We start from the raw sequence: 227658 nt of genomic DNA, 5'->3' as shown, positions 1-227658 counted from the left end.
CAGTTCCTCCGTGCACGCTTTGCGCTCCGCCTCGGGTTCGTGCGCGAGGCGGTGGTGAAGATCCGTCAGCAGTTCCCCCGGCCCGCGTCCCTGGGGGCACCACAGGTAGCGGTAGCCGAAGCGCTCCTCGTAGGCGGCCGCCGCGGCCGTGATCGCGGTCATCAACGCCTCGTCCTCGTCCCACAGCGAGCACTGCTCGAGCCGCGAGGCGGTGCTGCCGCGCCGGCGTCCCACCACCGGGTGGCAGTCGAGGGCCTCCGCGATCTCCGCGTCGCCCAGCGAGAACAGGGCGGCGTCGGCTCGGGCGAACAGTTCCGAGTAGCTTGCGTAGGGCCGCCCGGCCGCCACCGACTGGGCCCAGGTCAGCGACGCGCAACACTCGTACAGCGCGTGGGTGGCGCCCCGCCGGGACAGGGCATTGAAGGCGCCCAGACCGATGCCCTGATGCATCAACATGGCAGTCGCTCCTTTGCGAGTCGGACCGTTCGTGTCCTCAGGATCCGTCCGGTTCGCGGCGGTCACCAGTGGGGTAGCAGGGAATTTTCGAGGCTGTAACGAGCGGCCCTCGTCGGCCGTCCGAAGCGCAGACATTACTGTTGAGTAATGACTGCAGATTCCCGCTGGAAAGCGTTCACCGTCGACGTCGCCGACCACGTCGCCCGCGTCACGCTGGTCGGGCCCGGTAAGGGCAACGCGATGGGTCCCGACTTCTGGACCGAGCTGCCCGTGCTGTTCGGCGAGCTCGACGCCGATCCGGACGTGCGCGCCGTCGTGCTCGCCGGCGCCGGCAAGCACTTCTCCTTCGGCCTCGACCTGCCCGCCATGAGCGGCGACCTGGGCAAGGTCCTCGCCGACAAGGCGCTGGCCGCCCCGCGCACCGAGTTCCACGAGATGGTCAAGCGGATGCAGGCGGCGATCACCGCGGTCGCGGACTGCCGCAAGCCGGTCGTCGCGGCCGTGCAGGGCTGGTGCATCGGCGGCGGCGTGGACCTGATCTCGGCGGCCGACATCCGCTACGCCAGTGCCGACGCGAAGTTCAGCGTCCGCGAGGTCAAGGTCGGGATGGTCGCCGACGTGGGTAGCCTCGCCCGCCTGCCGCTGATCATCGGCGACGGGCACCTGCGCGAACTCGCCCTCACCGGCAAGGACATCGACGCGGCACGTGCGGAGAAGATCGGTCTGGTCAACGACGTCTTCGCCGACGCCGACGCCGTTCTGGCGGCCGCGCAGGCCACCGCCGCCGAGATCGCGGCGAACCCGCCGCTGGTCGTGCACGGCATCAAGGACGTCCTCGACCACAGCCGCTCGGCGCGCGTCGACGACAGCCTGCGCTACGTGGCGGCCTGGAACGCGGCGTTCCTGCCGTCGGAGGACCTGACCGAGGCCATCACGGCAGTCTTCGAGAAGCGGCCCCCGGAGTTCCGGGGGCGGTAGAGGATGGACGGGTGCGACGGCATCCGGCCCTGACGTGGGGCGGCCGGCTGGTGCCGGTCGTCCCACTGTTGTATCTGGCGGTCTATCGGCCGTGGCAGCTGCGCTGGGGTGCGACCAGGACCGAAGTGGCTCAGCGGGTTCCGGGTGATGAGATCGTGCCCGGTCCGCACTGGTCGGCGACCCGTGCGGTGTCGATCGCGGCCGACCCCGAAGACGTGTGGCCCTGGCTGGTCCAGATGGGGGCGGGGGAACGTGCCGGCTGGTACAGCTACGACCTCGTCGACAACGGCGGGAAGCCGAGCGCCGGCGAGATCCGGCCCGAACTGCAGCGGCTCGAGGTCGGCGACCCCGTCCGGCTCGTCGCGGGTTCTCCGGCCGCCTTCCGGGTGGAGTCGATCGACCCCGGACGTTCGCTCGTGTATGCCCACTCGCACGACGGTGGCACGGTCACCGCCGTGCTGGTGCTGCGCCCGGACGGTCCCGGCCGTAGCCGGCTGGTGCATCGCGTGCGATTCCGCATCCCTCCGTCGCCGTTCGCTGTCGGCTGGGCCGCCCTCATGGACGCGGGGGACTTCGTGATGTCCCGGCGGATGCTGCTCGGCATCCGGGACCGGGCCGAGCGGCATGCCCGACGGCGCCGGGGCGGGCCGCCGCCTGTCGACGAAAGCCATGGGGCCACAATGGATTTCCGGCTCATGATCCCGGTGCGCCGACCGCCCGGTGCGGCGTTCGCGCTGCTCGCCGACGTTCAGGAACACGTGGGTGCACCGGCGCGCACGGGCGTCCGGATGAGCAAATCTCCACTCGGTCCGACCGCCGAGGGCACCCGGTGGCACGAGCGGGTGCGGCTCGCGCCGGGCTGGTGGATGTCCGTCGACAGCGTCGTGACCGCGATCGAGGAGCCGGAGCTGCTCGGGATGGACTTCCGGAGCGCCTGGTTCACCGGTCACCTCGACTACCGGATCGAGCCCACCCCGGGGGGATGTCTCCTGCGGCAGCACTTCGTCATGCGGTTGCCGCGCCCGCTGCAGTCGTGGTCGGCGCGGGTGGACGCCCGGCTCCGCCCGCGCCTGCTCGATCGGCTCGCCGAGGTCCGGGACGCGATCGAGCAGGGCGTGTGAGAACGCGTTCGGGCTCCGCAGCCGGCGGCCGCGGAGCCCGAACGATGCGTGGTGTCAGTGCCCGCCGTCGGCCTTCAGGCGCTCGATCGACGCGGAGACCTCGGCCTCGGCCTCGGCGCGGCCGACCCAGTCCGCGGCCTCGACGTGCTTGCCCGGCTCGAGGTCCTTGTAGTGCACGAAGAAGTGCTTGATGGCGTCCAGTTCGAACTGCGAGACGTCGCTGATGTCCTTGACGTGGTCCCAGCGCGGATCGCCCGCGGGCACGGCGAGGACCTTGTCGTCGCCCCCGGCCTCGTCGACCATCTTGAACATGCCCACCGGGCGGGCCTCGACGATGACGCCGGGGAACACCGACTCGGGCAGCAGCACCATGCAGTCCAGCGGGTCGCCGTCCTCGCCGAGGGTGTTCTCGATGTAGCCGTAGTCGGCGGGGTAGCCGAACGAGGTGTAGAGGTAGCGGTCCAGCTTCACACGGCCGGTTTCGTGATCGACCTCGTACTTGTTGCGCTGTCCCTTGGGGATCTCGATGGTGACCTCGAACTCCACGCCGTGTCCTCACTTGTAAGTCGATACGACTGCCGTATCTGCGGTGATGGTCCGCACAGAGGATAACGGGTCGGCGCTAGGCTGGGGGCGCAGGTGCCGGACCAGCGGGGCGGCCACCAGGGCGCGGGTTTCGCCGGAGCGGACGCCGCGGGATTCGACACAGCGGAGGCGTGTTGGCGGGGCAGGGCAAGAAGAAGCTGGGCACACTGGCGGGACGGCGCCGCCGGAACCTCCGGATCCTGTTCACCATCTGGGGAGCGGGAACCGTCGCGCTGCTCGTGGGGGGAGCCTTCGCGCTCTCCGACGTCCGCAGCGGGGAGGCCGCCGCCGCGATAGCGCCCGCGCCGGCGCCCGTCACCGCAACCCCGCAGGTGGCGCCGGTACCCGCCGACGCGCTCGCCCCCACCGCTCCCGCGCTGGCGGCCACGCTCGCACCGGCGCTGGGGAACGCGGGACTCGGCAACTTCACCGGCTCGATCACCGACGCCGCCACGGGCACCGTGCTGTGGTCGAAGGATCCCGCCCGGCCGATGATTCCGGCGTCGACGACGAAGGTCCTCACCGCCGCTGCGGCGCTGCTCGCCCTGCCGGCCGAACACCGCGTCACCACCAAGGTCGTCGAGGGTGGCCGGCCGGGGGAGATCGTGCTCGTCGCCGGCGGCGATCCCACCCTCACCGCCCGGCCCGTCGGCGAATCCGGCTTCTACGCCGGCGCCCCGCGCATCGCCGACCTGGTGCAGCAGATCCAGCGGAGCGGCACCGTCGTCGACACGGTGCTCGTCGACGCCGGTGCCTACGCCGGCGACCCTCTGGCCCCCGGCTGGTTCCCGGCCGACATCGCCGGCGGTTCCGTGGCCCCGATCGAACCGGTGATGCTCGACGGCGGCCGCCTGAACCCGCTCGAGGACGAGTCGCCGCGCACGCCCACCCCCGCCCTCGACGCCGGTCGGGCCCTCGCCGCAGCACTCGGCGCCGACCCCGCCCGGGTCGCCGCCGGCACCGCCCGGCCCGGAGCAGCCCCGCTGGCCGCGGTCCAGTCGACGCCGCTGCGCGACCGGCTCGGGCAGATGATGGGCTACTCCGACAATGTCCTCGCCGAGGCCGTCGGCCGCGAGATCGCCGCGGCCGAGGGCGCCGAGCCGTCGTTCCGCGGCGCGGTCGACAGCGTCTCCGCGGTCCTGCGCGAGGCCGGATTCGACCTGACCGGGCTCACCCTCCACGACGTGAGCGGGCTGTCCGTCGACAACCGGATTCCCGCGCAACTGCTCGACGGGGTGATGGCCGCCGCCGCCGGAACCGAACAGGCGTCGCTGCGCCCGATGCTGGACTACCTGCCCGTCGCCGGCGCCACCGGCACCCTCTCCGAGCGCTACGCCTCGACCAATCGCGACGGGGCGGGTTGGGTCCGCGCGAAGACGGGCACTCTGTCACAGGCGAGCGGCCTGACCGGATTCGTCGTCGACACCGACGGACGGGTGCTGACGTTCGCCCTGTTGTCCAACGACCGTCCGCCGGGCGAGAGCCGGCCGGCCCTCGACGCGGTGGCGGCGACCCTCCGAGGATGCGGATGCCGATGACCGACCAGGACCGGACGCTGGGTGACGCGATCGACTGGAAGCTCGCGGCCGGGATCGGGGCGCGCCTGACCCGACCGGGCCCGGCGATGTCGCGCTACACCGCCGAGACCGTCTCCGCCGAGCTGGCGTCGGCCGCCGACCGCGCCGAGCCGCCGGTGCGGGAGCTGACCGGACTCGGTGACGGGCGGGACGTGCCGCCCGCCGCGGTCGTCGACCGGTCCGGCTGGGTGCACGCCGCCGCCAGGTCGATGGCAGACCTCACCGGTTCCGGGCCCGCAGACGGCCGCTGGGTCGGCAAGCCCGCCGGCGTGCAGGCCGGTGCGATGCTCGCGTACCTTTCCTCCGCCGTGCTCGGTCAGTACGACCCGTTCTCACGGTCTCTGCTGCTCGTCGCGCCGAACGTCGTCGCGGTCGAGCGGGCGCTGCGGGTGCCCACCGCCGACTTCCGGCTGTGGGTGTGCCTGCACGAGGTCACCCACCGCGTGCAGTTCGCCGAGGCGCCGTGGATGGCGGATCTGATGCGCGAGGCCGCGGCGGAGCTGGGCCGGACCGCGGAAGAGTCGTTCACCGACCTGGCCGGCCGGATCACCGGGGTCCTGCGCGATCGCCGGCCGGGCGAGGAGAAACCCATGGCCGAGCGCGGCGTGCTCGGTCTCGTCCGAGCGGTGCAGTCCGAACCCCAGCGCGCCGCACTCGACCGCATGCTGGCCCTCGGCACCGTGCTCGAAGGCCACGCCGACCACGTGATGGACGCGGTCGGGCCCACCGTGGTGCCCGCCGTCGCGCAGATCCGCCGGGCGTTCGACAACCGCCGGCGCCGGGCCGTGAACCCCGTCCACCGCATCATCCGCGCACTGCTCGGGATGGACGCCAAGATGGCCCAGTACGTGCAGGGCAAGAAGTTCGTCGACACCGTCGTCGAGCGGGCGGGCATGGCCCGGTTCAACGTCGTCTGGAGCGGTCCGGACGCGATGCCGACCCTCGCCGAGATCGACGACCCCCACGCGTGGATCGCGCGGGTGCTGGGCTGACGGTGTCGTCCGAGCGGCCGCTCCTGCCCGAGACCCCTGCCCTCCACGAGGTGCGCCTGGCCGTGCGGCGGTGGGTCGCGGCCCACGGCCGGTCCGTCGCGGTCGGCCTGTCCGGCGGCGCCGACTCGTCGGCCCTGACCGCCGCCGCCGTCGCCGAGGCGGATTCGGTGCGGGCCGTCGTCGTCGACCACGGCCTGCAGCCCGGCTCCGGCGACGTGGCCGCCCTGGCCGCGGAGTTCGCGCGATCCGCCGGGTGCGGATCGGTGCAGGTCGTCCGCGTCGCGGTGACCGGCCCCGGCGGACTCGAGGCGGCAGCGCGCGCGGCCCGCTACCGGGCGCTCGGCGAGGCCCGGGCGGGGTTGCCCGTGCTGCTCGGGCACACGCTCGACGATCAGGCCGAGACGGTGCTGCTCGGGCTGGGCCGCGGTTCCGGTGCCCGGTCCCTCCGCGGCATGTGCGAGTTCGACGATCCGTGGGGCCGCCCCCTGCTCGGGGTGCGCCGCGAGGTCACCCGCCGGGCATGCGCGGAACTGGGGTACGCGCCCTACGAGGACGCGCACAACAGCGACCGGCGCTTCACCCGGGTGCGGCTGCGTGAGGAGGTGCTGCCGCTGCTCGAGGAGGTGCTCGGGGGTGGGGTCGCGTCGGCCCTGGCCCGCACGGCCCGGCAGTTGCGCGAGGACGAGGACGCATTGGAGGAGCTGGCCCTGCACCGGCTCGCGGAGGCCCGGGCCGGGACCGGCCTGGCCGTGGACGCCCTCGCCGGCACTCCCGTGGCGGTGCGACGGCGGGTCCTGCGGCGATGGCTGCTCGACTCGGGGGCGTCGGCGCCGACGGACCGCACCCTGCGGGCCGCCGACGAGCTGATCGGCCGGTGGCGCGGGCAGGGCGCGGTGGCCGTGGGCGGCGGGCCGGAGCCCGGCGTCAGGTTGGTGGTCACGCGTCGGCGTGGCAGGCTGATCGTCGAGTTCGTCGGCCGGCGACAGGGCGCGGACGACTGAGGGAAGGCAGGAAGAACCCGGTGTACGAGAACGACATCGCGTCGGTACTGATCTCCGAGGACCAGATCAAGCAGCGCACGAAGGAGCTGGCCGAGACCATCGCCACGCGCTACCCGGTGGGCGCACCCGAGGGTGACCTGCTGCTCATCGGCGTGCTCAAGGGCGCGATCTTCTTCATGACCGACTTCGCGCGGGCACTGCCGATCCCCACCCAGATGGAGTTCATGGCGGTCAGCTCGTACGGGTCGTCCACGTCCTCGTCCGGTGTGGTGCGCATCCTCAAGGACCTCGACAAGGACATCGCCGGCCGGAACGTGCTGATCGTCGAGGACATCATCGACTCCGGCCTGACGCTGTCCTGGCTCATGCGCAACCTCTCCTCGCGCAACCCGGCGTCCCTCGAGGTGGTGACGTTGCTGCGCAAGCCGGAGGCCGTGAAGGTCGACGTCCACGTCGCCGACGTGGGATTCGACATTCCGGACGAGTTCGTCGTCGGCTACGGCCTCGACTACGACGAGCGCTACCGCGATCTGCCGTACATCGGCACCCTCGACCCGAAGGTCTACACCGGCTGATCCGAGGTCGGCCCCACCGGATCGCGCGTCGACCGCGTCGGGGCCATGCCGCGCTGCAGCGCCCGCAGGTCGTCCTCCATGATGCGGAACAACCAGTACACGAGCACGAACGCGGCGATGCTGCCCACCGCCAGCACCCGGACCGCGACGAGAACCTGCTGGATCTCCTCGGGCGAGAGATACGTCACGCCGGCGACCCCGACGAGCGGCACGGCCGCCGCGAGCGCCAGGTAACGCACACTGCGCCGGTGCAGCCCCTCGAGTTCGCGGGCGTCCGTGGCGTCGGTCGCCCCGTGCGGCAGGAACGCCGGATACAACGATCGCACCATGTAGAAGGCGACCAGGAAGAACGGGTAGGCGACGGCGATCGCGCCGCACACCAGGATCGACGTGAGGAAGTGCGCGGCAGAGGGGCCGTCGATGTTGCCGCCGACGAAGTGCAGCGCGACGGGGAACGCGATGCCCGCGACCGTCCACAGGGTCATCACCACCGCGGCGACTCGGTCGCTGATCAGCAGCGCGTCGTGCCGGGCCCGGGCGAGTTCCACCGCGTTGTAGCTGCGGCCGCGGTGGAGGCCGCGCGGCACGGTGATCAGCCGTCGGCACAGGTACACGATGATCACCGTGCCGAGGGGGAAGGTGATCCCGTTGATGATCAGCGCGAGCTGTTCGAACTCGCGCTGGGTGTCCGGTGGGAGCCGGTCGACGATCAGGTTCGCATTGTGCTGGTAGTTGTACAGGGCGGCCAGCACGTTCGGGATCGCGATCGCGGCCGTGAGGATCGGCACCACGGGGCGGCGCAGCCGGGCCCGCCAGCTGTGCGGCGGCGGGTCGACGAGGTCCCGGGCCCGCGGATCGAGGCATAGGTCGAACTGCTGGGCCAGCTCCGCGCCCGACGCCCACCGGTCCGCCGGATCCGGCTCGAGGCACTTCGCGAGCACCCGGAGCAGGGTCTGGGGGCAGTCGGCCGGGACCCGCTCGCGTGCAGCCGCGGTCAGTCCCGTGCGGCGCCGCGCGAGCATGGTCTCGAGCGCGGGCAGGGTCTCGGCGCCCAGATCGTCCTCGCTGTTGGGCCGGCCGCCGGTGAGCAGTTCCCACAGCATCACCCCGAGCGCGTAGATGTCGCTGCGGGTGTCCATGTCCGCGGCGGTGCCGGGCAGCCCGGGATGGCACGCCTCGAGTTGTTCGGGCGACATGTAGGCCAGGGACCCGCCGAGGTACGCCACGGCGGACGTGCCGCCGACGGACTCGGCGAAGCTGATGTTGAAGTCGGCGAGCTTGGGCACGCCCTCCGCGGTGAGCAGGACGTTGGCCGGCTTGACGTCGCGGTGGAGCACGCCGCGCCGGTCGGCGTAGTCCAGCGCGGAGGCGAGCCGGCGGCCGAGCCACGCGACGGTCTCGGGCCAGGTCAGGCTCTCGAGCCGGCTGCGCACGGTCGACTCGGCGGGCCGGATCTCACCCTTCTCGGCGAGGGTCTCGTCGACGACGTCGAGCAGGAGCCGGCCGCTGCGCTGCTCCGGCGGGGTGGTGCGCACCCGGTGCAGCACCCGCAGCAGCGTCCCGCCCGGCAGATACTGCATGTACAGCAGCCGCAGGCCGTGTTCCGGCAGGATCCGCTGGTCGAAGACGCGGACGATGTAGTCGTGGTCGAGCTGGGCGAGGGTCTGCGCCTCGGTGCCGCGGTCGGGGGAGATCTTCACCGCGACGAGCCGCTGCATCGAGTGCTGCCGGGCGAGGAACACGCGGCCGAAGGCGCCGCGGCCGAGGTTGGTGAGCAGGTCGAAGTCGTCGATCCGGTTCCCGGCCTCGACGTCGTCGATGCCGGCGGGGACGCGGACCGGGAAGGGCTCGGTCGTCGCCTCGCCAGGAAGGACGGCCGCAGCCGTGCGGGTCGGCTCGGTGGTCGCATCGGCCGTGCGCGTGAGGTCAACAGGTGCGGTACGGGTGGGATCGGCCGCAGCCGTTCGGGTCGGCTCGGCCGCAGCCGTTCGGGTCGGCTCGGCCGCAGCCGTTCGGGTCGGCTCGGCCGCAGCCGTTCGGGTCGGCTCGGCCTCGGTGATCCGGGTCGGGTCGGCCTCGGTTGCAGCGTCCGGCTCCTGCATGGCCATGCGAAATGATAACCACGTCGTGGCCCGTGACCGCAGGCACCTGACGCGACCGGGAACCCCCGGGTGGTCCCGGACGTTGATCCTTCGGACCGTGCGGCCGCGCGAGGGCAACGCTGCGCGTCCACGCGGTAACCTTGCGGTGTCCGGTTCGTCGCCGGACTCCTCGGGACGACCACGATGATGACCGCACTATCGAAAGGACCGGCCGGCCGGGCCGAACCTGTATGAACCGCAAGACAGTGTTCCGTAATCTGGCGATCGTCGCCGGCATCCTGTTGGTCATCTACGCCTTCAGCTACTTCGGCGACGACACCCGCGGTTTCGCCAAGGTGGACACGTCTGTCGCGATCGCCCAGCTCGACGCGAACAACGTCAGCCGGGCGCAGATCGACGACCGCGAGCAGCAGGTCCGCCTGTGGCTGAAGAGCGGCAACGAGGCGACCGGGGACAACACCGAGATCCTCGCGAAGTACCCGGAGTCGGCGTCCGAGCAGATCTTCGACAAGGTCGCCGGCGCGGGCCTCGAGAAGTTCGACACCACCGTCACCCAGGAGAGCTGGCTGACGTCGATCCTGCTGTTCGTGCTCCCGATGATCATCCTGCTCGGGGTGTTCTTCTTCGTGATGAGCCGCATGCAGGGCGGTGGCCGCGGCGGCATGATGGGCTTCGGCAAGTCCAAGGCCAAGCAGCTGTCCAAGGACATGCCCAAGACCACGTTCGCCGACGTCGCCGGTGCGGACGAGGCGGTCGAAGAGCTGTACGAGATCAAGGACTTCCTCCAGAACCCGGCGCGCTACCAGGCCCTCGGCGCGAAGATCCCGAAGGGCGTGCTTCTGTACGGACCTCCCGGCACGGGCAAGACGCTGCTCGCCCGCGCGGTCGCCGGCGAGGCCGGTGTCCCGTTCTTCACCATCTCCGGTTCGGACTTCGTGGAGATGTTCGTCGGTGTCGGCGCGTCCCGCGTGCGCGACCTGTTCGAGCAGGCCAAGCAGAACAGCCCGTGCATCATCTTCGTCGACGAGATCGACGCGGTCGGCCGCCAGCGTGGCGCCGGCCTCGGCGGTGGCCACGACGAACGTGAGCAGACGCTCAACCAGCTGCTCGTCGAGATGGACGGCTTCGGGGACCGGCAGGGCATCATCCTCATCGCCGCCACCAACCGTCCCGACATCCTGGATCCGGCCCTGCTGCGTCCGGGCCGGTTCGACCGGCAGATCCCGGTGAGCAATCCCGATCTCGCCGGGCGCCGGGCGATCCTGCAGGTGCATTCCAAGGGCAAGCCGCTCGACCAGAACGCCGACCTCGAGGGGCTGGCCAAGCGCACGGTCGGCATGTCCGGTGCCGACCTGGCCAACGTCGTGAACGAGGCCGCGCTGCTCACAGCGCGCGAGAACGGCACCGTCATCACCGAGGCCTCGCTCGAGGAGTCGGTGGACCGCGTGATCGGCGGCCCGCGGCGCAAGAGCCGCATCATCAGCGAGCACGAGAAGAAGATCACCGCCTACCACGAGGGCGGGCACACGCTCGCCGCCTGGGCGATGCCGGACATCGAGCCGGTCTACAAGGTGACGATCCTCGCCCGTGGCCGCACCGGTGGTCACGCGATGACCGTCCCCGAGGACGACAAGGGCCTGATGACCCGCTCGGAGATGATCGCCCGCCTGGTGATGGCCATGGGTGGCCGCGCCGCCGAGGAACTCGTGTTCCACGAGCCGACGACGGGTGCCTCCTCCGACATCGACCAGGCCACCAAGATCGCCCGGGCGATGGTCACCGAGTACGGCATGAGCGCCCGCCTCGGCGCCGTCCGCTACGGGCAGGAACACGGCGATCCGTTCCTCGGCCGCTCGATGGGCGTGCAGTCCGACTACTCGCACGAGGTGGCCCGCGAGATCGACGAGGAGGTACGCAACCTCATCGAGGCCGCGCACACCGAGGCGTGGGCGATCCTCAACGACTACCGCGACGCGCTGGACCTGCTCGCCGGTGAGCTGCTCGAGCACGAGACCCTCACCCGCAAGGACCTCGAGCGGATCCTCGCCTCCGTCGAGAAGCGGCCACGGATCACCGAGTTCAACGACTTCGGTGGACGCACGCCGTCGGACAAGCCCCCGATCAAGACGCCGGCCGAGCTGGCGAAGGAACGCGGCGAGCCGTGGCCGCCGGAAGCGGTGCGCCCGTCCTTCACCAAGCCCGCCCAGCCGCAGCCCGCGGCGCCGACGAACGGGCATCCGGCGCCGGTGCCGGCGCCCGCCTCGGAGCCCCTGCCGGGCTTCGGGCAGCCGCCGCACCCGGGTGGGCCGCGCCATGCGACCCGGCCCGACTACGGCGCGCCGGCCGGCTGGTCGGCACCCGGTTGGCCGCCTGTCGAGTCCGAGCAGCCGCCGCAGAGCACCTATCCTGGGTATCCGCAATGGACCCAGCCCGCGCGCCCGGCCGACGACGACGAGCGGCAGACCGGTAGGAACGTGGCTCCCGAGCCACCGCCGACACAGCCGTGGGAGGGGCCGACCGGTCCGCGCTGAGCCCGAGTCAACGAGAGTGGAGGTACGGTCTGGTGTCGGTGAATCACCTGGATTCCGAGACGGATTCCGCGTCGATCGGCGGTGACGGCGAGGTCCTGCGCAGCCTGGAATCGGGCCGGGTCTTCGATCAGGCCCGCGCGGAGGCGGCCGTCCGGGAACTGCTGATCGCGGTGGGGGAGGACCCCGAGCGCGAAGGTCTGCTCGACACCCCGGCCCGCGTCGCGCGGGCGTACCGGGAGATGTTCGCCGGCCTGTACACCGATCCGGACTCGGTCCTCGACAAGACCTTCGACGAGGGCCATCAGGAACTCGTCCTGGTGCGTGACATCCCGATGTACTCCACATGCGAGCACCACCTGGTCTCGTTCCACGGGGTCGCGCACGTGGGCTACATTCCCGGCCGCACCGGCCGGGTGACCGGGTTGTCGAAGCTGGCGCGGGTGGTGGACCTGTACGCCAAGCGCCCGCAGGTGCAGGAGCGGCTGACCAGTCAGATCGCGGATGCGCTCGTGCGCAAGCTCGATCCGGTCGGGGTGATCGTCGTCGTCGAGGCCGAGCATCTGTGCATGGCCATGCGGGGCATCCGCAAGCCCGGGGCGAGCACCACCACCTCGGCGGTGCGGGGGCTGCTGCAGTCCAACTCGGCGTCGCGCGCCGAGGCTCTGGATCTGATCCTCCGCCGGTGAGCGCGCTCCCGAACCCCGGGCGCCCGGTGGTGATGGGCGTGCTGAACGTGACCCGGGATTCGTTCTCGGACGGCGGCCGGTACCTCGACCGCGACGCGGCGATCGCGCACGGTCTGGAACTGCGCGACCTCGGCGTGGATATCGTCGACGTCGGCGGCGAATCCACCCGTCCCGGAGCGGCCCGGGTCGACCCGGAGGTCGAGGCCGGGCGCGTCGCGCCGGTCATCGCCGCCCTGAGCGCCGCCGGCATCCCCACGAGCGTCGACACCATGCGCGCGTCCGTGGCCGAGGCCGCGATCGAGGCCGGCGTCACCATCGTCAACGACGTCTCGGGTGGGCGCGCCGACTCCCGCATGGCCACGGTCGTGGCGTCGGCAGGCGTGCCGTGGATCCTCATGCACTGGCGGCCCGCGGGCGGCTTCGTGCACGCCGGCGGGTCCACCCACTACGACGACGTGGTCCGTGAGGTCCGCGATGAGCTGATGGTGCAGGTGGATGCCGCGCTCACGGCAGGCGTGGAGCCGGCGAACATCATCCTCGATCCCGGACTCGGATTCGTGAAGGACGCCGACCACAACTGGGAACTGCTGCACCGGCTGCCCGAGCTGACCGAGCTCGGCTACCCGGTGCTGATCGGCGCGTCGCGCAAGCGGTTCCTCGGGTCCCTGCTCGCCGCCCCCGACGGCACGATCCGGCCACCCGGCGGCCGCGAGGTGGCCACCGCGGTCGTGTCGGCGCTCGCGGCCGAGCACGGGGCCTGGGGGGTGCGCGTACACGACGTGCGGGCGTCGCTCGATGCCGTCGCCGTCGTCGGCGCGTGGCAGCGCGGCAGTGCGGCGGGAGGACCGGCGTGAGCGACCGGATCGAACTGCGCGGACTGCGCGTACGCGGCCACCACGGCGTGTTCGACCACGAGAAGCGCGACGGTCAGGACTTCCTGATCGACATCGTCGCGTGGCTCGATCTCGCGCCGGCCGCGGCGAGCGACGCCCTCGACGACACCCTGCACTACGGCATCCTCGCCGAGCGGGCCGCCGCGATCGTCGCGGGCCCGTCGCGGGACCTCATCGAGACCGTCGCCGGCGAGATCGCCGCCGACGTCCTCACCGATCCGCGGGTTACCCGGGTCGAGGTCACCGTCCACAAGCCGTCGGCGCCGATCCCGCTCACCTTCGCGGACGTAGCGGTGGTGGTCGATCGCAGCCGGAGCGGCTCGTGAGCCGGGTGGTGCTGTCCATCGGGTCGAACATCGGGGACCGGCCGGCGCACCTGCGCTCGGTCACCGAGGCCCTCGCCGACCGGATCGTGGCCGTGTCACCGGTGTACTCGACCGCGCCGTGGGGCGGGGTCGAGCAGCAGGACTTCCTCAACGCGGTCGTCGTCGCGGAGGACCCGTCGCTGGACTGCCGCGGCTGGCTCGAGCTGGGCCGGCAGCTCGAGGCCGCCGCCGACCGGGTCCGGGAGCAGCGGTGGGGCCCGCGCAGCCTCGACGTCGACGTGGTCACCTGCCACGACTCGGACGGTAACGAGGTTCTCAGCGACGATGCCGAACTGACCCTGCCGCATCCGCGTGCCCACCTGCGCGCCTTCGTGCTCGTCCCGTGGTGGGACGTCGAACCTCAGGCGACGCTGACGGTCGACGGCACGCGACGACCGTTGACGGAGTGGCTCGCCGCTCTCGACGTCGACGAACGCGAAGGGGTGCGCCGCACCGAGTACCGACTGGAGCCGCCGCGGTGATGAAGGCGACGCGTATCCGGGACCTGCTGGCGCTGGCGGTGCTCGCCGCCGTCGCGGCGTGGTTGCTGGCGCGCGGCCTGTACGGCACGTTGCCGCCGATCCCCGTCTACGCGGGGGCGTCGCTGTACCCGGTGGCGATCGTCGAGGTGGTGCTGGCGTTCATGATCCGTTCCCGGGTGGGCAAGCACGAGATCGGCGACGGGCCGCACCAGTTGCATCCCATCACGGCGGCCCGCGCGGTGGCGCTGGCGAAGGCGTCGGCTCTGGTCGGGGCGGCCAGCGCGGGCATCTGGGCAGGATTCCTGCTGTACCTGGTTCCGCAGCGGCCGGTGCTGCAGGCCGCAGTCGAGGACAGCGCCGGGGTGATCGTCGGGCTGCTCGCCGGCGTGGCGCTCGCGGCTGCCGCGCTGTGGCTCGAACACTGTTGCCGGACACCGGAAGACCCGGACGAGCCCGCGACCTGACCGGGGCGGCGAATCCTGTGCGCTCGACTCTCGGGACCCGGCGGCCGCGCCCAGTAGTCTGGAACGCATGGGGACTCCGGTGCGAACGAGGAAGGGCCGTCGGTCACGGCGCAGCGCGAGTTCTGTGATCGTGGCGGCGCTGCTCGCCCTGGCGTTGATCGCGTCGCTGTTCCTGGTCTTCAGCGACAGCGTCCAGCTGCTGCGCGTCGGTCTGGTCGTCGCGTTGTGGGCCGCCACCGTCGGCGCGATCGCGATGACGAAGTACCGTCGCGAGTCGGCGCTGGACCGTGCCAAGGTCCGGGATCTGCAGACCGTGTACGAGTTGCAGCTCGAACGGGAGATCGCGGCGCGGCGGGAGTACGAGCTGACCGTCGAGGAGAAGGTCAGGTCGGAGCTGCGGATCGATGCCGACCAGATGGCGGCCCTGCGCGCCGAGCTCGGTGCCCTGCGCCGCAACCTCGAGGTGCTCTTCGAGGGCCGGCTGCCCGAGGACCGCGCGGCGTTGTGGGCGGGCCGGGGACAACTGCAGGAGCTCGGCGGCGGGAACTTCCGGGTGACGGCCGCGCCCCGTCCGGCAGGCCCGTTCTTCGCCTCGCCCGACGACGAGCCGGTGACCGCCGAGACCACGGTGGTCACCGACGGCGACACGACGACGGCCGTGCCCCGCCGGCCGGCGGGCGCGACGGCCGCTCCCGGCGGATCCGAGGACACGGAACGGCGGGACCGGACCGAGCCGGAGGAACCGGCCGAACCGGAGGGCCGGGCCGAGTCCGGGTCGCAGCCGGAGGAACCCGAGGAGCAGGCCGAGGCGGACGACGACGCCGAGCCCACGGGCCGACGCGCCCGGCGACGGCGGCCGGACGGTGCCGGCGGCGAGGGGGCACACAGCCAGGGCCGCACGGTCGCGGAGATCCTCGCCGCCCTGTCCGCCGAGCGCTGAGCGTTCGCCGCGCCGGGTGAGGCGCAGATCACGTTCCCCGGCCATGGCCGGGGTTGCTCGGGCCGCGCTATTGTCGGTCGGAACGTCTGGTACCCGCCGAGCGGGACTGGAACGAACGAGAGGACTCCCGTGACCTCCTTCGGGATCACAAACGAGCCTGCGCCTGCACGACTGACGGTCGGAATCGTTTCCGCCGGGCGGGTGGGCACGGCGATCGGCGCGGCACTCGAACGCGTCGGCCACCTGGTCGTGGCCTGTTCCGCGGTATCCGAACTGTCCAAGCACCGCGCCCGCACCCGGCTTCCGGACACCGAGGTTCTCCCCGTCGACGAGGTCGCCGCCCGCTGCGACCTGCTGCTCCTCGCCGTTCCGGACTCGGAACTCGGCTCGCTCGTCCGCGGGCTCGCCGACACCGGCTCCGTCTCGCGCGGCACGATCGTCGCCCACACGTCCGGCGCGAACGGCGTCGGCATCCTCGCTCCGCTCACCGAGCAGGGCATCGTGCCGCTCGCCATCCACCCGGCGATGACCTTCACCGGCCACGACGAGGACACTGCCCGGCTCGCCTCGGCGTGCTTCGGCATCACGGCTGCCGACGACATCGGCTACGCGATCGCCCAGTCCCTCGTGCTCGAGATCGGTGGCGAACCGGTGCGCGTCCGCGAGGAGCGGCGCGCGCTGTACCACGCCGCGCTCGCGCACGGCAGCAACCACCTCGTCACCCTCGTGGTGGATGCGGTGGAGGCGCTGCGGGTGGCGCTCGAGGGCGACGAACTGCTCGGCCAGCAACTCGTCGATGACGCGCCCGGCGGTGTCGCCGAGCGGGTGCTGCAGCCGCTGTTGTCGGCGGCCCTCGACAACGCGTTGCGCCGCGGGCCGTCGGCGCTGACCGGACCCGTCGCCCGCGGCGACGCACAGGCCGTGGCCACGCACCTGCGGGTGCTCGGGGAGGTCGATCCCCGGATCGCTACCGGATACCGCGCGATGTCCCTGCGATCCGCGCAGCGCGCCGGAGCGAAACCCGAACTGATGGAGATCCTCGAAGGGGCTGATCACGGTGAGTGAATCGCAACAGGGCGGCTACGTGCGCGGCGAACTGACCGTGCACCACGACCCCGCCGCCCTGACCAAGGTCACCAAGGCGCTGCGTGGTGTCGGCCGCACGGTCGCCCTCGTGCCGACGATGGGCGCCCTGCACGCCGGTCACCTGGAGCTCGTGCGGCAGGCGAAGCTCACCGGTGCCGTGGTGGTGGTGTCCGTCTTCGTCAATCCGTTGCAGTTCGGGGCCGGTGAGGATCTCGACGCCTACCCGCGCACCCTCGACGCCGACCTGGAGCTGCTGCGGGAGGCCGGCGTCGAGCTGGCGTTCGTGCCGTCGGTGTCCGCGATGTACCCGAAGGGCCGGCGGACCGTGATCCACCCGGGGCCGTTGGGGGCGGAGCTCGAGGGTGGCAGCCGCCCGACGCATTTCGCGGGGATGCTCACGGTGGTGGCGAAGCTGCTGCAGATCGTCGCCCCCAATGTCGCCTTCTTCGGCGAGAAGGACTACCAGCAGCTCGCCCTGATCCGGCAGATGGTGGAGGACCTCAACTTCGACGTCCGCATCGTGGGCGTGCCCACGGTGCGTGAGCAGGACGGGCTGGCGCTGTCCTCACGCAACCGCTACCTGGATCCGGAACAGCGCCGGGTCGCCACCGTGCTGTCCGCGGCGCTGGTCGCCGGGGCGCACGCCGCCGCCGGCGGTCCCGAGGCGGTGCTCACCACCGCGCGCGAGGTGCTCGCCGCCGCGCCCGAGGTGGAGCTGGACTACCTCGAGCTGCGCGGCGTGGACCTCGGGCCCGCGCCGGAACGCGGCGACGGCCGGCTGCTGATCGCCGCGCGGATCGGCACCACCCGGCTCATCGACAACGTCGGTGTCGCGATCGGCACCGGATTCCTCGAACGCGAGACCGGCCCGGTCGACGCGTCCACCCCCGACGACCTGCTCACCCGCCGATAGCGCGACCGGCCCGAAAAAGCTGAGGAGACACCATGTTCCGCACGATGATGAAGTCGAAGATCCACCGCGCCACGGTGACCCACGCCGATCTGCACTACGTGGGTTCGGTAACCGTCGACCAGGACCTGATGGACGCCGCCGACCTGCTCGAGGGCGAGCAGGTCGCCATCGTCGACATCGACAACGGCAACCGTCTCGAAACCTATGTCATCGCGGGCGAGCGCGGCTCCGGCATCATCGGGATCAACGGTGCGGCAGCGCGTCTCGTGAGTCCCGGTGATCTCGTCATCCTCATCGCCTACGGCGTGATGAACGAGCAGGAGTGCCGCGACTACGACCCGCGCGTGGTGTTCGTCGACGCGGACAACCGGCAGGTCGAACTCGGCAACGATCCGGCGCACGCGCCGGAGGGTTCCGGCCTGATCACCCCGCGCATGCTCGCCACTCTCGACTCCGGTTCGTTGGTGTAGCAGTGCTCCTCGCTGTCGACGTCCGGAACACGAACGTCGTCCTGGGCCTGTTTACCGGCAGCGGCTCGCACGCGAAGCTGTTGCGGGACTGGCGGATGCGCACCGATCCGCGCATGACCGCCGACGAGCTCGCGCTCATCTTCCGTGGTCTGCTCGGCGGGTACGCCGACCAGATCACCGGCGTGACCGCGCTGTCCACGGTGCCGTCGGTGCTGCGCGAGATCCGGGTGATGCTGGGCCGCTACTGGGAACACGTGCCGCACGTGGTCGTCGAGCCGGGTGTGCGCACCGGGGTGCCGCTGCTCGTCGACAACCCCAAGGAGGTCGGCGCCGATCGCATCGTCAACAGCCTTGCGGCACATCACTTCTACGACCGGCCGTGCATCGTGGTCGACTTCGGGACGTCCACGTGCGTGGACGTGGTCTCGGCGAAGGGCGAGTTCCTCGGCGGCATCATCGCCCCCGGCATCGAGGTGTCGATGGACGCGCTGGCCTCCCAGTCCGCGGCGCTGCGCAAGGTGGAACTGCTGCGCCCGCGCGCCGTGGTCGGCAAGAACACCGTCGAATGCATGCAGTCCGGTGCGGTTTTCGGATTCGCCGGGATGGTCGACGGGCTGGTGCGCCTGGTGCGTGCCGAGCAGCGCGGATTCGAGGGTGACGACGTCGCGGTCCTCGGGACCGGCGACCGTGCGCCGTTGATCATGCCGGAGTCCGAGACGCTCGAGCACCACGAACCGGACCTGACGCTGGAGGGCCTGCGCCTGGTGTACGAGCGCAATCTCGCACGGCGCGGCGCCCGATCCGCCGCCGTGGGTTCCGCCCGCCGCGATCCTGTGCAAGAATAGTCGCCGTGATCCGCTGCATGAGCGCCCAGGAGTGTTGTCGAGGCTGACGTCCGCCTCGATCGTTCACACATACCTGGAGTCACCCTCATGCGCACTGCGCTTGCTGCATCCTTCGTCGCCGCACCCGTTCACACTCTCCCGCTCACCACCGAGCGCACCTATCCGGCCGGGCTGGCCGCGACCGTCGCGCGCGGCGCGGTGGTCGTCGACATCCGCACCCACGCCGAACGCGCGGTCCAGGGCACCCTGCCCGGGGCGCTGGCCATCTCCGCCGAGCTGCTGCCCCGGCGCCTGCATCCCACCAGCGACGAGCGTCTGGCGGTGGCCGTCGACCGCGACGTCGAGTGGGTCGTGGTCTCGGCCTCCGGCGCGGAGACCGACGCCGTCGTCGCCGCGCTGCAGGCGCTCGGGCTGCGCCGCGTCACCGGCCTCGTCGGCGGGTACGCGGCCCTCGCGGCGGCCGGGGCGACCGATGCGATCGCCGCGGCCCCGCACGTCGAGGACGACGTGGCGCGCGTGACCGCGCACTGACCCGGCGGGCGCCGGCGCCCCGGGCACCTCGGCCCTGCGCAGGCGCTGGTCCTGCGCAGGCGCTCGAGGCGGTCCGATAGTCTGGTCACCCGTGAGTGATGCACCCGTTCAGCAGTCCGACGACACCCCCGAGCAGATCCGCATCCGCCGCGAGAAGCGCGAACGGATCCTGGCGCAGGGCAAGGACGCGTACCCCGTCGTCGTGCCCCGCACTCACACCCTCGCGGAGATCCGGGAGAAGTATCCGGACCTCGAGCCCGACACGACGACCGGGGAGCAGGTCGGCGTCGCGGGCCGGGTCATCTTCTTCCGCAACACGGGCAAGCTGTGCTTCGCCACGTTGCAGGAGGGCGACGGCACCCAGTTGCAGGCGATGATCAGCCTCAACGGCGTCGGCGAGGAGTCCCTTGCGGCGTGGAAGCACGACGTGGACCTGGGCGACTTCGTGTTCGTGCACGGCGAGGTGATCAGCTCTCGGCGCGGCGAGCTCAGCGTCATGGCGGACTCGTGGCAGATGGCCGCCAAGGCCCTGCGGCCGCTGCCGGTGGCGCACAAGGAGATGAACGAGGAGACCCGGGTCCGGCAGCGCTACGCCGACCTGATCGTGCGTCCCGAGGCCCGCGCCAACGCCCGCATGCGTGTCGCGGTGGTGCGCGAGTTGCGCAACGCGCTCGAGCGGCGCGGCTTCCTCGAGGTCGAGACCCCGATGCTGCAGACCCTGCACGGCGGCGCGACGGCCCGTCCGTTCGTCACCCATTCGAACGCCCTCGACATGGATCTGTATCTGCGCATCGCGCCGGAGCTGTTCCTCAAGCGCTGCGTGGTGGGCGGCATCGAGAAGGTCTTCGAGATCAACCGCAACTTCCGCAACGAGGGTGCCGACTCCACGCACTCGCCCGAATTCGCGATGCTCGAGACGTACGAGGCGTACGGCACGTACGACGATTCGGCGACGATGACCCGGGAACTCATCCAGGAGGTGGCGATGGCGGTGTTCGGCACCCACGTCGTCACCCTCGCCGACGGCACCGAATACGACCTCGGCGGCGAGTGGAAGACGATGGAGATGTACCCGTCGCTGTCGGCGGCCATCGGAACCGAGGTCACGCCCGACACGTCGCTGGAGGAGCTGCACGCCCTCGCCGATCGGGTGGGTCTCGAGGTCCCGGAAGGCAAGGGCTGGGGCCACGGAAAGCTCGTCGAGGAGTTGTGGGAGCACCAGTGCGGCGACCAGTTGCACGAGCCGACGTTCGTGCGGGACTACCCCGTCGAGACCTCGCCCCTCACGCGGCAGCACCGCAGCAAGAACGGCGTGACCGAGAAGTGGGATCTGTACGTGCGTGGTTTCGAACTCGCCACCGGTTACTCGGAACTCGTCGACCCCGTGATCCAGCGGGAGCGGTTCGTCGACCAGGCGCGGCTCGCCTCGGCCGGTGACGACGAGGCGATGGTTCTCGACGAGGACTTCCTCGCGGCGATGGAACAGGGTATGCCTCCGACGACCGGAACCGGCATGGGAATCGACCGTTTGCTGATGGCGCTGACGGGCCTCGGAATCCGGGAAACAATCCTGTTCCCAATTGTTCGCCCGGCGAGGTAATTGATCGCATTCGTTTTCCGTATTGCCATGAATTGATTCCCGGGTATTGTTGTCTCGTACCGCGGGGGGCCGCGCTTCTTCATTCGAGAGGATTTGCAGCACATGGCAAAGAAGGTCACCGTTACCCTGATCGACGACGTGGACGGGGAGACGGCGGCGGACGAGTCCGTGGAATTCGGGCTCGACGGAGTCACCTACGAGATCGATCTGTCGGAAGACAACGCAGCCAAGCTCCGGGAGGAATTGGAGTTCTGGGTCACTCATGCCCGCAAGGTGGGTGGCCGTAAGCGCGCGAAGGTCGTGCCCACCGCGCCCGCTCCCCGCAAGTCTTCTCGCGGCGGCACGGACCGGGAACGTACCGCGGAAATTCGGGAATGGGCCCGCAACAACGACATGCCCGTCTCGGCCCGAGGCCGTATCTCCGCCGAAATCATCGAGGCTTACAACAAGGCGCACTGAGCCGGAAGCGCTGCCTTCCGTCCGACCGAGGCGATATCCGCGACAACTGTCGCGGATATCGCCTCGTCGTCGTGCCTCGCGGAATTCTTTGTTATTCGTTCGAAAAAAGAAACGGTCGGTCGGAACGGGACGCCGCCGGAAGTGGAGACAGTCGGGAAGCGGAGACAGTCGGGAATCGGAGACAGTCGGGAATTGGAGACAAGGGTCACACCCGCTCGGTATCCCGTCCGTCGCGGCGGAAACGGCGGTATCCCCGGGTAGCGTGTCGGCCATGGGAGAGCGGATTGCCGTCCCGGGTGAGACGTGCTGGCGGGTCGATCGTGCCGATCGCCTCGCCTGCATTGTCGACGCCGCCGACTATTTCCGATACGCCAAGTCGGCGATGCTGCAGGCACGGCGGCGGATCCTCCTGATCGGGTGGGACTTCGACACGAGGATCAAGCTCGAACCCGACCGGAAGACCCTCGAAGGCCCGAACCGGCTGGGCGCATTCCTCAAGTGGCTGCCGCACCGGCACCCGGATCTCGAGGTGTTCCTGCTGAAGTGGAACATCGGCGCATTCGCAGCAATCGGGCGCGGGATGACACCGGTCTTCGTGCTCAACTGGATGAGCGACCCGCGGCTCCGGCTCGAAATCGACGGCGCCCATCCCGTGGGAGCGGCACACCACCAGAAGATCATCGTGATCGACGACGCCGTCGCGTTCTGTGGGGGCATCGACATGACCGTCGATCGCTGGGACACCAGCGAGCATCCCGACCACAGCCGCTACCGGCGGGAGCCGAACGGCCGTCGGTACGGACCGTGGCACGACGTGACGACCGCGGTGGACGGCGCGGCCGCCCGCGCGATCGGCGAACAGGCTCGCGCCCGGTGGAAGGCGGCAACGGGGGAGGACCTCGAGCCGGTCGACACCGGGCACACCATCTGGCCCGACGGGCTGCGCCCGGCCCTGCGCGACGTCGATGTCGCCGTCGCACGGACCCTCCCCGAACTCGGCGACCGGGCGGAGGTGCGGGAGATCGAGGCCCTCTACCTGGCGGTGATCGCCGGCGCCCGCCGCACGCTCTACCTGGAGAGCCAGTACCTGGCGTCCCGGACGCTCGCCGAGGCCCTCGCGAAGCGGCTGCGGGAACCGGACGGCCCGCAGATCGTGCTGGTGCTGCCGCGCAACGCCGAGGGCTGGCTCGAGCAGAAGGCGATGGACGGCGCCCGCCGCAAGCTGCTGCACCTGCTGTGGAACGCCGACGTCCACGGCCGGTTCGCCGCCTACTACCCCGTCACCGCGGGCGGGGCGCCGATCTATGTGCACGCCAAGGTCGTCGTCATGGACGACGTGCTGCTGCGCATCGGCTCGTCGAACCTGAACAACCGGTCCCTGGGCTTCGACACCGAGTGCGATCTCTTCGTCGAAGCGGACCACGAGGGCGACCACATCAGCCGCGCGGTGGTCGAGATGCGGGAGCGCCTGCTGTCCGAGCACCTCGGGGTGTCCCCGGCCGACGTCGCGTCCGCCGTCCGGTCCGAAGGTTCGCTCGTCGCCGCGGTGGAGCGGCTGCGCGGACCCGGTCGGACCCTCGCGCTCTTCGAGCCGGGCACCGTCGCCGACGAGGACAGCCCCCTCGCGGAGAACGAACTCGTCGACCCGGAACGCGCCCCGCAGCGCATCGGACGGCGCATTCGCCAGCTGATGCCCCGCTGAGCAGCGTGTTCGCTGCTGGCGTACACGGAGGCGGGAACGCCGTGCCGACGTGCAGCGTTACCCCTCGTGACCGGAGTTGCCGCCCGCGCCGATCGGGTGGAGGGGCAGCGCCTCGAAACGGCGGCAACTAGAGTGTCAAGTGGGGTCGTGGAACCTGGTTCCACTCGACGACTCGAGTGCCGGAGCGAAACGCGGCAGCCGGGTCCGGAACGATCCGCGTACCGGACCTGTCGGCCGGAGAGTGTGAGGGAGTGCGATGTTCGAAAGGTTCACCGATCGCGCGCGGCGCGTCGTCGTCCTGGCTCAGGAAGAGGCCAGGATGCTCAACCACAACTACATCGGCACGGAGCACATTCTCCTGGGCCTCATTCACGAAGGCGAGGGCGTAGCGGCCAAGTCGCTCGAATCTTTGGGGATCTCCCTCGAAGGCGTCCGCAGCCAGGTCGAGGAGATCATCGGCCAGGGACAGCAGGCCCCGTCGGGCCACATCCCGTTCACGCCCCGTGCCAAGAAGGTGCTCGAGCTCAGCCTGCGTGAGGCGCTGCAGCTCGGACACAACTACATCGGTACCGAGCACATCCTCCTCGGCCTCATCCGCGAGGGCGAGGGCGTCGCGGCACAGGTGCTCGTCAAGCTCGGTGCGGACCTGAACCGGGTGCGCCAGCAGGTCATCCAGCTGCTCTCCGGGTACCAGGGCAAGGAGCCCCAGGAATCCGGCACCAGCCGTGGCGAGGCCGGCACCCCGTCGACGTCGCTGGTGCTCGACCAGTTCGGCCGCAACCTCACGCAGGCCGCGCTCGAGGGCAAGCTCGACCCCGTCATCGGTCGCGCCAAGGAAATCGAGCGCGTCATGCAGGTCCTGAGCCGCCGCACCAAGAACAACCCGGTGCTCATCGGCGAGCCGGGCGTCGGCAAGACCGCCGTCGTCGAGGGCCTGGCGCAGGCCATCGTCAACGGCGAGGTCCCCGAGACGCTCAAGGACAAGCAGCTGTACACCCTCGACCTCGGTTCGCTGGTCGCGGGCAGCCGCTACCGCGGTGACTTCGAGGAACGCCTGAAGAAGGTGCTCAAGGAGATCAACAGCCGCGGCGACATCATCCTGTTCATCGACGAGCTGCACACGCTCGTCGGCGCGGGTGCCGCCGAGGGCGCCATCGACGCGGCGTCGATCCTGAAGCCGAAGCTGGCGCGCGGCGAGCTGCAGACCATCGGTGCCACCACCCTCGACGAGTACCGCAAGTACATCGAGAAGGACGCCGCGCTCGAGCGCCGGTTCCAGCCGGTGCAGGTGGGCGAGCCGACGGTCGAGCACACCATCGAGATCCTCAAGGGCCTGCGCGACCGGTACGAGGCGCACCACCGCGTGTCCATCACCGACAAGGCGCTGGTCGCCGCGGCGAGCCTGGCCGACCGCTACATCAACGACCGCTTCCTGCCGGACAAGGCGATCGACCTCATCGACGAGGCCGGTGCGCGCATGCGCATCCGCCGGATGACCGCGCCGCCGGACCTGCGCGAGTTCGACGACAAGATCGCCGACGCGCGCCGGGAGAAGGAATCCGCGATCGACGCGCAGGACTTCGAGAAGGCCGCGAACCTGCGCGACAAGGAGAAGCAGCTCGTCGCGCAGCGCGCCGAGCGCGAGAAGCAGTGGCGCGCCGGTGATCTCGACGTCATCGCCGAGGTCGACGAGGAGCAGATCGCCGAGGTCCTCGCCAACTGGACCGGTATCCCGGTGTTCAAGCTCACCGAGGAGGAGACCACCCGTCTGCTCCGCATGGAGGACGAGCTGCACAAGCGGATCATCGGCCAGGAGGACGCCGTCAGGGCCGTCGCCAAGGCGATCCGGCGTACCCGCGCCGGCCTGAAGGACCCGAAGCGTCCCGCCGGTTCGTTCATCTTCGCCGGCCCGTCCGGCGTCGGTAAGACCGAGCTGTCGAAGGCGCTCGCGAACTTCCTGTTCGGCGAGGACGACGCGCTCATCCAGATCGACATGGGCGAGTTCCACGACCGGTTCACCGCGTCGCGGCTCTTCGGTGCCCCTCCGGGCTACGTCGGCTACGAAGAGGGCGGCCAGCTCACCGAGAAGGTGCGCCGCAAGCCGTTCTCCGTGGTCCTGTTCGACGAGATCGAGAAGGCCCACCAGGAGATCTACAACACCCTCCTGCAGGTCCTCGAGGATGGCCGCCTCACCGACGGCCAGGGACGCACGGTCGACTTCAAGAACACCGTGCTGATCTTCACCTCGAACCTCGGTACCGCCGACATCTCGAAGGCGGTCGGCCTGGGCTTCACCAAGGGCTCCGGCGCCGAGTCGAACTACGAGCGGATGAAGCTCAAGGTCAACGACGAGCTGAAGAAGCACTTCCGGCCCGAGTTCCTCAACCGCATCGACGACATCATCGTCTTCCACCAGCTCACGCAGGATCAGATCATCCAGATGGTGGACCTGATGATCGGCCGCGTCGAGGTGCAGCTGAAGAACAAGGACATGGGCATCGAGCTCACCGAGAAGGCGAAGTCGCTGCTCGCGAAGCGGGGCTTCGATCCGGTCCTCGGCGCCCGGCCGCTGCGCCGCACGATCCAGCGCGAGATCGAGGACCAGCTCTCGGAGAAGATCCTCTTCAACGAGATCGGCCCCGGCCAGATCGTCCTGGTCGACGTCGAAGGCTGGGACGGCGAGGGTGCCGGGGAGAACGCGAAGTTCACCTTCACCCCGAGCGAGAAGCCGGCCGCGGTGCCCGACACCCCGGCGGTGGCCCTGGCCAAGGACGCCGAGTAGTCCTGCTCCGACGAACGCCGACGGGCGGCACCCACTGCGGGTGCCGCCCGTCGGCGTTGGTGTGTCGGGATCAGCGCCGCCAGGCCGCGGTGTCCCGCCCGGACCAGTTCGCGAGCCGCTCGACGGGGCTCGCGTCCGGCGCCGGCTCGACGGCCGCGCCGAAGGGAACCCGTCCGCCGCGCACGGAGGCGGGGATCTTGCTGCGCGCGACGACGAACGCGGCCTCCACGAGCACCGGATCCGGCTCGGCCGGCAGTCCCGTGGCGACGGCGAGATCCCAGCCGTGCACGAGGGCCTCGTTGAGATTGCTCAGCACCGCGGCGCGGCCGGGCACCGTTCCCCACGGCGCGACGACGGGCCGGTCGAGCAGGTCGTCGTCGCTCCACACCTTCCGGTAGTGGGCCTGCGCCCGCTCGAGTTCGGCGCGCCACGCGTCGTCGGGCACGCCCGTCAGGAACTCCGGAACGCTCAGCGGGTCGCCGTCGCTGCCGATCACGCGGCCGCGATCGACGGTGGCGACGAGGTGGCCGAGCAGCGCGCGCACGTCGTAGTCCGGGCAGGGCGTCGGGTCGGTCATCTGCTCGGGGCGGACCTCGTCGATCAGCGTGGCCACCCACGCCAGGGCGTCGCGGTAGAGGGGACGGGGGTCGGACGCGGTGCTCATATCGGGCCTTTCGGTCGTGTGGTTGCTGCCGGACACGATCCTGCGCGCGAAACACGACACCTTCTGTCATGTATTTCTGGGAGAGTTCGGCAGGTGCGAGCCGATCGGTTGCTGTCCCTGGTCCTGCTGCTGCGACACCGGGGCCGGATGACCGCCCCCGCGATCGCCAGGGAACTCGAGGTCTCGGTGCGCACCGTGCTGCGCGACGTCGAGGCCCTGTCGGCGGCCGGGATCCCCGTCTACGCCGAACGCGGACGCGACGGCGGTTTCGCGCTGCTCCCCGGCTTCACCACCGACCTGACCGGCCTGACCGTCGACGAGGCGACCGCCCTGCTCGCGGCGAGCGCGTCGGCCACCCCCGACTCGCTCGGCATGGCCTCCGCGTTCGCCTCGGCGATGCGGAAGGTGACCGTCGCGCTGCCCGAGGCGCAGCGCACCGCCGCCGCGCGGGTCGGGGAGCGGATCGTCGTCAGCTCGTCGGGGTGGGTGGTCGATCACCGGCGGGACGAGCACCTCGGCGTCGTCCAGCAGGCCGTGTTCACCGATCGCCGCCTGCGCATCCGCTACCGCTCCCGTGGCGCCGAGGCGCGGTGGCGGACGGTCGACCCGCTCGGGCTGGTCAGCGCGGCGGGCCGCTGGTATCTGGTGGCGCTGCATCGCGGCGCCGAACGCACCTACCGCCTCTCCCGCATGGAACGGGTGCAACCGCTCGACACCGCGGCTCACCGCCCACCCGACGTCGACCTCGCCCGGATCTGGCAGCGGCGCCGCACCGAGTTCCGGGCCGGTCTGGGCACGGTCACCGCCGCGGTGCGGATCCGGGACCGGCGCCGGGAAGACCTCGCGGGGATCGCGATCCGCGTCGTCGCGCAGCGGCCCACCGGCGACGGCTGGTGGGAGGCCGAGGCGGAGTTCGGCGGGGCCACCCACGCCGGCGCCGCGATGTGGCAACTCGGCGACGACGCCGAGCTGCTCGGGCCGCCCGAACTCCGGGAGCAGGTCCGGTCGTCGGCCGAGCGCCTCGCCGAGCGGCACCGGTAGCCCGGCCCGTCACCGCGCCACTGCGGTTCTCGTCGCCGCATCGCCGCGGTCCGGGACGCGAGGGGCGGCGACGAACGCCTCCTCCGCGATCTGGGCCGCGTAGACCGCCGGGTCGATCCGCGCGACGAGGTCGGCGGTCTGGGTCGCCATGGCCCGCAGCGCGGTGAGTTTGCGGTCGAGCGCGAGCCCGTGCAGCCGGACGTGGACCGCGAGCCGCTCTTCGCGCACGCCCGTGGGGCGCTCGTCGCTCATGTACATGCCCCATTCCTCGTAGAGGTCCCGGAACCGGTCGAGATGCTCCACGGTGGGGGTGGCATACAGCAGCCGGGAACGGCAACCGCGGTCACGCCAGGCCCGGGTGACCCAGCGGTGCACGGCGGTGTGGTCGGGGTGGTAGGTCATCCCGTCGGCACCGAAGGTCAGGATCGTGCCGGGGCGGACGTCGTCGAGGAGCCGTCCGGCCCACGCGAGACCGGTGTCCTCGTGCTCGGCGAGGGCACCGTCCGGCAGGCCGAGGACGTGGTGCTCTTCGACACCGAGGACGGCCATGGCGGCGGCCGCTTCCCAGCGGCGGACCCGGCCCAGCCGCTCCGGAGGCCACGAGCGGGGGTCGGCGGTTCCGTGCTCGCCGGCGGTGGCCGAGGCGCACACGACGCGCCGGCCGTCGTCGCGGGCGGCGGCCATGACGCCGGCGGCGAGGTAGGTCTCGTCGTCGGGGTGGGCCCAGATCGACAGGATCGTCCCGGACAGGGGCAGGGATGTCGTCGCGTTCATGCCTCTCACGGTCCGTGCGGGCCCTGCCCCGGCGCTCCCGCGCGCTCTCGGCGCGCTGGGATCCGGTGGGAGCGCGGTGAGAGCAGGCGGGCGCATCGTCGTGGCCATGGACACCACACTCACCCTGAACCCCACCCGGAACCGGACCGCGGCCGAGTTGCCGACCGAGATGCTGGAGCGGTTCCGATCCCGTGCCGGCGAACTCGACCGGTCCAACTCCTACTTCGACGAGGACCTCGCCGAGCTGCGGGCCGCCGGCTATCTCGGCGCCGCCGTACCCACCCGCTACGGGGGATGGGGCCTCGATCTGGCCCGGCTGGCCGCGAGCCAGCGGCGCCTCGCCCGCTACGCCCCGGCGACCGCGCTGGCGATGACGATGCACTCCTACTGGATCGGGATCGCCACCGAACTGGAACGCACGGGCGACACGTCGCTCCGCTGGATCCTGGAGGCCGCGGTGGCCGGCGACGTGTTCGCCGCCGGACACGCCGAGACGGGCAACGACATCCCGGTGCTGCTGTCGACGTGCCGGGCGCAGCGCGTGGCGGGCGGCTACCGGCTCACCGGCCGCAAACAGTTCGGCTCCAACGGTCCGGCGTGGCGGTGGCTCGGCGCGCACGCCGTCGACGCGGACGCGGCGGGCGGGCCGCACATCGTGCACGCCTTCGTCGAACGAGGCAGCGCGGGGGTGAAGGTCGTGGAGACGTGGGACACCCTCGGCATGCGGCCGACGCAGAGCCACGACACGGTTCTCGACGACGTCTTCGTGCCCGACGACCGCATCGGGCGGGTCGTCCCCGCGGGCGACGGCAGCGACCCGTTCCTCGTGGCGATGACGATGTGGCCGCTCTCGCTCATGGCGGCGGTGTACCTGGGGATCGCCGACCGCGCCCTGGAACTCGCCGTCCGCAGCGCCCGGCGCAAGACCTCGGTGGCGATCGAGCGGGGCGCGTACGCGTACAACCCGTTCGTGCAGCACCAGGTCGCGGAGATGTATCTCGAGCTGGACGCCGCCTCGGCGACGCTCGACCGGTTCGTCGCGGACTGGGTGGCCGGCACGGACCACGGCGACGAGTGGGTGCCCAAGGTGTATGCGATGAAGTGGCGGGCGGTGGAAGCGGCCAAACGGGTCGTCGACATCGCCCTCGACGTGGCCGGTGGCGCCGGCATGTTCACCGGGAACGAGCTCGAACGCCTCTACCGCGACGTGCGGTGCGGGGGATTCCACCCCGGCAACGACGCGCTCACCCACGAACTCGTCGGCAAGTCGCTGCTCGGCATTCTCGGCGAACAGCCCAGGTGGTGAGGTCGCGCCCCGGCCCGGGCGGTCACAGCGCGCGGAGCGCATGCTCGGCGGCGGCCTCGCCGTCGAGCATCGCGCCGTGTCGTCGCGCCGCCTCGTACGCGTCGTCGCCGAGCGCGGCGCGCAGTCGCGCGCCGAGCTCGTCCAGGGCCACCTCGTCGGCGCCGAAGATGCGATGACCGGCCGCGGTCGCGCGCACGGCCCCCTCGAGCACCGCGGCGTCGCGGTAGCGGTCCAGGCGTTCGAGAAGCCCGGCGATCGAGCGCAGCATCGTCCACTGCGTCGACCACATCCCGGCGCGCCGCCAGTGCGGGATCAGGCGCCGGTACTCGTCGGCGGCGGCCGCCGGGTCACCGATCCGGGCGTCGATGGACGCCTTCGACGCGCCGGCGAGACCGGTCACGAACGAGGCGTTCGTCTGTTCCGCGATGTCCAGTGCCCGAGCGAAGCGCGCGCGGGCCCGTTCGACGTCGACTGCCAGGTCCGCCTCCCCGGCGCAGTGCCAGACATACGCGGCGTGCGGGGTGCGTGCGTCGGCGACCTCGGCGAGGAGTGCCTCGGCTTGCTCGACGGCGGCCGGGTCACCCGCATAGCCCAACGGCAGCAGCTCCGTGGCCCGCGCCATGAGCCGCTGCGCCGGGTCGTTCGCGGCGGCCGCGGCGGCCCGCCGGTACCAGGCGGCGGCCTCGTCGAGATGCCCCTCGAACAACTCGTAGCTCCCGCGAACGGTCATCGCCTCCGCCGCCGGCTCGGTCTTCGCCCGCTCGACGGCGCGCAACGCAGCGGCGCTGAGCCGACCCGTCTCGGCCACGTCGCCGGACATCCATGCCGCGTAGGCGGCCACCACCCGCACGCGCGCGGCGAACGGGCTCCGGCCCTCCGGATCGGCGTCGATCACCAGCCGCGCCCAGCCCAGCACGTCCGGTCGCAGCCGGAAGATCCCGTAGTCCAGCAGGGCATTGACGAGACGACCCGCGAGCGCGACCTCGTCGTGGTCGAGCAACCAGCCGAGCGCGCTGCGCAACTCCGGTACGGCGGCATCGATCTGCGCCAGGACCTGCTCGCCCGGCTGCAGCAGTCGTGAATCCGCCCGGTCGACCCAGTCGGCCAGGTGCCGGGCGTGCCGTTCCGCGACGAGGTCGACCCGGCCCTCGCGGGTGAGTTGTTCGGCGCCGAACGCCCGCAGCGTCTCGAGCAGCATGTACCGGCGGCCGGGTATCCGCAGCACCAGCGAGCGCTCCACGAGGTGTGTCAACGCCGCGGTGACCGTCCCCGGATCCGTGCCGCAGACCGCCGCGGCGTCGGCCGCGTCGAACGAGCCCGAGAACACCGACAGTTCCGCGAAGGTCCGCTGCAGATCCTCCGCGAGCAGCCCGAACGACCACGACACCGCCGCGGCCAGCGACCCGTGCCGCGGCGACGTGCGGTACCCCGACGCCAGCAGCTCGAAGCGGTGGTCCAGGCCCGCGGCGACCTCCGCGACCTCGTGGGTGTGCAGGCACGCGGCTGCCAGCTCGATCGCCAACGGCAACCCGTCCAGGCGCCGCACGATCTCGGCGATGCAGGCGAGTTCTCGCCCGTCCGGCTCGAAGCCCGGGACGACGGCCCGCGCCCGCTCCTCGAACAACCGCACGGCCGGTGCGTCCTCGCCGTCGTACGACAGCGTCGGCACCTGGCGGACGTGCTCGCCTACGACTCGGAGCCGCTCCCGGCTCGTCGCCACGATCCGCACGTGCGCGCAGGTGGCGAGCAGGCGTTCGACGACAGCGGCGATCGGATCGAGCACGTGCTCACAGTTGTCGAGCAGCAGCACGAGCTCGGTGTCGCCCAGCACGTCGGCCACTCGCTCGGCGAGGGAGGTGCCGGGACGGGCGTCGATCCGCAGGGCGGCGGCGGCCACGTCGACCGCGGAGTCCGGGTCGGCAGTGGCCAATTCGCACAACACCACCGGCCGATCCGGTCGGGCGGCCCGGAGCCGGTGCCCGACCTCGAGGAGCAACCGGGTCTTGCCGACCCCGCCCGGACCGACCAGGGTCACCAGGCGCCCGGACTCCGCCAGCTCGGTCACCGCCACCGCCAGGGCGTCCCGGCCGACGAGCGACGTCGCCGGAACCGGCAATCGGCCCACCGGCGCCCACACCCGGTCGGCGGCACCGGCGAGCAGTTCCGCGTGGTGAGCCGCCAGTGCCGGCGACGGTTCGATGCCCAGCTCGTCGCCGAGCAGCCGCCGGAAGTCGTCGTAGACCCGTAGCGCCTCGGCCCGGCGTCCGGTCGCCGCGAGCGCCGTCATCAGCAGCGCGCGCGGCCGTTCCCGCAGCGGCTGCGCGTCGGCGAGCGCCACCAGTTCGGCAACGAGGCCGTCGGTGTCGCCCCGTCCGAGCCGCACCTCGGCCCGGACCTCGTGGGCCCGGGAACGCAGCTCCTCCAGCCGCGTCGCCTCGGCCCGGGCCTCGTCCACCTCGTCGAGTTCGGGGTAGGCGGGGCCCTGCCAGCGCGCGAGCACGGCGTCGATCTCGGCCGGCACGCCCGCATCCCCCGTCGCCCCCGCGCTCAGGGCCACCACGAGCCGGTCGGCGTCGACCTCGACACCGGCCGGATCGAGCCGATAGCCCTCACCGACGGACTCGATCAGGCCGTCGGGCAGACCACGGCGAAGCCGGAACATGTGGTTCTGCAGGGCGGCGGCCGGATCCGCCGGTCGCCTGGACGGCCACAGGGCATCGACGGCGGAGTGCGCCGGCACCACCCGGCCCCGCCGGAGCACCAGCAGTGCCAGCAGGCGTCGCTGCAGCAGCCCGTCGGGAGTGATGTCGCGCCGATCCGCATCCAGCACGCGGAGCGGGCCGAGTACCTCGACTCGCGCCCGGTCGCCACCCGTGACCACGAAACCATTGGACCACTCCCGCCGGTCTCCTGCCGAGACCCGGGGCCTTCACGTGCGATGCGGTTCCGGCGGATCGGCGGGCCGCATCCACAGCGCCGCGACGAGGAAGCACACCGCCCCGACGAACGTGCCGAGGTCCGCGAGCCGCGGCGCGAGTGTTTCGCCGGCCGGATCGATGTGGGCGCCGACGGCCGAGGCGCCGAATGCGAGCGAACCGAGCATGTTCAGCCACGTGCTGCGCCAGTTGCGGGCGTGCGGATCCCACAGCGCATCGGTGTCGGTGGTGGCCACCACCGCCAGTGCGCTGCTGACGAGGAAGCACACCGACCCGACGGCGTCGGGCCGCCACACCAGGTTCCGCTCCTCGGACGCCGTCAGGCCGGCGACGAGCGCGAATCCGGTGCTCACGTTGAACGCGAGTGTGCCCGCCCACTGCACCGCGGCCGACCACCAGTCGTACCGGTCCACGCGCGTCGCCGCGGGCGGGCGGTGCGTCAGCAGCAGTTGCACGGTCGCTGCCGCGGTGAAGAACCACGAGCCCACGAAGTAGAGCAGATTCGAGGTGGCGGCGGGGAGGACGAGCACGCCGCCGGAACCGGCGGCGAACAGGGCGGAGCCGATGACGAACAGCCGCGACTCGCGGCGCAGCGTCGGCCGGGTGAACACACCCGCGAACCTAGCGGGCGCGGCCCGCCGCCGTGCAGAGGGGCGGCCCGCCGCCGTGCAGCAGGGGCGGCCCGCCGCCGTGCAGCAGGGGCGGCCCGCCGCCGTGCAGAACCGGAGCCGGCCCGCCGCCGTGCAGCAGGGGCGGCCCGCCGCCGTGCAGAACCGGAGCCGGGCCGCGCGACGTGGCGTAGGTTCGGCGGGGGAGGACACCCCACGACGAAGGGACCGATCGATGCCCACACGTACCGCTCGCACCGCCTGGAACGGTGGCCTGCAGGACGGCGCCGGACAGGTCGAACTCACCAGCTCCGGCCGCGCCACGTTCGACGTCTCGTTCCCCAAGCGGGCCGCCGAGGACGCCGGTGGCACCACCAGTCCGGAGGAGCTCATCGCCGCGGCACACTCGTCGTGCTACGCGATGCAGCTCTCGGCGCTGATCGCCGAGGCCGGCGGCACGCCGCAGAGCCTCGACGTCACGGCCGACGTCTCGCTCGGCCCCGACCCGGACGGCGGTTTCCGGCTCACCGGCATCAAGCTGACGGTGCGCGGCGAGGTCGACGGCCTCGATGCCGACGGGTTCGCGAAGGCCGCGCAGGGTGCCAAGGAGGGCTGCCCGGTCAGCAAGGCACTGACCGGGGTGGACATCACGCTCGACGCGGCACTCGAATCCTGAGCGATTCCACCACCGCGGGTGCGCACCCGCTGCGGCGACGACCGTGTCGTCCCCGGCACCCGCGCACCCGCGGTGTGGGTCACCGTCCGGCGAGCGCGTCGAGGTAGCGGCCCATCATCCACCGCTGAGCGAGCGGCAGGACCGGCGCGCCGAGGCGGGTGAACCATCGGCCGGGGCGGGAGACGGCGCTGATGTGGCCGAACACCGCGCCGTCGGGCCGTCGCTCGACGACGAACGCCTCCTCACCGCTGACGGGGTGACCGTCGAGGGTGCCGTACGCGAAACCGCGGCGATCCGGCTCGTCGACGACGTAGACCACGCGGCACCACGCACCCCAGCGCGCCGGACCGAACCGTGGATCCAGCCGTACCTCCAGCCCCGCCCGCGGCCGCGGAGTATTCGCATCGACGCGAAACCCCGCATGCCGCTGCATGTTCCAGCTTTCCAGTGCCCGAACGGCGGTGCGGAACGCGACGTCGCCCGAGCCGAGGCGGCGGGTGAGGTGCGCGTGCCGGAACCCTGCCGGAACCCTGCCGCGCGTGGCGCCGACGTGCGGGTAGTTGAAAGAGCGCTGCGCGTTCACGGCGGCGCGCTCAGCCCTGATCGGTGTCCTCGCCGGCGGCCTTGACGTCGAGCACGACCTCGAATTCGAGCAGCGACGCCCCCCGACGCGACCGGCCGCTTCGCCTCACCGGCGTGCGCCTGCCGGGCCGGGCCGTCCCGCCACGCCGCGAACGCCTCCTCCGACTCCCACTGGGTCACCACGAAGTAGCGCGTCTCGCCCTGCACCGGCCGCAGGAGCTGGAAACCGAGGAAGCCCGGCGAGTTCTCCACGGTGTGCGCGCGATGCGCGAAGCGCGTCTCCAGTTCCGGGCCCGCGCCCTCGGGGACCTCGATTGCATTGATCTTCACCACTGCCATGGCGGCGAGCGTACTCCGCTACCTTGGCGGTTGTGTTGCACGACGAAGGTGGTTCCGGGCGGCCGATCCTGCTGCTGCACGGCCTGATGGGCAGCTCCCGCACGTGGCGCCGGCAGTTGCCGTGGCTGCGCGCGCACGGCCACGTCCACACCTTCGACGCCGCCGGCCACGGCCGTCCCGCCCCGGATCGGCTCACCACCGAGGCGTTCGTCGCAGACCTCGCCGCGCACCTCGACGGCATCGGTGAACCGCTGGTGGTGATCGGGCACTCGATGGGCGCCCTGCACGGGTGGTGCTTCGCCGCCGCGCACCCCGGCCGGGTGGCCGCGCTCGTCGTCGAGGACATGGCCCCCGACTTCCGGGGCCGCACCGCGGCGGACTGGGCCGCGATGATCGCGCGGTGGCCGCAGCCGTTCCCGGACGAGGAGGCGGTCGTCGGTTACTTCGGCGACGTCGCCGGGCGGTACTTCCTCGACTCCTTCGAGCATCGGGCCGACGGCTGGTACCTGCACGGCGAGGTGGCCACCTTCCGCGACATCTCCGAGGAGTGGGGCGCCCGGCACTTCTGGGACCAGTGGCGGTCGATCTCGGTGCCTGCCCTGCTCGTCGAGGGGGAGTTCACCATCACCCCGGATGGACAGATGCGGCGGATGGCCGACGAGCACCCCGGGGCCCGGTACGCCCGGATTCCGGGCGCAGGGCACCTGGTGCACGACGAACGCCCCGACGAATATCGCGCCGAGGTCGAACGATTCCTCCGTACCCTCGCCTGATCACGCCTGGCCGGCGAGGCCTTCGCCGGCGAGCGCGAAACGTCCGTCGTCGGTCTGCTCCACGAGACCGTCCACGAGCAGCGAGTGCAGCGCCCGGTCGCGCTGCCCCGGATCCGTGAGCCACACCCGGTCCAGCACCGGCCGCTCGACCGGGACGTCGCTCTCGCGCAGTACGGCCATGAGCTTGCCCCGCACCTGACGGTCGGTGCCCGTGAACTTCTGCACCCGTCGCGGCGGGCCGTCGTGGGCGGGCCGGCCGGCCTCCACCCATGCGCACCGCGGCAGCGGGCACCGGGCGCAGTCGGGCGAGCGGGCCGTGCAGATGGTCGCACCGAGTTCCATCAGGGCTGCGGAGAACGTCGCCGCCCGCTCGCGGGTTCGCGGCAGGAGCAATTCGACGTCGGCCAGGTCCCGGGTGACCGACGGATTACCGGGTTCGGCGGCACCGTGCACCGCCCGCGCGACGACGCGACGGACGTTCGTGTCCACCACCGGGACGCGCCGGCCGTACGCGAAGCAGGCGACCGCCCGCGCCGTGTACGCGCCGATGCCCGGCAGCGACAGCAGCACGTCCACGTCGGCAGGGACCACGTCGCCGTGCTCGGTGGCCAGGACCCCGGCGCACTCGTGCAGCCGCAGCGCCCGGCGCGGATATCCGAGCCTGCCCCAGGCGCGCAGGACGTCGGCCTGGCTCGTCGCGGCCATCATCGACGGCACCGGCCACCGCTGCACCCACTCCAGCCAGATCGGTGCCACGCGGGCCACCGGCGTCTGCTGCAGCATCACCTCGCTCATCAGGATCTGCCACCCGGTGACGCCCTCCTCGCGCCACGGCAGATCCCTCGCCTCGGCGGCGTACCAGCGCAGCAGGGCGGTCGCGTCGACCGGCATCTCTCACATCCTCCCGTCCCGTTGTCGGCCCGATTTAGCCCCGCGGTAACTCCACCGAGCGGGATGCGTCACAGTAAGGGATGGATAATGCCCTTATGCCTAACTCCAACCCCATATCCGCGTGGAAGGCCCTGACCGAGGGTAACCAGCGTTTCGTCAGTGGTACCCCGCTGCACCCCAGCCAGGGCATCGACCACCGTGCCACCCTCGTCAACGAGCAGCACCCCATCGCGGTGCTCTTCGGATGCGGCGACTCGCGGGTGGCCGCCGAGATCATCTTCGACCAGGGCCTCGGCGACATGTTCGTCGTGCGCACCGCCGGACACGTGATCGACAGCGCGGTGCTCGGTTCGATCGAGTACGCGGTCGGCGTGCTGAACGTGCCGTTGATCGTCGTGCTCGGTCACGACAGCTGCGGCGCGGTCAAGGCCACCCTGGACGCCCTCGACAAGGGAGACATCCCGCCGGGATTCATCCGGGACATCGTCGAGCGCGTCGCGCCGTCGATTCTCATGGGCCGCAACGACGGGCTGTCCACGGTCGACGAGCTCGAGGGCCGCCACGTGGTGGAGACCGGGAAGTTGCTCAGCCAGCGGTCCCAGATCATCGCCGAGCGCATCGCCAAGGGGCAGTGCGCCATCGCGGGCGTGACCTACAAGCTCTCCGACGGTCACGTCCAGTTGCAGGGACACGTCGGCGACATCGGTGTGACCGTCGACTGACGCGACACGCCGACTTCGGTGCGGCGACGCCTCGCCGGTGGCACATACCGTGTGAGGCGTGCTTGAACCGACCGGGCCGCTGCCCCCCGAGATCTACTGGCGTCGACGCGCGCTCGCCGTGGGTGTCGGCGTGGTCGTGCTCGCGCTCGTCGTGTGGCTCGTCCTGTCCCTGACCGGCGGGGGCGACGACCCGGAGCCCGACCCGGCGGCCGCCGGCGTCCTGACGTCCGAGACCAGCACCACCCGCACACCCACCAGCAGCACCGGGAGCGAGGAGGCCGACGGCGTCGCCGCCGCCGGCCCCGGCGGGTCCTCCGGAGGCTCCGATTCGGGGTCGTCGCAGTCGGGGTCGTCGCAGTCGAGCACGACGTCTGGGTCCGCCGGGTCCTCGAGTTCCGCGGCGGCGAGTGCGTCCGCCGTCGCGGCCGGGCAGTGCCCGGACCAGTCGCTCGCCGTGCGGGTGACCGCGGACCGGCCCAACTACCAGGTGGGCGAGGAGCCCGAGTTCACCATCGTCATCACGAACATCGGCACGGCCGCCTGCGAGCGCGACCTCGGCGCGGGCCTGCAGCAGGTGCTGGTCTACTCGCTCGACGGCAGCCGGCGGTTGTGGGCGAACACCGACTGCTTCCCCGAGTCCACCGCCGATGTGCGCAAGCTGGCCCCGGGTGACCAGGCCGCCTTCGCGGTGAAGTGGTCCGGAACGACCTCCGAGCCCGGTTGCCAGGCACCGCGGGAGCGGGTTCCGGCCGGGGCCTACACGGTGGTCGGCCAGCTCGGGGGCCTGCGCAGCACGCCGGAGCCGTTCAACATCGCCTGACCGGCCGACACCGCCCGACCGGCGCGCCGCCGTGCTCGCGGATCAGTCGTACGGGCCGCTGATGGACGATTCCGCCAACCGCGACAGCCCTTCGCGGATGTAGCGGGCCCACAGCCCGCCGATGCCCTCCACGGACTGCAGGTCCGCCGCCGTCGCCGCCAGCAGGCCCTGCAGGCTCCCGAACGAGCCGACCAGCCGATGGATCTGCGACGACTGCAGCCGCGGCACCCGATGCAGCACGCGGTAACCGCGCGGACTCGTCGCCGCGTCCAGCGCCTCGATCGTGCCCGGATACCCGAACACGCGCGCCAACGTCGTCAGATCCAGCAGATCGACGTCGGTGAGCCGGTCCAGCGCGGCGAGGGTCTGCTCGACGGCGACGAGCTGCGGCGCCTCGGTGCCGGCCAGATAGTCCCGCACGATCAGCTGCCGGGCCAGGTCGTTGTCGCCCACCAGCTCCTCGAGCTGCAGTGCCAGCTGCCGCCCGTCGGTGCCCAGTTCGAGCACCTCCTGTTCGATCTCCACCGAGACGCGGCGCACCATCTCGAGCCGCTGCGCGACGGTGAGCGCGTCGCGCAGCGTCACGAAGTCCTCGATCTCCACCACCGACAGCTGCCGGGTGACCTCGTCCAGCCGCGACTTGTAGCGCTCGAGCGTCGCGACGGCCTGGTTGGCGCGGGAGAGAATGGTCGCCGAATCGTTGATCACGTGCCGCTGGCCGTCGACGTAGACGGTCACGATGCTCATCGACTGGCTCACCGACACCACCGGGTAGCCCGTCTGGATCGCGGTGCGCTCGGCGGCGCGGTGCCGCGTGCCGGATTCGACGGTGGGGATCCGGTGATCGGGTACCAGCTGCACGTTGGCCCTGACGATGCGGCCGCCGTCGGTGGACACCACGACCGCTCCGTCCATCTTCGACAGCTCCCGCAGCCGGGTGGGGGCGAACTCCACGTCCAGCTCGAAGCCGCCGTCGCACAGCGCTGCCACGTCGTCGTCGAACCCGAGAACGATCAGGCCTCCGGTGCGGCCGCGCAGGATGCGCTCGAGTCCGTCGCGCAGGGCGGTGCCGGGCGCGAGCCGGGCGATGGTCTCGCGCAGCGTCACGGACGGTGCCACATCGGTCATCGATGGATCCTTCCCGTGTCCGGCCGGTGCGGCGAACATCACTTCGTGTCGGTCCGCCGGGTGGAGCCGACCGAACCGCCGACTAGATTACTGCCCCATGAGCGGTACCTGGACCCTGCCCGACGACCTCACCCTTCCCAAGCTTCCCGACGACCATCCCGGGGCAGGCGCGCCGATTCCGTCCCATTGGAGCAAGTGCTTCGGCTGCGGCGACGACCAGCCCGCGGGAATGGCGATGCAGTTCACGTTCGGCGAGGGTCTCGAGATCACCGGCATGCTCGACGTCGCGAACCGCTACCAGGGCGGTCCCGGCTTCATCCACGGCGGGATCCTGAGCACGGCGTTCGACGAGGCGCAGGGCATGGCATGCATGGTGCTGCGCCGGCCCGTCGTCACCGGCCACCTGCAGATCGACTTCGCCAAGCCTATCCCGCTCGGGTCGGTGCTCGAGCTGCGCGCCCGGATCGACGGGACGGTGCGCCGCAAGGTGTACACCAGCGCGGAGGCCCGCATCGTCGAGGGACCGTTCGCCGACCCGGACGTCGTCGTCGCGACGTCGCGCGGGTTGTTCCTCACCGTCGGCGCGCAGCACTTCGACAGGGCCAAGGACTTCGTCGACGGGGTACCCAGGTCGCCGCACGGCACCTCGTCCGTGTAGCCGCCCCGGTCACTCCGGCAGGAGGGGCACGGCCGGGTGCGGACGCCGGCCGAGCAGCGAGGCCGACGTGAGCGCCCGCGTGCCGAACCGGCCGTGCACGTCGTCGAGCACGGCGTCCAACGCGTGGCGGTCGACGGGCGGATGGCCGGCCGCCGCACCGTCGGAGGCCGGTTCGTCGAACGGCAGCTCGAGCTGTTCGGTGTCCGCGGAGTCGAGATTCGACACGGCCACGCCGATCAGGGTCAGCCCCCGATCGGCGACCAGCGGCCCCGCTTGCGCCAGCAGTTCCCGCGCGGCGCCGAGGACGACGTCCGTCCGGGCGGTGGGTCCGCGCAGCGTGTGCGACCGCGTCACCCGCGTGTAGTCGGCGAAGCGCAGGCGCAGCACCACGGTGCGACCGGGCCGCCCGGCCGCGCGCATGCGGCCGGTGACCCGTTCCACCAGCATCCGCAGCGTCCCGTCGACCTTCTCGGGATCGTGTCCGGCGGCGCTGCGGGGCCGGCCGAGGGCGTGCTGCGCGCCCATGGACCGGCGCCGGTGGTGGGGGCGGACCGGTCTCGGATCGTGCCCGTGCGCGAGCGCATGCAGGTGACGTCCCATGGACGTGCCGAGCAGGGCGACGAGCTCGACCTCGCTCTCCCGCACCAGGTCGGCCACGCGACGGATGCCGTGCGCGTGCAGGGTCGCGGCGGTGACCTTGCCGACGCCCCACAGGCGTTCGACAGGCAGCGGGTGGAGGAACTCGAGTTCCCGGTCGGGAGGCACCACCAGCAGCCCGTCCGGCTTGGCGACGCCGCTCGCGACCTTCGCGAGGAACTTGGTCCGGGCCACCCCCACCGTGATCGGCAGCCCCACCTGTTCGGCGACGTCGCGCCGCAGCCGGGCCGCGATGTCGGCCGGGGTGCCGCCGATTCGCCACAGCCCGGCGACGTCGAGGAAGGCCTCGTCGATGGAAACGGCCTCGACGAGCGGCGTGGTCTGCTCGAATACCGTGAACACGGCGCGGCTGGCCTGCGCATACGCGTGCATGCGCGGAGGAACGACGATCGCCGCCGGGCACAGGGCGCGGGCGGCGCGCCCGGGCATGGCCGTCGCGACGCCGCAGGCCTTGGCCTCGTAACTGGCGGCGAGTACGACGCCACCCCCGCCCACGATCACGGGCCGGCCGCGCAGGCCCGGGTCGTCGCGCTGCTCGACGGATGCGTAGAACGAGTCGAGATCGGCGTGCAGGATGGTCGCGTGACCGGACACGAACACATGTTCGCATCCGGTTCCGACACGCCTACATGCCCAGCGCGGCGAGCGCCTGGCCGACGTTGCCGACCTCGATCGGATCCCCGTCGGAGGCCGGGGACCGCGACGTGCGGCCGCCCACCGGGGCCGCCGCGGGTTCGTGCGGCACGATCGCGCGGGTGAATCCGAGCCGCCCCGCCTCCGCGATGCGCCGCCCGACCCCGGTGACCCGGCGCACCTCGCCGGCGAGGCCGACCTCGCCGAGCAGCACCGTGCCCGGCGGCAGGGGGCGCTCACGTGCGGCCGACGCGACCGCCAGGGCCAGGGCCAGGTCCGCGGCCGGATCGGTGATGCGCATGCCGCCGACGGTCGAGGCATAGACGTCGCACTTGCCGAGCGGCAGCCGGCATCGCCGCTCGAGTACCGCCAGCACCATCGCGACCCGTGCCGCATCCAGGCCGCTGACCGCGCGCCGGGGTGCGGGGTTCTGCGTCGGCACCACCAGCGCCTGCAGTTCGCCGAGCAGCGGCCGCTTGCCGTCCATGGTGACGGTGACGGCCGTGCCGGCCACTTCCTCGGTCCGATGGTGCAGGAACAGGCCCGACGGGTCGCTGACACCGACGATGCCGCCCTCGGTCAGTTCGAAGCAGCCCACCTCGTCGGCGGCACCGAAGCGGTTCTTCACCCCCCGCACCATGCGCAGTGTGGAGTGCTTGTCGCCCTCGAAGTGCAGCACCACGTCGACCAGATGCTCGAGCGAACGCGGACCCGCCACCGCACCGTCCTTGGTGACGTGCCCGATGAGCAGCACCGGGACGCCGCTGGCCTTGGCGAGCGAGGTCAGCGCGCTGGTCACCGCCCGGACCTGGGTGACGCCGCCGGACACGCCCTCCACGTCGGCGGCGAGCATCGTCTGCACGGAGTCCACCACCAGCAGCGTCGGCTTGACCTGCTCGATGTGTCCGAAGATGGTCGCCAGATCCGACTCGGCGGCGAGGAAGACGCGTTCGTGCACCGAACCCGTGCGGTCGGCGCGCAACCGTACCTGTCCCGCCGATTCCTCCCCGGTGACGTAGAGGGCCCGGTCGTCGCTGCCGCGCCGCGCCCAGCGGTGGACCACCTCGAGCAGCAGGGTGGACTTGCCGACGCCGGGCTCCCCGGCGAGCAGCACCACCGAGCCGGGAACGACGCCGCCGCCGAGCACCCGGTCGAGTTCCTCGATGCCGGTGGGCTTCGCGTGGGTGGTCCGGCTGTCGACGAGGGTCAGCGGCGTGGCCGGGGTCGTGGGGAGAAGTGCCGCGGCCCCGGCGCGGGCGAGCGAGGTGCCGGGCCGCGACGCCACCGCGGCAGGCAGGGCCGGCGCCTCGTCCATCGAACCCCACGTCCCGCAGTCGGGGCAGCGGCCGACCCATTTCGCGACGGTGTGCCCGCAGTCGGTGCAGCGGTAGATCGACTTCGTCTTTGCCACCGCGTCAGCCTAGGGCCGGGGGCCGACACGAAACCGGGGCCCGGGGCGAGCGGAGTGCTCGCCCCGGGCCCCGGGTGCGTCGGGGGTGCCGGTCAGTGACCCTCGCCCTCGACCGGCGACTTCTCGGAGACGTTGCGCTCGACGTCCGGTCCGGCGTCGACCGGGACCTGCATGGTGACGTCGCCGGCCTCGGCGAAGGTGAACGTGACCGGGATGGTCAGGCCGGGGCGCACGCCCTCCTTCAGTCCGGTGAGCTCGACCTGGGCCACGGACGGGGTGTCGGAGGACTCGGCGGCCTCGGCGGGGCGCGGGGACTCGTCGGTCGCGGCTTCGGCGGTCGCGTCCTCGGCGAGGGTTTCGCCGGTCAGGCCGGCCGAGATCGAGGCCTGCGGCTCGATGCGCAGGCCGGACACGCCGGTGGCGGAGGACGCGAAGTCGGTGGTGATGCGGGTCAGCTCGTCGGGGGTGGTCTCGCTCAGGTTGACCACGGTGAAGCCGAGCGCGGCCTTGCCGCCGGGTTCGAGGCTGTACTCCTCGGAGTCCGGGTAGATCACGTGCACGTTGCGCAGCGCGATGTTTCCGAGCTCGGCGGTGTTGCCGTTGACCGCGGCCACCTGGGTGGCGGTCTGGCTGATCTGACCGGCGCCGCAGGCGGACAGCGTGAGCGCCGCACCCGCGGCCAGGGCGAGAGCGGTCGCGACTCGGCGAGTCGGCGCTTTGGGAGCAGTCACGGGTTGTCCTCCACTCGAGTAAGGCTCGCAATCCACTAGGCAGAGTAGTAGTCGAAGGGCGCCGAGTCTGCGCCGGGGGCGGAAGTCGGGGCTTTCGTCCCCCTCGGGCCGCGTCCGCGGGGCCGCGAAGGGCCGCTCCGGGCGGTGTGTCGAACATCACCGGATGCACGTAACCGGTTGGCTGTCAAGTCCTACGCGCACGCGTCTGTGCCCCTGACCTGCGCCGTTGATGAGAGCCGGACGTAAGCACGTGTTAAACTCGAAGAATCGAAAGGGGCACGGGACACATGATTTTCAAGGTCGGAGATACCGTCGTATACCCCCATCACGGTGCGGCGCTGATCGAAGCTATCGAAACGCGCACCATCAAGGGTGAGCAGAAGGAATATCTGGTTCTGAAAGTCGCCCAGGGCGACCTGACGGTTCGGGTACCTGCGGATAATGCAGAATACGTCGGCGTTCGCGACGTGGTCGGGCAAGAAGGCCTCGACAAGGTTTTCCAGGTGCTGCGCGCACCGCACACCGAAGAGCCGACCAACTGGTCGCGGCGGTACAAGGCCAACCTCGAGAAGTTGGCCTCCGGAGACGTGAACAAGGTCGCCGAGGTCGTGCGTGACCTGTGGCGGCGGGAGCAGGACCGCGGCCTGTCCGCAGGTGAGAAGCGGATGCTGGCCAAGGCGCGGCAGATCCTCGTCGGCGAGCTCGCGCTCGCGGAGGGCACGGACGACGTCAAGGCCGACAGCCTGCTCGACGAGGTGCTCGCCGCCGCTTCCTGAGCGGCCGCGCGAACTGCAGAATTACAGATGAGCGATCGCAACGGGCCGGTCGTCGGAATCATTCCGGCGGCCGGCCGTGGTGTACGTCTGGGCGAATCGCTGCCCAAGGCGTTCGTCGAACTCGACGGGCGCACGATGCTGGACCGGGCAGTGGAGGCCATGCTGGCCTCGGCGGTGGTCGACCGCGTGGTCGTGGTGGTGCCGCCGGAGCTGGTGGCGTCCGTCGCGGCCACGGCGCCGGCGCGGGTGTGCGTGGTGGCGGGCGGCGCGGAGCGCACCGATTCGGTGCGCGCCGGGCTGGCGGCGGCGGAGGACGCGGCCTACGTCCTGGTGCACGACGCCGCACGCGCCCTCACTCCGCCGCGGTTGTTCGCCCGGATCGTGGTGGAACTGCGCGGCGGACGGTCCGCGGTGATCCCCGTGCTGCCGGTCGCGGACACCGTCAAGAGCGTCGACCGCTACGGCCGTGTCACCGGCACCCCCGACCGGTCCGTCCTCCGGGCGGTACAGACCCCGCAGGGATTCGAGGCCGGCCTGCTGCGCCGCGCCAACGCCGGCGCCGGGGACGCGACCGACGACGCCGGTCTCGTCGAGCGCCTCGGCGAGGGCGTGTACACCGTCCCGGGCGAACCGCTCGCCTTCAAGATCACCACACCGCTCGATCTGGTCCTGGCCCGTGCCGTGCTCGCGGCCGGGGCCCCCGTCGGACAGGAGAGCTGAGTGCGCGTCGGGATCGGAACCGATGTCCATCCGATCGAGCCCGGACGGCCGTGCTGGCTGGCCGGTCTGCTGTTCGAGGACGCCGACGGGTGTGCGGGGCATTCGGACGGTGACGTCGCGGCCCACGCGCTGTGCGACGCCCTGCTCTCCGCGGCCGGCCTCGGCGACCTCGGTTCCGTCTTCGGCACCGGCCGGCCGGAGATGCACGGCGCGAGCGGTGCGGCCATGCTCGCCGAGGTGCGGCGCCTGCTCGACGGCGGGGGCTTCGCGATCGGGAATGCCGCCGTCCAGGTGATCGGGAACAGGCCCAGGATCGGTCCCCGCCGCGACGAGGCGCAGCGGGTGCTGTCCGAGGCGCTCGGGGCGCCGGTGTCGGTGTCGGCGACGACGACGGACGGCCTCGGCCTGACCGGGCGCGGCGAGGGCGTCGCGGCCGTCGCGACGGCACTCGTATTTTCGCGCGACGACGACCGGTAGGATGGCCGGTCGTGACCTTGCGCTTGTTCGACACCGAATCGCGGGCCGTGCGGGATTTCGTTCCGCTGGTCCCCGGCCGGGCTTCGGTGTACCTCTGTGGCGCGACGGTCCAGGGTGAGCCCCACATCGGTCATGTGCGCAGCGGCGTCGCCTTCGACGTGCTGCGGCGCTGGCTCATGGCGAAGGGCCTGGATGTCGCCTTTGTGAGAAACGTCACAGACATCGACGACAAGATTCTGCGCAAGGCCACCGAGGCGGGCCGGCCCTGGTGGGAGTGGAAGACGACCTACGAGCGGGCCTTCGCCCGCGCCTACGACCAGCTCGGTGTGCTGCCGCCGTCGGTGGAGCCTCGCGCGACGGGTCACGTCACCCAGATGGTCGAGCTGATGCAGCGCCTGATCGACGCCGGGCATGCCTACGCGGCCGACGGGAACGTCTATTTCGACGTGCTCAGCTACCCCGAGTACGGCCGGCTGTCGGGCCACCGGATCGACGACGTCCATCAGGGGGAGAGCGCGGGCAGCGGCAAGCGGGATCCGCGGGACTTCACCCTGTGGAAGGCGGCGAAGCCGGGCGAGCCGTCGTGGCCGACGCCGTGGGGCCGCGGCCGCCCGGGCTGGCACCTCGAGTGCTCCGCGATGGCCGAGTACTACCTCGGCGAGTCCTTCGACATCCACTGCGGCGGAATGGATCTCGTCTTCCCGCACCACGAGAACGAGATCGCCCAGGCCAAGGCCGCCGGCGACGGGTTCGCGCGGTACTGGCTGCACAACGGCTGGGTCACGATGGGCGGCGAGAAGATGTCCAAGTCGCTCGGCAACGTGCTGTCCATCCCGAACGTGCTCGCCCGGGTGCGGCCCCAGGAGCTGCGGTACTACCTGGGCAGTGCCCACTACCGGTCCATGCTCGAATACTCCGACGCCGCGCTGCACGAGGCGGCGGCCGGGTACCGCGGCCTCGAGGCGTTCGTCCTCAAGACCCGGGACCGGGCCGGCGACATCCCGGTAGGAACGTGGACCGAGGAGTTCGCCGCGGCGCTCGACGACGATCTCGGCGTCCCGAAGGCGCTCGCCGAGATCCACGGCCGGCGCAGCGAGGGCAACAAGGCGCTCGACGCCGGCGACCTGGACACCGCGGTGCACATCGCCGCGCAGGTACGCGCCATGCTCGGCATCCTGGGGGTGGACCCGCTCGACCCGCACTGGGCCGAGGTGGCCGGCCGCGACTCGGCGGCCCTCGAGGCCCTCGAGGTGCTGGTGGCTGCCGAACTCGACCGCCGGCAGGCGGCGCGGGCCGCGAAGAACTGGGCGCTCGCCGACGAGGTGCGCGATCGATTGACGGCGGCGGGCATCGAGGTGACCGATACGCCGAACGGACCCGAGTGGTCCCTGAAAGCAGGGCAGTGATGGCTGGAAATTCTCAGCGACGAGGTGCGGTCCGCAAGGGCGGCACCAAGAAGGGCCAGGTCGTCGGGTCCGGCGGGCAGCGCCGCCGCGGCCTCGAGGGCCGCGGTGCCACCCCCAAGGCCGAGGACCGGCCGTACCATCCCGCCGCGCGGCGCGCCCGCGCCGCGGCGAAGGCCGCCGACAAGCGCGGCCGCAGCACCGCCGGCCGCAAGGGCGAGGACGGGCCGGAGATGGTGCTCGGCCGCAACCCGGTCGTGGAGTGCCTGCGCGCGGATGTTCCCGCGACGGCGCTGTACGTCGCGGTCGGCGCCGAGGCGGACGAGCGCCTCAAGGAGGCCGTGCAGCGGGCCGGGGACGCGGGCATCTCGATCCTCGAGGTTCCGCGCGGCGAGCTCGACCGTCTCACCGCCAACGGCATGCACCAGGGCATCGGGTTGCAGGTCCCGCCGTACCGCTACGCCCATCCGGACGACCTGCTGGCCGTCGCCCACGACCACCACGAGCGGCCGCTGCTGGTGGCCCTCGACAACATCACCGATCCGCGGAACCTCGGCGCGGTGATCCGGTCGGTGGCCGCGTTCGGCGGGCACGGCGTGCTGATCCCGCAGCGGCGCAGCGCCGCGGTCACGGCGGTGGCGTGGCGGACCAGCGCGGGTGCCGCGGCGCGCCTCCCCGTCGCCCGGGCGACGAACCTGACGCGCACCCTCAAGGAGTGGCAGTCCCGGGGCGTCCGGGTCGTCGGGCTGGATGCGGGGGGCGACACCAGCCTCGACGAGTTCGACGGCACCGATCCGGTGGTGATCGTCGTCGGCTCCGAGGGCAAGGGACTGTCGCGCCTGGTCCGCGAGACGTGCGACTCGATCCTGTCGATCCCGATGGCCGGCGACGTGGAGTCGCTCAACGCGTCCGTCGCCGCCGGCGTCGTCCTCGCGGACATCGCGCGTCAGCGCCGCCTGCAGTAGTCCCGGATCCGCGCCGACGGTCGGCCGCGACACCCATCGAGGTGGCGGCCGACCGGGGACCACGCGGCCGGATGTTCCGGGGAACGGTTCCGTCCCCGACTGCGTCGAATCGGGTAGAGCGATCGACCGCGGACGGGGGACACATGGCACATCGAACCGAATTCACCGGACGGATCGAGATCGATCCTCCGCTGAACCGGCAGGAGATCGACTTTCTCGTCGCGTTCGCCGGCCCGGCGAGTGGCCCGCACCGGTCGCCCGCCGACGGACTGCCCAGGCGGGGGCGCCCGCTGTCGTGGTGCCAGTGGGTGCCCACCGCCGACGGCACCGCACTCGGCTGGAACGGCGGCGACTGCTTCTACTTCTACACGGAGTGGCTGGCCTACCTGATCGACACCTTCCTCTCGCGCCGGGCGCGGTTGCGCCGCGCGTCGCGGGGCCCGCGTGCGACGGTCCCGGCCGGATGCACGGGTTTCACGTTCGACCACGTGCTCGACGGCACGGTCGACGTCCGCACGCCGGCCGGCACGTTGCGACGAATCACCGTGCGGGACAATCGCGTCGAGGAACACCTCGTTGCGGGCCCGGGCCTCGCGGTCCGGTCGTCGAGCGATGCGGCGGTGTCCTGACCGGTCGCGGGGTCACCGCGTGAGGGTGGCGACGAACCGCACCCGGTGCCCCGGCTCGAGCTGCGCGGCGACGGGAAGATCGGCGGGCACGACGACGGCGATCACCGGGTGGTCGCCGACGACGGGATGGTCGGCCAGGAACAGGATGGGGTTGCCGTCCGGGGGAACCTGCACCGAGCCCGCGACGGTCGGCTCCGGGCGGTCGGTCCCGCCCCGCGCGAGATGCAGCCTGCCCGGGCCGTGCAACCGGATCCCGACGCGGTCCAGTTGCGGCGTCACGGTCCACGTCTCGTGCAGCAGCGCGTGCACCGAACCGGCGCTGAACACCTCGGAGTGCCGGCTCAGACGCACACGCAGCATCGCCGGATCCTCGATCGGGGCCGGCGGCGGGATCTGCTCCTCGATGGGCAGCTCGCCCGCCAGGGTGCCGACCGGGAGCCGGTCGCCGTCCCTGATCGGGGCGGGGCCGGTCCCGGTCAGGGTGTCGGTGGATCGGCTGCCGTGGGTCTCGGGCACGTCGATTCCGCCGCGCACCGCCAGGTACGAGCGCAGCCCCCTCGACGGGCTGCCCAGCGCCAGCACGTCACCGTCGTCCAGCTTCAGCATCGCGTAGTCGGCCTCGGGGTGGCCGTCGACGGTCACCGGCACGCGGGCGCCCGTCACCGCGACGACGTTCTCGCCGATGCTGCGCACGGTCAGCCCGCCGGCGGCGACCTCGAGGGTCGCGGCGGCGGGCTCGTTGCCGACCAGCCGGTTGGCGGCGTCGTGCGCCGCGCGGTCGGCGGCGCCGGACGTGCCCAGCCCGTGGTCCCCGTGTTCCGGCCGGCCGCGGTCCTGGACGGTGGTGAACATCCCGCTGTGGACGACTTCGAGCCCCTGCATGGGGAAATTGTCCCCGGAACCGCGGGGGTGCCGGGGGCGTCTTCGCGAATCAGCTCGCCGCGGAGCAGGGCGGTTCGACGGCGGTGACCAGCGGGCCGCCGGCCGGAACCAGGGAGCCGACGGCCGAATCGAGGTTGTCGTGCAGATTCAGGCGGGAGCGGACCCCGGCCGCGGCGATCGTCCGGCGGACGCGTCCTGCCGGGGCGACGACGGCGACGGTGCCGGGATGGGCGGAGGTCGCGCGCAGGAGGATCGTGAGGCCCACCGCGCCGAAGAAGGTGACGCCGCCCATGTCGGCGACGAGGGCACGGCCGCGATGGGCGTTGTCGAGCGCGGAGCGCAGCAGGTGCGCGGTGGTCATGTCGATCTCGCCGGCGACCGAGAGCACGGCGTATCCGGCACGTTCCGACAGGGTGGCTCCGAAGGCCGGCGACGGTGCGGGGGAATCGGACGGAGTCTCGGGAGTAGTGGGGTCGATCATCGGCACGAACCTTTCGCTCGGGATGTCTCGACGCCGTGGATCCGACGCTGTTTCGCAAAAGCAAGCATGTCGCAGTTCGATAACGGCCCAGGACCGCGCTCCATATCGAAATGATCTCGAAAAGATAGCGATGAGATAACGGAGACGGGAAAGGCCTGGCAGAGGAGGGGACCGGACTGCGCGGAACCGGCCGCTTCGCCGCCCGAAAATCGCTCGTGCCGGCCGCCGTGCTCCTGCTAGCGTCGCGGCACCGCCTCCTCCCGAGTGAATGCCGACCGCCGTGACCACCCTCGACCTGACCACCCGCCGCTTCGCGCCGCTGATCCTCCTCAACGTCGCCACCCTGCTGTCCGCCACCGGCAACGGCATCGTAGTCGTCGCGCTGCCGTGGCTGGTGCTCGAGCAGACCGGCCGGGCCACCGACGCGGCGATCGTCGCGGGCGCGGCCACCGTGCCGCTGCTGCTGGCAAGCCTGCTCACCGGCACCGTCGTCGACCGGTTCGGCCGGCGGCGCACCGCCGTGGTCTCGGATGCCCTCTCGGCGCTGTCGGTCGCGACGATCCCCGTGCTCGCGGCCACCGTCGGACTCTCGGTGCCCCTGCTCGCCGCACTCGCGGCGCTCGGTGCCGTGTTCGACCCGGCGGGCATCTCGGCGCGGGAGTCGATGCTGCCGGCGGCGACCCGCGCCGCCGGGTGGTCGCTGGACCGTGTCAACAGCCTCTACGAGGCGAACTACAACCTCGCCTACCTGATCGGACCGGGTGTCGGCGGTGTCCTCATCGCGGCGGTCGGTCCCGAGAACACCCTGTGGGTGACGTCGGCGTGCTTCGTGCTCTCCCTCGTCACCGTCGCCTTCCTCCGGCTCGAGCACGCCGGCCGGCCCGACCGGGCCACCCGGCCCGCCTCGCTGTGGGCCGGCACCCTCGAGGGGCTGCGGTTTGTGTGGCGCGACCGGTTGCTGCGCACGCTCGCGCTGGTCGACATGGTCATCATGGCGCTGTTCCTGCCGATCGAGTCGGTGCTGCTGCCCGCCTACTTCACCGGCCTGGACGCACCCGCTCAGCTCGGCTGGGTGCTGATGTCGCTGAGCATCGGTGGCCTGGTGGGTGCCCTGGCCTACGGCGCCTTCGCACCGCGCCTGCGGCGCCGCACCCTGATGCTCGTCGCGGTCACGGTGCTGGGCGCGGCGACGACCGGCATGGCGTTCCTGCCGCCGCTGGGGGTCCTCGTGCTGCTGGGCATCCTCATCGGCCTGGTGTTCGGCCCGGTGGGGCCGATCGGGAACTGGGCCATGCAGACCCGCAGCCCGGAGCACATGCGCGGCCGCGTCGTCGGTGTGATGACCTCGACCGCGTACGCGGCGGGCCCGGTCGGGATCCTGGTCGCCGGGCCCCTGATCGACGCGGCGGGTGTGCGGACGACGTTCTTCGCGCTGGCCGTGCCGATGATGTTCGTCGCCGCGGTGTGTTTCGCGCTGCCCGTCCTGCGGGAACTGGATCCCACCCCGGAGTCCCGTGCGGCCTACCGGCCGTAGCCGCCCCCGCCCGGCGTCTCGACCACGAGCACGTCACCGATCCCGACCTCGACGGAGTCGCAGCCGGCCATGTGGGTGACGGCGCCGTCGGCGCGCTCGATGCGGTTGCTGCCCAGCGCTCCCGGCTCGCCCCCGGCCATCCCGTACGGCGGCACGCGCCGGTGCCCGGAGAGTGTGCTGACGGTCATCGGCTCGAGGAACCGGAGCCGGCGCACGGCGCCGTCGCCGCCGCGCCACCGGCCGCCGCCCCCGCTGCCGTGACGAATCGTGAAGGCCTCCAGCAACACCGGAAGGCGCCACTCCAGTACCTCCGGATCGGTGAGCCGCGAGTTCGTCATGTGGGTCTGCACCACCGACGTCCCGTCGAACCCCTCGCCGGCGCCCGACCCGGAGCCGAGCGTCTCGTAGTACTGGTATCGCGCGTTGCCGAAGGTGACGTTGTTCATCGTGCCGGCGCCCTCGGCCTGCACCCGCAGCGCCGCGTAGAGCGCGCCGGTGACGGCCTGCGACGTCTCGACGTTGCCCGCGACGACGGCGGCGGGGAACTCGGGGGCGAGCATCGACCCGTCGGGGACGACGATGTGCAACGGACGCAGGCACCCGTCGTTGAGGGGGATGTCGTCGGCGACGAGCGTGCGGAAGACGTACAGCGCCGCGGCCCGCGTGACGGACGAGGGCGCGTTGAAGTTCGAGGCGAGTTGCGGTGACGTGCCGGTGAAGTCGATCGTCGCCGAGCGTGCCCGCCGGTCGACGGTGACCCGCACCGCGATCACCGCACCGGAGTCCATCTCGTAGCGGTACTCGCCGTCGTGGAGGCGGTCGACGACGCGGCGCACCTCCTCCTCGGCGTTGTCCTGCACGTGGCGCATGTAGGCCTGGACGACATCGAGACCGAAGTGGTCGATCATCCGGCCCACCTCGACCACCCCGCGGGCGTTGGCCGCGATCTGTGCGCGCAGGTCCGCGAGGTTGGTGTCCGGGTTCCGGGACGGGTACGGGCCGCCGGTGAGCAGCGCGCGGGTGTCGGCCTCCCGGAAGGTTCCGTTCTCGACGAGCAGCCAGTTGTCGAACAGCACGCCCTCCTCGCGGATGTCGTGGCTGCCGGAGGGCATGGAACCCGGTGTCGATCCGCCTATTTCGGCGTGGTGACCGCGGGAGGCGACGAAGAAGAGGATGTGCTCGCCGGACCCGTCCGGCCCGGGGCCGAAGACCGGCGTGATCACCGTGACGTCCGGCAGGTGGGTACCCCCGTGGTACGGGTCGTTGACCGCGTACACGTCACCCGGCTTCATCGACCCGTGCCGGCGGCGCACCACCTCCTGCACGCTCGTGCCCATCGAGCCGAGATGGACGGGGATGTGTGGCGCGTTCGCGATCAGGTTTCCGTCCGGATCGAACAGCGCGCACGAGAAGTCCAGGCGCTCCTTGATGTTCACCGACTGCGCGGTGGATTCGAGGGTGGTGCCCATCTGCTCGGCGATCGACATGAACAGGTTGTTGAAGATCTCGAGCATCACCGGGTCGGCGTGGGTGCTCACCGCGGTGTCGTCGTGGGCGTGCACCCGGGTGAGCACGAGATGGCCCTGCTCCGACATCGTCGCCGCCCAGCCGGCCTCGACGACGGTGGTCGAGTTGTCCTCCGCGACGATTGCCGGGCCGGCCACGGCGTCGCCGGGGGAGAGGTGTTCGCGGCGGTGCAGGGGGGCATCGCGCCACGCGCCGTCGACGAACATCCGGACGGTGCCGCGCGGCGGGCGGGTGGGCACGGGTGCGCCGCTGTCGTCGCTGCGGCCGCGTCCGAGCCCGGACAGGTCGGGCCGGCGCGTCGCCCCGACGGCCTCGACCGCGACGGCATCGACGATCAGCGGACGGTCCATGAGGAAGGAGTAGGTGCGCCGGTGCACGGCCTCGAACTCCGCGGTCATCGTCGCCGGGTCGGCGAGCGCGACGGGCACGGACGTGTCGGTGCCGTCGTAGCGCAGGTGCGCCCGGAAGGCCACGTCGATGCGTTCGGGGGGCACGTCCTCGTCGAGCAGTTCCGCGCGCGCCGCGGCCTCGAGTTCGGCGGCGACGTCGCGCAGCCGCGGCATCGCCTCGGCGTTCAGTTCGACGACGACGGACTGCTCGCGCATCGCGGTGGTGTCCGCGAGACCCATGCCGAGCGCGGACAGGACACCGGCCAGCGGCGGCACGAGGACGGTCCGGATGCCGAGCGAGTCGGCCACCGCGCAGGCGTGCTGCCCGCCGGCGCCGCCGAAGGTCGTCAACGCGTACTCGGTGACGTCGTGTCCCTTCTGCACCGAGATGCGCTTGACGGCGTTGGCCATGTTCGCCACCGCGATCTGCAGGAAGCCGGCGGCGACCTCCTCGGGGCTGCGGTCGTCGCCGGTCGCCTCGCGGATCTCGGCGGCCAGGGCGGCGAACCGGGCCCGCACCGTCTCGTCGTCCAGCGGTTGGTCGCCGCCGGGACCGAACACGTGCGGGAAGTGCGCGGGCTGCACGCGGCCGAGCATGACGTTGGCGTCGGTGACGGTGAGCGGGCCGCCGCCGCGGTAGCAGGCCGGCCCGGGGTCGGCGCCGGCGGAATCGGGCCCCACCCGGTACCGGCTGCCGTCGAAGTGCAGGATCGAGCCGCCGCCGGCGGCGACGGTGTGGATGTCCATCATGGGGGCGCGCAACCGCACCCCGGCGACGACGGTGTGGAAGACGCGCTCGTATTCCCCGGCGAAGTGCGACACGTCCGTCGACGTGCCGCCCATGTCGAACCCGATCACCTTGTCGAACCCGGCCAGCGCCGACATCCGGCTCATGCCGACGATGCCCCCGGCAGGACCGGAGAGGATCGCGTCCTTGCCGCGGAAGTGCATCGCCTCGGTGAGCCCGCCGTTGGACTGCATGAACATCAGCCGCACGCCCGGCAGTTCCTCGGCCACGCGGTCCACGTAGTGGCGGAGCACGGGCGAGAGGTACGCGTCGACGACGGTGGTGTCGCCGCGCGGCACCAGCTTCATCAGCGGGCTGGCGACCGCGGACAGCGAGATCTGCCCGAAGCCGAGACGCTCGGCGAGCTCACCGATCGCGTGCTCGTGCTGCGGGTACAGGTGGCTGTGCATGCACACCACGGCGACGGAGTCGATGCCGTCGTCGCGCACCTGCCTCAGGTCCCGCTCGAGCCGGTCGAGGTCGGGGGCACGCAGCACCGTGCCGTCGGCCCGGATGCGTTCGTCGACCTCGAGCACCCGCTCGTACAGCAGCTCGGGCAGCACGATGTTGCGCTCGAAGATCCGCGGCCGATTCTGGTAGCCGATGCGCAGCGCGTCCCGGAAACCGGCGGTGATCACCAGGGCGGTCCGGTCGCCCTTGCGCTCGAGCAGTGCGTTGGTCGCGACGGTGGTGCCCATGCGCACCTGCTCGACGAGGTCGGCGGTGACGGGTTCGCCGGCGGGCACCCCGAGCAGCTCCCGGATCCCGGCGACGGCCGCGTCCCGGTACCGGGACGGGTTCTCCGACAACAGCTTGTGGGTGACCAGGGCACCGTCGGGCCGGCGGGCGACGACATCGGTGAAGGTGCCGCCGCGGTCCACCCAGAACTCCCAGCGCCCGGGTGTCCGGTCTCGTTCGCTCGCCTGCTCCGCTGTCGCCATGACAGCAGGTTAGCCACCGCGTGCGGGACGGCCCAGACCGCCGCACCCGGGCTCAGGCGGTGACGACCGCGGCCCTGTCCGGGGCCGGCGCGGGTGCTCTGCGTCCGGTGCCGCGCCGGGTGCGGGCCGCGCCGATTCCGCGGCACACGAGATAGATGACGAACGCGATCGCCGTGATGAACGCCGAGACCGGCACGCCGGGCGCGAGGGCGAGCAGGATCCCACCGACCGCGGAGACCTCCGCGAAGATCACGGCCAGCACCGTCGCGGCGAGCGGGCCGCCGGCCACCCGGGACGCCGCGGCGGCCGGGGTGATGAGCAGCGCCATCACCAGCAGGGCCCCGACGATCTGCACGCCGAGGGCGGCGGTGATTCCGACCAGCACGGCGAAGACGATGGACAGCGCCCGCACCGGCACCCCGCGCGCGGCGGCGACCTCGGGGTCGGTGCTGGCGAACAGCAGCGGGCGGTAGATGACCAGCATGGTGCCGATGACGCCGACGGCGCAGGCGGCGAGCAGCGCGATGCCCGTGCCACCCGGCGCGACGATCTGGCCGGTGAGGAGGGAGAACGCGGCGCCGGTGCGGCCGTCGTAGGCCCACAGCAACAGCACGGCCAGACCGAGCCCGAACGCCATGACGACGCCGATGACGGAATCGCGTTCACGGGCGCGGGTGCCGAGGACACCGAAGAGGATGGCCGCCACCACCGCCCCCAGCACGGCGCCGAGTCCGACGGAGACGCCGATGATCAGGGCCGCGGCGGCACCGGTGAGCGAGAGCTCGGAGGTGCCGTGCACGGAGAATGCCATCTGACGGCTGATCACCAGCGGCCCGATCACGCCCGCGAGCAGGCCGAGGATCGCGCCGGCCAGCAGGGCCTGCTGCACGAAGTCGTACTGGAGCAGGTCGACGGTGGCCTGCACGTCGAACATCCGGCCCATCGCGTCGGTGAACTTGCTGCTCAATGCTGATCCTCGTGATGGTCGTGGTGGACGCCCTCGCCGGGGCGCAGCCCGCCGGCGCTGCCGAGCGCGTCGATGGCGTCGCCGGTGCCGACGACGACGAGACGGCCGCGGATCTCGAGGACCTCGACGTCGGTGCGGTACAGCTCGGAGAGCACCTCGGAGGTCATCACCTCGGCGGGGGTGCCGATGCGGAACTGCCCGTCGACGAGATACAGCACGCGGTCCACCAGGGGCAGGATCGGGTTGATCTCGTGGGTGACGAACAGGACGGCGGTGCCGTGTTCGCGGCGACGACGGTCGATGAGGGACGACACGAGGTGCTGGTTGGCCAGGTCGAGACTGAGCAGCGGTTCGTCGCAGAGCATGACCCGCGGGTCGCCGACGAGGGCCTGCGCGATGCGCAGCCGCTGCTGTTCGCCGCCGGAGAGGGATCCGATCGGGGCGTTGGCGTAGGTTTCGGCGCCGACCTGCCGGATCGCGGCGTCGACGGCGCTGCGGCGGGTCTTCCAGTAGCGCAGGCCGGTGCCCCAGCGATGGCCGTCCACGCCGAGCCCGACGAGGTCGCGGCCGCGCAGGGGCACGCCCTCGTCGAGCGACTTCTGCTGCGGCACGTAGCCGACGTGCGAGTTGCCCGTGCGGGCGGGCGCGCCGGCGATCGTGGCGGTGCCACCGCTGAGGGGTAGCTGACCGAGCAGGACCTTCAGCAGCGTCGACTTGCCCGCCCCGTTGGGGCCGAGCACCGCGACGAACTCGCCGGGCTCGACGGTGAGATCGAGGTCCCGCCACAGGACGCGGTCGCCGAAGGCCATGCGGGCGTCGCGGAGCTCGACCGCGGCGGTGCGGCCGGCGGGCGTCGCGGGCGCGCTCGGTGCCGCGGCGGTGCCGCCCGGTGTGACGTCGGCCGGTGTGGTCACGGGAGTGATGTCCTTGCCCTGCTCGAAGGGTCAGCGGGCGGCGTCGAGGGCGGCGGCGAGCGCCTCGGCCGTCTGCTTCTGCCACTGAATGTAGTCCACGCCCGCGGGCAGGGTCTCCACAACTTCGACGACGGGGATGCCCGCGGATTCCGCGGTCGCCCGCATGTCGCGGCTGACCTTGTCCTCGGTCTGCGGGTTGTGGAGCAGGACGGCGACCTGCTTGTCGAGGAGCAGCTGGCGGGTCGCGGCGATCGCGGCGGGCGACGGGTCGGTGCCGTTCTCGACGGCGTTGGTGAAGTCGGCGGGCGTCCGGTCCTCGAGCTTCGCGGACGTGACGAGGTAGTAGCCGATGGATTCGGTCTGCGCGACGGGGGTGTTCGCGTGCGCGGCGGCGATCTCGGCGGTCACGTCGGTGACCTCGTGCAGCTGCGAGTGGAAGGCCTCGGCGTTGGCGCGGTAGGTGTCGGCCCCGGCCGGATCCAGTTCGGCCAGCCGGTCGGCGACGGTGTGCGCGACGGCGTCGGCGGCGGCCAGGTCGTACCAGACGTGCTCGTTGATGCCGCTGTGGTCGTGCCCGGCGTGCGCGTCGCCTTCCTCGGCGGCATGGGTCTCACCCTCGTGGGTGTCGCCCTCGGGTGCGGTGCCGCCCGAGTGGTCGTGGCCGTCCTCGAGGTCGCTTCCGGTGCCGGACTCGAACAACGCGAGGGCGTCGACCGTGGCGGTGTCGGTTCCGGTGGACTCGAGGATGTCGTCGACGAACTGGTCGTAGCCGCCGCCGTTGTAGACGACGAGGGTGGCGTCGCTGATGGCGGCGGCGTCGGCGGGGCTGGCCTCGTACGAGTGCGGGTCGGCGGAGGGCTCGGTGATCAGCGACTGCACCTGGGCGCGGTCCCCGGCGACGGCCTGCGCGACCGAGCCCCACACGTTGGTGGACGCGACGATGCGGATCTCGCCGGAGCCGGTGCCCGCCCCGTCCCCCGAGTCGCTGCCGCAGGCGGCGAGGGTGAGCGCGGCGGCGCAGGTCAAGCCCACGGTCGCGGTGGCGGCGCGCATTCGGCGGGGCAGTCGCACGGTTCCATCTCCTGTGATCACGTTCGGCCGGAGGGCCGGGGAGGTCGCGGTTCCCACCTTATTGGAAACCGTTACCGTTCCACTTTAGCGGATGTCCGGATCTGCGCCCATCCGGCCCGATTCGTCGCCGCGGCGCGGACCCGCTACCGTCCGTTCATGCCCAGGTCTCGTCAGCCGCGTCCCCAGGCCACCCTGGCGTCGATCGCTGCCGAGCTGAAGATCTCCCGCACCACCGTCTCCAACGCCTACAACCGGCCGGACCAGCTGTCCGCCGAGCTTCGCGAGCAGATCCTCGAGGTCGCCAAGCGTCGCGGCTACGCCGGTCCGGACCCGATGGCCCGATCCCTGCGCACCCGCCGGGCCGGGGCCGTGGGCGTGCTGCTCACCGAGGCGCTGAGCTATTCGTTCCGGGACCCGGCCGCGATGAGCTTCCTGTCCGGCCTCTCCGAATCCTGCGAGGCCGCCGGCGAGGGCCTTCTGCTCATCCCCGCCGGACCGGAACGCGACGAGGAGGAGGCAGCGCAGGTCGTGCACGGCGCGGCGGTCGACGGCTTCGTCGTCTACTCGGTTCCGTCCGACGATCTGTATCTCGCCGCCGTCCTCGAACGGAACCTGCCCCTGGTGGTGTGCGACCAGCCCCGCGGCATCGCGAGCGCGCCCCTGGTCGGCATCGACGACCGAGGCGCGATGCGCCGGCTCGCCGAGCACCTCATCGCCCTCGGCCACCGCCGGATCGGCGTGCTGTGCATGCGACTCGGCCGCGACCGGCACGACGGTGTCGTCGACCCCGCCCGCTTCGAGTCCGACCGCTTCCACGTGCAGCACGAGCGGATCCTGGGCGTGCAGGAGGCCCTGCGCGCGGCCGGCCTCGACTCCGCGAGCCTCACGGTCGTCGAGCGCTACGCGCACACCGCGGAGGACGGTGCGTCCGCCGCCGCGCAGGCGCTGGCGGCGAACCCGGCGATCACCGCCCTGATGTGCACCACCGACGTCCTCGCGCTCGGCGCGCTGGCGTGGGCACGCAGCGCCGGCCTCGAGGTCCCCGGACGGTTGTCGATCACCGGCTTCGACGGGATCGGCGAGGCCCTGCGCGAGGGCGTGACCACCGTGCGCCAGCCTCAGGAGGAGAAGGGCCGGCGCACCGGCGCCCTGCTCATGGCCGCGCCGTCACACTCCGGGGTCGCGACGGTGGAAACCCTTGCGACGGAACTGCTCATCGGCCAGACCACCGGCGTGCACGACGAGACGTCGATCTACGCCGAGTGATCGACGACCGACAGCGTCCGATCCGCCTCCGCCGGCGCCGCCGCGAGCAGCTGGGCGCACCGCAGCAGCCCGAGGTGGCTGTACGCCTGGGGATGGTTGCCGAGTGACCGCTCCGCCACCGGGTCGTACTCCTCGCTGAGCAGCCCCGTGGGCCCCGCCGCGTCGACGAGCTGTGCGAACAGCGCCTCCGCCTGCGGACGGGCGCCGACGAGGAGATATGCCTCCACCAGCCACGCCGCGCACAGGTGGAAGCCGCCCTCGGTTCCGGGCAGGCCGTCGTCGTGCAGGTAGCGGTACACCGTCGAACCGCTGCGCAGCTCCGCCTCCGTCGCGACGACCGTCGCGTGGAACCGCGGGTCCTCGGGGTCGATGAGCCCGGACAGGCCGATGAACAGCGTCGCCGCGTCGAGATCGGTGCCGTCGTAGGCCGCGGTGTAGGAGCAGACGTCCTCGTTCCAGCCCTTCTCCAGCACCTCCTCCGCGATCTCGGCGCGCAGCCCGGCCCAGTTGTCGCCGGCGGTGCGCCCGAACTTCTCGGCCAGCGTCAGCGCGCGGTCCACGGTCAGCCAGCCCATGACCTTCGAGTACACGTGGTGGCGCGGGTTGTCGCGGATCTCCCAGATGCCGTGGTCGGGCTCGAACCAGCGGCATTCCACCGCGGTGACCATGGCACACACCAGCTCCCAGTCCCGGTCGGTGAGGGCCTGATCGTGCGGGACGCCGCGCTCCTCGCGGCGGTGCGCCAGCGCCGAGATCAGGTCCACGATCGGGCCGAACACGTCGAGCTGGACCTGCTGGCTCGCGGCGTTGCCGACCCGGACGGGCCGGGAGCCGGCGTAGCCGGGCAGCGTGTCGATGACGGCCTCGGGCGGCAGCGCGCCGCCGGTCAGCGTGTACAGCGGGTGCAGGCGCTCGGGACCCGGCACGGTGTCGAGCACCCGGTGCACCCAGTCCAGATAGGCATCCGCCTCGGCGAGCGACCCGACGCTCACCAGGGCATGCGCGGTCAGGGCGGCGTCACGGAGCCAGCAGTAGCGGTAGTCCCAGTTGCGGACGCCGCCCATCTCCTCGGGCAGCGACGTGGTCGCGGCCGCCATGATGGATCCCGTCGGTGCGTGCACGAGGCCGCGCAGAGTCAGCGCCGACCGCTTCATCAGGTCCCGCTTGAGCGGCGGCAGGTCCAGGCCCGCCGCCCACTTCCACCAGTACTCCTCCGCGGACGCGCGCCGCTGCACCTCCGCGACGGGGTGTGGGCCGATATCATCGGTGCCGCAACGGAATTCGAGGATGATGTCGCTGTCGGACGGATCGACGACGGCGTGCGCGGTCTGATGGGCGCCGTCGGTGGTGATGTTCCACTCGACGCCGGGGGAGCGCAGCACGTACGGCTCGTTGAATCCGAGTACCCGCAGGCCGTCGGCCACGGGTTCGAGCCCGACCTGGCCCTGTCCGAACTCGGGGCGCGGCGCGAACGTGACCACCGCCTTGGCCTTGCCGGTGATGACCCGGGTCAGGTCGGTGCGGCCCGGTTCGACGTCGTGCGGAAGGTAGTCGATCACCGCGAGGCTCGCCCAGCGGGTCACCGCCGTCATGGTGCCGTCGATGTAGCGCTGGCTCAGGGGCAGGGCCTCCCGGCTCGGACCGATGGTGAAGTGCCCGGCCGGTTCGCCGCCGAGCAGATGCGCGAACACCGCCGCGGAATCCGGCTCGGGGTGACACAGCCACGTCACCGTTCCGTCCGGCGTCAGCAGCGCCTTCGAGCGCGGGCTCGCCAGCATCGTCAGCCGCTCGATCGGGCAGGCCTCCGCGCCCGAGAGCCACGTGCGGCGCTGGTCGAGCAGGAACGCCAGCGCGGCCGCGACGTCCTCGACCGTGCCGATCCGGTACTGGGCGGCGGTCTCGCCGTCCCCGACCTTGACGCCCACGTCCGGGCCGTGGAGGGAGGCGAAGGCCTTCTCGTCCGTCACGTCGTCGCCGAAGAAGACCGCGGCGCTCGCCGATTCCTGGTGCCGGATGATGTCCAGCGCGTGGCCCTTGTCGGTGGGCACGACCGCCAGCTCGATGACGGCCTTGCCCTCGGTGACCTGCACACCCGGGTGCCGGGCGAGGTCGCCGCGGACCAGCGACAGTGCCAGCTCGGCGTCGGCCGGGTCGGCGTTGCGCACGTGCAGCGCGGCACTGGCCGGCTTCGCCTCGACGTGCACGCCGTCGTAGCGGGCGGCGATCGCCTCGAGCTCGGCGACGATATCGCGCAGCAGCTGCCGGGCGTCGCTGTCGATGGCGTGGACGAAGCCGATGTCGAACTCCGAGCCGTGGCTGCCGACGAGCTGCACCTCGGCGGGCAGGCGGGACAGGGCCGCGAGATCCTTCAGGGCGCGACCGGAGATCACGGCTGCGGCCGTGGACGGCAGGCCGGCGAGCGCGCGCAGGGCGCGGACCGACTCGGCGTTCGGGAACGCCTTGTCCGGATCCGAGACGATCGGCGCGACGGTACCGTCGTAGTCGGAGGCCACGAGGAGCCGCGGGGTCCGCGCCAGCGCGACGAGGGCGCGGCGCAGGTCGATCGGGAGGTCTTGGGCGCTCACTCACTCAAAGGTAGGTGATCCGGCGCTCGGCGTCGTCTCCCCTGTCCGGTTCGGGACGTGTTTCCCGTTACAGTTCCGCTCCTCGCGGCGCAGGTCAGCCTTCCTGGACCGGAATCGAGGCCGGACGCTGCGATCCGTCGCCGAGCAGCAGCTCGACGGTCAGCTCCAGCCGGCGCGCGACGTCGGTCGCGGACGAGCGCCGCGTCAGCCACGCCACGAGGTTCGACAACCACACGTCGCTGATGACGCGGGCGATCGCCAGTTCCTCCTCGGTGGGCTCGCCCTCGTTCATCGCGCGGGCGAAGAGCCGGTCCATGAGCAGGCCGACCTGATCGACCTCGGCGGCGGCCGAGGCGTCGGCGAACATGAACGCCCGGGTCATGGCTTCGGTGAGAAGCGGGTCACGTTGCATCGCCTTCGTGATCAGGCTCAGGATCAGTTGCATCCGCTCGAGCGGCGTGTGGCCCGGGGGGATCTTGCCCTTGCCCTCGATGCGCGCGAACTCGCGGCCGAGGGCCGAGACGAGCAGGTGCACCTTCGAGGGGAAGTACCGGTACAGGGTGCCGACGGCCACGTCGGCCTTCTCGGCGACGGAGCGCATCTGTACGGCCTCGTACCCACCCTTGGAGGCGAGCGCCAGGGTGGCGTCGAGTATCCGCTTGCGCCGTTCCTTCTGGGCGTTGGAACTGAGATCGTCCTCGGTGAGGGCGGTCAGAGTTCCGCCGCCGCCGGTGGAACGTGAGCGGGACGATGTCGTCATCGAGATGTCTTCCTCTGCCTTGACTCTGAACCGGCTGTCATATTAGAACACGTTCTAGGCATCGTGTCATTCCCGAAAGGCGGAAACCCGCTGTGAGCATTGCCACCACCGAGGAACAGCAGGCCGCGCAGGCCTCTGTACAGGCCTGGGCGCGCGCCACAGCGCCGATCCAGAACCTACGCGAACGACCGGCGACCATGTGGCGGCCGGGGTGGGAATCGCTCGCCGACCTCGGAATCTTCGCCGTCGCCGTGCCCGAGGCCGCGGGCGGCGCCGGCGCCGGCGTCGTCGACCTGGCGACGATGCTCGAACAGGCTGCGCACCACCTCGCGACGGGCCCCGTCCTTCCCACCGCCCTGGCCGCGCTCGTCTTCGGCCGCGCCGCCGGCACCGACGGCGCCAAGTGGACGGACCTCCTGGCCGAGGGCGCCCTGCCGACCGCCGTCGCATTGGACGGCGCGCTCACCGCGACGACCCGGGAGGGCGGGTACGACCTCGACGGCGACGCGGGCCCGGCGCTCGGCGGCGAGCCGGGCGTCGCGGTCCTGGTCCGCATCGGCACCGACGGCGGGACCGAACGCTGGGCGCTGCTCGACGCCGACACCCCCGGACTGAACCTCGAACCCCTCGACACCCTCGACAAGTCGCGGGCGCTCGCCCGCGTGCGGCTCGCCGGCGTCGCCGTCACCACCGACCGGGTCGTCTGCGTCCCGGCAGGCCTGGTGCGCGACCTCGCCGCCACGCTCGCCGCCGCCGAACTCGCCGGCGTCGCCGGCTGGGCCCTGGCCACGGCCGTCGAGTACGCCAAGATCCGCGAACAGTTCGGCAAGCCCATCGGCTCGTTCCAGGCGATCAAGCACCTGTGCGCCGAGATGCTCTGCCGTACCGAGAAGATCCGCGCGGCGGCCTGGGACGCCGCCGTGGCGGCCGACGCGGCCCCGCACGAACTGCCCCTGGCCGCGGCCGTCGCGACCGCCGTCGCCCTCGACGCCGCCGTGCAGAACGCCAAGGATGCCATCCAGGTGCTCGGTGGTATCGGCTTCACGTGGGAGCACGACGCCCACCTGTACCTGCGCCGCGCCGTCGTCACCCGTCAGCTGCTCGGCGGCTCCGCCGCGTGGCGGGCCCGGGTCGCCGGCCTCGCCCGCTCCGGCGCCCGCCGTCACCTCACCGTCGACCTGAGCGCCTTCGACGACGAACGCGTGCGCATCCGTGCCGAGATCGCGCAGCTCCTCGACCGGCCCGGACCGCAGCGGCGGGCCGCGCTCGCCGAGGCCGGGTTCCTGGCCCCGCACTGGCCGCCGCCGTACGGCCGGGGCGCGCACGCCGCGCAGCAGATCCTCATCGAGGAGGAACTCGCGGCCGCCGGCGTGGACCGGCCCGATCTGGTGATCGGGTGGTGGGCCGTGCCCACCATCCTCGAGCACGGCACCGCCGAGCAGATCGACCGCTTCGCCCTGCCGACCCTGCGCGGTGAGATCGTCTGGTGTCAGCTGTTCTCGGAGCCGGGCGCCGGATCCGACCTGGCGTCGCTGCGCACCGCCGCGGAGAAGGTCGACGGGGGCTGGCGCCTGCAGGGACAGAAGGTGTGGACCTCGCTGGCCCAGGAGGCCGACTGGGCGATCTGCCTGGCCCGCACCGACCGCGACGCCCCGAAGCACAAGGGCATCACCTACTTCCTCGTCGACATGAAGTCCGCGGGCATCACCGTCTCGCCGCTTCGGGAGATCACCGGCGACGCGCTCTTCAACGAGGTGTTCCTCGACGGCGTGTTCGTCCCCGACGAGTGCGTCGTCGGCCCGCTCGGCGGCGGGTGGAAGCTCGCCCGCACCACGCTCGCCAACGAACGGGTCGCGATGAGCGGCGGATCCTCGCTGGGGAAGGCGGTCGAGCAGCTGCTGGACCTGGTGGCACCCGGCGACCCGGTCGCCGAGGACCGGATCGGCGGGCTCGTCGCCGAGGCCACGGCCGGGTCGCTGCTCGAGCTGCGGACCACCCTCGCGCAGCTCGACGGTCAGGACCCCGGCCCGGCGTCGAGCGTGCGCAAGCTGATCGGCGTGCGGCAGCGCCAGGACACCGCGGAGCTCGCGTTGGATCTCGCCGGTGCGGCCGGCTGGGTCGAGGGCCCCCTCGCGCGCGAGTTCCTCAACACGCGCTGCCTGACGATCGCCGGCGGCACCGAGCAGATCCTGCTCACCCTCGCGGCGGAGCGCCTGCTGGGCCTGCCGCGCGGCTGACGGGTGCTTCCACCCGCCCTGCCGAGGTGATACAACTAGAACACGTTCTAATCGAAGGTGGAAACGTGGACTTCGCTCGTGACGACACGCAGGAGGCCGTGGCCCAGGTCGCCGTCGACCTGCTCGCCCGCGACCTGAGGCCGGACGAACTGTGGCGCGCCCTCGCCGACGCCGACCTCCTCTCCCTCGCCCTGCCCGCGCGGCTCGGCGGCGACGACCTCGGCGTCGCCGAGGTCACCGCACTGCTCACCGAGATCGGGCGACGTGCCGCACCCGTCCCCGCCCTGGCCACCCTCGGCTTCGGTGTGCTGCCCGTCCGGATCCTCGCCGCCGACACGCAGCAGGACGAGCTGCTCGCGGGCGTCGCCGACGGCGCCGTCCTCACCGCCGCCCTCGCCGAGGTCGGCCGCGCCTTCCCGGCGTCCCCCGCCGCCACGGCGGTACCCGACGGCGAACGCCACGCCGTCACCGGGCACTTCGTCGGCGTGCCCTACGCGGCGACGTCGCGAAAGATCCTGGTGCCCACCGACGCCGGTGTGATCGCCGTCGAACCCACGGCACCGGGCGTGACCCTGACCGAGAGCCCGTCGTCGGCGCACACCCCCGAGTGCTCCGTGCGGCTCGCGTCCGCGCCGGGCCTGCTCCTCGGCGACGGCGCCGACCCGGCCGCCGACGTCGCCGTCCTGTACCGCCTCGCCCTCGCCGCGGTCGGCGCCTACGCGGACGGACTGCTTTCGGGCGCAACGCAGCTCACCGCACAGCACGTGAGCACCCGGCACCAGTTCGGCAAGCCGCTCGCCGCCTTCCAGGCGGTGGCCCAGCAGATCGCCGACGTCTACGTCACCTCCCGCACCCTGCACGTCGCCGCGCTCGCCGCGGCCTGGCGGGTCGCGCAGGACGCCCGCAGCGCCGCCGCGGACGACGACCTCGACGTCACGGCGTACTGGATCGCCACGGAGCTGCCGCCCGCCGTGCGCGTGCTGCACCACCTGCACGGCGGTCTCGGTGTGGACGAGACCTATCCGCTGCATCGCTATTCCTCGACCGCAAAGGATCTGGCGCGTCTGCTCGGCGGCGCCTCGTACCGACTCGACCTCGTGGGGGCCCGGTGTTCATCGATCTGACCGACGAGCAGCGCGCGCTGCAGGCGGAACTGCGACGGTACTTCGCGGACCTGATCTCCCCCGAGGAGGCCGCGATCATGCGCACCGAGCGCCACGGCCCCACCTACCGGGAGGTCGTGCGCCGGATGGGCAAGGACGGCTGGCTCGGCGTCGGCTGGCCCGTCGAATTCGGCGGCCGCGGCTTCGGTGAGGTCGAGCAGCAGATCTTCGTCAACGAGGCCGTGCGCGCCGACGTGCCGCTGCCCAGTGTCACCCTGCAGACGGTCGGGCCGACCCTGCAGGTCTACGGAACCGAGGAACAGAAGCGGAAGTTCCTGCCCGCCATCCTCGCCGGCGAGGTCCACTTCGCGATCGGCTACTCCGAGCCCGACGCCGGGACCGACCTCGCCGCACTGCGCACCACGGCCGTGCGCGACGGCGACCACTACGTCGTGAACGGGCAGAAGATCTTCACCACCGGCGGCCACGACGCCGACTACGTCTGGCTTGCGGTGCGCACCGGCAGCGCCGACTCGAGGCACCGCGGCATCTCGATCCTCATCGTCGACACCAAGGACCCCGGCTTCGGCTGGACCCCCATCATCACCTGCGACGGCGCGCACCACGTCAACGCCACGTACTACAGCGACGTGCGCGTCCCGGTCGAGATGCTCGTCGGCGAGGAGAACGAGGGCTGGAGGCTGATCACCACCCAGCTCAATCACGAACGCGTCATGCTCGGCCCCGCCGGCCGCGTGGGCGGGCTCTACGACCGGGTGTTCGCCTGGGCCCGTTCCCGGGACCTGCTCGGCGAACCCGACGTGCGGCGCGGGCTCGGCGAGATCCACGCGACGTTCCGGCTCAACGAACTGCTCAACTGGCAGGTCGCCGCCAGCGAATCCGAGGCGGTCGACATCGCGGACGCGTCGGCCACCAAGGTGTTCGCCACCGAACGCATCCAGCGTGTCGGCCGGCTCGCGGAGGAGATGGTCGGCCGGTTCGGGGATCCCGGCGACCCGGAGACCGCGGACCTGCTGCGCTGGCTCGACATGCAGGTCAAGCGGAACCTGGTGATCACCTTCGGCGGCGGTGTCAACGAGGTGATGCGGGAACTGATCGCGACGGCGGGCCTGGCCATGCCCCGGGTCCCGCGGTGAAGGGGGACGTGTCGATGAGCGCCGCCGTGCCGGGCCCCCACGACGAGATCCGCGCGGCCGCCGAACGCGTCCGCGCCGACGGGCCGTCCAAGCCGCGTGCGGGCCGCGACCGGGTGAACCTGCCGCTGATCCGCAACTGGCTCGAGGCGATCGGCGACGAGAACCCGATCTACACAGACGAATCCGCCGCGATCGCGGCCGGGCACGGCGGCCTCGTCGCGCCACCCGCGATGGCGCAGGTGTGGACCATGCGCGGCCTCGGCGCCAAGCGCGAGGAGGACGATCCGCTCCGCCGGATGACGGAGATCCTCGACGAGGCGGGCTACACGTCGGTCGTCGCCACGAACTGCGATCAGGTCTACCACCGCTATCTGCGCCACGGCGAGGAGGTGACCATCGAGTCCACCCTCGAAGACCTCGCCGGACCGAAGAAGACCGGCCTCGGCGAGGGCTGGTTCTTCACCACCCGCAGCGTGTGGAAGGTCGGCGACGAGGTGGTCGCCGAAATGCTCTTCCGCATCCTCAAGTTCGCGCCGCCCCTCCGCGAGACCGGCCGAATGTCACATTCTGTCGATTCAACCGAACCGATGTCACATTCGGCCCCGACGGTTCCGGCGGACCTCGACCCCACCCGCATGCTGCGGCCGTCCGCGTCGCAGGACACGCGGTTCTTCTGGGACGGTGTCGCCGCGCACGAACTGCGTATCCAGCGGCGGCCCGACGGCACGCTGCAGCACCCGCCGGTGCCGGCGCTGTGGCTGGCCCAGGACGAGACGACCGACTACGTCGTCGCGTCGGGCCGCGGCACCGTCTTCAGCTACGTGGTGCACCACGCGCCGAAGGTGCCGGGGCGGACGGTGCCGTACGTCGTCGCCCTCGTCGAACTCGACGAAGGCGTTCGTATGCTCGGCGAACTGCGCGGGGTGGACCCCGGCGACGTGCGCATCGGGACGCCGGTCGAGGCGATCTTTCTCGATTTCCCGGGCGACGACGAGACCGGCGGCGATCCCTGGACCTTGTACGCCTGGCAGCCGAGCGAGGAGAGCGCATGAACGCGGGAACGGTCACCGTCGGACAATCCTTGCCGCCGTTGACGATCCGGGCCGATCCGACGTTCGTCGTCTCGACGGCCTTGGCCACCAGGGACTTCCAGGACGTGCACCACGACCGCGACAAGGCGCAGCAGCGCGGGTCGAAGGACATCTTCGTCAACATCCTCACCGACACCGGGCTGGTGCAGCGCTATGTCACCGACTGGGCCGGTCCGCGCGCGGTGCTGAAGTCGGTCTCGCTGCGGCTGGGGGTGCCCTGGTACGCGTACGACTCGCTGACCCTGACCGGGACCGTCGCCGCCGTCGAGGACGACGGGCGCATCACCGTCGACATCGTCGGCAAGAACGGTCTGGGCGACCACATCACCGCGAAGGCCGTCCTCGAGATCGGAGGCTCCGCATGAGCGACCTGTCCCGCCGCGCCGCCATCGTCGGCATCGGCGCCACCGACTTCTCCAAGGACTCCGGCCGCAGCGAACTGCGCCTGGCCGCGGAGGCGGTGCGGGCGGCGCTGGCCGACGCCGGCCTGCGCCCGGCGGACGTCGACGGCCTGACCTCCTTCACGATGGACACCAACACCGAGATCGCCGTCGCACGTGCGGTGGGGATCCCGAGCCTGAAGTTCTTCTCCCGCGTCCACTACGGCGGCGGCGCGGCATGTGCCACCGTGCAGCAGGCGGCGATGGCCGTCGCCACCGGCGTCGCCGACGTGGTGGTGGTGTACCGGGCCTTCAACGAGCGCTCCGGGGCGCGGTACGGTCAGGTCAACACCGCGCTGTCCGCGCAGGTCAACTCCTCCGGCACCGACTACGCCTTCTCCTATCCGCACGGCCTGGGCACCCCCGCTTCGTTCGTGGCGATGGCCGCCCGGCGCTACATGCACGTCACCGGGGCCACCAGCGCGGACTTCGGGAAGGTCGCCGTCGCGGCCCGCAGGCACGCCGCGACGAATCCGCATGCCTTCTTCCACGGCAGGCCGATCACCCTCGACGACCACCAGAATTCGCGGTGGATCGCGGAACCGCTGCACCTGCTCGACTGCTGCCAGGAATCCGACGGCGGCGTCGCGCTCGTCGTCACCACGACCGAACGGGCGCGGGACCTGCCCCAGCCGCCGGCCGTGGTGGCGGGGGCCGCCCAGGGCAGCGGACCGGACCAGTACATCATGGCCAGCTACTACCGTGACGGCCTGACGGGGCTGCCCGAGATGGGCATCGTCGGCCGCCAACTGTGGGAGCAGTCCGGCCTCGGCCCGCAGGACGTACAGACGGCGGTGCTCTACGACCACTTCACGCCGTACGTGCTCATGCAGCTCGAGGAACTCGGGTTCTGTGGGCCCGGCGAGGCGAAGGACTTCGTCGCCGACGGGGCGATCGAGCTCGGCGGCCGGCTGCCCCTCAACACCCACGGCGGCCAGCTCGGCGAGGCATACATCCACGGGATGAACGGCATCGCCGAGGCGGTGCGCCAGCTGCGCGGCACATCCGTCAATCAGGTTCCCGACGTGGAGAACGTACTGGTCACCGCGGGCACCGGCGTGCCGACGTCGGGACTGGTGCTGGCGAGGAGCTGAGGGCGGCGGTGTCCGCCCGGACCCGGGAGGATCCGGCCGGACATCACGGCCGGGAGCCGACCGGGACGGTATAAGTAGGACATGAATTCCGCCTCACACTCAGGCCGCGGCGACGCGGGCCGCGACGCCGACTGGGACGGACCGGCGCCGTCCATGGCGCCGGCGGACCTGCTGCACGACCCGCCGGTCACCCAGCGCGGGGCGCGCCGCCGCGCCGAGCTGATCGCGGCGGCCCGGATCGTCTTCGAGCGGTCCGGGTTCCTCGACAGCAAGCTCACCGACATCACGCGTGAGGCGAAGTGCTCGACGGGGTCCTTCTACACGTACTTCAACAACAAGGAGGAGGTGTTCGCGGCCGTCCTCCAGGAGGCCCAGGAGGACATGCTGCACCCGGGGATGGGCCGGGCCGCGGGCACCGACGACCCGTACGCGGTGCTCGAGGCCAGCAACCGGGCGTACCTCGAGGCGTACCGCCGCAACGCCCGCCTCATGGTGCTGCTCGAGCAGGTCGCGAGCATCGATCCGCGCTTCCGCGAGCTGCGGCGTCGGCGCGGCGAGACCTTCATCCGGCGCAACGCGCGCAGCATCGCGGAGCTGCAGAAGCGCGGCATCGCCGATCCGGAACTCGATCCGATGCTCGCCTCGCGCGCGCTGTCGGGCATGGTCAGCCGCCTGGCCTACTCGACGCTCGCCCTCGGCGACGCCGAGCCGGTGGATTTCGACGTCCTGGTGACCACCCTGACGCGGCTGTGGGCCAATGCGCTGCGGATCCCGGAGCGCGCCGCCACGGCAACCACTTGAACTCGAGGTTTGATTCAACTAAACAGAGAGGCATCATCCCCGACGAGAGGAACGCCAGTGCACGTCGAAGGCAAGGTCGCCGTTGTCACCGGAGCCGGTAACGGGATCGGCGCCGCACTCGCTGCCCGGCTCGTCGCCGCGGGAGCGCGGGTGCTCGTCGCCGATCTCGACGGCGACGCCGCGCAGCGCGTGGCCCGCGAACTCGATCCCGACGGCGCCGGTCTGGCCGTGGGCGTCGGCGCCGACGTCGCCGACCCCGACCGGATCCGGGAGATCGTCGACCGCGCCGAGGCCGACCTCGGTCCCGTCGCGCTGTACTTCGCCAACGCCGGAGTCGCCGGGGCAGCGGGGCTCGGCGCCGACGAGTCGGCCTGGGACCTCGCGCTCGACGTGAACCTGCGCGCGCACGTGCGGGCCGCGCAGCTGATGGTGCCGCGATGGCTCGAGCGCGGCGAGGGCTACTTCGTGAGCACCGCCTCCGCCGCCGGGCTGCTCACCCAGATCGGTTCGGCCACCTACTCGGCCACCAAGCACGCCGCCGTCGGATTCGCCGAATGGCTGTCGGTCACCTACGGCGACAAGGGAATCCGCGTCAGTTGCGTGTGCCCCATGGGGGTGAACACCCAGCTGCTGCACGAGGGGGAGACCTCCGGCGAGGGGCTGGGCGTGGCGGCCGCGCGGGCCGTCACCTCCGCGGGGGCGGTCCTCGAACCGGCCGACGTCGCGGAGGTGGTGCTCGCGGGGGTCGAGGCCGAGCAGTTCCTGATCCTGCCGCACCCCGAGGTCCTCGACATGTACCGGATGAAGGGCGCCGACTACGACCGCTGGCTCACCGGAATGCGGCGCTATCAGGAACGACTGCTGGCCGGTATCTGACGAGCCGGGAAAACCGCTCGAAACCTGTCGGAGGTCTGTAGCACACTGGGGCGCACATCCGACGACGGGGAGGACTCATGGCCGACGCCATAGTCGCCGAGGGGTTGATCAAGAGGTACGGACGGGTCACGGCCCTCGACGGAATCGATCTGCGAGTCCCGGAAGGGACGGTGACGGCGCTGCTCGGGCCCAACGGCGCCGGCAAGACGACCACGGTGCGGGTGCTCACCACCCTGCTCGTACCGGACGAGGGCCGGGCCACCGTGGCGGGACTCGACGTCGTCGCCGACGCGCGCGCTCTGCGTTCGCACATCGGCGCCTCGGGCCAGTACGCCGCGGTCGACGAGTATCTCACCGGGTTCGAGAATCTCGAAATGGTCGGTCGCCTCTACCATCTGGGTATCAAGCGCAGCCGCGAGCGGGCGCGTGAGCTGCTCGAGCAGTTCGACCTGGTCGAGGCCGGGGACCGTCCGGTCAAGGGCTACTCCGGCGGCATGCGGCGCCGGCTCGACCTCGCCGGTGCGCTGGTGGCGCAGCCACCCGTGCTGTTCCTGGACGAACCCACCACCGGGCTGGACCCGCGGGCCCGGCTCCAGCTGTGGGAGGTCATCGACCAGCTCGTCGCGCAGGGGACGACGCTGCTGCTCACCACCCAGTACATGGAGGAGGCGGAGCGGCTCGCAGACCGGATCGCGGTGATCGACCGGGGCGTCGTGATCGCCCGCGGCACCGCCGACGAACTCAAGAGCCTCGTGGGCGGGGAACGCATCGAGCTGGGGGTCGCGGACGCCGCCACGATCCCGACCGTGCGCCGCGAGCTCGACGACCTCGCGGTCGGCGAGATCCAGGCCGACGCGGGATCCGGTCGCGTCACCGTGCCGGTCAGCGACACCGGCTCGACAGGCAGCGGCGCCGATGTGCTGGCCACGGCGCTCGGCCGGCTGTCCGCGGCGGGCATCCGCGTCACCGATGTGGCGTTGCGCAAACCGACACTGGACGACGTGTTCCTCGCCCTCACCGGGCACGAGGCGGACGAGAAGATCGAGGAGGCGGTGGGATGAACACGGCTCAGATGATGGTGTCGGACGGGGTCACCATCGCCAAGCGCAACGTCATCAAGATCAAGCGCGTGCCCGACCTCATCGTCTTCACGATGCTCTCGCCGATCATGTTCGTGTTGCTGTTCGCGTACGTGTTCGGCAGCGCGATCCAGGTTCCGGGGATGTCCTACCGCGAGTTCCTCATCGCCGGCATCTTCACCCAGACGGTGATCTTCGGGGCGACCTGGACCGGTCTGGGCATGGTCGAGGACCTGCAGAAGGGCATCATCGACCGGTTCCGCTCGCTGCCCATGGCGCCGTCCGCGGTGCTGGTCGGCCGCACCTCCACCGACGTGCTCATCAACGTGCTCAGCCTGGTGGTGATGTCGCTGACGGGCCTGCTCGTCGGGTGGCGGATCCACTCGTCGTTCGGGGAGGCCCTTGCCGGATACGCGCTGCTGTTGTTGTTCGCCTACGCTCTGTCCTGGGTGATGGCGGTGGTGGGGATGTGGATCCGCACGCCGGAGGTGTTCAACAATGCGAGCTTCATGGTGATTTTCCCGTTGTCGTTCGTGGCCAACACGTTCGTCGACATCTCCTCGCTGCCCCCGGTGCTGCAGACGATCGCGGAATGGAACCCGGTGTCGGCCCTGACGCAGGCTGTGCGGGAGTTGTTCGGCAACACCAATCCGGCGATGCCCGTGTCGGACGCGTGGCCGCTGCAGAACCCGATCCTGGCGTCGCTGCTGTGGACGGCCGCGATGCTGATCGTGTTCGTGCCCTTCGCGATCCGTCGCTACCAGAAGGCCGTCAGCCGCTGAGGAACCCTGGTCGACGCGCTGGGGTCGCGCACGGGCCGCGGCCCCAGCCGTCGAACGCGCTACGCGGTGCTCGTGGCCGGACTGGTGCACTTGCCCCCCGACCTGATGGTCAGTGGGAGGTGTGGTCGTTGGTGCCGATGCGGTGGACGTGGATGAGGTCGGTCGAGCCGATGGTGTTCGGGGGTGATCCGGCGACGATGACGACGAGGTCGCCGTGCCGGTAGCGGTCGAGTCGGAGGAGGGCGGTGTCGACTTGGCGGATCATGTCGTCGGTGGTGCGGACGGGGTCGACGAGGAAGGTCTCGGTGCCCCACGTCAGGGCGAGTTGGTTGCGCACTTCGGGCAGCGGGGTGAAGGCCAGTAGTGGCAGCGAGGTGTGCAGGCGGGCGAGGCGGCGGACGGTGTCCCCGGATCGGGTGAACGCGACGAGGGCTTTCGCGTGCAATCGCTCCCCGATGTCGCGGCCGTCTCCCGGCGGACGCACCTCACGCCACCCGCACGCACCCTGATGGACTCGGAAAATCATGCCGCAGTACGACTAGCGCGCTCGGGGGATGGGTACTCCGTCCGTACCGATCCACGTCGTGGGGAAGGGGCCATGACAGCTGAGAACCAGGGCGACCGAACCGACGTCGACAAGGCGTTGCTCGGGCACGCCACCTATCGCAGCCTCGGCGAACAGCGGCTCTCACCCGCCGAGGAGCGGTTCGAGAAGGGCCGCCGCACGATTGGGCTGTTTCTCGCGCCGCTGATCGCGATCGTCTTCCTCGCCCTGCCGATCGACATACCGCCGCAACAGCAGACGTTGGCCGGTGTGCTGCTCGGCGTCATCCTGCTGTGGGTGAGCGAGGCGATGCCGATCCCGATCACCGGACTGCTCGGTGTGGCGGTCGTGGTCTTTCTGGGGGTGGCACCGGCCGACGAAGTCCTCGCAGCGTTCGGGTCGTCGACGATCTTCACTTTCATCGGAGCGTTCATCCTCGCTCAGGCGATGCTCAAACACGGCGTGGCGCGTCGGTTCGCGTTCCGCATCCTGACCCTGCCGCGTGTGGGCCAGTCCACCACCGGGGTGATCATCGCCTTCGGCGCGATCACGTGCGGGCTCTCGGCCTTCGTATCCAACACCGCGACCGTCGCGATGCTGCTGCCCACGGCGCTGGGCATCCTCGGCGTCATCGCGAAGCTCATGCAGAACCGCGGCGTCGTCGCACCCGACTTCGACCCGCTTCGCGTCCGGGTGGGCGCCGCGATCATGCTGATGCTCGCGTACGGAGCAAGCGTGGGCGGCCTGCTGACGCCGGTCGGGAGCCCACCCAACCTCATCGGACGCGGGCTCATCGAGGAGGCCACGGGAGAGCGGATCAGCTTCGGGCAGTGGATGGTGATCGCCATCCCGATCTGTCTGTCGATGTTCATCGCGCTCGCCGTCATCCTGCTGCGCCTGAACAAGCCCGAGATCCGACGTATCGAGGGCGTCGCCGACTACCTGGCGCAGCAGCGCGCGGAAATGGGTCCGCTGTCTCGTGCCGAGAAGAACACGCTCATCGCCTTCGGAGTCACGGTGACGCTGTGGATCCTGCCCGGTGTCGTCGCGGTGATCGCCGGCAACGACTCGGACCTCTACAGCACGATCAGCGACCGGCTCGACGAGGGCATGGTCGCGGTCTTCGGGGCGGCGTTGCTCTACCTTCTGCCGACCGATTGGGAGAATCGCGAGTTCACGCTGCGCTGGCGAGACGCAGCGGAGATCGACTGGGGCACGATCGTGCTGTTCGGCACCGGCATCATCTTCGGCTCCCTGCTCGCCGACACCGGCCTCGCCGAGACGATCGGCACATCCGTCGCGGACTCGCTGGGCCTGACGAGCGTCGTCGCCATCACGGTCTTCGCCGTCGTGCTGGCCATCGCCGTATCGGAGACGACGAGCAACACGGCGTCGGCGGCGGTCGTGGTGCCGATCGTGATTCCGGTGGCGATGGCGGCCGGTGTCAACCCCTTCGTGCCGGCGCTCGCGGCCACGTTCGCTGCGTCGTTCGGCTTCATGCTTCCGGTCTCGACGCCGCAGAACGCCGTGGTCTACGGCTCCGGGGCCGTTCCGATCACCACGATGATTCGAAGCGGGGTGATCTTCGACATCGTGGGTGCGATCCTGATCATCGTTCTCCTGCCCTTGACGATCGCCCTGGTCGGCCTTGGCGCTGCATGATCGACCACACCGTCGTCGCGAAGGTCGACGTCCGGAGACTGCACGCGACGGGGGTGGTTATCGATGGCGCGATGCGGTTGCGGTTCGTGGGTGTAGTCGTCGGTGCGGTCGACGTGGATGCCATTGGCGTGCAGCCTCGGTAGGGCAGCGCTCGCACCTCGTTCAGGAGGCCGGGGTCGTCGTTGCCGAGGGAGGCGATCGCTGCGTGCCGCGGCCCTTCCACCCGAAAGAGCCTGAGTGAACGGCCCGGAGCGATGCCGGTCGCCGTGGGATAGTGGGCCTGTCGAGCGAGTACAGGGAGCAGGCCCACATGCACGAATCGACCGGGAGATGACGATGAGTGGACCGGTGATCGACCCCCGCCGTCACGACGCGGTGATCTTCGACCTCGACGGGGTGGTCACCGACACCGCGGCGGTCCACGCCGGGGCGTGGAAGGAACTCTTCGACCGCTATCTCTCGCGTCGTCCCGAACGCGACGGCGAGGAGCATCGCGAGTTCACCGACGAGGACTACCGCAAGTTCGTCGACGGCAAGCCGCGCGTCGACGGCGTCGCCGATTTCCTTGCCTCGCGCGGCATCACGCTGCCGTGGGGGGACCCCGACGACGGCCCGGACGTCGAGACCGTGTGCGGGCTCGGTGCCCGCAAGGACGAGATGTTCCGCGAGCGCATCCACCGCGACGGTGTCCCGGTGTTCGAGTCCAGCGTCGATCTCGTGCGCCGGGTCCAGAGCCTCGGGCTGGGCACCGCGGTCGTCACCTCGAGCCGCAACTGCACGCTCGTGCTCGAGGCCGCCGGGCTCGCCGACCTGTTCGGAGTCCGGGTCGACGGCGTGGTCTCCGACGAACTCGGGTTGCCAGGCAAGCCCGATCCGGCGGCCATGCTCGAGGCCGCCCACCGGCTCGGGGTCCACCCGGCCCGGTCCGTCGTCGTCGAGGACGCGGAGGCGGGCGTCGCCGCGGGCCGGCACGGCGGGTTCGGTCTCGTCGTCGGCGTGGACCGGGTCCATCATCGCGACGAACTGCGGCGCCGCGGCGCCGACGTGGTGGTCGACGACCTCGCCGAGCTGGCGGTGCGCACCGGCGACCGGCGCATGTCGGAGATCCCGGACGCGTTGGCGTCGCTCCAGCAGCTGACCGCCTTGCTCGGCACACGCCGGCCCGCCGTCTTCCTCGACTTCGACGGCACGCTGTCCGAGATTGTGAACGATCCCGCGGCCGCCACGCTGGTCGACGGTGCGGCGGCGGTGCTGTCTTCCCTGGCGAGCGAATGCACCGTCGCCGTCATTTCGGGACGCGACCTCGCCGACGTGCAGACCCGGGTCGGTCTTCCGGGCCTGTGGTATGCGGGAAGTCACGGCTTCGAACTGATCGGCCCCGACGGGCAGCACCAGCAGAACGACGCGGCCCTGGCCGCCGTGCCCTACCTCGAGCGGGCCGCCGCCGCGCTGCAGGAACGGCTCGCCGACGTGCCGGGCGCGGTGATCGAACACAAGCGGTTCACCGTCGCCGTGCACTACCGCAACGTCGCTCCGGACCGCGAGGAGGGACTCGTCGCCGCGGTGCACGAGGTCGCCGCCGCCGAGGACCACCTCCGGGTCACGACCGGTCGCAAAGTCGTCGAGATCCGCCCCGACGTCGACTGGGACAAGGGCCGGGCTCTCGAATGGGTGCTCGAGCACGTGCGCGACGAGGACAACCCGATCCCGGTCTACATCGGTGACGACATCACCGACGAGGACGCGTTCGACGCGCTGGCCGGCACCGGACTCGGAATCGTGGTGCGCCACACCGAGGACGGCGACCGTCGCTCGGCGGCACAGTTCTCGGTGGACGGCCCCGAACAGGTCCGGCGGCTGCTGCAGCGGCTCGCCGAGCTGTGGGGCGAGGACCAGGAGGTCGGCCCGCGTCACGACGCCTGGACCCTGTACTTCGAGGGCTACGATCCGCCGGCCGAGAAACTGCGCGAGGCCGTGTGCACGGTCGGCAACGGGTACTTCGCCACTCGTGGCTGCGCCCCCGAATCCCGCGCCGGTGCCGTGCACTACCCCGGCACGTACGCCGCCGGGATCTTCAACCGCCTGACGGACGAGGTGGCGGGCCGCACCATCGACAACGAGAGCATGGTGAACCTGCCGAACTGGCTGCCGGTCACCTTCCGTATCGACGGCGGCGAGTGGTTCGACATCGACTGCGTCGAAGTGCGGGAGTACTGCCAGTACCTCGATCTGCGCCGGGCCGTGCTCACCCGGCGGTTCCGATTCCGCGACGGTGCGGGCCGCACGACGACGGTCGTGCAGCGCCGGTTCGTCGCGATGCACCAGCCGCACGTGTGCGGCCTCGAGACGACGATCGTCCCGGAGGACTGGTCGGGGCGGCTCGAGATCCGGTCGGAGGTCGACGGCGCGGTCCGCAACACTCTCGTCGAGCGCTACCGGCACCTGGCCGGCGATCATCTCCGATTGCTGCACACCGCCCGGTTGTCCGAGGACTCGGTGTGCCTGACGGTGCAGACCAACCAGTCCCGCATCCCCGTCGCCGTGGCGGCTCGCAGCACGCTCTGGCGCGACGACGAACGGATCCCCGCCGAGTACACCCTCCTCGACTCGGGAGGGCGGGTCGGGCACATCATCGCGCTCGATGTCGCGGCCGGGGAGCCCGTGACCCTGGAGAAGATGGCCACCCTGTTCACCGGGCGTGACCAGGCGGTGTCCGAGCCGTCGGAGGAGGCCACGCGCTGGCTGGCCCGCACGGGGCGCTTCGAGGAAACGCTCGAGGGGCACGTACTCGCCTGGGTGCACCTGTGGGACCGCGTGGACATCTTCCTCGGGGGCGACGGCGAAGGCCTGCGGATAGTGCGGCTGCACCTGCTGCAGATGCTGCAGACGCTGTCGCCGAACACCGCGGATCTCGACGTCGGCGTACCGGCGCGCGGCCTGCACGGCGAGGCGTATCGAGGGCACATCTTCTGGGACGAGCTGTTCGTGCTGCCGGTGCTGAACCTGAGGTTGCCGGGGTTGACCCGTTCGCTCCTGCGCTACCGCCACCGCCGCCTGGACGAGGCCCGCCGCGCGGCGCGGGAGGCGGGTCACAGCGGCGCGATGTTCCCGTGGCAGTCCGGCAGCGACGGCCGCGAGGAGAGCCAGCAGGTGCACCTCAATCCGAAGTCGGGACGGTGGAATCCCGACGCGAGCTGGCGCCAGCACCACATCGGGGTCGCGGTCGCGCACAACGTGTGGCAGTACTACCAGGTGACCGGGGATCTGGGGTTCCTCGCGGAGTACGGGGCCGAGATGCTGGTGGAGATCGCCCGGTTCTTCGCCGATCTCGCCACGTACGACCGCGCCCGTGATCGGTACGTCATCCGCGGCGTCATCGGCCCCGACGAGTTCCACTCCGGCTATCCCGACGCGCCCTTCGACGGGATCGACAACAACGCCTACACCAACGTCATGGCGGTGTGGGTGATCCTGCGCGCGCTCGAGGCGCTGGAGATCATCCCGCTGCGGATCCGCACCGAACTGGTCGATACCCTCGGCCTGACCGCTCGCGAGACGGCGCGTTGGGAGGACGTCAGCCGCCGCATGTTCGTGCCCTTCCACGATCAGGTCATCAGCCAGTTCGAGGGCTACGGGGACCTGGCCGAACTCGACTGGGAGGGATACCGGCGCCGGCACGGCGACATCCAGCGTCTCGACCGGCTCCTCGAGGCCGAGGGCGACGACGTCAACCGCTATCGCGCGTCGAAGCAGGCCGACGTGCTCATGCTGTTCTACCTGCTGTCGGCGGACGAACTGCGGGAGCTGTTCGAGCGGCTCGGCTACCAGCTGACGGGCGAAACCATTCCGCGGACGATCGACTACTACATGGCGCGGACGTCACACGGGTCGACGCTGAGCGCGGTGGTCCACTCGTGGGTTCTGGCCCGGGCGCATCGCGGTCAGGCCATGGAGTTCTTCGACCGGGTGCTGGCGTCCGACATCGCCGACATCCAGGGTGGCACCACCTCGGAGGGGATTCATCTCGCGGCCATGGCCGGCAGCGTCGACCTGCTGCAGCGTTGCTTCTCCGGGCTCGAGGCGCGGGGGGACCGCCTGGTCTTCGGCCCGGAGTGGCCGGAGGAACTCGGCGCGCTCGAATTCCCGATCTTCTATCGGGGGCACCACCTGCAGGTGCGGATCTCCGGTCGGCAGGTCGAGGTCAGTGCAGGTGCGGGCATCCAGCGGCCGATCGAGATCGAATGCCGAGGCCGGGTCGAACGCCTGCATCCGGGCGACACGGTCCGGATGCTCTGACGGTCCGGCAGTCGGCTAGAGCGGGCTGTCGAGCCACGAGTAGTCGACCCCGATCCAGCCGCCGGCCAGGCTGAGCGTGCCCAGCAGCCACAGCGTCATGACCACGATCGCGCCGGTCGTGAGCGCTCCCGCGCCCCGCACCACCAGCGACTGCTGCCCGAACCAGTGCATGAACCGGTCGTAGCGGCCCCGCGCGAAGTGCAGCAGACGGTGAGCCCAGGCGAACTCCGAGGCCAGGATCCCGAGGCCGGCGAAGACGATCAGCCAGCCCGGTCCGGGGTAGGGGATGGCGACGACGCCGGCCAGCAACACGAGCGCTCCGAAGGTACCGACGGTGATGCGGTACGTCAGATTCAGCGACGGGCGCGTCTCGATGCGCCGGCGCCAGCGGAGCCACCGCTGCTTCAGCCGACGCAACGGGGATATGTGGGTCCGGGCCCCGACCCGGTCGGGCGCAACCGCGTGCCGAATCCGTCCTTCACTCACGATCTACCGAGCCTGCTTCTCGTCATACCTGGGTGCCGTGCACGGCAGGGTCGTCTTCCAGTCTACCGACGACCGGCGGGTACGGCGGGGCCCGGAAACGCGGACCCGCACGTCGCGGCCGGTCCGATCCGCGTGGTCAGGCCGCCGCGGCGTCCGTCGGGGCGGGATTCGCGGCGGTGAGCCGGTCCAGGTAGGCGGTGAAGACGGTGCCGAGGGCGACCGCGGTCTCGATCGTGTCGAGCCCCCGTATCGCCGCCACGAAGGACTCGTAGACGATGGCCGCTGCCTGCGACGGGAACAACCCGCCCTCGTCGGCGGTCAGCACCCGCACCGCGTCGTCCACGCTGCCTTCCACCGCGCCGGCCACCGATCCGTGCAGCGGCACCGCGGCCGCCGCGGCGATCAGGGCGTCCGCCAGCGCGGAGGAGGGGAACGCCACCGCAGCCGGTGCGATCACCCGACGGAACATCGTTACGTTCGCCATGTCGAACCTCCCGTGGAATCTCCCGAGCCGTTCTGTCGAGTGGTACCCGTGCGGGCACGCTGTACACAGTGCCCGAGGGGACCGACAAGTTCCGCTGCCGGCGAGCGACTCGTCACGCCGCCAGGACGCGCCGGGCATCGGCACGTCCGGCATGCATGAACTCCGGCCAGTCCCGGGTGCCGAGGAACTGCCGGTAGAAGCCGACGCCTCGCACTTTCTCGTACGGAACCGGCTCGATCATCGTGACGTGGGAGGCCGAGCGCAGCCGCGCCAGGTTCTCCCGCGCCAGCTCGACCTGCTGGGACGTGCGCACCTGACCGGCGATGTAGAGGATGCTCGCGCGCCGCTCGGCCCAGCCGGTGGCGTCCTCGCCTTCGAAGCCGGGTGGGTAGAAGCCGTTGACGGCGAGGGTGACCTCGCACGGCTGCTCGAGGTCGAGCAGCGGGTGGACGGGGAAGATATCGACGATCCCGCCGTCACACCAGTGGAATCCGCCGAGCTCGACGGGCGCGACGAACAGCGGCAGCGCGACCGCCATGTGCACGGCCCGGGCCACGGGCAGGTCGGGATACGTTCGTGGCCCGAGGTATTCGAGCCGGTTCTGTTCGATGTTCCAGATCGGCGCGTAGGCGGGTACGGGCATCGCGGCGAGCGTCATGTCGCCGAGCAGGCGCCGGTACGTGGCCTCGATCGCATCGCCGCGCAGGATGCCGGCGAATCCGCGGCCCACCGTCGGTGCGACGGCGAGCAGGCGACGCCAGTCGACGTCGAGATAGTCCTCGGGATCCAGCGCGAGGGTGAACTCTGCGACCTCCTCGGCGGGGACTCCCGCTGCGATCGGGAAGCCGAACAGCGCGGAACCGGAGCACAGGGAGATCACCGCCGGCCGGATCCCACCCTCCTCCATCGCCCGGGCCACACCGACCAGAGACGCGAGCGCTCCGCTGCCCCCTGTCGCGGCCATCGCGATCCGATCCCCCTCCTGCAGCCCGACCCGGAAGGGCTCGAACCGGGGAAAGGGGTGCAGTTCCCGGTCCGGCGTGCCCGAGGGCCGCTGCAGGGCCGCCCGCGCGACGTCGACGAGAAAACCGGCGTCGCTGCGCACGCCTTCGACCACGTCACGACCGCGGGAGAGGAGGTCGAAGTACTGGCGCACCCGGAAGATGTCGAGGACGGTGTCGAGCATGCCTCGACTGTGCGCGCGTGCCACACCGCGGGCCAGGGTCCTCGGTCCCGAATCCGTGCGGGATGCCCGCCGCGCAGCGGCTACCGGCCGGGGACGCGGCCCGGTTGTGCCGCGGTGCGGAGTTGATAGCGCCGTTCGGCGTAGTCCAGGTCGTCGCGCCACAGCCGGGTGGCCGTGTGCCGCATGAGGGGGCGGAGGGCGGCGGCGGCGCGCCGGGTGGCGATGCCGAACCCGGGGCGAGGGGAATCGGCGACGACGGCCTCGACGATCGCGGTCCGGGGCCGCCCGTCCGGTCCGGCACCGAGGGGCGTCGCGTGGGTCTCGACCACGCTGCCCACGCCCTCGCCCGACACGATCCGCATGACGACGGTGCGCGGGTCCGGGCTGGTGAATTCGGCGCGCACCGGCACACCGATCCGGCCGGCGACCCGGAAGGTGACGTCGACGAGGAACCGGTCCTCGCCGTCCGCAGTGCCGCGGGTGGAGGGAGCCTCGACCACCTCCAGGCGGGCGAACGAATACGGGTGGAACCAGGCGCCGTGCCACGGGTCGAGGCGGTTGGCGACGATGTCGGCCGGTTCGCACACACCGACGAGGGTGGCCACCGCGGCGATGCGGGACCCGGCCGTCGGGCGAGTCGGGACGATCGGCAGTTCCGTCGGCTCCTCGCCGCCGACGTGATCGAGACGGACCCACACGAGCACCCCGTCGTCATGGCTGGGGAAGGGCTTCCAGCCGTAGGCGCCGTCGGCGTCGAGGCGCAGCCCGTGCCAGCGGCAGACCAGCGCGCCGCAGTCCACCGCGGCCAGCGCCATCGGGGCGCCGAGGTGGGGGCAGGCGCCGGGGCCGACGAGCACCCGGTCGCCGTCGCGCCAGGCGACGAGTTCGATGCCGGCGATCGTGATGCCGAAGGGCCGGTCCGCGCCGATCTCACGGCTGGCCGCCACGACGTACCAGTTGCCGGACGGCCGGCGCTGGGCGCGGTCGAGGACGGCGGAGATCAGCTCGGGCCGTGCACCGCGGTAGGTGGGTTGCTGCGCGGCCCAGCGGTCCGGGTCGATGGGCCGGACGGGCCAGGTGTCGGGCCAGCGCCGGTACAGCGGATCGAGCACGCTCATGCGGGGTGCCTTTCCAGGGCGGCGAGCCGGCGCAGGACGGGTGAACGGCCCTGCGTGGGCACCGTATACAGGTCGTGTCCGGCCACACCCCATTGCGCGAGAAGGGAATTCGCGGCGTGCCACCCGGTGGTGGCCGCGCGTTCCATGAGGGCCACCGGCAGGTCGATCCGGATGCCGTCGCCGGCGAGCATCAACCGTTCGTGCGGGGTGCGGACGGTGGGCCGTCGCGCGAAATCGCCCACCCCGAACAACGGACAGTCCTGACGCCAGAGGGTGCGTTCCTCGACGACGCGGGCCGCGGCGGTCTCGGGATAGATCGCGTGCAGGCGCGCGAGCACCTGGGCGCGCACGTCGTCGGGCGAATGTGCCCCGCCGACAGCATCTCCCGTCGCGGCGTACGCGTGCAGTTCCACGACCGAGCCGCCGGTGCGGCGAGTCCAGGCCCGGGCCTCCTCCTCGTAACGGTCGAGCACGCTGACATTGTCGAGCGGGCGCAGGCCGCCGGTGCCGAGAAACGCCGGACGGTCCGCGGCGACGGGACGGTCCAGCCACAGGCGCTGCACCAGGAACGGGGGCGCGGAACGCAATCGGTCCACCCGGGAACGCCATCCGGGATCGCCGAGATCCGGCGAGGCGTCGACGAGGGCGCGCAGCCCGGCCACATCGAGCGCGAGGACGAGGCCGTCGGCGTCGATGCTGCCGCCGGTGCCGTCGTGGACGCGGAAGGTCCGGGTACCGCCGAGTTCGACGCCGGTCACCGCGGTGGACGTCCGGATGCGCGCGCCGTGTCCCGCGAGGTACCGGCCGAGCGGCTCCCACAGGGTGGTGTCGAAGTTGCCGGTGGCCACGTCGAAGAGCAGTCCCTCGGCGGAGCCGAGGAAGTAGATGTGGAACATCGTGGCCAGCTCGGCGGCCGACATGCCGGCCGGGGGAGCGAAGAAGCTGCGCGAGAACACCTCGAACGCCAGATGGTTGGCCGCCTCCGGAAAGCGGATGCGCTGCAGGAACGTCTGTGCATCGACGTCGTCGAGCCGGTCGTAGATCTCCGGCACGGACACGGTCGCCAGCGGGGCCGCCGCCCGCACGTCGATGCGCACCAGGTCCTGCAGCCGGAACGTGGGGCTGCGCAACGCGAACACCAGCGCGTTCCACGGAGGGGTGTTCGGGATCCCGCGAAAGGTGTCGCGCCGGCCCTCGCCGTCGATGAGCGGATAGTCGTCGACCGCCGTCAGCCGTTGCAGATCCGGGTCGGTGCGGCGCAGCAGCCGGCGCAGGTTGTAGTACTGCCGGAAGAAGGCGTGGAACCCGCGGTTCATCGCGATCCCGGTGCCGTCGTCGAGCCGCTCGTGCCACCCGCCGACCCGCCCGCCGAGGTGAGCCTCGCGTTCGAGCACCTCGACCTCCACGCCGCGCTCGGCGAGGGCGGTGGCGGCGGTCAGCCCCGCGATGCCCGCGCCGACGACCACCACTCGGGGCCGCTGCGGCAGATGCCCGGTGTCCGGCGCACCCCGAGAGGCGGCGTGGTGGGCGATCCGCCGATCGCTGCCGACGGCACCGTTCATATAGCTGCCCTCCTGCGGCGCCGGTCCGAATCCGGCCGTCCTGGTCGAACAGTGGCGAGGCCGAGCCTACCGCGGCAAGGCCCCCGGCGACGGCCGACGCGGTCAGGCGCCGAGCCGGGCCGCGTGCGACGCGACGGTCTCGAGATGCTTGTCCGCGGTGCTCAGATCCAGGTGGGCGTCGCTGAGGCCGTCGACGACCTCCCGCAGGTTGGCCTCGGCGGCGTCGTCGTCCGGTACCGGATCCACCAGGTCGAACGCCTCGGCGAGGGAGCGCACGCGCCGGTCCAGGGCCTGTAGATCCGTACGCAGTTCGGCGACCTGCCGGAGGAGATCGTTCATCGTGCTCCCTCCCCGTGCTGTGCGGCCGGCGACGGTCCGGGCGCGAGCATTCGGCCGCACGCTCACGGTAAGCCGGAACCTGGGACCTTCGAGGCGGAACGGGCGGTCCGGGAAGTGACGTCACGAGATAGGCTCGACTGTGCGCGTGTGTCGGCGAGCGCATGCGGCAACCGGGTGAGGACGAAGGCAGTGGAACGGCTGAAGTCCCGGAGGGGCGTGGACTTCTCCGGGGCGCGTAGCCGACACCGGGTGGGAGAAATGTGAAGAGAACCGCCGGCCTGTCCCTCCTGGTAGTGCTCTGCCTGGCGAGTTGTTCGGATGGCGGCGGGCCGCAGGTTCGGCCGTCGCCGCCCGCGACCGTCCCGGCGGCCGCAGCGTGCGACGTCACCGAGAGCGCCGGCCATCGCTACATCTCCGCTGTCGGTCGTGACGGCCGCTACTTCGAAGATCAGCATGGCGATCCGATCCTGATTCGCGGAGACTCGCCGTGGTCCGGCCTGGCGGACTGGTCGCCCGAGCAGGCCGAATCGTACTTCGCGAATCGTGAGGCCCACGGGTTCAACGCATCGATAATCTCTGCGGTCGCCGTCCCCGACAACGGCGGGCCGAGCGAGGATGGAGCGACCTTCGACGGCATCCGACCGTTCGTCGACGGTGACATCACGGCGTGGAACGAGCGGTACTGGGCGCGTGTCGACGAGTACCTGCGGATCGCCTGCCGGCACGGGAACACGCTGTTCCTCTACCCGATGGACGGGTGGAACATTTCCGACGTGTTCGCATCGGCGACTGCCGAACAGGCCGCCGTCTACGGCCGGATGTTCGCCCAGCGATACGCTCGGTTTCCGAACATCGTCTGGATGACCGGCGGCGACTATTCTCCCGAGACAGACGATCCCGCTGCCGGTTCCGACTCCGACCACGTGTTGCGCGGCATGCTCGAAGGGATCAGGGCGGCCGGCTCGGACAGGCCGTTCTCGATACAGCTGGGACCCCAGAAATCGCTCTCGACGGACAACCCCTTCTGGGAACCGTTGGCGGACTGGAACTTCGTCTACACATATCTGCCGACGTACAAGGCAGTGCTGGACGGTTACCAGCGACCGGCGGGCGCCAGGGACCCGCGTCCCGCCGTCTTCTCGGAGGGAAACTACGAGGGCGAGAACAACCAGCCCGACACGGCGCCGACAACCGACGAGACCCTTCGGCGCCAGGCTCTGTGGGCGTTGACCTCCGGATCACCGGGGGAGTTTCGTGGCTCCGACGACTGGGAGTTCCGAGACGGCTGGGAATCGCGCCTCGACACACCCGCCGTCACACAGCTCGAGGCCATTCGTGATCTGTGGGCCTCGTGGGCCTGGTGGCAGTTGGTGCCGGACGTCGACGAGCCGTTCGTGCTCGACGGGCGAGGCACCCGATCGACGGACGACGAGATGGTGGACGTCCTGGACGACGACTACGTCACCGCTGCACGCACCCCGGACGGCTCGCTCGCCGTCGTCTATGTGCCGACGCAGCGCACGATCCGGCTCGAGCGTGCACTGATTCCGCCGGGAGCGACACTCGGCTGGATCGATCCCGCCGATGCCGCCGCGCCTTCGCTGCCGGCGGAGATCGATCGGGACGGAAACGTGGCCACCCCGGGGACGAACGTCGACGGCGACCGGGATTGGCTCCTGGTGGTCGAGGCGTGAACGAGGAGCCGGGTCCGCGCGTCAGATCATGATGGCGGCGATGGCTACGGCCACCAGGACGGACGCTGCGACTGCCAGCCCGAGAAGCACCGAACCGGTGACGGCGACCGCCATGGCTGCCGCCACCATGCACGCACCTGCCGCCGTGCCGGACGTGTGCCGGAGACGCGAGTAGGACTCGCCGGCGTCGTCGTCGATATCGGTCCGTAACCGGTGCCGACCCTCGCATGTATGGACCACTGATGTACCCCCTGCCGTACCACAGTGTGATCGCTCTCACATTATGCACTCATTTGTATCGCATCACAAAACGATTTCGCCAGTCGAACGCGTATCCGGATCGTCGCGGTGCTCCTCTCGTCCCCTGTTCGTGCACCGAGGGTGTGAATTCCGTCCGGGCTGGGTATCGGATACGGAGTCGGCAGGAAAGGAGACGGGCGGATGGAGACGGAACGACAGGGCGGCAACGACGAGCCTCTGGTCGCGCACCCCGTGGTGGCTTTCGTGCTGGACGGCGTGCTGGTGCTGGCCGTAGCCGTGGTGGGGATGTGGATGTTCGGTTCGCTCCTCTGGGCGGCACTCGGCGGGGCGTTCTGCGCGGCCACGCACCTGCTGTGCCGGGCCACGGGTAACTGCGGTGCGCCCTCGCGCTCCACGGTCACGCAGCCGGAGAAGCAGAAGTCGGTCCCGGTGGCCACGGACGTCCGAGCCGAGGTCGCACAGGCGGCCTGACGCTCGGTCCCGCGGGTTCGAGTCGCACGCTCACGACGCGTCCTCGCTGCGCGAGTTCGTCGGTCACGGGTGCCGATCCCTTCCCCGGGCAACGATGTTCCGAACGTTACCGTAGGTCTCCGGCAGCAGAGGAGACACGGAACCGCCTCCGCGGGGTGTCGTCGCGGCCTATCGTAGGCGTGCGGATCTCGTATGGGAGGACCCATGGCCGAACCGGTGTTCGAGGAGTCGCAGGGCGCGGGCGGACCGCCGCAGTTCGAGGGACTGCGTGCCATGTTCGTCAACTGCACGCTCAAACGATCGCCCGAGACCAGCAACACGCAGGGGTTGATCGATCGCAGTGTGGCGTTGATGGAACGCGAAGGCGTCACGGTGGACCAGATCCGGGCCGTCGACCACGACATCGCGACGGGCGTGTACCCCGACATGACGGAGCACGGATGGCCGAGCGACGAATGGCCGCAGTTGTTCGACCGGATCCTCGCCGCGCACATCCTCGTCATCGCCGGGCCCATCTGGCTGGGTGACAATTCGTCGGTCACCAAGAAGGTCGTCGAACGTCTCTACGGCTGTTCCTCGCTGCTCAACGAGCACGGCCAGTACGCGTACTACGGCCGCGCGGGCGGTTGCCTGATCACCGGCAACGAGGACGGCGTCAAGCACTGCGCGATGAACATCCTCTACAGCCTCCAGCACCTCGGATACGTGATCCCGCCGCAGGCCGACGCCGGCTGGATCGGGGAGGCCGGCCCGGGTCCCTCGTACCTCGATCCGGGGTCGGGCGGCCCCGAGAACGACTTCACCAATCGCAACACCACATTCATGACCTACAACCTCATGCACACCGCCGCACTGCTCGTGCGGGCCGGCGGCTTTCCGGTGGGTGGCAACCAGCGATCGCTGTGGGACGCCGGGTGTCATCCGTCGTTCGAGAACCCCGAGCATCGGTGATGCCGGCACAGATCGGCGAGCGGGGGCCGGGGGCCGTGTGGTGCGCGCTCCTCCCGCTCGTGGTGCTCGTCGCCACCGGCTGTGGGGCGACGGGCGAGAGCTCCTACGATGTCGTCCCGGCGTCGGAACCTGCGGTGACCACGGCCGGCGAGCCGACGGTGATCACCACGGCGAACGGTCCCATCGGTGAAATGCTCTTCGACCGGAGGGACCAGGCGATCTACATCTTCGACCGGGAGGCAGGCACGGTCCCCGACTGCTACGGGGACTGTGCCGTGGCGTGGCCGCCGGTGCTCACCGTCGGTGCTCCCGTCGCGGCCGGTGACGCCGACCAGGGGCTGCTGGGCACCACGTCGCGCTCCGACGGGACCGCTCAGGTCACCTACGCCGGGCACCCGCTGTACTTCTATGCCGACGAGGAGCCCGGACAGGTGCTGTGCCACAAGGTCGAGGAGTTCGGCGGCCTGTGGCTGGCGATAGACGAGGCCGGCGTGCCACTCCCGTGACCGGGGTGACCGTCCGGTGGTGTTCTACCGCCGCCCGGGCGAACGTGAGCGGGTACCAGGAGTGACGGGTGCGCACCATTCGAACCCGCTATATCGGTCTGCTCACCAGATTCCTTGTTGCGCAGCATATCTCGAGCGCCGGTCCTCGTTCGGTGAGGGGCTTCCGCGGACCTTGGCCTGCGCGTCGAGTGCGGCTACCAGTACTGATGCCGTCTTCCGTCGGTGTCGGCGACGAAGATGACCGCGTCGGCGCCGTCCAGGTCTGCCGGGCCCAGCGGGATGTGGCCGGGCACGATCGGTTCGCCCGTGCCCATCGACGGGGCAAGCGCGGCGCACAGGGCCGGTGCCGGGAACAGGGCGCGGCGGGTGGTCGCCTCGGCCAACACGCCTTGGAGGGTGCCCGGATCGCTGTCGGGGTTGGCGTCGGTGGCCAGGAACACATAGCGCTCGCCGAGGGTGAGCCCGACGAGCGCGCCGGCGCTCCCCCAGCTCACCTCGCTCTCGCCGACCGGCATGTGGGACTGCGCACGCTGGAGGTGAACGTTGTGCGCGAACATGAGACTCGGCCCGCGTCGCTGCTCCTGGGCAACGATCGCGAGCAGGTTCTCGGCCATCATCTCGGCGCGCAGGCTGAGCAAGGTCGCGATGCGATCGGGTGCGGGACTGGCCATGGCGGCGTGATAGCGCAGCAGGCCCTGGGCGGTGCGCGCGTGCGCGACGGCGTGGTCGTAGCCGGTCGGGTCGGCGGAGCGCAGGCCGGGTGCCGCGCGGCGCAGGGCGCTGGCGAGGTCGTCGGCGACAATGCGCAGGGCGCGAGCGCGATCGGAGTCGCCGACGGACGCTGCCGGGTCGAACATGGCCGCCTGGTTCGTCCAGTCCGCGTCCTCGCCGAGCAGCGCGTCGAGGTCGCGGACCGATGCGGGCCGCAGCGCCGCGGGCAGGTAGTCGTTGGCCGAGGACAGTGCGCGTCGCGGGCTCGGCGCCCCGGAGAACTCCAACGGCGCGTCGAAGCCGTGGAAGCGAACCCGATCCTGCTCCGCGCGGCCGGCATTGTGCGCGCGGAGCCATTCGACGAGTTCGCGGTTGCCCGGCACCGCGCCGAACCCGTGGCTGAACCCGGTCGCGAGCACCGTGTCGATCTCCGCCGTTCCCACGGCCACGTAGTCGTCGACGACGGACGCGGCGAAGACGTCGGTCTCCAGCACGATCGACCGGTACCCCCGTTCGACGAGGTGACCGAGGAGTTCGTTGCGCAGAAGCGGGAACGCCTCGATCCCGTGGGTCGGCTCGCCGAGGGCGAGCAGGGTCGGCGGCTCGGGCCGCGTGGCGAGCAGTTCGTCGAGGGCGCGGCCCAGGCTCGCCGAGTCGTCGAGTTGGCGGCCGATTCCACGCAGTGCTGCGGCAGTAGACATGAACACCCCTTGTCGGAAGGAACTGCCCTCGACGATATCGTTGAAGAATCGGGTGAAACTTCTGCGATTCCGACCAGGAATCCGGAGGTAGAAGCCTCAATCGGAGGTGCACGTTGCGACCCATCGACCTCGCCCGGGAACACGGGTTGTCCGCACAGGCGATCCGCAACTACGACGACGCGGGCATCCTCCCGCCGACCGAGCGCAGCGAGACCGGCTACCGGCGCTACACGCCCCTGCACGCGCAGGCTCTACGCGCCTTCCTCGCGTTGCGCGGTGGCCACGGGCACCGGCAGGCAACGGACATCATGCGTTCAGTCAACCGCGGCGACACCGAGTCCGCATACCGGCTGATCGACGCCGCGCACGTCGCGCTGCTCGCCGAACGCGGCACCCGCACCGAGGTCGCAACGGCCCTGGGCGCCCTGTCCACCACGGCACCGACTGCTGTCCGCGGTGGACCGCTGACTGTGGGCGAACTCGCCTGCCGACTCGGCGTGCACCCGGCCACGCTGCGCACCTGGGAGACCCAGGGCATCCTGCGCCCCGACCGCGACCGGGCAACGGGCTATCGCGAATACGGACCGGACTGCGTGCGCGACGCCGAGATCGCACGGCAACTGCGCCAGGGCGGCTACCCGCTGTCCCAGGTCGCCCGGTTCCTCGAGTCGCTGCGCACGGCGGGCGGGGCGGACGCGTTGGCCGCCTTCCTCGGCTCCTGGCAGGACCGGCTGACCACACGCAGCCGCAACCTTCTCGCCGGCGCGGCCCAGCTCGATACCTACCTCACCCTGCTCGACCGGACGCAGCAGGGGCGACCGACGACGTCGTGAGGCTTGCCCATGCCTCAGCCTCATTCTCGATCGGATTCCATTGTCACGGATACAATTCCGTGCGAGCCGCAGTCGCGAACGGATCGTGCCGTTCTCATTCGGAAACCGTGCACGCCGCTGCCGAGCCCGCCCCTCCAGCATCGCCTCGCACACAGTCTGCCCAGCGTCCAAGTGCACGACGTTGCATGCCAGAACCCCGTCGCGTCGAACCGGGGGCCTCGTCAAACCACAGCGATGGTGCATCCATTCCTATTTCGGTGCTCTTACCTCCTCCGGCTCCTTGTCCGGCCGCAGTCCCTTCCAACTCGGGTGGCGCAGACTGTCGCCGGTGAACTCGCGATACTCGACGTCCCCGACCAGCACCGGCTCGGCCCATCGGGCGGCCCGGACGACGGGCGCCGGAGGTATCACGTCGAACGGATCGCTGGGCCGCTCGAGTTCGTCGAGCCGCTCCCACAGGGCGCGCCGGCCGGCGGTGGTGAAGCCGGTGCCGAGGTTGCCGATGTGGACGAGACGGCCGTCGTCGTCGTGGGCGCCGAGGACAAGGGAGCCGAACGTCGCGCGGTGCATGCCGGTGCCCGGCAACCATCCCGCGATCACGGCCTCGGTGCTCTTGCGCAGGGCGGTCTTGATCCATGCCGTAGCGCGGCGTCCCGGTTGGTAAACGGAATCGGTCCGCTTGCAGACGATGCCTTCGAGACCGTGATCGCGGGCAAGGTCGAGGAGGATTTTCGTGTCGGTGCCGACCCAGTGCGGCGGCGTGCGGACCAGGGGGCCGGACATCGACAGGTCGACCAGCCGACGGCGACGTTCGAGGTACGGCAGCCGGGTCGTCGGCGCGCCGTCGAGCGCGAGCAGGTCGAATGCGTAGAACTCCACGGGGATGGTCCGGATCAGGGCCGCCGTCGGTTTCGCCACGTGGATGCGGCTCTGCAGCCGGGCGAACGCCGGCGCCCCGGACCGCGGATCGGGAGCGACGATCTCCCCGTCGACGACCATCGGCCGACCCCGGGACACCGCCGACAGTGCGATCGTCAATTCCGGGTAGACCCCCGAGACGTCCTTGCTGTTGCGGCTGTAGAGCCGGCACCGCTCGCCGTCGCACACCGCCACCGTGCGGGCGCCGTCCCACTTCATCTCCACCGCCCAGCCGGTGCCGATCGGCGGCCGGCCGGGCGTGGCCAGCATCGGGGCGGGCACCGCGGAGCGGGAGGCGGGCATGGGTCGAATTATCCGGTGTGCCGTGCCCGGCTGCAGGGCAACTGTTCGGATCACCCTGTACCGGAATGAATTACACGCGTGTATTCCGCTGCCGTCCGGTGGCGCCGGTGCATTGCCGCAGTTTTCGTGCCGGTGGCGACACCTGTCGCTCGTCTTGACGAAACTCCTGCGGAGTGTCTACCGTCACATATATCCACTCAGCGGACATGCGTTCGCATTACGAACACACGGATCGAGGATCGGGTATGAACGAGCGGCACCTCGCCGGCCCAGACGAGTCTCAGGCTCGGCGCGCAGCCTTCGGCAGCTTCGTCGGCGCCGTCATCGACTGGTACGACTTCATCCTCTACGGCCTGGTGGCCGCGCTCGTCTTCAACAAGGAGTTCTTCCCCAACGTCAGCCCGGCCATCGGCACGCTCGCCGCGTTCGCGACTTTCGGCGTCGGATTCCTCTTCCGGCCGCTCGGTGGGGTGGTCTTCGGTCACTTCGGTGACCGCCTCGGTCGCAAACGGATGCTGGTGCTCACCATCGTGATCATGGGAAGCGCCACTGCCCTGATCGGCCTGCTGCCGAGCTTCGCGTCGATCGGGTGGTGGGCGCCGGTCCTGCTCGTCACGCTGCGGGCTGTGCAAGGATTCGCCGTCGGCGGTGAATGGGGTGGTGCCGCGTTGATGGCGGTGGAGAGCGCGCCACCGAAGAAGAAGGCTCTCTACAGCAGCGGCGTACAGGTCGGCTACTCCGTCGGCCTGATTCTCGCCACCGGTTTCGTCATGCTGATGAGCAGTGTCACGACCGACGAGGCTTTCACCCAATGGGGGTGGCGTGTTCCGTTCGTCGCCAGCATCGTGCTCGTCGCCTTCGGCCTGTGGGTACGCTCCAGCGTGGAGGAGAGTCAGGAGTTCACCGAGAAGGTCGAGAGGCTCGAAGCGGAGCTCGGCGAGCAGAGCCGCAAGCGCATCCCCCTCGTGGAAGCACTGACCAAGCATCCCAAGGCTTTTCTGCAGATCATCGGTCTGCGCTTCGTCGAGCTGTTCTCGATGTACATCGTCACGACGTTCGCGCTCAGCTATTCCACCAACGAACTCGGCATGGAACGCAGTTTCATGCTCAACGTCGGCCTGCTCGTCGGTGCCCTCGGAATGGTGACCATCCCGTTGTTCGCGTGGCTGTCCGACCGGTACGGGCGTCGCCGGGTGTACATGCTCGGTTCCGCACTCGGCGCCGTCTGTGCGTTCCCGTTCTTCGCGATGCTCGAGGGCGGCTCGATGATCGGAACCGTCATCTTCGCGGTGCTGTTGGTCAACATCGCCCACGACATGGTGGTCAGCGTGCAGCAGCCGCTGTTCACCGAGATGTTCGGCGCGGAGTACCGCTATAGCGGCGCCGGGGTGGGCTACCAGGTGGCCAGCGCGGTCGGGGGTGGCTTTACCCCCTTCATCGCGGCGGCCCTGGTCACCGTCTCCGGCGGGTCGTGGCACCTGGTGGCGGTCTATCTCGCCGGCGGATGCGTGATCTCCGGGATCATCGCCTGGCGGCTCGGACACGACCACGGTGACGCCGGCCGGGCCGCCCGGGCGTCGCGGACGTCGACTGTCGCGACCGCGCCCTGAGACGCGGATCGACCGGAGGCGGCGACGGACGGGGCCAGGGGCGTGGGCGCTCGAAATCTCCTACGCGTAATGGCTTCTCGATCACGAAATGCTGCACGGATCGGTTGATCCGCCTCGCCGGGCCGGGTGCGGCCGAGCATGGAAGGGGAACCGCCGGCACCGCGCACGGCTCATGGGCCGCTGATCGCGAGATCGGCCCCGATCCGCTGGGCTGCTTCCTGCAATCGGGAGACCACTCGTGCCTCGACGTCCGCGCCGGAATGCGCGATGTTCTGCAGGGAAGAGTTGAGCGCGGCGACGATCCGGCCGGTTCGGTCCCGGATGGGCACGGCGACGCCGCGAACCCCCAGTTCCAGTTCGTCCTCTGACAGCGCCCAACCCCGCTCGGCCGTGGTCAGGATCTCGGCGCGCAGCCGGTCCGGGTCTACGAGGGTCTGCTCGGTGAACGCCCGCAGTTCCGTCGTCTCCAGGTAGCGGTCGAGTTCGTCGGCGGTAAGGCCGGACAGCAGGACCCGGCCGTGCGAGGTCGCGTACGCCGGGAAGCGCATGCCGACCGAGATCGCGATACGCACGATCCGCGGCGAACGGACTCGCGCGACGTAGAGTGCGTCCGATCCGTCGAGCACGGTGACCGAGACGGTTTCCTCGAGTTCGGCGGCGAGTTTCGCCAGGTGCGGTTCGGCCAGCTGCGGGAGCGCCAGCCCGGACAGGTAGGAGAAGCCGAAACGGAGAACGCGCGGGGTCAACATGAAGCGACGACCCTCCTGCCGCAGGAACCCGCGATCGACGAGGGTCAGCAGGATTCTTCGCGTTGTCGATCGGGTGATCCCCACCACCTGGGCCACCTCGCTGAGAGTGCGCTCCCGGTGCTGTTCGTCGAAGCACTCGAGCACCGCGAGCCCACGGTCCAGAGACTCGAGGAAGTACCGTTCACCGGCGGCCGATCGCATGAGCCAATCCTAGGCACGCGACGTGTCTTCGCCTGCCCACGGCTGGGCCTCCCGGGAGGCAGGCCGGTGCCGGATCACGATCGCATGGTTCGTGCCCGGCCGGTACCGTCGCCCCCGGCGAGGCCGCGGAGGTACACCGCGATCGGCCGGGCCAATTGCGCGACGCTCGCGGCGGTGCCGGCGGCGAGTCCCTCCAGCGACCGGGCGCCGAGCAGCCGGTCCACGGTCAGTCCCTCGGCCAGGCTCACGAGATCGGCAGCCGCGGAGTCGGCGTCGTCGGCGCCGCAGGCGGCCACGAGGTCGCGCGCGGCGGCGCGGGAGAACAGGGCGGCTGCAAGGCCGGCGCGTTGCTCGGCACCGATGGCCGGGTCGGTGGCCAGGGCATACCGCACGAGCAGATCCCGGCGGCGGTGGGCCAGGTCGCGGTCGAGTGCCGTCGCGACCGCGCGCGCGGCGGCGTCGACGTCGACCGGGGTCGTCGGGCGGGTGAGACCGGAGTGCTCGAACGCGTCGCGTGATCGCTCGGCGAGCCGGTGCACGGCGGCGTCGAGCAGGGCTCCGCGGGTGCGGAAGTAGTACGAGCACGAGCCGTCGGGCAGGGCGAGGGCGCGGTCGACGGCGCGGTGGGTCAGCGCGCGCAGTCCGTCGCGGGCGATCAGGTCGAGGGTGGTCTCGGCGATCAGGGTGCGACGGTCGGGGCTGCTGGCCATGATCCAACTCTACATATGTAGAGTACTCTACCAATGTAGAGGAGGTGGGATGGCCGAGGATCCGTACCAGCGGGCCGGCGCCGCCGCCCTGGGGCGGCTGTGCGGCGACCTCGCCGCGCGGCGCACCACCCCGCGCGGCGTCTACCTGTGGGGGCCGGTCGGTCGCGGCAAGACGTGGCTGATGGAGCGGTTCCTCGAGGCCGTGCCCGGTCCCGCGCGACGGCACCACTTCCACGGCTTCTTCGCCGGCCTGCATGCGCAGGCGCATCGCCTCGGCTCGATCGACGACGCCGTCGACGCCGCGCTCGGCGACGCCCGTGTGCTGTGCTTCGACGAGTTCCACGTCCACGACGTCGGCGACGGCATGCTCGTCGCGCGCGCCGTACGCATCCTTCACGAGCGGGGCGTCGCGCTCGTCGCCACCTCCAACTACCCGCCCTCGGGCCTGTTGCCCAACCCTCTGTTCCACCACCTGTTCGAGCCCACCATCGCCCTGCTCGAACGCCGGCTCGAGGTGGTCGAGGTCGGCGGGCCGATCGACCGTCGCCGCACCGGTACGGCCACCCCGGGCGACGGGTTCGCCTCGGGTGAGTTCCTCCCGCCCGGCGCTCTCGACGTTCCGGAGCCGGGGGAGCGGCGAACCCTGCGACCGTCGGGCCGCGCACTACCCGTCCTCGCCGTGCGCGGCGACGTCGTGTGGTTCGACTTCGCCGACCTGTGCCGCGCCCCCACCGCGCCCGCCGACTACCTCGCCGTCCTCCGCGACCACGGCGAATGGGTCGTCACCGGTGTCCCGCCGCTGCGCGAGCTCGACGCGGACGCCCTGCGCCGCTTCGGCAACGTCGTCGACGTGCTGTGCGACGCCGACGTCCGGCTACGGTGTCGGCCACCGTCGCGCGCGCCGACTTCGCGACGTCCGTCCCCGCCGAACCCGACGTCGACCGGCTGCTCAGCCGCCTCGCACTGCTCCGCGAACCCGACCGAGCCTGGATTCAGGACAGCCAAACCTTATAGACTGCCGCGGTGGTACCACGTTCTTCCGAGCTCGTCGACTGTCCGACGGTTCCGTTCGTCCGACATCTCGCCGAACACGGCGAACGGACCGCACTCGTCTGCGACAGCACCGAGATCACCTATCGCGACCTGGCCGAGCGGATCGCCGCCGTCGCCGACCGCCTCGGCACCACCCGGCGTCTCGTCCTGGTCGCCGGGGCCAACGCCGTCGACCCGATCGTGGCCTACCTGGCGGCGCTGTCCGCCGGCCATCCCGTGCTGCTCGTGCCCGGCGACCGGCCCGACGCCCTGGCCGCGACGATCGAGGCCTACCGGCCCGACGTCGTCGTCGACGGCGGCCGGATCGAAGAACTCGCCGACGGCACCACCCACGACCTGCATTCCGACCTCGCGCTGCTGCTCAGTACCTCCGGCTCGACCGGCTCGCCCAAGCTCGTGCGCCTCTCGCACCGCAATGTGCAGGCGAACGCCGAGGCCATCGCCGACTACCTCGACATCCGCGCCACCGACCGCGCGATCACCACCCTGCCGATGCACTACTGCTACGGCCTGTCCGTGCTGCACAGCCACCTGCTGCGGGGCGCCGGGATCGTGCTCACCGACCGGTCCGTCACCGACCCCGGATTCTGGGACCTCGTGCACCGGCACCGGGTCAGCGCCCTCGCGGGCGTGCCGTACACCTTCGACCTGCTCGACCGCGTCGGCTTCGCCGACATGGACCTGCCGAACCTGCGCTACGTCACCCAGGCCGGCGGCCGTCTCGACCCCGACCGCGTCCGCCGCTATGTCGATCTCGGCCGGCGCGACGGGTGGCAGTTCTTCGTCATGTACGGCCAGACCGAGGCCACCGCCCGCATGGCCTACCTGCCCCCGCACCTCGCCGCGGAGCACCCCGGCACGATCGGCGTCCCCGTTCCCGGCGGCGCCTTCCGCATCGACCCTGTGCCCGAGGCCGGCGACGGTGCCGGCGAACTCGTCTACACCGGACCCAACGTCATGCTCGGCTATGCCACCGACCCGTCCGAGCTGGCCCTCGGGCGTGTCGTCGACGAACTGCGCACCGGTGACCTCGCCGTCCGCACCGACGCCGGGCTGTACCGGATCGTGGGCCGTCGCTCCCGCTTCGCGAAGCTGTTCGGCCTGCGCATCGACCTGCAGCGCATCGAATCCGTCCTCGCGCGCCACGAGCTCGTCGCGTGCTGCGCCGGCGGCGACGACGAACTGATCGTCGCCGTCCAGGGAGCCGACGCCGCGCCCGTGCGGGCGGTCGCGGCCCGCGCGAGCGGGCTGCCCGAGTCCGCGGTGCGGGTGTGCGTCGTGGCCGAGCTGCCCCGCACCCCCAACGGCAAACCGGACTACCGCGCCGTCGCCGCGCTCGGCGCCGCCCCGGAACCGCCGCAGCCGGCGCCCGAGGCGCGGGCCGTGGACCCCCGGCGGCTGCGGGCGCTGTACGCGGACGTTCTCCGCCGCGACGACGTCACCGACGAAAGCACGTTCGTCGACCTCGGTGGCGACTCGCTGTCGTACGTGCGCATGTCGGTGCGGCTCGAGCGGCTGCTCGGGCATCTGCCCGCGGACTGGCCGACGACGCCGCTGCGCGAGCTGAGCCCGTCGTCGCGCCGGGCGCCGTGGGGCTGGCGGATCGTCGAGACCAACGTGCTCATCCGCGCCGTGGCGATCGTGCTCATCGTCGGCTCGCATCTGCACCTGTTCGCCCTCGTGGGCGGGGCGCACGTGCTGCTCGCGGCCGCGGGCTACAACTACGCGCGATTCCAACTGCCCAAGCCCCGCGCCGAGCGGCTGCGCACCACCCTGCTCAGCGTCGCCCGGATCGCCGCACCGGCCGTCGTGTGGATCGGCGCGGTGCACGCGCTCACCGGCGAGTACCGCTGGTCGAGTGTGTTCCTGCTCAACGGGGTGCTCGGACCGCCCGCGTGGACGAAGGAATGGCGGTACTGGTTCATCGAGGCGCTGGTGTACGCGCTCGTCGCGGTGGCTCTGTTGCTCGCCGTGCCGTGGTTCGACCGGCACGAGCGACGGTTCCCGTTCGCGTTCCCGCTCGCGCTGGTGGGCGTGGGCCTGCTGACCCGGTACGAGGTGCTCGGGCCGGACATGCCGACCAGTCAGATCCTGGCGTCGTACGTGGTGTTCTGGCTCTTCCCGCTCGGCTGGGCGGCCGCCCGGGCGACCGCGGTGTGGCAGCGGCTGGTGGTGTCCGTCCTGGCGGTGGCGACGGTGCCGGGGTTCTTCCATGCCGAAACCGACCGCACCGCTCTCGTGATCGGCGGCCTGCTCCTGCTGATCTGGGTGCCGCGGACCTGGTGGCCGGCGCTGCTGGTGCGGCCGGCCGAGGTGCTCGCCGCCTCGTCGCTCTACATCTACCTGACCCACTTCACGGTCTATCCGCTGCTGCGGGACATCGACCCGTGGCTCGCGTTCGCGGCGTCGCTCGTGGTGGGTGTGGCGTACTGGCAGCTGTGGGTGCGGCTCGGCCGGCTGTGGGGCCACTTCGGCCGGGTATCCGTCCTCACCATGCTTGCGCGGCGTGGTGCTACCCGCGCGCGTGAGAACGCGCGCGGGTAGCACCGACGGGCGCGGATGTCCGGCGCCTTCTCGTCAGGGCAGCAGCCGGTCGATGAAGCTGTTGCTGAATACCCGATGCGGGTCGAGCCGGTTGTACACCGCCCGCGCGGAGTCCCAGTTCTCGTCCGCGGGCACGCCTTCCCGGTAGGTGTCGGGCAGGACCTGCTCGATGACCCGCTGGTCCGTGTACGGCAGTTCGGGGCCGAACGCCCAGCCCTTGGACCATTCGGGCCGGAAGGTGGAGTCGGCGTTGTTGTAGTGACCGCGCATCCACTGCTCCATCTCGCGGTAGAACGCGAACATGCCGGGGGTGCCCGGCACCCCGAGCACGTTGAGCCAGATCGCGGTGTCCCACTCGGGGTGGTCGGGTCGCGGCCGGGTCGCGGAGATGGTCGGCGGCCCGGCGGACGGGACCCGCACGTCGTCGGGCTGATCGAGCCCGCAGCACCGGATCTCGACCGGGCCGTTGAGCGGGTACTGCCCCAGCGCCCGGTAGTGCTCGATGCGTTCGTGGAACCACTGCGTGAAGTCGTGGATCACGTTCGCGATGTTGGCGCGGTTGGTGAGGACCGCGCCGCCGCCCTCCGTGAGCCGCAGGGTGGTGGCCTTGATGTAGAACTGCAGGTCCTTGGACCAGCCCCAGATGTCGCTCGAGTTCGTGGCGGCGAGGCCGGCGACGGTGGTGTTGTAGTAGACCTGCCCGAAAGCCGGCGCGATGGCGGGGTTCCCGGCCGTCATCTGCCCGAGCAGGTCGGTGACGGGCTCGGGGACGTTGTCCGAGAACGGATAGTTGTACGGGCCGAACACCTCTCGGGACGTCACCGGCTTCTGCGGAGCGAGGGACCACACCTTCATCCACGGCTTGTCGGTGAACGGATACCAGATCGCCTCCGCGCGCCCGCAGGCCCGCACGAAGCTCTCGAAGGTGCGTCCCGGTGCTCCGGCAGGCGCGAACAGCTCGCGCCAGTCGATGTCGGTGTAGCTCTGGCACCGCATCCGGGTGTCCGGGCCGGCCTGCAGGGTGACCGAGGTGACGAACGTCCGGCCGAGGTGGGCGAGCAGCGCAGTGATGTCCGCGTCGGCGCGCGTGTAGGTGCGCAGCGCGTACTCGCTGCCGTTCCACGCCACCGTGGTCAGTTCCGTGACGAGATTGCTCAGCGAGCCGAAGGTGTGTCCCGGGACGTTCTTTTCGCCGTCGGCGGGCAGCGCCGCACCGTGCGCGTTGACGGCCAGTGCACCGGCGATGGACAGCACCCCGGGTGCGGGGAGGTTGGCCCAGCCGAGGCCGTGCCCCTGCAGCGCCGTGGTGATCGCGTCGAGTGTCGCTCCGGCTCCGGCGGTGACGGTGGCGGGGTCCGAACCGGAGTGCACCGACACCCCGTTCAGGTGCGCCATCGTGTCCGCCAGGATCACCCTGTCCACCGGTGCGCCGTTGACGATGGTCAGCGGAGTCCAGCCGTGCATCGCGCCACGCGGCCGGACGGTGTAGCCGTGAGCGTGGGCCCAGTTCGCGAGCCGGACGACGTCCTCGGGACTGCGCGGGGCGCACGTCCAGATCGCGTCGAGCATGATCTCCTTGGACCAGTTCTGGTAGGCCTGCTGGTAGAGGGCGATGCCGTCGGGAAACGCGGCCGGGGTGGTCAGGGTGGCACCGGACGAGCCGGCCGGTACGGCGTGGACGGGGGTCCAGCCGCCGAGCGCGGTGGCGGCGAGCGCGCCCGCGCCGGCGGCGAGGAAACCCCGGCGCGACAGGCGCAGGGGTTCGGTGCGAATCGTCATGAACACACTGCTTTCTCACCGGCCCGTGGCGGGCCGGTGCTGGGGGAGGACGGGGTGTCAGGCGATGGTGAGGACCACGTCGGTGAGGGCGGGCGCGAGGTCGCGCTCGACCACCGCGGCGGTCGCGAGCAGCCGGTCGCCGGTGCGCCACGCGCGCACCCGCAGGGTCTCGCCGGGAAAGACGACGCCGGCGAACCGGGCCGTGAATCCGTGCACGGACGCGGCATCACCGTCGAGCGCCGCGTCGGTGAGCGTCTTGCAGACGATCCCGTACGTGCACAGCCCGTGCAGGATCGGAGCGGGGAACCCGGCGGCCTGCGCGAACTGCGGGTCCGAGTGCAGCGGGTTGCGGTCGCCGCACAGCCGGTACAGCAGGGCCTGTTGCGGCAGCGTCGCGACATCCACCTCGAAATCGGGTGCCCGGTCCGGCAATTCGACGGACTCGGACGGTCCGCGTTCGCCGCCGAAGCCGCCCTCGCCGCGGGCGAAGATGGACGAGCGGGCCGTCCACAGCGGGTTGCCGGCCGGATCCGTGGTCGTCGACTCCTGCACGATCACCGCGGCCTTGCCCTTGTCCCACACCTCGGCGATTCGGGTCACGGTGCGGCCCTTGCCTTCCGGTGGCAGGGGAGCGTGCACCGTCACCTCCTGGCTGCCGTGCACCACCTTCGCCAGGTCGATCTCGATGCCCGGGAACGAGACCTTCGGCGGCTCGGTGGCGTGGAACGTCGCGGCGACGGTGGCGAAGGTGGGCAGGACCTGCGGATCGCCGTCGCGCAGGTAGCGCAGCTCACCGAGGTCGGTGGGACGCGCGCCGGCGCCGAGACCGAGGTGATAGAGCTGAACGTCGCTGCTGCTCCAGGCGAATTCCTGGGCGGGCAGTTCGGCGCCGAGTGCGACGGCGGGATCGATGGGCACGCGGGACCCTTTCTGTTCGGCGGACGGGGTTCGGCCGGATCGAGTGCGGCTCAGTGCAGTTCGGCGGTCTCGGAGATCGGCTGCGCGGCGGGCTGCTCCGGTCGGCCGAGGGCGTCGAGGACCGCGAGATAGGCGAAGGTCATGGCCGGGCCGATCGTGGCGCCGGGGCCGGCGTAGGTGTGGCCCATGACGGGACCGCTGGCGTTGCCGGCCGCGTAGAGACCCTCGATCACGGTCCCGTCCTCGCGCAGGACCCGGGCGTCGGCGTCGGTGCGCAGGCCGCCCTTGGTGCCGAGATCGCCGGGCACCACCTTGATCGCGTAGAAGGGGGCCTTGTCGATGGCGCCGAGGCTCGGATTGGGCTTGTTGCGCGGGTCGCCGTAGTAGTGGTCGTAGCCGGATTCGCCGCGTCCGAAGTCCTCGTCCCGGCCCGCGCGGGCGAAGCCGTTGAATCGTTCGACGGTCGCGGTGAGGGCCTGCGCCGGCACGCCGATCTTCTCGGCGAGCTCGTTGATCGAGCCGGCCTGGACCACCACACCCGCCTTCAGCCAGCGCTTGGGGAAGGGACTGCGGGGCGTGATGCCGGCGAAGGTGTAGCGATTGCGGTAGCGCTGGTCGAGGATCATCCAGCACGGGATGTTCTCGCCGGGTCCGTCGCCCCGGCCGTGGCGGCCGCCGTACATGGCGTGCACCGCCTCGACGTACGGAGCGGATTCGTTGACGAAGCGCCGGCCGGCCGCGTTGACCATCATCGAGCCCGGCAGGCTGCGCTCGGACAGGGCGAACCACGGGCCGCCGGTGAGCGGGAAGGACGGGCCCCACCAGGCGTCGTCCATGAAATCGACGGCGGCACCGAGAGCCTGGCCCGCGCGGATGCCGTCCCCGGTGTTGGCCTTCGCGCCGACGGTCCACTCGGTGCCGATCGGGGCGCGCTGATACTGCGTGCGCATCTGCTCGTTGTGCTCGAAGCCGCCGGAGGCGATCACGACGCCGCGGTGGGCCCGGATGGTGTGCAGCTGTCCGTCCGACTCGACGCGCACACCGCGCACCACCCCGTCCTCGACGACGAGGTCCGTCAGGGCGGTGTTGAGCAGCAGCGGAACCCCGGCGTCGCGCAGGCCGACGCGGAGTCCGGCCATGAGCGCCTGGCCGCGGACCAGCAGGTGCTTCCTCGTCGCGCGGGCCCACAGGTACCGCATGCCGACCTTCGCGGCGCGGACCGGTCCGCGCGGGTTGCGCATGAGGAGGTTGAGCCACTTGTAGTCGGCCTGGGTGATGACGAAGTTCGGCGGGCCCTTGACGTAGTCGGGCTCGAGCAGGGCGAGGTCGTCGCCGAGGCGCTTGCCGTCGAACGGCTTCGGCTCGACGGACCGCCCGCCGAGCCGGCCGCCGGGGGCCTCGGGGTAGTAGTCGGAGTAGCCCGGCACCCACTGCAGTTCCAGGGCGCTGTGCTTCAGCACGAAGGACAGCATCTCGGGCCCGCGGTCGATGTAGGTGTCGATCTTGTCGGCGGGCACCACGTCGCCGATGATGCTGTGCAGGTAGGTGCGGGCCGAGTCCGGGGTGTCGGTGACCCCGGCGGCCCTCAGGGCCTCGTTGTTCGGGATCCACACCCCGCCGCCCGAGCGCGCGCTCGAGCCGCCGTAGTGGGGTGCCTTCTCGATCAGGACGACGCTCGCGCCCTGGTGCGCGGCGGTCAGCGCGGCGGTCATTCCGCCGGCACCGCTGCCGACTACGACGATGTCGTATTCCTGCTTGATCATGTAGAACACGTTATAGAATGATGGCGCGGTGAGTCCATCCCTTCTGCCAGGAAGAATCACCCGCACACCACGGGCCGAATGGAAACAGGTTGCAGAACATGCCGGTCGCCGGTGAACAGGAAGGAACCGCAATGCTGCCGACGCAACTGCGCACCCGGCTGGCGGACGAGCTCGAGGCCGCCGAACGCGACCGCACCCCCGTCGACCCGCTCGTGGCCCGGCACCCCGACATCGACGTCGTCGACGCCTACGAGATCCAGCTGATCAACATCCGTCGCCGGCTCGCGGCCGGTGCCCGCGTGGTCGGCCACAAGGTCGGGCTGTCCTCCCTGGCCATGCAGCAGATGATGGGCGTGGACGAACCCGACTACGGCCACCTGCTCGACGACATGCAGGTCTTCGAGGACCGGGCCGTCGACACCTCGCGGTACTGCTTCCCGCGGGTGGAAGTCGAGGTGGCCTTCGTGCTCGGCAAGGACCTGCCCGGCGCGGACTGCACCGAGAGCGACGTCCTCGGCGCCACCGTCGCGTTCGCGCCGTCCATCGAACTGATCGACAGCCGGATCAAGGACTGGAAGATCGGCCTCGCGGACACCATCGCCGACAACGCCTCCTCCGCCGGATGGGTGCTCGGCGCGCAGCGGGTGGCGCCGTCCGGCGTCGACATCAAGGGCATCGACGCCGTGCTCAGCCGCAACGGCGAACGGATCGCCGAGGGGCGCAGCGACGCGGTGCTCGGCAATCCCGTCACCGCCGTCGCCTGGCTCGCCCGCAAGGTCGAGAGTTTCGGAGTGCGGCTGAAGGCGGGCGACATCGTCCTGCCCGGCTCGTGCACCCGGGCCGTCGACGCGCGCCCGGGCGACGAGTTCCACGCCGAGTTCGCGGGACTGGGCTCCGTCTCGCTCACGTTCTCGTGACCACCCGGTCCCGACTGCAAGGAGAAACAATGGCCAAGGCAAGTGTCGCGATCGTCGGGTCGGGCAACATCAGCACCGACCTGCTCTACAAACTGCAGCGTTCGGACCTGCTCGAGCCGCGGTGGATGATCGGCATCGACCCGGCGAGCGAGGGCCTCGCCCGCGCCCGCACGCTCGGCCTGGAGACATCGGCCGAGGGCATCGACTGGTTGCTCGCGCAGCCGGAGAAGCCGGACCTGGTGTTCGAGGCGACGTCCGCGTACGTGCACCGGGCGGCGGCGCCGAGGTACGAGGCGGCCGGCATCCGGGCGATCGACCTCACCCCTGTCGCCGTCGGACCGGCCGTCGTGCCACCGGCGAACCTCGGGGCGCATCTCGACGTGCCCAACGTCAACATGATCACCTGCGGCGGTCAGGCCACCATCCCGATCGTGCACGCCGTCTCCCGGGTGGCGGACGTGCCCTACGCCGAGATCGTGGCGTCGGTGGCGTCGGTGTCCGCCGGGCCGGGCACCCGCGCCAACATCGACGAGTTCACCAAGACCACCAGCCGGGGCATCGAGACCATCGGCGGTGCCCGCAAGGGCAAGGCGATCATCATCCTCAATCCGGCGGACCCGCCGATGATCATGCGCGACACCATCTTCTGTGCCATCCCCGAGGACGCCGACCGGGACGCGATCGCCGAGTCCATCCACCGCGTCGTCGCCGACGTGCAGGAGTACGTGCCCGGCTACCGCCTGCTCAACGAACCACAGTTCGACGAGCCGACCGTCGTGTCCGGCGGGCACGCCACCGTCACCACCTTCGTCGAGGTGGAGGGCGCCGGCGACTTCCTGCCGCCGTACGCCGGCAACCTCGACATCATGACCGCGGCCGCCACCAAGGTGGGCGAGGAGATCGCCCGCGCGCTCCTCTCGGCGGACTCCCTCCCCTCGAACTCCACCGTGAAGGCCTGACTCCGATGACCTCTTCGAACTCCGACCTCCGTCGCGACGACATCTTCTTCGAGCCGTCGTGGGACATCCGCGTGACCGACACGTCGCTGCGCGACGGCTCGCACCACAAGCGTCACCAGTTCGACCGGGAGGAGGTGCGCGCCGTCGTCGCCGCCCTCGACCTCTCGGGCGTCCCCGTCATCGAGGTCACGCACGGCGACGGCCTCGGCGGGTCCTCGTTCAACTACGGGTTCTCGAAAGTGCCGGAGCAGGAACTGATCAAGATCGCCGTCGACACCGCGCAGCACGCGAAGATCGCCTTCCTCATGCTGCCCGGTGTCGGCATCAAGGAGGACATCATCGAGGCGCAGGACAACGGCGCCTCGATCTGCCGCATCGCCACCCACTGCACCGAGGCGGACGTGTCCGTCCAGCACTTCGGGCTCGCCCGCGAGCGCGGGCTCGAGACCGTGGGCTTTCTGATGATGGCGCACACCGTCACCCCGGAGAAGCTGGCCGAGCAGGCCCGCATCATGGCCGACGCGGGCTGCCAGTGCGTGTACGTCGTCGACTCGGCCGGCGCGCTCGTTCTCGAGCAGGTCGCCGAACGCGTCGAGGCGCTCGTCGCGGAGCTGGGTTCCGACGCGCAGGTCGGCTTCCACGGGCACGAGAATCTCGGCCTGGGCGTGGCGAATTCGATCGCGGCGGTCCGCGCGGGTGCCAAGCAGATCGACGGGTCGGCCCGCCGGTTCGGCGCGGGTGCCGGCAACACCCCGGTCGAGGCGTTCGTCGGCGTGTGCGACAAGGTGGGGATCAAGACCGGCATCGACTTCTTCGCCGTCGCGGACGCCGCGGAGGACGTCGTGCGCCCCGTGATGCCCGCCGAGTGCCTGCTCGACCGTCAGGCCCTGATGATGGGCTACGCCGGGGTGTACTCGAGCTTCCTGCGCCACGCCGAGCGCCAGGCCGAGCGGTACGGGGTCTCCGCCGCGGAGCTGCTGGTGCGGGCGGGCAAGCGCAAGCTCATCGGCGGCCAGGAGGACCAGCTGATCGACATCGCCCTCGAACTCCAGCGCGAACAGCAGACCGCCTGACCTACCGAATGTCACATGGCGTCAATTCGATCGACGCAATGTGACATTCGGCCCCAACGGGTTTCGCCCCGACCGCAGAGGTGTGCCAGCCGGCGGGCTCTCGAGCCTGCACGAGGAATTCGACGGGAGCGCGTCGCTGCGCTCGCCCGGATGCCGCTACGGTCGACAGTGCCTGAACCGGGCCGTTCCGGACTCCACGTCGACGCTCAGCCATCCGGGTTCGCCACCGGTGGCGTCCTCACGGTCCATCAGCGAGGTCTGTCGCTGTTCGAATTCGAATCGCCGCGACCCTTCGAACACCGCACCGACCTCCTCGAACCCCGTTGCCGCCACCGGCCGTGTGCGACCGTCCCCGCTGCGCCGGAGCAGGCGATGACCCGTCAGACGGCTCCACAACACCTCGACCGCGGCCGCGCCCACCAGCAGGCAGGCCAGTCCCGGAATCGTCATCGCGAACAGCGCGCCCATCGTTCCAGGGTATCGAGCCGTGGAACGCGGCAACGATTCCCGGAGCGCAGGGGCGGGTATCGAGGGATTTCGCCGGTGCTCGCACTGCGGAGCCCGTCCGGAGCGCTCTGCCCGTAGCCGGGTGGATGAAGGACGGTGCATGTGCCACCGACGCGGTCAAGCCTGACCGGGCCGTCTCCGGGCCGGGCCGGCCCGACCCGACAGATGCCGCGATGTCCTGACCGATATCCGGGGGGACTGTGAACCGATCGTGGGCGAGAGCCGCCACAGTCCGGTGGCGGCGAGAATGTGCCACAGCGCGTGGCCTTGCAGGACACTACTCGGCCGGCAGAGCGAGGTCCGGTCGCCGATGGTGCCGAGCACGGCGCCGGACGCGAGAAGCAGTGCTGCGACGATCGTCGTGCGGCGCAGGTGCGGACGGACGCGGGCGCGTTCCAGCGCGAGTCCCACAGTGACCGCGGCGAGCAGTGCCTGCACGATCGTGGAGGCGCTCGAGCCGGCTGCGACGACGGGAACCATCACGAACGGAACGACGAGCCACCACCGCGGCGACAACCGTCGGTCGAACCGGTCGGAAGCGGCGTCGACGGCTATGTAAGCGAGCAATGTCGCGATCGGTATGTCGTGTGCGTAGGCCTGCCACGGCGGGTTCGGTCCGTGCGCTATGAGGGATCCGGCGCCGACCGCGATGACGAGGAGACCGTAGGTCACCGTCGGCGTGCCCTGCCGACGACGTGCGAGCACGGCCAGGCCGGCGATCACGAAGGCCAGGCTGGTGGCGGCAGCCGCTGGCTGCCCGAGAAAGCCTGCGTCTCGATAGAGCTCGCAGACGTTCGCCAGCATCATGGCTCGAGGCTATCCGTTACCGGTCCGCATCGGACATACACAACGGCAGCCGTCTCGACCTGGCTGTCGGGCCGAACGGTGCCGGGGTGGCCGGCGCCGGTTGCTCATCTCTTGGTTCGTCGACTGCCACCGTGCCAGTCCTGCTCCACTCCCACCTCGTCGGGAGCGACGCCGAGGCCGGGCAGCTGCGGCAGTTCGCGCAGGCTACGTTTGAGTTCGGCGAAGCCGGGGAAGCTCGCCAGCCCGACGACGTGGTCCCACAGGCGGAGGGCGTCCTCTTCGCCGGGTAGCCGGCTGATCACCGGCCCGAAGAAGGCCACGCCGTTCGGCGGCTGGAAGTGGATGATCGGCGTGCCGACGTCTCTGCCGGTCAGGCGCAGTGCCTCGTCGGTCTCCGCCTGGATGAGCGCATCGAGCGAGGGGTCGTCCAGCGCGTCCGCCACCTGCACGGGTAGGCCCGCCCGGGCCAGGATCGGCTCGAGGAAAGCCCGCGTTCCTTGCTGTTCCGGTCCGGCGGTGTTGTCGGCGTCCGGCGTGGTCTCGAATATCCGCGCACCGAGCGCCCGGTACAGCGGATCCACCGCCTCGCGCCCGTGCTCGGCCCGCACTCGCGCCGCGACCCGGAGCAGCCGCAGCCCACTCGTGTGACCGGCTTTGTACTCGGGCGGGAAGTGAACGTCGTAGTCGACGTGCGCGTTGATCAGGCGCAGCGAAATGAACCGCCAGTCGACTCGGAATTCGCGCTGGGCCGCCACCAGGCGCACCCACTTGCTGGTTATCCAGGCGAACGGGCACACCGGGTCGAAGTAGAAGTGGATATCTGCATCACTCATGCCTCGTCAGGCTACGGAGTGCTCGGGCGGTCGCCGGCACAGACACCCCTCTCGTCTGAGACGTCGTCGATCAGAGAAGATTCGGATCGCGGGGTCGACAGGCTGATCGCCTACGGCTTCACAAGTCCCGTTCGGTAGGCGATGACGACCAGTTGCGCGCGGTCGCGAGCACCGAGTTTCACCATGGCATGGCTGACGTGGGTGCGGGCGGTGGCCGGGCTGAGGCAGAGTTCGGCGCCGATCTCGTTGTTGCTCATGCCCATACCTACCAGCGTCAGGACCTCGCGTTCCCGGTCGGTGAGGACCTCGAGCCGATGATCGGCGGCCTTGTCGGCTGTGCGCTGGGTGGTGAACTGGGCGATGAGGCGGCGCGTGATGCGCGGTGCGAGCAGAGCTTCTCCGGCGGCGACCACGCGGATGCCGTGCAGGAGCTCGGCCGGACCCGCGTCTTTGAGCAGGAAGCCGCTGGCGCCGGCCTGGAGGCCTTCGAAGACGTAGGCGTCGGTGTCGTAGGTCGTCAGGATGAGGATGCGTACGTATTGGAGCCCGTTGGTGGTGGCGATCTGCCGGGTGGCCTCGATGCCGTCCATCTTCGGCATACGGATATCCATGAGCACGACATCCGGGCGCAGGGCCCGGGCTTGCTCCACGGCTTCGGCGCCGGTTGCGGCTTCCCCGACCACCGTGATGCCGTCCTCGACCTCGAGGAGGATCTTGAAGCCGGACCGCACCAGATGCTCGTCGTCCACGAGTAGGACCTTGATCGGAGTGTCGCGGCCGGATGCGCCTGTCACCGGGTTCATACCTTCACCGTTGCGGCCGGGGCCAAGGGCAGCCGGGCGGTGACGGCGAAGCCGCCGCCCGGGAGCGGGCCGGCGTCGAAGTCGCCGCCCAAGAGCTGACAACGCTCGCGCATCCCTACGATCCCGTGGCCGCGTGTGTCCGTGCCGGCGAACTCGGCGTCCGCACGGTCGGCGCCTCTGGCTGCTTTGTCGGTGTCCCCATCCGCACGCGGGCCGTCGTTCGTCACGCGGACTTCCACGGCGTCGGGGCCGTAGTTCAGGGCGACTGCGACCCTGGTCGGTCCGACATGGCGAATCACATTGGTGATCGACTCCTGCAGGATCCGGTACACGGCGCTGCCTACCGCGCTGGGTACGGGCGGTGGGGGTGATGTCGTCTCCAACTCGACGTCGAGCCCGGCTTCGCGTGCCCTGGCGGTGAGTTCGTCGACCTGCCCGAGCCCTGGGGGTGGGAGGCGGCCGTCGTTGTCGTCGCGAAGGACCCCCAGGATGGCCCGCATCTCCTGCAGGGCCCGGGAACTGGTCTGCTCGATGGCCTCGAGCGTCTGGCGTGCTTGTTCCGGTCGCTTGTCCAGTACGTGTGCGGTGACGCCGGCTTGGACGTTGATGATGGCGATGGCGTGCGCGACGGTGTCGTGGACCTCGCGCGCGATCCGGAGCCGTTCCTCGTCGACCCGGGCGCGTGCTTCGTCCTCACGAGAGCGTTCGGCCAATTCGGCGCGCTCGAGTGCTTCTTCCGCGATGACTCTCCTCGAGCGGACGCTCTCCCCGAGGGCGGCACTCATGCCCGCGGCGCCGATCCGGAAGTACACCCAGCCGACGGCGGCTGGGGGTTCGATGTCGGTCGCGGCGATCAGCCAGACCGCGGCCAGTGCTGCGATGCCCACAACGGCCATCACCAGCGAGCGACGTCCGTCGCCGCGGGCGGTGAGGGTGTAGAGGGCCACGAACAGGCCCAGCCATCCGGGGCCGTCCGGGAAGTCGAGGGTGTAGTACACCATGCTGGCGAGCGCGGTCACGGCGAACACTGCGACTGGCCAGCGGCGGCGCAGGACCAGGACCGCGCCACCGGCGATCAACAGCAGGTAGCCGAGGTTCCCGAGGTCGGACAGGGGGCGCAGCACTGCTTCGGGCTCCCCGCTGTTGCGGACGACGGTGCCCTGGACCTGCATGACAGTGATGAATACCGCCAGCAGCACATCCTGCGCCCAGGCGGGCGGGCGGAACAACGTGACGCGATCCGGCATGGCGCGATCATATGGTTCCGGGTGGGGAAAACAACTCCCGCGAACTGCGCGGCCGCCTACGTCGAGAAGCGTGGTTGTGCGCGAGCCACCTACGTCGAACTTCGTATCCGCTGCCGCCCGCTGTCCGAGGACACCCCGTTGCCGAGACGCGACGATCGTATGCGTCCGCTCAACGACGGAGGCCTCCATGAGCGCGGCCGGAACCCGTCGTTCGACCGAAAGGATCCGCAATGCCTGTCCTCGATTTGCTTGCCGCACCGGCGATCACGCACGTCTCCGTTGTCGCTGCCGGTTACGAGCTCGGCGTCGGGCGAACCGTGCCCACCGCGGCAGCCGTGCTGGGGCTGATCAGCGCCGTCGCCGGTGGGCTGGCCCTGGCCCGATCCCGCCGCACCGGCACCGGACGAGCTCGGACGATCGTGGCCCTGGTGCTGGGACCGATCAGCGTCATCGCCGGCGGGGTGCACGGGGTCAACTCCGCCGGTGGACTCGGCACCGGCAACGGGCTCGCCGGCGCCGTCCTCGCCGTGGCGCTCGGGCTGATCGGCACGGTCCTCGGTGGGCTGGCTCTGGCCCGCTCTCGTCGCACCAGCCGATCCGGTCACGATTCCAGGCCGGTGCCCGCGTCGTGACCCCCGCCCGCTCCGTGCACCGCCACCGAGTGCTGCGCGGGGCCTGGCGCCGGCTCGGCCCGGCGCAGCTGTCCGCCGCCACGGCCGCCGCCGGGCCCGGCGTTCCCCTGGTCGCAGACGGTGGCACGTGACGAATCGAGCGCGCCTGAGCCTGCGCCCACCTGGGCGCCCGCTGCCGACGCGGTGGGCCTTGTCGAGCCGGCGCGGCCCGCGTCGAGGTGGCTGCGGTGACGAGCAGGACGAGCCCTGCCGGTGACGGGCAGTGTGGGCTCGCGGTGCGGTGACGTCGAGCACCGCGAGCTGGTGGCCGGGTGCGTTCTCGGTCGTGAGCGGCGGGCCAGGTGGTGCGATGGTTACCCTCGACTGATGGCGGCATTCCCGGAGTCCACGGTAGGCACGAACTCGGCGGTGGCGCGCCTCGAGAGCACCTTTGCCGACGAGTTGGCCGCCCTGGCGGTGCCGTGGCAGGGCGCTCATGCCCCCGACCCGACGTTGCTGGTGCTCAACGAGCAGCTCGCGGTGTCGCTGCGATGGGACGTGGAGGTGCTGCGGAGCGAGGTCGGGATCGGGGTGCTGTCCGGATCGACGGCGCCGGCTGGGGCCACGCCGGTCGCGATGGCGTATGCGGGACATCAGTTCGGCGGGTACGCACCCCTGCTCGGGGACGGCCGGGCGTTGCTGCTCGGCGAAGTGGTGGGCAGTGACGGTCGGCGAGTGGATCTGCACCTGAAGGGCTCGGGGCCCACGCCGTTTTCTCGGGGCGGTGACGGTTTCGCGGTCCTCGGCCCGATGCTGCGCGAATACCTGGTCAGCGAGGCCATGTATGCCCTCGGTATTCCCACGACGCGTGCGCTGGCGGTGGTCGCGACGGGCCGCCGCGTTCGCCGAGACGGCGCCGAGCCCGGTGCCGTGCTCGCCCGGGTCGCGGCCAGTCACCTGCGGGTGGGCACCTTCGAATTCGCGGCCCGACAGGAGGGAGTCCTGCAGCGGCTCGCCGACTACGCGATCACCCGCCACTACCCGGAGTTGACCGAGCTGCCGGCGACGGGAGAGGGCAGTCGCTACCTGGCATTCTTCGAGGCGGTGGTCGAGGCGCAGGCAGCACTGGTGGCGCAGTGGATGCTCACCGGGTTCGTGCACGGGGTGATGAACACCGACAACACGACCATTTCGGGGGAGACCATCGACTTCGGTCCGTGCGCCTTCCTCGATGCGTTCGATCCGGCGGCGGTGTTCAGTTCGATCGATCACGGCGGCCGTTATGCGTTCGGCAACCAGCCCGCTGTCCTGAAGTGGAATCTGGCGCGCTTGGCGGAAACGCTGCTGCCGCTGCTCGATTCGACGCCGGATGACGCGATTGCCGCGGTGTCGGCAGTCCTCGATACCTTCGACGCGCGTTACGAGGGCCACTACGCCGCCGGGATGGCGGCCAAGCTCGGGGTGGCCGGCACGCTCCTCGATCGAGCGCTGGTCGACGACCTGCTGAGGTTGATGGCCGAACACGGCGCCGACTGGACGGGCAGCTTCCGGGCGCTCGCGGACGAACTCCGTGGGCATTCGGCGCCGCTGCACGCCCTCGTCCCGCGCGAGCACATCGGGCCGTGGGTGGATCGCTGGCGCGGCGCCCTGAGCACACAGGGGCGTGGGACAGCGCAGACCGCGGACGCGATGGACGGCGTGAACCCGCTGTACATCCCGCGCAATCATCAGCTCGATGCGGCTCTGCGTGCCGCGGCCGACGGTGAGCTCGCTGCTTTCGAGAAGCTGCTCGAGGTCGTCACGCATCCGTTCGACCGCCGTGACGAGTGGTCCGACTACACCACACCCGCCCCGTCGTCGTTCAGTGCAACCTTCCGAACCTTCTGCGGCACATAACGCCCGAATACCCACCGCTGGGCACTGCTGTGTTCGTATCGGGGGACTCCCTCGCCGGTGCTGCGCCGCCGAGAACGACGTCGGCAGACCTGGCGGAGGCACCCCCGAGGACACGGACCCAGCTGGTGCGGGGCGGGTTCAGCCGTCTCGCCCGGCGCCGCGGTCGGGGGCGCTCATGTCTCCGGTGCCGGGTATGCCTTGGGCGCGCGCGTAGCGCAGGTACACGGTGCCCGTCGGGCCGGCGACCGGCGGTGCGAGGAGGGTGAGGTTGGTGGGCACCGCGCCGGCGTCGAACACCTTCTTTCCGACGCCGAGCACGATCGGGTGCACCCACAGGTCGAGCCGGTCGAAGAGTTTCTCGCGCAGCAGGGTCTGGACCAGGTTCAGGCTCCCGACGACCTTGACGTGCTCGTGCCGGTCCCGGATTTCGCGCACCGCGCCGGCCAGATCCGGGCCGAGCTGCGTGGATCCGGCCCAGGAGAGGTCGGGCCGGCCGCGGGAGGCCACGTACTTCGGGACGCTGTTGAAGAGCGTGGCGATCTCGTGGTCCTCGCCGCCGTCCTGGTACGGCCAGTAGGCGGCGAAGATGTCGTAGGTCCGGCGGCCGAGCAGCAGGGCGTCGGTGCCTTCGTAGGCGGCCCCGATCTGCGCGCCGGTGACCTCGTCGAGTAGGGGTACCTGCCAGCCGCCGAACGGGAACCCTTCCGGGTCTTCGTCGGGGCCGCCGGGTGCCTGTCCGACGAGGTCGAGGGTGGTGAACAGTTCGATGTCGATCAGGCCCATGGCTCGGCTCCCGGTGAAGTGATGTGTCTCGGTCGCAAAGGTAGACCTGCGGGCGTCGGCGGACTCATCGCTGTGACGGCATCGAACTTCGTCCTCCTCGACCGGCCTCGCGGTGCATCGGTCGCCACCGGTTCTGCGGTGGGCGTCCGTGCGTTGCCCGGCAGTCCGGGCTCGGCGGGCGGTGCACATCTCCTCACTCGCCTCGATCGGGGTGGGGTCGCGCAGGTCGTGCCGGAGAACGGCCGCCCATGCGGTCGGCGGCGTCGCGCGGGCACCGTTGGGGGCAGTGCCCCAGGGGTATGGTTTCCCGACCGGGTGGTGTCGGAGAAGGGCGCTGAGCAGTTTCAGCTCTTGACGTGACCGAGCAGTGTGCGAGTGATGATGTGGTGAGCTTCGGTGAGGATCGAGCCGACCGCTGTCTCGCAGCTGCCGATGCCGTGGATCAGGCTTGGACTTGGCCGGCCCACCAGAGGCCGCCTTCTGCGGTGCCTCGGCGAACGTGCCGCTGCGCTGCTCGCCACCCGATGGATGGCACTCGACAGGATCACCCTGTGCCCCAAGGGAATCGGTTCTATCATCTCGGGCCTGGTAGCCGGTCTGGTGGTCGATGGGGGTGGGGTCGTGGAAACGGTCGCGCGCCCGGGAGGCAGTGCCCGTGACGGAGTGTTTCGACCGGATTGTAAAAGTCTCTGTTGCGCAACGATTTTCGTGTGACAGCACAGGGTGCTGCAGCTGTTGAACAACCGTGTCGGCTGAGTGCGCCGACGCACGCTCCGTCGGTGGCCCGTCGCCGAATGAAGGCGCTCAGACTTCGACGGCGGTGCCGCAGATGCCGCATTCCTCCAGCTGCCGGCGCCTCCATCGCGCGACCGGAACGAAGAACAACGTGAACTGGCTGAATTCCCGGATCCGTGCCCACTGTGTGGTGTTGTGGCAGCGCGGGCACGTTCGGGTCTGCCCGGAGCCGAGGTGTTGCCGCTTGGTGCCGTATCCGAATAGAAGGAACACCACGCCAGCATAGAGCGATGCTCAGTAGACGGTCGTCAGGTGGCAACGGTCTCGAGGGAGACCACGCGATGACCACAGCCGACGATATCGATCGGCACCAGTTGCCCGAAGACCGACTCGCCAGCCAACCCCGCCTGCCGGCGATCTGCTGTCGCCTCTTCCGCCGGCATACAGAAGCCGTGAGCCGGGTAGCCTCACGAGGACGAACATCGAGTGGAGGAAGGGCTATGACGACTGACTTCTCCGTCGGCGACCATGTCCGGTGGAACTCCGAAGCCGGATACGTCGAGGGCGTCATCATCAGGAAGCACACGAAGGACGTGGAGTTCAAGGGGCGCACACGGCGTTGCAGTGAGAGTGACCCTCAATACGAGATCAAGAGCGACAAGACCGAGCACATCGCGATGCACAAAGGCGATGCGCTGAAGAAGCTTTAGGGGGCCGGAATCCCGATGGTCACTCGAGACGAGACGAGCATCATCGACGCGGTCCGGGAGGCAGTCGCTGCCATCCCTCCGGGCTCGGTTGCCTCCTATGGCGATATCGGCAAGAGAATCGGGGCGGGTCCACGGCAGGTGGGCCGAGCGATGAGCCTGCTGGACGACAACGTTCCCTGGTGGCGAGTCGTCTACGCCGACGGAACAACCGCCTCGTGTCACGGCGGTCGTGCACCGGCACTCCTGCTCGAAGAGGGCACCCCCGTGGCCGGGAAGCGGGTTGACATGCAACGCGCTCGGCAAGGATGGATGGACTGACGATCCCTGACGGTGGGTCAGCTCGAGGAGCACCGGGTGCGGCACGTCTATCGGGTGTCGGCGACGGCGCCGGTGCTCGATTCGCTCGAACAACTCGCCGCTCCGCGGCGCGGCGACGTCAGTCCGGCACGGTGATCCGGCCGTCGAGCACCGCCTGCTCGATGCTTGCGCGCAGTTGCGGGCAGCCGTCTCGCAGGGCGCCCGGGGTCGCGTCGTCCCGGAAGTTCGGGCACACCGACGCGGGGTTCTCGCACCACTGCACGCTCGTGTGGTCGAAGCTGTTCTTGCGCACCAGCACGCAGGTGCCGCACTCGCGGCACCGCACCTCGTGCAGGCCCGAATCCAGGTAGTTGATCTTGTCGATGGCGGTCTGCGCGCGGACCGCCTCGACCCGCGCGGGCTGGCCGGCGAAGTCCGGGGCCTTCGCCCACCGGCGCGCCCGGGTCGAGGGATCCATCGTCAGACCTCCGCTTCCTGCTTGCCCTGTTCCTGCTCGGACTTCTGCCGCGCGAGGTTCTCGGCGACCTCCGCCTGCCACGCCTCGTTGGCCTTGGTGGTGTCCACCTCGTATTCGAAGCGCTGCGTCATCTTCTCGGTGACGTCGGCGACGTCGACGTAGAACTGCTCGTACCAGCGTCGCAGCTGATAGACCGGGCCGTCCTCCTCGCACAGCAGCGGGTTGTCGATCTTGGTCTTGTTCTTCCAGATCTCGACGTCCTGCAGGAAGCCCTCGCCGATGCCCTCGGTGAACTTCGCGGCGAGCTTGGCCGACATCTCGTCGGACATCCCGGTCGGCTTCTTGACGATGATGCCGTATTGCAGCACGAACGAGTCGTGGGTCACGGGGTAGTGGCAGTTGATCAGCACCGACTCGACCTCGTAGCCGCCGTAGCTGTTGGTCATCGGATTGATCATGTAGGAGGGACCGTAGTACGCCGCGAACGACTTCAGCAGCGACTCCATGCCGTACTGGGTGGACATGCCCTTGTCGGGCCGGCCGCGGGTGTTGAGGTACTGCGCGGCGACGTGCCCTTCGAAGACGTTCTTGAAGTAGGTCGGGAACGCGTAGTGGATGTAGTAGAAGTGCGCCATATCCACGACGTTGTCGATGATCTCCCGGCAGTTGGCGCCCTCGATGAGGATCGAGTTCCACGTCCAGTCGGTCCACTCGCCCGACCCGTACTGCTCGATGTCGGGGATCGTGACCTCCGGCGGCGGGGGGTTGCCCTCGGGGTCGTTCCATACGAACAGCTGCCCGTTCTTCTCCATCGTCAGCCAGGAGCGGGTGCGGGCGAGCGGCGGCACGCGACGGGCGTAGGGAATGCCGGTGCACTTGCCGTTGCCGCCCCACCGCCAGTCGTGGAAGGGGCAGGCGACGGAGTCGCCCTTGATCTCGCCCTGCGACAGGTCGCCGCCCATGTGCCGGCAGTAGGCGTCGAGGACCTTCGGGTCGCCCTGGCTGTCGGCCCAGACCACGAGCTTCGTGCCGAAGGCCTCGACGGCGTGCGGCTTGCCGTCCTTGAACGTCCTGGCGAGCCCGAGGCAGTGCCAACCCCGCGCGAAACGCGTGCGGACCTCTCCGACGTCGATCTCGCGAATCTGTGCCATTGTCCCCTCACTTCCCTTCGGTTCATCTAGTAGAACACGTTATAGAATATTGCGGCGATCCGGAAGCGATCCGGGACTTTCGTCCCACAGAAAACACGCCGACGTGCGGTGATTCCGCGGTCTCGACATGAATGGGAACGTGTTCTAGTCTCGAAGCAAGCGATCATTTCCGGGACAGACGGGAGCGTCCAGTGGGCGACCACGAGAGCCACGAGGTACTGCAGCGGATCGACGCGCTGCTGCCCGCCCTGCGGGAACGTGCACAGGAGACCGAGGATCTTCGCCGCATCCCCGACGACTCGATCAAGGCGCTGCAGGAGACGGGGTTCTTCCGGCTGCTCCAGCCGAAGCAGTGGGGCGGCTACGAGGCCGACCCGGTGCTGTTCTACACGGCTGTCCGCAACATCGCGAGCGCGTGCGGCTCCACCGGATGGGTGTCCGGGATCATCGGTGTCCACAACTGGCACCTGGCCCTGTTCTCGCAGCAGGCCCAGGAGGACGTATGGGCCGAGGACACCGACGTGCGCATCTCCTCCTCCTACGCCCCGATGGGCGCCGGCGAGGTCGTGGACGGCGGCTACCGGGTCAACGGCGCGTGGGCCTGGTCCTCCGGGTGCGACCATGCCACGTGGGTCGTCGTCGGTGGCCCGGTCCTCAAGGACGGCCGCCCCGTCGATTTCGGCAGCTTCCTGATCCCGCGCGCGGACTACGGGATCGACGACGTCTGGAACGTGGTCGGCCTGCGCGGCACCGGGTCGAACACGATCGTGGTCGAGGACGTGTTCGTGCCCCGGCACCGCTTCCTCAGCTTCAAGGCGATGAGCAACCTCACCGCCCCCGGCCTCGAGCGCAACACCGCGCCGGTCTACAAGATGCCTTGGGGCACCATCCATCCCACCACGATCTCCACGCCGATCGTCGGCATGGCCTACGGCGCCTACCGGGCCCACGTCGAGCATCAGGGCAAGCGCGTGCGCGCCGCCTACGCGGGGGAGAAGTCCAAGGACGATCCGTTCTCGAAGGTGCGGATCGCCGAGGCCTCGAGCGACATCGACGCCGCGTGGCGCCAGCTGTCCGGAAACGTCGCCGACGAGTACGCGCACCTCGTCGCCGGCGAGGAGGTCCCGATGGAACTGCGGCTGCGCGCCCGTCGCGACCAGGTCCGCGCCACCGGCCGCGCCATCGCGTCCATCGACCTGCTGTTCGAGAACTCCGGTGCCACCGCCCTCGCCAACGGCACGCCGATCCAACGGTTCTGGCGCGACGCCCACGCCGGGCGTGTCCATGCCGCCAACGACGCCGAGCGCGCCTATGTGATGTTCGGCGCCGGCGAGTTCGGTCTGCCGATCACCGACACGATGGTGTAGGGAGACCGAATTGACTGCGACGGAAGAGATCACCTACGAGTCGACGTCCCGGTTCGCTCAGGTGCGCCACGACCTGCGGCTGCACTACCACGAGGCGGGGGTCGGACACGACACCACGATCGTGTTGCTGCACGGCGGCGGTCCAGGCGCCTCCGGCTGGTCCAACTTCGCCCGCAACATCCCCGTGCTGGCCGAGCGCTTCCACGTCATCTGTGTCGACCAGCCCGGTTACGGCAAGTCCGACAAGCCCACCGAGCATCCGCAGTACTTCGTGCACAGCGCCACCGCGCTGAAGGACCTGCTCGACCACCTCGGCGTCGACGGGCGCGTGCACCTGCTCGGCAACTCGCTCGGCGGCGGTGCCGCGGTGCGGTTCGCACTGGACTTCCCGGACCGGGCCGGACGGCTCGTGTTGATGGGGCCGGGGGGGATTGAGCGTCAATCTCTTCGCGCCCGACCCTACCGAGGGCGTGAAGCACCTCGGCCGGTTCGCGGCGCCGCCGGAGGGCCCGACCAGGGAGAAGCTCGAGGCGTTCCTCCGGGTGATGGTGTACGACCAGTCGCTGATCACCGAGGAGCTGGTCGAGGAACGCTTCGCCGCCGCGAGCACCCCCGAGTCGCTCGCCGCTGCGCGCGCGATGGGAAAGTCGTTCTCCGGACCGGACTTCGAGCTGGGGATGCTCTGGCGCGACGCGTACAAGCTGCGGCAGCGGGTGCTGTTGATCTGGGGCCGGGAGGACCGGGTCAATCCGCTCGACGGGGCACTCGTCGCGCTCAAGCTCATCCCCCGCGCCCAGCTGCACGTCTTCGGCGGCTGCGGGCACTGGGCCCAGCTCGAGAAGTTCGACGAGTTCAACCGCCTGACAATCGATTTCCTGACCGACCGGAGCGGTCGGGGCGAGCGAAGCGACGGGAGTGTCTGACATGGGTATCCGATCCCTCGCGTATCTGCGCATCGGCGCCACCGACATGGACGCCTGGCGCGAGTACGGGCTGAAGGTGCTCGGCATGGTGGAGGGCAAGGGTGTCCACCCGGACGCCCTGTACCTGCGGATGGACGACTTCCCGGCCCGGCTGATCATCGAGCCGCACGAGAGCGACCGGCTGCTGGTCGCGGGCTGGGAGACGGCGAACGCCGCCGAGCTGCAGGAGGTGCGCGACAACCTCGCGGCCGCCGGGGTCCCGTTCAAGGAGGGCACGGCCGAGCAGCTCGCCGACCGTCGTGTGGACGAGCTGATCGTGTTCCAGGACCCGTCCGGCAACACCCTCGAGGCGTTCCACGGGGTGGCGCTCGAGCACCGCCGCGTGGTCAGCCCGTACGGGCATCGGTTCGTCACCGGCGAGCAGGGACTCGGGCACGTCGTCCTGTCCACCCGCGACGACGAGGAGGCCCTGCACTTCTACCGCGATGTCCTCGGCTTCCGGCTGCGGGACTCGATGCGCATGCCGCCACAGATGGTGGGCCGCCCGGCCGACGGGAAACCGGCCTGGCTCCGCTTCTTCGGGTGCAACCCACGGCACCACAGCCTGGCGTTCCTGCCGATGCCCACGCCGAGTGGCATCGTGCACCTGATGATCGAGGTGGAGAACGCCGACGATGTCGGGCTGTGCCTGGACCGGGCGCTGCGCCGGAAGGTGAAGATGTCGGCGACGCTGGGCCGGCACGTCAACGACCTCATGCTCTCGTTCTACATGAAGACCCCGGGTGGCTTCGACGTCGAATTCGGCTGCGAGGGAAGGCAGGTCAAGGACGAGGAGTGGATCGCCCGGGAGTCCACAGCGGTCAGCCTGTGGGGTCACGACTTCAGCGTGGGGATGCAGCCGTGACCACCCCCGACGACGGTGGGATCGACCCCCGGGTCTTCCGGAACGTGCTGGGCCAGTTCTGCACGGGGGTCACGATCATCACCACCGTCGACGCGGGCGAGCCGGTGGGATTCGCCTGCCAGTCGTTCGCGGCGCTGTCGCTGGACCCGCCTCTGGTGTTGTTCTGCCCGACGAGGACGTCGCGGTCGTGGACCGCGATCGAACGATCCGGGCGCTTCTGCGTCAACGTGCTCGCGGAGGAGCAGCAGGACACGTGCGCCCGGTTCGGATCCCGGGAGCCGGACAAGTTCGCCGGCGTCGAGTGGAGCCCGTCACCGCTCGGCTCGCCCGTCCTGACCGGATCCCTGGCGCACATCGACTGCACCGTCGAGACCGTGCACGACGGCGGCGACCACTGGGTGGTGTTCGGACGGGTGTCCTCGCTCAGCGAGGTGCGCGACGAGAAGGAGCGGCCGCTGTTGTTCTATCGCGGCCAGTACACCGGCATCGAGCCGGACAAGACCGTGCCGGCCCCCTGGCGCGACGACCTCGAGGCGTTTCTCACCAGTACCTCGGAGGACACCTGGCTCTAGGGGGCCGGCACGGCCGGCCGGACGGTTACTCGCCGGGCTGGGGCACCTGGATGCTGTCGGGCAGCTGGTCGCGGGCCCGGTCGAGTTGCTGTTCGAGCTGCTCGACCATGCGGTCGTTGTTGAGCACCGTCACCACACCCGCCACGTAGGCGATCGACAGCACGAGCGAGACGATGCTGAGCACGATGCCCGCGATGGCGACGCCGCGCCCGGTCACGCCGAGGCGACGTGCCGCGCGAAGACCCACGATGCCGAGCACGAGCCCGACGAGGGACAGCACCAGGCCCACGGGGGAGAGGACGAGCGAGAGCACGCACACCAGGGCGGCGGTGCCGACAGCGAGTGCGAGGGCGGCGGCCACACTCGTCTTGGCCGGCTTCGTCGTCACCCGCTCCTCGAAGGGAGCGGCGGCGGTGGTGGTGCGGTCCGTCACCCGGTCGTCCGTGACCACGCGCTCGCGGCCGGGAACGGGGTCGCGGCCGGGAACGGGGTCTCGGCCGGCGGCACTGGCACCGGCGGGCTCACGTTCGATCATCGTCGGTCCTCCTGGTCGGGGTGCTGGCCGGGGGCGCCCTCGTCGACGTAGTACTCGGTGGTCACGACCCGCTTGTGGAGTCGCGGGCCGGGCGAGGGGGCGCCGTGTTGCGTTGTGTCACCGGTGCCACCGGGATGCGACGGTGTGGCCGACGGCGGAGCCGAGGTGGACACACCCGGCGCGCCTCCTTGCGGCGTCCGATGGGTCTCCGGTGTCCGGTCGGTGTCGCGCAGCCGATCGGCGTCGGGTGTCCGGTCGGTGTCCGGCGTCCGGTCGGTGTCGCGCAGCCGATCGGCGTCGGGCGTCCGGTCGGCGTCCGGTGCACGACCGGTGTCGGTGTCGGTATCCGCCCTGTCGTAGTAGCGGTAGAGCTGCGTCTCCTCCTCGGGGGTGAGACGGCCGTCCTCGTCGATGTTCGGGGCGCCGGTCACCGTGTCCTTGTCGAACGGCAGACGGATGTCCTTGCCGTCCAGCTCGGCGACGTCGATCGGCACGAAATGCCGACGGGTGCCGAACAGGCCGGTGACGACGGTGATCCAAGCAGGGTTCCCGGTGCGGTTGTCGAGGTAGACCTCGCCGACCTTGCCGAGCTTGTCGCCGCCGGGTCCGTAGACGGTGGCGCCGACAAGTGCATCGATGTCGCTGTTGTTGATCATGGTGACCTCACCGATCGATTGTGTCTTCGAGTCGGTGGGTGCCCGCTGCGACGGGCGTCGAAACCCGAAGGCCGGATCAGATCGGTTCGGCGTCTCCGAAGGTCATCTGCAGGCGGGGGATCGACGAGGTGAGCAGCGCGCGCCGGGGCAGCCCCAGCGCGCGCAGTTCGCCGGCGATGGGGTGGGTTCCGAGGCGCAGGGTGGCACCGCCGACGCGGCTGCGCACGCCGGCGGGATTCATCGCCCATCCGGTGCGCCGGGTGATCCCGTCCAGATGGGAGTAGGCCGTGACGGAGGCGGCGGCACCACGCCCGGGAACCGCGAGGCCCGGGCGCACCGACAGTTCCGCGATCAGCTGCCCGTCCCGGCTCACCGACGCGCGCTTGACGGCGCCGGCGTGGTCGGCGTCGAAGTCGGCGAGGATCTTGGGGAACCCCCAGATTCCCCGTCCTGCCGCCAGGGTGAACTCGCCGTCGACGGGCAGTTGATGGATCAGGGCACCGGCGCCGCCGCGGGCGAGTTCCCGCAGATCCTGCAGCACGGTACCGCCGCGCCGGCGATGGTCACGAACGAGGAAGCACACGCCGAACTCGTTGTAGGGTCCGAGATCTCCGTCGACGTAGTCCACGAACACCAGGATGCAGATACCGCGCCCCGGGCGGTGGTGCAGCAGTTCGAGTCCCGTGTGATCGATCAGGGCCCGAGCCGGGGCGGCGGGCACCGAGTACATCGCCATGAATGCCGTCGCGGTCCGAATCCGCACCGGCATCTCGATCGGGGTGCCCGAGATCATGTGTGTCGTCACGTCCTGCCCCTCTGCGCGAACCGATCGCGAACCCGCGACCGGCCGGGTCCTGAATGAGAACGTGTTCTACTATTCGTGCTGCGTCCTGGAAGCGCAAGGTGATCGGCGAATACGCCCGGAAACGGGCAGCCGCGTGCCGAGGGGCGCGGCTGCCCGTGCGGGAATCGTCCGTCAGTCCGGCGCGCCGATGTTCATCTCGTCCGGGTGCATGCCGACGCGCGTGCCGTCGTCGAGGGTCGCGATCTCGCTCAGGTCGAGGTCGTCGAGTTCGAAGTCGAACACGTCGAAGTTCTGCGCGATCCGCGCGTCGTGGACCGACTTCGGAATCACGATCAGGCCGTTCTGCAGGTGCCAGCGGATCAGCACCTGGGCCGCGGACTTGCTGTGCCGGTCCGCGATGCGCGTGATGATCGGATCGATCAGCAGCGTGTTCGGCTTGGAATCGCGCCCCCACCCGGAATTGCTGGTACCGCCCAGCGGGCTCCACGATTCGACGGCGATACCGTGGTCGGCCGCGAAGGCGCGGATCTCCTGCTGGGGCAGGTGCGGGTGCAGCTCCACCTGGTCCACGGCGGGCAGCATGCCGCCGCGATCGACGAGCAGCTGCAGGTGGTGCGGCTCGAAGTTGCACACGCCGATCGCCTTTGCCCGGCCGGACCCGGCGATCTTCTCGAGTGCGTCCCAGGTGCGTAGCAACCGGTCGTTGTCCTGCAACGGCCAGTGGATCAGGTACAGGTCGACGTAGTCCGTGCCCAGGCGGCGGAGGCTCTCGTCGAACGCCTGCAGTGCCCGGTCGTAGCCCTGGTCGGCATTCCACAGCTTCGTGGTGAGGAAGACGTCCTCCCGCGGGACCGCGGAGGCCGCGATACCGCGCCCGACGCCCTCCTCGTTCCCGTACGCGGCGGCGGTGTCGATGTGCCGGTAGCCGGCCTCGTCGAGGGCGAAGCGCACGGCGTGTTCGGTCTGCTCGTTGGTGGCCTGCCAGACTCCCAGGCCGAGCTGCGGGATGGTGGTTCCGGAATTCAGCGTGATCACGGGAGTGCTCATCGTCCCAGGCTAACGACTGCCGGATCGCCCCGCGGCCCGAGCGAATGTACCCCTCACTCGATCAGGCCGACGCGATGGTTCATTCGCTCGGGCACGCGGGCGTCACATTCCGATCGCGGCCAGGAACTCGCGCGGCTGCCCGAACAGCTGGGCGGTGCCGTGGGCGCGCTTGAAGTACAGCTGCGCGTCGTGTTCCCACGTGATGGCGATGCCCCCGTGCAACTGGATCGTCTCCGCGGCCACCTGCTCGAACGCCTCCGAGCAGTACACCTTCGCCGCATACGCGTCCTGCGTATCCTGCGACAGCGCCGCCGCGTACGACATCGAGCGCGCGGTCTCCACCAGCGCGTACATGTCGGCCATGCGGTGCTTGAGCGCCTGGAAGGACCCGATGACGCGGCCGAACTGCTTGCGGTTCTTTGTGTACTCCACGGTCAGATCCAGCGCGGCCTGTGCCGCACCGACCTGCTCGGCCGACAGCGCGATCAGCGCGACGGTGCGCAACCGGTCCACGAGATCCTCCGGGCACGCGAGCGGCCGTCCGGTCACCCCGTCGAACCGCAACTGCGCGAGGCTGCGGGTCGGGTCCATCGTCGGCACCCGGCGCCGGGTCACGCCGGTCGCGTCCGGATCCACCTCGAACAGCGCGACGGCGTCCCCGTCGCGCGCGAGCACCAGCAGGGTGCTCGCGACGTCTCCGCCGAGCACGTAGTGCGCGGTGCCGTCGAGCCGGTCGCCGGTCGCGGTCACCCCCGGCGACGACCAGCCCGCCCCCGAGGCCCAGCACACGGCCGCGATCTCCCCGGCGGCGATGCCCGGCAGCAGCCGCGCGCATGCTTCGGTGTCGCCGGACAGCAGCAGCGCCTGCGCCGCGAGCACCGCCGAGCCGAGCATCGGTGACGGCGTCAGTGTCCGGCCGAGTTCCTCGAGCACGACGTGGGTCTCGGCGAGCGAGGCGCCCACGCCGTCGTAGTCCTCGGGCACGGCGAGCGCCGCCACCCCGATCTGCTCGACCATCCGCTCCCACAGGCCGGCGTCGTAGCCCTCGGGCGCGGTGATCGCCTTGCGCACCGCCGACGAGTCGGAGTGCTTGGCGAGCAGGTTGCGCACCGACTCGCGCAGCGCGGCGCGGTCCTCGGTTTCGAACGTCACGACGCCTCCAGCGCGTCGACGATCCGCGCCCGGTGCACGTCGGGCGTGCCCCACGCGGTGACGAGGGCGCGGACCTTCGTCAGCCACAGCGACAGATCGTGTTCCCGGGTGTAGCCGATGGCGCCGTGCACCTGCAGCGCGGTCCGGGCCGCACGGTAGGCGGCGTCGCCGCATGCGACCTTGGCGGCGGAGACGTCCCGCGACGCCTGCGGCAGCCCGTCGCGCACCGACAGCGCCGCGCCGTGCAGCAGCGGCCGGGCCATCTCCAGCGCGACGGCCACCTCGGCGAGGTGGTGCTTGACGGCCTGGAAGGAGCCGATGGCCCGGCCGAACTGCCGGCGCTGCTGTGCGTACTCGGTGGTGCGCTCGAGCAGCGTCCGGCCGAGCCCCTGCAGCTGCGCCGCGGTGGCGAGCGCGCCGAGGTCGAACGCGGCACCGAAGTCGGCTTCGCCCAACGACTCTCCCGCCGAGACGGGGAACAGCCGGCGGGCCGGGTCGACGGACTCGCGCGGCTGCCCGGGGGTGCCGACGGACACGGCCGAGCCGTCGACGTGCAGCACCAGGTCGGCGACGTCGGCGTCGACCGCGAACGGCACGCCCGGAGCGGCGGCGACGGTCGCGAGCGTGCCGGAGGCCAGGGCCGGCAACCGGTCCGGCGCCGCGGCCGCGAGCAGCACCGGGGCGACGGCGACGGTGTCGACGACCGGGCCCGGCACGGCGTGGCGGCCGAGTTGTTCGACGGCGACGACGAGGTCGACCGCGTCGGCACCCACGCCGTCGTGGTCCTCGCCGACGAGCAGGCCGCCGAGCCCGATCTCGGCGAGACGCTGCCACACCTTCAGGCCGGGGCCGGTGTCGCCGGCGCTCCACGCGCGGATCACGGCCGGCATGTCGGACTTGGCGAGCAGCGCATCGATACTGGACGCGAAGTCCTCGTGGGAGGAGTCGAGCGCGAATCTCATCGGTCGCCCTTCGGGAGGCCGAGCAGGCGCTCGGCGATGACGTTCTTCTGGATTTCATTGGTGCCGGCGTAGATCGGGCCGGACAGCGAGAACAGGTAACCGTCCGTCCAGCCGTCGACCAGCTCGGCGGCGGCGCCCTGCAGGTCGAGCGCCGTCTCGTGGGCGGCAATGTCCCACTCCGACCAGAACACCTTGTTGATGGACGACTCCGCGCCGAGCTGCCCGCCGTCCTGCAATCGCGTGACCGTGCCCCAGGTGGACAACTCGTAGGCGCGCGCGCCGATCCAGGTGTCGGCGACGCGGTTGCGCAGGGCCGCGTCCCCGTGTAGATCCGACGACTTGTACAGCTGCAGCAGCCGGTCGGCGGTGGCGAGGAACCGCCCGGGGGAGCGCAGCGACAGGCCGCGCTCGTTGGAGGCGGTGCTCATCGCGACCCGCCAGCCCTCGTTCACGCCGCCGATGACCCCGGACGCGCCGGGGTCGGCGGGGTCGTCGGGCACGAACACGTCCTCGAGGAAGATCTCGGCGAAGCCGGGCTCGCCGTCGAGCTGGTCGATGGGCCGGACGGTGACGCCCTCCGCGCGCAGGTCGAACATGAAGTACGTGATGCCCTTGTGCCGCTGCGCTTCCGGGTCGGAGCGGAACAGGCCGAAGCCCATGTCCGCGAAGGACGCCCGGGAGCTCCACGTCTTCTGCCCGTTGAGCAGCCAGCCGCCGTCGACGCGGGTGGCCGTCGAGCGCAGCGACGCGAGGTCGCTGCCGGACTCGGGTTCGGACCAGGCCTGTGCCCAGATGTCGTCGGCGCGCGCCATGCGGGGCATGATGCGGGCGAGCTGGTCGGGGTGGGCGTGCTCGAACAGGGTGGGGGCGAGCAGGAAGATGCCGTTCTGGCTGACGCGTCCGGGTGCCCCGGCGCGGTAGTACTCCTCCTCGAACACCACCCACTGCAGCAGCGAGGCGTCGCGGCCGCCGAGTTCCTCGGGCCAGGACACCACGGACAGCCGGGCGTCGGCGAGGGTTCGTTCCCACCGCCGGTGCTCTTCGAAGCCCTCCGCGGTGTCCATCGACTTCAGCGGGGTCTGCGGGACGTGCTCGGCGAGGAACGCGCGGACCTCGTCGCGGAAGGCGAGGGTTGCGTCGTCGAACTCGAGATCCACTACTTCGCTCCGTCCTGGGCCGTGGGGCCCGCGTTGCTCGCGGGGGCGGGGCGGGCGCTCGCCGCCATCGACTTGGCGTTCATGCCGCCGAGGGAGTCGGTGCCGACCTCGGCGTTGTGGGCGTGGGCGAAGTGGTGCAGGCCGAACACCGAGTCCATGCCGTTCCGCATGCCCATCTGGTCCTCGCACTGGTTGACGGCGCGCTTGGTCAGGGCCAGGCCGAACCGCGGCATCTCGGCGATACGCGCGGCCAGGGCGAGGGTCTCCTCCTCGAGCTTCTCGCGCGGCACGACGCGGTTGACCATGCCGACCTCGTACGCGCGCTGGGCGCCGAAGCGGTCGCCGGTGTAGAGGATCTCCTTGGCGAAGCGGGTGCCGAGGACCCACGGGTGGGCGAAGTACTCCACTCCGGGAATGCCCATGCGCACCACGGGATCGGAGAAGAACGCATCCTCCGACGCGACGATCAGGTCGCACACCCAGGCGAGCATGAGGCCGCCGGCGATGCATGCGCCCTGCACCATCGCGATCGTCGGCTTGGGGATCTCCCGCCAGCGGCGGCACATGCCCAGGTACACCTCCATCTCGCGGGCGTAGCGCTGGTCGCCGCCGGGCTTGTCGACGTGGTCCCACCACATGACGGCCTTGTTGTCGTAGTGCACGTGGTGATCACGCCCGGGGGTCCCCAGGTCGTGGCCGGCGGAGAAGTGCTTGCCGTTGCCGGCGAGCACGATCACCTTCACCTCGTCGTCCTCGACGGCCCGTTCGAACGCGGCGTCGAGGGCGTAGGTCATCACCGAGTTCTGCGCGTTGCGGTAGTCCGGCCGGTTGAGGGTGACGATCGCGACGCCGTCGCGCACCTCGTAGGTGACGACGTCGGGTTCGTAGGGGACGGTCATGACTTCTCCTCACGCAGAATGTTTTTCAGAACCTTGCCGGACGGGTTGCGGGGCAGGTGCCCGGTGAAGCGGACCGAGCGGGGCACCTTGAAGTTGGCCAGCTTCTCCTTGCAGAACGCGATCACGGCCTCCTCGGTCAGGCCGCTGCCCTCGAGGGCGACGACGTACGCGCGGCCGACCTCGCCCATGCGCTCGTCGGGCACACCGATGACCGCGACCTCGTGCACGCCGGGCAGGCGCATCAGCGCCGCCTCGATCTCGGCGGGATAGACGTTGAACCCGCCGCTGATGTACATGTCCTTGAGCCGGTCGGTGATGTCGAGGTAGCCGCGTTCGTCGAGGGTGCCCACGTCGCCGGTGTGCAGCCAGCCGTCGGCGTCGATCGTCTTGGCGGTGGCCTCCGGGTCGTCGAGGTAGCCGAGCATCACGTTGGGGCCCCGCAGCAGGATCTCGCCCTTGTCGCCGATGCGGACCTCGAAGCCGGCGGTGGCGCGGCCGGAGGAGGTGGAGACGGTGACGGGATCGTCGTCGGTGCGGCACATCGTCGCGACCACGGCCTCGGTCTGCCCGTACGCGGTGAGCACCGCGTCGAAGCTCAGTTCGTTCTGCATGCGTTCGACGAGCGCGACGGGCACGGGTGCGGCCCCGGTGACCGCGATCCGCAGGGACGACATGTCGAATTCGTCGCGGCGGGGGTGGTCGAGGATGCTCTGGTAGATCGTCGGCGCCCCGGGCAGCACGCTGATCCGCCGGTCGGCGACGGTGGCCATCACCTTCTCGACGTCGAACACCGCCATCGGCACGACGGTGCTGCCCGCGAGCAGCGCCGCGACGAAACCGGCCTTGTATCCGAAGCTGTGGAAGAACGGGTTGATGACGAGATAGTTGTCGTCCGGCGTGAGTTCGGCGCAGTCCGCCCACGCCCGGGCGACCCCGATCAGCTGCCGGTGGGCGCTGAGCACACCCTTGCTGCGCCCGGTGGTGCCGGAGGTGAACAGGATGTCGGAGACGTCGTCGGGGGAGACGGCCCGCGCGCGGGCGTCGGCTTCGGCGCGCGCGTCCTCCGTCGCCGAGGCCAGGAACTCGTCCCAGTCCACCACGCCGTCGGCGGGGGCGTCGGTCCCACCCAGCGGGACCCGCACGACGGTGGGAAGGTGCAGTTCCGGCGCCGCGGCGCGCAGGGCCGCGTACCGGTCGGTGCCGAGGAAGTCCCCGGCAACGACGAGGGCGCCGGCGTCGATCCGGTCGAGGATGTCGTGCGCCTCGTCGCCGGTGTATCGGGTGTTGACGGGGACGACGATGCCGCCGGCCCAGTGGATCCCGAGCGCGGCGACGATCCAGTGGTGCGTGTTGGGCGACCAGATCGCGACGCGTGCGCCGGGCCCGACGCCGTGGGCGACGAGGGCGGCGGCGAATTCGCGGACGTGGTCGCGCAGTTGTGCGAACGTCGGTTGCACGTCGCCGTCGACGATCGCGGTCCGGTCGGCGTGCGCCGATGCGGCGCGTTCGAGGGCCGCCGGTGTGGTTCTCGGTTGTGCGGTCACGGAGCTCCCTACCTAGCAAGTGCTTGGTAGGTTATCGTACAGACGTGCATCAGAGCGAGAGACTGGACGACACGGGTTTCGACAACGCCGCGTTCGCCGCCACCGTCCGGCAGTGGCTGGAGGACAATCTGACCGGCGAATTCGCCGAGCTGAAGGGCAAAGGTGGCCCGGGCAGCGAGCACGAGTACTTCGAGCAGCGCCTGGCCTGGGACCGCCATCTCGCCGCCGCCGGATGGACCTGCATCGGCTGGCCGGCCGAGTACGGCGGACGCGGCGCCACCCTCGAACAGCAGGTGATCTTCCACGAGGAGTACGCGAAGGCGAACGCGCCGGCCCGCGTGAATCACCTCGGCGAGGAACTGCTCGGGCCCACCCTCGTCACCTTCGGTACCGAGGACCAGAAGCGCCGCTTCCTGCCCGGCATCCGGAACGTCACCGAACTGTGGGCCCAGGGCTACTCCGAGCCCGGCGCCGGTTCCGACCTGGCCAACGTCGCCACCACCGCCCGGCTCGAGGACGGCAAGTGGATCATCAACGGCCAGAAGGTGTGGACGTCCCTCGCACACGTCGCGCAGTGGGCGTTCGTAGTCTGCCGCACCGAACCCGGCTCTTCCCGGCACCACGGCCTGAGTTTCCTGCTCGTGCCGCTCGATCAACCGGGCGTCACGGTCCGGCCCATCCAGCAGCTCACCGGCACCTCCGAGTTCAACGAGGTCTTCTTCGACGACGCCGTCACCGACGCCGACCTCGTCGTCGGCGCCCCCGGCGACGGGTGGAAGGTCGCGATGGGACTGCTCACCTTCGAGCGCGGCGTCTCCACCCTGGGCCAGCAGATCGGCTTCGCCCGTGAGCTGCAGGGCGTCGCCGACCTCGCCGCATCCAACGGTGCCGCCGAGGATCCGCACATCCGCGAGCGGATCGCGCGCGCCCGCATCGGCCTGCGCGTGATGCGCGCCCACGCCGTGCGCACCCTCGGCGAGGCCGACCCCGGCCAGGCGTCGGTGGCAAAGCTGCTGTGGGCCAATTGGCACCGCGACCTCGGCAAGCTCGCGATGGACGTGCAGGGCCCGGCCTCGCTCGTCGGGCCGGAGCACGACCATGCCGGCAACCCGACGGTGCTCTCGGATCCCGAGCATCTCGAGCTCGCCGAGTGGCAACGGCTGTTCCTGTTCACCCGCGCCGACACCATCTACGGCGGATCCAACGAGGTCCAGCGCAACATCATCGCCGAGCGCGTGCTCGGCCTTCCCCGAGAGGCCCGTCCGTGACCACTTCCCCCCTCGCCACGCCGCCCGTCGAGACCCCGGGCCACGGCCTGCTCGCCGGCAAGAAGGTCGTCGTCACCGCCGCCGCCGGCACCGGCATCGGTTTCGCGACCGCCCGTCGCGCCCTGCTCGAGGGCGGCGACGTGCTCGTCTCGGACTTCCACGAGCGTCGGCTCGGGGAGACGGTCGACAAGCTCGCCGCCGAGTTCCCGTCGCAGCAGGTCGACGCTCTCGTGTGCGACGTCTCCTCCACCGAGCAGGTCGACGCGCTGATCACCGGCGCCGCCGACCGGCTCGGGCGCATCGACGTGCTGGTCAACAACGCCGGCCTCGGCGGTGAGACCCCGGTGGTCGACATGACCGACGAACAGTGGGACCGTGTCCTCGACATCACCCTCACCAGCACCTTCCGCGCCACCCGCGCCGCGCTGCGCTACTTCCGGTCGGCCGGCCACGGCGGCGTTCTCGTCAACAACGCCTCGGTGCTCGGCTGGCGCGCGCAGCACTCGCAGGCGCACTACGCGGCCGCCAAGGCCGGCGTGATGGCGCTGACCCGCTGCTCGGCGATCGAGGCCGCCGAGTACGGGGTCCGGATCAACGCCGTCGCCCCGTCGATCGCGCGGCACGCCTTCCTCGCGAAGGTCACCAGCGAGGACCTGCTCGACCGGCTCGCCGCCGACGAGGCGTACGGGCGGGCCGCGGAGGTCTGGGAGATCGCCGCGACCATCGCCATGCTCGCCAGCGACTACACCACGTACCTGACCGGCGAGGTCGTCTCGATCTCCTCGCAGAGGGCCTGACCCGTGCGCGGTTCCGGTAGCCGCCGCCACCGGAACCGCGCACGGCAGCCTGAAAGGATGCCTCCATGACTCCTCCCAGAGACGATGCTGCCAAGTCCGGGCGTCGCGCCGAGTTGCTCGATATCGCCGCTCAGCTGTTCGCCTCGCGCGGGGTGCGTGCCACCACCGTGCGCGACATCGCCGACGCCGCGGGCATCCTGTCGGGCAGTCTCTATCATCACTTCGACTCCAAGGAGTCGATGGTCGACGAGATCCTGCGGGGATTCCTCGACGACCTGTTCGGCCGCTACCGCGAGATCGTCGCCTCGGGGGCGGACTCCCGCGCCACCCTCGAGGCGCTCATCACCGCGTCGTACGAATCGATCGACAAGTCGCACGCCGCGGTCGCGATCTACCAGGACGAGGCCAAGCGGCTCGTGGAGAACGAGCGGTTCTCCTACATCTCCGACCTCAACACCGAATTCCGCGACCTGTGGGTGGGGGTGATCGAGCGCGGCATCGCCGACGGCACGTTCCGGCCGGACGTCGACGTCGAACTCGTCTTCCGGTTCCTGCGCGACACCGTGTGGGTGGCCGTGCGCTGGTACCGGCCCGGCGGCACCCTCACCGCCGACAAGGTGGCGCAGCAGTACCTGTCCATCGTGCTCGACGGACTTGCCAACCCCTGAACCGACCTTCCCCGGAACCGACTAGGAGTCCCTCATGACCGAGGCATACATCGTCGACGCGGTACGCACCCCGATCGGCAAGAAGAACGGCGGCCTGTCCGCCGTCCACCCGGCCGACCTGGGCGCGCACGTGATCAAGGCGATCGTCGACCGCACCGGCATCGACCCGAGCGACGTCGACGACGTCGTCTTCGGCTGCGTCGACGCCATCGGTGGCCAGGCCGGCAACATCGCCCGCACCGCGTGGCTCGCCGCCGGCTACCCGCAGCACGTTCCCGGCGTCACCGTCGACCGGCAGTGCGGGTCGAGCCAGCAGGCCCTGCACTTCGGTGCGCAGGCCATCCTGTCCGGCACCGCCGACCTCATCGTCGCCGGCGGCGTGCAGAACATGTCGCAGATCCCGATCTCCGCGGCCATGATCGTCGGGCAGCAGTACGGCTTCGACACCCCGTTCGGCGGTTCGACCGGCTGGACCGAGCGCTACGGCGACCAGGAGGTCTCGCAGTTCCGCGGCGCCGAGATGATCGCCGACAAGTGGGATCTCAGCCGCGAGGACCTCGAGCGCTGGGCGTTGCAGAGCCATGAGCGGGCCAAGGCGGCCATCGCCGAGGGCCGGTTCGAGGGCGAGATCGTCCCGCTCGGCGACGCCACCGTCGACGAGGGACCCCGCGAGACGAGCCTCGAGAAGATGGCGTCACTCGCGACGCTCGTCGAGGGCGGCCGGCTCACCGCCGCCGTCGCCAGCCAGATCTCCGACGGTGCCTCGGCGGTGCTGCTCGCCTCCGACGAGGCCGTGCGCAAGTACGGCCTGAAGCCCCGCGCCCGGATCCACCACCTCAGTGCCCGCGGCGACGACCCGATCTTCATGCTCAGCGCGCCCATCCCGGCGACGCAGCATGCGTTGGAGAAGACCGGCCTGAGCATCGACGACATCGACCTGATCGAGATCAACGAGGCCTTCGCCCCCGTCGTGCTGGCCTGGATCAAGGAGATCGGCGCCGACCCGGCCAAGGTCAACGTCAACGGCGGCGCCATCGCGCTGGGCCACCCGCTCGGCGCCACCGGCACCAAGCTGATGGCGACTCTGCTGAACGAGCTCGAGCGCCGCGAGGGTCGCTACGGCCTGCTGACGATCTGCGAGGGCGGCGGCACCGCCAACGTGACGATCATCGAGCGGGTGTAGACAGGCGGCTGCGCCGCCGGTGTGTCCCTTGGGCTGTCAGGGCAGCCCAAGAGACACACCGGCGCGTCAGCGCAGGGTCGGATCGGTGACCCGGTCGCTGCTGCCGGCGGTGCGGAACGCGTGGTCGGCGAGGTCGGCGAGCGGATCGGCGGGCAGGACGTGGACGATCTGCTCGTGGACGATGCCCCCGTCCGGGCACCAGACGAGCACGCGCCGCGGTCCGGGTGCGACGCCGTGGGCGACCATCGAACCGGACGGTTCGACGGGCAGGCTGCGGGTGTGGCCGTCCGCATCGGGATCGACACGGCAGCTCTCCGGATGGACGGGCACACCGTGCACCGTCACCTTCACCCGCTCCCGGCCCGCGACGACGTCGGCGGTGGGCCCCGCCTGCGCCGTCGCCGGGACGACCAGGGCCGCAACGATCGTGGACAGCGCCGCCGCCGTGACGCCTGCGGAACCGAATCTCATGGTTTCTCCCTCCCGTGCGGGCCTCTCCCACCCGCCCGGCTCAGCCTACGACACGGGTGGGCGCCGGCTCAGGACCGCAAGGACACCCGGGCGTGTAGTCCCTCCGGCATGAGGGTGAGCCGTTCGGCCACCTTCAGCCGATAGGCGGGGTCCATCGCCAGGTCGTAGCGGCGCAACAGGGTTCCCAGCACGAGCGTGGCCTCGTGCAGCGCGAACTGCCTTCCTATGCAAGCGCGTTCGCCGGTGCCGAACGGTTTGTACACGTGCGCGGGCCGGGCCCGGACCCGTTCGGGCAGGAAGCGGTCGGGGTCGAACTCGTCGGCGTCGTCGCCCCAGACCGCCGGGTCGCGGTGCACCGCGGGCAGCAGCACGAGCACCCAGTCGCCGGCACGCATCCGGTATCGGCCGGCGAGGGTGGTGTCCACCCTCGCCTCCCGCGCGTACGCGGGCGCGGTCGGCCACAGGCGCAGCGCCTCGTCGAGCACCCGGCGGACGTAGCGCAGCTTGGCGATCTGCTCGAATGCGGGCTCGCCGTCGCCCCAGATCTCCTCGACCTCCGCCCGCGCCCGCGCGTAGGCCTGTGGGTCGCGCATCAGGTAGTAGAGAGCGAACGACAATGCGCCCGAAGTTGTTTCGTGACCGGCGACGAGGAAGGTGAGCACCTGGTTGCGGATGTTGATCTCGTCGAGCTTGTTGGGATCGTCCTCCCGTGCCGCCCGCAGCATCAGCTCGAGCAGGTCGTCGGGGGCGGGGCCGGGGGCGTCGCGCCTGCTGTGGATCACCGCGTCGACGACGTCGCGCATGTGCGCCCGGTCGAGGTCGTACTGCCGCTTGGCGGCGGGGAAGAGGAAGCGCCCGACGACCGGCACGGTGCGCAGCATGCTGCGCTGCGAGAACGAGAGTCCGCCGACCATCGCCTCGACGAACGGGTGCCGCGCCGCACGCTCGAACGGCTCGAACGAGTAGCTGAAGCCGCTGCGGCCGATGGTCTCCAGCGTCAGCTTCGTCATGTCCGCGGCGATGTCCACGTCGCCGCCGCTGCGCGCCGTACGGTCCCAGTGTGCGACGAGCTGGGCGGTGACGTCGAGCATCGTGGCGTGGTACCGGCGCATCGCCTGCTGGGTGAACGCAGGCATCAGCAGCTCGTGCGCGCGGCGCCAGTTCGGTTCCTCGTTGAAGGCGGTGAACAGCCCGTCGCCGCCGATCGCGCGCAGGGCCTCCACACCCGGCGCGAGGTGCTTGGCGAAGCGTTTCTCGTCGGACAGCTCGGCCGTGAGCTCGCCGGAGCAGACGAACACGAAGCGGCGGCCGAAGGCCGTGCGCTCGAACACCGGGCCGAGGGCCTTGTGGATTGCCATCGAGTTCTGCACCGGGGTCTCGAGCGACATGCCCAGGACGTCGCCGACGAGGGGGAGACGTTTCGGCGGGCGCGGAATTTCTGTGTCGAACACCCGTGACGTGGCCATGGCCATGCTCCGACCCCCAGTTATTGAATCCGTGTACAGTAATCACGCTACGCCGGGACGGACGGGTGTCAAGAACTAGATTGAGTCCGTGGCCCGATCCCGCCGACGACTCGATCCCGAGCAGCGCCGCGCGCAGCTGCTCGACATCGGCGCGCGCCTGTTCGCCGAGCGCGCCTACGAGGACGTGTGGATCGAGGAGGTCGCCGAACTCGCCGGGGTCTCGCGCGGCCTGATGTACCACTACTTTCCGACCAAACGAGACTTCATGGCGGCGGTCGTCCAGCGCGAGTCCGACCGGCTGCTCGCCGTCACCGAACCGGATCCGCAGCTCACCGTCGCCGAGCGGATCATCGCGGGCCTCGACGCCTACCTCGACTACGTCGCGTCGCACCGGCAGGGCGTCGCGGCGGTCAACCGGGCCGCGGACTCCGCCGACGCCGGTATCCGCGCGATCGTCGACGCCGAACTCGGCGTTCAGCAGGAACGCATCCTCGACGCGCTCGCCCCGCCCGACGACGAACGCGAACTCGTCGCGGTGGCCGTGCAGGGATGGATCGCCCTCGTGCGCAGCGTGTGCGTCGACTGGCACGATCACCCCACGGTCACCGGGACGCAGCTGCGGGAGCTGTGCCTGAATGCGCTGCGCGGCATGCTCGGCGGTCGCCTCGGCTGAGGACCCGGGTTACCCTCGGTCCATGTGCCGGAACATCACGGAGCTGCGCGGGCTCGAGCCGGCAGCGACCGCCGAGGAGATCGAGGCCGCCGCCCGCCAGTACGTGCGCAAGGTCAGCGGCGTCCACAAACTGTCCGACGCCACCCGCGAACCGTTCGAGGAGGCCGTCGCCGAGGTCACGGCCGTCACCATGCGACTGCTCGACCGGCTCCCGCCGCGCCGGCAGCCGCCGCCGACGGTGCCGCCGCTGCGCCGGCCGGAGGTGCAGGCACGGATCGCGGCGCGCGGCTGAACGACGTCGCACCCCGAGTCCCGCGGCGGCCGTCAGCCGGGCGCGTGTGCCGCTCCCGCGGCGCGGGCGTGCACCCAGGCGACCACCTGGGTGCGGGATCCGACGCCCAGTTTGTCCAGGATGTGTTCGACGTGCCCGTCGACCGTCCGGTGCGAGATCACGAGCTGATCCGCGATCTCCCGGTTGCTGAGGCCCCGGGCGACGAGTTCGGCCACCTCCTCTTCCCTGCGGGTCAACGGGGAGGCGGTGGGTGACGCGGTCGCCGATCCGCCCGCGGGCGTCCCGAGAGCCGTGTCGACAGCCTGCTCGATGGCCGGGTGTGCCGGCGGTGTCGACAGGCGCGCATACTTCTTCGCTCCCAGCGACTGTCGGACCCGCTGTTCCCAGTGCGCCGAATCACCCGTGATATGGGGACCGAAGGCGGCGACGGACGTGCCGAGTCGCTGCCACACCGCCCTGGCCGCGCCGAAGAGCGTGGCGGACCGCTCGGTGTGACCGACGGCTTCCGCCGCCCAGGCGAGAAGTTCGATCGACAGGGCGGTGCAGATCTTGTCCTTGAAGTCGCGCTGGATGTGCAGTGCCTGTTCCGCGGCGTCGACGGCGTCGTCGATCCGGCCGAGGTGGAAGTAGGCCAGGCTCGAAACCCACAGGGCGTACGCCTTGTTCCACTGCTCGCCGTGCTCGTCCGCCACGTGGATCACGTGTGCACACGTGGCGAGTGCGTCGTCGAGCCGGCCGTCGTAGGTCTGGGCCATGGCCAGCTGGAACAAGGCGGTGAGGGTTGCTGCGCGATCGCCTCGGGTGCGATGAACGGCGATCGCCGCGTCGTAGAGATCGATCGCGTCGGTGGTTCGTCCGCAGAACAAGGCGTGCAGGGCAGCCCAGTGGTCGTGGTGCGCCTGCAACTCGGCATCTTCCAGTTCGGCTGCGATGGATCCGCATTCGGCAAGATGAAGTGCGGCTCCCTCCCGGTCCCCCTGGATCAGGGCCGTCCACGCGGTCACCCACAGGACGTGGCCCCGGTCGCGAGTGGACCGGGGCAGTCGTTGCAGAAGCCGCTCGAGCCTGGTGCGGCCGTGGGAGAGGTTGCCTCCCGCGATCCAGTGATACCGAAGCGCCACGGCGAGGGCGGCCGCGGCCGACAGGTCGCTGTCGTCCCGTAGCGACCAGTCGAGCGCGGCCATGAAGTTCGGATGGTCGATCCGCCACCGCGACAACAGTTCCGATTGTCTCGGCCCGTACCAGTCCGCCGCGTGACGTTGCGCCCGCTCGAGGTAGTGGTCTCGGTGCCGCCGGTACAGATCGTTCCGTCGTCCACCGGCGTCGAGCAGCTCGTGCCCGTACTCGCGCACGGTCATCAACTGCGAGTAGCGGAAGGCCTCTGCGGAACGATCGACCGTGACAAGCGATTTCGACACCAAACCGTCGAGCAGATCCATCACCTGTTCCGGGGGAAGGTCTTCGTCCCCGCAGATCGACTCGGCGGCTTCGAGATCGAAGCTGCCGGGAAAGACCGACAGCCGCGCCCACAGCGTGCGCTCCGGTGCGGAGCACAGTTCGTAGCTCCAGTCGATCAGCGCCCGGAGCGTCTGCTGCCGGGGCACGGCCGCGCGGTTGCCGCCGGTGAGCAGGGCGAAGCGCCGGTCGAGCCGTTCGACGAGCTGGGCGGGGGACAGGGTCCGCAACCGGGTTGCGGCGAGTTCGATGGCCAGGGGGATGCCGTCGAGCTGGATGCACAGCTGGGCGACGGCGTCGGCGTTGGCGTCGGTCATCCGGAATTCGGCGACCACACTCTGGGTGCGCTCGACGAGAAGCGTGACCGATTCGAACAGGGCCAGGTCGGCGGCGCGGTTGCCGGTCGATTCCGTCGGGGTGCTCAGCGGCGGCAGCACGTAGGTGAATTCGCCGCCGACGCCGAGCGGCTCCCGGCTCGTCGCCAGAACGCGCACCTCGGGTGCGCCGGTGAGGACCGTGGTGACGAACGCGGCCGCCGCGTCGAGCAGGTGCTCACAGTTGTCGACCACGATCAGCATGTGGCGGTCCCGCAGGTGATCGAGGATCTTGTCCCGCACGGGACGGGTGGACTGGTCGGTGACGCCGAGCGCCGCGGCCGCAGCCGACGGGAGCGCCTCGGGATCGCGGACCACGGCGAGGTCGATCCAGCAGAAGGCGTCGCGGAAGGCGCGGGCGGAGCGGAGGGCGATCTCCTCCGCCAGCCGAGTCTTGCCGACCCCGCCCGGACCGAGCAACGACAGGAGCCGGGCCTGTTGCAGGCGGGCCCGAGCCTCGTCGATCTCCCGGCGACGGCCGACGAAACTGGTCAGCGAGGGCGTCAGCCCTTTGGTGCGGGGCAGGGGGGACTCCATCTTCACGCTTCCCAGAGATAGTGGTCAGAACATACCCGAATGCGGTGTGACGCCCAACACAGGTATCGAAAGGGGTGATTTCCCCCGCGTGGGGGTGAGGTGACGCGGGTCATTGTCGTGGTCAGGCATCGAAGCGCCCCGGACGGGGCCGAACCCCATTGATCGTGAGGAGCCCGCACCATGACCGAAACCGATTTCTCCGCTCCCGACGTCGACGTCGTCGTCGTGGGAGCCGGCTTCGCCGGCCTGTACGCCCTGCACAAGCTGCGCGACACGATGAACCTGGCGGTGCGGGTGTTCGAGGCCGGCGCCGACGTGGGCGGCACCTGGTACTGGAACCGCTACCCGGGCGCTCGCTGCGACATCGAGAGCATCCACTACTCGTACTCCTTCGACGAAGAGCTGCAGCAGGAGTGGCGGTGGAGCGAGAAGTTCGCCGGCCAGCCGGAGATCCTGCGGTACCTCGAGCACGTCGCCGACCGCTTCGACCTACGCAGGGGGATCACCTTCGACACCCGGGTGATCGGGGTGCACTGGGACGACGAGAACTCGATGTGGACGGTGCACACCGATGACGGCCGCAGCGTGCGCAGCCGGTACTTCATCTCCGGCGCCGGCAACCTCTCGGTCCCCAAGACTCCCGAGTTCGGCGGCATCGAGAACTTCCGCGGCGAGGTCCTGCTCACCGGCAACTGGCCGCACGAGGGCGTGGACTTCGCAGGCAAGCGTGTCGCGGTCATCGGCGCCGGTGCGAGCGGCATCCAGGCGATCCCCCTGATCGCCGAGGAGGCGGCGGAGCTGATCGTCTTCCAGCGCACCCCCAACTTCGCCACCCCGCTGGGCAACGGGCCGCTCGACCCGGAGGTGGAGACCGAGGCCAAGCAGAACTACCGGAGTCTGCGCGACGCAGCCCGCAACCACTTCCTCGGCGTCCCGTTCGACCAGGTCCAGCCCTCGGCTTTGGCCGTCGACGCGCAGGAGCGCCGCCGGGTGTTCGACGAGCGCTGGAACGCCGGCGGGTTCCGGCTGTTCATCGACAGCTTCCAGGACATCCTGTTCGACAAGAAGGCCAACGACACCATCGCCGAGTACATCCGCGAACGCATCCGCGAGCGGGTGCAGGACCCGGCCAAGGCCGACAAGCTCGCACCCGAGGGCTACGCCTACGGCACCAAGCGTCCCCCGCTCGAGACGAACTACTACGAGGCCTACAACCGCGAGAGCGTGCACATCGTCGATGTGAAGGACACTCCGATCGACGAGATCACCGCCACCGGGGTCCGGGTGGGGGAGCGCACGTACGAGGTGGACACCGTCGTGCTGGCCACCGGCTTCGACGCCATGACCGGGCCGCTGCTGGCGATGGACATCCGCGGCCGCGGCGGACAGACGCTGGCCGAGAAATGGGCCCACGGGCCGCGGACATACCTCGGCATCATGATCCACGGGTTCCCGAACCTGTTCACCATCACCGGGCCGCAGTCGCCGTCGGTGCTCTACAACATGCCGCTGGCCATCGAGGACCACGTCGACTTCGCCACCGACGCGATCGACTATCTGCGCGCACACGACCTCGACGTGATCGAGCCGACCGCGCAGGCCGAGACCGACTGGCTGCACCTGACCAACGAGATCGCCGGGCAAACCCTCCTGCCGCAGACGAACTCCTGGTACATGGGCGCCAACATCCCCGGCAAGCCGAGGGCCTGCATGGTCTACCTCGGCGGTGCCCCGACCTACCGGCAGACCTGCGCCGAGGTCGTCGCCGGCGGCTACACCGGCTTCGACACGACGAGTTCGCGCGCGGTGGTCGCGACCGCCGTCTCCTGACCCCACCGTCCATTCCCCGGAAGGAAATGCCATGGCACTCGACCACCACGTCGAGCAACTGCTCGCGGGACTGCAGGCGCAAGGACTGAAATCGTTCGAGAACATGTCCGTCGACGAAGCCCGCGCGGTCGTGTCGACGTTCACCGGCTTGCAGGCCCCGTCCGAACCGGTCGCCCGGATCGAAGACCTCCACTATGTCAGCGACACCACCGAGCTTCCGCTCCGGATCCACCTTCCCGAAGGGACCGGTCCGCGCCCGGTGGTGCTCTACTTCCACGGCGGTGGGTTCGTCGCCGGTGATCTCGAGGTGGTCGACGAACCCGCCCGGGCACTCGCGAACGAGACGGGAACGGTCGTCGTGACCGCCGCCTACCGCCGGGCGCCCGAACATCGGTTTCCGGCGGCCGCCGACGACGCCTGGGCCGCGCTGAACTGGGTCGCCGCGCACATCGCCGAGCACGGCGGGGACCCGGGCAACATAGTGGTGATGGGCGACAGCGCCGGGGGGAATCTGGCGGCCGTCACCGCGCTGCGCTCGCGAGACCAGGGAGGGCCGGCCCTTCGCGGACAGGTGCTGATCTACCCGGTGATCGACCCGAACGCTCAGCTGCCGTCCCGAATCGACTACGCCGACGGCTACCTCATCACCGCCGCGGCCCTGGACTGGTTCTGGGAGCAGTACCTGTCCGCACCGGAGGACGCCGACAACCCGTATGCCGTCCCCACCCGGGCGGACCGCGTGGACGGACTCCCGCCGGCCCTCATCCTCACGACGGAGAACGAGGTCACCCGCGACGAGGCCGAACAGTACGGCGCTCGGCTGCGCGCCGAGGGCGTGGACGTCCGTACCGTCCGATTCGACGGGCTGGTGCACGGCGTGTACTGGATGTCCGGCGCGGTTCCCCGCAGCCGCGAGTTGCGCGCCGCCGTCGCCGATTTCGTCAAGAGCGTCGTCGCCCCCACGTCGGCGGCCTGACGGTCTACCGCCCGGCGGACGTGATGTCGTCCGCCGGGCGCGATGGACGTGCGAACCGGTCGGCTGCCCCGGTGACCGTGTCGGTGCCGGATGTCAGGATGCCGGCATGGACGAACGACCGGTGTTGGTTCTCGGTTCCACGGGCACCGTCGGGCGACGGGTCACCCGGCAGTTGCGCGAACGCGGGCACGCGGTCCGTGCCGGCTCCCGCTCGGGCGACGTGCCGTTCGACTGGTTCGATCCGCACACCTGGAAACCCGCGGTGTCCGGTGCCGGAGCGGTGTTCGTCATGGCGCCCGACGGCGTGCCGGTCGCGGACGGATTCGTCGATATGGCTGTCGCCGAGGGGGTTTCGCGGTTCGTCCTGCTGTCGAGCAAGGCGGTCGACGTGATGGGCGATGAGCGGCTGCTGGCCGCCGAGCGTGCCGTCACGTCGTCCGGCGCGGAGTGGACCGTGGTGCGCCCCGACTGGTTCGACCAGAACTTCGACGAGGGTTTCCTGCGCGCTGCCGTGCTCGCGGGCGAGATCGTCCTGCCCCTGGGTGACATGCGTCAGGCGTTCAACGACGCCGGGGACATCGCCGCCGTCGCCGTCGCCGCGCTCACCGGGGACGGCCACGCCGGCCGGACCTACGAGCTGAGCGGGCCGGACGCGCTGTCGTTCGGCGAGGCCGCGGCCGTGATCGCCTGCGCATCGGGGCGCAAGGTCCGTTACCGCGGTGAGCCGGACGCCTACCTCGAGACGATGACCGGCCTCGGCCTGGACCGGGCGCAGGTGCTCGCCGAGATCGAGGCATTCGAGGCCCTGCGGGCGACCGGCGACGCGACCCCGAACGACGTTGTCGCCGAGGTGGCGGGCCGGCCGCCCGTGTCCTTCGAGACCTACGTGCGCGCCGCGGCGGAACGCGGGGCCTGGGCCTGACCGCGCAGCGCGGCCACTGCGTCGATCCGCTCCACGGCCTCGGCGACGATCCGGTCGATCAGCTCCCGGCAGCTCGGCAGGTCGTCGAGCATGCCGACGACCTGCCCGGAGGCCAGCACACCGGCGTCGGTGTTGCCCTCCACGAGCCCGGCCTTGAGCAGCATGGGGGTGTTGGCCGCCATGATGATCTGCTGCCACGTGCGGTCGCTCGCCCGCTTCATCGCGATGCCGTCCTTGACGAGCGTCGACCACTTCATCCCGGTCATGGCCTTGAACTTCGCCGCGTTCCTCGCGGCGGCGACCAGGCCTTTCGCGTAGCTGCCGCGCTCGAGGCTGTCGACGAGGTCGGTGTTGAGCACACGGTGCGGCATGCCGTCGACCTTGAGGGAGACCGTGGTGTCCTGCAGGCCCCGCCTCAGGTACTCCTGCTTCACCGAGTCGGGCACGGCGCTGTCGCTGGTGAGCAGGAACCGGGTGCCCATGGCGACGCCGGCCGCCCCGTAGGCGAGCGCCGCGGCGAGCCCGCGCCCGTCGAAGAATCCGCCGGCCGCGACGACCGGGATGTCGACGGCGTCGAGCACGCTCGGCAGCAGCAGCGTCGTGGCCACCGGCCCGGTGTGCCCACCGCCCTCGCCGCCTTGCACGATCACCGCGTCGGCCCCCCACGAGGCGACCTTCACCGCGTGCTTCGCGGCGCCGATGGACGGGATCACCACGATGCCGTGGTCCTTGAGCTTGGCGATCAGTTCCTTCCTGGGCGCGAGGGCGAAGGACGCGACCTTGACGTTCTCACGGATGAGCAGGTCGATGCGCTGGGCGGCGTCCGACGCGTCGGCCCGGATGTTCACGCCGAAGGGCTTGTCCGTCGCCGCCTTCGTCTTCGCGACGGCGGCCTCGAGTTCCTCGTACGTCATCGTCGCCGAGGCCAGGATGCCGAGACCGCCCGCGTTGGAGGTCGCCGCGGTCAGGCGCGGGCCGGACACCCAGCCCATCCCCGTCTGGACGATCGGGTGCTCGATGCCGACGAGGTCGGTCAGTGCCGTCGTCAGGCGCGGGCTCATACCGCCACCTCCCGATCCCGCAGGCCGCGCGGATCGAGGACCTCGCGGATCAGGCGCAGCTCCTCGGCGGTGGGCTCGCGGGTCACGCCCGCCTCGTCGAGGCCGGCCACCTCGAAGGAGGTGTTCTCCGCGACCTGCTCCGCCGTGACCCCCGGGTGCAGGGCCAGTGCCCGCATCGTGTGGCCGGGACCGCCGAAGTCGAACGACCCGAGATTGGTGACCACCCGGTGCAGGTGCAGGTACTTGAAGGCCGGGTTGGCCGGGTCCACCCTGTCGTAGCCGACGCCCGAGACGATGTCGACCTTGTCGCAGAACGCGCGCGTGTTGTGCTTGCCGACCCAGTAGCTCGTCGGGTGGTTGATGGTGTTGCCGGGGGCGCCCCGCACGCCGAACATCTGCCGGGTGGGGTGCTGCAGCGGGCCGAACGCGGAGAGATTCTGGTTGCCGTGCCGGTCGATCTGGTTGGCGCCCATCACCACGTGGCGGCGGCCGGAGGCGACGACGTCGAACACCTTGCGGAACGGCATCCAGCCCTCGATCGGGCCCTTCGCTCCGAGTGCGGGAGTGTCCGCGAGGATCAGCGCCTCCCCGTCGGTGATGAGCAGGTCCGGTTCGGTGGTCAGCCGGGCGAGGCGGGCGCCGATCAGCGGCAGCGTCGCCATCGGGCTGGCCATGATTTCGCCTGCCCCGGCGAAGATCTCGGCGCATGCGATGGCGCAGTACTCGGCCCGGGTCACCGTGCCCGTCGTCGCCGGGGTGGTCGTGTCGGTCATGCCTGCTCCTCGGTGAAAGTCTTGACGGCGGCTCGGTAGTCGTCCTCGCTGCCGGAGAGGAACCGGTCGACGAACGCCTGCCAGGTCTGCGGGTCCTTCGCGGCCTCGGCGTAGTGGCGCTGGAATTTCTCGTCGCGGCCGTAGCTGTCGCCGGCGAGGGTGAAGTGGGCGCCGTCCGGTGCCTCCACGACCCCGTCGACCATCAGGCGGTTGAGGATGATCGACTGCAGCGGAACGGACTTGACGAGTTCCTCGGTCTCGACGATGCGCTCGACCGAGACGTACCGCTTCTCCGCCGCCAGGCAGTACAGGTCGTCGAAGTAGGGGTCGACGCCGGTGTAGGCGGCGTTGCCGTGCGCGTCGCCGATGTTCAGATGTACCAGGGCGGCATCGAGATTCAGTGCCGGCATCGCGATCAGTGTCTCGGGCGTGCCGGACGCGTCGGGGTACGGGGAGGTGACGGTCCGCAATTCACCCTCCCAGAAGTCCGGGACGGCGGAACCGAGTCCCGCCCGGATCGGCAGGAACGGCAACCGGGCGGCGGCCGCCTCGAGGCCGCACTTGACCATGCCCTCGTCCATCTCCCGCGCGACGATCTCCCCGTTCGTGCGCGCCTTGGCGAACCACGGGTCGTAGAAGGGGGCCGAGTCGAGGGAGACGAACCCGTAGTACGCCTTCTTCACCTTCCCGGCCGAGCACAGCAGCCCCAGGTCCGGGCCGCCGTAGGTCACGACGGTCAGGTCCTTCACGTCCGAGCGCAGGATCGCGCGGACGAGCGCCATCGGCTTGCGCCGCGACCCCCAGCCGCCGATGCCGATCGTCATGCCGCTGCGCAGCTCGCCGACCACGTCGTCGAGCGACATCCTCTTGTCACGCATGGTGTTTCTCGTCTCCTGGTCAGTGGTTGGCGCGCGGTTTGCCGGTGGCGACGAACTCGTCGCGGTGCTCGTCCGCGATGCCGGCGAGGTTGAGTTCGAAGGTGAAGCCCTGCTCGAAGCGGTAGCTTTCCTTCACGTTCACCGGGTCGATGCCGTTGATGGCTTCCTTGGCGCACCGGATGACGCGGGTGTCCTTCGCCGCGATCTTCTCGGCGATCTCGCGGGCGGTGGCGTCGAGGTCGGCGCGCGGGACGACCTTGTACACCGAGCCGAAGTGCTCGAGCTGCTGGGCCGTGACGTTCTGCGCCGTGTAGTAGAGGGTGCGCATCATGTGCTGCGGCACCAGCCGGGCCAGGTGCGTGGCGGCGCCGAGAGCGCCGCGATCCACCTCGGGCAGGCCGAAGACGGCGTCGTCGGAGGCGACGATGACGTCGGCGTTGCCGACCAGGCCGATGCCGCCGCCGACGCAGAAGCCGTTCACGGCGACCACGACGGGGACGGCGCAGTCGTAGACGGCGCCGAAGGCGGCGGCGCAGCCCCGGTTGGCGGCGATGAGGGCGCCGTGGCCGTCGGTGGCCTGCATCTCCTTGATGTCGACGCCGGCATTGAAGCCGCGGCCCTCCGCGCGCAGGATCACCACGTGCGTGGCCGGATCCTTGCCCGCGGTGAGGACCGCGTCGGCCAGTTCGAACCAGCCCTGGGAGGGGATGGCGTTCACAGGCGGGTAGTCGACGGTGACCGTGGTGATGCCCGCGCCGTCGGTGGTCGAGGTGATGCCCATGGCAGGTTCCTAACGTCTGTACCGAACCAAGCGATTGCTTGGTAAGTTAGCACATGCGGGGCGCAGACCCCAGGGAGCGGAATCGTGGAGGCGGGGCGAGTATGTCGCCCGGATTCCCCGACAACGACATCTATTCGAGGAGAAGACAAGTGAGTGGACTGGTCAACGGGCGCGTCGTGATCGTCACCGGCGCGGGGCGCGGCATCGGGCGGGCCCACGCGCTGGCCTTCGCGGCCGAGGGCGCGAAGGTCGTGGTCAACGACATCGGGGCCGGAGCGGACGGTTCCGCGACGGGGGAGAGCCCCGCCGAGCAGGTCGTCGCGGAGATCCGGGCGGCGGGCGGCGAGGCCGTCGTCAACGGCGACGACGTGGCCGACTGGACCGGCGCGGAGAACCTGGTGAAGACGGCCCTGGACACCTTCGGACGGCTCGACGTCCTGGTCAACAATGCGGGATTCCTGCGGGACCGCATGCTCGCCAACATGAGCGAGGAGGAGTGGGACGCCGTGATCCGGGTGCACCTCAAGGGTCACTTCGCCCCGATGCGGCACGCGATGGCGTACTGGCGCGGGGAGGCAAAGGCCGGCAACCCGGTCGACGCGCGGATCGTCAACACCAGCTCGGGCGCCGGCCTGATGGGCAGCATCGGCCAGGGCAACTATGCCGCGGCGAAGGCCGGGATCGCGGCCCTCACGATCCAGGCGGCCGCCGAGTTCGCCCGGTACGGCGTCACCGTCAACGCGATCGCGCCGGCCGCCCGGACCCGCATGACCGTGGGCGCGGGGGGCGCGATGGCCGAGTCGATGGCCGCCCCGGAACAGGGCTTCGACGCGATGGCCCCGGAAAACGTCTCACCGCTGGTGGTGTGGCTCGGCAGCGCCGAGTCGAAGGACGTCACGGGCCGGGTCTTCGAGGTGGAGGGCGGCAGGGTTTCCGTCGCCGACGGCTGGCGGCACGGTGAGGCGATCGACAAGGGCGAGCGCTGGGATCCGAAGGAACTCGGCCCGGTGGTGGAGAAGCTGATCGCGCGCAGCGAGCCCCCCACCCCCGTCTACGGGGCGTAGGCAGCGAAGCTGCCGGTGCGTCCTTTGGGCGGTGGGAACGACCCGAAGGACGCACCGGCGGCGCAGCCGCCTACGCGGGCGAGCGGACGATGATGGTGGTGCCGGGGAAGTACGCGGCCAGCTCGGTGCGGGCGTGCTTGAGGGTCGCGGTGCCGTAGCCCTGCTTGCGCAGCTCGGGGTGAACCCAGATCGCGACGTCGACCTCATGGCCCTGCAGCTCGCCGAACGCGAAGCCGACCGGCTTGGGTTCGGTGCCGGACAGGTCCTCGGCGACCAGCCACACCGCGGACTCGTCGTCGATGCGCGACAGGCCGGCGGCGCGCTCCTGTTCCACCCGCGCTGCACCCGCGTCGCCGAGCTGCTCCTCGCACCGGACGCGGAACAGCTCGCGGTCCGGCTCGCTGTCGCTGAACTGACGCAGCCGGAAATGGGCGCCGGTGGCGTAGGGACGCTCGGCGGGCGTCCACTTGAGCACCGCGTCGAGGTCGTCGAGCTCCTCCCGGATCTTCTTGCGCTCCGCCTTGGTCAGCCGCCGGAACGGAAGGTTGAGCACCGCTTCGGCGCAGAACTCGTCCGTGTCGAGCAGCCGCGCGACGGTCGCGACGGCCTCGGCCCTGTCGTTGCTCTCGACGATGGCATCGAGGACCTCGTGCCGGCGTTCGAGCGCGCGCAGCAGTGCCGCCGCGATCTCCCGCTTGTCGAGTACCTGATCGTGGTTCGCGGTTGTCATCGGGTGACATCCCTTCTCGAGAGCAGCTCGACCGGGCACCCCACTGGTTCGTGCCCGGTCGTGCCGGCTCCCGCGAGGGTCACTCGCACACCACCACCGGGATGACCCGATCCGTCCAGGACTGATAATTGTCGAAATCCGCGTACATTGCCACCAGCCGCGGCCAGTAGTGCGACCGCTCCTCGGGCGTCGCCGCCCGTGCCGTCATCTGCCGCACCCGGGACTTCACCTGCACGGTCACCCGCGGATCGGCCTGGATGTTGCGGAACCACAGCGGGTGCTCGGGCAGGCCGCCCTGGGACGCGACGAGCACCACCCGCTCGTCGTCCTCGAGGAACAGCAGCGGAACGGTCCGCGGCCGTCCCGTCTTCCGGCCCGTGGTGGTCAGCAGGCAGACGGGGATGCCCCACGGAAAGGCGCTGCCCACCCGCCACTTTCCCCCGATCCGGCCGCCGGTGGCCTGATAGGCCGCCACGTTGGCGCGCGACATCCACTTGATGATCGGCACGGTCCACTTCGAGTCGAGACCCTTCGGCGCGGCGGGCCCGTTCATGTCAGATCCGCTCGATGATCGTGCCGGTGGCCAGCGCGCCGCCCGCGCACATGGTGATCAGCGCGGTGGCGCCGTCGCGCCGCTCGAGCTCGTGCAGCGCGGTGGTGATCAGCCGCGAGCCGGTCGAGCCGACGGGGTGGCCGAGCGCGATCGCGCCGCCGTTCACGTTGACCTTGTCCATGTCGGGCTCGTGCACCCGCGCCCACGACAGCAGCACCGACGCGAACGCCTCGTTGACCTCGAACAGATCCAGGTCGCCGATCGTCATGCCGGACTTCTCGAGGACGCGGCTCGTCGCCTGCACCGGGCCGTCGAGATGGAACTCGGGCTCGGCGCCGACGAGGGCCTGCGAGACGATCCGGGCCCGCGGCTTCAGGCCGAGCGCCGCGGCGCGGTCGGAGTCCATGAGCAGCACCGCAGCAGCGCCGTCGGAGATCTGCGACGAGGTGCCGGCGGTGTGGATGCCGCCCTCGAGGACCGGCTTCAGCTTCGCGAGCGATTCCGTGGTCGTCTCGCGCAGGCCCTGGTCGCGGGCGACGGTCTGCTTCTCGCCGGTGAGGGTGCCCTCCTTGTCGACGACGGGCGCGACGACGGGCAGCACCTCGCGGTCGAAGCGGCCCTCGTCCCACGCCTGCTTGGCCAGCGCCTGCGACCGGACGCCGAGCGCGTCGACGTCCTCGCGGGTGATGCCGCGACGGCGGGCGATGCGCTCGGCCGCCTCGAACTGGTTGGGCAGGTCGATGTTCCACGACTCGGGCCGCCGCGGGCCGGCGAGTTCGCCGACGTTCGCGCCGAGCGGCACCTGCGACATCGCCTCGATGCCGCAGGCGATGCCGACGTCGATGGCGCCGGTGGCGATGAGTCCGGCGATCAGGTGGTTGGCCTGCTGGGCCGACCCGCACTGGCAGTCGACCGTGGTGGCGCCGACCTGCCACGGCAGGCCGGCGTGCAGCCACGCGGTGCGGGTGATGTTGTTGGACTGCGCGCCGGCCTGGGTGACACACCCGCCGATCACCTGCTCGACGAGGGCGGGATCGAGGCCCGCGCGCTCGATCAGTCCGCTCTGTGCGGCCCCGAGAAGCTCGGCCGCATGCAGGCCGGCGAGCCAGCCGCCGCGCTTGCCGATCGGGGTGCGTGCCGCCTCGACGATGACTGGTGTGCCCACGGTGGGCTCCTTTCTGGTCCTTGTCCTCGCAAAGTAGAACAGGTTTCCGGGGCAGACAAGGCGGGGTCCGAATGATCGGGACTTGGCGATTCCTTGGCCTGCGGGCCGCCCTGTGCTTGAATGCTTTTAGAACGTGTTCCACATCACGACACGGTGCACTCGTCAGGGCAGGAGAGAATTCAGTGGCGCAGCCCAACATCCCCGAAGACATCGACTTCACCGATCCGGATCTCTACGCCGAGCGGATGCCGTTCGAGGAGTTCGCCGAGCTGCGTAGGACGGCCCCCGTCTGGTGGAACAAGAAATCCCCGGACGTCGGCGGATTCCACGACGAGGGATTCTGGGTCGTGTCCCGGCACGAGGAGGTCCGTGAGGTCTCCCGCCGGAGCGACGTGTTCTCCAACTGGGAGAACACCGCGATCCCGCGGTTCAACGACGACATCCCGCGCGAGGCCATCGAACTGCAGCGCCACGTCCTGCTCAACAAGGACGCGCCCGAGCACACCAAGCTGCGCAAGCTCGTCGCCCGCGGTTTCACCCCGCGCGCGATCAACGGCCTTCGCGACGAGCTGAACGCCCGCGCGAAGAAGATCGTCGAGGAGGCCTGCCGGGCCGGCGGGGGCGACTTCGTCACTCAGGTCGCCGCGGAGCTGCCGCTGCAGGCCATCGCCGAACTCATCGGCGTCCCGCAGGAGGACCGCGACAAGATCTTCGAGTGGTCGAATCAGATGACCGGCTACGACGACCCGGACAACACCGCCGACCCGGCGGCCGCGTCGATGGAGGTCCTCGGCTACGCGTACCAGATGGCCGCCGCCCGCAAGGAGTGCCCGGCCGACGACATCGTCACCACCCTGATCGAGGCCGACATCGACGGTGACGAGCTCTCGCCCGAGGAATTCGGCTTCTTCTTCATCGTGCTCGCCGTCGCCGGCAACGAGACCACCCGCAACGCGATCACGCACGGGATGGCGGCGTTCCTCGACAACCCGGAGCAGTGGGAGATCTTCAAGCGGGACCGGCCGAAGACCGCAGCCGACGAGATCATCCGCTGGGCCACGCCGGTCACGTCGTTCCAGCGCACCGCGCTCGAGGACACCGAGCTCGGCGGCCGGACGATCCGCAAGGGCGACCGCGTCGTGATGCTGTACGCGTCGGCGAACAACGACGAAGAGGTGTTCGAGAACCCCCGCACCTTCGATGTCCTGCGAGATCCCAACCCGCACCTCGCCTTCGGCGGTACCGGTGCGCACTACTGCCTCGGCGCGAACCTGGCGCGGATGGAGATCGACCTCGTGTTCAACGCGATCGCCGACTACATGCCCGACATCACCAAGGTCGCCGATCCGAAGCGGCTGCGCTCCGGCTGGCTCAACGGCATCAAGGAGTTCCGGGTGGACTACAAGACGCAGGGCGGCTGCCCGGTCGAGCACTGACCCGGGTGGGGCGGCGCCGAGAGATCGGGAATCCCCCGGTGCCGCCGCGCTTTCCGTGTGAGCGGGGCTGCGGGAGCCGGCGGCATGGGTGCACCCCGCCGAAATTGGGGGTGAGGGCGGGGTGCTCGCCCACAGTATTCGGCCGCCGAGGCGCCCCCGGCTTTCGGTCCTACTGGCCGGGACCTGTTTGCGCGACCGCCGCCGTGCCGGGTCCGGCCTGCGCGGGCCGAACAGCGGGACTCGGCGCCGAGCCCCGAGAGAACCCGCGCAGCAGGGGCCGTGCCTGTTGTTCCACCCAGTGAGACGTCTCCTCCCGCGCGCCGCGGTTGCGGAAATAGTGTCACGTGCTCCTGGAACGGAATCGGCGAAAGGCATCGAACATGGTGGAATGGGCGGAAGAATGCGACGTCCTCGTCGTCGGATCGGGCGCCGGCGGCTGCTGTGGCGCCTACACCGCTGCCCGCGAGGGACTGTCCGTCGTCCTGGTCGAGGCCTCCGAGTACTTCGGCGGCACCACCGCATATTCCGGCGGCGGCGGGGTCTGGTTCCCCACCAATGCGGTGCTGCGACGTGCCGGTGACGACGACACCATCGACGACGCCCTGACCTACTATCACGCGGTCGTCGGCGACCGCACCCCCCGCGACCTGCAGGACGCCTATGTGCGCGGCGGTGCTCCCCTGATCGACTATCTCGAGGCCGACGAGGACATCGAGTTCACGGCCTACCCCTGGCCGGACTACTTCGGCAAGGCTCCCAAGGCCAGCGCGAAGGGCCGTCACATCGCGCCGACGCCGCGGCCGATATCGGACGATCCCGAACTCAACGAGTCCGTCCGCGGGCCGCTGGGCCGCGAGCGCAACGGGGATCCGTTGCCGGACATCCTGATCGGCGGGCGCGCCCTCATCGGCCGGTTCCTGCTCGCCATGCGCAAGTACCCGAACGTGCAGTTGCATCGGAACACCGCGCTCGAGGAACTCGTCGTCGAGGACGGCGCCGTGGTCGGCGCGATCGTCTCCCACGGCGACCAGCGGCGGGCGGTGCGCGCCCGCAAGGGCGTCGTGCTCGCCGCCGGCGGATTCGACCACAACGACGAGATGCGCCGGGAGTACGGCGTTCCCGGCGCGGCCCGCGATTCGATGGGGCCGTGGTCCAACCTCGGCAAGGCCCACCAGGCGGCCATCGCGATCGGTGCCGACGTCGACCTGATGAGCGAGGCGTGGTGGTCGCCGGGGCTGACCCACCCCGACGGGCGCTCGGCCTTCGCGCTGTGCTTCACCGGCGGCATCTTCGTCGACCAGGACGGCAACCGCTTCACCAACGAGTACGCGCCCTACGACCGGCTCGGCCGCGACATCATCGCCCGGATGGACAAGGGCGAGATGACGCTGCCGTTCTGGATGATCTACGACGACCGGGGCGGCGTCGTGCCGCCGATCGCGGCGACGAACGTGCCGCTCGTGGCGACCGAGAAGTACGAGGCGGCGGGACTGTGGAAGACCGCCGACACGCTCGCCGAACTCGCCGACCTGATCGGGGTGCCGGCCGAGGCGCTCGAGGCGACCGTCGCGCGGTTCAACCGCCTCGCCGCCACCGGCGTCGACGAGGACTTCGGCCGCGGGGACGAGCCCTACGACGTGGCGTTCACCGGCGGCGGTTCGGCGCTGGTCCCGATCGAGAAGGGCCCGTTCCACGCCGCGCAGTTCGGCATCTCGGACCTCGGCACCAAGGGCGGCTTGCGCACCGACACGGTCGGCCGCGTGCTCGACGGCGCCGGGACGCCCATCGCCGGGCTGTACGCGGCGGGCAACACGATGGCCGCCCCGAGCGGCACCGTCTATCCCGGCGGTGGCAACCCGATCGGCACCAGCGCGTTGTTCGCCCACCTGGCGGTCCGGCACATGGCCGGAGCATAGGAACGCCGCGACTCGTCCGGTCCCGCTCAGTGGGTCCTGCGTCACACTCGGAGCACTTCGTCCGTACGGTTCACATCGACGAACCGTAGGAGTTTTCATGAGCACATCGTTGGCACCCGAACGGGCACCCTCGACCCGCGCCGAACGCCGCTACGAGCGGACCCGACCCGTGGGGGCGGTGGTGGCCATTCTCATCGCCGTCGAGGTCATCAGCGCATTCGAGACGTCGATGATGTACGCGGCGCTGCCGACGTTCGCCCGGGTCTTCGAGGCGGACGCCTCCGCGGTCGGATGGACCGTGACGGCGTTCCTGCTGGTGGCGGCGGCCTCGGCGGCGGTGTGCGGCCGGCTCGGCGACATGTACGGCCGCGAACGGGTGCTGATGTTCGTGCTGGCCTGCGCTGCCACCGGCTCCGTCGTCAGCATGGCGTTCGGGACCCTCGAGGCCATCATCGCCGGCCGGGCGATCCAGGGTGTGGCCGGAGCGATCCTGCCGCTGTGCATCGGCCTGGCCCGCGAACACCTGCCGGCCGAGCGCGTCCCCATGGCGGTCGCGCTGATCTCCGGGTCGGCCGTCGCGGCCGGCGCGGCCTCCCTGCTGGTCGCCGGCGTCCTCATCGACCTGGGCGACTGGCGGTACATCTTCGTCGTCGCCGCCGGCTACGCGCTCGTCTGTCTCTTCCTGGTCGAGGCCGTGCTGCCGTGGCGGCGCCGCACCGCTCGGCGGCAACCGATCGACGTCGTCGGCGCGGTCGGCCTGGCGGTGTCGGTGGCGTCCGTCCTGTTCGGTCTGACCCAGAGCCGCTCCTGGGGCTGGAGCGACGCCCGCGTGCTGGGTCCGATCGTCCTCGGCGCCGCGGTGTTCGCCTGCTGGGTGTGGTGGGAACTGGGCCGGACGTCTCCGATCGTGAACCTGCGCCTGCTCGCCGAGCGCAACGTCGCCCTGACGATGCTCGCCGGGGTCGCACTCGGCGTCGGACCGATCGGCGTCGGGACGATGATCATCCCGATCATCATGCAGAGCCCGGCCACCGCGCCGTTCGGCCTGGGACTCTCGCCGACCTACGCCGGAACGCTGTCGTTCGTCGGCGCGATGATCGGCATGGCATTCACCCCGGTCGCGGGCAGGATCGCCGCCGCCGTGGGGGCGCGGACGTCGTTGCTGCTAGGCAGCGTGATGTTCCTCGTCGCGTGTGCCGGGTTCTTCTTCTTCCGCGCATCGGTGATCGGCATGACGCTGCTGGTCGTGGCCGTGTCGGTGGCGACGGCGTTCGCGTACACGGCGCTGCCGAACCTGCTCGTCGAGTCCGTCCCGGAGCACAACACCAGCGAGATGGCCGGCAGCCAGACGGTGCTGCGCACCGCGGCGTCGGCGGTGGGCACCTCGCTCGCCTCGCTCCTGCTCGCGTCCCTGGTGCTGCCCGGGACGGCGACGCCGACAGTGGCCGCGCTCGGGGCCGTCTGCGCGATGCTGGTCCTCTCCTGCGCCGTGACGATCGGGCTGGGTTCGGCGATCAGGTATCGGCGGGCGTGATTCCCGGCCCGTCCAGCAGCGTCAGATCGTCGGGGACGTCGATGTCCCCGGGATCGGCGAGGCGCGTGCAGTCCAGCCGTCGCACCCGGTCGCGGTTGCGGGTGAGGAATCGCCGGGCTCCCTCGTCGCCGACGGCCTCGCCGGCCGCCGCCTCGGCGTCGCGGCGGTCGAACACCACGGGATGCCCGGGGCGGTCCCCGAACACCGGCAGGGTGATCGTGCCCGGGCGGTGCGCGAGGAGTACGGCGCGGACGAGGTCGGCGGTGATGCCGGGGAAGTCGACGACCGTCAGCGCGATCACGTCGTGGCCGGTCGTGGCGTCCACCCCGCACCGCAGCGACGTCGACATCCCCTCGGCCCAGCGCGGATTGACGACGGAGCGGACGCCGGGCGGACACGCGGCGACGACGTCGTCGGCGTAGGCGCCGGCGACCACCGTGACCTCGTCGCAGCCGCCGTCGGCGAGCGCGGCCACCACGGTGTGCAACAGGGGGCGGCCGCGGTGGGGGAGCAGCGCTTTCGCGCGCCCGCCCAGCCGCGTGCCGCCCCCTGCCGCGAGGACGATCCCGGCGACGGTCATGGCCGGACTCTAGCCGCGTGCTTCCTCGGTTGCGGGACGAACCGTCGCCATGGCCCGCTCGACCTCCCAGAAGGCGCGCAGCGACGCGATCCGGCCCGCGTCGTCGACGCGGTAGACGAACACCCCCTCGGCGTCGATCACGTTGCCGCCGAGGGTCGTGCGGATGGTGCCGATGTTGACGCACTCGTCGCCGCACACCAGCACGTCGTCGACGAGGAACTCGAGCTTGTCGGTGTTCGCGATGGTCATGTCGTAGAACCGCGAGATCGCCTCGCGGCCGTGATGGCCCTTGCCCTCCGGATCGAATCCGGACGGACCGACCGGGTCCTCGACGACACCGTTCTCGGCGAACAACGCGAGCCACTCGTCCTTGCGTTTGCCGCTAGCCGCCGCCTGCGACGCCCGCGCGGCGACCCGAGCCGGGTGTTCCTCGCTCATGCCGATGCCCTTCCGTGGATGTACCTGTCGGCGAAACGGTGCAGGGACTCCTGCTTCGCCTCGAGGGGACTGTCGAAGCCGTGCCCGTCGAAGATCCACGGCACCACGATGATGTCGGTGACGCCGGCATCCTCGAGCTCGGCGTACCCGGCACGGCCGAACCGGTCCACGCACACCGCCTGGATCTCGAACGGATCGTCGGCGCGGCTGTGTTCGGCGCGCAGCTCCCGCAGCCGGGCGATCACCTGCACGAGGTCGTCGAATCGGATCATCGCCGAGGTCCAGCCGTCGCCCACGCGCGCCGCCCGGCGCAGCGCCACGTCGGTGTGGCCGCCGATGTAGAACGGCACGGGTTCGGTGGGGGCGGGGCTCATCTGCAGCCGGTCGAAGTCGAAGAATTCGCCGTGGTGCTCGACCATGCCGCCGCCGAGGATGAGCTTGATGACGTCGATCATCTCGTCCACCCGCTTGCCGCGCCGCGCGTACGGCACCCCGCACCACTCGAACTCCTCCGGGGCCCAGCCGATTCCCACTCCGAAGCCGAAGCGGTTACCGGTGAGGTTGGCCACCGAGCCGACCTGGCGCGCCAGCAGCACCGGGTTGCGCGAGCCGAGCTTGAGGACCTGGGTGTAGAACCGGAGTGTCGACGTGACCGCCCCCATCGCGGCCGCGGCGATCAGTGGGTCCGCCCAGGGCGTGTCCTCGGTCCACATCCGCGACCCGTCGGGGGTGTACGGGTAGTCGACGGTCTGCTTCTCCATGTAGAACAGGGAGTCGGGCAGCGCGATCGACCGGAACCCGCACTCCTCGGCGGTGCGGGCGAGGCCGGTGAGCTGGTCGAGGGGCGTCATCGCGACGCCGACGGTGAAGTCCACCACGGTCCGTGCCTATCGTTCCGGTCGGTCCGAGCCGACGACCCACATCGAGAAGTACTGCGAGCCGCCGCCGTACGCGTGCCCGAGTGCCTTGCGTGCGCCGTCGACCTGATGCTCCCCGGCGCGCTGCATCACCTGCATCGCGGCCTCGGCGAACCGGATCATGCCGGAGGCGCCGATCGGGTTGGAGGACAGCACACCGCCGGACATGTTGACCGGCAGCTGACCGCCGATGGCCGTCTCCCCGGCCTCGGTGAGCTTCCAACCGGAGCCCTCCGGGGTGAAGCCGAGGTTCTCGAGCCACATCGGCTCGAACCACGAGAACGGGACGTAGATCTCGGCGCAGTCGATCTCGGTGAGCGGGTCGGTGATACCCGCGGCCTGCCACAGCGCCGCCGCGGCCATCCGGCCTGCCTCGGGGTTGACCTGGTCGCGTCCCGCATACGTGGTCGGCTCGGTCCGCATCGCGGTGGCGTGGATCCACGCGACCCTCCGGCCCTGCGCCTCGACCGCCGCGGCCGAGTCCTCGTCGCCGATCACGACGGCGCACGCGCCGTCCGACGACGGGCACGTCTCGTCGTAGCGGATCGGATCCCACAGCATCTGCGACGCCTGCACCGACTCGAGCGTGATGTTCGGCTGCTTGAGGTGCGCGTACGGGTTCTTCGCGCCGTTGAGTCGGTCCTTCACGGCGACCATCGCGCCGATGTGCTCGGGTGCGCCCGATCGGCGGATGTAGGAGCGCACGTGCGGGGCGAAGTAGCCGCCGGCGCCGGCGCCGACCGGCATGGTGAACGGCACCGGGGTGGACAGCGCCCACATCGCGTTCGACTCGGACTGCTTCTCCCACGCCACGGCCAGCACCCGCCGGTGCACGCCGGCCTGCACGAGGCTGGCGGCGACGTTGGCGGTGGACCCGCCGACCGAACCGGCGGTGTGGACCCGCAGCATCGGCTTGCCGGTGGCGCCGATCGCGTCGACCATGGTCAGTTCGGGCATCATCACGCCCTCGAACAGGTCGGGGGCCTTGCCGATCACGACCGCGTCGATGTCGTCCCAGCCGACGTCCGAGTCGGCCAGGGCGCGGTCGATCGCCTCGCGCACGAGGCCGGACATGGACACGTCGTGCCGTTTGGCGACGTAGTGGGTCTGCCCCGTGCCGAGGACAGCCGCGAGTTGCTTGGCCATGTCAGTTACGTCCCTCCAGAACGGCTACCAGATTCTGTTGCAGCACAGGACCGCTCGTCGCGTGTGCGAGGGCCCGCCCGGCCCGCCCGGCCATGATCGCCTGCGCGGCGCAGCCGATGCGCTCGAGGCCGCCGGAGAACATGGGGTTACCCGTGAGCGGGCCGCCGGTCGGGTTGACCGCCGTCGCGTCGGAGAGGCCGAGGGCCTCGCGCAGGATCAGCTCCTGATGGGTGAACGGCGCGTGCAGTTCGGCGACGTCGAACGCGGTGTCACCGCCGGTGACGGCCCGCGCGGCGGCCGACGCGGACGGCGCGGTCGTCAGGTCGCGGCCGCCGAGGTTCGGCGAGTCGATGCGATGCTCGATGCCCGTGATCCAGGCGGGGTTCTCGCACAGTTCACGGGCCCGGTCGCCGGCGGCGAGCACGATCGCGGCGGCGCCGTCGGTGACCGGCGCGCAGTCGTGCCCCCGCAGCGGATCGGCGACGTAGGGCCGGGCCAGCAGCTCCTCGACGTCGAAGTCGCCGCTGATCTGGGCGTTCGGGTTGTCCTTGGCGGCGGCCCGCGCGCGCACCGCGACCTGTGCCATGTCCTCCGCCGTCCACTTGCCGGCGTCGAGCCCGAACCGGGCCTGCAGCCCGGCGAGGGACACGGAATCGAGGCCGAGCGGGGCGACGAGGTACGGGTCGAGCTGCAGGCCGAGGACCTGACGCAGGGTGCCGGCCGACGACTTGCCGAAGCCGTACACCAGGGCGGTGTCGACCTCCCCGGTGATCAGCTTGACCCACGCCTCGTACAGCGCCCAGGCGGCGTCCATCTCGACGTGGGATTCGTTGATCGGCGGCACCGCGCCGATCGCGTCCACGGCCGAGATGAACGAGAACGCCCGGCCCGCGAGGTAATCGGACGAACCGGAGCACCAGAAACCGATGTCCGACTTGGTGATTCCCAGCTTCGAGTACAGCTCCCGGAAGCAGGGGACGAGCATTTCGACGCCGTTGGTGGTGCCGGTGGTCTCGCGCACGTGGGGTGCCTGCGCGAAGCCGACGACTGCGATGTCTGTCATGGTGGGCGCGGCTCCCTTACAGGTGGTGTTTGAAGGTCTCGTAGTCGGCGTCCGGTTCGCCGGTCGGCCGGAAGTACTCGATGTTGCGCAGCGTGTAGTCCCACTCCTCGCGCGGGCGCCACTTCGCCTCCACCCGCATGCCCATCCGGACGTCGGCGGCGTCGCACTCGAGGATCAGGTGCAGGAACGGGATGTCCGCACCGTCGAGCAGCACGTAGGCCGCGACGTACGGCGGCGTGATCTGCTGGCCGAGGAACGGCACGTTGACGATGCAGAACGTGGTGACGATGCCCTTGTCGGACACCTCGACCTGCTCCCGGGTGGGGATGCCGTCGGTGGGGTTCGCGCCGCGCGGCGGGATGTAGACCTTGCCGCCCGGTCCGGTGCGGCCGCCGATCAGCTTGCCCTCGGCCAGCGCGCGCAGGTAGTAGGACTCCTCGTAGGACGCGCTGTGCGTGTAGTGCAGATCCAGCGGCGTGATCATCATCGTCACCGGCTCGCCGGAGGCGTCCGTCCGGACCGTGACGGTCTCGGCCTCGCCCGGTTCGAAAGCTGCGATGTCACGAATGTGACCGGCGCGGTCGTCGGCCCACCGCACGCGTACCCGCATCCCGGTGCTCATGTCCTCGGGACCGGGGACGTCGACCGCGTGCAGCAGCGTCGTGTCGGCCCCGTCCAGCTGGATCAGCGCCCACGCGAACGGCCGGTCGAACGGCTGGCCCGGCAGCGGCTCGGGGTTCCACGTCCAGCTGCGCACCGTGCCGGACTGCCCCACCTCGACGAAGTCGGTGAGGGGTTCGTGGGTGACCGCGTCGAACTCCGGGGGCGGCACGAGGACGCGCCCGTCCGAGCCGCGGGCGCCGAGGATGCGCCCGTCGCGCAGGCCCGTGACGAACGCGCCGACGGTCGGCCCCGTGGATCGGGTGTAGTCGAACTTCAGGTTCAGTGGTGCGCTCAGCGGCTTCTCCGCGATCGCGCTCTTTCCCAGGCTCACAACTTCGAGTAGAACAGGTTCTAGAGATGGTGGCAAGGGTACCGTCCGAGCAGCGGTGTCCCCGGTCCGCCCCGAAAGGAATGGTGTGCAATGAAACTGGGTCTGCAACTCGGCTACTGGGGGGCGCAGCCGCCCGCGAACGCCGGCGAGCTCGTCGCCGCCGCCGAGGCGGAGGGTTTCGATGCGGTCTTCGCCGCGGAGTCGTGGGGCTCGGACGCGTTCACGCCGCTCGCGTGGTGGGGCTCGGGCACGCGGCGGGTGCGGCTCGGCACGTCCGTCGTGCAGATCTCCGGCCGCACCCCCACCAGTTGTGCCATGCACGCGATCACCCTCGACCACCTCAGCGGCGGGCGGCACATCCTGGGGCTCGGCGTGTCCGGGCCGCAGGTCGTCGAGGGGTGGTACGGCGAACCGTTCGCCAAGCCGCTCGCCCGCACCCGCGAGTACGTCTCGATCGTGCGCAAGGTGCTGGCCCGCCGGGAGCCGGTGACCAACCCGGGCCCGCACTACCCGCTGCCGTACGACGGACCCGGCGCCACCGGGCTCGGCAAGCCGCTCAAGCCGATCACGCACCCGCTGCGTGCCGACATCCCCATCTGGATCGGCGCCGAGGGACCCAAGAACGTCGCGCTGACCGCCGAGATCGCCGACGGCTGGCTCGCCATCTACTACTCCCCGCGCCTGGCCCCGATGTACGACGAGTGGCTCGACGAGGGCTTTGCCCGGCCCGGCGCCCGGCGCACCCGCGACGACTTCGAGATCGCCGCGACCTGCCAGGTCGTCGTCACCGACGACCGCACGGGGACCATCGCCGGCCTCAAGCCCGTCACCGCCCTGTACGTCGGAGGCATGGGCACCCCCGAACTCAACTTCCATGCCCAGGTGTACCGGCGCATGGGCTACGGTGACGTGGTCGACGAGGTGACCGCCCTGTTCCGCGCGGGCCGCAAGGACGAGGCCGCTGCCGCGATTCCCGACGAGATGGTCACCGAGACGATGATCATCGGCGACCGCGACGAGGTGCGCGCCGGCGTGAAGCGCTGGTCCGACGCCGGCGTGACGATGCTGCTCGTCAGCTGCCGCGACGCCGAGCACGTGCGCTCCCTGGCGGACGTCGTGCTGCGGTAGGCGCCCGCTTCCCCCGAGCGAATGTATCGTTCACCTCCTCAGATCGACGGGATGCCACATTCGCTCGGTGGGGAGGTTGTCCACAGTCGGCGAGTTGCTCCACAGATTCGACGAATGCACGCTCCGCGGCCACACGAATCCGATCGAGCGGCGCACTGTAGGTCCATGAGAAGGGGTGAGTGGGCGGGGGATCCGGAGGCACTGGGCCGGCTGGGCGACAGCGGTGTGGTTCGCGACGCCGTGCTTCGTCGTGTCGGAGTGTCGGGGTCGGCAATTCACGAGCGGTGCCGTCCGGGTGGTCCCTGGCAACGGCTGCTGCCGGGCATCGTGATGCTCGGAAACGGACCGGCGTCGGCTCGGCAACGCACGATCGCGGCCATGAAGTACGTCGGCGACGACGCCGTACTCACCGGACGATCGGCGCTCGGAGAACATGGACTGGCGGGAGAACAATACGACGTCCACGTGCTGCTCCCGGCGAATCGTCGCGTGCAGTCGGCCGGATTCGTCCTCGTCGAGCGGACAACCCGAATTCCGGACCCTTTGATACGTAATGGCATCCGGTGTGCTCCCATCGAACGTGCCCTGCTCGACGCCGCGCGCCGGTGCACCACTCTCGATGCGACGCGGTCGTTGATCGCCTCGGCCGTCCAGCGTGGAGCGGTGTCGGTGGCAGCGCTGCAGGAGGAACTGGCGGAGGGGAGCGGGCGGGGTTCGGCTCTGCCGCGGCGGGTGCTCCGGGAGGTGGATGCCAACGTCCACTCGGTGGCGGAGGCGAAGGCCCGGGAGCTATGGGAACGCAGCGGTCTGCCCGAGATGGTGTTCAACCGCGATGTTCTCGACTCCCGGGGCGGGTTCATCGCACGACCTGACGGCTGGATCGACGACGTCGCGATGGCCTGGGACATCGACTCCCTCGCGTGGCACCTGTCGCCCAAGGCGTACAAGGACACGATCGAGCGCCGGACCCGCATGCAGAACGCGGGCATCATCGTGCTGCCGACGATCCCGAGTGCGGTGGAGCGGTCACCGAGGCGTGTCGTCGACGACCTGCGCCGGCACTACGAGCTCGCGGCCTCTCGGCCGCGGCCCGACGTGCGACTACGGACGGTGGCACCGGGCTGAGCGAATGGACCATACCGTCGGACTACGGAGGTGAGCGATACATTCGCTCGGCCCGGGCCTCCGGCCCGTCAGGCGCCGGTGAACTTCGGGGTGCGCTTCTCGGTGAACGCGCGGGGGCCTTCCTTGGCGTCGGCGCTCTTGAAGACCTCGGCGCCGAGTTTCGCGTCGATCTCGAAGGCTTCCTCCTCGTGCATGCCCTCGGTGTCGCGGATGGTCTTCAGGATGGCCTGGACGGCGAGGGGGCCGTTGGCGGCGATGGTCCCGGCGATCTCGAGGGCCTTGTCGAGAGCCTGGCCGTCGGGGACGACGTGGCCGATCAGGCCGATCTCCTTGGCCTCGGCGGCCTTGATGTGGCGGCCGGTGAGCAGGATGTCGGCGGCGATCGTGTAGGGGATCTGGCGGACGAGCCGCACCGCCGAGCCGCCGAGAGGGAACAGGCCCCACTTGGCCTCGGAGACACCGAACTTCGCGCTCTCCCCGGCGACGCGGATGTCGGTGCCCTGGAGGATCTCGGTGCCGCCGGCGATGGCCGGGCCCTCGACCGCGGCGATCAACGGCTTGGTGAGGCGACGGCCCTTCAGCAGTGCGGGTAGCCTGGACAGATCCCAGCCACCGCCTTTGCCCTTCCCGTCGCTTCGCTCGCCCTGCTCGAACTTGTCGCCCGGGGCCGACCGGTTCATCGCCTTGAGGTCGGCGCCCGCGCAGAACGCGCCGCCGGCGCCGGTCAGGATGGCCACCCGGATCTCCGGATCGTTGTCGACGCGGTCCCAGGCCTCGGCCATGATCGCCATCATCTCGCCGGACAGGGCGTTGCGCGCCTCGGGCCGGTTCATGGTCACGATCAGGACCGAGCCGCGCTGCTCGACGAGGCAGTGCGGGGCGTCTGCCGAAATGCCGGAAACTTCCGATGCGGTGGTGGACACTGAGGACTCCTGAGGGGTTGTGAACTGGATCTCATCCGGGTCTTGTCAGAAACGGTAACACGTTCTACTTTTGTGACGTGGCCCTTAACATCGCAGACCTCGTAGAGCACGCAATCGACCTCGTTCCCGACCGCGTCGCGCTCGCGTCGGACGGACGTGAGGTCACCTACGCGCAGGTGGAGGAGCGCGCCAACCGGCTCGCCCACTATCTGCAGGAACGGGGCGTGAAGCCCGGTGACAAGGTGGGTATCTACTCCCGCAACACCATCGAAGCGATCGAGGCGATGGTCGCGGTGTTCAAGATTCGTGCCGTGATGGTGAACGTCAACTACCGGTACGTCGAGAACGAGTTGCAGTACATCTTCGACAACTCGGACATGGTCGCGCTCGTCCACGAGCGCCGTTACTCCGACAAGGTCGCCGCCGTGCTGCCGCACTGCCCGCAGATCCGCACCGTCGTCGTGGTCGACGACGGCACCGATCTCGACTACGCGAGCTACGGGGGCGTCGACTACGAGTCCGCGCTGGCTCAGGGCTCACCCGAGCGCGACTTCGGCGAACGCAGCGCCGACGACCTCTACATCCTCTACACCGGCGGCACCACCGGCAGCCCCAAGGGCGTGATGTGGCGGCAGGAGGACGTGTGGCGCGTACTCGGCGGCGGCATCAACTTCATGACGGGCGAATACGTCGCCGACGAATGGGAACTCGCAAAGACCGGTGCCGCGAGCCCGCCGCTGGTCCGTTTCCCGATCCCCCCGCTCATCCACGGCGGTGCCCAGTGGGCGGTGCTGCAGTCGCTGTTCAGCGGCGGCAAGGTGATCATGCATCCCGAGTTCGACGGCCACGAGGTGTGGCGCGTCATCGAGGAGCACAAGGTCAACGTCATCTTCATCACCGGCGACGCGATGGGCCGCCCGATGCTCGACGCGCTCGAGAGCGGACGTCCGGGAACCGGTGAGAAGTACGATCTTTCGTCCCTGTTCGCGATGGCGTCGAGCGCCGCGCTGTTCTCCCCGGCGCTGAAGGAACGCTTCCTGGACCTGATGCCCAACACGGTGATCACCGACTCGATCGGCTCGTCCGAGACCGGCTTCGGCGGACTCGGCATCGTCGCCAAGGGCCAGGCCCACTCGGGTGGCCCCACCGTCAAGATCGACGCCTCCACGGCCGTGATCGACGACGACGGAAATCCGGTCGAGGCCGGCTCCGGGCAGGTGGGCGTGCTCGCCCGCAAGGGCCACATCCCCATCGGCTACTACAAGGACGAGGTCAAGACCAAGGCGACCTTCCGCGAGTACCACGGCGTCCGCTACTCGATCCCGGGCGACCATGCGCGGGTCGAGGCCGACGGCACCGTCACCATGCTCGGCCGCGGGTCCGTCTGCATCAACACCGGTGGCGAGAAGGTGTTCCCCGAGGAGGTCGAGGGCGCCCTCAAGGCCCACCCGGACGTGTTCGACGTCCTCGTCGTCGGCGTGCCCGACGAGCGCTGGGGGCAGCGGGTGTCCGCCGTGATCGCGCCCCGCGCCGGTACCCGCCCGGCGCTGGCCGACCTCGTCGAGGTGGCCCGCACGCAGATCGCCAGCTACAAGATTCCGCGCAGTGTCTGGTACGTCGACGCCATCAAGCGTTCGCCGGCCGGCAAGCCCGACTACCGCTGGGCCAAGGAACAGACCGAGCAGCGCCCAGCGGACGACCACCACACCAACGGCTCCGCCGCGGCGAGCTAGAAGGGACCGGGATGCACACCGATCTCAGCAGGAAATTCGGCATCCAGTACCCGATCTTCGGGTTCACCCCGTCCGAGCACGTCGCCGCCGCGATCAGCCGGGCCGGTGGTCTCGGCGTCCTCGGCTGTGTCCGGTTCAACGACCCGGACGAACTCGACGCCGTGCTCACCTGGATGGACGAGAACACCGACGGCAAGCCCTACGGGGTCGACGTCGTGATGCCCGCAAAGGTTCCCACCGAGGGCACCGCCGTCGACCTCGACAAGCTCATCCCCGCCGAGCACCGTGCCTTCGTCGAGCGCACCCTCGCCGAGCTCGGCGTGCCGCCGCTCGACGAGTCCGCCGAACACGCGGCCGGCGTCCTCGGCTGGCTGCACTCGGTCGCCCGCGCACATGTGGACGTCGCCCTCGAGCACCGGCCCGCGCTCATCGCCAACGCGCTCGGCTCCCCGCCGAAGGACGTGATCGACCTCGCCCACGAGAAGGGGGTGCCCGTCGCGGCGCTCGCCGGGGCGGTCGAGCATGCCCGGCGGCACGTCGAGAACGGCGTCGACATCGTCATCGCCCAGGGGTACGAGGCGGGTGGGCACACCGGCGAGGTGGCCTCGATGGTGCTCTGGCCCGAAATCGTGGACGCCCTCGGCGATTCGGCGGCGGTGCTTGCCGCCGGCGGTATCGGCTCCGGGCGGCAGGTCGCGGCCGCGCTCGCGCTCGGCGCGTCCGGGGTGTGGATGGGTTCCTACTGGCTCACCACCTCCGAATACAAGCTCGGCGCTGCCGCCGACGGCCCGTCGTCGGTCCAGCGGGCCCTGCTGGGCGCGACATCGTCGGACACCGTCCGCTCGCGGATCTACTCCGGCAAGCCCGCCCGCCTGCTCAAGACGAAGTGGACCGAGGCATGGTCGAAGCCCGATGCCCCGTCGCCGCTGCCGATGCCGTTGCAGAACCTGCTCGTGAGCGAAGCCCACCAGCGGATCGCCGCCGCGGACGATCCCGAGGTCGTCGCGATGCCCGTCGGGCAGATCGTCGGCCGGATGAACGAGATCCGGCCGGTCGCGGAGATCATGGCCGAGCTCGTCGAGGGGTACGAGCGGGCCGTGGACCGGTTGAACGCAGCACGGTGACGGACCGGTGGTGACCGTCTACGATCCCTTCGATCCGCAGTTCCTGGCCGACCCCTACCCGGCCTACCGGATGCTGCGGGACGAGGACCCGGTGCACCGCCACGTCAGCACCCGGAACGGCATTCCGCCGTTCCGGGTGCTGTCCCGTTTCGAGGACGTGTGGAACGCGGTGCGCGACACCGAGACCTACTCGTCCGCTGGGGGATTGACGTTCGTTCCCGACGAGATCGGCACACTGGGTCTCGCCCCGACGATCGTCATGCTCGACCCCCCGCGGCACGGGCAGCTGCGCAGCCTGATCGCGAAGGGGTTCACGCCCCGGCGCGTCGCGGCGCTCGAGGACGCCGTGCGCGGGTTCGTCCGCGGCCGGCTCGATTCATTCGCCGGGCGGCGCGAGGTCGATCTGCACCGCGAATTCTCCTCGACCGTCCCGACGTTCGTCCTGGCGGAGATGCTCGGCGTGCCGGCGGCCGACCGGGCCCGGTTCGATCCGTGGGTCGCCGCGCTGACGACGTTGCAGGACAGCGGATTCGACGTGGCCGCCATGAGCGCACCCGACGCCGTCGCCGAGATGTTCGAGTACTTCTCGCGGCTGATCGGCGAGCGCCGCCGCGAACCCGGCGACGACCTGATCAGCGCCCTGACCACCGTCGAGTCCGACGGCGAACTGCTCACCGACTGGGAGATCCTCGGGTTCTGCTTCGTCATGGTGGCCGGCGGCAACGACACCACCGGAAACCTGATCTCGCACGCCGTGATGCTGCTCGACACCGATCACCGCCAGCGCGACCTGCTCGTCGACGAGCCTTCCCGGATCCCGGGCGCGTTGACGGAGACGCTGCGGCTGGAGGGATCGGTGCAGGGACTCGCGCGCACCACCACCCGTGACGTCGAGTTGCACGGGGTGACGATTCCGGCCGGGGAGAAGGTGATGATGCTCTACGGCGCCGCCAATCGCGACGAACGCGAATTCGGCGACACCGCGGAGCAGTTCGACGTCACCCGGCCGATTCCGCGGCACCTCGGATTCTCCAGCGGTCCCCACTTCTGCATCGGCTCGCACCTGGCGAAGCTGCAGTCCCGGGTTGCGCTCGAGGAGTTGCTGGCCCGGTATCCCCACGTGTCGGTCGATCCGGCATCGGGGGTGCGTCTGCAGTCGTCGTTCACCCGCGGCTGGGTGAGCCTGCCCGCCCTCCTGCGTCAGCCGAGCGGGAGGTTGTGGCGGTGAGCGGGAGTATGTCGCGGCATCGTGCGGGTGCGTCGACCAGGATCCTCCCGCTCGGAACGAGAACCTCCCTGTCACGACCCACGGACACGCCGCGCGTTCGCGACGATCGCGTCGTGGACGAACCGCGGCAGCCCGGGCGCCAGCTCCTCCCACTCGGCGGTGGCGGCGTCGCCGGAGACATACAGGGCCGCGATCTCGCAGTGCTGCTGCGGACTGCACGGGCCGAACCAGCGTTCGAGGTGGCGGCGGTGCTGCTCGGCGGCATCCATCGCTACCGGTCCGTCCGCCGGCTCGCCCGCCGCGATCGCCTCGACGAACGCTCGGATGTCGGCGTCGGCCTCGGCCTTGATCGTCTCCCAGTCCTCCCTGGTGTGCCCCGCGGCGCGGTGCGCCGCCCGCTCCCACTGGTCGTGATTCGGCCAGTCCGGCTCGGTGGCCGCGAACCGTTCGGCGAACCGGTCGGTTCCGAAGATCTCCAGTTGCTCCTCAGGGGTGAGCGATACACCCGTGCGCCGCGCCTCGAGCTCGCGATCGAGCGCCGCGAGCAGACCGATGAGGTGGTCCCGGCGCTGTTCGAGAAGCCGCCGCTGGCGGCGGAGGTGATCGTCGACGGTCGCGCCCGGATCGGCGAGCATGTCGGCAATGGCATCGAGGCCGAAGTCGAGCGCGCGATAGAACAGGATGCGTCGCAGCCGCTCGACGTCGGCGGCCGAGTAGAGGCGGTGGTTGCCGGCGCTGCGTCCATGGGGCACGAGCAGGCCGATCCGGTCGTAGTGGTGGAGCGTGCGCACCGAGACGCCGGCCATCCGCGCGACGTCCCCGACCGTGTACTCGCCGTCCACACGTCGATGATGCGCCGTCACGGCCGGTGTCGTCGCGCCGCCCGGGCGTGGGCGACGGCGAGCAGGCCGGGGACCTGTGCGGCGGTGCGCACGCCCGGGTTCAGGATCGACACCCACCCCTGCGGCGCGTACACGGGATGGGGAAGCAGGAGATCGAGGGCGGTGTAGTCCACGGCGGCGCCGTGCCGCGCGTGCCCGGCCGGCGGGTAACCCAGCAGGTCGAGGAACTCGTCGCGGCCGACCGCGACGTTGAGCCGGAACACCCCCGTCCGGTAGAGGTGGGACGCGGTGTCGAAGCCGTCGTAGTCGTGGACGACGACCGTGGCGAACGGGAACCTGCGGTCCGCGGGGGTTGTGCCGTCCGGATCGAAGAACAGGAAGGTGTCGCCCCACGCCTGCCGGGGCGCGCCGTTGTCCTCCCCGGCCGTCGTCGCCACCACCCCGGGCAGGGCCGCCGCGACGTCGATGATGTCGTCCACCGTGAGGGATCGGGGTTCGTTCGTCGTCATGGGGCGGACGCTACGACCTGACGCAACGTCAGGTTCAAGTCCTCGTGCCGGATCGCCTATCGGCCCGATCCGGTGACCTGCGGCTGCAACTCGGCCGCCAGGTCGTCGGTCAGCGGCGTGAACTCGCGCTCGCCGCGGCGGCGGACCCATACCGGGTCGGCGCAGTGCCACCGCTCGGCGCTGAGTGTGCGGGTGAGGATCTTGAACGTGGCGGTGCGCGGGAAGTTCCGGCACACCCGGATCAGCGTCGGCAGCTGCTTGGGGCCGAGATCGCCCTGCGCGTCCAGGAACCCGGCGAGTGCGACGGGGTCGAACGCGGAATCCCCGGTCGGGATGACCGCGGCCATCACCCGGTCGCCGACCTGCGGATCCGGGACCGCGTAGACCGAGACCTGCGCGAAGCCCGGGTAGCGGAGCAGGGCCCGCTCGATCGGAGCGGCCGCGATGTTCTCGCCGTCGACGCGCATCCAGCCGGAACTGCGGCCGGCGAAGTAGACGAACCCGTCGGCGTCGGCATAGCCGAGATCGCCGCTGTGGTACCGGCCGTCGCGCACCCGCTCGGCGTCGGCCTCCGGGTTCTTGTAGTAGCCGGCGAACAGGCCGGCCCCGGCGACGTTGACGAGCTCACCGGTCGCGACGTCGGCGTTGAGGATGCGGCCGTCGGCATCGAACTCGGCGACCGGACAGGGCGATCCGGTGTCCGGGTCGAGGATCCGCACGCCCTCGGGCAGCCGTCCCAGCGCCCCGGGCGGCGCATCGGGCGCCGCGGAGATCGAGATGCCGCCCTCGGTGGAGCCGAACCCGTCGACGACCGTCGCGCCGAACCGCCGGCGGAACTCGGCGATCGCGGGCGCCGTGCCCTCGTTGCCGTACATGATGCGCAGGGGATTGTCCGCCTCGCCGGGCTCCTCCGGGGTGGCGACGATGTAGGACAACGGCTTTCCCACGTAGTTGGCGTAGGTGACGCCGAAGCGGCGCACGTCCGGCAGGAAGCCGGAGGCGGAGAACCTGCGCCGCAGGGCGATCCCGGTGCCGGCCGCCAGCGCCACCGCCCAGCCGGCCATCATCGCGTTGGAGTGGAACATCGGCATCGACACGTACACGACGTCGTCGGCGCCGAGACCGAACCGTTCCGCGAGCATCACTCCGGGGCCGGTGATCTTCTCGTGGGTGCAGCACACGGCCTTCGGGTCGCCGCTGGTGCCGGACGTGAAGATCAGCATGAACAGATCGATCGCGGCGACGGGCGCCGGCGCGGCGGTGGAACCGGTGTGGGGAGCGAGCAGATCGGCCCACTCGGCGGAGTCGACGTCGATCACCCGGACGCCGCCGAGGTCGAGTCCGTCCAGCAGCCGCGCGTTCGCGGCCTCGGTGAACACCACCTGGCAGTCCGCGAGCGCGATGTCGCGGGCGAGGGCCTGCCCGCGACGGGTGGTGTTCAGCCCGACCACCACCGAGCCGGACAGCGCCGCGGCGCCGAGCAGCATCGAGAACTCCGGCACGTTGTCCATGAGGATCCCGAAGTGCCGGGGTCTGCGTGGGTCGAGCAGTTCGTGCAACAGGGCGGCCCGGTCCCGGCCGGCCTGCACGTGCTCGCGCCACGACAGCGACATGTTCTCGAACTGCAGGCCACGATCGTCGACGGTGGCGAGCCGTTCGAGGAGCGCGGTCACGGTGGGGACGTCGGTCATGCCGGCATCCTGGGGCATCGCCGCGGCGGGTGGGGTGCCGGTTCCGCTGATCGGGACGCTCACGCCGGCGCCTCCGCGAGGGACGCGCCGAGGTGCCGCAGCTGCGCGGTGGCCGACCCGAGGTGGAACTCGTGGTGTTTGGCGGCCAGGAAGTACCGGTGCACGGGGTGGTCCTCGTCCAGGCCGACTCCGCCGTGGACGTGTACGAGTGTGTGCGCGACGCGGTGCCCGGCGTCGGCGGCCCAGAACGCGGCCGTGCGCAGCTCCCCGGTGTCGGGCAGCCCGGCCTCCGCGCGGAAGGCCGCCTGCCACAGGGTGAGCCGGGCGCCCTTGACGTCGATGTAGGCGTCGGCGAGCCGCTGGGCCACCGCCTGGAAGCTGCCGATGGGCCGATCGAACTGCACCCGCTCGCGGGCGTACCCGGCGGTGAGTTCGAGCGCCCGGTCGAGCACCCCGTACTGGTATGCGGCCGAGCCGAGCAGCCCGCGGTCGCGCAGCCACACGGTGACCGCGTGGCCGTCGGTGCCGAGCGCGCGGTCCCCGGGCACGGAGGCCGCGGCGAGGGTGAGCGTCCCGAGGCAGCCGAGGCCGGTGTCGTACTGGCGGGTCACGGTCACGCCGGGATCGCCGGGACGGACGAGGAGCACGGTGACGCCGTCGGGGGTCGAGGCCGGCACGAGGAACAGGTCCGCGGCGGGCGCGGCGTCGACGAGGATCTTGGTGCCGTCGACGATCCATCCGCCGTCGGCGCGACGTGCCGTGGTGGTCGGCGACGTGGGGTCGTCGTTCAGTTCCTCCTCGAGGGCGGCGGTGAGGATCTTCTCGCCGGTGGCGGCGGGTTCGCCCCAGTCGCGACGCTGCGCGTCGCTGCCGAACTCGGCGACGGCGGCGGCGGACACGACGATCGAGGACAGGTAGGGGACGGCGGCGACGCCGCGGCCGAGTTCGGTGAGGATGCTCGTCTGTTCGAGCGGTCCGAAGCCGTCGCCGCCGACGGACTCGGGCAGTGCCGCGCCGAGGATGCCCGAGGAGGCGAGCGCGTCCCACAGGGTGTGGTCGATGCGGTCGTCGGCGGCGTCGAGCCGGCGCAGGTGGTCATTGGTGACGATCTCGGTGACGATGCGGCGGGTGAGGCCGGCGAGGTCCTGCTGCGCCTCGGTGAGGGTGAAGTCCACGGTTTGTCCCTTCCGGTGGAGTGTCAGCGCTTGGCGGGTGGCTGTCCGAGGGCGGTCATCGCGATGATGTCGCGCTGGACCTCGTTGGTGCCGCCGCCGAAGGTGAGGATCAGGGAGCTGCGATGCATCCGTTCGAGCCGGCCCCGCAGCAGCACGCCCGGGGAGTTCTGTCGCAGCGTGGCCGACGGGCCGAGGATCTCCATCAGCAGGCGGTAGGCCTCGGTGGCGAACTCGGTGCCGAACACCTTGTTCGCCGACGCCGGTGCGGGTCCGAGCGGCGCAGTGCTGGAAGCGATCTCCCAGTTCATCAGCTTCAGGTACTCGGCCTTGGCGTGGACCCGGGCCAGGTTGATCTGCACCCATTCCTGATCGAGGACGCGGCGGCCGTCGGGCAGGCAGGTGTGCTGCGCCCACGCGCGCACTTCCTGCAGCGCGGTGAGGATCGGGCCCGCGGAGGTGAGCGCGACGCGTTCGTGGTTGAGCTGGTTGGTGATCAGCGCCCAGCCGCCGTTCTCCGCGCCGACGAGCGCGGACGCCGGGACGCGCACGTCCTGGTAATAGGTGGCGCTGGTGTCGGGGCCGGCCATGGTGTGCACGGGCGTGTACGAGAACCCCTCGGCGGTGGTGGGCACGATGAGGACGCTGATGCCCTTGTGCTTCCGGGCATTCGGATCGGTGCGGCACGCGAGCCACACGTAGTCGGCGTAGGCGATCAGGCTCGTCCACATCTTCTGGCCGTTGATCACCCACTCGTCACCGTCGCGCACGGCGGTGGTGCGCAGCGACGCGAGATCCGTGCCCGCCTCGGGCTCGGAGTAGCCGATGGAGAAGTGCAGCTCGCCGGCGGAGATCCTCGGCAGGAAGAACTCCTTCTGCTCGGGCGTGCCGAAGTGCATGATCGTGGGCGCCACCGAGTTGACGGTGAGGAACGGGACCGGCGCGCCGGCGATCGCGGCCTCGTCGGTGAAGATGAGCTGGTCCATGGCCGAACGGTTCTGCCCGCCGTACTCCTCGGGCCAGCCGAGCGTGAGCCAGCCGTCCTTGCCCATCTGCTGGACGACCTCCCGGTACACGTTGCCGGCGCCGTACTCGCCCGTGGTCGCGGCGAGCGCCTCCCGTCGTTCGGGGGTCATCAGGTCGGCGAAGTAGGCGCGCAACTGCGCGCGGAGTTCCTCTTGCTGCGGGGTGTACGCGATGTCCACGAACCGCTCCGTTCGTCGGGTAGGCAGCTGGTCGACGGCCGAGGACCGGGACCGGCTCGGCGATGTTCCCGAATCATTGCACAGAACTGAAACGCGTTCTAGCCTGGTTTTCGAGCCGTCGCGCCAGCCCGCGCGTCCGGCGCCCGATCGGTCGAGCAAGCGAGAAGCGAGGTCTGTTCATGGAGGTCAAGGTCGACTTCGATCGTTGCGAGGCGAACGGCGTGTGCGTGGGAATCGCGCCCGAGGTGTTCGATCTGAACGACAACGACGAGCTGATCGTCACGTACCCCATCGCGCCGGAGCGGGAGGAGGACGTGCGCACGGCGATCGCCCAGTGCCCGCGTGCGGCGCTGAGCGAGGCCTGACGGCGCCCCTTGTCAGAAACGAGAACACGTTCTACATTTCCGGGGGTCGCCGGAATCCGCGGCGACCAGGAGCGCGGCGGCCCCGGGTGGGCCGCCCGACATCGCTAGGGAGAGCGCGTCCATGAGTGCAACCGGCAACGGTCTCGGCCCCGCAGGAAACGGTGCGACGGACGAGGGGGGCGTGGGTCTCGACGGCAAGGTCGCCGTCGTCACCGGCGCCGGTGCCGGGCTCGGCCGGGCGGAGGCCGTCGCGCTGGCCCGGGCCGGCGCCGCGGTGGTCGTCAACGATCTCGCGGCGACCGATGCCGTCGAGGACACCCTCGCCGAGATCCGCGACCTCGGCGCCGATGCGGCGTTCGTGGCCGGCAGCGTCGCGGAACGTGCCACGGCCGACGCGCTGCTCGCGACGGCACAGGAACGCTTCGGCGGCCTCGACATCGTCGTCAACAACGCCGGAATCGTGCGGGACCGCATGCTGTTCAACATGTCCGACGAGGACTGGGATGCGGTGATCGCCGTGCACCTGCGCGGCCATTTCCTGCTGTGCCGCAACGCGGCGGCGTACTGGCGTGGCGAGTCCAAGAAGGCCGGCGGTCCCGTCTACGGCCGGATCGTCAACACGTCCTCCGAGGCCGGCCTGCTCGGCCCCGAGGGGCAGGCCAACTACGGTGCCGCCAAGGCGGGAATCACGGCACTCACTCTCTCCGCCGCGCGGGGCCTGTCCCGGTACGGGGTGCGCGCCAACGCCATCTGCCCGCGGGCCCGCACCGCGATGACGGAGGGCGTCTTCGGTGCCGCGCCCGAGGGGGAGGTGGATCCACTGTCGCCCGAGCACGTCTCGGCACTGGTCGCCTACCTGGCGTCGCCCGCGGCGGACCGGATCAACGGCCAGGTCTTCGTCGTCTACGGCCCGATGGTCGCGCTCATGGCCGCGCCCGTCGTCGAGCAGCGCTTCGACGCGGACGTCCGGTGGACCCCGGAGAGCCTCGCCGAACGGGTCGGCGGCTACTTCGGCGACCGGGACCCCGCCCGTAACTTCTCGGCCGCGCAGGCACTCGCCCTCTGACGTCCCACTAGGCGGTACCCGAAGTGACATGCAACGTTGTCCTTCGGTAATATCGCGCCGTCCGGGGCCGATCCGGCTAGTGTCGGCCCGACCCCGGGCTCGCGTGTCGTCCGGCGATCCGGGCGCGTGAACGCGCGGCCGGAGGCCGCTCGGAGATCGTGTAGTACCTGTTCTAGTTTTGCGTCCCGCGACGCGGTTCGCGAAGGGGCGGCCGGCGCGGTTCCCGACCGAGTTCGGTCCCGTGGACGGGCGGCGGATCCGATCTCGCGGTCCACTGAATTCCCAGTTCGAACCCCGATTTTCCGCTCGACGCGAGCGCCGCCGGTTCGGTCGGTGCGGCGGGGCTCCCGCCCGCAGAGGTAGCCGTGTCACGCCGCGCCGCAGTGGTCTTTGACACGTGAACACGTTCTAGTTAGTATGACGCGGGTCACAAGCTGACCCCTCGCCGGCCTCGGCCGGCGAGCGAACCAACGGAGGAGGAGACGGTGGTAGACCTCCTCGAGGTACCGCTCCGCGCGGTCGGTGGATTCTTCGCGATGACGGGCGAGACCGCCCGGGCCGTGTTCTCCCGGCCCTTCCAGCGACGCGAGTTCGTCGATCAGGCATGGTTCGTCGCGCGGGTCTCCCTCGTGCCGACGGTCCTCGTCGCGGTGCCGTTCACCGTCCTGGTCAGCTTCACCCTCAACATCCTGCTGCGCGAGATCGGTGCCGCCGACCTCAGCGGCGCCGGCGCCGCACTCGGCGCGGTCACCCAGGTCGGCCCGATGGTCACCGTGCTCATCGTCGCCGGTGCCGGCGCCACCGCCATTTGCGCGGACCTCGCCGCCCGCACCATCCGAGAGGAGATCGATGCGATGCGCGTGCTCGGCATCAACCCGATCCACCGCCTCGTCGTGCCCCGGGTCCTCGCGTCCACCGTCGTGGCGCTGCTGCTCAACGGGCTGGTGTGCACCATCGGCATCCTGGGCGGCTTCGCGTTCTCCGTCTTCCTCCAGGACGTGAACCCCGGCGCCTTCGTCAACGGCATCACCCTGCTCACCGGCTTCGGCGAACTCATGATCTCCCAGGTCAAGGCCGGCCTGTTCGGCATGATCGCCGGCCTCGTCGCCGCCTACCTCGGCCTCAACGTCAAGGGTGGCGCCAAGAGCGTCGGCGACGCCGTCAACCAGACGGTCGTGTTCGCCTTCATGGCATTGTTCGTGGTCAACCTTCTCGTCACCGCCGTCGGCATCAAGCTGACGGGCGGGTGACCGGCACGGCGGTGATGTAGATGGCAGTGATCTCCTGGCGCTTCCCCCGCGTGCGGCGCCGTGTCGCCCGCGCCTCCGACTCCGTGGACCGGCTCGGCGAGCAGGCGCTCTTCTTCGGCAAGGCGCTCGGATACGCCCCGCGCGCGATCACGCACTACCCGAAGGAGACGGTCCGGCTGATCGCCGAGATCAGCATGGGCACCGGTGCGCTCGCCGTGATCGGCGGAACGGTCGTCATCGTCGGCTTCCTGACCCTGTTCACCGGCGGGATCATCGCCGTGCAGGGCTTCAGTTCCCTCGGCAACATCGGCGTCGAGGCGCTCACGGGCTTCTTCGCCGCCTTCATCAACGTCCGCATCGCGGCGCCCACCATCGCGGGCATCGGCCTGGCCGCCACCATCGGCGCCGGCTCGACCGCCCAGCTCGGCGCCATGCGGGTCTCGGAGGAGATCGACGCGCTCGAGGTCATGGCGATCCCGTCGATCCCGTATCTCGTGAGCACCCGCGTGATGGCGGGGATGATCGCGATCGTCCCGCTGTATTCGCTGGCGGTGATCGCCTCGTTCATCGCCAGCCGCTTCGCGACCGTCGTGCTCTACGGCCAGTCCGCGGGCGTGTACGACCACTACTTCGACACGTTCCTCATCCCCACCGACATCCTGTGGTCGTTCGTGCAGGCCATCGTCATGGCGGTCGCCGTCATGCTGATCCACACCTACTACGGCTTCAACGCCGGTGGCGGCCCGGTCGGTGTCGGCGTCGCCGTCGGCAACGCCGTGCGCGCATCCCTGATCGCCGTCGTGACCGTGACCCTGCTCATCTCGCTCGCGGTGTACGGGGCGACCGGCAACTTCAACCTGTCGGGATAGGCGCATGGACACACCTTCCTGGAAGAAGAAACTCGCGGCCCTCGGTCTCGTCGGGGGACTCACCGTCGCCGTCGCGCTGGCGCTGCTGATGTTCGCCGGTGCCTTCACCGCCACCACCCCGGTCACGGTCACCTCGGCGCGGTCCGGCCTGGTGCTGGAGCCCGACGCGAAGGTCAAGCTCCGCGGTGTCGAGGTGGGCCGGGTCCGGTCCGTCGAGCACACCCCCGACGGCGCGCTGCTGCAGCTCGCGATGGATCCCGGCCAGCTGCACCTGGTGCCGTCCAACGTGCGCGTGGCCATCGAGTCCACCACCGTGTTCGGCGCGAAGTTCGTCAATCTGCTCATGCCGGACGATCCGTCGCCGGTGCCGCTCCAGGAGGGTGCGATCATCGCGGCCGAGAACGTCACCGTCGAGTTCAACACGGTCTTCCAGCACCTGTCCGACGTGCTCGCGCAGGTCCAGCCGGAGAAGCTCAACGCCACCCTCGGGGCGATCTCCGAGGCCCTCAACGGTCGCGGCGACACCCTCGGCGCCACCCTCGTCGAGGCCGACGACTATCTCGCGACGATGAATCCCTCGCTGCCGCAACTGCAGTACGACCTCGCCGTGGCCGCCGACGTCACCAACCTGTACGCCGACGTCGCGCCCGACGTGATGAACCTGCTCGACAACGCCACCTCGATCGGCAACACCGTCGTCGACGAGCAGGCCAACCTGGACCTGATGCTGATGAACGTCACCGGCCTGGCGAACACCGGTCGCGACGTCCTCGGCGAGAACGAGGCGCAGCTGACCTCGGCGCTGGACCTGCTGACGGAGACCACGACGCTGCTCGGCGAGTACTCGCCGGAGCTGACGTGCTTCATCATCGGGCTCAACGACGCGCGAATCGCCTTCGAGCCCATGGCCGGAACCGGCAAGTACCCGGCCCTGATGCTGAGCACGAACTTCCTGGGCGGCGCCACCATGTACGACCACGAGAAGGACCTGCCGGTGGTGGGCGCGACGGGTGGGCCGAACTGCCACGGGCTGCCGGCCTTCGATCCCAAGCGCGACGGCCACGCCCCCTTCGTCGTCGCCGACACCCATCCCGTGCCGTTCCACCCGAACACCGAGACGTGGGTGCGGTACCCGACGATCTTCGGTTTCCTGTTCGGCGACATGCTCCCGGGAGGCGAGTGAGATGCCGGAGTCGCAGAGGCGGACGTGGACGCGCCCGGTGGGCCGGGCGCCGCGGGGGAGCGGGGTGATCCGGTGAGGGCCACCACGGTCAAGTTCCTCGCGTTCACCGTCGTGATGGTGCTGATTTTCGCGGCACTGGCGATCGTGTTCAGCCAGGTGCGGTTCACCGGCACGCAGACCTATCACGCGACGTTCACCGACGTGTCCGGGCTGCAGGCCGGCGACAAGGTCCGCATCGCCGGGGTGCCCGTCGGGTCGGTCGACAGCGTCGACATCGGTCGCGGCAACCAGGCCGAGGTGTCCTTCGACGTCGACGCCGAGCACACGCTGCTGGCGAGCACCAAGGCCACGGTGCGGTACGAGAACCTGGTGGGCGACCGCTACCTCGAGCTGCTCGAGGGACCGGGTACCGGCGAGACGCTGCCGGCCGGCGGCACGATCCCGGTGGCGCAGACGGAACCCGCGCTCGACCTCGACCTGCTGCTCGGCGGATTCAAGCCGCTGTTGCAGGGCCTCGACCCGCAGCAGGTCAACGACCTGTCCGGCGCGCTGCTCCAGGTCTTCCAGGGGCAGGGCGGCACCCTGGTGTCGCTGCTGGGCAACACCAACTCGTTCACGAACTCCCTCGCCGACCGGGACCGGCTGATCGGCGACGTCATCGACAACCTCAACGCCGTCCTCGCCACCATCGACGAGAACGACCAGCAGTTCACCGAGACCGTCGACCGGTTGCAGACCCTGGTGAGCGGGCTCGCGCAGGACCGCGACCCGATCGGCACCGCCATCCCGCGGATCGCGGCCGGCACCGGGGATCTCGCCTCGCTGCTGCAGAACAACCGGCCGGACCTGCAGTCGGTGATCGCCGAGACCAACCGCACCATGACGCAGCTCGACCTCGGGCGCGACGACATCAACCGGACGCTCGAGCGGCTGCCGAACGACTACAAGAAGCTCATCCGGGTGGGGGTGTACGGCAACTTCTTCCAATTCTTCCTGTGTGCCAACACGTTCAAGTTCTCGGGACCGGACGGGACCACCATCCGTTTCACGTCGGCCGAGCAGACGACCGGAAGGTGCGCGAAGATCGAATGAGTCCGATCCGTGAACGCAATCCCGTGCAGGTCGGCATCGTCGGCCTGTCCGTCGCGGCCGCGACGGTGCTCGCCGGCCTGCAGTACGACCAGCTGCAGTTCCTCTCCGGCGGCCTGACCTACTCGGCGTACTTCGCCGACGCCGGCGGTCTCGTGCCCGGCGACACCGTCACCCTCGCCGGTGTCGACGTCGGCGAGGTCACCGACGTCCGCCTCGACGACCAGCAGGTTCTCGTCGCCTTCACCGTCCGCGACGGCATCGCGCTCGGCGAGGACACCGGGGCCGACATCAAGACGAACACGGTGCTCGGCCGCAAGTCCCTCGCGGTGCAGCCCTACGGTTCGGGGACGCTCGACCCGCGCGAGCCGATCCCGCTGGCGCGCACCGACTCCCCGTACTCGCTCACCGACGCTCTCGGCGACCTCACGACATCGGTGTCGGATCTCGACACGGAGCAGATCAACGACTCGCTCAACGCGCTGTCGGATTCGCTGCAGGACACCCCACCCGAGTTGCGCGGGGCGCTCGAGGGAATGACCAGGCTGTCCCGGTCCATCAACGCGCGCGACGAGTCGCTCGAGGACCTGCTGGCCCGCGCCGAATCGGTGACCGGCATCCTCGCCGAGCGCAGCGACCGGATCAACGCCCTCGTGGTGGACGCCAACGCCCTCTTCGGGGAGCTGAGCGTGCGCCGCGACGCGATCACCGAGCTGATCGCGAACATCTCCGCGGTCTCACGGCAGCTGTCGGCGCTGGTGCAGGAGAACCAGGCGCAGATGGCTCCCACCCTGGAGAAGCTCAACGCGGTGACCGCCAACCTGCAGGCGAACAAGGAGAACATCGCCGGCGCCCTCGACGGTCTCGGCCCGTACATCAGCGCGCTCGGCGAGTCCGTGGCGAGCGGTCCGTTCTTCAACGCGTACGTGTCGAACGTCCTGCCCGCGCCGTGGTGGAAGGCCTTGGTCGACAGCACGGTCGCCCCCGAGCTGCTGCAGCAGGACCTGCAGGACATCATTCCGAAGAACCCGCCGTCGATCACGAAGGATGGCGAATGAGCACCCACACCCTCGAGGCCCCCGGGGGGCGGCCCGGAAAGCGCCGCCGCCTGCTGATACCGGTGATCGCCGGTGTCGCGGTGGTGGCCCTGGCCCTCGTCGCATTCGCCGTGGTGCTGCCCGGCTGGGGGAAGCGCACGATCAACGCCGAATTCGTCTCCACGAGCGGCCTGTACGAGGGCGACGACGTGCGCGTGCTGGGCGTGAGCGTCGGCACGATCACCCGCATCGAGCCGGGCGACGACCTGGTGCGCGTGCAGATGCAGGTCGACGACTCCGTCGACATCCCGGCCGATGCCAAGGCCGTGATCATCGCGCAGAGCCTCGTGTCCGCGCGCTTCATCCAGCTGACCCCGGCGTACTCGGGCGGCCCGCAGTTCGCCGACGACGCGACGATCCCGGTCGAGCGCACCGCCTCGCCTGTCGAATGGGACCAGATCAAGACGGAACTGATGCGCCTGTCGGAGGCGCTGGGCCCCCAGGGCCTCGACCCCCAGGGCTCGCTCGGCCGCTTCATCGATACCGCCGCCGAGAACCTCGACGGCAACGGCCTGACCGTCCGTGCCACGCTGCGCGAACTGTCCGACACCATGCACACCCTGTCGGAGGGGCGCACCGACCTGTTCGGCACCGTCCGGAACCTGCAGGCGTTCGTGTCGGTGCTCTCGACCAGCAACGAGCAGATCGTCCAGCTCGGTGGCCGGCTGGCGTCGGTCTCGGACGTCCTCGCCCAGAGCTCGGGCCAGCTCGGCACCTCGCTCGCGGACCTCGACCTCGCGGTCGGCGACGTGCAGCGGTTCGTGCAGGACAACCGGGCAGCGCTGACCGAGTCGGTGCAGCGCCTCGCCGACGCCACCGAGGTGCTCGCACGCAAGCGGCCCGAGATCGAGCGGGTCCTGCACTCCGGCCCGACGGCGCTGGCGAACTTCTACGACATCTACAAGCCCGCCCAGGGCTCGCTCACCGGTGCGCTGGCGATCAGCAACCTCGCCAACCCCGTCGAGTTCATGTGCGGGTCCGTGGCCGCCGCGGCGAACGCCACCTCCGACCGCAGCGCGGAGCTGTGCCGCCAGCAGCTCGGGCCGGTCCTCCAGTCGCTGGCGATGAACTACCTGCCGATCATGACCAACCCCATCGCCGCGGTGGAGGCGTTCCCCGACCAGATCGTGTACACCGAACCGGGTCTCGAGGCGGAAGCCGAGGCGGCGGGCCGGGGCATCGCACCCGCGGACGCCACTCCGCCGCCGGCCGGGCCGCTCTCGGATCTGCCCACCGTGACGGTTCCCCCCGACCTCGGTGCGCTGTTGCAGCCGGGAGGAGGACGATGAGCACCCGAACCCGGCACACCCGCCCGGCACGGCGGTACGCCGCCGCCGCGATGGCGGTCGCGGCGTCCCTGACGTTGACCGGATGCGAATGGGAGGGGCTCAACTCCCTCGCCCTGCCCGGCACCGCCGGGCACGGCGAGGACGCCTACCAGGTACGGATCCAGATGCCGAATGTGACCACCCTGACGCAGAACTCGCCGGTGCGGGTCGACGACGTCCAGGTCGGCAGCGTCACGAAGATCGAGGTCGAGGACTGGCACGCGCTCGTGACGGTGGCCCTCGACGGCGACGTCGAACTCCCGGCGAACGCCACCGCCAAGATCGGGCAGACCAGCCTGCTCGGCTCGCAGCACCTCGAACTGGCGTCGCCGGCGGACGAGCCGCCGCAGGGCCGGCTCGAGGACGGCGACCTGATCCCGCTCGAGCGGGCCGGGGTGTACCCGACCACCGAGCAGACGCTGTCGTCGCTGTCGGTGGTCCTCAACGGCGGTGGACTCGCGCAGATCAACGACATCACCACCGAGCTGAACGCGGCGCTGAACGGGCGGGAGGACTCGATCCGGAACCTGCTGCCGCGGCTCGACGAACTCGTCGGCACCCTCGACCGGCAGCGCGGCGACATCATCGCCGCGATGGAGGGCATCGATCGGCTCGCGTGGACGGTCGACGCGCAGAACGCCACCCTCGTCCGTGCGCTCGACGAGATGCCGGCCGCGCTGAACGTGCTGGTGGAACAGCGGCAGGACCTGACCACCGCGCTCACCTCGCTCGGCGAGATGAGCACCGTCGCCAGCCGGCTCGTCGAGAACAGCGGCGACGACCTGCAGACCAACCTGCAGGCGCTGGCTCCGACACTGCGTGCGCTCGCCGACTCGGGCAACGCGCTGACCGAGGTGCTCGGCGTGCTGCTGACCTATCCGTTCCCGCAGGCCGGCATCGACCAGGTGATCCGGGGCGACTACGCGAACCTCGCCATGACCATCGACCTCACCCTCGAACGGCTGGACCTGAACTTCCTCACCGGCACCCCGCTCGCCGGGCGCCTCGCCGGCCCGGAAGGCATCCTCGGCCGGGACGCCGGGCTGGCGGCCCAGTCCGCGGACCCCTTCCAGGCCCCGCTCCAGCAGCCGGCCGCGCAACCCGCGCCCGGCCCGGCCGCAACGCTGTCGGTCCCCGGTCTGGGGGAGATCACCGTTCCGGGGCTGCCCCCGCTGGGGGTGCCCGCGCCATGATGCTGTCGAAGTTCGTCCGTATCCAGCTCGCCATCTTCTCGGTGCTCACGGTGGTCGGGTTGCTGGTGATGTCGCTGCAGTACGTGCGGCTCCCGCAGCTGCTCGGCGTCGGCCGGTACACGGTGATCGTGGAACTGCCCTCCACCGGCGGGCTCTACCCGCACGCCAACGTCACCTACCGCGGCAACACCGTCGGGGTGGTCGACAAGGTGCAGCTGTCGCCGGCCGGGGTGGAGGCCATCCTGTCGATCGACAGCGACCGCTCGATCCCCGCCGACGTCGACGCAGCGGTCCGCAGCGTGTCCGCCGTCGGCGAGCAGTACGTGGACTTCGTTCCCCCGCAAGATGGTTCGAACGGGGAGTATCTGTCGGACGGCGACGTGATCCCGGCCGACCGGACGTCGGTGCCGCAGGAGGTGGGCGAGCTGCTCGACCAGGCCGACGTCCTGCTCGCCAGCATCAGCGACACACGGCTGCGCACCGTCGTCGACGAGTCGTTCGACGCGTTCAACGGGTCGGGGCCCGACCTGCAGCGGCTGATCGACTCGACCCGCCTGTTCGTGCAGGAGGCGAGCGCCGGCAGCGAGCAGACGAAGGCATTGCTCGATCAGCTCGGTCCGCTGCTCGACACCCAGGTCGTCACCAGCGACGCGATCCGCTCCTGGACGCGGGACATGCTGACGTTCACCGACGGGCTGCGGGCCGCCGACACCGACCTGCGGGCGGTGCTCGCGAAGGGGCCGGGCGCCGCGGCCGAGGCCGAACAGCTGCTGCAGGACCTGCGGCCGACGCTGCCGCTGCTGCTGGCCAACATGGTCGGCGTCGGGGAGGTGGGCGTGCTCTACAACGCCGGCATCGAACAGATCCTGGTGCTGTACCCGCCGATGACCACGGCGCTGATCACCGCGGCCGGCAGCGGACCGGCCGAGGACGGCGCGGTCGTCGACTTCCACCTGCAGCTGCACGATCCGCCGCCGTGCCTGTCCGGCTTCCTGCCGCCCGAACAGTGGCGCAGCCCTGCGGACACCACGATGGTGGACACCCCCGGCGAGGTGTACTGCAAGCTCCCGCAGTCGGATCCGAACGCCGTGCGAGGCGCGCGGAACCTGCCGTGCATGGAGTTCCCGGGCCGGCGCGCCCCCACGCCGGAGGCGTGCCGCAACGGGTACCAGCCCGAATACCTCGACAACCCGTGGCGGGGCGCCCCGACGCCCGTGCAGTCGGAAGGCGACATGCCGGTGCCCGCCTCGCACGCGACCGGGACGGGTGCGGCCGCGCCCGCCGGGGTGACGGCGCGCGGCATCGACCCGGCGACGGGAACGTACATCGGTCCCGAAGGTACGGTGTACCGCAACGTCGACACCGGCCCCGAGACCAGTTTGGAGACGTACATGAAGGCGCAGCAAGGCTGATGGCGGACGAAGAGACCCCCACGACATCGACGCCGGAGACCGGACCCGCCCGGCAGAGCCGGGTGCTCCCCGCGGTCGCAGCCCTGATCGTCCTCGCCCTGGTGGGCGCCGGAGTGTGGCTGTGGCTCGGCGCGACGGCCGACCGCGACCACGACGCCCGGCGGGCGGCGTACCTGCAGGCCGCGCGGCAGACCGTGCTGAATCTGACCACCATCCACCCGCAGAGCGCGGCCGAGGACGTACAGCGTCTGCTCGACGGGGCGACCGGTGACTTCAAGGCCGAATTCGAAGGACGCGAAGGGCCTTTCGTCGATGTGGTGACCAAGGCGAACGTGGACACCACCGGTGAGGTGATCGAGGCCGGAATCCAGGCCGAGGACGGCGCCTGCATGTCCTCGCTCGTGGCCGCGCGGTCGATGGTCAGCAACGCGGAACAGCCCGAACCCGAGCCCCGCGACTTCCGGCTGCGGGTGACGATCTGCGACGAGAACGGTCGGCTGCTGGCCTCGAAGGTGGATTTCGTACCATGACCGAGCATTCGAAGGACGAGGCCGTGACCCTCGAGAAGACCGACGACGCCGCGGGCGTGGAGGGCGCGGAAAGCGCTACGGCGCAGCCCGGCTCCGGGGGAGGTGCGCGCCGGATGCTGCTCGCGGCCCTCACCGCCGCGGCGATCGTGCTCGCCGGCCTCGTCGGCGTGGGCGTGTACGACAAGGTCGAGCGCGACGGCGCCGAGGCCGCCCGGACCGAGGCCCTGCAGGCCGCCGAGGAGCAGGCCGTCGCGATGCTCGCGTACGACCACGCCACGGTCGACGAGCAGGTCGCCGCCGCCTCCGACGGGCTCACCGGCGACTTCCGGGACGAGTACACGAACCTGATGAAGAACGTCATCGCGCCCGGCGCCAAGGAGAAGGCGATCACCGTGCAGGTGAGTGTGCAGGCGTCGTCGGTCGTGTCGGCCGAGGCCGATCGGGCGGTGACCCTGTTGTTCCTCAACCAGATCACCACCAGTTCCGTCAATCCCGAGGCGGTCAGCAGCGGCAGCCGCGTCCGCGTCGAACTCGAGAAGCACGACGGCCGTTGGCTGGTGAGCCGCCTGACCCCGATCTGAGCCGGGCGGACGGTCAGCGGCCGGGCAGGCGCACCATGTGCACGAAGAACCGGTCGATGTGCCGCACGGTGGCGACGAACCGGTCGAAGTCCACCGACTTGGAGACGTAGGCGTTGGCCCGCAACCGGTAGCTGCGCACCACGTCCTCCTCGGCGGTGGACGTCGTCAGCACGACGACGGGGATGGACGCCAGGTCGGGATCGGCCTTGACCGCCTCGAGCACCTGCCACCCGTCGTACTTCGGCAGGTTCAGATCGAGCAGCACCAGCGCCGGCCGCACGGCGCCGGCGTGGGCCCCGCGCCGGTACAGGAAGTCGAGAGCCTCCGCGCCGTCCCGCACCACGTGCAGCGTGCTGCCGATCTCGTTGGCCTCGAACGACTCCCGGATGATCAGCTCGTCCCCGGCGTCGTCCTCGACGAGCAGCACGTCGAGGGAATCGGCGGGCGTGGGCATGCGTGGTGCCGGCGTCCCGGTCGTCGCCTCCTCGACGTTGCGCTCGGACGACGACCGGACACCGTAGGCTTCGCGGTCCGGTGTGCTTGTCACTCGGGCTCGCCGACCTCCGCCGGCGCGATCAGCGCCGGACCGGCCGCGCCCTGATGCGCGAGTGCGTCGAGGAAGGAGCGCGCCCACCGGTCCACGTCGTGGGCGAGGACCTGCCGGCGCAGTGCCCGCATGTGCCGCCGACCGTCCTCGCGGGACTGGTTCAGCGCCGCCTCCATCTTGTCCTTGACGTCCTCGAGGTCGTGCGGATTGCACAGGAATGCCTGGCGCAATTCCGCTGCGGCCCCGGTGAATTCGCTCAGGACGAGGGCGCCGCCGAGGTCGCTGCGGCAGGCCACGTACTCCTTGGCGACGAGGTTCATGCCGTCGCGCAGCGGCGTCACCAGCATGACGTCGGCCGCGACGAAGAACGCGATCAGCTCGTCGCGCGGAATGGGCCGGTGGATGTAGTGCACCACGGGCCGGCCCACCTCGGCGTACTCGCCGTTGATCCGGCTGACCGTCTGTTCGATGGCGCCGCGCATCTGCACGTACGACTCGACGCGCTCGCGGCTGGGGGTGGCCAGCTGCACCATCACCGTCTCGGCCGGATCCACCCGGCCCTCGGCGATCAGCTCGAGCAGCGCGTCGAGCCGGACGTCGATGCCCTTGGTGTAGTCGAGCCGGTCGACGCCGAGCATGATGTGCTTCGGGTTGCCGAGCTCCTTGCGGATCTGCTTGGCGCGGTCGCGGATCGACTTGCGGCGGGCCCGCTCGTCGAGCTGTCCGGAGTCGATGGAGATGGGGAACGCACCGACGCGCACCGCACGGAACCCGACCTGCACCACCCCGAGCTTCGAGCGCACACCCACGGTGCCGCGGGAGGTCTGATGACCGGCCAGCCGGCGCGCGAGGTACAGGAAGTTCTGGGCACCGCCGGGCAGATGGAAGCCGATCAGATCGGCGCCGAGCAGGCCCTCGACGATCTCGGTCCGCCATGGCATCTGCATGAACAGCTCCACCGGGGGGAACGGAATGTGCAGGAAGAAGCCGATGGTCAGATCCGGCCGCAGCATCCGCAGCATCTTCGGCACCAGCTGCAGCTGGTAGTCCTGCACCCACACCGTCGCGCCCTGTGCCGCCGCCTTCGCGGTCGCCTCCGCGAACCGGCGGTTGACCTCGACGTAGGTGTTCCACCACTCCCGCCGGTACTCCGGCCGGACGATGACGTCGTGGTACAGCGGCCACAGCGTCGCATTGGAGAAGCCCTCGTAGTAGTCGGCGATCTCCTGCCCGCTCAGCGGCACCGGATGCAGCTCGAGGCCGTCCTCGACGATCGGGTCGAGCTCGGCGTCGGCGACACCGGCCCAGCCGACCCACGCTCCGCGGTTGTTGCGCAGGATCGGCTCGAGCGCGGTGACGAGGCCACCCGGGCTGCGCTTCCATCGGGTCGAGCCGTCCGGAAGACGCTCGAGGTCGACGGGCAGGCGGTTCGCGACGACCACGAAGTCCGAACCACCCACGTGCATCGACTCCTCACCTGCAGCCACGTGGTGCTCCTCTGTCCTTGTTCGCCGGTATCCGCTCAGTCCGTCTTCGGGTTCGGCCCGATGCCGAGCATGGACAGCAGCATGCGGCATTCGTCCGCATCCTCCGCGTAGGCAGCGACGACACGCTGTGCCTGACGGGCCGTCTCGTCCGCGACGGGTTCGAGTTCCTCGTCGGGGATGTCGTTCTCGGTGGTGGCGTCCGCGGCCATGGTGGTTCCTCCCGGGCTGGCTGCTCCGTTCGAGCAGGTCATTCGTAGTGCGACTCTATGAGAACCGGCGACTCCGACGCCAGCCGCTCCACGAGTTAGGGTTGGCTCACTTCTGGGAGCGGGGACGGGGAACGGAGAGTTTCGTGTGGTGGGAGGCATGAGCAGCGACGGTGATCGCCGGATCGATCAGGGGAAGGAGCCGGGTCTGCGGCTGCTGCGGCACACGATTGCGAACCAGCGGGTCGCGCTGGCGATCGGCACCGCGCTGGTCTCGCTGCACCAAGTCATGGAGACCCTCGTCCCCGTCGCGATCGGGGCGATCATCGACGGACCGGTCACCAGCGGCGACGTCCCGACGCTGGTCGTCGCCCTCGCGGGCCTGGCCGCGTTGTTCGTCGTGCTCACCTACTCGTGGCGTTTCGGCGCGCGCCGGCTCGTCGCGGCGATCGAGGCCGAGTCGCACCGGCTGCGGGTCACGGTGGCGCGCCGGATCCTCGATCCGCGCGGGGTGCGCACCTCCCTGCGCATCGGGGAACTCCTGGCGGTGGCGACCACCGACGCCGGGCGGGCCGCGCAGATCCTGCACGTGGTGCCCGCCACCGCCGCGGCGATCACCGCGGTGGCCGGGGCCGCGGTGGCGCTGCTGCTCGTCGACGTCCCCCTCGGTCTGCTGGTGCTGCTGGGCACGCCTGCGATCCTCGTCGCGCTCGACCGCGCCACCCCGCTGCTGACCCGGCGGATGACCGCACAGCAGGAGGCGGTGGCGCGGGCGTCGGGCCTGGCGACCGATCTCGTCACGGGGCTCCGACCGCTGCGGGGCCTCGGTGCCGAGCCGGCCGCCGCCCGCCGCTACCGGGAGGCCAGCGCGGACGCGCTCGCCGCGACGCTCCGCGCGACCCGCGCCGCCGGCGTCTACACCGGCACCTCGGCGGCGGTGAGCGCGCTGCTGTCCGTCGCGGTCGCGGGCGTCGCGGGCTGGGCCGCGCTCGCCGGCCGGATCTCGGTCGGCGAGCTCATCACCGTCGTGGGCCTGGCCCAGTTCGTCGTCGAACCCCTCGGGACGCTCGCCGCCCTGCCGTCGTCGTGGGCCGCGTCCCGCGCCTCCGCCGACCGGCTGTCGCTGGTGCTGCACGCGCCGCCGCTGCTGCCGGCCGGAACCGGGACACCGTCGGACGGCCGCCTCGTGTTGCGCGGACTCGGCTACCGGTCGCTGCGCGGGATGGACCTGACCGTCGCGCCGGGGGAACTGCTCGGTGTCCTCGCCCACCGGCCGCAGGACGCGGAGGCCCTCGCCGACGTGCTGTCCGGGCAGGTGCCGCCGGAGGACGTCCGCGGCGAGCTGACCGTCGGGGGAGTCCCGCTCGGCGCGCTCGACCCCGTCGCCGCACGCCGGACCGTCCTCGCCGAACCGCACCACAGCGACCTGTTCGCCGGCACGCTCGCCGGCAACATCACCGCGGGCATGTGCGACCCGTCCGGGGGCATACCCCCGGAGGTGCTCCGCGCCTCCGCCGCCGGGCAGGTCGCCGACACCCACCCCGACGGTCTCGACCAGCGGATCGTCGACCGCGGCAGCAGCCTGTCCGGCGGGCAGCGACAGCGGGTGGCGCTGGCGCGGGCGCTGGCGCGGCGCGCCCCGGTACTGGTGCTGCACGAGCCGACCACCGCCGTCGACGCCGTCACCGAGCAGGCCGTCGCGGAGGGGATCGCGCGCGTCCGGCACGACGGGGGCGAGCACACGACCGTCGTCATCACCTCGAGCCCGGTGCTGCTCGCCGTCGCCGACCGCGTGGTCGTGGTCGACGACGGCAGGATCGTCGCCGCCGGCACCCACGCCGAACTGGCCGCCACACACCCCACCTACCGGGCGGCGGTGCTGCGATGACGACGCACGAGTCCGAGCTGTTGCCGATCGCCTCCGCCGGACGGTCGTGGCGCTGGCTGGGGGCGCAGCTGCGCGCCGCGCCGGGCCGGGTCGCGCTCACCGTGGCGGTGTCCGTCGGGGCCGCGGTGGCCTCCGTGGTGCCGGTGCGCGTCCTCGGCATCCTCGTCGACCGGGTGCGCGAACAGGCGCCGATGGCCACGCTCGGGTGGGTCGTCGCGCTGATCGCAGCCGCGGCGGTCGTCGGCGGGGTGCTCGACGGCGCCGGCCTGCACCTCGTTGCGCGGCTGGGCGAGACGGTGCTGGCCCGGCTGCGCGAGACGGTCCTGGCGCGGGTGCTGCGCCTGCCCACCGAGACCGTCGAACGCGCCGGGCACGGCGACGTCCTCTCCCGTGTCGGCGACGACGTCGCGGTGCTGGCGAAGGCGCTGGTCTCGGTGGTGCCGCAGCTGGTGGCGGCGCTGATGCTGGTGGTGGTCAGCGTCGCGGCCACGGTCGGGATCGACTGGCGGCTCGGGCTCGCCGGGCTCGTCGCGCTGCCGCTGTATGCGCTCGCCCTGCGCTGGTACCTGCCCCGGTCGGCGCCGCTGTACGCCGCGGAGCGGGTGGCGATGGGAGAACGGTCGCAGGCACTCGTCAGCAGCATGCACGGTGTGCGCACCGTCCGCGCCTACGGGCTCGACCCGGCCCACCTGTCCGGCATCGACGCCGCGTCGGGCCGCGCCCGCGACCTCACCGTCGGCGTGTTCGGCCTGTTCACCCGGTTCGCGGGCCGCGCCAACCGGGCCGAATTCGTCGGTCTCTCGGCGCTTCTCGTCGCCGGGTTCGTGCTGGTGCGGGCGGATGCGGTGACCGTCGGCGAGGCCACCGCGGCGGCACTGCTGTTCCACCGCCTGTTCTCGCCGCTCGGGCTCCTGCTCTTCACCTTCGACGACGTCCAGTCCGCGGGCGCCAGCCTGGCCCGCCTCGTGGGCGTCGCCGAGCTCCCGGCGCAGCCGCCGGAGCGCGACGCTCCGCGCGACGTCCGACGCGACGGTCCGCCGGCGCTGGAACTGGCCGGGGTGCGGCACCGGTACCTGCACGGGCCCGAGGTCCTGCACGGCGTGGACCTGAAGGTCGCGCCGGGGGAGACGGTGGCCCTGGTCGGGTCGACCGGCGCCGGGAAGTCGACGGTCGCCGCGGCCGCGGCCGGCGTCGTCACGCCCGCCTCGGGGGAGGTCCGTATCGACGGCCGGTCGCTCGGCGAACTCGGACCGCGGCTGCGTCGCAGCGTCGTGATCGTCAGCCAGGAGGTGCACGTGTTCGCCGGGCCATTGCTCGACGACGTGCGGCTGGCCAGGCCCGGCGCCACCGCGGACGAGGTGGAAGCGGCACTCGACGCGGTCGGGGCCGGCGAGTGGGTCCGCGCGCTCGGCGACGGCCTGCACACGGTCGTCGGCGAGGGCGGACATCCCCTGACCGCGGCCCAGGCCCAGCAGCTCGCGCTGGCGCGGGTGCTGATCGCCGATCCACCGGTGGTGGTGCTCGACGAGGCGACCGCGGAGGCCGGCAGCGCGGGCGCACGGGCCCTCGAAGCGGCCGCGGCCGTCGTGACGCGGGGACGCACCGCCCTGGTCGTGGCGCATCGGCTGACGCAGGCCGCGGCGGCGGACCGGGTCGTCGTGCTCGAGGCGGGCCGGGTCGTCGAGGAGGGACCGCACGCGGCGCTCGTCGCCGCCGGGGGCCGCTATGCGCGGCTGTGGCGGGCCTGGCAGGCCGGCGGCTGAGATGTGCTGCCAGGGCCGCGACCTGCGGTGCAGGGTAGTGTGGATCGGTCCGTTGTGCCCGTGCGGCCGTACGGCCGCACCCGTGCCACCCACCTCAGGAAGGTTTTCATGCCCATCGCGACAATCAACGGCATCCCGCTGAACTACCAGGTCAAGGGGACCGGCGACCTCGTCGTGCTGATCATGGGGACGGGCAGCCCCGGCCGGGTCTGGGACCTGCACCAGGTCCCCGCGCTGGTCCAGGCCGGCTACCGCGTCGCCACCTTCGACAACCGCGGCATCGCGCCGTCGGGGGAGAGCCTCGGCGGCATGACCATCGACGACCTGGTGGCCGACACCGCCGGACTGATCGAGCTGCTCGGCGGTCCCGCGTACGTGGTGGGCACCTCGATGGGCGCGCGTGTCGCGCAGGAGCTGACGCTGGCGCGCCCGGACCTGGTCCGCAAGGCGGTGTTCCTGGCCGGGCACGCGCGCATGGACCAGTTCCAGCTCACCCTGACCGAGGGCGAGCGGCAGCTGTACGACAGCCGTGTCGAGCTGCCCCCGAAGTACCGGGCGGCGGTCACGGCCGTGATGAACCTGTCGCCGGCGTCGCTGGCCGACCCGCACACCGCGCGGGACTGGCTCGACGTGTTCGAGTTCACCGGCGGCAAGACGTCGCCGGGCGTGCGGGCGCAGCTGGGAATGGACCGCGAGTTCGACCGTCGCGCGGCCTACCGGGCGGTGCGGGTGCCGTGCCTGGCCGTCGGTTTCGCCGACGACCGGATGATCCCGGCGTACCTGTCGCGGGAGGTCGCCGACGCGATCCCCGGCGCGAGCTACCAGGAGATCCCGGACGCCGGGCACTACGGCTACCTCGAGCAGCCGGAGGCCGTGAACAAGGTGCTGCTGGAGTTCCTGGCGAGCTGAACCTCGCCGAGACCGGGATCGCGGCCCGCGGCGTGCCGGGTTTCACTCGCCGCCACGGCATTCCGCCGCACGACCGAGGTGCTTCGTGGGCGGTGGCGGACTCGTGAACCGGTGACACGGGTTCGGTGTCACCGGTTCACGGGTGAAAGAGGTGATCGTGTCACCTCGGTTCCGGCGGGACGCCTGCCGGGAGGGCGGGGTGCCGGGCTCGGCGTTCCGCTTCGGTGGTGCCGCCCCAGACGCCGTACCTCTGCCGGCTGTCGAGTGCATAAGCACGGCACGGGATTCGGACCGGGCAGGTGTGGCAGATCTGTTTCGCGGTGCGTTCCCGTCGTAGGCGGGCACCGCGTGGCTCGTCGTCCGGGCCGAAGAACACGGACGGCTCGACGAACCGGCAGTCGGCGCGGGCGGTCCAGTCCTCCCGCTCGTCGCGGGACGGCACGGCGAGTTCCGCGGAGGCGCGGGCGGGCGGTGTGCTCATGGTCGTCGGTGGGTGCGAGTCGACACCGCACTGTCGTGCAGTGCACGGTCTCCCTGCCGCGTGCGCCGGGAGAAGGTGCGGAGCCGTGTCTGTCCGGGCACGGATCCCGGCGGTCAGTGCATGTGGCTGCCGCCGTTGATGTCGACGGTGGTGCCGGTGAGGTATGCGGCGTCCTCGGAGGAGAGGAACGTGATGACCGAGGCCACTTCGCGGGTGCCGGCGGTGCGGCCGAGCGGGATGTCGCGGCAGATGGCGGCTTCCTGCTCGGGGGTGCTGCCCACCCGGATGCCGGTGTCGACCGCTCCGGGGGTGACGGCGTTGACGGTCACTCCGGTGTCTCCGAGTTCGCGGGCGAGGGACTTGGTGAAGCCGAGGACGGCGGCCTTGGCGGAGGAGTAGGGGACCTTGCCGAAGACGCCGCCGCCGCGCTGGGCGGAGACGGACGACATGTTGACGATCCGGCCCCAGCCGTTGTCGATCATCGCCGGCAGGAAGGCGCGGGTCACCAGGTAGGTGCCGGTGGCGTTGACGGCCATGACCTTGTTCCACAGTTCGAGGGTGGTGTCGAGGAACGGCACCGGTGACGTGATGCCCGCGATGTTGGCGAGGGCCCCGACGGGCGGGAGGGTTCCTGCGGCGACTTCGGCGGCGACGGCGTCGTGCGCGCGCTGGACGGAGGCCTCGTCGGCGACGTCGATGTCGTGGCCGAACGCCGGGACGGAGTAGTCGCTGCCGATCTCCGCGGCGACCTTGGCGGACTTTTCACCGTCCAGGTCGAGGACGACGACGGCCCAGCCGTCTTCGGCGTAGCGGCGGGCGGTGGCGATGCCGATGCCGCGCTCGGAGGTGGCGCCGGTGACGACGGCGGTGCGCTGGGTGGAAGACATGGGTTTCTCCTCGATGGCTGTTGATGGCTGGGTCAGGGAATGAGGGGGGAGATGAGGCGGGCCGCCTCCGCGGTGCCGGCGGGGCGCTGCGCGTCGGTGATGTCGCGGGTTTCGAGTTCGAGGCTGAAGTGGCCCGCGTATCCGAAGGCGGTGAGGGCGTCGATGCCGGCGGCGAAATCGGCGGCGCCGTTGCCGATGCCGAGATTGATGTTCCCCGGGACGGCATCGCGCAGGTGCACATGGGTGATGCGATGGCCGAACAGGCCGACGAAGCCGACCGGGTCGCCGCCGGAAGCGACGATGTGGCTGAAGTCCATCACGATCCCGATCTCGGGGGAGAGTCGGGCGGTCAGTTGCGCGGCACGTGCGGTGTCGCAGCACAACCGGTACACGTGCAACGACTCGGTCCACAGGGCCACGCCGAACGTGCGGGCCGTGTCGGCTGCCCACTCCAATTGGGCGGCAACAGCATCGAGGTCCTCGTCCAATGACCGGACCGGGGTGTGGTCGAGGGCTCCGCACGGCAGGACCAGCGCCCGGGCCCCGACACCGGCGGTGAGGGTGAGCAGCCGATCGAGGTGACGTCTCCGCTCGTCGCGCTGTGCCGGGGTCAGGGGCAGGTTGAGGTCGCCGATGTCGCCGTTGACGCTGCGCACGCGCAGGCCCGACGCGGCCACCTCCTTGGTCACCTGTTCGACGCCGGCGGTGTCGAGCCCGAAGGGGACGTGGTCGCACACTCCCGGCAGGGCTCCGAGATCGATCTCGGCGAACCCGAGTTCGGCGATGGTGGAGAGCGCGTCGCTCAGCGCGAGGTGACGGAAGCTGATCGACGAGCAGCCGAGCCGGTCGTGGACCACGAGAACTCCTTCGAGGAAGCGGGGTGATGGGGACCACGGTAGAACGATTCACTGTCAACAGTCAACGGTCGAAGATTGACGGTTGACAGGGACTGGTGGCGGCGGTCACACTCGGTGCACACTGTTGACAGTCGACATCCACTGCCCGATCCCCACCGGTCCTCCCGGTTCGAAGAGGAGATGTTCATGAGCACCGATGCTCTCCGGATGCGTGGTCCCGTCCACGGCACGAAAGACGCGAAACGCGTCGCGATCGGCTCCTCGGTAGGGGCGGTCATCGAGACCTACGACTTCATCGGCTTCGGCACCGCCGCTGCCCTGTACTTCGGTACCGCCTTCTTTCCCAGCGGCGATCCGGTCATCGGTACCCTCGCCGCCTTCGCCACCCTCGGTGTCGGATTCGCGGCCAGGCCCCTCGGCGGCATCCTCGGCGGACACCTCGGGGACAGGATCGGGCGCAAGCCCGTCCTGGTCGCCTCCCTCATCGTCATGGGCCTGGCCACGTTCGCGATCGGCCTGCTACCGACCTACACCCAGGTTGGACTCGTCGCCCCGGCCCTGCTGGTGACGGTGCGGATCGTCCAGGGTCTGGCCTTCGGCGCCGAGTGGGGCGGGGCGATCCTGATGAGCTACGAACACGCCCCCTGGAAGGCCAAGGGCCGCTACACCGGCATCGTCCAGGCCGGCTTCCCGGTCGGACTGCTGCTGGCGAATCTCGTCTTTCTCTTCAGCGTGCACCTCGACGGTGACTGGGCGTGGCGCGTACCGTTCCTCGCCAGCATCGTCCTGGTTGCCGTGGGCCTGATCATCCGGTCCAAGGTGCCCGAGTCGCCGGTCTTCGAAGACGTCAAGGACAGCGGCGAGATTGCCGCGTCCCCGGTGCTCGAGTCGATCAAGAAGGACTGGCGCGACATCCTGCGCGGCATCGGGCTGCGGGTCGCCGAAACCGCCGGATACGCCGTCTCGATCACCTACATGATCTCCTACCTGCACACCAACGACCTGGCCGGAAAATCCGAAACGCTCCTGGCGCTGTGCGTCGCCTCCGCGATCGGCATCGTCGCCACCTTCGCCTGGGCCGCCCTGACGGACCGCATCGGGCGGCGCCCGGTGTACCTGGGCGTGTGCGCCTTCGCCGCCCTGTTCGGCGTGCCGATGTTCCTGCTGGTCAACACCGGCCTGTTCGTCCTGATCGTCGCCACGATCGTCATCGCCTACGCGGTGTGCCAGAACGCCCTCGCCGGCGCCCAGGGTGCCTGGTTCCCCGAACTGTTCCAGGCGGCGCGGCGCGCGTCGGGCGCCTCCCTGGCCTACCAGATCTCGGCCATGGTCTCCGGCTTCACCCCGTTCGTCACCACCCTGCTCTACGTCTCTCTCGGCTGGGTCGGCCCGGCCCTGCTGTTCAGTGCCTTCGGGCTGATCGGCTTGATCACCGCCCTGCTCACCCGGGAGACCTGGGGTGCGGCCGAACGTCGCCTCGCCGACGAGGCCACCCGCTCAGAAGAACACGCCTCCGGCCCCGGCGGCGCAACGCTGCGCCACCGGTCCGGGACGGCATCGAGCACCAAGGAAAAGGAACTGCTGTGACCACCACTGCGCACGCCGGCGCCGTCCATCGCGACCGCCGCCTCGCCGCCGTCGACGAGTTCGCCTACCGCCTCAGGCACAATGTGCTCGACATGGGCCAGGAACAGGGCCAGGGCTACGTCGGACAGGCCCTCGGCGCGGCCGACATCCTGGCCACCGTCTACGCGGAGCACCTCCGGTTCCGTGCCGACGACCCGGACTGGGCCGGCCGCGACCGGTTCCTGCTCTCGACCGGCCACTACGCCATCGGCCTGTACGCAGCGCTCGCCGAGGCCGGGATCGTTCCCCGCGACGAACTGCTGACGTACGGCTCGGACGATTCCCGCCTCCCGATGTCGGGTATGTCGACCTACACCCCCGGCATGGAGATCTCCGGAGGCTCGCTCGGGCACGGTCTCCCCATCGCCGTGGGAATGGCCCTGGGTCTGCGCCACCAGGACTCGCAGGCACGGGTGTTCAACTTCCTGTCCGACGGTGAGCTCGACGAAGGTTCGACCTGGGAAGCGGCGATGAGCGCGCACCACCACCAGCTCGGCAACCTGATCGCGATGGTCGACATCAACGCCCTGCAGGCCGACGGCCCGACCGCCGGGGTACTGAGCACCGAACCCGTGCACGACAAGTGGACCGCCTGCGGCTGGCGCACCTACCGCGTCGACGGCAACGACACCGGCGCCCTGCTCGGCGCCTTCGACGAGGCCGCGGCCGGTGCCGCCGTGCGCGGCGCGCCGGCGGTCGTCCTGTGCGACACGCGAGTCGGCAAGGGCGTGCCGTTGCTGGAGACCAGGGAGAAGGCCCACTTCATGCGCATCGACGAGCACGAATGGCAGATCTGCCGCGACCAGTTGACCGCCGGATACGACCTCGAGGATGCTCGATGACCACCACCGCCCCCAAGCTCAAGACGTCGGCGATGATCGCCTCCTTCGTCGACCCCGGCCAGAAGACGACCGCCGCGCCGTTCGGCCACGCACTGGTCGCGGCGGCACGGGAGAACGACAAGATCGTCGGACTGTCCGCGGATCTGGCCAAGTACACCGACATGCACATCTTCGCCGAGGCGTTCCCGGACCGCTTCTTCCAGATGGGCATGGCCGAGCAGCTGCTGCTCGGCGCCGCCGCCGGCATGGCCGAAACCGGACTGGTGCCGTTCGCCTCGACCTACTCGGTGTTCGCCGCCCGTCGCGCCTACGACTTCCTGTGCCTGGACATCGCCGAACCGAACCTCAACGTCAACATCGTCGGCGGCCTGCCCGGCCTGACCACCGGCTACGGCCCGAGCCACCAGGCCACCGAGGACATCGCCATCTTCCGGGGCATGCCCAACCTGACGATCGTCGACCCGTGCGACTCGGTCGACATCGAGCAGGCGGTACCACAACTGGCCGCCTGCGAGGGGCCGACCTATCTGCGATTGCTGCGCGGCAAGGTCGCCACCGTCCTCGACGAGTACGACTACACCTTCGAGCTCGGCAAGGCCAAGGTACTGCGCGACGGCAACGACGTGGTCTTCGTCGCCAGCGGCCTGATGACCATGCGGGCACTGCAGGCGGCGCAGGAGCTGTCCCGGCACAACGTCGATGTCGCCGTGGTCCACACCCCGACGATCAAACCGTTCGACGCCGCCACCGTGCTCGCCGAGATCGACACGGACCGCCTCGTGGTCACCCTCGAGAATCACACGGTCGTCGGAGGGCTGTTCGAAACGGTGGCCGCTGCCGCCGCCGGGGCGGGGCTGGGCCGGAAGATCACCCCGATCGCGCTGCCCGACCGCTTCCTCGACGCCGGTGCCCTGCCGACGCTGCACGATCGTTACGGCCTGAGCACCGACCGCATCGTCGCCCGCGTCCTGGACGAGCTGAGCTGAGCTGACGCAGTGTGGACGGGCCCGCGCCGCCGCCGGCGCGGGCCCGTATCATTGTCGACAGACTGCTGTCGACAGTCGCCCGCTGACACCGCCTGGAGGCATCAATGGCCGCACAACCTGCCGCGCTGCTCGGACTGGAGAAGACCAGTTTGCGCCAGCAGGCCGTCGCGGCTCTGCGCAGCGCGATCACCAGCGGCGCCCTCGCCCCCAGCAGCCCGCTCGTCGAAACCGAGCTGTCCGAGATGCTCCAGATCAGCCGCGGCACCTTGCGCGAGGCCATGCGCCAGCTCCAGCAGGAAGGCCTGATCTCCGCCGGCGCCCGGGGCCGGCTCTACGTGCGCCACCTCGACGCCAAGGAGATCCGCGACATCTTCGCCGTCCGCGCGGCCCTCGAAGCCCTCGCGGTCCGGGAGCTCGCCGAGCTTCCCGACCGCTCCACCGTGGTCCCGGCCCTGCGCGCGGCGCTCGACATCATGGCGCGTGCCGAGCACGATCTCGATGCGCGCATCGAGGCGGATCTGAACTTCCACCGCATCCTCTGCCGTCTGACCGGCAACGAGACACTGATGCACTCGTGGCAGTCCCTCGAAGGGTCGATCCGCATGTCCATCATGTTCGCCGGCCTGGAAAAGGCTGTCGGCAACATGGACGTCGGACGGCACAGCGCCATCGTCGACGCCATCGAAACCGGCGACTCCGACGAAGCGGCCGCCGCCGTGCGTTCCCATATGAAATGGGCTGCAGCCAACCTCGTTTCGTAGCCGGTTTCCCTCCGATACCGCCGGTCCGGCCGTCGTGGCGCTTCTCCGCGCCCGTTCGGGCGGTGGAGTGGTCCCCGCGCTTCGACAGGCCGCCGACGCATCCCCGCGACGAGGGGCGCGCCGGCGGCCTGTCCTGTGCGCGCGGGTGATGAATATGGGCATATGTCTTGACATATACCGGGGCTATGTGTGAGGGTCGTCACTACGGATTAGCACGTGCTAAACCGCTCGGATTACATCTGCAGACTCTTCCCTCCATCACGGTGTCGTCACGGTCGTAGAAACCGATCTCGGCGAGGCCCCCGAAGAACTCGTCCCAGTCGACGTCGCCGTCGCCGATCTTCAGGTGCTGGTGGACACGGACCGCGTTGCCGGGGGGATTGGTGATGTAGCGAAGGCCGTGCGAGGCGTGATGGTCCATCGTGTCCGCGACGTGCACCAGGCGGAGCATGTCGCCGGCGGTCCGCATGATCTCCAGCATGTTGCCGCCCATGTGATAGGTGTGGCAGGCGACGTACACCAGTCCGAAGTTCTTCGAATTGATACCGCGGATCATCCGGATGGCGGCCAGTCCGTCCTCCACGAAGTCGTCCGGGTGCGGGTCGATCCGGACGTCGATGCCCTCGCGTTCGATGATCGGGACGAGTTCCTCCATCGACCGGTAGAACGCCCGCTCGGACTCCTCGGCCTTCTCCGGCCGGCCTGAGAATTCGGTGTTCATCACGTTCACACCCAGGTCGACCGTGATCTGGATGGCGCGCTTCCAGTACCGCACCGCGGCTTCACGCGCATCCTCGTCCGGACCGGACCAGCGCAGCACGGGGAGCACGGAGGCGATGCCGACGCCCGCGTCGGCGCACGCCTTGCGGAACTTGGCCACCAGCGCGTCGTCCGCCTTCGGGTGGTTGAAGAACGGGATCATGTCCACGTGCGGGGTCAGTTGCAGGTAGTCGTAGCCGAGTTCGGCGACGATCCCGGGCAGTTCGAGCAGCGAGTGGGAGTGGTGGAACGGGGTGGGATCCAGGGCGATCTTCACGGCGGTCACGCTCCCGGGACGGACGCGCGGTCCACCATGTCCACGGCGACCCGCTCACCGGTCTCGAGCGAACGGACGCCGGCCTCGCACACCGCCGCGGCGGCGTAGCCGTCCCAGGCGCCGGGACCGTCGACGTAGCTGCCGGTCTCGGCGCCCGACCGTACCGCGTGCACCCAGCGCTGGATCTCGGCGTCGTAGGCGGCACCGAAACGCACCCGGAAGTCCGGCGTGATGGTGCCGCCCCAGACGCCGGGGCGGGTCTTGCGGACCAGTCCCACGTCCAGGCCGATCATCGCGGAGCCGAGCTCGCCGACGACCTCGGTGCGCACCTCGTACGCCAGGCCGGTGGTGACGAACGCCTCGACGTCGACGTGGCGGCCGGTCTCGGTGGTGAAGATGGCGATCTGGGGATCCTGCAGATCGGAGCCGGAGAGCGTGTTGGCCGTCGGCCTGATGATCTGCACGGAGGTGATCTCCTCGGCGAACAGGAACCGGGTGACGTCGACCTCGTGCACGATCGAATCCTTGACGATCATCGCGCTGTCGAAGTACGACGGGACCCCAGGGTTGCGGTGCGCGCAGTGCATCACGAGCGGCTGCCCCAGCTCGCCCGCGACGAGGGCGGCCTTGAGCTGTTCGTACTCCGCGTCGAACCGGCGCATGAACCCGACCTGGATCAGCTTCCTGCCGAGCTGGGCCTCGCGCTTGACGATCTCGAGGGACGTCGCGGCGTCGGTGGTCAGGGGCTTCTCGCACATGACGGGCTTGCCGGCGTCGAGGCAGGCGAGCAGCTGCTTCTCGTGCGTGGGTCCCGGGGTGGCGAGCACGACGGCATCCACGTCGTCGGCGGCGATCGCGTCGAGCGGATCGGCGACGACGCGGGCGCCGGGCACGGTGGCGGCGACCTGCTCGGCCTTCTCGGTGAGGTAGTCGTTGATCACGGTGACGCGCGCGCCGCTGATGCGGTCGGTGATGCGGGCGACGTGGTCGGCGCCCATCATGCCGACGCCGAGCACGGCGATGCGGAGATCGGTGTTGTCGGACATTCTCGGTGGCTCCTGACGTACTCAGACGAAGCGGACGGCTGGAATCCCGCAGGACCCCAGGTACTTTCGGGTGCGCTGTGCGATCGGCAGCGGGGCGTCGACCGGGCAGGGGTACATGTCCTGCTCGACGATGGCGAACACGTCGATCCCGAGCTGCTCGACCGCCTCGAGCAGGGGCGGCATGTCCGGGATGCCGCGCGGCGGTTCGGTCATCGCGCCGAGGCGCACGGCTTCGCCGAACGGCAGGTCCTCGGCCTCGACCTTGGCGCGGACCTCGGGATCGACCTGCTTGAGGTGCAGGTAGCCGATCCGGTCGGGGTGCTTGGCGATGATCGCCAGGTTGTCGCCGCCGCAGTAGCTGATGTGACCGGTGTCGAGGCACAGGTTGACGAACTCGGGATCGGTGCCGTCGAGGAACCGGTAGACGTTCTCTTCCGTGTCGACGTGGCTGTCGGCGTGCGGATGGTACTGGGCACGCACGCCGTACTTCTCGAACATGGCCTTGCCGAGCTCGTTCATGCCGCCGGTCTTCTTGCGCCACTGCTCCGGCGTCAGGTTGCGGTCCTCGAGCACCTCGCCGGTCGCGGGATGCCGCCACATCTCCGGGATCACCACGACGTGGGTGCCGCCCACTGCGGCGGTGAGCTGGGCGACGTCCTCGATCTGGGACCACACCGCGTCCCAGGAGTCGTCCTGGTGGAGGTGCTCGAACACCGTGCCGGCAGAGAGCTTCAGGTCGCGGGCCGCGAGCTCGTCGGTGAGCTGCTGCGGCTCGGTGGGCAGATAGCCGTAGGGGCCGAGTTCGATCCACCGGTAGCCGGCCGCCGCCACCTCGTCGAGGAAACGGGTGTAGGGCGTCTGCTGCGGGTCGTCCGGGAACCAGACGCCCCAGGAGTCGGGAGCGGAGCCGACGCGGATGGTGCTCATGTGGTGGGTGTCCTTCTCTCGGTGGGGGTCAGTTGTCGGTGGAGGACGATTCGGGCGCGGGTTCGGACGGGCGCAGGTAGGGACGCTGGACCTTCTTCCACGCCTCGTACACCTCGCGGGCCTGCTGTGTGGACTCGAGCGTCGAGGTCTCCGATACGGGGACGTCCCACCAGGATTCGCTGTCGGGTGCGCCGATGAGCGGGTCCGTCTCCACGTGGACGACGGTGGCGCGGTCGGACGCCTTCGCGGCCTCGAGGGCGTCGGCGAACTCCGCGGCGGTCGTCGCCCGCAGGACGTCCACGCCGAGGCTGGCGGCGTTGGCCGCCAGATCCACCGGCAGCACGCCGCCGTCCAGCCGGCCCCGGTCGCTGCGATAGCGGTACGAGGTGCCGAAGCGCTGCGAGCCGAGCGATTCCGACAGCGAGCCGATGGAGGCGAATCCGTGGTTCTGCACCAGCACCACGATCACCTTCACGCCCTCCTGCACGGCGGTGACGAGTTCGGTGGCCATCATCAGGTAGGAGCCGTCCCCGACCATCACGAAGACGTCCCGGTCGGGGCATGCCATCGCCACGCCGAGCCCGCCGGCGACCTCGTATCCCATGCACGAGTAGCCGTATTCCACGTGGTAGCCCTTGGGATCCCGGGTGCGCCACAGCTTGTGCAGGTCGCCGGGCATCGACCCGGCGGCGCACACCACGACGTCCCGCGGTTCCGAGATGGCGTTGACGAGCCCGATGACCTCGTTCTGGGTGAGGGCTTCGGCACCCGTCGCGACGTTCGTGCCGTGCACGCCGGGGGAGTAGACGGCGTCGACGGTCGCCTCCCAGTCGGCGGCGAGCTGCGCGACGAGGGCGCGGTAGCCGTCGGAGACGGCGTAGCCCGCCAGCGCCTCGTCGAGTGCCTCGATCGTCTCGCGGGCGTCGGCGACCACGCCGACGGCGCCCTGCTTGACCGCATCGAACGACGCCACGTTGATGTTGACGAACCGCACGTCGGGGTCGGTGAACGCGGTGCGGGACGCGGAGGTGAAATCGCTGTAGCGGGTGCCGATCCCGATCACCAGGTCGGCCTCGGCGGCCAGGGCGTTGGCGGCGGTGGTGCCGGTCGAGCCGATCGCTCCCACCGACTGCGGGTGGTCGTAGGGCAGCGAGCCCTTTCCGGCCTGGCTCTGCCCGACCGGAATCCCGGTGCGCTCGCAGAACCGCGCCAGCGCGTCCGTCGCGCGGCTGTAGACGACGCCGCCACCGGCGACGATCAACGGCCGGCGCGCCGACCGGATCGCCTCGGCCGCACGGGCCAGCGCTGCGCGCTCGGGCAGCGGGCGGCCCACGTGCCAGGTCCGTTCGGCGAACAGGGACACCGGCCAGTCGAACGCCTCCGCCTGCACGTCCTGCGGGATCGCGACGGTGGCGGTGCCGGTCTCGACCGGGTCGGTGAGGACCCGCATCGCGCCGAGCAGGGCCGCGGGCAGCTGCTCCGGCCGCCAGACCCGGTCGAAGAAGCGCGACACCGGACGGAAGCAGTCGTTGACGGTGACGTCCCCGGAGTCGGGACGTTCGAGTTCCTGCAGGACCGGAGCGCTGGCACGGGTGGCGAACGTGTCCGCCGGCAGGAGCAGCACGGGCAGGCGGTTGATCGTCGCGAGGGCGGCACCGGTGACCATGTTGGTCGAGCCCGGTCCGACGGATGCGGTCACGGCCCAGGCCTGGAGGCGGTCCTTCATGCGGGCGTAGGCGACGGCGCTGTGCACCATGGCCTGTTCGTTGCGGCCGAGCACGTACGGCAGGGAGGGCTCGCGCCCGGCGTCGAGGTCCTCGGTCTCGGCCTGCAGCAGAGCCTGGCCGAGGCCGGCGACGTTGCCGTGTCCGAAGATGCCGAAGCAGCCGGCGAAGAACGGGGTGCGCTCGCCGTCGCGTTCGACGTGCTGGGCGGCGAGGAACCGCACGGTCGCCTGCGCCACGGTCAGGCGCACGGTCTGCTCGGTGTCCGGCGTGCGGATTCCGGTGACCGCGCCGTCGCGGTCGGAGTTGATGGGCGCCACTGGTCTACTCTCCTGAGCTCTGGGGCGGGCGGCCGGTGTGGAGCGGCAGTCGGGGATCGATCTCCTGGTGTTCCCAGCTGGTGCGGAGCCAGGTGTGGGCGGGGTCGTCGCAGATGCGCCAGGCCCGTTCGGGGCCGGGTCCGGCCATCACGTTGAGGTAGTACATGTGGTAGCCGGGGGCCGCGATGGACGGGCCGTGGTAGCCGTGCGGGACGAGCACGACGTCGCCGCTGCGGACCTCCTCGAGCACCTCGATCGGCCGCTCGGGCGTGCCGTAGACCCGGTGGAAACCGAATCCTGTTGTGCCCGTCTCGCCTTCGTCGATCTCGAAGTAGTAGATCTCCTCGAGCTCGGACTCGGCGTCGGTGTTCTCGTCGTGCTTGTGGGCGGGGTAGGACGACCAGTTGCCGCCCGGGGTGATGACCTCGCACGCGATGATCGAGTCGGCGTCGAAGACATCCGCGGTGCCGAAGTTGTGCACCTGACGGCTGCAGTTGCCCGCGCCGCGCAGTTCGACGGGAACGTCGGCGGCCGGGACATACCGGAACGGCATCCGGCGGGTGGCGCGGGCACCGCAGAGCGCGAAGCGGCCACCGGCCGCGCTCGCGACCCGGAAGGAGCTGTCGACGCCGACGTAGGCGAAGTCGGTGGGGCCGTCGAAGACGCTCCGGCGGCCGGCGAGCGTCACCGTCTCGTCGGCGCAGCGCACCTCGGCGGAGCCGGACAGCGGCACGACGAGGATCTCGTCGTCGCCGGACCGGTGCTCGACGTGCTCGCCGGGGCCGAGTTCGACGACCCACAGGCTGGATTCGGACCACCCGGCGGTCTCGGGGGTGACGGCCACGGTGAACGGGGCCTCGCCGGTGGAGCGGGCGGGCAGGTAGTACTTGCTGTTCACGGCGCTCACCGCCCCAGCGAGACGGCGGTCGCGACGGCGCCGGCGACGTCGTCGTCGTGCGGGTACAGCAGGGTGCGCCCGACGACGAGGCCGCGCACGGACGGCAGGCCCAGCGCCTTCTCCCAGGCGGCGAAGGCGGCGTCGGGATCGCTGGGGTCCCCGCCGAGCAGCAGGGTCGGCAGCGTGGTGGCGTCCATGACCCGCTCCATCTCGTCGACCACGGGCAGTTTCATCCAGGTGTAGGCGGAGGTGGATCCGATGCCCTGCAGGATGTGGATCGACTTGATGACCGCGTCGGGCGACAGGTCGTTGCGGACCTTGCCGTCGACGAGCCGGGAGAGGAACGGCTCGAGCATAGCGATCAGGCCGTGGTCGGCGAGTTCGTCGACGGCCCGGGCACACTCGGTCATCATCGACAGGGTGCCGGGATCGTCGAGCGCCACCCGGCAGAGCATCTTCGCGCCGTTCATGCGGTACCGGGCGGTCGACGCGGCGGTCGCGCCGGTCATCCGGTCGTCGAATTCGAAGGTGGCGCCGGCGAGCCCGCCGCGGTTCATCGAGGAGAAGACCACCTTGTCCTCGAGCGCGCCGAGCAGCACGAGGTCGTCGAGGATGTCGGAGGTGGCGAGCACGCCGTCGACGCCCGGGTCCGCCAGCGCGGTGCGGAGCCGGTCGAGCAGGTCGGTGCGGCTGTTCATGGCGGTGGGCCGGTCGCCGACGGCCAGGGCGCCGCGGGCGGGGTGGTCGGCGGCGACGATCATCAGGCGCCCGTCGCCGCGCGTCGCGGGCCGGGTGGCCCGCGCGGCCCAGGCCCGTTCGATGGCGCCCGGATCCTCGGCGCGCAGCTCGGTGATCTCGCCGTAGGTCCGCTGGGGCGGGGTCGACGGCAGGGTGGAATTCTCAGACATCGACGGCCTCCGTGGCGGTCGCGTCGGCGAGGTGGGCGACCTCGTCCGCGGTGGGCATGGCGGTGGAGCATTCGAGGCGGGAGGCCACGATGGCGCCTGCGGCGTTGGCGTAGCGCAGGGTCTTCTCGAGCGGCCACCCGGCGAGCAGTCCGTTGATCAGCGAGCCGCCGAACGCGTCGCCCGCACCGAGGCCGTTGACGACGTCCACGGGGTTGGGCGCGACGGTCACCGACTGCGAGCGGGTCTTGCCGAGCACGCCTTTCGGGCCCTGCTTGACGATCGCGAGCTCGACGCCGAGGTCGAGCAGGGCGTCGGCCGCGCGGTGCGCATTGGTCTCGCCGACGGCGATCTCGCACTCCTCACGATTGCCGACGGCGACGGTGACGTGCTGCAGTGCCCGCTGGACCTGCTCGGTGGCGGCCGCCGGGGAATCCCAGAACATCGGCCGGTAGTCCAGGTCGAGGACCGTGTGCCGGATTCGGCCGCGCGCCTCCCAGGCGGCGAAATGTGCACTGCGGCTGGGTTCTTCGGACAGTCCGGTCACCGTCGCCCAGAACAGCCGCGCGGTGCGGACGGCCTCGAGGTCGAGGTGTTCGGGCTGGATCTGCAGATCGGGAGCCGACGGACGGCGGTAGAAGTAGAGCGGGAAGTCGTCGGGCGGGAAGATCTCACAGAAGGTGACCGGGGTGGGGTAGCGGCCGTCGGTGATCAGGTGCCGGGTCCGGACGCCGAGCCGCTCGAGTTCGGCGCGGACGAACCGGCCGAACGGGTCGGCGCCGATCCCGGAAATCAGGGCGCTGCTGCGCCCGAGCCGGGCCGCGGCAACGGCCACGTTCGCGGCGCTGCCGCCGAGAAACTTGCCGAAGGTCGACACGTCCTCCAGTCCGACGCCGGTCTGGAGCGGGTAGATGTCGACGCCGCTGCGTCCGATGGCGAGCACGTCCAGCGGGCGCTCGGTCTGCGTCTGCGTGGTGGTCAAGGCTGCACTCCCGAAAGATGATGGTGGCAGTCCGCGGGGATCGCGGCGTCCACAGAAACTGTGCGCCATGTCACCGGCGCGTGTCAATGCTTTGTCCTGACATATTGACTTGCAATCAAGCGTATGTCCGTGTTCACATACACTTCAGCTGAATCCGCGGTCCGCCGGGCCGCCTCGCTGGAGATCGGAGTGGTCCGTGAGTGCACAGCTCGCAGTCGAGCTCGACCGTTCGAGCCCGGTACCGCTGTACTTCCAGCTTGCCCAGGCCATCGAAAAGGCCATCCTTGGTGGGGATCTCGCCCCCGGCGACCGGTTCGAGAACGAGCTCGCGCTGGCGCAGCGGCTCAATCTGTCCCGCCCGACCACCCGGCGCGCCATCCAGGAACTCGTCGACAAGGGTCTGCTGGTACGCAAGCGCGGGGTCGGCACGCAGGTCGTCCAGAGTCCCGTCCACCGTCCCGTGGAGCTGACCAGCCTGTTCGACGACCTCGCCCGCGCGGGGCAGACCCCCACCACGAAGCTCCTCGACTATCGGGTGGGCCCTCCGGCCGAGGAGGTCGCGCTCGAACTCAATCTCGGGCCGGACGCGGAGGTGGTGTCGATCCGCCGGCTGCGGTGTACCAGCGGGGAACCGCTGGCGATCATGAACAACCACCTACCGGTCGCGATCGCGCCGGATGCGGACGAACTCGAGGATCACGGCCTCTATCAGTCGCTTCGTGCGCGCGGCGTGCACATCCGGCTGGCCCGCCAGCGCATCGGAGCGCGAGCGGCCACCCGCGAGGAGGCCGGCCTGCTCGACGAGAAGACGGGCGCGCCCCTGCTCACCATGAACCGCACCGCGTACGACGACTCGGGAACCGCCGTGGAGTTCGGTAGTCACTGCTACCGCGCGTCGCGCTACCACTTCGACACCACCGTCGTCGACCGCTGAGAACCCGCGGGCGCCTCTCGTGATGTCGTCGCGGCCGTCGTGGTGAACGCGGCAATCTCGGCGCATCTCCTCACGCTCGCGGCGCCGGCATCGGAGTCGCGGTCGCCGCGCTGACCGTCACCGTGTGCGGGGCAGCGGGGGCTGTGCGGCACCTGCCCGCCGGCGCGGAGTACTCGCTCGCCTCCGTCGTCCTGGCTCTGCTACGGGCACCGACGGTGTTCGAGAGTGCGCGGATGTCCCGCGCGCTCGGTGCCGCGGTGACCGGTTCGGCTCCCGAGCGGGTTCACCGATGACGTTCGGAACCGTTGCCGAACAGTATCTTTCGATTCCTATTCGGGCCTGGAGGCATGCGCACACCGAGGTCGAATCCGACAGCGACAGCGACGGGATCGCCCTCATCCTCGCCAACCCGGACGCGCTGGCCGCCGCCTTATCTCGGAGCGAGGGGACATTCGCACTTCAAGCTCTGTCCCGCATACCCGGTCGACCGCGTCGCGCGCCGGCCGGCGCGCGACAGGGTCCCCGGACACGCGTTCGGGCGGAGGCGATCGTGTCGCCTCCGCCCGAACGTGACGGTCCTCGACGGATCCTCGAGGTCGCGGGTCCTACGCCTTGGGGACGCGGACGATGAGGGCGTCGCCCTGGCCGCCGCCGCCGCACAGGGCCGCGGCCCCGACACCGCCGCCGCGGCGGGCCAGTTCGAGCGCCAGGTGCAGCACGATCCGGGCCCCGGACATCCCCAGCGGGTGCCCCAGCGCGATGGCGCCGCCGTTGACGTTGATCCGGGCCGGGTCCAGCCCCAGCTCGCGGCCGGAGGCGATCCCGACCGCGGCGAACGCCTCGTTGATCTCCACCAGGTCCAGCCCGGCCGGGTCCAGGCCCTCCCGGGCGCAGGCCTTGGCGATCGCCCGGGCCGGCTGGGACTGCAGCGTCGAGTCCGGGCCGGCGACCACCCCGTGCGCGCCGATCTCGGCGAGCCAGGACAGACCCAACTGTTCGGCCCTGGCCCGGCTCATCACCACCACCGCGGCCGCCCCGTCGGAGATCTGCGACGCCGACCCGGCGGTGACGGTGCCGTCCTTCGCGAACGCCGGCCGCAGCGCCGCCAGCGACTCGGCGGTGGTCTCCGGGCGGATGCCCTCGTCGGCGGTGACCACGACCGGCTCGCCGCGGCGTTGCGGGATCGACACCGGCACGATCTCCGCGTCGAACAGCCCGTCCTTCTGCGCGCGGGCCGCCCGCTGGTGGCTGGCGGCGGCGACGGCGTCCTGCTCGGCGCGGGAGACGAACCGGGTGCCGGTGTTGGCGGCCTCGGTGAGGTTGCCCATGGCCTGGTCGGTGAAGATGTCGTGCAGCCCGTCGAAGGCCATGTGGTCGCGCAGGGTCACATCGCCGTACTTGAACCCGGCCCGGGAGTGCTCGAGCAGGTGCGGGGCCTGGCTCATCGACTCCTGGCCGCCGGCGACGACGATGTCGAACTCGCCGGCGCGGATGAGCTGGTCGGCCAGCGCGATCGCGTCGATGCCGGACAGGCACACCTTGTTCACGGTCAGGGCGGGCACGTCCATCGGGATGCCGGCGGCCACCGCGGCCTGCCGGGCCGGGATCTGGCCGGCGCCGGCGGTGAGCACCTGACCCATGATCACGTACTCGACCTGCTCCGGGGCCACCCCGGCCTTGGCGAGGGCACCGGCGATGGCGACCCCGCCGAGGTCCGAACCGGAGAGGTCCTTCAGGGCGCCCTGCAGACGCCCCATCGGGGTCCGGGCTCCGGCAACGATGACAGAACTGGTCACGATGGGGTCTCCGATCTTGTTGTCGAGCAGTGGTATTCGACTACTTCTCTCAGACGAGCTCGTCGATGCGGATCTCGAGCGGCGCCGCGGTGGCCGCAACGACGTCGTCGACGGTCACGCCCGGCGCGAGCTCGCGCAGCGCGAGGGTCCCGTCGCCGACGACGTCGATCACCGCGAGGTCGGTGATGATCCGGTCGACGACACCCTGGCCGGTGAGGGGCAGGGAACACGTGTCGACGATCTTCGAATTGCCGTCGCGGTCGGTGTGTTCCATGACCACGATGACGCGGCTGGCGCCGTGCACCAGGTCCATGGCGCCGCCCATGCCCTTGACCATCTTGCCGGGAACCATCCAGTTGGCCAGGTCGCCGGTCCGGGAGACCTGCATGCCGCCGAGCACGGCGGTGTCGATGTGCCCGCCGCGGATCATGCCGAACGACAATGCCGAATCGAAGAATGCGGCACCGGGATTGACGGTGACCGTCTCCTTGCCCGCGTTGATCAGGTCCGGGTCGACGTTCTCCTCGGTCGGGTACGGGCCGGTGCCGAGGATGCCGTTCTCCGAGTGCAGCGTCACCTGCACGTCCGGCGGAAGATGACCGGGGATGAGCGTCGGCAGCCCGATGCCCAGGTTGACGTACTCGCCGTCGATCATCTCCGCGGCCGCGCGGGCCGCCATCTGGTCTCGGGTCCATCCCTTGGTGCCGGTCATCGTGCCGCCCCTTCCGTTGCCTGGACTGTCCGCTTCTCGATCCGCTTGTCCTGCGGACCGGTTTCGACGATGCGCTGCACGAAGATTCCCGGCAGGTGCACCTGCGCGGGATCGAGCTCGCCAGGCTCGACGAGTTCCTCGACCTGCGCGATCGTGACCTTCCCGGCCATCGCGGCCAGCGGGTTGAAGTTCATCGCCGTCTTGTCGAAGATCAGGTTGCCGGCGGTGTCGCCCTTGACGGCGTGCACCAGCGCGAAGTCGGCGGTGATGCCCTCCTCCATCACGTACCGCTTGTCGCCGAAGGCCCGGGTCTCCTTCGGCGGGGAGGCCACGGCCACCGAGCCGTCGACGTGGTACCGCCACGGCAGTCCGCCGTCCGCGACGGGGGTGCCGACACCCGCCGGGGTGAAGAACGCGGGGATGCCGGCGCCACCGGCGCGCAGCCGCTCGGCGAGGGTGCCCTGCGGGGTGAGCTCGACCTCGAGCTCACCGGCGAGATACTGGCGGGCGAACTCCTTGTTCTCCCCGACGTAGGAGGCGGTGACCCGGCGGATCTGGCGCGCGTTCAGCAGCAGGCCCAGGCCGTGGTCGTCGACGCCGCAGTTGTTGGAGAACACCTCGAGATCGCCGACGCCGGACTCGACCAGCGCGCGGATCAAGGCGTCGGGGATGCCGCACAACCCGAACCCGCCGACGGCGATCGTCGCGCCGTCGGACACGTCCGCGACGGCGGCCGCGGGCGTGTCGAACACTTTCGTTCCCATCACAGACCCCTTCTCGAGACTTCGGTCCCTCCGGACCCCGGTGCAGGATGCGTTCATTCAATGGACGATGACGCATCGGTCGAGTACCACTACATGCTCTGTGTTTGCCGATTTCAAGGCCTTGCGAGCGGCGCATTCGAGATTGCTCGCCCATCGGAACGTCGATTTCGACGGCGTTCACTGAGTAGACGTATTCTCGTGTCATGGAGGAGGCACAGAGACCCCACGTGATCGGCCGCGTCAGCGCGCTGCTGCGCGCGATCGCCGGGCACGAGCCCACCGGCTCGTCGACCTCGGATCTGGCCCGGGCGACGAACCTCGCGCGCCCGACGGCGCACCGCCTGCTGACTTCGCTCACCGACGAGGGCCTCGTCGACCGCGACCCGAAGACCGGTCGATGGTCGCTGGGGCCCGAGCTGTACCTGCTCGGCTCGCTGGCGGCCGGCCGTTACGACATCACCGACCTCGCCCGCGACATCCTGCGCGACCTCGCACGGGAGACCGGCGAGAGCGCCTTCCTGTCCGCCCGGCGCGGGGACGAGACCGTGTGCCTCGCCAGCGAGGAGGGCAGCTTCCCGCTGCGTTCCCACGTCCTCCACGTCGGGATCCGGCTGCCCCTCGGTGTCGCGTCCGCGGGGCTCGTCATCCTGTCCCACCTGTCCGACCGCGACATCGACGAGTATCTGTCCCGTACCGACCTGACCGCCGGGTGGGGGCCGGACCACAGCCGGCAGGCCGTCGAGGAACGGATCGCCGCGACGCGCCTGGCCGGCTACTCCACCAATCCCGCCCTGCTCGTGGAGGGAAGCTGGGGGATGGGGGCCGCCGTCTTCGACCACCGGGACGCGCCGGCCTGGGCGCTGAGCATCACCGGGGTGGAGAGCCGTTTCCGCGCCGACCGTCGTCCCGAACTCGGGGAACTGCTGCTCCGGCAGGCGCATCGTCTCACCCAGTTGCTGCGCCACCGCCCCCGGCGGTCCGGGTGAGGGACGATCGTCCGGACGCGCACCCGGATCGGGCCGCCGCACCGCCCGCACTCGCGTCGCGTCAGCCCGGCCCTCGCCCCGTGAGCACCGCGCGGGCCATCTCGGCCAGCTGCGCCGGACGCTGTGCGAGGGCGTCGATGTCGACCTCCTGATCGCCCATCGCGCCGGCGCGGAACCTCGCCGCCACACCCTCCGCGATGGCTGCGAGCTTCCACAGCGCGAAGCCCTGGTGATACCGCAGGTCGTCGAGGTCACGGCCGGTCGTGTCGGCGTACCGGGAGGCGACCGTGTCGACGTCGAGGAAACCGTCGGCGGGATCGGGCGCCCAGCCGATCACGTCGGCCGACGCCCAGGTGGCGGTGAGCCACCCGAGGTCGGCCATCACGTCGCCGATGGTCCACAGCTCCCAGTCCAGAACCGCGCGCACCTGCCCGTCGGTCCCGATCAGCAGGTTGCCCGGCCGGAAGTCGCCGTGCACCAACCCGGTCCACCGTTCGGCGGGCAGCTTCCGGGTCAGGAGCTCGTGGACGTCCCACACGGGCCCGGGACCGACACCGCCGGCGGTGAGCTGACGGCTCCAGCGCCGAAATTGGCGCTCGAGGTAGCTGCCCGGTTTGCGCAGTTGCGCCAGCGGTCCGGTCGTGGTGTCCACCGCGTGGATCACCGCGAGGGTGTCCACGATGCTGCGGGAGGCGGTCGGTCGGTTCGGCCGGGGGATCGCGGCGACCGTCTCGGCATCGTCGAGGACGATGCCCTCGACGTGCTTCATGACGTAGAAGTCCGCTCCCGTCACCGACCGGTCGGTGCAGCAGCCCGTCACCGGCGGCACCGGCACCGGGCCGCCGGCGAGCAGGTCGAGGATGCGCCACTCCCGCACGACGTCGTGGGCGGAGGAGAGCAGTTCCCCGGTCGGCGGCCGGCGCAGGACCCAACGCGTCCCCGCCTCGTCACGGACCCGGTAGGTGAGGTTGGACCGGCCTCCGGTGATCAGTTCGAAGTGCAACGGGGGTGCGACGTCCGGGAGGTGCTCGACGAACCACGCGGTGACGCGCGCTGCGTCGAGGCCGATCGGCTCGCTCGCGGCATCCACCTGAGCCATCGCGCCCTCTCTGCTCGTTCGGATTCGGTGCGGATCCCTCATGCTTACTCGCCTCGCGCACCGATCGGTACGTGCCGTGCCGGACCACCGGGGAAATTCGGGGCGCGGTCCACGCGCCCCAGACGCCGTTGGGCCCTGACCGGGTCCTCCGCCCGCCGGCGACCCGGGACTCGGGGATCGGGCAAGCCCCGTCGAGCCCGCGCCGACCGTGGCCCGGGCCGCCTGCCCCGGTCACATCCGGATGGCCCGAGCGATTGACATCACACCGCCTCGGGCGCAAACTATGCGAGCGCTCAGCAACTTGAATCTGACGTCAAGTTACGTGACTCCCTGCTGTGAAGGAGCACCCGGATGACCGACGCACCCGCCGCGGCGACCCGCGGCGTGGCCACCACCGACGACCTGGTCCTGACCGAGCGGCGCGGCCCCGTCGCCCTGCTCACTCTCAACCAGCCGGCCAAGCTCAACGCCTGGAGCAACGCGCTCGAGGACCGCTACTTCGACCTGCTCGCCGAGGCCGACGACGACCCGCAGGTGCGGGCCGTCGTCGTCACCGGTGCCGGCCGCGGATTCTGCTCCGGCGCCGACCTCGACGACCTGCGCCACGTCGCCGACGCGTCGGACGACGACCTGATGCGGCCACGCCCGCGCGACTTCCCGCTGCGGGTCCGCACACCGCTCGTCGCCGCGATCCGTGGACCCGTCGCGGGACTCGGCCTGGTCGAGGCTCTCTACTGCGACGTCCGCTTCGGCGACCCGACCGCCCGGTTCACCACCGCGTTCGCGCGCCGCGGGCTCATCGCCGAGTACGGCATCAGCTGGCTGCTGCCCCGCCTCGTGGGCCACAGCCGCGCCACGGACCTGCTCCTGTCGAGCCGTATGGTCGACGCGGACGAGGCCCACCGGATCGGCCTGCTCGACCATCTCGTCACCACCGGCGACGTCGTCGACGCCGCCGTCGCCTACGCGACCGACCTCGCCGCGCACTGCTCGCCGCGGTCGATGGCGACGATCAAGCAGCAGCTGCGCGACGACGCCGACCGGTCCTACCCGGACGCGCTCGCCGCCGCGGACCGCCTGATGCGCGAGGCCTTCCGCGGTCCCGACGTCGCCGAGGGCGTCGCCAGTCACCTCGAGCGGCGCGCCCCCGCGTTCGCCGCCCTGCCCGGGAGTGCCCATGCCCCTGCGTGAAACCGTCGGCATCGACCCGGACGCGATCCTGCGCTGGTTCCGCGACCTCGGCATCGAGCACACCGCGCCGCTGACCTTCGACCGCATCGGGCTCGGACAGTCGAACCTGACCTACCTGGTGCAGGACGGCGACGGCCGCCGGTGGGTGCTGCGGCGACCGCCGCTCGGGCACCTACTGGCGTCCGCGCACGACGTCGCGCGCGAGGCCCGCATCCTCTCCGCGCTCGAGGGCACCGACGTGCCGACGCCGAAGGTGTTCGGGCTCACCGACGATCCGGCATTCAGTGACGTGCCGCTGGTGCTCATGGAGTTCGTCGACGGACAGGTGGTGGACCGGATGTCCGTCGCCGAATCCCTGACGCCGGAGCGCCGCCGCCGGATCGGGCTGTCGCTCGCGCGGACGCTCGGCCGGATCCATGCCGTGGACCTCGAACGTACGGGGCTCGACGCCCTCGCCCGCCCCAAGCCGTATGCGGAGCGGCAGCTGCACCGCTGGGCCGGCCAGTGGGAGAAGTCGAAGACCCGCGAGCTGCCCGAACTCGACGACCTGACCCGCCGGCTCCTGGCCGCCGTGCCGCCACAGCACGAAATCACCTTGGTGCACGGTGATTTCCACCTGCGCAACGTCATCACCTCGTGCGAGAGCGGTGACGTCGTCGCCGCGCTGGACTGGGAACTGTCCACCGTCGGCGACCCCCTCGCCGACGTCGGGTCGTTGTTCGCGTACTGGCCCGAGCCGGGGGAGGACACCGGCGGCGACTTCCCCGCCTCCACCCTCGAGGGCTTCCCGAGCCGCGCCGAACTCGCCGCCGTCTACCTGGACGAGACGGGCCGCGACCCGGCGGCGCTGAAGTTCTGGCACGCGCTGGGGCTGTGGAAGGTGGCGGTGATCGCGGAGGGTGTGATGCGCCGCGCCCTCGACGAACCGCAGAACAAGGCCGCGGCCGGCACTCCCACGGTCGCGCGCATCGACGCTCTCGTCCACAAGGCCCGCGAGATCGCCGACGAAGCCGGCATCTGACGCCCCCACCACCCTCGACACGCAGGAGACGACGATGTCCCCCGACGAGCAGACGACCTCGCGCGACCTCTCCGGGCGCGTGAAACATCTTCTGGACCAGTATGATCCGAGCACGACCGGGCCGGAGGACTTCCTCGGCGCTCGGTTCGACGCGGGTCTCGCCTGGGTGCACTTCCCGCCGGGCCACGGCGGACTCGGCCTGCCGCAGAGTCACCAGGCGCAGGTCGAGGCCGAACTGGCCGCCGCCGGAGCACCCCGGCCCGCCGCGGGCCGCAACGGCATCGGCCTGGGCATGGCCGCGCCCACCATCGCGGCGTTCGGCACCGAGGAGCAGAAACACCGGTTCCTGCGTCCCCTCTACACCGGACGGCACATCTACTGCCAGCTGTTCAGCGAGCCCGGCGCCGGCTCCGACCTGGCCGCCGTCGCGACCCGCGCGGTCCGCGACGGCGACGACTGGATCGTCAACGGCCAGAAGGTGTGGACGTCGGGCGCGCAGAACGCGCAGATGGCGATCCTGGTGGCCCGCACCGACCCGAGCGTGCCCAAGCACGCCGGCCTGACGTACTTCCTGCTGGACATGAGCGATCCGGGCGTCGACGTGCGGCCCCTGCGGCAGATCACCGGCGAGGCCGAGTTCAACGAGGTGTTCCTCACCGACGTGCGGGTACCCGACGCCAACCGGCTCGGCGACGAGGGGCAGGGCTGGCGCGTCGCCACGACCACCCTCAACAACGAACGCGTCGCGATCGGCTCCGGCGCGCCCCGCGAGGGCGGCATGATCGGCAAGGTCGCCGCGACGTGGCGCGAGCGTCCCGAGCTGCGCGACCCGGCGCGGCACGACCAGCTGATGCGGCTGTGGGTGGAGGCGGAGGTGACCCGGCTGACCGGAGAACGCCTGCGCCAGAAGCTCGCCGCGGGCCAGCCCGGTCCGGAGGGCTCCGGCATGAAGCTCGCGTTCGCCCGCCTCGCCCAGACCGTGTCGGGATTCGAGGTGGAGTTGCACGGCGAGGACGGCCTCCGATACGACGACTGGACCCTGCGCCGGCCTGAGGCGGTGGACTTCACCGGCCGTGAACCCGGATACCGGTACCTGCGCGCCAAGGGCAACTCGATCGAGGGCGGCACGTCGGAGATCCTGCGCAACGTCGTCGCCGAGCGGGTGCTCGGGCTGCCGCCGGAACACCGTGTGGACAAGGATATTCCGTGGAAGGACCTGGCGCGATGACCGACCTGCTGTACTCCGACACCGAGGACGCCCTGCGGGACAGCGTCCGTCGCGTGCTCACCGATCGCTGCCCACCGTCCGTCGTGGTGACCGCGTACGACGCCGCGCCCGCCGACTTCTCGGGCGTGTGGAAGACGGTCGCCGCCGAACTCGGGCTGGCGGGGCTGCTGGTGCCCGAGTCGCTCGGCGGCGCCGGCGCGAGCACCCGCGAGGCCGCGGTCGTCATGGAGGAGATCGGCCGGGCCGCCGCGCCGGTGCCGTACCTGTCGAGCGCGGTGCTCGCCACCGTCGCCCTGCTGCGCGCCGGCGACACCGGGACCGTGCCGGCCCTCGCGGAGGGCGCCGCGACCGGCGCCCTCGTCGTGCCGTTGTCGACGGCGCCGGACGCCGCGATCACCGGGGTGCATCGCACGGCCGACGGCCTGACCGGACGGGTCACCAGCGTCGCCGGGGCACACGAGGCCGATGTGCTCGTCGTCCCCGTCGCGGGGCCGGACGGCCTCGAACTGCACACCGTCCGGTCGGACGCCGCCGGCGTCACGGTGACCCCGGTGCTGTCGCTGGACATGACCCGGCCGATCGCCGACGTCGAGTTCGCCGGGGCCGCCTCCACCCGCGTCGACGGCGGCGACGCGGCCGCCGCGGTGACCGAGGCGCTGCAGTGCGGGGCGGTGCTGCTCGCCTCCGAGCAGCTCGGGGTGGCCCAGTGGTGCCTCGAGACCACCGTCGCCTACGTCAAGGAGCGCCGCCAGTTCGGCCGCGCCGTCGGTTCGTACCAGGCGATCAAGCACCGGCTCGCCGATCTGTGGCTCGAGGTGGGCGCGGCGCTGTCGGCCGCCCGGTACGCGGCCGACGCGTACGCACGCGGCGACGACGACACCGCGATCGCGGCGGCGGTCGCCCAGTCCTACTGCAGCGACGTCGCCGTCCACGCTGCCGAGGAGTGCATCCAGTTGCACGGCGGCCTCGGCATGACCTGGGAGTACCCGGCGCATCTCTACCTCAAGCGGGCCAAGGCCGATCAGCTCGCGCTCGGCGTCCCGTCCCGGCACCGCGCCCGGCTGGCGGACCTCGTCGGCCTGCCGGTCTCGTGACCGAAACGATTGCGCTGCAACAACACACGAAAGGACAGGTGCCGCCACGATGAGCTGGTACGACGACAGGCCCTGGATGGCCCAGTACGATCCCCGCGTGGCCGAGGTCGGACCCGTCCCGCGGCGGACCACGCTCGAGGTGTTCGCCGACGCCGTCGCCGCCGCGCCGGACGGGCCGGCGATCACGTATCTCGGTGCGACGCTGACCTATCGGGAAGTCGACGAGCTGACCGACGGCGTGGCGGCCTACCTGCTCGAACACGGCTTCCGCAGGGGCGACCGGCTGGCCGTGTACCTGCAGAACGTGCCGCAGTTCGTCCTCGCGCTGTTCGGCGCGTGGAAGGCCGGCGGCGCGGTGGTGCCGCTGAACCCGATGTACAAGGACGAACTCGACCACATCCTCACCGACGCCGGCGTCGTCGCCGTCGTGTGCGGCGAACAGGCGTGGGCGGACCGGGTGGCGGAGCGGGCCGCCGGGGCGGGCGTGACGATCGCGCTGACCGCGAGCGAACTGGACCTGCAGACCCGGAACGACGAGCGGCTCTTCGCGGGCGTCGAGCGCCGCCGTACGCCGGGCGTCCCCGACCTACTGGAGGTCGCCCGCGAGTGGGCGGGCCGCCCCGTCCCCGATCCGGGCCTGGTCCCCGACGACATCGCGCTCGTCTCCTACACGTCCGGGACGAGCGGACTGCCCAAGGGCGCCACCAACACCCACGCGAACCTCACCGTCAACTGCGTACTGCTGCGCCTGTACGACGAGATTCCGGCGGGTTCGCCGATCTTTGCTCTCGCGCCGCTGTTCCACATCACCGGGATGGTCGTCCAGTTGCTCACCGCGGTGGAACTGGCCGGTCCGCTGGTGCTGGCCTACCGCTTCGACGCCGGGGTGGTGCTCGACGTCCTGAAGCGGGAGCGGCCCGCGTTCATGGTCGGCCCGTCGACCGCGTACATGGCGCTGCTGGCGCATCCGTCGTTCTCGTCGGACGCGTTCGAGTCGCTCCTGACCCTCAACTCCGGTGGCGCGCCGCTGCCACCGGCCATCGTCGAGCGCTTCCGCGAGCGGACCGGCCTCTACATCCGCAACGGTTACGGCCTGACGGAGACCAGCGCGCCCTGTGTCGTCGTGCCCTCCGGCCGCGAGGCGCCGGTGGATCCGGACTCGGGCACGCTGTCGATCGGCCTGCCGCTGCCCACCGCGATGGTGCGCATCGTCGACGAGGACGGCAAGGACCTCGGACCGGGCGAGGTCGGGGAGATCGCCGTCGAGGGTCCCATGGTCGTCCCCGCCTACTGGAACCTGCCCGAGGCCACCGCCGAATCCATCCCGGGCGGGCGGCTGCTGACCGGTGACGTCGGCTTCATGGACGCACAGGGCTGGGTGTACGTGGTCGACCGCAAGAAGGACATGATCAATGCCTCCGGGTTCAAGGTCTGGCCCCGCGAGGTGGAGGACGTGCTCTACCGGCATCCGGCGGTCCGCGAGGCCGCGGTCGTCGGCGTGCCCGACTCCTACCGCGGCGAGTCGGTCGCTGCGTTCGTGAGCCTGCGCCCGGACCAGGACGTCGACCCGGACGAGCTGGTGGCGTGGTGCCGCGACCGGCTGGCCACCTACAAGGCCCCGCGGTCGGTCGAGATCCTGGACGAGCTGCCCAAGACCACCAGCGGGAAGATCCTGCGCCGCGAGATGCGCAGGGTCGCGTCGTCCTGACCCGAGGAGGGAAACACGTGCCGAGCATCGACGAGGTTCTGGGCCTGCGCGAAATCGCCCCGGCGACGTTCCGCGCCGACCCGGTGCCGACCGAGATGGAGCGGACCTTCGGCGGCCAGGTCGCCGGGCAGGCGCTTTCCGCGGCGGCACGGACCGTGCCGCCCGAGTTCGGCGTGCACTCGGTGCACGGGCACTTCCTGCGCCCCGGCCGGCCGCTCGACCCCACCGACTATCGGGTGGACGCCGTGCGGGACGGCGGCAGCTTCCGCACCCGGTACGTCACCGCGGTCCAGGACGGCGAGACGGTGTTCACACTGACCGCCTCGTTCCACCGCGGCGACGACGGGTACACCCATCAGGCGGCCATGCCGGCGACGGCCGGACCGGAAGAGATCGCGGAGAACGGCCGCCCGTGGGCCGCGTGGTACGACTTCCCGGAATGGGACGACTGGGAGCGCCGCTGGCTCCCTGCGGACGAGGCCACGCCCGACGTGCCGTCGCGCCGGCGGTTGTGGATACGGCACCGCACCCCCCTGCCGGACGACCCGGTCCTGCACGCCTGCGCCCTGACGTACTGCAGCGACATGGCGCTGCTCGACATCGCCGTCCTACCGCATCCCGACAGGCCGATCCAGGGAGCGTCCCTCGATCACGCCGTGTGGTTCCTGCGGCCGTTCCGGGTGGACGAATGGCTGCTGTTCGATCAGGTGTCGCCGTCGTCCGAATCGGGGCGCGCCCTGATCCAGGGACAGATCTTCGACACGGCCGGACGACTGGTCGCCGCCGTCGCGCAGGAGGGCATGGTGCGGTTCCACACCGAGCGCGCCGCGGCGGTCGGCGCCGGACGCGCGGAAGGCCGGGCGGAATGAACCTCGCTGCACCCATCTCCGAACGCACCGCCGTCCTGGTCGACTTCGGCGGGGTGATCACCACGAGCGTGTTCGCCGCGTTCGAGGAGTTCGGCGCGACACTCGGCGATCCGGGACTGCCGCTGCGGCTGCTCGGCGGCGACCCGATCTCGCGCGGGCTGCTCGCCGAGCACGAGTCGGGGCGCATCGACGCGGAGGAGTTCGAGCAGGGCTTCGCCGAGCGGTTGCGCGCCCACGGGGCGGCCGTGACCGCGGAGGGACTCGCCGCCCGGATGCAGGCCGGGATGCGGCGCGACGACCGGACGGTGGCCCTCGTCGACGACCTCCGGGCGGCCGGCGTGCCGGTCGCATTGGTGTCCAACGCCTTCGGCCGGGACTGCTATGCCGGCTTCGACCTGGCCGCGCTCGCGGACGAGGTGGTGATCTCCGCCGAGATCGGCATCCGCAAGCCGTCGCGCCGCATCTACGCCCTCGCGTGCGAGCGGCTGGGGGTGGCGCCCGAGCAGGCCGTGATGGTCGACGACCTGCAGCAGAACCTCGACGGGGCGGCGCGGATCGGCATCGCCGGCGTGCTGCACACCGACGCCGACACCACGCGCCTCGAGCTCGCCGAGCGGTTCGGCTTCGTGACGGGACGAGTGCCCGGTCAGGTGTGAGCCGTCGGCGCGCGGGTACCCGCCACCCATGACCAACGCACAGCCCCACAGCCCCGACGCCACGACGGTCGACGTCGCGGGTTCGCCGGACGAGTCGGTCAAGGAGACCCAGCTGCTGCAGGTGCTGACCAAGGCGGCGAACACCCTCAACGAAGCGGGAGTGCCGTTCGCGGTCGGCGGTGGATGCGCGGTGTACGCGCGCGGCGGGCCCGCGTCCGACCACGACGTGGACCTGTTCGTCCGCCCCCGGGACGTGGACGCCGCGCGGGAGGCGCTCGTCGCCGCCGGCATGCGTCCGGTCGATCCGCCCGAGAACTGGCTGAGCAAGGTCTACGAGGGGGAGCATCTCGTGGACCTGATCTTCCGCCCCAACGACCGGGACGTCGACGATTCGATGCTCGCCCGCGCCCAGTGGATGCGCATCGGCCCGACCGCGGCGCCGGTGATCAGCGGCACCGACCTGATGAGCGACAAGCTCAACGTGCTCGACGCGCACCGCTGCGACTTCGCGCCGCTGCTGCGCATCGCCCGCGCCCTGCGCGAGCAGGTGGACTGGGCCCAGGTGGCCACCGCCACGGCGGCGTCGCCGTACGCCCGCGCCTTCCTCGGCCTGCTCGCCGACCTGGGCATCATCGAACCCGGCTCGGAGGTCCGGCGATGAGTCACGAACACCCGGAGCAGGATCACCCGCAGTATGTGGTGGCGCACCTGCACCGCGCCCTGGCCGAGGATCCCCGCACCGCCGAACAGGGCGTGCGCGTCACGATCCGCGGCACCGACGTGTACCTGACCGGCGAGGTCGCCAGCGCCGCACGCCGCGACGCGCTGACCCTGGTGGTGCAGGAACAGCTACCGGACGTCACCGTCCACAACGACGTGCACGTGGTCGACTCGCGCGACCCCGGAACCTCGGTGGAGGAACTGCGATGAGGATTGCCGCCGTCGGCGACGTACACCTGGCCGAGGACGCCCGCGGCCATCTGCGGCCCGCCCTCGAACACCTGCACGAGCATGCCGACGTGCTGCTGCTCGCCGGTGATCTCACCCGGCACGGCACCGTCGACGAGGCGCGCGTCGTCGCCGACGAGTTCGGCGACCTGCCGGTGCCCGTCGTCGGGGTGCTCGGCAATCACGACTACCACAGCGACGCCGCGGACGAGATCACCGAACTGCTCCGCGACCGGGGCATCGTCATGCTCGAGGGTGAGTCGGTCGTCCTCGAGGTGGACGGGGCGCGGCTCGGTGTGGCGGGGACCAAGGGATTCGGCGGGGGTTTCGCGGGCAAGTGCGCGAGCGCGTTCGGTGAGCCGGAGATGAAGCAGTTCGCCGGGCACACCGTGGAACTGGCCGACAGGTTCCGCAGCGCCGTCGCCGAGCTCGACGGTGCCGACGTCCGCGTCGGGCTGCTGCACTACTCGCCGATCAGCGACACCCTGCGCGGCGAACCCGCCGAGATCTACCCGTTCCTCGGGTCGTATCTGCTCGGCGAACCGGTCGACGAGTTCCACCTGGACCTGGCCGTGCACGGGCACGCGCACGCCGGGTGCGAGCGCGGCACCACCCCGGGCGGCGTGCGGGTCCGCAACGTCGCGCAGCCGGTCATCCGCACCGCCTACGCGGTCTACCGGTTCGAGAACTGATCGCTGGGGCCGGTCGCGGGGTGGCGGGCCCGACACTCGACCACCCCGCGCGAGCCCTCAGGCGTCGTCGGTCATCTTCAGCACGAGCTTGCCGGTGTTCGCGCCGTCGAACAGCATGTTGAGCGTGCGCCCGAAGGCCTCGGCGCCGCCGCTCTCGACCTGCTCGCGGGTGACCAGTTCGCCGCGGCGGATCCACTCCGACACCGCGGCCATGCCCTCGGGGAAGCGGTCGAGGTAGTCGAAGACGATGAACCCGGCCATGGAGGCCCGGTTCACCAGCAGGGACAGGTAGCGTGACGGCCCCGGCTGCGGGTCGGTCGCGTTGTAGCCGGAGATGGCACCGCACAACACGACTCGCGCATTCTTGCGCAGCACGGCGAGCGCCGAGTCGAGCGTCTCACCGCCGACGTTGTCGAAGTAGATGTCGATCCCGTCCGGCGCGGCGGCGTGCAGCGCCCGGCCCACGGAACCGGCCTTGTAGTCGATGGCGGCGTCGAAGCCCAGTTCGTCGGTGAGCCACGCGCACTTGTCGGGCCCGCCGGCGATGCCGATGACGCGACACCCGCTCAGTTTGGCGATCTGCCCGGCGATGCTGCCGACGGCCCCGGCGGCGCCCGAGACGAGCACGGTGTCGCCCGGCTTCATCCGCCCGACGTCGACGAGGCCGAAATATGCTGTCATGCCAGGGAATCCGAGGGCGCCCAGCCACACCGGCGGGGCCGCAAGGGATTCGTCGACCGGGACGACGCCGCTACCGTCGGAGACGGCGTAGTCGCACACCCCGAAGTGTCCCGAGACGAGTTGCCCCTCCTTGTAGTCGTCGTGCCGGGATTCGTGTACCCGGCCGACGGCATGGGCGCGCATGATCTCGCCGATCGCGACCGGCGGGATGTACGAACGGACGTCGTTCAGCCACCCCCGCATGGCGGGGTCGAGGGAGACATACTCGACGCGGACGGTGAACTCGCCGTCGGTGGGCCGCGGAACGGGTGCGGTGGTGATGTCCCAGGTGGACTCGTCGGGGCGGCCGACCGGTCGTCGCGCCAATCGGACCTGCTTGTTCACGGACGCCATGCGTATTCCTTTCGGCAGCGGAACGTCTACTGCGGTGCGGTGATTCGGACTCCTCGCGAGAATTCCGGGCAGTTGAATCCGACACCGGATTCAACTATACATGGCGGGTGACCGGGATCACCCCGGCCGTCGCGGATGCCCCGAGAAACGGAAGGTCGACATGACACGCCAGCTCGACACGGTCCCCACCGATTCCGATGCGCTCGAGGCCGCGCTCGCCGAGATCCGGCGGGTGCAGGAGGCCCACTGGCCGCCGGAGGTGCCGCGCACGGTGGAGTACCCGATCGAGGGTCGCGGGCTCGTGGACTACCTGCGGCACTGGGCGAGCGTGCGTCCCCACGCCCCCGCGATCGAGTTCTACGGTCGCACCGTCGGCTATGCCGAGTACGACGACCTCTCCGACCGGTTCGCCGGCTGGCTGCTCGCCCGCGGCGCCCGGGCCGGCGACCGCGTCGGTGTCCACCTCGGCAACTGCCCGCAGTTCCACGTCGCGATGCTCGGGATCCTCAAGATCGGCGCCGTCCACGTGCCCGTGAACCCGATGCTGCGCGAGCACGAACTCGCCCACGAGCTCGCCGACGCCGGCGTCACGATCCTGCTCACGCAGCCCGAACTGCTCCCGCTCGTGGAAGCGGTCCGGCCGCGCACCCCTGTGCGGCACGTCGCCGTCACCGCCCTCGGCGACATGCTCGCCGGTGTGGCGCCGGGGGAGGTGCCACCGCCCTTCCCGGTCGCCGATCCCGCCGTCGGCGACTGGGCGGGCATCGTCGACAGCCCCCGCGCTCCTGCCGTCGCGACCGATCCGGACGCGCTCGCCGCGCTGAACTACACCGGTGGCACCACCGGCATGCCGAAGGGCTGTGAGCACACCCAGTGGCACATGGTCTACACCGCCGCCGCGGCCACCGTCGGCGGCGGCCGCCGGGTGGGGGAGACGACGGTGGTGCTCAACTACCTGCCCATGTTCTGGATCGCCGGCGAGGTTTTCGGCATCCTCAATCCCCTCGTCAACGGCGGCACCGTCGTGCTGATGACCCGGTGGGACGCGGACGCCGCGCCGGCCCTCGTCGAGCGGCACGGAGTCACCAGCACGGTCGGCACCGTCGACAACTACGTGGAGCTGTTGGAGGCGCCCGGCTTCGACGGCAGCCGCGCCGCCAGCCTCGACAACGCCATGGCGGTGTCGTTCGTGCTGAAGCTGGATCCGGCGATCCGCCGGCGGTGGCGCGACGCGACCGGCCACACCCTGCGGGAGGCGAGCTACGGCATGACCGAGACGAACACCGCCGACACCTTCACCCTCGGCTTCCAGGACGGCGACGTCGACCTCGAGAGCGAGCCCGTGTTCTGCGGCCTGCCGGTGCCGGGCACCGACATCCTGATCGTCGACGAGACGGGCGTTCCGGTGCCGATCGGCGCGACCGGGCAGATCATCGTGCGCAGCCCCTCGGTGACGACCGGGTACTACCGCAACGCCGAGGCCACCGCGGACTCGTTCCAGGGCGCCTGGTTGTGCACCGGTGACGTCGGTCGGTTCGACGAGCGGGGCGCGCTGCACTACCTCGCCCGCAACAAGGAGATGATCAAGACCAACGGCATGAGCGTCTTTCCCGCCGAGGTCGAGGCGCTGCTGCGCATGCATCCGGACGTCGCGACGGTCGCGGTGGTCCCCAAGTCCGATCCGGACAGGGGACAGGTTGCGTTCGCGTTCGTCCAGCCGGTCCCCGGCACGGCCGTCACGGCCGAGGGGCTCGTGGCGTGGGCGCGGGAGAACATGGCCGGCTACAAGGTGCCGATCGTCGAATTCGTGGCTGCGCTGCCCATGACCGCCACCGGCAAGATCCGCAAGGGCGACCTGTTCGCGCGGGCGGAGGAGCGCAACTAGGGCGGGCCGGAGCCGGGCCGGGAGGGTGCAGCGCAGCCTCCCCAGCCGACCTCAATGATTGGTAGGCTAACCAAACCAAGGGTAGCCTGAGCTATCTTCTTGTGCGATCGATCCATCCGCGGCTGCGGCCCCAGAGCACGGAAGAGCGACCAATGACCGACCGATCCTGCAACGACAGCGGTGACTCGCCGTCGCCGGACGGCGAACCACCGGAACTCCTCGACCTCGTCGGGATCGGATTCGGGCCCGCCAATCTCGCTTTGGCGATCGCCGTCGAAGAACACAATGCCGACGCCCCGCACGATCCCGTGCGGGCACGGTTCTTCGACCGGCAACCCGCCTTCGCGTGGCATCCCGGCATGCTCCTCGAGGGCGCCACCATGCAGATCGCCTTCCCGAAGGACCTGGTCACCTTCCGCAACCCCACGAGTCCCTACACCTTCTTCGCCTACCTGCACGACCGGGGCCGGCTCGTAGACTTCGTCAACCACCAGACGTTCTTCCCGACGCGGCACGAATTCCAGGACTACCTGCAGTGGGCGGCCGGCCGCGTCGACGCCGACGTGCGCTACGGCACCGAAGTCACCGCGGTCGAGGCCGTGCACGACGAGGCAGGCATCGCCGACCGCCTCGCCGTCCACACCGCCGACGGCACCGTCGTGCACGCCCGGAACGTCGTCGTCGGCGTGGGGTTGCGGCCCCGCATCCCCGCGTGGGCCACCGAGACCGCGCGCTGCTTCCACAACCACCGGTTCCTGTTCCATCTGGCCGAGATGCCCGCGCCCGTGCACCAGCGGTTCGTCGTCGTCGGCGCCGGCCAGAGCGCCGCCGAGGTGGTGCAGTACCTGCACAGCCACTATCCGCAGGCCGAAGTGCACAACGTCTTCGCCCGCTTCGGCTACAGCCCCGCCGACGACAGTCCGTACGCCAACCGCATCTTCGACCCGGCCACCGTCGACGAACTGCACGCCGCACCCGAGACCGAGCGGGCACGACTGCTCGCCCTGCACCGCGGCACCAACTACTCCGTCGTCGACCCCGACCTGATCACCGCGCTGTACGCGGCCGAGTACCGCGAACGCGTCAGCGGACGGCGGCGGCTGTTCATGCGGCGCGCCTCCGAGATCGCCGCGGTCACCGAGTCGACCACCGGAATCGAGGTGGACGTGCGCAGCACGATCGACGGACTCACCGACACCCTGATGTGCGACGCCGTCGTCCTCGCCACCGGGTTCGAGCCCGCCCCGCTGCCGCCCCTGCTCGGCGCCCTCGCTTCCGCGTCGTCGCCGCTGCGCACGGTCGACCGGGACTACCGGCTGCCCACCGCCGGCGACGTCCGTGCCGGGATCTATCTGCAGGGCGGCACCGAGAAGACCCACGGGTTGACGGCGTCGCTGCTGTCGAACGTGGCGATCCGGTCCGGGGAGATCCTCGGATCCGTCCTCGAGCGGCGCGGAGGAAAACTACCAGCGGGTCATGACCGGACCCCCGGGCTTGCTAGGGTACGAAAGCAGCACACCTATGCGACAAGTGAGGCGAGATGAGCACGAATCCTTTTGACGACGAAGACGGCCGCTTCTACGTCCTCATGAACGACGAGGAGCAGTACTCGCTGTGGCCGACTTTCTCCGAGGTGCCGCAGGGGTGGCGCGTGGTGTTCGGGGAGGAGTCGCGTGCAGCATGCGTCGAGTACGTGGAGAAGAACTGGACCGACATGCGGCCGAAGAGCCTGCGTGACGCCATGGAGGCAGACGAGAAGGCCCGCAACGCGGGCGCCTGACCTGCCGCGGTAACCGCGTCGACCGAGAGTCACGCCGGGGGTGCACCACCCGCGGAGTGACTCTCGTGGCGTTTCGAGCCCCGGTACGGACGCACCCGCCGGACGCGGCGCAACTGCGGCCGGCGAAGCGACCCCGCCCGCAGCACGCTCCGCGGATGCCGGACCGTGCGGGCCAGCCACTCGCCGAGCGTCACCCCTGCCGCCAGCGCGCACCCGATGCCGAACGCCGAGAACAGCGCGGTCAGCCCGAGCAGCAGTTCGCTGCCGATCACCGCGTACAGGCCCCGATACAACGACAGGCCCGGCAGCAACGGGGTGATACCGGCGACCGCCACCACCAGCGGCGGGGTCAGCGCCCGTCGCGCCATCAAGCCACCGGCGAAGCCGACCACCGTCGCGGCGGTCGCCGACGAGATGATCGGACCCACCGCGAACTCCATCGACATCAAGAACACGAGGCTGCCCACCGCACCGCCGAGCGCGGCGGCCGTCAGCGCCCGTCGCTCGGCGTAGCACGCCAGCGCGTAGAACAACGCCGACGCCGCACCGGCGAGCACCTTCACCGGCAGCGCGGTCGCCGTCGGCAGCGCATCGTTGCTGATCACCGGCAGCTCCGCGCCGAGCGCCTCCATCACCTTCAGCGCCGTCGCCACGCCGGCGATGATTCCGCCGGTCATCATCACCAGCTCGAAGAACCGCGCCGACGCGGTGATCGGTGCCCCGGTGATCGCGTCCTGCACCGAACCGACCAGCGACAGTCCCGACAGCAGCACCGTCACGCCGGCCGCGATGATCAGGCCCGGCGGCACGTCGACACCCAACGGTTCGCGCAGGTTGAACAACAGGATCGCGGGCGTCGCGGCGATGATGCCGCCGACGACGTGCTGGAAGAAGAACGGCAGGCCCATGCCGTTGAGGACGCGGTTCGTCCGGTCGATGACCGCCGTGGATGCGAACGCCATCACCGCCACGAGCGCGCCACCGCCGAGCAGGACCGAGATCGACGCGGCCATCGCCGCCCACGCGAACGTCGCCACCCAGCGGTGATACGGGTGCGGCGCCGTCGTGATCGCCAGCAGATCCTCGCGGGCCTGCGCCGGCGAGATCGCCTCCCGTCGGATGCGCCGGGTCAGCCGGTCCACCGCGGCGAGCCGCGTGAAATCCATCGACCGGTACTGCACGACGCGCATCGTGCTCGCCGGCGGCATCGTCGGCCCCCGGTACGCCGAGAGCACGATCGAGTTGTAGGTGACGTCCACGTCGCACTGGGCCAGGCCGTACGTCGCGGCGACGAAACGGACCTGCTCGGAGGTGTCGATCGCACCGGTGCCCGCGGCCAGCAGCACCTCGCCGACGCGGACGGCGACGTCGAGCGCCTCGGCGACCGTCGCGTCGTCGGTCAGGTCGATCGGCTGCAGCGGCGCCGGCGCCTCGGTGATGGTGTCGAGGGTGGCGCGACGGTCGAGGACGAGCTTCCCGAAGGCGGTTGCCAGCGTCCCCACCGTTACGTGCTCCCGTCCGTCCGGTGTTCGGCGATGCGCGCGGTAACAGCAGCCATGGATCCACCGTAACGAACCCGGCCGGTCGCATGTGGAGCGGGCGCTACCGATATGATGGGGCCGCTCGACTGCCTCCTTAGCTCAGTGGTAGAGCACT

At 70.7% G+C, this 227658-nt stretch carries 213 protein-coding genes and 5 pseudogenes (1 of these 218 only partly in view); 123 read left to right on the top strand and 95 right to left on the bottom strand.

Annotated elements, in window-relative coordinates:
- Positions 1–456, bottom strand: partial view of a 2-oxo-4-hydroxy-4-carboxy-5-ureidoimidazoline decarboxylase gene (locus JYA75_RS01075; RefSeq protein WP_006930435.1) — the 5' portion only. The gene continues 66 nt to the left of window position 1, outside the view; 456 of the gene's 522 nt are visible here — the first part of the coding sequence; its start codon is at positions 454–456; its stop codon lies off the left edge, out of view.
- A gap of 147 nt (positions 457–603) precedes the next feature.
- Between JYA75_RS01075 and JYA75_RS01070 the strand changes: the two genes are divergently transcribed.
- On the top strand, positions 604–1434 hold the full coding sequence (locus JYA75_RS01070) for a crotonase/enoyl-CoA hydratase family protein (protein WP_006930434.1): 831 nt from the start codon (positions 604–606) through the stop codon (positions 1432–1434).
- Between the two features lie 11 nt (positions 1435–1445).
- Positions 1446–2555, top strand: a complete 1110-nt coding sequence (locus JYA75_RS01065; RefSeq protein ID WP_203329587.1) for an SRPBCC family protein — start codon at positions 1446–1448, stop codon at positions 2553–2555.
- A 54-nt stretch (positions 2556–2609) separates the two neighbouring features.
- On the opposite strand, the gene JYA75_RS01060 is transcribed toward JYA75_RS01065, so the two are convergent.
- On the bottom strand, positions 2610–3101 hold the full coding sequence (locus JYA75_RS01060; RefSeq protein ID WP_006930432.1) for an inorganic diphosphatase: 492 nt from the start codon (positions 3099–3101) through the stop codon (positions 2610–2612).
- 170 nt (positions 3102–3271) lie between these two features.
- On the opposite strand from JYA75_RS01060, the gene dacB reads away from it, so the two are divergent.
- From dacB to hpt, 4 genes are read left to right on the top strand one after another with little or no spacing between them, the layout of a single operon-like run.
- Positions 3272–4678, top strand: coding sequence for a D-alanyl-D-alanine carboxypeptidase/D-alanyl-D-alanine-endopeptidase (dacB, locus tag JYA75_RS01055; RefSeq protein WP_203329586.1), 1407 nt, complete (start codon positions 3272–3274; stop codon positions 4676–4678).
- Positions 4669–5709: a zinc-dependent metalloprotease gene (locus tag JYA75_RS01050; RefSeq protein WP_006930430.1), complete on the top strand. Its 1041-nt coding sequence runs from the start codon at positions 4669–4671 to the stop codon at positions 5707–5709. The genes dacB and JYA75_RS01050 overlap by 10 nt, the downstream gene beginning before the upstream one ends.
- A gap of 2 nt (positions 5710–5711) precedes the next feature.
- Positions 5712–6710, top strand: a complete 999-nt coding sequence (gene tilS / locus JYA75_RS01045) for a tRNA lysidine(34) synthetase TilS (RefSeq protein ID WP_203330230.1) — start codon at positions 5712–5714, stop codon at positions 6708–6710.
- Positions 6711–6730: 20 nt separating this feature from the next.
- Positions 6731–7285: a hypoxanthine phosphoribosyltransferase gene (gene hpt / locus JYA75_RS01040; protein WP_006930428.1), complete on the top strand. Its 555-nt coding sequence runs from the start codon at positions 6731–6733 to the stop codon at positions 7283–7285.
- Here hpt and JYA75_RS01035 read toward each other — a convergent pair.
- Complete coding sequence (locus JYA75_RS01035) at positions 7273–9393, bottom strand: protein kinase (RefSeq protein ID WP_203329585.1); 2121 nt, start codon at positions 9391–9393, stop codon at positions 7273–7275. The two genes, hpt and JYA75_RS01035, sit on opposite strands and share 13 nt — an antisense overlap.
- A 224-nt stretch (positions 9394–9617) precedes the next feature.
- On the opposite strand from JYA75_RS01035, the gene ftsH reads away from it, so the two are divergent.
- The 16 genes from ftsH to JYA75_RS00955 all read left to right on the top strand — a co-directional run bounded on the left by ftsH (position 9618) and on the right by JYA75_RS00955 (position 26136).
- Entirely contained in the window at positions 9618–11918 is a 2301-nt protein-coding gene (gene ftsH / locus JYA75_RS01030) for an ATP-dependent zinc metalloprotease FtsH (RefSeq protein WP_203329584.1), read from the top strand.
- Between the two features lie 32 nt (positions 11919–11950).
- Positions 11951–12604 (top strand): GTP cyclohydrolase I FolE, encoded by a 654-nt coding sequence (gene folE, locus JYA75_RS01025; RefSeq protein ID WP_006930424.1) that lies wholly within the window; start codon positions 11951–11953, stop codon positions 12602–12604.
- 32 nt (positions 12605–12636) lie between these two features.
- On the top strand, positions 12637–13458 hold the full coding sequence (folP, locus tag JYA75_RS01020; RefSeq protein WP_203330229.1) for a dihydropteroate synthase: 822 nt from the start codon (positions 12637–12639) through the stop codon (positions 13456–13458).
- The gene (gene folB, locus JYA75_RS01015) at positions 13455–13823 is read left to right on the top strand and encodes a dihydroneopterin aldolase (protein WP_203329583.1); all 369 of its coding nucleotides are present in this window, start codon (positions 13455–13457) and stop codon (positions 13821–13823) included. The genes folP and folB overlap by 4 nt, the downstream gene beginning before the upstream one ends.
- The gene (gene folK / locus JYA75_RS01010) at positions 13820–14344 is read left to right on the top strand and encodes a 2-amino-4-hydroxy-6-hydroxymethyldihydropteridine diphosphokinase (RefSeq protein WP_168579024.1); all 525 of its coding nucleotides are present in this window, start codon (positions 13820–13822) and stop codon (positions 14342–14344) included. The genes folB and folK overlap by 4 nt, the downstream gene beginning before the upstream one ends.
- Complete coding sequence (locus tag JYA75_RS01005) at positions 14344–14808, top strand: DUF3180 domain-containing protein (protein ID WP_037200442.1); 465 nt, start codon at positions 14344–14346, stop codon at positions 14806–14808. Before folK ends, JYA75_RS01005 begins: the two co-directional genes overlap by 1 nt.
- A gap of 124 nt (positions 14809–14932) precedes the next feature.
- A complete protein-coding gene (locus JYA75_RS01000; protein WP_006930401.1) occupies positions 14933–15748 on the top strand; it encodes a DUF6779 domain-containing protein in 816 nt (271 codons plus the stop codon).
- 129 nt (positions 15749–15877) lie between these two features.
- Entirely contained in the window at positions 15878–16813 is a 936-nt protein-coding gene (locus tag JYA75_RS00995) for a DUF2520 domain-containing protein (RefSeq protein WP_203329582.1), read from the top strand.
- The gene (panC, locus tag JYA75_RS00990; RefSeq protein WP_006930397.1) at positions 16806–17747 is read left to right on the top strand and encodes a pantoate--beta-alanine ligase; all 942 of its coding nucleotides are present in this window, start codon (positions 16806–16808) and stop codon (positions 17745–17747) included. Before JYA75_RS00995 ends, panC begins: the two co-directional genes overlap by 8 nt.
- A 32-nt stretch (positions 17748–17779) precedes the next feature.
- Positions 17780–18217, top strand: a complete 438-nt coding sequence (gene panD, locus JYA75_RS00985; protein ID WP_029540720.1) for an aspartate 1-decarboxylase — start codon at positions 17780–17782, stop codon at positions 18215–18217.
- A gap of 2 nt (positions 18218–18219) precedes the next feature.
- A complete protein-coding gene (locus JYA75_RS00980; RefSeq protein ID WP_203329581.1) occupies positions 18220–19062 on the top strand; it encodes a type III pantothenate kinase in 843 nt (280 codons plus the stop codon).
- Between the two features lie 87 nt (positions 19063–19149).
- A complete protein-coding gene (locus tag JYA75_RS00975) occupies positions 19150–19593 on the top strand; it encodes a rhodanese-like domain-containing protein (protein ID WP_006930391.1) in 444 nt (147 codons plus the stop codon).
- Positions 19594–19684: 91 nt separating this feature from the next.
- Entirely contained in the window at positions 19685–21193 is a 1509-nt protein-coding gene (gene lysS, locus JYA75_RS00970; protein WP_006930389.1) for a lysine--tRNA ligase, read from the top strand.
- A gap of 102 nt (positions 21194–21295) precedes the next feature.
- Positions 21296–21652: an Lsr2 family protein gene (locus JYA75_RS00965; RefSeq protein ID WP_006930387.1), complete on the top strand. Its 357-nt coding sequence runs from the start codon at positions 21296–21298 to the stop codon at positions 21650–21652.
- A 271-nt stretch (positions 21653–21923) separates the two neighbouring features.
- On the top strand, positions 21924–23354 hold the full coding sequence (locus JYA75_RS00960; protein WP_102799747.1) for a phospholipase D-like domain-containing protein: 1431 nt from the start codon (positions 21924–21926) through the stop codon (positions 23352–23354).
- Positions 23355–23610: 256 nt separating this feature from the next.
- Complete coding sequence (locus JYA75_RS00955) at positions 23611–26136, top strand: ATP-dependent Clp protease ATP-binding subunit (protein ID WP_029540728.1); 2526 nt, start codon at positions 23611–23613, stop codon at positions 26134–26136.
- Between the two features lie 70 nt (positions 26137–26206).
- Here JYA75_RS00955 and JYA75_RS00950 read toward each other — a convergent pair whose 3' ends face one another.
- Positions 26207–26800 carry a TIGR03086 family metal-binding protein gene (locus JYA75_RS00950; RefSeq protein WP_029540731.1) on the bottom strand — a complete coding sequence of 198 codons (594 nt, stop codon included), beginning with the start codon at positions 26798–26800 and terminating at the stop codon, positions 26207–26209.
- Positions 26801–26893: 93 nt separating this feature from the next.
- Here JYA75_RS00950 and JYA75_RS00945 point away from each other — a divergent pair, with 93 nt between their 5' ends.
- Positions 26894–27841: a WYL domain-containing protein gene (locus JYA75_RS00945; RefSeq protein ID WP_185713909.1), complete on the top strand. Its 948-nt coding sequence runs from the start codon at positions 26894–26896 to the stop codon at positions 27839–27841.
- A 9-nt stretch (positions 27842–27850) separates the two neighbouring features.
- On the opposite strand, the gene JYA75_RS00940 is transcribed toward JYA75_RS00945, so the two are convergent.
- The gene (locus JYA75_RS00940; RefSeq protein ID WP_029540736.1) at positions 27851–28615 is read right to left on the bottom strand and encodes a PIG-L deacetylase family protein; all 765 of its coding nucleotides are present in this window, start codon (positions 28613–28615) and stop codon (positions 27851–27853) included.
- A 106-nt stretch (positions 28616–28721) separates the two neighbouring features.
- Between JYA75_RS00940 and JYA75_RS00935 the strand changes: the two genes are divergently transcribed.
- Entirely contained in the window at positions 28722–29921 is a 1200-nt protein-coding gene (locus JYA75_RS00935; RefSeq protein WP_168579027.1) for an acyl-CoA dehydrogenase family protein, read from the top strand.
- A gap of 22 nt (positions 29922–29943) precedes the next feature.
- Here the strand turns inward: JYA75_RS00935 and JYA75_RS00930 are convergent, their stop codons facing one another.
- Together JYA75_RS00930 and JYA75_RS00925 are read right to left on the bottom strand one after the other, a co-directional pair.
- Complete coding sequence (locus tag JYA75_RS00930) at positions 29944–32802, bottom strand: BTAD domain-containing putative transcriptional regulator (RefSeq protein WP_185713907.1); 2859 nt, start codon at positions 32800–32802, stop codon at positions 29944–29946.
- Positions 32803–32850: 48 nt separating this feature from the next.
- Positions 32851–33468 carry a YrhK family protein gene (locus tag JYA75_RS00925; protein WP_006930360.1) on the bottom strand — a complete coding sequence of 206 codons (618 nt, stop codon included), beginning with the start codon at positions 33466–33468 and terminating at the stop codon, positions 32851–32853.
- Positions 33469–33700: 232 nt separating this feature from the next.
- On the opposite strand from JYA75_RS00925, the gene JYA75_RS00920 reads away from it, so the two are divergent.
- The gene (locus tag JYA75_RS00920; protein WP_006947898.1) at positions 33701–34141 is read left to right on the top strand and encodes an OsmC family protein; all 441 of its coding nucleotides are present in this window, start codon (positions 33701–33703) and stop codon (positions 34139–34141) included.
- Between the two features lie 79 nt (positions 34142–34220).
- Here the strand turns inward: JYA75_RS00920 and JYA75_RS00915 are convergent, their stop codons facing one another.
- Positions 34221–34724, bottom strand: coding sequence for a DUF1990 domain-containing protein (locus JYA75_RS00915; protein WP_006947899.1), 504 nt, complete (start codon positions 34722–34724; stop codon positions 34221–34223).
- A gap of 10 nt (positions 34725–34734) precedes the next feature.
- Positions 34735–35062, bottom strand: a pseudogene (locus JYA75_RS00910) (antibiotic biosynthesis monooxygenase).
- A gap of 32 nt (positions 35063–35094) precedes the next feature.
- On the opposite strand from JYA75_RS00910, the gene JYA75_RS00905 reads away from it, so the two are divergent.
- On the top strand, positions 35095–35835 hold the full coding sequence (locus JYA75_RS00905; RefSeq protein ID WP_006947901.1) for an alpha/beta hydrolase: 741 nt from the start codon (positions 35095–35097) through the stop codon (positions 35833–35835).
- On the opposite strand, the gene JYA75_RS00900 is transcribed toward JYA75_RS00905, so the two are convergent.
- Complete coding sequence (locus JYA75_RS00900) at positions 35836–36726, bottom strand: A/G-specific adenine glycosylase (protein WP_006947902.1); 891 nt, start codon at positions 36724–36726, stop codon at positions 35836–35838.
- A gap of 95 nt (positions 36727–36821) precedes the next feature.
- Between JYA75_RS00900 and JYA75_RS00895 the strand changes: the two genes are divergently transcribed.
- Positions 36822–37448 (top strand): carbonic anhydrase, encoded by a 627-nt coding sequence (locus JYA75_RS00895; RefSeq protein ID WP_006947904.1) that lies wholly within the window; start codon positions 36822–36824, stop codon positions 37446–37448.
- Positions 37449–37506: 58 nt separating this feature from the next.
- On the top strand, positions 37507–38268 hold the full coding sequence (locus tag JYA75_RS00890; RefSeq protein WP_029540760.1) for a hypothetical protein: 762 nt from the start codon (positions 37507–37509) through the stop codon (positions 38266–38268).
- A gap of 42 nt (positions 38269–38310) precedes the next feature.
- Here the strand turns inward: JYA75_RS00890 and disA are convergent, their stop codons facing one another.
- Positions 38311–39396 (bottom strand): DNA integrity scanning diadenylate cyclase DisA, encoded by a 1086-nt coding sequence (disA, locus tag JYA75_RS00885; protein ID WP_006947908.1) that lies wholly within the window; start codon positions 39394–39396, stop codon positions 38311–38313.
- A gap of 97 nt (positions 39397–39493) precedes the next feature.
- Here disA and JYA75_RS00880 point away from each other — a divergent pair, with 97 nt between their 5' ends.
- Positions 39494–40054 (top strand): PaaI family thioesterase, encoded by a 561-nt coding sequence (locus tag JYA75_RS00880; RefSeq protein WP_029540763.1) that lies wholly within the window; start codon positions 39494–39496, stop codon positions 40052–40054.
- Positions 40055–40063: 9 nt separating this feature from the next.
- Here the strand turns inward: JYA75_RS00880 and dinB are convergent, their stop codons facing one another.
- From dinB to JYA75_RS00865, 3 genes are all read right to left on the bottom strand, one after another.
- Positions 40064–41311, bottom strand: a complete 1248-nt coding sequence (gene dinB / locus JYA75_RS00875; RefSeq protein ID WP_065923078.1) for a DNA polymerase IV — start codon at positions 41309–41311, stop codon at positions 40064–40066.
- Positions 41312–41336: 25 nt separating this feature from the next.
- Positions 41337–42755 carry a DNA repair protein RadA gene (radA, locus tag JYA75_RS00870; protein WP_050034535.1) on the bottom strand — a complete coding sequence of 473 codons (1419 nt, stop codon included), beginning with the start codon at positions 42753–42755 and terminating at the stop codon, positions 41337–41339.
- A gap of 92 nt (positions 42756–42847) precedes the next feature.
- Positions 42848–43486, bottom strand: a complete 639-nt coding sequence (locus JYA75_RS00865; RefSeq protein ID WP_185713906.1) for a hypothetical protein — start codon at positions 43484–43486, stop codon at positions 42848–42850.
- A gap of 287 nt (positions 43487–43773) precedes the next feature.
- Here JYA75_RS00865 and carD point away from each other — a divergent pair, with 287 nt between their 5' ends.
- From carD to JYA75_RS00835, 6 genes are all read left to right on the top strand, one after another.
- Complete coding sequence (gene carD / locus JYA75_RS00860) at positions 43774–44262, top strand: RNA polymerase-binding transcription factor CarD (RefSeq protein ID WP_003935974.1); 489 nt, start codon at positions 43774–43776, stop codon at positions 44260–44262.
- Positions 44263–44289: 27 nt separating this feature from the next.
- Positions 44290–44982, top strand: a complete 693-nt coding sequence (gene ispD / locus JYA75_RS00855) for a 2-C-methyl-D-erythritol 4-phosphate cytidylyltransferase (RefSeq protein WP_203329580.1) — start codon at positions 44290–44292, stop codon at positions 44980–44982.
- On the top strand, positions 44983–45459 hold the full coding sequence (gene ispF / locus JYA75_RS00850) for a 2-C-methyl-D-erythritol 2,4-cyclodiphosphate synthase (protein WP_029540770.1): 477 nt from the start codon (positions 44983–44985) through the stop codon (positions 45457–45459). It begins immediately after the preceding gene.
- 11 nt (positions 45460–45470) lie between these two features.
- The gene (gene cysS / locus JYA75_RS00845) at positions 45471–46865 is read left to right on the top strand and encodes a cysteine--tRNA ligase (RefSeq protein ID WP_029540772.1); all 1395 of its coding nucleotides are present in this window, start codon (positions 45471–45473) and stop codon (positions 46863–46865) included.
- Entirely contained in the window at positions 46865–47827 is a 963-nt protein-coding gene (gene rlmB / locus JYA75_RS00840) for a 23S rRNA (guanosine(2251)-2'-O)-methyltransferase RlmB (RefSeq protein WP_029540775.1), read from the top strand. Before cysS ends, rlmB begins: the two co-directional genes overlap by 1 nt.
- Before the next feature lie 143 nt (positions 47828–47970).
- Positions 47971–48456, top strand: a complete 486-nt coding sequence (locus JYA75_RS00835; RefSeq protein WP_029540778.1) for a hypothetical protein — start codon at positions 47971–47973, stop codon at positions 48454–48456.
- Positions 48457–48468: 12 nt separating this feature from the next.
- Here the strand turns inward: JYA75_RS00835 and JYA75_RS00830 are convergent, their stop codons facing one another.
- Together JYA75_RS00830 and JYA75_RS00825 are read right to left on the bottom strand one after the other, a co-directional pair.
- The gene (locus JYA75_RS00830; RefSeq protein WP_029540782.1) at positions 48469–49338 is read right to left on the bottom strand and encodes a biotin-dependent carboxyltransferase family protein; all 870 of its coding nucleotides are present in this window, start codon (positions 49336–49338) and stop codon (positions 48469–48471) included.
- A 49-nt stretch (positions 49339–49387) separates the two neighbouring features.
- Positions 49388–49819 carry an STAS domain-containing protein gene (locus tag JYA75_RS00825; RefSeq protein WP_029540784.1) on the bottom strand — a complete coding sequence of 144 codons (432 nt, stop codon included), beginning with the start codon at positions 49817–49819 and terminating at the stop codon, positions 49388–49390.
- Positions 49820–50087: 268 nt separating this feature from the next.
- Here JYA75_RS00825 and JYA75_RS00820 point away from each other — a divergent pair, with 268 nt between their 5' ends.
- Positions 50088–51353 (top strand): MFS transporter, encoded by a 1266-nt coding sequence (locus JYA75_RS00820; RefSeq protein WP_168579035.1) that lies wholly within the window; start codon positions 50088–50090, stop codon positions 51351–51353.
- Here the strand turns inward: JYA75_RS00820 and JYA75_RS00815 are convergent.
- The 4 genes from JYA75_RS00815 to JYA75_RS00800 all read right to left on the bottom strand — a co-directional run bounded on the left by JYA75_RS00815 (position 51341) and on the right by JYA75_RS00800 (position 57931).
- A complete protein-coding gene (locus tag JYA75_RS00815; protein ID WP_185713904.1) occupies positions 51341–54997 on the bottom strand; it encodes a hydantoinase B/oxoprolinase family protein in 3657 nt (1218 codons plus the stop codon). The two genes, JYA75_RS00820 and JYA75_RS00815, sit on opposite strands and share 13 nt — an antisense overlap.
- A 52-nt stretch (positions 54998–55049) precedes the next feature.
- On the bottom strand, positions 55050–55964 hold the full coding sequence (locus JYA75_RS00810; protein WP_185713903.1) for a metal ABC transporter permease: 915 nt from the start codon (positions 55962–55964) through the stop codon (positions 55050–55052).
- Positions 55961–56773, bottom strand: coding sequence for an ABC transporter ATP-binding protein (locus JYA75_RS00805; RefSeq protein ID WP_221776712.1), 813 nt, complete (start codon positions 56771–56773; stop codon positions 55961–55963). The genes JYA75_RS00810 and JYA75_RS00805 overlap by 4 nt, the downstream gene beginning before the upstream one ends.
- A gap of 135 nt (positions 56774–56908) precedes the next feature.
- The gene (locus tag JYA75_RS00800; RefSeq protein WP_037200450.1) at positions 56909–57931 is read right to left on the bottom strand and encodes a zinc ABC transporter substrate-binding protein; all 1023 of its coding nucleotides are present in this window, start codon (positions 57929–57931) and stop codon (positions 56909–56911) included.
- A 174-nt stretch (positions 57932–58105) separates the two neighbouring features.
- Here JYA75_RS00800 and JYA75_RS00795 point away from each other — a divergent pair, with 174 nt between their 5' ends.
- Positions 58106–59215, top strand: coding sequence for a LacI family DNA-binding transcriptional regulator (locus tag JYA75_RS00795; protein ID WP_043797606.1), 1110 nt, complete (start codon positions 58106–58108; stop codon positions 59213–59215).
- On the opposite strand, the gene otsB (JYA75_RS00790) is transcribed toward JYA75_RS00795, so the two are convergent.
- Positions 59203–61800 carry a trehalose-phosphatase gene (otsB, locus tag JYA75_RS00790; RefSeq protein ID WP_029540798.1) on the bottom strand — a complete coding sequence of 866 codons (2598 nt, stop codon included), beginning with the start codon at positions 61798–61800 and terminating at the stop codon, positions 59203–59205. The genes JYA75_RS00795 and otsB (JYA75_RS00790) overlap by 13 nt on opposite strands.
- A 94-nt stretch (positions 61801–61894) precedes the next feature.
- Positions 61895–62560 carry a cholesterol catabolism transcriptional regulator KstR gene (gene kstR, locus JYA75_RS00785; protein ID WP_006943416.1) on the bottom strand — a complete coding sequence of 222 codons (666 nt, stop codon included), beginning with the start codon at positions 62558–62560 and terminating at the stop codon, positions 61895–61897.
- Positions 62561–62652: 92 nt separating this feature from the next.
- Between kstR and JYA75_RS00780 the strand changes: the two genes are divergently transcribed.
- The 10 genes from JYA75_RS00780 to JYA75_RS00735 all read left to right on the top strand — a co-directional run bounded on the left by JYA75_RS00780 (position 62653) and on the right by JYA75_RS00735 (position 73220).
- Complete coding sequence (locus JYA75_RS00780; RefSeq protein WP_185713901.1) at positions 62653–64797, top strand: acyl-CoA dehydrogenase family protein; 2145 nt, start codon at positions 62653–62655, stop codon at positions 64795–64797.
- A 65-nt stretch (positions 64798–64862) separates the two neighbouring features.
- Positions 64863–65921, top strand: coding sequence for an acyl-CoA dehydrogenase family protein (locus JYA75_RS00775; RefSeq protein ID WP_185713900.1), 1059 nt, complete (start codon positions 64863–64865; stop codon positions 65919–65921).
- Positions 65906–67057, top strand: coding sequence for an acyl-CoA dehydrogenase family protein (locus JYA75_RS00770; protein ID WP_006943410.1), 1152 nt, complete (start codon positions 65906–65908; stop codon positions 67055–67057). The genes JYA75_RS00775 and JYA75_RS00770 overlap by 16 nt, the downstream gene beginning before the upstream one ends.
- Before the next feature lie 14 nt (positions 67058–67071).
- Complete coding sequence (locus JYA75_RS00765) at positions 67072–68109, top strand: bifunctional MaoC family dehydratase N-terminal/OB-fold nucleic acid binding domain-containing protein (protein ID WP_203329579.1); 1038 nt, start codon at positions 67072–67074, stop codon at positions 68107–68109.
- Positions 68106–68513, top strand: a complete 408-nt coding sequence (locus JYA75_RS00760) for a MaoC family dehydratase (RefSeq protein ID WP_161996066.1) — start codon at positions 68106–68108, stop codon at positions 68511–68513. Before JYA75_RS00765 ends, JYA75_RS00760 begins: the two co-directional genes overlap by 4 nt.
- A complete protein-coding gene (locus tag JYA75_RS00755) occupies positions 68510–69682 on the top strand; it encodes a lipid-transfer protein (RefSeq protein WP_029540803.1) in 1173 nt (390 codons plus the stop codon). The genes JYA75_RS00760 and JYA75_RS00755 overlap by 4 nt, the downstream gene beginning before the upstream one ends.
- Positions 69683–69763: 81 nt before the next feature.
- Positions 69764–70483 carry a TetR/AcrR family transcriptional regulator gene (locus tag JYA75_RS00750; protein WP_185713898.1) on the top strand — a complete coding sequence of 240 codons (720 nt, stop codon included), beginning with the start codon at positions 69764–69766 and terminating at the stop codon, positions 70481–70483.
- A gap of 57 nt (positions 70484–70540) precedes the next feature.
- Positions 70541–71359, top strand: a complete 819-nt coding sequence (locus JYA75_RS00745; protein WP_029540809.1) for an SDR family NAD(P)-dependent oxidoreductase — start codon at positions 70541–70543, stop codon at positions 71357–71359.
- A 77-nt stretch (positions 71360–71436) separates the two neighbouring features.
- Positions 71437–72420, top strand: a complete 984-nt coding sequence (locus JYA75_RS00740; RefSeq protein WP_006943394.1) for a daunorubicin resistance protein DrrA family ABC transporter ATP-binding protein — start codon at positions 71437–71439, stop codon at positions 72418–72420.
- Complete coding sequence (locus JYA75_RS00735) at positions 72417–73220, top strand: ABC transporter permease (protein ID WP_006943393.1); 804 nt, start codon at positions 72417–72419, stop codon at positions 73218–73220. The genes JYA75_RS00740 and JYA75_RS00735 overlap by 4 nt, the downstream gene beginning before the upstream one ends.
- 109 nt (positions 73221–73329) lie before the next feature.
- Here the strand turns inward: JYA75_RS00735 and JYA75_RS00730 are convergent.
- Positions 73330–73683: pseudogene (locus tag JYA75_RS00730) on the bottom strand (pyruvate kinase alpha/beta domain-containing protein); the annotation flags it as partial.
- A 135-nt stretch (positions 73684–73818) separates the two neighbouring features.
- Here JYA75_RS00730 and JYA75_RS00725 point away from each other — a divergent pair.
- Positions 73819–75426 carry a DASS family sodium-coupled anion symporter gene (locus JYA75_RS00725; protein WP_185713897.1) on the top strand — a complete coding sequence of 536 codons (1608 nt, stop codon included), beginning with the start codon at positions 73819–73821 and terminating at the stop codon, positions 75424–75426.
- A gap of 336 nt (positions 75427–75762) precedes the next feature.
- A complete protein-coding gene (gene otsB / locus JYA75_RS00720; protein WP_185713896.1) occupies positions 75763–79722 on the top strand; it encodes a trehalose-phosphatase in 3960 nt (1319 codons plus the stop codon).
- A gap of 15 nt (positions 79723–79737) precedes the next feature.
- On the opposite strand, the gene JYA75_RS00715 is transcribed toward otsB (JYA75_RS00720), so the two are convergent.
- The 6 genes from JYA75_RS00715 to JYA75_RS00690 all read right to left on the bottom strand — a co-directional run bounded on the left by JYA75_RS00715 (position 79738) and on the right by JYA75_RS00690 (position 84897).
- Positions 79738–80139 carry a TIGR02611 family protein gene (locus JYA75_RS00715; RefSeq protein ID WP_006943381.1) on the bottom strand — a complete coding sequence of 134 codons (402 nt, stop codon included), beginning with the start codon at positions 80137–80139 and terminating at the stop codon, positions 79738–79740.
- A gap of 205 nt (positions 80140–80344) precedes the next feature.
- Positions 80345–80692 carry a hypothetical protein gene (locus JYA75_RS00710; protein WP_006943375.1) on the bottom strand — a complete coding sequence of 116 codons (348 nt, stop codon included), beginning with the start codon at positions 80690–80692 and terminating at the stop codon, positions 80345–80347.
- Positions 80693–80804: 112 nt separating this feature from the next.
- Entirely contained in the window at positions 80805–81878 is a 1074-nt protein-coding gene (locus JYA75_RS00705; RefSeq protein ID WP_029540825.1) for a patatin-like phospholipase family protein, read from the bottom strand.
- 80 nt (positions 81879–81958) lie between these two features.
- Positions 81959–82996, bottom strand: a complete 1038-nt coding sequence (locus JYA75_RS00700; RefSeq protein ID WP_029540827.1) for a DUF5914 domain-containing protein — start codon at positions 82994–82996, stop codon at positions 81959–81961.
- The gene (locus tag JYA75_RS00695; protein WP_006943365.1) at positions 82993–84558 is read right to left on the bottom strand and encodes an FAD-dependent oxidoreductase; all 1566 of its coding nucleotides are present in this window, start codon (positions 84556–84558) and stop codon (positions 82993–82995) included. The genes JYA75_RS00700 and JYA75_RS00695 overlap by 4 nt, the downstream gene beginning before the upstream one ends.
- 102 nt (positions 84559–84660) lie before the next feature.
- Entirely contained in the window at positions 84661–84897 is a 237-nt protein-coding gene (locus JYA75_RS00690; RefSeq protein WP_161994896.1) for a hypothetical protein, read from the bottom strand.
- A gap of 260 nt (positions 84898–85157) precedes the next feature.
- On the opposite strand from JYA75_RS00690, the gene JYA75_RS00685 reads away from it, so the two are divergent.
- The 4 genes from JYA75_RS00685 (at position 85158) to JYA75_RS00670 (ending at position 88780) form a co-directional block, all read left to right on the top strand.
- Positions 85158–86591, top strand: a complete 1434-nt coding sequence (locus JYA75_RS00685) for a DUF4038 domain-containing protein (RefSeq protein WP_185713895.1) — start codon at positions 85158–85160, stop codon at positions 86589–86591.
- A gap of 441 nt (positions 86592–87032) precedes the next feature.
- The gene (locus tag JYA75_RS00680) at positions 87033–87323 is read left to right on the top strand and encodes a hypothetical protein (protein WP_043797559.1); all 291 of its coding nucleotides are present in this window, start codon (positions 87033–87035) and stop codon (positions 87321–87323) included.
- Between the two features lie 204 nt (positions 87324–87527).
- Entirely contained in the window at positions 87528–88274 is a 747-nt protein-coding gene (locus JYA75_RS00675; RefSeq protein ID WP_037200461.1) for a flavodoxin family protein, read from the top strand.
- Positions 88274–88780 carry a lipoprotein gene (locus JYA75_RS00670; protein WP_006943359.1) on the top strand — a complete coding sequence of 169 codons (507 nt, stop codon included), beginning with the start codon at positions 88274–88276 and terminating at the stop codon, positions 88778–88780. Before JYA75_RS00675 ends, JYA75_RS00670 begins: the two co-directional genes overlap by 1 nt.
- A 194-nt stretch (positions 88781–88974) precedes the next feature.
- Here the strand turns inward: JYA75_RS00670 and JYA75_RS00665 are convergent, their stop codons facing one another.
- Complete coding sequence (locus tag JYA75_RS00665) at positions 88975–90192, bottom strand: erythromycin esterase family protein (RefSeq protein WP_185713894.1); 1218 nt, start codon at positions 90190–90192, stop codon at positions 88975–88977.
- 113 nt (positions 90193–90305) lie between these two features.
- Between JYA75_RS00665 and JYA75_RS00660 the strand changes: the two genes are divergently transcribed.
- Positions 90306–91025, top strand: coding sequence for a MerR family transcriptional regulator (locus JYA75_RS00660; RefSeq protein ID WP_185713893.1), 720 nt, complete (start codon positions 90306–90308; stop codon positions 91023–91025).
- A 249-nt stretch (positions 91026–91274) separates the two neighbouring features.
- Here JYA75_RS00660 and ligD read toward each other — a convergent pair whose 3' ends face one another.
- Complete coding sequence (gene ligD, locus JYA75_RS00655) at positions 91275–92246, bottom strand: non-homologous end-joining DNA ligase (protein ID WP_161995491.1); 972 nt, start codon at positions 92244–92246, stop codon at positions 91275–91277.
- A 245-nt stretch (positions 92247–92491) separates the two neighbouring features.
- Here ligD and shiA point away from each other — a divergent pair, with 245 nt between their 5' ends.
- On the top strand, positions 92492–93856 hold the full coding sequence (shiA, locus tag JYA75_RS00650; protein ID WP_006943336.1) for a shikimate transporter: 1365 nt from the start codon (positions 92492–92494) through the stop codon (positions 93854–93856).
- 170 nt (positions 93857–94026) lie between these two features.
- Here shiA and JYA75_RS00645 read toward each other — a convergent pair whose 3' ends face one another.
- Positions 94027–94806 (bottom strand): IclR family transcriptional regulator C-terminal domain-containing protein, encoded by a 780-nt coding sequence (locus JYA75_RS00645; RefSeq protein ID WP_043797546.1) that lies wholly within the window; start codon positions 94804–94806, stop codon positions 94027–94029.
- 74 nt (positions 94807–94880) lie between these two features.
- Entirely contained in the window at positions 94881–95516 is a 636-nt protein-coding gene (locus JYA75_RS00640) for a hypothetical protein (RefSeq protein ID WP_029540862.1), read from the bottom strand.
- Positions 95517–95565: 49 nt separating this feature from the next.
- Here JYA75_RS00640 and zapE point away from each other — a divergent pair.
- Positions 95566–96530: pseudogene (zapE, locus tag JYA75_RS00635) on the top strand (cell division protein ZapE).
- 9 nt (positions 96531–96539) lie between these two features.
- Positions 96540–99113 (top strand): AMP-binding protein, encoded by a 2574-nt coding sequence (locus tag JYA75_RS00630; RefSeq protein WP_203329578.1) that lies wholly within the window; start codon positions 96540–96542, stop codon positions 99111–99113.
- Positions 99114–99146: 33 nt separating this feature from the next.
- Here JYA75_RS00630 and JYA75_RS00625 read toward each other — a convergent pair whose 3' ends face one another.
- From JYA75_RS00625 to kstD, 3 genes are read right to left on the bottom strand one after another with little or no spacing between them, the layout of a single operon-like run.
- Positions 99147–100892, bottom strand: coding sequence for a cholesterol oxidase substrate-binding domain-containing protein (locus tag JYA75_RS00625; protein ID WP_043797652.1), 1746 nt, complete (start codon positions 100890–100892; stop codon positions 99147–99149).
- A gap of 57 nt (positions 100893–100949) precedes the next feature.
- Positions 100950–101810 (bottom strand): MaoC/PaaZ C-terminal domain-containing protein, encoded by an 861-nt coding sequence (locus JYA75_RS00620; RefSeq protein WP_043797541.1) that lies wholly within the window; start codon positions 101808–101810, stop codon positions 100950–100952.
- Between the two features lie 50 nt (positions 101811–101860).
- Positions 101861–103573, bottom strand: a complete 1713-nt coding sequence (kstD, locus tag JYA75_RS00615; RefSeq protein WP_082120308.1) for a 3-oxosteroid 1-dehydrogenase — start codon at positions 103571–103573, stop codon at positions 101861–101863.
- Positions 103574–103704: 131 nt separating this feature from the next.
- Between kstD and JYA75_RS00610 the strand changes: the two genes are divergently transcribed.
- From JYA75_RS00610 to dmpG, 3 genes are read left to right on the top strand one after another with little or no spacing between them, the layout of a single operon-like run.
- Positions 103705–104490, top strand: a complete 786-nt coding sequence (locus JYA75_RS00610) for a 2-keto-4-pentenoate hydratase (RefSeq protein WP_050036268.1) — start codon at positions 103705–103707, stop codon at positions 104488–104490.
- 29 nt (positions 104491–104519) lie between these two features.
- Complete coding sequence (locus tag JYA75_RS00605; protein WP_203329577.1) at positions 104520–105449, top strand: acetaldehyde dehydrogenase (acetylating); 930 nt, start codon at positions 104520–104522, stop codon at positions 105447–105449.
- A gap of 5 nt (positions 105450–105454) precedes the next feature.
- Positions 105455–106522: a 4-hydroxy-2-oxovalerate aldolase gene (dmpG, locus tag JYA75_RS00600; RefSeq protein ID WP_006943321.1), complete on the top strand. Its 1068-nt coding sequence runs from the start codon at positions 105455–105457 to the stop codon at positions 106520–106522.
- 156 nt (positions 106523–106678) lie between these two features.
- Here the strand turns inward: dmpG and JYA75_RS00595 are convergent, their stop codons facing one another.
- The 5 genes from JYA75_RS00595 to JYA75_RS00575 form a co-directional block, all read right to left on the bottom strand.
- Entirely contained in the window at positions 106679–106990 is a 312-nt protein-coding gene (locus JYA75_RS00595) for a DUF6191 domain-containing protein (RefSeq protein ID WP_050034558.1), read from the bottom strand.
- Between the two features lie 156 nt (positions 106991–107146).
- On the bottom strand, positions 107147–107836 hold the full coding sequence (locus JYA75_RS00590) for a hypothetical protein (protein ID WP_161996828.1): 690 nt from the start codon (positions 107834–107836) through the stop codon (positions 107147–107149).
- Between the two features lie 104 nt (positions 107837–107940).
- Positions 107941–108669 carry a hypothetical protein gene (locus JYA75_RS00585; protein WP_102800435.1) on the bottom strand — a complete coding sequence of 243 codons (729 nt, stop codon included), beginning with the start codon at positions 108667–108669 and terminating at the stop codon, positions 107941–107943.
- Positions 108670–108779: 110 nt separating this feature from the next.
- Positions 108780–109472, bottom strand: coding sequence for a response regulator transcription factor (locus tag JYA75_RS00580; RefSeq protein ID WP_043797531.1), 693 nt, complete (start codon positions 109470–109472; stop codon positions 108780–108782).
- Positions 109469–110719: a sensor histidine kinase gene (locus JYA75_RS00575; RefSeq protein WP_006943311.1), complete on the bottom strand. Its 1251-nt coding sequence runs from the start codon at positions 110717–110719 to the stop codon at positions 109469–109471. Before JYA75_RS00575 ends, JYA75_RS00580 begins: the two co-directional genes overlap by 4 nt.
- Before the next feature lie 230 nt (positions 110720–110949).
- Between JYA75_RS00575 and JYA75_RS00570 the strand changes: the two genes are divergently transcribed.
- From JYA75_RS00570 to JYA75_RS00565, 3 genes are all read left to right on the top strand, one after another.
- Positions 110950–111351 (top strand): DUF6223 family protein, encoded by a 402-nt coding sequence (locus tag JYA75_RS00570; protein WP_006943309.1) that lies wholly within the window; start codon positions 110950–110952, stop codon positions 111349–111351.
- Complete coding sequence (locus tag JYA75_RS29055) at positions 111348–111482, top strand: hypothetical protein (RefSeq protein WP_006943307.1); 135 nt, start codon at positions 111348–111350, stop codon at positions 111480–111482. Before JYA75_RS00570 ends, JYA75_RS29055 begins: the two co-directional genes overlap by 4 nt.
- Positions 111483–111717: 235 nt before the next feature.
- Positions 111718–113226, top strand: coding sequence for a protein adenylyltransferase SelO (locus JYA75_RS00565; RefSeq protein ID WP_044476509.1), 1509 nt, complete (start codon positions 111718–111720; stop codon positions 113224–113226).
- A 138-nt stretch (positions 113227–113364) separates the two neighbouring features.
- Here the strand turns inward: JYA75_RS00565 and JYA75_RS00560 are convergent, their stop codons facing one another.
- The gene (locus JYA75_RS00560) at positions 113365–114009 is read right to left on the bottom strand and encodes a dihydrofolate reductase family protein (protein WP_102800436.1); all 645 of its coding nucleotides are present in this window, start codon (positions 114007–114009) and stop codon (positions 113365–113367) included.
- A gap of 474 nt (positions 114010–114483) precedes the next feature.
- On the opposite strand from JYA75_RS00560, the pseudogene JYA75_RS28655 reads away from it, so the two are divergent.
- A pseudogene (locus JYA75_RS28655) lies at positions 114484–114585 on the top strand (IS5/IS1182 family transposase); the annotation flags it as partial.
- Positions 114586–114813: 228 nt separating this feature from the next.
- On the opposite strand, the gene JYA75_RS00555 reads toward JYA75_RS28655, so the two are convergent.
- Positions 114814–115017, bottom strand: a complete 204-nt coding sequence (locus JYA75_RS00555) for a zinc-ribbon domain-containing protein (RefSeq protein ID WP_081636979.1) — start codon at positions 115015–115017, stop codon at positions 114814–114816.
- 227 nt (positions 115018–115244) lie between these two features.
- Here JYA75_RS00555 and JYA75_RS00550 point away from each other — a divergent pair, with 227 nt between their 5' ends.
- Genes JYA75_RS00550 through JYA75_RS29050 form a run of 3 tightly spaced genes read left to right on the top strand, consistent with a single transcriptional unit; the run spans position 115245 to position 115907 of the window.
- Positions 115245–115454: a DUF2945 domain-containing protein gene (locus JYA75_RS00550; RefSeq protein ID WP_006937741.1), complete on the top strand. Its 210-nt coding sequence runs from the start codon at positions 115245–115247 to the stop codon at positions 115452–115454.
- Positions 115455–115469: 15 nt separating this feature from the next.
- Entirely contained in the window at positions 115470–115772 is a 303-nt protein-coding gene (locus JYA75_RS00545) for an MGMT family protein (protein ID WP_006937742.1), read from the top strand.
- A gap of 12 nt (positions 115773–115784) precedes the next feature.
- Positions 115785–115907 (top strand): hypothetical protein, encoded by a 123-nt coding sequence (locus JYA75_RS29050; RefSeq protein ID WP_006937749.1) that lies wholly within the window; start codon positions 115785–115787, stop codon positions 115905–115907.
- On the opposite strand, the gene JYA75_RS00540 is transcribed toward JYA75_RS29050, so the two are convergent.
- Together JYA75_RS00540 and JYA75_RS00535 are read right to left on the bottom strand one after the other, a co-directional pair.
- Positions 115891–116229 (bottom strand): hypothetical protein, encoded by a 339-nt coding sequence (locus tag JYA75_RS00540; protein WP_006937751.1) that lies wholly within the window; start codon positions 116227–116229, stop codon positions 115891–115893. The genes JYA75_RS29050 and JYA75_RS00540 overlap by 17 nt on opposite strands.
- A gap of 2 nt (positions 116230–116231) precedes the next feature.
- Positions 116232–117380 (bottom strand): Rieske 2Fe-2S domain-containing protein, encoded by a 1149-nt coding sequence (locus tag JYA75_RS00535; RefSeq protein WP_203329576.1) that lies wholly within the window; start codon positions 117378–117380, stop codon positions 116232–116234.
- 191 nt (positions 117381–117571) lie between these two features.
- Between JYA75_RS00535 and hsaA the strand changes: the two genes are divergently transcribed.
- The 4 genes and pseudogenes from hsaA to hsaB all read left to right on the top strand — a co-directional run bounded on the left by hsaA (position 117572) and on the right by hsaB (position 121146).
- Positions 117572–118747 carry a 3-hydroxy-9,10-secoandrosta-1,3,5(10)-triene-9,17-dione monooxygenase oxygenase subunit gene (hsaA, locus tag JYA75_RS00530; RefSeq protein WP_006937755.1) on the top strand — a complete coding sequence of 392 codons (1176 nt, stop codon included), beginning with the start codon at positions 117572–117574 and terminating at the stop codon, positions 118745–118747.
- Positions 118748–118757: 10 nt separating this feature from the next.
- Positions 118758–119670: pseudogene (hsaD, locus tag JYA75_RS00525) on the top strand (4,5:9,10-diseco-3-hydroxy-5,9,17-trioxoandrosta-1(10),2-diene-4-oate hydrolase).
- A gap of 1 nt (position 119671) precedes the next feature.
- Positions 119672–120574 (top strand): iron-dependent extradiol dioxygenase HsaC, encoded by a 903-nt coding sequence (gene hsaC, locus JYA75_RS00520; RefSeq protein WP_006937760.1) that lies wholly within the window; start codon positions 119672–119674, stop codon positions 120572–120574.
- Complete coding sequence (hsaB, locus tag JYA75_RS00515) at positions 120571–121146, top strand: 3-hydroxy-9,10-secoandrosta-1,3,5(10)-triene-9,17-dione monooxygenase reductase subunit (RefSeq protein WP_050034567.1); 576 nt, start codon at positions 120571–120573, stop codon at positions 121144–121146. Before hsaC ends, hsaB begins: the two co-directional genes overlap by 4 nt.
- A 25-nt stretch (positions 121147–121171) precedes the next feature.
- Here the strand turns inward: hsaB and JYA75_RS00510 are convergent, their stop codons facing one another.
- The 9 genes from JYA75_RS00510 to fadD3 form a co-directional block, all read right to left on the bottom strand.
- Positions 121172–121681 carry a DUF4190 domain-containing protein gene (locus JYA75_RS00510; protein WP_006937762.1) on the bottom strand — a complete coding sequence of 170 codons (510 nt, stop codon included), beginning with the start codon at positions 121679–121681 and terminating at the stop codon, positions 121172–121174.
- Positions 121678–122337, bottom strand: a complete 660-nt coding sequence (locus JYA75_RS00505; RefSeq protein WP_006937763.1) for a PRC-barrel domain-containing protein — start codon at positions 122335–122337, stop codon at positions 121678–121680. The genes JYA75_RS00510 and JYA75_RS00505 overlap by 4 nt, the downstream gene beginning before the upstream one ends.
- A gap of 76 nt (positions 122338–122413) precedes the next feature.
- Positions 122414–123130, bottom strand: coding sequence for an acetoacetate decarboxylase family protein (locus JYA75_RS00500; RefSeq protein ID WP_043797523.1), 717 nt, complete (start codon positions 123128–123130; stop codon positions 122414–122416).
- 183 nt (positions 123131–123313) lie between these two features.
- Complete coding sequence (locus JYA75_RS00495; RefSeq protein WP_029540948.1) at positions 123314–124189, bottom strand: aldo/keto reductase; 876 nt, start codon at positions 124187–124189, stop codon at positions 123314–123316.
- Between the two features lie 102 nt (positions 124190–124291).
- Entirely contained in the window at positions 124292–125341 is a 1050-nt protein-coding gene (locus tag JYA75_RS00490) for an acyl-CoA dehydrogenase family protein (RefSeq protein ID WP_029540952.1), read from the bottom strand.
- Complete coding sequence (locus tag JYA75_RS00485) at positions 125338–126303, bottom strand: acyl-CoA dehydrogenase family protein (RefSeq protein ID WP_029540956.1); 966 nt, start codon at positions 126301–126303, stop codon at positions 125338–125340. The genes JYA75_RS00490 and JYA75_RS00485 overlap by 4 nt, the downstream gene beginning before the upstream one ends.
- Positions 126300–127460 carry an acyl-CoA dehydrogenase family protein gene (locus tag JYA75_RS00480; protein WP_006937775.1) on the bottom strand — a complete coding sequence of 387 codons (1161 nt, stop codon included), beginning with the start codon at positions 127458–127460 and terminating at the stop codon, positions 126300–126302. The genes JYA75_RS00485 and JYA75_RS00480 overlap by 4 nt, the downstream gene beginning before the upstream one ends.
- On the bottom strand, positions 127460–128359 hold the full coding sequence (locus JYA75_RS00475) for an enoyl-CoA hydratase (protein WP_029540960.1): 900 nt from the start codon (positions 128357–128359) through the stop codon (positions 127460–127462). Before JYA75_RS00475 ends, JYA75_RS00480 begins: the two co-directional genes overlap by 1 nt.
- Positions 128356–129903 (bottom strand): 3-[(3aS,4S,7aS)-7a-methyl-1,5-dioxo-octahydro-1H-inden-4-yl]propanoyl:CoA ligase, encoded by a 1548-nt coding sequence (gene fadD3 / locus JYA75_RS00470; protein WP_029540963.1) that lies wholly within the window; start codon positions 129901–129903, stop codon positions 128356–128358. The genes JYA75_RS00475 and fadD3 overlap by 4 nt, the downstream gene beginning before the upstream one ends.
- Before the next feature lie 44 nt (positions 129904–129947).
- Here fadD3 and JYA75_RS00465 point away from each other — a divergent pair, with 44 nt between their 5' ends.
- From JYA75_RS00465 to JYA75_RS00450, 4 genes are all read left to right on the top strand, one after another.
- On the top strand, positions 129948–131171 hold the full coding sequence (locus JYA75_RS00465) for an acyl-CoA dehydrogenase family protein (RefSeq protein ID WP_029540967.1): 1224 nt from the start codon (positions 129948–129950) through the stop codon (positions 131169–131171).
- Positions 131168–131968, top strand: coding sequence for an SDR family oxidoreductase (locus JYA75_RS00460; protein ID WP_006937781.1), 801 nt, complete (start codon positions 131168–131170; stop codon positions 131966–131968). The genes JYA75_RS00465 and JYA75_RS00460 overlap by 4 nt, the downstream gene beginning before the upstream one ends.
- Positions 131969–132033: 65 nt before the next feature.
- Positions 132034–132636, top strand: a complete 603-nt coding sequence (locus JYA75_RS00455; protein ID WP_043797511.1) for a TetR/AcrR family transcriptional regulator — start codon at positions 132034–132036, stop codon at positions 132634–132636.
- 34 nt (positions 132637–132670) lie between these two features.
- A complete protein-coding gene (locus JYA75_RS00450; protein WP_006937784.1) occupies positions 132671–133819 on the top strand; it encodes an acetyl-CoA C-acetyltransferase in 1149 nt (382 codons plus the stop codon).
- Between the two features lie 66 nt (positions 133820–133885).
- Here JYA75_RS00450 and JYA75_RS00445 read toward each other — a convergent pair whose 3' ends face one another.
- Both JYA75_RS00445 and JYA75_RS00440 read right to left on the bottom strand, forming a co-directional pair.
- Positions 133886–134290: a hypothetical protein gene (locus tag JYA75_RS00445; RefSeq protein WP_203329575.1), complete on the bottom strand. Its 405-nt coding sequence runs from the start codon at positions 134288–134290 to the stop codon at positions 133886–133888.
- A gap of 68 nt (positions 134291–134358) precedes the next feature.
- Positions 134359–135756, bottom strand: a complete 1398-nt coding sequence (locus tag JYA75_RS00440; protein WP_006937788.1) for a cytochrome P450 — start codon at positions 135754–135756, stop codon at positions 134359–134361.
- A gap of 88 nt (positions 135757–135844) precedes the next feature.
- On the opposite strand from JYA75_RS00440, the gene JYA75_RS00435 reads away from it, so the two are divergent.
- Entirely contained in the window at positions 135845–136429 is a 585-nt protein-coding gene (locus JYA75_RS00435) for a TetR/AcrR family transcriptional regulator (RefSeq protein ID WP_029540975.1), read from the top strand.
- 22 nt (positions 136430–136451) lie between these two features.
- Positions 136452–136721, top strand: a complete 270-nt coding sequence (locus JYA75_RS00430) for a DUF2277 family protein (protein WP_006937792.1) — start codon at positions 136452–136454, stop codon at positions 136719–136721.
- A 32-nt stretch (positions 136722–136753) separates the two neighbouring features.
- Here the strand turns inward: JYA75_RS00430 and JYA75_RS00425 are convergent, their stop codons facing one another.
- Positions 136754–139087, bottom strand: coding sequence for a LuxR C-terminal-related transcriptional regulator (locus tag JYA75_RS00425; protein WP_198163319.1), 2334 nt, complete (start codon positions 139085–139087; stop codon positions 136754–136756).
- 180 nt (positions 139088–139267) lie between these two features.
- On the opposite strand from JYA75_RS00425, the gene JYA75_RS00420 reads away from it, so the two are divergent.
- The 3 genes from JYA75_RS00420 to JYA75_RS00410 all read left to right on the top strand — a co-directional run bounded on the left by JYA75_RS00420 (position 139268) and on the right by JYA75_RS00410 (position 142815).
- Complete coding sequence (locus JYA75_RS00420; protein ID WP_006937797.1) at positions 139268–140917, top strand: NAD(P)/FAD-dependent oxidoreductase; 1650 nt, start codon at positions 139268–139270, stop codon at positions 140915–140917.
- Between the two features lie 31 nt (positions 140918–140948).
- Entirely contained in the window at positions 140949–141893 is a 945-nt protein-coding gene (locus JYA75_RS00415; protein ID WP_029540987.1) for an alpha/beta hydrolase, read from the top strand.
- 106 nt (positions 141894–141999) lie between these two features.
- Positions 142000–142815, top strand: a complete 816-nt coding sequence (locus JYA75_RS00410) for an NAD(P)H-binding protein (protein ID WP_065923053.1) — start codon at positions 142000–142002, stop codon at positions 142813–142815.
- On the opposite strand, the gene JYA75_RS00405 is transcribed toward JYA75_RS00410, so the two are convergent.
- From JYA75_RS00405 to echA20, 4 genes are read right to left on the bottom strand one after another with little or no spacing between them, the layout of a single operon-like run.
- Positions 142776–143876: a nitronate monooxygenase gene (locus JYA75_RS00405; RefSeq protein ID WP_006937803.1), complete on the bottom strand. Its 1101-nt coding sequence runs from the start codon at positions 143874–143876 to the stop codon at positions 142776–142778. The genes JYA75_RS00410 and JYA75_RS00405 overlap by 40 nt on opposite strands.
- Entirely contained in the window at positions 143873–144649 is a 777-nt protein-coding gene (gene ipdB, locus JYA75_RS00400) for a cholesterol ring-cleaving hydrolase subunit IpdB (protein ID WP_006937804.1), read from the bottom strand. The genes JYA75_RS00405 and ipdB overlap by 4 nt, the downstream gene beginning before the upstream one ends.
- A complete protein-coding gene (ipdA, locus tag JYA75_RS00395) occupies positions 144646–145527 on the bottom strand; it encodes a cholesterol ring-cleaving hydrolase subunit IpdA (protein ID WP_185713882.1) in 882 nt (293 codons plus the stop codon). The genes ipdB and ipdA overlap by 4 nt, the downstream gene beginning before the upstream one ends.
- A gap of 19 nt (positions 145528–145546) precedes the next feature.
- On the bottom strand, positions 145547–146308 hold the full coding sequence (echA20, locus tag JYA75_RS00390) for a (7aS)-7a-methyl-1,5-dioxo-2,3,5,6,7,7a-hexahydro-1H-indene-carboxyl-CoA hydrolase (RefSeq protein ID WP_065923051.1): 762 nt from the start codon (positions 146306–146308) through the stop codon (positions 145547–145549).
- A gap of 149 nt (positions 146309–146457) precedes the next feature.
- Between echA20 and JYA75_RS00385 the strand changes: the two genes are divergently transcribed.
- Positions 146458–147372 (top strand): SDR family oxidoreductase, encoded by a 915-nt coding sequence (locus JYA75_RS00385; RefSeq protein ID WP_050034576.1) that lies wholly within the window; start codon positions 146458–146460, stop codon positions 147370–147372.
- 70 nt (positions 147373–147442) lie between these two features.
- On the opposite strand, the gene JYA75_RS00380 is transcribed toward JYA75_RS00385, so the two are convergent.
- The 3 genes from JYA75_RS00380 to JYA75_RS00370 all read right to left on the bottom strand — a co-directional run bounded on the left by JYA75_RS00380 (position 147443) and on the right by JYA75_RS00370 (position 149820).
- Positions 147443–148102, bottom strand: a complete 660-nt coding sequence (locus tag JYA75_RS00380) for a GNAT family N-acetyltransferase (protein WP_029541002.1) — start codon at positions 148100–148102, stop codon at positions 147443–147445.
- Positions 148103–148181: 79 nt separating this feature from the next.
- The gene (locus tag JYA75_RS00375; RefSeq protein WP_006937809.1) at positions 148182–148655 is read right to left on the bottom strand and encodes a nitroreductase family deazaflavin-dependent oxidoreductase; all 474 of its coding nucleotides are present in this window, start codon (positions 148653–148655) and stop codon (positions 148182–148184) included.
- Between the two features lies 1 nt (position 148656).
- On the bottom strand, positions 148657–149820 hold the full coding sequence (locus JYA75_RS00370; RefSeq protein ID WP_006937810.1) for a steroid 3-ketoacyl-CoA thiolase: 1164 nt from the start codon (positions 149818–149820) through the stop codon (positions 148657–148659).
- Positions 149821–150002: 182 nt separating this feature from the next.
- Here JYA75_RS00370 and JYA75_RS00365 point away from each other — a divergent pair, with 182 nt between their 5' ends.
- The 3 genes from JYA75_RS00365 (at position 150003) to JYA75_RS00355 (ending at position 154706) form a co-directional block, all read left to right on the top strand.
- Positions 150003–151256 (top strand): cytochrome P450, encoded by a 1254-nt coding sequence (locus JYA75_RS00365; protein ID WP_029541008.1) that lies wholly within the window; start codon positions 150003–150005, stop codon positions 151254–151256.
- Between the two features lie 344 nt (positions 151257–151600).
- Positions 151601–153172 (top strand): FAD-binding protein, encoded by a 1572-nt coding sequence (locus JYA75_RS00360; RefSeq protein ID WP_185713881.1) that lies wholly within the window; start codon positions 151601–151603, stop codon positions 153170–153172.
- A gap of 97 nt (positions 153173–153269) precedes the next feature.
- A complete protein-coding gene (locus tag JYA75_RS00355) occupies positions 153270–154706 on the top strand; it encodes an MFS transporter (protein WP_029541013.1) in 1437 nt (478 codons plus the stop codon).
- On the opposite strand, the gene JYA75_RS00350 is transcribed toward JYA75_RS00355, so the two are convergent.
- From JYA75_RS00350 to JYA75_RS00325, 6 genes are read right to left on the bottom strand one after another with little or no spacing between them, the layout of a single operon-like run.
- Positions 154687–155286 carry a nucleotidyltransferase family protein gene (locus JYA75_RS00350; RefSeq protein WP_029541015.1) on the bottom strand — a complete coding sequence of 200 codons (600 nt, stop codon included), beginning with the start codon at positions 155284–155286 and terminating at the stop codon, positions 154687–154689. The genes JYA75_RS00355 and JYA75_RS00350 overlap by 20 nt on opposite strands.
- A gap of 9 nt (positions 155287–155295) precedes the next feature.
- Complete coding sequence (locus tag JYA75_RS00345) at positions 155296–155724, bottom strand: nuclear transport factor 2 family protein (RefSeq protein WP_006937821.1); 429 nt, start codon at positions 155722–155724, stop codon at positions 155296–155298.
- Positions 155721–156599 (bottom strand): TIGR03619 family F420-dependent LLM class oxidoreductase, encoded by an 879-nt coding sequence (locus tag JYA75_RS00340; RefSeq protein ID WP_185713944.1) that lies wholly within the window; start codon positions 156597–156599, stop codon positions 155721–155723. The genes JYA75_RS00345 and JYA75_RS00340 overlap by 4 nt, the downstream gene beginning before the upstream one ends.
- Before the next feature lie 12 nt (positions 156600–156611).
- A complete protein-coding gene (locus tag JYA75_RS00335) occupies positions 156612–157787 on the bottom strand; it encodes a thiolase domain-containing protein (RefSeq protein WP_006937825.1) in 1176 nt (391 codons plus the stop codon).
- Between the two features lies 1 nt (position 157788).
- Positions 157789–158850, bottom strand: a complete 1062-nt coding sequence (locus JYA75_RS00330; protein ID WP_006937826.1) for a thiolase domain-containing protein — start codon at positions 158848–158850, stop codon at positions 157789–157791.
- Positions 158851–158866: 16 nt separating this feature from the next.
- On the bottom strand, positions 158867–159844 hold the full coding sequence (locus JYA75_RS00325) for an OB-fold nucleic acid binding domain-containing protein (protein ID WP_006937828.1): 978 nt from the start codon (positions 159842–159844) through the stop codon (positions 158867–158869).
- Positions 159845–159934: 90 nt separating this feature from the next.
- On the opposite strand from JYA75_RS00325, the gene JYA75_RS00320 reads away from it, so the two are divergent.
- Together JYA75_RS00320 and JYA75_RS00315 are read left to right on the top strand one after the other, a co-directional pair.
- Positions 159935–160972 carry an LLM class F420-dependent oxidoreductase gene (locus tag JYA75_RS00320; protein ID WP_006937830.1) on the top strand — a complete coding sequence of 346 codons (1038 nt, stop codon included), beginning with the start codon at positions 159935–159937 and terminating at the stop codon, positions 160970–160972.
- A gap of 165 nt (positions 160973–161137) precedes the next feature.
- On the top strand, positions 161138–162097 hold the full coding sequence (locus JYA75_RS00315; RefSeq protein ID WP_029541024.1) for a hypothetical protein: 960 nt from the start codon (positions 161138–161140) through the stop codon (positions 162095–162097).
- A 68-nt stretch (positions 162098–162165) separates the two neighbouring features.
- Here the strand turns inward: JYA75_RS00315 and JYA75_RS00310 are convergent, their stop codons facing one another.
- A complete protein-coding gene (locus JYA75_RS00310) occupies positions 162166–163020 on the bottom strand; it encodes a crotonase/enoyl-CoA hydratase family protein (protein ID WP_006937836.1) in 855 nt (284 codons plus the stop codon).
- Between the two features lie 77 nt (positions 163021–163097).
- Between JYA75_RS00310 and JYA75_RS00305 the strand changes: the two genes are divergently transcribed.
- The 3 genes from JYA75_RS00305 to JYA75_RS00295 are packed head-to-tail and all read left to right on the top strand — an operon-like array spanning position 163098 to position 167105.
- Positions 163098–164753, top strand: a complete 1656-nt coding sequence (locus JYA75_RS00305) for an acyl-CoA synthetase (RefSeq protein WP_043797480.1) — start codon at positions 163098–163100, stop codon at positions 164751–164753.
- Positions 164754–164764: 11 nt separating this feature from the next.
- The gene (locus JYA75_RS00300) at positions 164765–165877 is read left to right on the top strand and encodes a nitronate monooxygenase family protein (protein ID WP_043797477.1); all 1113 of its coding nucleotides are present in this window, start codon (positions 164765–164767) and stop codon (positions 165875–165877) included.
- 10 nt (positions 165878–165887) lie between these two features.
- Positions 165888–167105: a cytochrome P450 gene (locus JYA75_RS00295; RefSeq protein ID WP_239010514.1), complete on the top strand. Its 1218-nt coding sequence runs from the start codon at positions 165888–165890 to the stop codon at positions 167103–167105.
- Between the two features lie 71 nt (positions 167106–167176).
- Here JYA75_RS00295 and JYA75_RS00290 read toward each other — a convergent pair whose 3' ends face one another.
- The 5 genes from JYA75_RS00290 to JYA75_RS00270 are packed head-to-tail and all read right to left on the bottom strand — an operon-like array spanning position 167177 to position 172524.
- Positions 167177–167947 carry a MerR family transcriptional regulator gene (locus JYA75_RS00290; RefSeq protein ID WP_050034580.1) on the bottom strand — a complete coding sequence of 257 codons (771 nt, stop codon included), beginning with the start codon at positions 167945–167947 and terminating at the stop codon, positions 167177–167179.
- A 17-nt stretch (positions 167948–167964) separates the two neighbouring features.
- Positions 167965–168456: a DUF6194 family protein gene (locus JYA75_RS00285; RefSeq protein ID WP_050034581.1), complete on the bottom strand. Its 492-nt coding sequence runs from the start codon at positions 168454–168456 to the stop codon at positions 167965–167967.
- 56 nt (positions 168457–168512) lie between these two features.
- The gene (locus JYA75_RS00280; RefSeq protein WP_050036271.1) at positions 168513–170147 is read right to left on the bottom strand and encodes a long-chain-fatty-acid--CoA ligase; all 1635 of its coding nucleotides are present in this window, start codon (positions 170145–170147) and stop codon (positions 168513–168515) included.
- A 59-nt stretch (positions 170148–170206) separates the two neighbouring features.
- Positions 170207–171322: an acyl-CoA dehydrogenase family protein gene (locus JYA75_RS00275; protein WP_006937849.1), complete on the bottom strand. Its 1116-nt coding sequence runs from the start codon at positions 171320–171322 to the stop codon at positions 170207–170209.
- A gap of 23 nt (positions 171323–171345) precedes the next feature.
- The gene (locus JYA75_RS00270) at positions 171346–172524 is read right to left on the bottom strand and encodes an acyl-CoA dehydrogenase family protein (RefSeq protein WP_050034582.1); all 1179 of its coding nucleotides are present in this window, start codon (positions 172522–172524) and stop codon (positions 171346–171348) included.
- A gap of 179 nt (positions 172525–172703) precedes the next feature.
- Here JYA75_RS00270 and JYA75_RS00265 point away from each other — a divergent pair, with 179 nt between their 5' ends.
- From JYA75_RS00265 to JYA75_RS00210, 12 genes are all read left to right on the top strand, one after another.
- On the top strand, positions 172704–172889 hold the full coding sequence (locus JYA75_RS00265; RefSeq protein WP_050034583.1) for a ferredoxin: 186 nt from the start codon (positions 172704–172706) through the stop codon (positions 172887–172889).
- Between the two features lie 121 nt (positions 172890–173010).
- Positions 173011–173955, top strand: a complete 945-nt coding sequence (locus JYA75_RS00260) for a 3-oxoacyl-ACP reductase (RefSeq protein WP_203329574.1) — start codon at positions 173011–173013, stop codon at positions 173953–173955.
- A 485-nt stretch (positions 173956–174440) separates the two neighbouring features.
- The gene (locus JYA75_RS00255) at positions 174441–175205 is read left to right on the top strand and encodes an ABC transporter permease (RefSeq protein ID WP_072634288.1); all 765 of its coding nucleotides are present in this window, start codon (positions 174441–174443) and stop codon (positions 175203–175205) included.
- Positions 175206–175225: 20 nt separating this feature from the next.
- Positions 175226–176074, top strand: a complete 849-nt coding sequence (locus JYA75_RS00250) for an ABC transporter permease (protein ID WP_029541049.1) — start codon at positions 175226–175228, stop codon at positions 176072–176074.
- 4 nt (positions 176075–176078) lie between these two features.
- On the top strand, positions 176079–177257 hold the full coding sequence (locus JYA75_RS00245; protein WP_006937867.1) for an MCE family protein: 1179 nt from the start codon (positions 176079–176081) through the stop codon (positions 177255–177257).
- 72 nt (positions 177258–177329) lie between these two features.
- Positions 177330–178349 (top strand): MCE family protein, encoded by a 1020-nt coding sequence (locus JYA75_RS00240; RefSeq protein WP_006937869.1) that lies wholly within the window; start codon positions 177330–177332, stop codon positions 178347–178349.
- Positions 178346–179404 (top strand): MCE family protein, encoded by a 1059-nt coding sequence (locus JYA75_RS00235; protein ID WP_006937871.1) that lies wholly within the window; start codon positions 178346–178348, stop codon positions 179402–179404. The genes JYA75_RS00240 and JYA75_RS00235 overlap by 4 nt, the downstream gene beginning before the upstream one ends.
- Positions 179401–180732 carry an MCE family protein gene (locus JYA75_RS00230; RefSeq protein WP_006937873.1) on the top strand — a complete coding sequence of 444 codons (1332 nt, stop codon included), beginning with the start codon at positions 179401–179403 and terminating at the stop codon, positions 180730–180732. Before JYA75_RS00235 ends, JYA75_RS00230 begins: the two co-directional genes overlap by 4 nt.
- Positions 180729–181964 carry an MCE family protein gene (locus JYA75_RS00225; RefSeq protein ID WP_029541053.1) on the top strand — a complete coding sequence of 412 codons (1236 nt, stop codon included), beginning with the start codon at positions 180729–180731 and terminating at the stop codon, positions 181962–181964. The genes JYA75_RS00230 and JYA75_RS00225 overlap by 4 nt, the downstream gene beginning before the upstream one ends.
- Positions 181961–183376, top strand: coding sequence for an MlaD family protein (locus JYA75_RS00220; RefSeq protein WP_065923035.1), 1416 nt, complete (start codon positions 181961–181963; stop codon positions 183374–183376). The genes JYA75_RS00225 and JYA75_RS00220 overlap by 4 nt, the downstream gene beginning before the upstream one ends.
- Positions 183376–183906: a hypothetical protein gene (locus tag JYA75_RS00215; RefSeq protein ID WP_050034586.1), complete on the top strand. Its 531-nt coding sequence runs from the start codon at positions 183376–183378 to the stop codon at positions 183904–183906. Before JYA75_RS00220 ends, JYA75_RS00215 begins: the two co-directional genes overlap by 1 nt.
- Positions 183903–184487: a hypothetical protein gene (locus tag JYA75_RS00210; RefSeq protein ID WP_029541061.1), complete on the top strand. Its 585-nt coding sequence runs from the start codon at positions 183903–183905 to the stop codon at positions 184485–184487. The genes JYA75_RS00215 and JYA75_RS00210 overlap by 4 nt, the downstream gene beginning before the upstream one ends.
- 13 nt (positions 184488–184500) lie before the next feature.
- On the opposite strand, the gene JYA75_RS00205 is transcribed toward JYA75_RS00210, so the two are convergent.
- The 3 genes from JYA75_RS00205 to JYA75_RS00195 are packed head-to-tail and all read right to left on the bottom strand — an operon-like array spanning position 184501 to position 186730.
- Complete coding sequence (locus tag JYA75_RS00205) at positions 184501–185034, bottom strand: response regulator (protein ID WP_102800445.1); 534 nt, start codon at positions 185032–185034, stop codon at positions 184501–184503.
- On the bottom strand, positions 185031–186500 hold the full coding sequence (locus JYA75_RS00200) for a trehalose-6-phosphate synthase (protein WP_164528090.1): 1470 nt from the start codon (positions 186498–186500) through the stop codon (positions 185031–185033). The genes JYA75_RS00205 and JYA75_RS00200 overlap by 4 nt, the downstream gene beginning before the upstream one ends.
- A 56-nt stretch (positions 186501–186556) precedes the next feature.
- Complete coding sequence (locus JYA75_RS00195) at positions 186557–186730, bottom strand: hypothetical protein (RefSeq protein WP_006937887.1); 174 nt, start codon at positions 186728–186730, stop codon at positions 186557–186559.
- Positions 186731–186887: 157 nt separating this feature from the next.
- On the opposite strand from JYA75_RS00195, the gene JYA75_RS00190 reads away from it, so the two are divergent.
- The 3 genes from JYA75_RS00190 (at position 186888) to JYA75_RS00180 (ending at position 191287) form a co-directional block, all read left to right on the top strand.
- On the top strand, positions 186888–188615 hold the full coding sequence (locus JYA75_RS00190) for an ABC transporter ATP-binding protein (protein ID WP_239010513.1): 1728 nt from the start codon (positions 186888–186890) through the stop codon (positions 188613–188615).
- Positions 188612–190378 (top strand): ABC transporter ATP-binding protein, encoded by a 1767-nt coding sequence (locus tag JYA75_RS00185; RefSeq protein ID WP_203329572.1) that lies wholly within the window; start codon positions 188612–188614, stop codon positions 190376–190378. Before JYA75_RS00190 ends, JYA75_RS00185 begins: the two co-directional genes overlap by 4 nt.
- 108 nt (positions 190379–190486) lie before the next feature.
- Positions 190487–191287 carry an alpha/beta hydrolase gene (locus JYA75_RS00180; RefSeq protein ID WP_006937895.1) on the top strand — a complete coding sequence of 267 codons (801 nt, stop codon included), beginning with the start codon at positions 190487–190489 and terminating at the stop codon, positions 191285–191287.
- 160 nt (positions 191288–191447) lie between these two features.
- Here JYA75_RS00180 and JYA75_RS00175 read toward each other — a convergent pair whose 3' ends face one another.
- The 3 genes from JYA75_RS00175 to JYA75_RS00165 all read right to left on the bottom strand — a co-directional run bounded on the left by JYA75_RS00175 (position 191448) and on the right by JYA75_RS00165 (position 193512).
- The gene (locus tag JYA75_RS00175; protein WP_029541071.1) at positions 191448–191768 is read right to left on the bottom strand and encodes a WhiB family transcriptional regulator; all 321 of its coding nucleotides are present in this window, start codon (positions 191766–191768) and stop codon (positions 191448–191450) included.
- A 113-nt stretch (positions 191769–191881) separates the two neighbouring features.
- On the bottom strand, positions 191882–192655 hold the full coding sequence (locus tag JYA75_RS00170; protein ID WP_006937897.1) for an SDR family NAD(P)-dependent oxidoreductase: 774 nt from the start codon (positions 192653–192655) through the stop codon (positions 191882–191884).
- A 32-nt stretch (positions 192656–192687) separates the two neighbouring features.
- Complete coding sequence (locus tag JYA75_RS00165; RefSeq protein ID WP_072634294.1) at positions 192688–193512, bottom strand: sugar phosphate isomerase/epimerase; 825 nt, start codon at positions 193510–193512, stop codon at positions 192688–192690.
- Between the two features lie 186 nt (positions 193513–193698).
- On the opposite strand from JYA75_RS00165, the gene JYA75_RS00160 reads away from it, so the two are divergent.
- From JYA75_RS00160 to JYA75_RS00145, 4 genes are all read left to right on the top strand, one after another.
- Complete coding sequence (locus JYA75_RS00160) at positions 193699–195099, top strand: MFS transporter (RefSeq protein ID WP_072634324.1); 1401 nt, start codon at positions 193699–193701, stop codon at positions 195097–195099.
- The gene (locus tag JYA75_RS00155; protein ID WP_006937900.1) at positions 195096–195980 is read left to right on the top strand and encodes a transketolase; all 885 of its coding nucleotides are present in this window, start codon (positions 195096–195098) and stop codon (positions 195978–195980) included. The genes JYA75_RS00160 and JYA75_RS00155 overlap by 4 nt, the downstream gene beginning before the upstream one ends.
- The gene (locus JYA75_RS00150; protein ID WP_006937901.1) at positions 195977–196966 is read left to right on the top strand and encodes a transketolase C-terminal domain-containing protein; all 990 of its coding nucleotides are present in this window, start codon (positions 195977–195979) and stop codon (positions 196964–196966) included. Before JYA75_RS00155 ends, JYA75_RS00150 begins: the two co-directional genes overlap by 4 nt.
- A gap of 104 nt (positions 196967–197070) precedes the next feature.
- A complete protein-coding gene (locus JYA75_RS00145; RefSeq protein WP_065923032.1) occupies positions 197071–197727 on the top strand; it encodes a GntR family transcriptional regulator in 657 nt (218 codons plus the stop codon).
- A gap of 202 nt (positions 197728–197929) precedes the next feature.
- Here the strand turns inward: JYA75_RS00145 and JYA75_RS00140 are convergent, their stop codons facing one another.
- Genes JYA75_RS00140 through iolC form a run of 7 tightly spaced genes read right to left on the bottom strand, consistent with a single transcriptional unit; the run spans position 197930 to position 205565 of the window.
- The gene (locus tag JYA75_RS00140; RefSeq protein ID WP_203329571.1) at positions 197930–198763 is read right to left on the bottom strand and encodes a sugar phosphate isomerase/epimerase family protein; all 834 of its coding nucleotides are present in this window, start codon (positions 198761–198763) and stop codon (positions 197930–197932) included.
- A gap of 5 nt (positions 198764–198768) precedes the next feature.
- The gene (locus JYA75_RS00135) at positions 198769–199809 is read right to left on the bottom strand and encodes a Gfo/Idh/MocA family oxidoreductase (RefSeq protein ID WP_203329570.1); all 1041 of its coding nucleotides are present in this window, start codon (positions 199807–199809) and stop codon (positions 198769–198771) included.
- Between the two features lie 21 nt (positions 199810–199830).
- Positions 199831–200736: a sugar phosphate isomerase/epimerase gene (locus JYA75_RS00130; protein WP_065923030.1), complete on the bottom strand. Its 906-nt coding sequence runs from the start codon at positions 200734–200736 to the stop codon at positions 199831–199833.
- A 28-nt stretch (positions 200737–200764) separates the two neighbouring features.
- The gene (gene iolD, locus JYA75_RS00125; protein ID WP_203329569.1) at positions 200765–202780 is read right to left on the bottom strand and encodes a 3D-(3,5/4)-trihydroxycyclohexane-1,2-dione acylhydrolase (decyclizing); all 2016 of its coding nucleotides are present in this window, start codon (positions 202778–202780) and stop codon (positions 200765–200767) included.
- A gap of 4 nt (positions 202781–202784) precedes the next feature.
- On the bottom strand, positions 202785–203678 hold the full coding sequence (gene iolB / locus JYA75_RS00120) for a 5-deoxy-glucuronate isomerase (protein ID WP_065923540.1): 894 nt from the start codon (positions 203676–203678) through the stop codon (positions 202785–202787).
- Between the two features lie 5 nt (positions 203679–203683).
- Positions 203684–204586: an aldolase gene (locus JYA75_RS00115; RefSeq protein ID WP_203329568.1), complete on the bottom strand. Its 903-nt coding sequence runs from the start codon at positions 204584–204586 to the stop codon at positions 203684–203686.
- A complete protein-coding gene (gene iolC, locus JYA75_RS00110; protein WP_161995557.1) occupies positions 204579–205565 on the bottom strand; it encodes a 5-dehydro-2-deoxygluconokinase in 987 nt (328 codons plus the stop codon). Before iolC ends, JYA75_RS00115 begins: the two co-directional genes overlap by 8 nt.
- Positions 205566–205761: 196 nt before the next feature.
- Between iolC and JYA75_RS00105 the strand changes: the two genes are divergently transcribed.
- Positions 205762–206499 carry a GntR family transcriptional regulator gene (locus tag JYA75_RS00105; protein ID WP_203329567.1) on the top strand — a complete coding sequence of 246 codons (738 nt, stop codon included), beginning with the start codon at positions 205762–205764 and terminating at the stop codon, positions 206497–206499.
- Between the two features lie 605 nt (positions 206500–207104).
- Here JYA75_RS00105 and JYA75_RS00100 read toward each other — a convergent pair.
- The 3 genes from JYA75_RS00100 to JYA75_RS00090 are packed head-to-tail and all read right to left on the bottom strand — an operon-like array spanning position 207105 to position 209771.
- The gene (locus JYA75_RS00100) at positions 207105–208295 is read right to left on the bottom strand and encodes an acetyl-CoA C-acetyltransferase (RefSeq protein WP_161995413.1); all 1191 of its coding nucleotides are present in this window, start codon (positions 208293–208295) and stop codon (positions 207105–207107) included.
- A gap of 49 nt (positions 208296–208344) precedes the next feature.
- Positions 208345–209007: a CoA transferase subunit B gene (locus JYA75_RS00095; protein WP_006942868.1), complete on the bottom strand. Its 663-nt coding sequence runs from the start codon at positions 209005–209007 to the stop codon at positions 208345–208347.
- The gene (locus JYA75_RS00090) at positions 209004–209771 is read right to left on the bottom strand and encodes a CoA transferase subunit A (protein ID WP_029541161.1); all 768 of its coding nucleotides are present in this window, start codon (positions 209769–209771) and stop codon (positions 209004–209006) included. The genes JYA75_RS00095 and JYA75_RS00090 overlap by 4 nt, the downstream gene beginning before the upstream one ends.
- 203 nt (positions 209772–209974) lie before the next feature.
- On the opposite strand from JYA75_RS00090, the gene JYA75_RS00085 reads away from it, so the two are divergent.
- Positions 209975–210757, top strand: a complete 783-nt coding sequence (locus tag JYA75_RS00085) for an IclR family transcriptional regulator (protein ID WP_043801479.1) — start codon at positions 209975–209977, stop codon at positions 210755–210757.
- 61 nt (positions 210758–210818) lie between these two features.
- On the opposite strand, the gene JYA75_RS00080 is transcribed toward JYA75_RS00085, so the two are convergent.
- Complete coding sequence (locus JYA75_RS00080) at positions 210819–211856, bottom strand: phosphotransferase family protein (RefSeq protein ID WP_029541167.1); 1038 nt, start codon at positions 211854–211856, stop codon at positions 210819–210821.
- A 351-nt stretch (positions 211857–212207) separates the two neighbouring features.
- On the opposite strand from JYA75_RS00080, the gene JYA75_RS00075 reads away from it, so the two are divergent.
- Genes JYA75_RS00075 through JYA75_RS00030 form a run of 10 tightly spaced genes read left to right on the top strand, consistent with a single transcriptional unit; the run spans position 212208 to position 221263 of the window.
- The gene (locus tag JYA75_RS00075) at positions 212208–213047 is read left to right on the top strand and encodes an enoyl-CoA hydratase-related protein (protein WP_203329566.1); all 840 of its coding nucleotides are present in this window, start codon (positions 212208–212210) and stop codon (positions 213045–213047) included.
- The gene (locus tag JYA75_RS00070) at positions 213034–214068 is read left to right on the top strand and encodes a phosphotransferase family protein (protein ID WP_043801613.1); all 1035 of its coding nucleotides are present in this window, start codon (positions 213034–213036) and stop codon (positions 214066–214068) included. The genes JYA75_RS00075 and JYA75_RS00070 overlap by 14 nt, the downstream gene beginning before the upstream one ends.
- A 34-nt stretch (positions 214069–214102) precedes the next feature.
- The gene (locus tag JYA75_RS00065) at positions 214103–215296 is read left to right on the top strand and encodes an acyl-CoA dehydrogenase family protein (RefSeq protein WP_203329565.1); all 1194 of its coding nucleotides are present in this window, start codon (positions 214103–214105) and stop codon (positions 215294–215296) included.
- On the top strand, positions 215293–216390 hold the full coding sequence (locus JYA75_RS00060; RefSeq protein ID WP_006942879.1) for an acyl-CoA dehydrogenase family protein: 1098 nt from the start codon (positions 215293–215295) through the stop codon (positions 216388–216390). Before JYA75_RS00065 ends, JYA75_RS00060 begins: the two co-directional genes overlap by 4 nt.
- Positions 216391–216439: 49 nt before the next feature.
- Positions 216440–218098: an AMP-binding protein gene (locus tag JYA75_RS00055; protein ID WP_029541173.1), complete on the top strand. Its 1659-nt coding sequence runs from the start codon at positions 216440–216442 to the stop codon at positions 218096–218098.
- 17 nt (positions 218099–218115) lie between these two features.
- Entirely contained in the window at positions 218116–218967 is an 852-nt protein-coding gene (locus JYA75_RS00050) for an acyl-CoA thioesterase II (RefSeq protein ID WP_029541176.1), read from the top strand.
- Positions 218964–219623 carry an HAD family phosphatase gene (locus JYA75_RS00045; protein ID WP_006942885.1) on the top strand — a complete coding sequence of 220 codons (660 nt, stop codon included), beginning with the start codon at positions 218964–218966 and terminating at the stop codon, positions 219621–219623. Before JYA75_RS00050 ends, JYA75_RS00045 begins: the two co-directional genes overlap by 4 nt.
- A 28-nt stretch (positions 219624–219651) precedes the next feature.
- Positions 219652–220284 (top strand): nucleotidyltransferase, encoded by a 633-nt coding sequence (locus JYA75_RS00040; protein ID WP_050034593.1) that lies wholly within the window; start codon positions 219652–219654, stop codon positions 220282–220284.
- Complete coding sequence (locus tag JYA75_RS00035; protein WP_050034594.1) at positions 220281–220553, top strand: BON domain-containing protein; 273 nt, start codon at positions 220281–220283, stop codon at positions 220551–220553. The genes JYA75_RS00040 and JYA75_RS00035 overlap by 4 nt, the downstream gene beginning before the upstream one ends.
- The gene (locus tag JYA75_RS00030; protein ID WP_050034595.1) at positions 220550–221263 is read left to right on the top strand and encodes a metallophosphoesterase; all 714 of its coding nucleotides are present in this window, start codon (positions 220550–220552) and stop codon (positions 221261–221263) included. The genes JYA75_RS00035 and JYA75_RS00030 overlap by 4 nt, the downstream gene beginning before the upstream one ends.
- A 57-nt stretch (positions 221264–221320) precedes the next feature.
- On the opposite strand, the gene JYA75_RS00025 is transcribed toward JYA75_RS00030, so the two are convergent.
- Positions 221321–222337, bottom strand: coding sequence for an NADP-dependent oxidoreductase (locus JYA75_RS00025; protein WP_050034596.1), 1017 nt, complete (start codon positions 222335–222337; stop codon positions 221321–221323).
- 160 nt (positions 222338–222497) lie between these two features.
- Between JYA75_RS00025 and JYA75_RS00020 the strand changes: the two genes are divergently transcribed.
- The 3 genes from JYA75_RS00020 (at position 222498) to JYA75_RS00010 (ending at position 226002) form a co-directional block, all read left to right on the top strand.
- Positions 222498–224222, top strand: coding sequence for an AMP-binding protein (locus JYA75_RS00020; protein ID WP_203329564.1), 1725 nt, complete (start codon positions 222498–222500; stop codon positions 224220–224222).
- A gap of 152 nt (positions 224223–224374) precedes the next feature.
- A complete protein-coding gene (locus tag JYA75_RS00015; protein WP_050034598.1) occupies positions 224375–225766 on the top strand; it encodes a SidA/IucD/PvdA family monooxygenase in 1392 nt (463 codons plus the stop codon).
- Positions 225763–226002, top strand: a complete 240-nt coding sequence (locus JYA75_RS00010; RefSeq protein ID WP_003936798.1) for an MbtH family protein — start codon at positions 225763–225765, stop codon at positions 226000–226002. The genes JYA75_RS00015 and JYA75_RS00010 overlap by 4 nt, the downstream gene beginning before the upstream one ends.
- 29 nt (positions 226003–226031) lie before the next feature.
- Here the strand turns inward: JYA75_RS00010 and JYA75_RS00005 are convergent, their stop codons facing one another.
- Complete coding sequence (locus JYA75_RS00005; RefSeq protein WP_203329563.1) at positions 226032–227504, bottom strand: threonine/serine exporter family protein; 1473 nt, start codon at positions 227502–227504, stop codon at positions 226032–226034.
- Positions 227505–227658: the final 154 nt, after the last annotated feature.

This window comes from Rhodococcus sp. PSBB066, assembly GCF_017068255.1.
GTDB lineage: Bacteria > Actinomycetota > Actinomycetes > Mycobacteriales > Mycobacteriaceae > Rhodococcus > Rhodococcus aetherivorans.
The sequence above is the reverse complement of the archived record's forward strand: the minus strand, read 5'-3'. Positions and strand labels throughout refer to the sequence as shown.

Coding starts and splice junctions, on each gene's coding strand:
- rlmB (WP_029540775.1), top strand. CDS start 46,865: ATGGCTGGAAATTCTCAGCGACGAGGTGCGGTCCGCAAGGGCGGCACC.
- JYA75_RS00040 (WP_050034593.1), top strand. CDS start 219,652: ATGACCAACGCACAGCCCCACAGCCCCGACGCCACGACGGTCGACGTC.
- JYA75_RS00280 (WP_050036271.1), bottom strand. CDS start 170,147: ATGACCGACGTCCCCACCGTGACCGCGCTCCTCGAACGGCTCGCCACC.
- JYA75_RS00565 (WP_044476509.1), top strand. CDS start 111,718: ATGGCGGCATTCCCGGAGTCCACGGTAGGCACGAACTCGGCGGTGGCG.
- JYA75_RS00055 (WP_029541173.1), top strand. CDS start 216,440: ATGAGCTGGTACGACGACAGGCCCTGGATGGCCCAGTACGATCCCCGC.
- JYA75_RS00320 (WP_006937830.1), top strand. CDS start 159,935: ATGAAACTGGGTCTGCAACTCGGCTACTGGGGGGCGCAGCCGCCCGCG.
- JYA75_RS00115 (WP_203329568.1), bottom strand. CDS start 204,586: ATGTCTGAGAATTCCACCCTGCCGTCGACCCCGCCCCAGCGGACCTAC.
- JYA75_RS00695 (WP_006943365.1), bottom strand. CDS start 84,558: ATGAACGGTGCCGTCGGCAGCGATCGGCGGATCGCCCACCACGCCGCC.
- JYA75_RS00315 (WP_029541024.1), top strand. CDS start 161,138: ATGAGAAGGGGTGAGTGGGCGGGGGATCCGGAGGCACTGGGCCGGCTG.
- JYA75_RS00560 (WP_102800436.1), bottom strand. CDS start 114,009: ATGGGCCTGATCGACATCGAACTGTTCACCACCCTCGACCTCGTCGGA.
- JYA75_RS00410 (WP_065923053.1), top strand. CDS start 142,000: ATGGACGAACGACCGGTGTTGGTTCTCGGTTCCACGGGCACCGTCGGG.
- JYA75_RS00025 (WP_050034596.1), bottom strand. CDS start 222,337: ATGGCGTCCGTGAACAAGCAGGTCCGATTGGCGCGACGACCGGTCGGC.
- panD (WP_029540720.1), top strand. CDS start 17,780: ATGTTCCGCACGATGATGAAGTCGAAGATCCACCGCGCCACGGTGACC.
- JYA75_RS00540 (WP_006937751.1), bottom strand. CDS start 116,229: ATGGATCCCTCGACCCGGGCGCGCCGGTGGGCGAAGGCCCCGGACTTC.
- JYA75_RS00700 (WP_029540827.1), bottom strand. CDS start 82,996: ATGAGCGTGCTCGATCCGCTGTACCGGCGCTGGCCCGACACCTGGCCC.
- JYA75_RS00065 (WP_203329565.1), top strand. CDS start 214,103: ATGTCCCCCGACGAGCAGACGACCTCGCGCGACCTCTCCGGGCGCGTG.
- JYA75_RS01070 (WP_006930434.1), top strand. CDS start 604: ATGACTGCAGATTCCCGCTGGAAAGCGTTCACCGTCGACGTCGCCGAC.
- JYA75_RS00215 (WP_050034586.1), top strand. CDS start 183,376: ATGGCGGACGAAGAGACCCCCACGACATCGACGCCGGAGACCGGACCC.
- JYA75_RS00170 (WP_006937897.1), bottom strand. CDS start 192,655: ATGTCTTCCACCCAGCGCACCGCCGTCGTCACCGGCGCCACCTCCGAG.
- JYA75_RS00260 (WP_203329574.1), top strand. CDS start 173,011: ATGAGTGCAACCGGCAACGGTCTCGGCCCCGCAGGAAACGGTGCGACG.
- JYA75_RS00095 (WP_006942868.1), bottom strand. CDS start 209,007: ATGACCGGCACCAAGGGATGGACCCGAGACCAGATGGCGGCCCGCGCG.
- JYA75_RS00250 (WP_029541049.1), top strand. CDS start 175,226: ATGGCAGTGATCTCCTGGCGCTTCCCCCGCGTGCGGCGCCGTGTCGCC.
- shiA (WP_006943336.1), top strand. CDS start 92,492: ATGAACGAGCGGCACCTCGCCGGCCCAGACGAGTCTCAGGCTCGGCGC.
- JYA75_RS00335 (WP_006937825.1), bottom strand. CDS start 157,787: ATGGCCAAGCAACTCGCGGCTGTCCTCGGCACGGGGCAGACCCACTAC.
- JYA75_RS01005 (WP_037200442.1), top strand. CDS start 14,344: ATGAAGGCGACGCGTATCCGGGACCTGCTGGCGCTGGCGGTGCTCGCC.
- JYA75_RS00675 (WP_037200461.1), top strand. CDS start 87,528: ATGGCCGAACCGGTGTTCGAGGAGTCGCAGGGCGCGGGCGGACCGCCG.
- JYA75_RS00755 (WP_029540803.1), top strand. CDS start 68,510: ATGAGCGACCTGTCCCGCCGCGCCGCCATCGTCGGCATCGGCGCCACC.
- JYA75_RS00380 (WP_029541002.1), bottom strand. CDS start 148,102: ATGACAACCGCGAACCACGATCAGGTACTCGACAAGCGGGAGATCGCG.
- JYA75_RS00820 (WP_168579035.1), top strand. CDS start 50,088: ATGCCGACCGCCGTGACCACCCTCGACCTGACCACCCGCCGCTTCGCG.
- JYA75_RS00345 (WP_006937821.1), bottom strand. CDS start 155,724: ATGAGCGAGGAACACCCGGCTCGGGTCGCCGCGCGGGCGTCGCAGGCG.
- JYA75_RS00505 (WP_006937763.1), bottom strand. CDS start 122,337: ATGATCAACAACAGCGACATCGATGCACTTGTCGGCGCCACCGTCTAC.
- JYA75_RS00185 (WP_203329572.1), top strand. CDS start 188,612: ATGACGACGCACGAGTCCGAGCTGTTGCCGATCGCCTCCGCCGGACGG.
- JYA75_RS00405 (WP_006937803.1), bottom strand. CDS start 143,876: ATGAGCCCGCGCCTGACGACGGCACTGACCGACCTCGTCGGCATCGAG.
- JYA75_RS00825 (WP_029540784.1), bottom strand. CDS start 49,819: ATGATCGACCCCACTACTCCCGAGACTCCGTCCGATTCCCCCGCACCG.
- JYA75_RS00145 (WP_065923032.1), top strand. CDS start 197,071: ATGGCCGCACAACCTGCCGCGCTGCTCGGACTGGAGAAGACCAGTTTG.
- JYA75_RS00640 (WP_029540862.1), bottom strand. CDS start 95,516: ATGGCCAGCAGCCCCGACCGTCGCACCCTGATCGCCGAGACCACCCTC.
- JYA75_RS00415 (WP_029540987.1), top strand. CDS start 140,949: ATGGCACTCGACCACCACGTCGAGCAACTGCTCGCGGGACTGCAGGCG.
- JYA75_RS00625 (WP_043797652.1), bottom strand. CDS start 100,892: ATGACGATTCGCACCGAACCCCTGCGCCTGTCGCGCCGGGGTTTCCTC.
- JYA75_RS00680 (WP_043797559.1), top strand. CDS start 87,033: ATGGAGACGGAACGACAGGGCGGCAACGACGAGCCTCTGGTCGCGCAC.
- JYA75_RS00940 (WP_029540736.1), bottom strand. CDS start 28,615: ATGAACGCGACGACATCCCTGCCCCTGTCCGGGACGATCCTGTCGATC.
- JYA75_RS00830 (WP_029540782.1), bottom strand. CDS start 49,338: ATGCAGGGGCTCGAAGTCGTCCACAGCGGGATGTTCACCACCGTCCAG.
- JYA75_RS00135 (WP_203329570.1), bottom strand. CDS start 199,809: ATGTCCGACAACACCGATCTCCGCATCGCCGTGCTCGGCGTCGGCATG.
- JYA75_RS00740 (WP_006943394.1), top strand. CDS start 71,437: ATGGCCGACGCCATAGTCGCCGAGGGGTTGATCAAGAGGTACGGACGG.
- JYA75_RS00590 (WP_161996828.1), bottom strand. CDS start 107,836: ATGATGCTGGCGAACGTCTGCGAGCTCTATCGAGACGCAGGCTTTCTC.
- JYA75_RS00425 (WP_198163319.1), bottom strand. CDS start 139,087: ATGGAGTCCCCCCTGCCCCGCACCAAAGGGCTGACGCCCTCGCTGACC.
- JYA75_RS00445 (WP_203329575.1), bottom strand. CDS start 134,290: ATGAGATTCGGTTCCGCAGGCGTCACGGCGGCGGCGCTGTCCACGATC.
- JYA75_RS00265 (WP_050034583.1), top strand. CDS start 172,704: ATGGAGGTCAAGGTCGACTTCGATCGTTGCGAGGCGAACGGCGTGTGC.
- JYA75_RS00805 (WP_221776712.1), bottom strand. CDS start 56,773: ATGGCCTTCGGCGACCGCGTCCTGTGGCGGGACCTCGATCTCACCGTC.
- JYA75_RS00420 (WP_006937797.1), top strand. CDS start 139,268: ATGACCGAAACCGATTTCTCCGCTCCCGACGTCGACGTCGTCGTCGTG.
- ftsH (WP_203329584.1), top strand. CDS start 9,618: ATGAACCGCAAGACAGTGTTCCGTAATCTGGCGATCGTCGCCGGCATC.
- ipdA (WP_185713882.1), bottom strand. CDS start 145,527: ATGCGTGACAAGAGGATGTCGCTCGACGACGTGGTCGGCGAGCTGCGC.
- JYA75_RS00015 (WP_050034598.1), top strand. CDS start 224,375: ATGACCGACCGATCCTGCAACGACAGCGGTGACTCGCCGTCGCCGGAC.
- otsB (WP_185713896.1), top strand. CDS start 75,763: ATGAGTGGACCGGTGATCGACCCCCGCCGTCACGACGCGGTGATCTTC.
- JYA75_RS00585 (WP_102800435.1), bottom strand. CDS start 108,669: ATGAGTGATGCAGATATCCACTTCTACTTCGACCCGGTGTGCCCGTTC.
- echA20 (WP_065923051.1), bottom strand. CDS start 146,308: ATGGGCATCACCTCGACCACCGACGGCGCGGGCATCACCACGGTCACC.
- JYA75_RS00920 (WP_006947898.1), top strand. CDS start 33,701: ATGCCCACACGTACCGCTCGCACCGCCTGGAACGGTGGCCTGCAGGAC.
- JYA75_RS00815 (WP_185713904.1), bottom strand. CDS start 54,997: ATGGCGACAGCGGAGCAGGCGAGCGAACGAGACCGGACACCCGGGCGC.
- JYA75_RS00375 (WP_006937809.1), bottom strand. CDS start 148,655: ATGAACGGGCCCGCCGCGCCGAAGGGTCTCGACTCGAAGTGGACCGTG.
- JYA75_RS00030 (WP_050034595.1), top strand. CDS start 220,550: ATGAGGATTGCCGCCGTCGGCGACGTACACCTGGCCGAGGACGCCCGC.
- JYA75_RS00900 (WP_006947902.1), bottom strand. CDS start 36,726: ATGCCGGTCGACGCGACCGCCCTGCTGCGCTGGTACGCCGCCGAGGCG.
- JYA75_RS00705 (WP_029540825.1), bottom strand. CDS start 81,878: ATGCTCGACACCGTCCTCGACATCTTCCGGGTGCGCCAGTACTTCGAC.
- JYA75_RS00160 (WP_072634324.1), top strand. CDS start 193,699: ATGAGCACCGATGCTCTCCGGATGCGTGGTCCCGTCCACGGCACGAAA.
- JYA75_RS00355 (WP_029541013.1), top strand. CDS start 153,270: ATGAGCACATCGTTGGCACCCGAACGGGCACCCTCGACCCGCGCCGAA.
- JYA75_RS00545 (WP_006937742.1), top strand. CDS start 115,470: ATGGTCACTCGAGACGAGACGAGCATCATCGACGCGGTCCGGGAGGCA.
- JYA75_RS00035 (WP_050034594.1), top strand. CDS start 220,281: ATGAGTCACGAACACCCGGAGCAGGATCACCCGCAGTATGTGGTGGCG.
- JYA75_RS00450 (WP_006937784.1), top strand. CDS start 132,671: ATGACCGAGGCATACATCGTCGACGCGGTACGCACCCCGATCGGCAAG.
- JYA75_RS01035 (WP_203329585.1), bottom strand. CDS start 9,393: ATGGCCATGCAGGAGCCGGACGCTGCAACCGAGGCCGACCCGACCCGG.
- JYA75_RS00880 (WP_029540763.1), top strand. CDS start 39,494: ATGAGCGGTACCTGGACCCTGCCCGACGACCTCACCCTTCCCAAGCTT.
- JYA75_RS00455 (WP_043797511.1), top strand. CDS start 132,034: ATGACTCCTCCCAGAGACGATGCTGCCAAGTCCGGGCGTCGCGCCGAG.
- JYA75_RS00955 (WP_029540728.1), top strand. CDS start 23,611: ATGTTCGAAAGGTTCACCGATCGCGCGCGGCGCGTCGTCGTCCTGGCT.
- JYA75_RS00235 (WP_006937871.1), top strand. CDS start 178,346: ATGAGTCCGATCCGTGAACGCAATCCCGTGCAGGTCGGCATCGTCGGC.
- kstR (WP_006943416.1), bottom strand. CDS start 62,560: ATGACGACATCGTCCCGCTCACGTTCCACCGGCGGCGGCGGAACTCTG.
- JYA75_RS00485 (WP_029540956.1), bottom strand. CDS start 126,303: ATGAGATTCGCGCTCGACTCCTCCCACGAGGACTTCGCGTCCAGTATC.
- JYA75_RS00475 (WP_029540960.1), bottom strand. CDS start 128,359: ATGACCGTCCCCTACGAACCCGACGTCGTCACCTACGAGGTGCGCGAC.
- JYA75_RS00510 (WP_006937762.1), bottom strand. CDS start 121,681: ATGATCGAACGTGAGCCCGCCGGTGCCAGTGCCGCCGGCCGAGACCCC.
- JYA75_RS00070 (WP_043801613.1), top strand. CDS start 213,034: ATGCCCCTGCGTGAAACCGTCGGCATCGACCCGGACGCGATCCTGCGC.
- disA (WP_006947908.1), bottom strand. CDS start 39,396: ATGACCGATGTGGCACCGTCCGTGACGCTGCGCGAGACCATCGCCCGG.
- JYA75_RS00710 (WP_006943375.1), bottom strand. CDS start 80,692: ATGGCGAACGTAACGATGTTCCGTCGGGTGATCGCACCGGCTGCGGTG.
- JYA75_RS00500 (WP_043797523.1), bottom strand. CDS start 123,130: ATGATCTCGGGCACCCCGATCGAGATGCCGGTGCGGATTCGGACCGCG.
- JYA75_RS00350 (WP_029541015.1), bottom strand. CDS start 155,286: ATGACCGTCGCCGGGATCGTCCTCGCGGCAGGGGGCGGCACGCGGCTG.
- JYA75_RS00535 (WP_203329576.1), bottom strand. CDS start 117,380: ATGGCACAGATTCGCGAGATCGACGTCGGAGAGGTCCGCACGCGTTTC.
- JYA75_RS00645 (WP_043797546.1), bottom strand. CDS start 94,806: ATGCGATCGGCCGCCGGTGAACGGTACTTCCTCGAGTCTCTGGACCGT.
- ligD (WP_161995491.1), bottom strand. CDS start 92,246: ATGCCCGCCTCCCGCTCCGCGGTGCCCGCCCCGATGCTGGCCACGCCC.
- JYA75_RS00765 (WP_203329579.1), top strand. CDS start 67,072: ATGAGCGCCGCCGTGCCGGGCCCCCACGACGAGATCCGCGCGGCCGCC.
- JYA75_RS00935 (WP_168579027.1), top strand. CDS start 28,722: ATGGACACCACACTCACCCTGAACCCCACCCGGAACCGGACCGCGGCC.
- JYA75_RS00045 (WP_006942885.1), top strand. CDS start 218,964: ATGAACCTCGCTGCACCCATCTCCGAACGCACCGCCGTCCTGGTCGAC.
- carD (WP_003935974.1), top strand. CDS start 43,774: ATGATTTTCAAGGTCGGAGATACCGTCGTATACCCCCATCACGGTGCG.
- JYA75_RS00750 (WP_185713898.1), top strand. CDS start 69,764: ATGAATTCCGCCTCACACTCAGGCCGCGGCGACGCGGGCCGCGACGCC.
- JYA75_RS00195 (WP_006937887.1), bottom strand. CDS start 186,730: ATGGCCGCGGACGCCACCACCGAGAACGACATCCCCGACGAGGAACTC.
- JYA75_RS00725 (WP_185713897.1), top strand. CDS start 73,819: ATGACAGCTGAGAACCAGGGCGACCGAACCGACGTCGACAAGGCGTTG.
- ispD (WP_203329580.1), top strand. CDS start 44,290: ATGAGCGATCGCAACGGGCCGGTCGTCGGAATCATTCCGGCGGCCGGC.
- JYA75_RS00950 (WP_029540731.1), bottom strand. CDS start 26,800: ATGAGCACCGCGTCCGACCCCCGTCCCCTCTACCGCGACGCCCTGGCG.
- JYA75_RS00430 (WP_006937792.1), top strand. CDS start 136,452: ATGTGCCGGAACATCACGGAGCTGCGCGGGCTCGAGCCGGCAGCGACC.
- JYA75_RS00175 (WP_029541071.1), bottom strand. CDS start 191,768: ATGAGCACACCGCCCGCCCGCGCCTCCGCGGAACTCGCCGTGCCGTCC.
- JYA75_RS00090 (WP_029541161.1), bottom strand. CDS start 209,771: ATGGGAACGAAAGTGTTCGACACGCCCGCGGCCGCCGTCGCGGACGTG.
- JYA75_RS00225 (WP_029541053.1), top strand. CDS start 180,729: ATGAGCACCCGAACCCGGCACACCCGCCCGGCACGGCGGTACGCCGCC.
- hsaC (WP_006937760.1), top strand. CDS start 119,672: ATGGGTATCCGATCCCTCGCGTATCTGCGCATCGGCGCCACCGACATG.
- JYA75_RS00075 (WP_203329566.1), top strand. CDS start 212,208: ATGACCGACGCACCCGCCGCGGCGACCCGCGGCGTGGCCACCACCGAC.
- JYA75_RS00150 (WP_006937901.1), top strand. CDS start 195,977: ATGACCACCACCGCCCCCAAGCTCAAGACGTCGGCGATGATCGCCTCC.
- JYA75_RS00220 (WP_065923035.1), top strand. CDS start 181,961: ATGATGCTGTCGAAGTTCGTCCGTATCCAGCTCGCCATCTTCTCGGTG.
- JYA75_RS00330 (WP_006937826.1), bottom strand. CDS start 158,850: ATGACAGACATCGCAGTCGTCGGCTTCGCGCAGGCACCCCACGTGCGC.
- JYA75_RS00570 (WP_006943309.1), top strand. CDS start 110,950: ATGCCTGTCCTCGATTTGCTTGCCGCACCGGCGATCACGCACGTCTCC.
- JYA75_RS00020 (WP_203329564.1), top strand. CDS start 222,498: ATGACACGCCAGCTCGACACGGTCCCCACCGATTCCGATGCGCTCGAG.
- JYA75_RS00010 (WP_003936798.1), top strand. CDS start 225,763: ATGAGCACGAATCCTTTTGACGACGAAGACGGCCGCTTCTACGTCCTC.
- JYA75_RS00200 (WP_164528090.1), bottom strand. CDS start 186,500: ATGCACGTGGGTGGTTCGGACTTCGTGGTCGTCGCGAACCGCCTGCCC.
- JYA75_RS00285 (WP_050034581.1), bottom strand. CDS start 168,456: ATGACGACGAACGAACCCCGATCCCTCACGGTGGACGACATCATCGAC.
- JYA75_RS00610 (WP_050036268.1), top strand. CDS start 103,705: ATGCTGCCGACGCAACTGCGCACCCGGCTGGCGGACGAGCTCGAGGCC.
- JYA75_RS00800 (WP_037200450.1), bottom strand. CDS start 57,931: ATGCGCGCCGCCACCGCGACCGTGGGCTTGACCTGCGCCGCCGCGCTC.
- JYA75_RS00060 (WP_006942879.1), top strand. CDS start 215,293: ATGACCGACCTGCTGTACTCCGACACCGAGGACGCCCTGCGGGACAGC.
- JYA75_RS00550 (WP_006937741.1), top strand. CDS start 115,245: ATGACGACTGACTTCTCCGTCGGCGACCATGTCCGGTGGAACTCCGAA.
- JYA75_RS00580 (WP_043797531.1), bottom strand. CDS start 109,472: ATGAACCCGGTGACAGGCGCATCCGGCCGCGACACTCCGATCAAGGTC.
- JYA75_RS00735 (WP_006943393.1), top strand. CDS start 72,417: ATGAACACGGCTCAGATGATGGTGTCGGACGGGGTCACCATCGCCAAG.
- JYA75_RS00495 (WP_029540948.1), bottom strand. CDS start 124,189: ATGAGCACTCCCGTGATCACGCTGAATTCCGGAACCACCATCCCGCAG.
- dmpG (WP_006943321.1), top strand. CDS start 105,455: ATGACCTCTTCGAACTCCGACCTCCGTCGCGACGACATCTTCTTCGAG.
- JYA75_RS00835 (WP_029540778.1), top strand. CDS start 47,971: ATGGCACATCGAACCGAATTCACCGGACGGATCGAGATCGATCCTCCG.
- JYA75_RS00230 (WP_006937873.1), top strand. CDS start 179,401: ATGAGCACCCACACCCTCGAGGCCCCCGGGGGGCGGCCCGGAAAGCGC.
- JYA75_RS00575 (WP_006943311.1), bottom strand. CDS start 110,719: ATGCCGGATCGCGTCACGTTGTTCCGCCCGCCCGCCTGGGCGCAGGAT.
- JYA75_RS00300 (WP_043797477.1), top strand. CDS start 164,765: ATGCACACCGATCTCAGCAGGAAATTCGGCATCCAGTACCCGATCTTC.
- JYA75_RS00210 (WP_029541061.1), top strand. CDS start 183,903: ATGACCGAGCATTCGAAGGACGAGGCCGTGACCCTCGAGAAGACCGAC.
- JYA75_RS00690 (WP_161994896.1), bottom strand. CDS start 84,897: ATGAACGATCTCCTCCGGCAGGTCGCCGAACTGCGTACGGATCTACAG.
- JYA75_RS00895 (WP_006947904.1), top strand. CDS start 36,822: ATGCCTAACTCCAACCCCATATCCGCGTGGAAGGCCCTGACCGAGGGT.
- JYA75_RS00665 (WP_185713894.1), bottom strand. CDS start 90,192: ATGTCTACTGCCGCAGCACTGCGTGGAATCGGCCGCCAACTCGACGAC.
- JYA75_RS00180 (WP_006937895.1), top strand. CDS start 190,487: ATGCCCATCGCGACAATCAACGGCATCCCGCTGAACTACCAGGTCAAG.
- JYA75_RS00760 (WP_161996066.1), top strand. CDS start 68,106: ATGAACGCGGGAACGGTCACCGTCGGACAATCCTTGCCGCCGTTGACG.
- JYA75_RS00245 (WP_006937867.1), top strand. CDS start 176,079: ATGGACACACCTTCCTGGAAGAAGAAACTCGCGGCCCTCGGTCTCGTC.
- kstD (WP_082120308.1), bottom strand. CDS start 103,573: ATGATCAAGCAGGAATACGACATCGTCGTAGTCGGCAGCGGTGCCGGC.
- JYA75_RS00670 (WP_006943359.1), top strand. CDS start 88,274: ATGCCGGCACAGATCGGCGAGCGGGGGCCGGGGGCCGTGTGGTGCGCG.
- JYA75_RS00960 (WP_102799747.1), top strand. CDS start 21,924: ATGGGAGAGCGGATTGCCGTCCCGGGTGAGACGTGCTGGCGGGTCGAT.
- JYA75_RS00080 (WP_029541167.1), bottom strand. CDS start 211,856: ATGGCTCAGGTGGATGCCGCGAGCGAGCCGATCGGCCTCGACGCAGCG.
- JYA75_RS00440 (WP_006937788.1), bottom strand. CDS start 135,756: ATGGCCACGTCACGGGTGTTCGACACAGAAATTCCGCGCCCGCCGAAA.
- JYA75_RS00595 (WP_050034558.1), bottom strand. CDS start 106,990: ATGGGCGCGCTGTTCGCGATGACGATTCCGGGACTGGCCTGCCTGCTG.
- JYA75_RS00190 (WP_239010513.1), top strand. CDS start 186,888: ATGAGCAGCGACGGTGATCGCCGGATCGATCAGGGGAAGGAGCCGGGT.
- JYA75_RS00130 (WP_065923030.1), bottom strand. CDS start 200,736: ATGAGCACCATCCGCGTCGGCTCCGCTCCCGACTCCTGGGGCGTCTGG.
- folP (WP_203330229.1), top strand. CDS start 12,637: ATGGGCGTGCTGAACGTGACCCGGGATTCGTTCTCGGACGGCGGCCGG.
- JYA75_RS00975 (WP_006930391.1), top strand. CDS start 19,150: ATGCGCACTGCGCTTGCTGCATCCTTCGTCGCCGCACCCGTTCACACT.
- JYA75_RS00605 (WP_203329577.1), top strand. CDS start 104,520: ATGGCCAAGGCAAGTGTCGCGATCGTCGGGTCGGGCAACATCAGCACC.
- JYA75_RS01050 (WP_006930430.1), top strand. CDS start 4,669: ATGCCGATGACCGACCAGGACCGGACGCTGGGTGACGCGATCGACTGG.
- JYA75_RS00795 (WP_043797606.1), top strand. CDS start 58,106: ATGCCCAGGTCTCGTCAGCCGCGTCCCCAGGCCACCCTGGCGTCGATC.
- ipdB (WP_006937804.1), bottom strand. CDS start 144,649: ATGACCGACACGACCACCCCGGCGACGACGGGCACGGTGACCCGGGCC.
- JYA75_RS00965 (WP_006930387.1), top strand. CDS start 21,296: ATGGCAAAGAAGGTCACCGTTACCCTGATCGACGACGTGGACGGGGAG.
- JYA75_RS00085 (WP_043801479.1), top strand. CDS start 209,975: ATGGAGGAGGCACAGAGACCCCACGTGATCGGCCGCGTCAGCGCGCTG.